Origin of the sequence: Pseudoduganella sp. OTU4001, assembly GCF_038440195.1 — a bacterium.
Classification (GTDB): Bacteria; Pseudomonadota; Gammaproteobacteria; order Burkholderiales; family Burkholderiaceae_D; genus Rugamonas.
Genome location: NZ_JASATG010000008.1, coordinates 1 through 199,578, shown reverse-complemented (window position 1 = coordinate 199,578; position 199,578 = coordinate 1). Strand labels below are relative to the sequence as shown.

The following is a 199,578-nucleotide window of genomic DNA, read 5'->3' as shown; positions in this document are numbered from 1 at the left end:
AGTGTTAACTCAGCGGGTCACTTGAACCGACGTCGTGGAGGTATTGCCGGCGGCATCCCGGGCTACGGCCTGGATGGTGTGGCTGCCGGCGGCTTCCTTCCTGGTGTTCCAGTTGTAGGTCATGGAAGAGCCCGTGCCGGAAGCTTTCAGTTTGCCGTCGATGTACAGGCTCATGGTGATGCCGGCGGCGCCGCTGTTGTCGGAGGCATTCAGTTGCACGCTCACGTTGCCGGATACGCGGCCAGCAACCGGATTGGTGATGGTTATGACCGGTGCGACAGTATCGGCCACTGGTGGCGGTACGGCATTAGCCACGTTGACCTGCACCGTGCTGGAGGTGGCGACATTGCCGGCGGCATCGTAAGCGATGGCGACCAGGTTGTTCATGCCGTTGGAGACGCCGGCCGAATCCCAGGAGAAGCCGAATGGGCCAGAGGTGTCGGACGCCACCACGGTGCCATTCACTTTCAGTTCGACACGCGACACGCCGACATTGTCGGCAGCGTTCACGCTGATCGATACCAGGCCGGAGACGGTGGAGCCGCCGGCCGGGCTGGTGATCGCCACGGTCGGCGCGGTGGTGTCCGGCGTAGGAGTGGACAGGGCGGCCGCTACAGCGCCGGCAGCGTTGACGCGGCCATAACCGAATTTGTTGTCGCGGCCGACAGTCCCCAGGTCAACGGCCGTGGTGAACAGGATGTTCTGCACTTGGTCCGCCGTCAGTGATGGTTTGGCGGACATTACCAGGGCGGCGACGGCTGCAGCAATCGGGCTGGCGAAGGAAGTGCCGCTGGCCGCGCCGTAGCTGCCGCCGCTGACAGTGGTGTAAATGCCCGATCCGGGCGCCGAAAGGGCGGTGAAGTTGCCCCAGCTGGAAAAGCTCGACAGGTTGTCGGCCGAATCGGTGGACGACACCGGAATCATGGTGGTGGTCGGAGTGAAATTCTCGTCCCTGGCGTTGTTGCCGGTGGAAACGAACAACAGGCCGCCCTTGCTGCGCAGGTAGTTGGCAGCGCTTTGTACGGCAGAGCTGGTCGGCACACTGCTGTAACTGATGTTGACGACACGGGCGCCGTGGTCGGCTGCGTAGGTGACGCCGCTGGCCATGGTGGAGAAGTAGGCGTAGCAGCCGGCGTCGTAGAAGGCGATCCGCACCGGCATGATCTTGGCTTGGCCTGCGACACCGGCCACGCCAGCGCCATTATTGGTCACTGCTGCAGCTGCGCCCGCGACCTTGGTGCCATGGCCGCAAACGTCAGCGGTATTGGTGTTGTTTTCGTAAGCGTTGTAGCCGGCGACGGTATTGCCAACCAGGTCAGGGTGGCTAGCGTCCTGACCCGAATCCAGGATTGCAATGGTGATGCCGGTGCCCTGGGTGGAATCCCAGGCGGTGTTGGCGCCAATCTTGGGCAGATGCCATTGGCTGCCGGCATATGGGTCGTTGGCGGCGGCGGAAACTTCCACGCGCTCGTCCAGTTCAGCAAATTTGAAGTGCGGATTGTTCTTCAGCTTGTTGGCGACGGCTTTCTCCGAACCTTTTGGCAGGTCCACAATATGGATATTGCTCTGGCCCAGTTTGCTCGCCGTGCCGCTATGTTGCTTAAGGATTTTGCCCATTTCATCAACGGTGAGGCCGGCGCGCGGCTCAACGATGATGCGACCCGGGGCAAAGTGTTCAGATGGAGCTGCGACGGCTGAAGCCGCCAGCGTAGCGATTGCAGCAGCGATTGCTGCGGAGTAGGTAGTGATAGTTTTCATTTAAGTATCTGGCAGTCCTGCCGTCGTGGAGCGAGCTCTATAGACCGATGTTTCACGGAATCTTAGGTGCTCAATTTCCCCAAAGCAAGCGTAATCTAAAATACTTTATTATCTGTCGTAAGTAAGTCTGACTATTATGAAAACTAAGTTGTCAGTATTTTATTTGCGGCGCAATTGCTGAGACAAATCAATCACTTGCAATATTTCGCGATTGGAAGACAGATTAACATCAAAGAAAGTCACATATAATCTCGGCATTGATGTCAAAAGAAAGTGTACGACCGTTCTATTTCTGGGTTATAGTAGCTGTTCGGTATCACCACCATACTAAGAAGGAAGAGACGATCTATGAGTGCAGATTACGCAGTCCACGGTTCTATCGCCGTCATTTCGCTGAATAATCCACCGGTCAATGGACTGGGCCTGGCCACCCGCAGCGCAGCTATCGAAGGTATCCGCCGTGCGCAGGACGACGATGCGGTCAAGGCCGTGGTCCTGACAGGCGCCGGCAAGGCATTCTCAGGCGGCGCCGATATCAAGGAATTCAATTCGCCTAAAGCGTTGACGGAACCGACCCTGCACACTTTGATCCGTGCAGTGGAAGGGTGCAGCAAGCCGGTGGTTGCCGCCATCCACTCGGTCGCCATGGGGGGCGGTCTTGAGTTGGCCTTGGGTTGCCATTACCGCGTAGCGCTGCCTGGCGCCCAGATCGCACTGCCGGAAGTGAAACTGGGCTTGCTGCCTGGCGCAGGCGGTACGCAGCGCCTGCCACGCGTCCTGGGCCTGGAGATGGCCTTGAATATGATCGTTTCCGGTACGCCGGTCCTGTCGGAAAAGCTGGCCGGTACGGCGATTTTCGACAAGCTGCTGCCAGCCGGCGCAGACTTGTTGGCCGAAGCCCGCGCTTTCGCCGAATCGATTGCTGATACGCGTCCGCTGCCGAAAGTACGCGAGCGAAAAGTCGAGTATCCGAACCACGAGGCCTTCCTGCAATTCAGCCGCAATACCGTCAAGGCGGTGGCCGGCCCGTTCCCGGCGCCGCTCGAGTGCGTAGAGACTGTGGCGGCATCGGTGACGATGGAGTTCGAAGCGGGCCTGAAGTTTGAGCGCGAACGTTTCCTGCACCTGATGCAAACAACTGAATGCAAATCGCTGCGCCATGCCTTTGTTTCCGAGCGCGCCGCCAGCAAGATCCCGGACGTGCCTTCCGATACGCCGACCCGCACCATCGCCAAGGCCGCCGTGATCGGCGCCGGCACCATGGGCGGTGGCATTGCGATGAACTTTGCGAACGCAGGGATTCCGGTCGTGCTGCTGGAAACCAAACAGGAAGCGCTGGATAAGGGCATCGCGACGATCCGCAAGAATTATGAAAACACCCTGAAGAAGGGCAAGCTGACGCAGGAGAAGTTCGACCAGCGCGTGGCGCTGATCAGCGGGACCCTGGATTACGCAGCGATCGGCGACGCGGACATCGTGATCGAAGCCGTGTTTGAAGACATGGGCGTGAAGGAAACCGTGTTCCGTAAGCTGGATGAGGTGATGAAGCCCGGCGCCATCCTGGCGTCCAACACTTCGACCCTGGACCTGGACCGGATTGCCGCCTTTACCAAGCGTCCGCAAGATGTGGTCGGCACCCATTTCTTCAGCCCTGCCAATGTCATGAAGCTGCTGGAGGTCGTGCGCGGCAAGGAGACCGGCAAGGACGTGCTGGCGACCACCATGGCCTTGTCGAAAAAGCTCAAGAAGACCGGCGTTGTTTCCGGCGTGTGTGATGGCTTTATCGGCAACCGCATGATCGAGCAGTACTTCCGTCAGGCCGGCTTCCTGCTTGAGGAGGGCGCGCTGCCGGAGCAGGTGGATAAGGCGATCGAAAAATTCGGCTTCCCGATGGGGCCATTCCGCATGAGCGACCTGGCCGGCAACGATATCGGCTGGTACATCCGCAAACGCCGCTACGTGGAAAAGCCGGAAGTTGTCTATTCGAAGACCGCCGACCTGCTGTGCGAAATGGGCCGGTTCGGCCAGAAGACCAGCGCCGGCTGGTATGACTACAAGGAAGGCGACCGCAAGGCCTATCCGAGCGACGTGGTGAACGGCATGATCGTCAAGCACTCGGCAGATATCGGCGTCGAGCGCCGCAAGATCAGCGACCAGGAAATCGTTGAGCGCCTGGTGTATGCGCTGGTCAATGAAGGTGCGCTGATCCTGGAAGAGGGGATTGCCTTGCGCGCTTCGGACATCGATATGGTGTACCTGACCGGTTATGGCTTCCCGCTATACCGTGGCGGCCCGATGTTCTACGCCGATACCATGGGCCTGACGAATGTGCTCTCCAGTATCGAGAAGTTCGCCAAGGGCCGCCATGGAGAAGCCTGGAAACCCGCTCCGCTGCTGGTCAAGCTGGCGGGCGAAGGCAAAGGGTTCAACGGCTGATCAGCCGATCCGCTTGCGCATCCGGAGCAATGGGACTGAAACATTATCCGGCAGCGCAAGCGCCATTGGCTCCACCTCTTCGAACCCGCAGGCGCGATATAGCGGCACGCCCGGCATGGTCGCGGCTAGCTCCATGAAGTGGAAGCCTGCGTTGCGGGCTTCGCTTTCGCAGAAATCCATCAACATGCGCCCCAGGCCCTGGCGCGGCACAGTAGGGTCGACAAAAAACGCCCGGATGCGGGCCGGCTGGGTGGCCGGATCGAGCAGGGGATCCGGCCCCTTCTTGTGCTGGTCGCCGCCAAACAGCGTAGCGCGCTTGCTCCAGCCGCCACAGGCCAGCAGCACGCCATCACGCTCGATGACGAAGTAAGTCCCGTCTTCCACCAATTGCGTATCGACGCCAAAAACGTGGCGCGTCACCGCCGAGGCTTGCTGCTCGGTGTAGAAACCCTTGCTTAATTCGATTCCCGAACGTTTGATCAGCGCTTCCATCGTTGCCAAATCGGTCATGCGGGCAGGGCGCAGGGTAGCTGGAATAGTCATATGGAAATGGTATCATGGGCCACAGGGAGGGAAACATGCGCAAACTCACTGCTGCAATCTTCGCCTTGCTCTGTTGCCTGCCGGCGGCGGCCCGCGATTTGCTGGTGATCGGCACCCACTTCGAACGTGTTTATGAACGGGGCCAGGAGGGCGAAATCGTCGGCTTCGGGCCCGAGGTGGTGCGGCTCATCGCGCAGCGCCTTGGCCACCGCGCCATCTTCGAACTCTATCCCTGGTCCCGCGCCCAAGCCCTGGTCGCCCAGGGGAAGGCCGACATTCTCGTCGGGCCTTACAAGACTTTCGAACGCCAGCAGCTCATGGCGTTCTCCAAACTTCCGTTTTACCAGGACCAGATGGTGTTCTACGTCCGTAAGGGAGCAGCCACGGACTGGAATGGCGATTACGCGGCGCTGGCCGACAAACGCATCGTGATCGTCAATGGCTGGGCTTATGGCAATGCGTTTGATAAGGCGCGGCCGCAATTGAAGCTGGACGTGGTCAATAGCGTCGATAGCGGCTTGAAGATGCTGGCTGCCCAGCATGCCCATATGTTCGCCAGTAACCGGCGTAATACGGAGCCGGTTCTTGGCCGATTGGGGATGCTGGGGCAACTGACCATGCTGCCGCAAGTGATCGAGGTGCAGGATGGTTACTTTGCCTTCCCCAAGCGGCCGGCCTCCGATGCGCTGCGCAAGGAATTCGATGCCGAATTCCAGCGCATGGTCGAAAGCGGGGAATTGAAACGCCTGGGCGCGCGGCACGAGGTGAGCGTGCCGCCGCTGTAGGTATCAACGGCGGTCCGGCGTGAGTACGGTCGGCAGCGCCTTAGGCAGGGTGGCAGGATAGTCGCGGCTGAAGTGCAGGCCGCGGCTCTCGCGCCGCTGCAATGCGCTGTTGACGATCAGCGAAGCGACTTCCACCAGGTTGCGCAACTCCAGCAGGTCGCTGGTGATGCGGAAGTGGCGGTAATACTCGTCGATCTCCTCTTTCAGCAGGGCGATGCGATGCTGGGCGCGTTCAAGGCGCTTGGTGGTACGCACAATGCCGACGTAATTCCACATGAAGCGCCGCAGTTCATCCCAGTTGTGGGCGATCACCACTTCTTCATCGGCGTCGGTCACGCGGCTGGCGTCCCAGTCCGGCAGGTAAGGCGCGCCTTCCTGCTCTTGCGCCAGGATGTCCTGGGCGCAGGCACGTCCCACCACCACGCACTCAAGCAGGGAGTTGGAAGCCAGGCGGTTGGCGCCATGCAGGCCGGTGCAGGCAGTCTCGCCGACGGCATATAGGCCTGGCAGGTCGGTGCGGCCGAACAAGTCGGTCACGACGCCGCCGCAGGTGTAGTGGGCGGCCGGCACGATCGGGATCGGCTGCTTGGTGATGTCGATGCCCAGTTCGAGGCAGCGCGCGTAAATGGTCGGGAAGTGCGAAATCAGGAAATCGGCTGGTTTATGGCTGATATCAAGGTGCACGTAGTCCAGGCCGCGCTTCTTGATCTCAAAGTCGATGGCGCGGGCCACCACATCGCGTGGCGCCAGCTCCGCGCGTTCGTCATGCGCCAGCATAAAGCGTTGGCCCGCCGATGCGCCGGCTTCCGGCGGCAGCTTGAGCAGGCCGCCTTCGCCGCGGATAGCTTCCGTGATCAGGAAGGACTTGGCGTAGGGGTGGTACAGGCAGGTCGGGTGGAACTGGATGAATTCCATATTCGACACGCGGCAGCCGGCGCGCCATGCCATGGCAATGCCGTCGCCGCTGGCAGTGTCGGGATTGGTGGTGTACAGATAGACCTTGCCGGCGCCGCCGGTCGCCATGACCGTATGCTCGGCTGCCACCGTGTGCACCTGGCCGGTCTGGACGTCCTGCACATACAGGCCGTGGCAGCGTGGCGGGGCATTGTCGGGGCGCGGGCCCAGTTTGTCGGTGGTGATCAGGTCAATCGCGCAATGCTGTTCGAACAGGCTGATATTCGGATGTGCGCGCACCTTTTCTTCCAGCGTGACCTGGACCGCGTGGCCGGTGGCGTCCGCCGCGTGGATGATGCGGCGCTGGCTATGGCCGCCTTCACGCGTGAGGTGGAAACCCAGTTCGGCGTTCTCGTCGCGGGTGAATGGCACGCCAAGCCCGATCAGCCATTCAATGGCTTCCCGCCCGTGCTCCACGATGAAGCGGGTGGCGCCTTCGTCGCACAGGCCGCCGCCGGCCACCAGGGTGTCGGAAATATGCTGCTCATGGCTGTCGCCAGAGTCCAGCACAGCGGCGATACCGCCCTGGGCCCAGTTACTGGCGCCATCGAGCAGTGCGCGCTTGGAAATGATGGCTACTTTGCGGCTTTCCGCCAGGTGGAGTGCTACAGAAAGGCCGGCCAAGCCGCTGCCGACAATCGCTACATCGAATTTCATGGTGTTTCGGACAGTCTTTTTCGCGAAATAAGCAACAATATAAACTATTTGCCGTTGCGCTGCCTCAAAAGCCCCACTGCCGGCATGTTGCATGATAGGGCCATGAGCAAGAAAAAACTGCTAGTGGTCGAGGACGACCTGGGCCTGCAGAAGCAATTGCGCTGGGCCCTGGATGCGTACGAGGTGGTCTTTGCGGGTAACCGCGATGCCGCCCTCGGGCAGCTGCGCCGCCACCAGCCGGCCGTGGTCACCATGGACCTGGGCTTGCCGCCGGAACCGGACAGCGCGGGCGAAGGCCTGCTTTTGCTGCGGCAGATGCTGGCGATCGCGGCCGATACCAAGGTCATCGTCCTGTCCGGCAACCAGGACCGGGAGAATGTCCTGAAGGCGATGGCCCTTGGCGCCTATGACTTCCACCAGAAGCCCCTGGACGGCGACATGCTGCGCCTGATGGTCGACCGCGCATTCTTCCTCCATACGGTGCAGCAGGATAACCGTCGTATGCTGCAAACGGAAGCCGACACGCCGCTGTCCGGGCTGGTCACGCGCGATCCCGGCATGCTGCGCGTCTGCCGCAGCATTGAAAAAGTGGCGCCCAGTTCGGCCACCGTCATGCTGATGGGTGCATCGGGCTGCGGCAAAGAGGTGCTGGCGCGCGGCCTGCATGAACTGAGCACGCGCCATGACCGGCGTATGGTGGCGATCAATTGCGCGGCAATTCCCGAGCATCTGCTGGAGAGCGAACTGTTTGGCTACGAGAAGGGCGCCTTCACCGGGGCCGAACGGCAGACACTGGGCAAGATCGAGCTGGCCGCGGGCGGCACCTTCTTCCTCGATGAAATCGGCGATATGGCCTTGCCGCTACAGGCAAAGATGTTGCGCTTCCTGCAGGAGCGGGTCATCGAGCGCCTAGGGGGCCGCACCGAAATTGCGGTCGATGTCCGCATCGTGTGCGCCACCCACCGCAACCTGAAGGCGATGGTGGATGAGGGACGCTTCCGGGAAGACCTGTTTTACCGCCTGAGCGAGATCGTGCTGGTGGTGCCGCCTCTGCGCGAGCGCGTTGGCGACGCGGTCCTGTTGGCCCAGCACTTCCGGCACCGCTTCCTGCAGGCCGAGGGGCGCCCGCCGCTGCCTTTCCACCCTGATGCACTGGCCGGAATCGAGGCTTATGGCTGGCCGGGCAATGTGCGTGAGATCGAAAATTGCATCAAGCGCGCGGCCATCATGAGCGAGGGGCCGCATATCACGCTGGAGGACCTGGGCTTGCCGCCTGGCGTCCAGCAAGCCGAAAACATCGACCTGCGCGAAGCGCGCAACGCGGCCGAGTACAAGGTGATGGTGAAGGCGCTGGCCCGCACCGGCGGCAATATCGCCCGCGCAGCGGAGCTGCTGGGCGTCAGCCGCCCAACCCTGTACGACTTAATGAGTCACCACGGGATCAAGTGACTCGGGCTCGCGCCATTCGTGCGCGGCCTTGAGCTGCTGGCGCAGTCCGGGCAGCGGGAAACCCATGGCGTAAGACTTGTGCGCAGCCTCCAGCGCCGCAGGAAATGCCTTGATGCGAACCCGGGCCAGGCCGAGGTTGTACCAGGCCGCGGCGTGGCCCGGCTGCGCCGCCACGGCCGCCTCGAGCTGTTCGATTGCGTCCTTGTCGCGTTTGAGCGCCAGCAGGTAGGCACCGAATAGGGCGCGCGCCGCACCATCATCCTGCACATAGTTGATCGCACGCTGGAAATAGCATTCGACCCCGAAGCGCGCGCCGGGCACTTGGTCTTTGCGCAGGCGCAGCGCCAGGCGCGCCATTGCGGCCAGCGCGCGCGGATGGTTGGGGAAGTGTTCGAGCGTGTAGCTGATGTCCCCGCCCAGCGTGCCGGACTGGCCGCGCTGCAAAGCCTCGACGGTGGGGCCGAAATGGTAGCTCTCAACGACCGTCAGCCCACGGGCATCATCCGCATTGTAATAGTCGCCGCCGGTTCCGCCCTTGACATAGGGTGGGCAGCCGCCAGCCAGCGCGGCCAGCAAGATCAGGGAGCTTGGCATGGGCGGGCTTCTCCTTCCAGGGAACGGGTGTCGAATACCAGTTTCGGGTATGAGCTTGGGTTTCCCGAAAGGTGGATGTAGGGTGGGCAGGAAGCCAGCATCAACTGCCAGCGTCCCAGTGTGAAGAAGTTCGCGCTGCCCAGGATGATGGCGCCGATCCGGCGATGGGCACGCAGCGAATCTGGATTGAAGGCCGAGATTCGGCTGCATGTCCAGGCGATGCCATGCGCCTGCATGCGCCGGTGTGCTTCATCCCACAATCGGCAGAAGGCGACGCCGAGGCGCATGTGGGGCTGAACAAAGACATCGTAATCCCAGCATGAACGAGGGGAGGGCAGGCAGTACCGTGCCCGCACCTCGTCCTCCTGATAGGCCCCCAGCTGGTACCACAGGAAGCCCGCCAGTTCAGCGCCCTTCCACGCCGCGATGCTGTAGCCGCCCTGGCGGAAACGCGCCGCGACGATTTGCTGCGGGCGCGGATAGGCGGCGGGCAAGTCCTCGAGCCTGGCCAGGCTGCGAACGTCGATGCTGGCCGCTCCGCGCCGCATGGCTTGCGGGGCTACGCGTTGCGCGACAAAGTGATAGCGGTGCATCGAACAGCCCACCAGTGCGAGACAGCGCGCCACGGCATACCAGGCCGCATCGATGGCGCCCATTTCGGCAACTGTCTGGAGGTAGCGCGTGTTCATGGACCCATTACAGCAAAGCCTCCGTGCCAGCTCTTTGCGTTAGCGCAAGCGTCGATGCTGCGGGCTTGCATAGACTGGGACCTCCAAGGAGGAGATCATGCTGACTGTGCTGATGGCTACGTTCAACGGTGCGCAAACCCTGCCCAAGGTGCTGGATGCCTACACCCAGTTGCATAGTCCAGAGGAGGGCTGGCGGCTGCTGGTGGTTGATAACGGCAGCAACGACGGCACGCGCGAGCTGCTGATGTCGTACGCCGGCAAGCTGCCTTTGCATTACGCCTATGAGCCGCGGCGTGGTAAGAATGCGGCGCTGAACCACGGCCTGGCCGTGGCGTTAAAGGGCCCCGAAACCCGCCTGTTCGTCTTCACCGACGACGACGCCACGCCGGATCCGGACTGGCTATTGCGCTACGCCGACGCTGCGACGCAGCGGCAGGGCTTCGCGATTTTCGGCGGCAGTATTGTGCCTGACTGGAGCCAGGCGCCGCCGCCGTGGCTGCTGCGCCTGGTGCCTTGCGGCCTGACCTATGGGCTGACCGATCCGGAAATGGCGGAAGGGCCGGTCTATCCGGGCCTGGTATGGGGCGCCAATATGGCAGTGCGGGGCGAGGTTTTCCATCAGGGCTTCCGCTTCGATGAATCGATTGGGCCCGCCGCGGGCGAATATGCGATGGGTGGTGAAGTCAGCTTCACCCGGCTGCTGGATGGTGCGGGCTTCCAGTCCTGGTTTTGCCCATCGGCGCGTGTCGCCCACCACATCCGGCCCGCGCAGTTGACCAGCGACTGGGTGATTACGCGCGCCCGCCGTTACGGCCGTGGCGCCTGTCGCCTGGCGAAACCGGGCCAGTTCCCCGAGCTGTTCGGTGCGCCGCGCTGGATGCTGCGTAAGTATGCGCAGGAGTTGTGTGGCCTGGCGGCGGCGCTGGTGTTGCGCCAGCCCGAACGGATTTTCCAGCGGCGCTGGGAACTGGCCTATCTATCCGGCTATATCCGAGAGGCGGCGGCCGCGAACCGTGGCGCGACGCCCCGTATCCTGGTCACCAGCTACTCCGGTGAGCTGGGCGGGATGGAGTTGCGCATGCTGGACGAAGCGCGCATCCTCAAGCGCATGGGCTACGACTGCGTCCTGGCCGCGCCGCGCTTCCCGGGCGACGAAGCGTGGCGCCAGTCGGCGCAGGACGAGTGCGTGGAAGTGGCGGAGCTGAATGTTCCGCCTCTGCTGGAAGAATGGTCGTGGCGCCGTACCAACCGCCTGCGCGCGATCGCATTCGCGGCGCCCGCGCTGCGGCAGCTCAAGCCAAGCCTGGTCCACATAGCGTTTTGCTGGACCTTGTACGGCGCCAGTGCGCTATGGCTGGCGCAGCGCTGCGGAATCCCAACGGTGATCAGCGTGCACAACGCCTTCCCGCCGGTGGAGTTCAACGACTGGCAGCGCCGCTTGCTGCAGCGCGCGCTGGCCGGCGTCAAGGGCGTCTATAGCGTTTCCGACTCCGCGATGAAGCGCTTTCTCGCCATCTACCAGCAATGGCTGCCAGCCGATGCCAGGCTGGCCGTGATCCCTAACTGTGTCGACACGTGCCGCTTCCAGCCATCGGTCCGGCGTCGCTCGGCGGCGCGGCGCCAATGGGGAATCGGCGACGACGACGAGGTGATAGGCTGCGTGGCGCGTTTGTCGCAGCAAAAGCGGCCGGAGGAGCTGCTGGCCATCTTCGCGCAGCTTGCGGCAATACGCCCGCGACTGAAGCTGCTGCTGGTCGGGGCGGGGCCGCTCGAATCGTCCCTTCGCGACCTGGCCAAGCGCTTGCGGTTGTCCCGCCGTGTGATCTTTGCGGGCTTCCAGGCCCGGGTCGAGAACATCATCCCAGCCATGGACCTTCATTTGCTGGTGAGCCGGCGCGAGGGGTTCGGGATCGCCACCATCGAAGCGATGGCCTGTGGCGTCCCGGTACTGGCAACACGCGTGCCAGGCAGCGAGGACATCCTGCAGGACAGTGCAGGCGGCATCCTGCTGCCGCTTGGCGATACCGACGCCGCGGTACGCACCATCACCGAGCTACTGGACGATCGTACACGGCGCGAGGAGATGGGCCGCAGGGGGCGCGCGGAAGTCGAGTCGCGCTATGCGGTGCCGGTGGTGAGCGCCCAGGTGGAAGCCTTCTATGAGGGGCTGGTCTGACATGCCCGGCATGGTGCGCAATTTTGCTTTTGCCTTCGCCGAAAAGTACCTGATCGTGATGCTGGCCCTGGCGGGCTCCATGCTGCTGGCGCGCCTGCTGACGCCCGCTGAACTGGGTGTGTACAGCATTGCCGCTGTCCTGGCAGGATTGGCGCAAGTGTTCCGCGACCTGGGGGCCGGGCAATTGCTGGTGGTGCAGCGGGCGCTTGGCGAGCCGGAGCAGCGCGCCTTGCTGACGTTGTCGCTCGCGATGGGGTGGTTGCTGGCCGCAGCGCTGGCGGCGCTGTCCTGGCCTTTTGCCGCGTTCTATCGCCAGCCAGCGCTGGGCGAGGTGCTGCGCATCCTGTCCCTGAACTTCCTGCTGGTGCCGTTCTCATCACAGGTGACGGCCATGCTGCGCCGCGAATTGCGCGCCGGCCGCTTGTTCGCTATCAGTACCGCGTATGGCCTGACGCAGTTCGGGGCAACGATCGTGTTGGCGCTTGCAGGACTCGGCCCGCAAGCACTGGCCTGGGGCAGCTTCGCGGCAACGGTGGCAGGCCTGGGCACTGCGCTGTTGCTGCGCCCAGCCGGCATGTATTGGCGCCCGACGCAGCATGGCGTGTGGGGTTTGCTGCGCCCGGGCGGCTTGGCGGTCGCTGGCAATGTTATGGATGAAATAGGCGTGGTTGCGCCCGACCTCGTGGCTGGCAGGCTGCTGGGTGTTGCGGAAGTGGCCTTGCTTGGCAAGGCACAGTCGGTGCTTTCCCTGTTTAACCAAGCTGTTACCAGCGCGGTGTCCCCCGTTATTTTCCCGCTGTTCGCCCGGCAGGCGCGCGAGGGCGCCGATCCGGTGCAATCCTACTTTTCGGCTGCGGCCTGCATTACAGCGTTGTCGTGGCCATTCCTCCTGCTGGCAGGCCTGTTCGCCTCACCGCTGGTGGCGTTGTTATACGGACCTCAATGGCAAGGCTGCGTACCTTTGATCAGGATCATGTGTGGCGCCGCTGCGCTGTATAGCATGTTCAGTATGGTGCGCTATCTGCTCTTGGCGACTGGCCATATTGCCGCCCAGGCCAGGCTGGATGCCACCGCTGTTGCTGGCCGCCTGCTCATGCTGGCGCCCGCCGCCATGGCTGGCTTGAAGTGGCTTGCATTGGCGGTAGCACTGAGCCTTGTGTTCCGCAGCTGGCTGGTTTGGCGCGTCCTGCGGCGTTTGTACGGGGTGTCCGTTGGCGGCCTGCTCGGACACCTGCGCAAAAGCGCTGCAGTGGCGCTAGCCGCAGTCGTGCCGGCGGTGCTGGTGTTTCTCGCGGCCGGTGGAGACCGGACGGGTTTCCTGGCCCTTCCGGCTGGTGTGGGCGCTGCGGCACTGGGCTGGGGCACGGCGCTGTGGCTTGTGCAGCACCCATTGGCGGCATACCTGCGGCGTCCCAATTCGCTGCAATGAGCGGGAGGAATCTATGCGCGTCGGAATCCTGTCCTACCCCATGCTGTTCCAGCGAGAAGGCGGCCTGCAGATCCAGGTCCGCGAAACCGTGGCGGCGTTGAACCATCTGGATGCAACCATGTCAGCGGAGCTGGTCGATACGGCGCGCCAGCGTCTGGACGAATACGACGTGATCCACATATTTTCGGCGTTCAACGGCAACGTGCGCGTGGTCGAATCGGCCGCCGATCTAGGCATCCCGGTCGTGCTGTCGCCGCTGGTGTCTCCGACCTGGAACCGCAGCTCCGGTTTTCGCGCCCGCGTAGCGGACCGGCTGGCGGGCCGCATTTCCTCTTACAACCTGCAATCGAGCTATGCGCAGACCAAACGCGCCCTGCAGCTGGCCGACCTGGTCATCGCGCTGGGCGAGGCGGAGCGTGAAGCCATCGTCAGCGGCTTCCTGACGGACCGCGCCAAGATCCGTGTCTTCCCGAATGGTATCGGCCGCCAGTTTTTCACCGCCAGACCGGAGCCGTTCCGGCAGCGTACCGGGATTGTCGGCCCCTTTGTGCTGTCCGTCGGTTCGGTCTCGCCCTACAAGAACCAGCTCGGGCTGGCGCAAGCACTGGAGGGCAGCGAATTGCCGCTGGTGCTGATTGGCCCGGTGGCGCGGGAGGAACAGGCCTACCTGCAGTCGGTGCTGAGGTCTCCCTGGGTACGCTGGCTTGGTGCACTGGACCATGAAGATCCCTTACTGGCCAGCGCCTTTGCTGCCGCCTCGGTGGTCGCCTTGCCCAGCCAGGGAGAAATCTTCCCCTTGTCGGTGTTGGAGGCGCTGGCGGCTGGGACGCCAGTTGTCATGACCCAGGACAGCGCCCTGCACCTGGAGGGGGCTGACACCATGCTGCGCAAAGTCGCCTGGAACGACCATGCGGCGCAGCGCGAAGCCATCATTAGCCTGGCCGCCCTGCCACCAGAAAGGGCAGGCGTGCAGTCGCTGGTTGAACAGTTCACCTGGCAGCGTGTGGCGGTGCAGGTTGCGGCCTGTTACCGTGAACTGGTGCCGGAGGCGCAAGGTGCTGTTTAATTCCTTTGCCTTCATTTTCCTGTACCTGCCACTGACCCTGGCCGGCTACCAGCTGCTGCGCCGGCACGGCGTCATGTGGCTGGCGCTATGCTCACTGTTCTTCTATGCCTGGTGGGACTGGCGCTTCCTGCCCTTGCTGCTGCTCTCGATCTGCGTGAATTTCCATGCCGGGCAAGCGATATGTTCCCGCACCGGGACGGCGCGCCAGGCCTTGTTCTATGCCGCCCTGGCATTCAACCTTGGCTTGCTGGTGTGGTTCAAGTACGCCGGCTTCGTGTTCGGCATGGACCCCGGCCTGCCGCTGCCGATTGGCATCTCCTTCTTTACCTTCACGCAGATTGCTTTCCTGGTCGACTGCAGGCGCGGCGTGGCGCGCGAGCCGCGTCTTGGTCCCTATGTCCTGTTTGTCAGCTATTTCCCTCACCTGGTCGCAGGTCCGGTGCTGCACCACGCCGAAATGATGCCGCAGTTCCGCAATGGCCAGTCACTGCGGGCCGAGAACCTGGCCGCCGGCCTGACGATCTTCGCGCTCGGGCTGGCGAAGAAGGTCCTGATCGCCGACAACGTGGCGCCGCTGGCGAATCCCCTGTTCACGGCGGGCGCCGCACCGCAGCTTCTCGACGCCTGGATCGGCACACTTGCCTACAGCATGCAGCTGTACTTTGATTTTTCCGGCTACTCGGATATGGCGATCGGCCTGTCGCTGCTATTCGGCGTGCGCCTGCCCGAGAACTTCAACTCACCTTATCAGGCGCACGATATCGCGGACTTCTGGCGCCGCTGGCACATGACACTGTCGCGTTTCCTGCGCGATTACCTGTACATCCCGCTCGGCGGGAACCGCAATGGAAGCTGGGCGCGCCGCCGCAACCTCATGCTGACCATGGTGCTTGGCGGCGCCTGGCATGGCGCGGGCTGGACTTTCCTGGCATGGGGCGTCCTGCACGGCTTCTACCTGGTGCTGCACCAGCATTTCTCGGGCGGCGCGCGGCGCTGGTGGGGCAGGCCACTGACCTTCCTCGCGGTGCTGCTGGCCTGGGTGCCATTCCGCGCGTCCGATATGGGCGCGGCACTCGATATCTGGTCCGGCATGGCCGGGCTGCACGGTCTGGGCCTGCCGCGCGGACTGGGCGGACCCGGCCTGCAATGGGTGGATGGTGGCGGCTACGGCTTGCCCCTCCTGGCGCTGGCCGCGCTGCTGGCGTGGTTCGCACCCAACACGCGCCAACTGATGGAGCAGAAGTGGGATGGCTCGCTGCGCTACGCCGGCACCACCGCCATCCTGCTGCTGGTCTGCGTCTTCAGCATGAACCGCCCAACCGAATTCCTCTACTTCCAGTTTTGAAATGAAGACCTATCTCACCGTCGCTGCCGGAGCGCCCATGCTGCTGGTCGCAGCGGTCGCTGGGGCCAACTATGTGCTTGATCCCTATCTGATCCACCAGTGGGATACGCCAAAAGTCTTGCGCTTGCGGCAACCGGTGGAGAAGCTCAATGCCTGGGGCAAGACCTACGCCGTCGCGGTCTACCAGCCGCACACCATTTATCTCGGAAATTCGCGCACTGAACTTGGCCTGGCGGTAGCGAAAGACGGCAATACGCGCGTGTTCAATGCGGCTCTTTCAGGTTCCACCCTGGGCGATGCCATCCGCATGCTCGGTCACGCACGCCAGTCCGGACCCGTGCGGCGCGTAATCTGGGGTATAGACGCTCCTTCGTTTACACTGACTGCCGGGAATAGCGAGCTAGAACCAGCCTTGCTTGCAAAGGATGACGCCTACTTCGCCAGGCGTGTCCTGCTCGATTTGCAGCGTGCGGTCAGCATGGACATGAGCCGCGAAACCCTGGCTTTGCTGCGCGGCCAGACGGAGCCAATCTGCCATGCCAGCCTGGCGCGCTTTGGGCAGCGGGACAACGCCTGCATGCGGCACCGTATCGCCGGATGGGGCGGCACCGGTGCCGTGATCGGTGCACGCACGCGTGAATTCCTGCGCGGCGAAGGACCGCGGGAAAGCGCGCTTCCGGCACTGGAGCAGGCATTGCGCAGCGCTTGCCACATCCAATGGCGGCTGTACGTCAACCCCACCCATGCGATGACCATCGACGCGATGTACTGGGCGGGCAGGGGAGGGCAATACGAAGCCTGGCTGCAAGCGATCACCGGAGTTGGTGAAAGGATGCGCCGCGCCGGCTGCGATGTAAGGATTTACGACTTCTCCGGCTTTAACAGCGTGACCAGCGAGGCGGTGCCGCGCGCGGGGGACCGCTCGGATATGCGTAATTATTGGGAAACCTCGCACTACCGGGACCACGTGGGCGCCGCCATCCTGGCCCGCCTGACTGGTGGAGCCGCCGCGCCGGACGGCTTCGGGACGGAACTAACTCCCGTTAGCATCGGCCGCCACATTGAGGGCCAGCGCACCGCGCGCGCCGCCTACCTGGTGGACCGCCCTTACGAAGCGGCTTGGGCCCAGCGCATCGCCGCCGCACCTTTCTCGCAAGGCAGCGACTGAACGTCGAGGTGGGGGAACTCGAGCGACCAGCGCTGCAGGGCCGCCCGTTCGCCCGGCCTTTCGGCATCATCGAGAAAGACCATCGCACCCGGCGCCAGGCGCGGGAACAGGATCGGGCCAGCGGGGTAGCGGGCGTGCTGACCGATGGCCTGAGGCGGGCCGTCAATCACCAGCATGTCGATCGGCATTACGAGCGGCAAACCGCTGCAGTCATACCATAGCTGCTGGCCGCCGCCGACAGCCTGTCCGGTCAACGGGGCATCGATGACGGTCGCCCACGCTGACAGCCCGTGCAATTCGAGCTGCCGGCGGGTGCGCCGAGCGTAGAGCGGATCATGTTCCAGGCTGTACACCATGCCGGCGCCATTCAGTTGCAGGCAGCGCGCCAGTACCAGGGTGGAAATGCCGCTGCTGCACTCCACCACACAGCGCGGCTTCTCATCCAGCGCATGGGCCGCCAGCTCCTGCAGGAAGTCAGGCGAAGCAGCCCAGCCGCGTGTCAATGGCAGCGCCCGCCGCAAGCCGAGGCTGACGTACAGTCCCTGCAAGGCCTCCAGCTGGCGGAACAGGGTTGCATTGCCATGGCGCGTATCGTCGCGCAGGGTATGCACCAGGATGTGCATGTGGCGCACCTTGTGCAGGATATAGCCGCAAAGGAGCAGCAGGGCCGCGATCGCGTAGGCGTCCATCATTCGTAATAGCCGTAGTAGTCGGAGCCGGGGAAGGCGCGCGACTTGTTATAGATCAGGTTCAGGTTGGGGCAATGCTCAATGCGGGCCAAGGCATCGCGTACGGCCGCCTGGGTCGTGGTTTCGGCCTCCACCACCACGACCACCTGGCCCATCTGGGACACCAGGACGCTCGATTCGGTCGTCAACAGCAATGGCGGGGAGTCGAAAATAATGATGCGGTCCGGGTAGCGGTTGGCCAGCTCTTCCAGCAGGCGTGTCATATTCCGGCTGGCCAGGAGTTCGGTCGCGTGGCGGCTCGCAGGGCCCGCCGGAAGCAAGGTCAGTGAAGGCACATTGGTGCGCATGATGACGTCGGATAGCTCCACGCTCCCGTCCAGCAGTACATCCATCAGCCCGCGTTCCGCCTGTAGCCCGAGCACTTTCAGCACTGAAGGACGCGCCACGTCGGCGTCCACCAGCAAGGCGCGCGCATCCCTTTCCATCGAAATGCTCATGGCCAGGTTGATGGCGCAATACGTCTTGCCTTCACCGGGCAGCGCGCTGGTCACAACGATGAGGTTGCCATGCGGGATGGCACTGGTGCCACTGGCACGCGCATCCTTCAGCAGGTGGCGTTTGATGATGCGGAAATCCTCCGCCACCGAGGTGCGGCCACTTTCATGCGTGATCATGCCGCGCTGGCGCATCCGGACCAGGTTGATATCCGCAAAGCCCGTTTCACCGGGCGGCGCGACTTCGAGCAGGCTGGGCGGCAGTTTCATGATTCTCCCGTCTAACGGAGCAGCAAGGTGTAGGTCAGGACGCCGCCGTAGCAAAGTAGCAGGAAAGCACTGCCCGCGCTGAAACTGACCAAGTCGCGCGACCGCCGGCGTTTTTCGTCATCGGTCCAGTTCATCGCAATGCTGCCAAGCACGCGCAAGCCCGTGCTCGCGCGCAGCTCGGCTGGGCTCAGGAAGGTGGGGCGCAGTTCTGCCAGACTTAATGCCACCGTGCCGCCACCGACCAGGCCCATCAACAAGGCTACGCTGTAGTACAGCGCCCGGTTGGGACCGATGGGCCGCTGCGGCATCGTAGGCGGATCGATGATCTTGAAGCTCATCATCTCGGTCGTGCTGGTCAGCTCCCCGGACAGCTTGGCGGCTTCGCGGCGGGCGATCAGCTTTTCGTAGTTTTCCTTATTGATCTGGTAGTCGCGCGTCAGCTGGCCGAGCTGGGATTCGAGCTCCGGGACCGCGTTGCGCTGATCCTGCAAACGGGACTGGCGCTCACGCAAGGCATCCACCCGCGCCCGCAGGGCCGCTACACGCGCTTCCGATTCGGCCAGTGCCACCTTCATTTGCTGGAACAGCGGGCTGTACTGGTAGGTGGCATCGCTGCTGGCGGATTGCTTCTGGCGCTCCTGGCGCCGCTTTTCCGTGAGCTGTTCGACCAGGCGCACGGTGGATATGACGTCCGGATGCTGGTCGGTGTACTGCAGGCGCAGGGCATCGAGGTTCTTGTTCAGCGCGCTGATCCGGCTATCCAGGTCGGATTGCTCGCCGTTTGCGCCACCGGGCGTCAGTACCGGTTCGTCACCGCCAAACTGGGCTTCGATCGATTTGCGGGCCTGTTCCGCCTCTGCCAGCTCCAACTGGGCGTTCGCCAGGGCTTCGTTGGCCTGCAACAGCTTGCTGCCGTAATCCTGGCCCTCGTGCGGCAGCAGGAAATTGTGCTTCAGGCGGAAGTCCTTGACGGCGTTTTCCGCATTGAGCAGCTTGTCCTCGTAACCGCGCACTTGTTCGTCGATGAATTGCACCGCCTTCTCAGAATCGCCCTTTTTGCCCTTGAAGCTGCCTTCGACAAAGATCGCCAGCAGCGCCTGGACCACGTCGCGGACCTGGCGCGGGTTGGAGTGGTGGTAGACAATGGTGTAAATATCGTTAGATCCAGTGCCCTGGATCCGGATCGTCCTGAGCAGCTCGGTCACCTGCGCATCCAGCTCCCTCGGCGTGAGCGCCTTGACATCAAGGTCGACCATGCGCAGGACGCGCTCGAGGTTGGGGCGGGTGAGCAAGGTCCGGCTCATGATGGACACCTGTTGTTCCACATTGGGCACGGTGGTCATGCCAACCATCAACGGCTTCAGCACGCTTTGCGTATCAACGAAGACGCGTGCCGAAGTCTGGTACTCGTCAGGCAGGCTGTAGATCTTGGCCCAGCCCGCAAGCACCAGCACCCACGCGGTGAAAAATCCGAGCCAGCGATGTTTCCACATGCCCTTCAGGCTGGATATCAATTGGCTGTAAACATGCTCCATACGGGGTCGCTCCATGTGATCGGGCCCGGTCTTTATGATTATATGGACGGGTTTCCGGATTGTCCGGCCAACCCGCCCGACCTTTGAGGCCCATCAACACAGCACGTCAGGATTTTCGGCGCCGCAGTGCCAGCGACATGGCCAGCATGCCGGCAGCCAGCACCGCCAGCGAGTCAGGCTCAGGCAATTCCTGCTGCAATGCATTGGCCAGCGTGTTGTGCTGGATCGTGATCTGGTAGGTCGTGCCGGCCGCCAGCATTGGCGTGATTGCCAGGAAGGCTGCGGTGCCTGGAGCGTAGGTGGTGAGGCCGGTCAAACCGTCGGTACGGCTGACAGCACTCAGGCCGTTGAGTTCGTCGGGCGCGTAGTCGAAAACCGAAACGCCGGTCGCCAGGTTGACGATATTGATCGCCCATGACAAGCGCGCGTTGGCATTGGCCGTCGGTGTCGAGCCACCCGAGACAAAGGCTTGTGTGTAAGGCGTGCCGTCAAACGAGATCGTCATGGTGTCGGCGGCGCCCAGCGTGAAGCTGAAGGTCGTCGAAGTGCCGACGTCCGAATTGCCCGAGGCGACAGAGTTCAGCGCGGTCGAAGCGTCGGCCCGGGTGCGGGCATGGGCGCCGGCCGGTGCGGCGCCAATGGTGATCGAAGCGCCGGTCAGGTCCTGGTCGGCATAACCGAAGTTGCCTGGTACGGGTGGCGGGCTGGCGAAAGGCAGGAAATTGTTCTCGGGCAGGGCCGGGCAGGGCGCCCCGACGCACTGGTGCGCCACGTTCGGGGTCATGCCGCTCAGGATGCCCAGGGATGAGGCGCCGTTCGAGAACACATTGTTCAGCGCGGCAGTCGCGTGGGCATCATTGGTGCCCGTCAGCACCGTGAAGTCGGCGGTGCTGTAAGCCACGCCGCTCGAGTGCAGCAGGCGGAAGTTGTTGATGTCCAGGATGGCGGAAGCGAATGTCGATGCCTGCGCAGGCGTGCAGGCCAGGCCGGCTGTCACGACAGCGGCCGATGCCAGTAGGTGCTTGCAAAGATTTTTCATGGCGGAGTCTCCGTGGGAATGCGGCGAGTTTGCCGGCATAGCCTAAGGAGCAGCATCCATGCCATATGTCCGTGCCCGGGCGGCGCCCAGTCGTGAAAAGAAATCCGACGCGGGCGGAACCTTATCGCCGCGCATGCGTCCAAGCCAGACACCGATAGGAGGACCCATCGTGGATGAAGACGCTATTGTTTCCCTGTTGATTGAAGAAGCCGCGCCAAACTCGCAGCCGCTGGAGGCGCTTGACCAGCAGCAGTTCCACATCCGACTGGCGAACTCGGCCGGTCAGCGCGAGGCCGCCAGCCTCCTGCTGCAAAAGATGTACGGCTGGCGCGGATATGAGGTGGATCCCGCGGCGCCGCACCTGCCCAACCGTATCACGCTGGCGGCGGACAGCCAGGGCGAGACTGTCGGCACCATGTCGCTCTGCCTCGATGACCCCGCCATTGGGCTGCCGGCCGATGAAAACTTTGGCGACATCCTGGGCGAATTGCGTGCGCAGGGGCGGCGGCTGTGCGAACCGGCCCGCCTGGCGATCGACCGCAACGTCAATATGCGCGTGTTTGCGGCGCTGATCCACATTTCCTATGTGTACGCCCACAACCTGCATGGCTGCACCGACTACGTGATCGAGGTCAATCCGCGCCACGTCATGTTCTACCAGCGTATGCTGGGCTTCCGCGAACTGGCTCCCGAGCGCCATTGCAACCGGGTCGGCGCGCCTGCCGTTCTGCTGCGCCTGGATCTTGACTATATGCGGGAGCAGATCGCGCGCCATGGCGGACGCATGGAAGCACGCGGCGAGCGCTCCTTCTATCCCTTCTTCTTCTCGCCGAGTGATGAGGCCGGTATTACCGTGCGCCTGCGGGAAGGGAGAAACTGAGATGGCGGCGATCCCTGAATCCGCGTTGGCCGCGTGGCGCCTGCTTCTGGGCCCCGCGCGTGTGCTCACGGCAGGCGCCGAACTCGCCCGCTACGCTGCCAGCACTTCGGCCAATCCCGTCCAGCCGCTGGCTGTACTGCGGCCCGAGTCGCATGGCGAAGTGGTGGCCATCGTACGCAGTGCCGGTGAATTTGACATTCCCCTGTATCCGCTAAGTACCGGGCGCAACTGGGGCTATGGCGATGCCTGTCCCACCGGCGAGGGCCAGGTGATCCTCGACCTTGGGGGCATGAACCGCATCCTGGAAGTCAATGCCGAGCTTGCCTATGCGGTACTGGAGCCGGGGGTGACGCAGGCTCAGTTGGCTGGGCATCTGGCCCAGCTCAACTTGCCGTTATGGATGGATTGCACTGGCGCGGGGCCGGATACCAGCCTGGTCGGCAACATCCTTGAGCGCGGGTTCGGCCATACGCCGTATGGGAACCGCATGCTGCATGTGTCGGGCATGCGCCTCGTGCTGTCCAGTGGCGATACGCTGGAGACGGGCTTCGGCCATTTCAGCCACGCCACAGCAGCGCACATCTATCCCTACGGTGTCGGACCCTGGCTCGATGGCCTGTTTACGCAATCGAATTTCGGCATTGTGACCAGCCTGGGCCTATGGCTGATGCCGCGGTCCGAAGTGGTCAGCCACGCTATCGCCAGCGTCGCCGGTTTCGAAGATATCGCACAAGTGGTTGATGCGCTGCGGCCCCTGCGCATGGACGGCACCCTGCGCAGCGTTGTCCACATTGGCAACGATTTGCGTGTGCTTTCGGGCGGCATGGTGTTCCCGCAAGCGCTGGCGCCGGATGGCCCGCCGCTGACACAATCCGTGCTGGCTGCCTTGCGCAAGCGGTCGGGAATTGGCGCCTGGACAGTGTCAGCTGCGCTGTACGGCCGCAAGGCGCAGGTGGCGGACGCGCGCCGGGCCATTCGCCGTGCGATCGGCAAGCTGGCCCGGCTGCAGTTTCTCGATGATCGCGCACTGGCGCTGGGCGGCGCGGCCGCGCGCACGCTGGGAGACAGCGCGCTCGGCCGGAAGCTGTCGGCCCAGGTAGCCCTGGGGCGCTCGCTGCTGAATATGAACCGCGGTCTGCCGGACGGCCGCTTCCTGTCCGGCGCATATTGGCGGCGCCGGGGCGGCCTGCCGCAAGGGTTTCCGGATGGCGCCGATCCGGCGCGTGATGGTTGCGGCATGATGTGGTTAGCGCCGGTCCTGCCCATGCGCGGCAGCGATCTTCTGCAGGTGCACTCGCTGGCCGCGCCACTGTTTGCGCGCCACCGTTTCGACCTGTTTGCCACCTACAGCATGGTCAACGAACGCAGCCTGGGCGGCGTGCTCACCATTTGCTTCGACAAGGAGGACGCGGCGGAAACCGTGCGCGCCCACGATTGTTACGGAGCGGTCTTCGAGCGTTTGATGGCGGAAGGATATATCCCATACCGTGTGGGGCCGCAATCCATGGCCGCCCTGGACAACGGACACGACAGCTATTGGCGTACCGTGGCGCGTATCAAGGCGGCGCTCGACCCGCAGCACCTGATCGCGCCAGGGCGTTACGAGCCGCGCTGACGGCGCCGCGTGCTGTACAGGGCCAGCAGGCCGAGTGGCAGCAGCCACGAGCTGTCAGGCAGCGCCAGCGCAACCTGGGCCGCGACCGGATCGGACAGCCGTGTGGTCCAGCCATTCTGGCCAGTTGCCGACAGCGCCAGCAGCGAAGTCATGGTGTTGGTGCCATAGAAGTCGGCGCCGGCCGGCTGCGAGCTGGTGCGGAAATAGCGGCAGGCAGGGCCGCCGACGCAGGTCGCCAGGTAGCTGCCATAGCCGGAAGAGGGCGACGTCAGGCCCGACAGGTGCTGGTACAGTGTCACCGCCGGTCCGGCGGCCAGGGTATTCACCAGGCCGGGAACGAATTCCCATTGCATCAGCAATTCGCCGTCGGTGATGCCGCCGAGGAGATTGAACCCCTGGCGCTGAGAGGCTTTGATGCCGCCCACGCCGAAGCCCGGATTGGTGCCGCCCACCAGCTTGTCCAGGTAAAAATCCAGGTGGATCTTGCCGTCACAGCCGAAAGCGGCGTGCGTGCAGCCCGTACCGTATATCTGGTTGCCGAACGCACCGGGACCCGGCAACACCATGCCGTCGCCAGCGCCGTACATCATGAAGGAAATGCTCTGGTTGTCCTGGCCGCTGCGCCAGAGCTGGTTGGCCGGATTGCCCAGCTCGTGGATGCTGCTCATATAACCCGCGGCAAAGTTGGCTTCGCGCAGGCCCGGCCCGCCGCTATCGCTGCTGCGGGCCAGGTAGCCGCTGTATTTGATCTCAACCAACCCCGGCGTGCGCAGGACGAATGGGGCGAGGGGATTGGCGTAGGCCGTTCCGGCGTAAGCTAGCAGGGCTAGCAGGCCGGCGGCGGCACGGTGGGCGATCTTAGGCATGGCGTGCTCCGGTTGTTGGATATGAACCATCTTGCAAGGAGCGCGCCAGCCGCCGGGCCGGGGCAATGGCCGTGCTGGCGTAAAAATCGCCGACGCACTACATGCGCGCTATCAGGCTTTGCACTTCGGATCGCAAGGCGAATCCCTGCACCGCCAGCAGTTGTTCGCACTGGCTGCGTGCCCCTTTCTTATCGCCGGTACGGAATAGTGCATGCGCGTAGTGCAGGCGGATGTCGTGCGATGTCGGTGCGCTTTCCAGTGCCTTTTTCAGCAGCGGCACGGCGCGCGCCGGCTTGCCGCTTTCCACCAGGATCCAGGCCAGGGTGTCGGCCACCGCGGGATTGGCGGGCGCCAGGCGATGGGCCCGCTCGGCCGGACGCAGGGCGCCTGCGTCTTTCAGCTGCAGCAGGGCCCAGGCCAGGTCATTCAGGGCCAGTACATTGTCGGGATCGTTTTGCAGGATGGTTTCATACTCGTGCCGGGCGGCTGCATGGTCTCCCAGTTGCAGCAGATGGCTGGCGAAGTACAGGCGCGTCGGCTGGTCCTGCGGCTGCTGCGCCAGCCAGGCGTCCATGCGCTGCCGGGCTTCCTGCAGTTTGCCAGCCGCGTGCATGGCCCGGTGCAGCGCGATCATCAACGGACCGCTGCGCTGCAGGCCAAAGGCGCGCTCATACAAGGCCAGTGCTTCCTGCGGCTTGGCGTCCTCAAGCAGGGCATCCGCTTCCAGCTTGTAGCCGATGCCGGCTTTCGGCTGCCGCTGCTGCGCAAGGCGGGCCAGCTTGCGCGCATCGTCGAAAGCGCGGCTGTCGATCATCAATGCACTGGCCAGGGCCAGGGCTTCTTCGCGCTGGGGCTCGATGGCGATGGCCTTGCGCACCGAATGCAGGGCCTCCGCCTTTTGCCTAAGTGCCAGCTGGTTGCGTGCCAGGCGCATGAACAGTTCGGCGTTGGCCGGATTGAGTGCAGTCAGTTTCTGCAGGGATGCCAGGGCAAGCTGGTGCTTGCCGGCGGCGGCGGCCGCTTGCGCCACCAGGTCGATCGCGGCGGCTTCGGCCGGACGGCTGGCCTGGTAACGCTGGGCCAGGGCCAGGGCACGCTCGGCCTGGCCGGTGCGCAGGTACAGGGCCGCCAGCGCCTGCATCGGGGCCGCGGCGTCCGGCGCAGCCTTGCTGGCCTGTTCCAGCCACGCGATTGCCGCTGCAGGGTTGCCAGTCCGGGCCTCCAGCCGTGCCAGCGACATCATGAGAGGGACGTTGCCGCGATTGCGCTCGAGGGCAGCCTGGTAGCGCTTGCGGGCTTGCGGCAGCTTCTTCTCCATCAGGTCCAGCTCCACCAGGTTGTCGAGGGCCGGCATATGGCCAGGATCGATTTTCAGTGCCCGGCTGAAGGCGCGGCGGGCGGCATCCGGGTCGCCGCTCACCAGGAAGACGCCACCCTTGAGGTTTTGCACGGCGGGATTGTCGCCCTGCGCCTCCATGGCTGCCACCTGGGCCTTGGCTTGTGCGAAGTTGCGCGTGCGCAGGTGGGTCATCACCAGCAACGCGCCGGCACGCGAAGCGGGGCCGTCCTGGCGCGCGGCCTGCTCGAGTGCATCCACGGCGCGCGCATCCTGCCCCTGGCTGAGCAAGCTCAGGCCATTTGCCGCCAGCAGCTGGCTCGATTCGGGCGCCTGGCTGCTGGCCAACGCGAACCAGCGCCCCGCCAGCTCGTGCTTGCCGGCCCGCATGGCTGCCTCGCCGCCTATCGCCAGCAGGTCGATGTCCTGTGAGCCGGCGGCCAGCAGCGGCTCAACCAGTGCCAGCGCGTCTTGCGGCTTGTTCTCGCGCAGGTCGCACAGCGCCTGCAAGCGGATGCCGTAGATTTCTTTGGGTTGGCCCTGGCGATAGCGCAGCACGTGGGTGCGGGCCTGGGCGGTGGCGCCAATAGCGAGCTCGATGGTGGCAGCCAGCAGGTAGCTCGGCATATGTTCAGGCGCCGCGCGCAATACCATTTGCGCGTGTTCCAGTGCAGTCTTGTGCTTGCCCTCGGCGTATTCGAGCAGGGCTTGTGCGTAGACCAGTACCAAGCTGCCCGGCTGCAGCTTGCGGGCTGCCGCCAGTTGCGTGCGCGCCAGCGCCGGTTTGCCGGACTGCAGCAGGCTGGCGGCGATATCGGCGTGGGCCTGTACATTGTTCGGGTCGATAGTGAGGATGGCCCGATAGGTGGTCATCGCGGCCTCCAGCTGGCCGCGCGAGCGCAGCAGGTCGCCCTTGAAGCGCAGGGTCTGCGTGTTGCGCGGTGCTGCGGCCAAGGCGCGCTCCACCATGCCGGCGGCGCCATCGGCGTCGCCGCGCACCAAAGCCAGGCGCGCTTGCCCCAGGTGCGCTTCCACCAGGTCGGGGTCCTTGCGCAGCGCTTCGGTGTAGAGCTGGCCGGCGTCCTCGTTCTTTCCGAGGCCGAACTGTGCATGCCCGCGCCAGGCGAGCACGGCGGCAGTCGGCGGCTCAGCCTGCAGTTCGTCCAGCACCCCCTGGTAGGAAGCCTGCTCCAGCAGGGCCCGCACCAGCGGTGGCAGCACATCCTTGCGCGGGTGGCCAAGCGACAGCGCGCGCCGCAATTCCTTTTCCGCAGAAGCGGGGTCGCCCAGGGCCAGGTGCAGTTCGCCCAGCATGTGGCGCGCAATGGCATGCCCCGGCTCCTGTTGCAGGAGGTTCTTAAGCTGGATCACTGCCGCCCGGTTCTCACCACGGGTATGCGCCTGGCGCGCTTCCTTGAGCAGGTCTTCGGACGGTTTCATGCGCTGGCAAGCGAGCAGCGCAACCAGCGCCATTGCGGCGGCAACGGTAATCTTGTGAGACATGGCAAACTCCCAGGCTGGTGAAGGTTCCAGCGTAGGGAGCTGTCAGGGATGCTTGTTGATCGCGCTCAAACTTTGCGCGATCCGGGAGGAGGGGAGTTACTTGGTGTGACGCGGCGTGGCCATTTGCATGTACAGCGGCCAGCTTCCTTCGCCGGCGCTATTGGCGACGGTGGAATTGGCACGATAGCGGCTGGTCAGATAATCCGCCGATACCGTATCGCCGCCGCGTGCCGCTTTTTCCAGCAGGCGCAAGGCTTCCGGACGCTTGTTGGCGTCCAGGCTGTACAGCAGGCCCAGTTCGCGCGCTGCCACGACGGAACCCTGTTCGGTCCATTCGCGCAGGCGGCGTTCCGCAGCTGCACCGCCGTGTTCACCAAGCTTCTTGGCGACGGCTTCAATGACAGGGGCAGGCGGCTCGACACCTTCCTTGACCTGACAGGCAATCAACATGCCGACCATGACCAAGGTGGACGTAACGATAACTCCCGCCTTGTTGAAAATTTCCATATTTTCTTATTTTTCCCCGAAGGATGGCATTATATCAATAAGTTGCCCACAATCAAATCCCGGATCAACTTGCCTTATTCTAGGGATTCCCGGGCAAGCAAAGCGCACGCTTTGCAAGACTGCCTGAAAGCTAAATTGTTGCCGATCATAGCATGCGGGTGTTGCGCCGCATCAAAACCGCTGGGGTAACAGATGTAACCAATCGTTAGCGGGCAACCGCACGTCCGCTATGCTGGTCCAGCCAGGCCCCGGCATGGTCATGCACTAGCTTCAGCTCACCTTCGAGTGCGGTGAACAGGAGGGGAATTTCCATGATCCGGCCCTCTTGCAGGGCCAGTTCCAGGGCCAGTGAAGCGGCGACGAAGCGCTTGGCCCCCAAGTTGCCGATCGTACCCCGCAAGTTATGCAGGATGCGGCGGGCTTCCATCAGTTTGGCGTCACGGATGGCTTCGCCAGCCATATTCAGCGGCTCCACGCCCGGGCCGATACCGTCGCGCACGATCTTGACCACCGTTTTGACGGCCTTTTCGTCGTTGCCCATATATTCCAGCAGTTTTTCGACGCAAAACACTGCCTCGTCGGGCGCACTTGCGTAACTCATGGAACGGGTCTCCTTATTATTCGCGGAACGTCCAGTAACGTCCGGTGGCGCTATCGACCGCCCGCAAACCGAACCGATCAGCGGCGCGCGCCTGCTTTTGCACCAGATAATACATATCGCTCAAAGCCGAGCGCTGCTCGGCGAAATAGGCGTGGCGGATGAAACCCGTGTCCACACCGCTGGCGTCAATAGTTTCGACGCCCTTTGCCACTATCAGGCCGGCGCCGCTTTCGCCGGCGCGCGCGTAACCGTGAATCGCTTTGGCAGTGCGCAGGCCACTATCCTCGGAGGAAGCATACAGCGTCAATGGGTTGGGCACCGCCGCCAAGGCTGGCAGCAACTGCTGGCGGAAAACGTCGGCATCGATATCCGGTGCGGCGAGGATGACTTCGCGGATGCGTCCCGCCAGCTCCGGCTGTGCGGCAATCACGCTGGCCGTCGCCTTGGCTAATGCCCGGTTACCCATGCTGTGCGCCAGCAGGTAGACATGCGCGGCTTCCGACTGCTGCAGGAAGTCGGACAGGAATGCAGCCAGGTCCGCCTGCGTCCATTCCACATTGGCTTCATCCACTATATATCCTGACAGCTTGCCTTGCGAGGGCCAGCTGTAAAAAACCGGTGTTCCCTGGAAGCCCAGGTCGTAAGCCAGCTGGCCGGTACGCCGCGCGGCATCTTCAAAGGTGGTGCGGAAACCGTGGATGAACAGCAGGGCGCTGCGGCTGCCGCTGGCGGCAATCGACTGTTTCAGCTCAGCCATGCAGGTTTCACGTTCGCTCGGCTCGGCCGTCAGCAGGACCACATGCTGTTCCGGATCCTGGCGGAATTCGAGGCGCAGCAGGCTTGGCGTTTCCAGTTCGCCCATGCGGTGGTCGCGCGGAATGCTGACTTCGCAGCTGCCGTAGCGTAGCGGGCCGCGGGCATTGCCAAACAGGCGGGCAGGGTGGCGGTCGCCGCTCAGCTCGCGGTCGGTAGCAAAGAATAGCCGCATCACCGCATAGTTCGGCACACCGGCAGCATTGGCTTGCACGGAAGTCTTGGCCGAGCGGCGCCGGTCGACCTCGTCAATCAGGTTGCGGGCGGCGGCGCGCAGGTAGCGGTCGCCGGCCAGACCGGCCGCTGCCAGGGCATCCGACAGGGCGAACTGGCGCGAGCGCGAACCGGGATCCTCTTCCACATCCGCCATGGCATCGGCAACGGTAGCAGACTGTGCCGAGAGGCGCGATTTCAGCATCTGGTAGGCAGCACTGATGCCGCCCTCGCCGGCACCTGCCGTCACCGCTGTCGTAATGACGTCCATGCTCTTCTCCTGGCTGATTAATGTATATCTGACCACACACCAAAGACCAAGTCCAGCGCCGCGTGAACCTAGCGCTCGGCCGCAATTTCCAGCCGGTTAATACGTGCTGCCTTGTTGAAATCGACTGCGATACGCAGGGCTTTCGGCTTGCATTTGGCGCGGTATACATACATGCGGTCCTCGCCATTGACATTGCGCGATAACAGCTCCAGCGCGAAGGGCCGGCTGCAACCCTGCAGGGCCGCCGATAGCCCGGGTACGGACAGGTAGCTGGCGCCTTTTTCCGTGAAACGCTCCTGTGCCGGCTTACCGTCGGCCAGGTCGTCCAGCATGTCGATCACCTGGGCCGTGACGTCGGGTTCCAGATCCGGAATCGCCCGTGCCGCGCCGGCCAGCAGCAGGCATGAAAAAAATAACAAAATGTTAAATTTCACTGAGGCCTCCCTCTAACGTTGCGCGTGCGGTCTTGACTTGATTCAAATGCGACAGTTTTACTATTTTAAGCAATGTTCCCATCAAGTTAACGATCTTTTAGTAGTTATACTCGGCCCTCACGCTGTTGAGTACCGGCCCGGCGGGGCCTGAAAGTGCATACCAAAAATAACCTTAAATCTGCTTCAGGAGAGACAGACAACATGCGCAACACAACCCGTACCACCATCGCCTCCCTCGTCATGCTGGCCTGCGCCAGCCTGGCACAAGCCGGTGAAAAAACCGTCGACAACCTGACCATCTTCAGCAACACCAAGGCCGCTTCCGCAGAAGCCGCGCTGAAGGCCAACGCTGCCCGTTTCGGCCTGCCAGCCAACCTGAACAACCTGGTGCTGGTGTCGGTCAAGGAATCCCTGACCGGCAAGCACTACCACTACCAGCAAATGCTGCGCGGCCTGCCGGTGGACCGTGCCGAGATCGTTGTCTCGATAGGCAACAACGGCGAGCTGCAAAAGATCTTCAACGAAAGCCGCCATATCTCCGCCAAGATGGACGCCGATGCGGTGAACCAGATGTACAACAAAGCCCAGATCAGCGAAGACGAAGCGCTGGACAAAGGCTGGAAGAACATGAAGGTCCAGCACAACCTGGTCAGCGTGCCTTCGACCGCCCTGGTCTGGATGCCGACCAAGGACGGCGTGCAGCTGGCGCGCAAGGTCAGCATCGAAGCTGAAATGCCAACCGGCGGTTTCGTCCAGTACCTGAACGCCCACAACGGCGAACTGCTCGACTCCTATACCACTTCGCTGCCACGCACCAACAAGGGCGGCGAACGCTCGATCGCGGCGCGCAATGCCGCACCGGGCCAGATGCTGGACATGAAGGCCGCCATCAAGGCCGCCAAGGATGCCGGCAAGGACACCGCCGGCAACACCAGCAAGAGCACCGGCGGCACCGTGACCACCGCCGCGGTTGCCGCATCCGGCATCAATGGCTCCGGCTATGCCTTCGATCCGGATCCACGTACCGCACTGAACAGCGATGCGCTGACCGATACCTCGGCCGCTTCCGCCTTCGACGCCGCGTACTCGACCAAGACCCTGCGCGACCTGACCGTGACCTCCGGCGTCTACAAGCTGACCGGACCGTACGTCAACATCAAGAACATCGAAGCCCCTAACACCGCGCCAAGCACCACCACCAATGGCGTGTGGACTGCCAAGCGCGGCAACAATGCCTTCGACGACACCAACGTCTACTTCCACCTGGACCAGAACCAGCGCTACATGCAATCGCTGGGCTTCACCGGCACCAAGGGCATCATCGAACGCTCCTTCGACGTCGACACCGACGGCCTGAACGGTGACGATAACTCCCACTACAGCTACAGCGGCGCCACCGACTACCTGGCCTTCGGCCACGGCTGTGTGAACGACAGCGAAGACGCGGACGTCATCCTGCACGAATACGGCCACGGCATCCAGCGCAACATCAACGCCAACTGGACCGGCGGCGACACCGGCGCCATGGGCGAAGGCTTCGGCGATTACTGGGCTGCTTCCTACTCCTACAGCACCCCGAACGGCAAGACCTACCACCCTGAGTGGGCCTTCAGCTGGGACGGCCACGGTTCGTGCTGGGCCGGCCGTATGCTGAACCGCACGGATGCAAAGTACAACAGCACCAAGACTTACGGCGCACACCAGTCGGTAACCGAAAATGGCGTGACCTTCCAGTCCGACGAGCTGTGGTCGGCGCCGCTGTACCAATCGATGGTGTCGCTGATTGCCGCCGGCAAGCCGCGTGCCAACATCGACAAGATCATCCTGGAAGCGCACTTCGGCCTCGGTTCGAACATCAAGATGCCGGCCATGGCAACCGCCATCGTCAACGCCGCCAAGAACCTGTACCCTTCAGACCTGACCTACGCCAACACCTTCCAGGCCAAGTTTGAAGCACAGAACATCCTGACCGCGGTGGTGCCGCCTGGCCCGACCATCAACGAGACCGAAAGCAATAACACCATCGCCACCGCGAACCCTGTGACCCAGACCGGCACCACCGTCAACGGCAACATGGGCTCCAGCACCGATGCTGACTATATTGCGATCACTGTGCCAGCTGGCAAGACCCTGACCGCCGTCATGACCCCGAACGCCACCTCGGACTACGACCTGAAGCTGTACAACAGCGCCGGCACCGAACTGGCATCGAGCGTCAAGGGCACCGGCCAGGCCGATACCGTAACGCGCGCCAACACTGGCTCGACTGCTGTAACGTGGTACGCCAAGGTGTTCTACTACGCTGGCGGCACCGGCGCCACCAACGGTACTTACACCTTGAAAGCCTCCTGGTAATTAAGAGCGCACCCCCGCGCCATCGACCGCCTCGCCCGCAAGGGCAGGCGGTTTTTTTTATGCTGTTTTGGCTTACAATGGGTTTCGCTGCGTCCGTGAAACATTGGTGACTTTCTTACTAAAATTCATTGCCTATGCAAACCGACTTGGGCCAGTTCATCCTGGAGGAAGCTCCGGGCGGCATCATCGCGACCGATGCACACGACACCGTCCTGTTCTGGACCAAGGGTGCGACCGAGATTTATGGCTATTCCGGCGACGAAGCGCGCGGCAACAAGCTTGCCGAACTGATCGGCATGCCAGGCCACCCGGTGAAACAGGAGTTCGGCGCCGATCTCGAGTACCTGCGCCGCCGCAAGGATGGCCAGGCGGTCTACGTCGGCGCCGCCTGCCGCGCGGTCTACACGCCCCAGGGCGAGATCCAGTACATCATCCACTGCCAGAACGACATCACGGACGCCAAGGCGCTGCGCGACGCGCGCAATGTCGAATCGCGCTACCGCGGCTTGCTGGAGTCGATGCCGGACGCCATTGTCATGGCCAACTCCACCGGTCGCATTGTGCTGGTCAACAGCCAGGCCGAGCGCCTGTTCGGCTTCGCGCCGCGCGAACTGCTCGGCAAGCCGGTCGAAGTGCTGCTGCCGAACCGCTTCCGGGGCGGCCACGTGTCGCACCGCGCCCAGTATTTCGTCCAGCCGCGCACCCGCACCATGGGCGCCGGGCTCGAGCTGTACGGCCTGCGCAAGGACGGGCTGGAATTCCCGGTCGAGATCAGCCTGAGCATGATCCAGATGGAGGAGGGCGCCATCGTCATGAGCGCCATCCGCGATATCGGTGACCGCAAGAAAGCCGAACAGAAATTCCGCGGCCTGCTGGAATCGGCGCCGGACCCGATGGTGATCGTCAATACCAAGGGCGAAATCGTGCTGGTCAACTCACAGACCGAGCAGCTGTTTGGCTACCAGCGCCAGGAATTGCTGGGCAAGCCGATCGAAATCCTGATCCCCGCACGTTTTGCCGGCCGCCACCCCGCCGCGCGCAGCAGCTTTTTCGAGAAGGCCCAGCCACGCGCCATGGGCGCTGGCACGGAGCTGTATGCGATGCGCCGCGACGGCACCGAATTCCCCGTCGAGATCAGTCTCAGCCCGCTGAAAACCGAGGATGAAATGCTGGTTTCCAGCGCCATCCGCGATATCAGCGGCCGCCGCCAGATCGAACGCAAGCTGCTCGAGCAAAAGCTGGAACTGGAGCAGGCCAGCAAGGCCAAGGACCGTTTCCTGGCCAGCATGTCGCATGAGCTGCGCACGCCGCTGAATGCCATCCTCGGCTTTGGCCAGCTGCTACATAACGAAAAATTGCCGCTATCGCAGGCACAGCGCTATGCCTTTGCCGGCAATATCGTCCAGGCCGGCCAGCATCTGCTGCATTTGATTAATGAAACCTTGGACCTGGCCAAGATCGAGGTTGGGGCCGTGACCTTGTCGCTGGAGCCAGTTTCGCTCGACGACCTGCTGCACGAAGCCAATAAGATGATCGAAGCCATGGCGGAAGCCCGCTCGATCCGCATCTTCCTGGGTGAGACGCGCGGGCTGTACGTGAAGGCGGACCGCATCCGTTTGCGCCAGATCGTGCTGAACCTGCTGTCGAATGCGGTTAAATACAACCGCAAGGGCGGGCAAGTCTGGGTTGAGGTCGGCGCGGGTGATACGGGCCGCACCTGGCTGTCGGTGAAGGACGATGGCCCGGGGCTCAGTCCCGAACAAATTGCCGGCCTGTTCCAGCCATTTAACCGGCTCGGCCAGGAAGGCGGGCCGGAAGAAGGCAGCGGCATCGGGCTGGTCCTGAGCAAACGCCTGGCGGAGCTGATGGAGGCCTCTATCGAAGTGTCCAGTTCCGTTGGCCAAGGCAGTACCTTTACCGTTGAGATGGTGGCAGCCGCCCCGCTGCAGCTGCCGCCGGCCACAGCGTATGACGCCGCGGTCGAGGCGCCGCCCAGCATTGCCCAGCGCGCCAAGCCGGTGCTGCTGTACGTGGAAGACAATCCGGCCAACCTGCGCCTGGTGCAGGAAATCGTCAAGCTGCACCTGGAACTGGACCTGCTGTCGGCGACCGATGGCAATACCGGCGTCTCGATGGCGCGCGAATTCCGTCCTGACGTTATCCTGATGGATATGAACCTGCCCGGCATCAGCGGCCGCGAAGCGCAGCGCAGGCTGCGCCAGGATCCGGTCACGCGCGAGATCCCGATCATCGCATTGTCGGCCAATGCCATGCCGCTCGACGTCCAGGCCGCCTTGGAAGCGGGATTCTTCCGCTACCTGACCAAACCGCTCAATATCCAGGACTTCCTCGAAGTGGTGGGTGAAGCGCTTGAACAAACATGAACATTAAATTTGCAGCCTTGCTCCTTGCAGGCGCCGCGCAAGCCGGAGAACCACCTGTGCTGGAGCTTAAACTGTCGGTTGAGTCCCTGGACGGCCATCCGGTGGCCCGCGTTCTGCTGGCCAACCATACCGGCAAGGCTGTCAAAGCCTTGCATGCATTGGCCGACGAGGAGGAAATGTACGGCAAGCTGTTCGACCTGCGGGATGCCGTCACCGGCGAAGCGCTTGAGTACCAGGGCATCATGGTCAAGCGCGGCCCCCTGACCGACGAAGACTACCTGACAATGGCGCCGGGTGCGACCCAGCGCAACAGCATTGACCTGGGGCGCGCCTACGCCTTCAAACCCGGCCGGCATAGCTACACCATCGCCTATCGCGGCCACTACCTGTTGAACGGAAAAGAAATGCCGCTCACCGTTGGACCGGTACGCTTTGAGCATACCGGTAGGTGAGCGGCAGGCAGCCGCTTAGGGCTTATTGCAGGGCAGGGGTGTTCTCGCCGAAATATTCGTGCGAGTCTGCGTTGTCGATGGCCTGGGCCGGGTTGCTGATCGCCAGGCTGGAGGCAGCCGATTGGCCATATGCATGGTCATCCGTGCCGGCCACCACATTGAAGTGGCTCATTTCGTGCACCAGGGTGCCGCCTTTGGAGTCGGTGCCCGACATTGGCGCGCTCCAGAAAGCCTTGCACACATAGATGGTGTAAGGCTGGGTTGGATACACGTATGCGTAGTAGGTCTTCTTGCAGCCGCAGTCGACGGTGATCGGCTTGGTGTCGAAGGCGTCCTTAATCGCGGCGAAGTGGGCCTTGACGGTGGCATAGCGGCCCGCGTCGTAAGAGCCGAACCACTTGGTGTAGCGCTGGCCGGTCTTGTTGGCGCCCAGGTAGGCGTTGCCGTCGTTCGCCATGCCCTGCGCGGTCGACACCGCGCTGGAGATATCAGCCTGCTGAGATGCGGTGCACTTGGCGAAAGAGAGGCCAGCTGCGCCAGGGGTTGGTGCCGGCGCCTTGGCGACGCTGCCGCGTGGCAGGGTGCCTTCGATCGACACGTTCAGGGCTTCCGATTGCAGGGTGTCGGACTGTTTCTTGTCCATGGCCTTGCCGGCTGCATCGATATTGCTGAACAGCTTAGGCGACTTGGTGCTGTAGCGGATCGAATAGTCGCCCGAGATGCTCATGTTATACATCTGGGACAGTTCCACCGTCACCTTGTGCGATTTGCCCGGCTGGATCACGTAGTAGTCGGCCGCGGTCGGAGCGGCGCGCTTGACGTGCATGCCTTCGTAGGCAACCTTGGCGCCGTCACGGGTCACGTCAAACAGGGATTCTTCGATGTCGCCGAACGGGGTATGCCACTTCAGGACATATTGCGGCACTGCCGAAGTATTGGTCAGGGTCACGTGCACCACCACGTCGTCGCGTGGGCCCAGTGCGCGCTTGTCCATACTGATGCTGGCGGTTACGCCGTCTGCCGCATAGGCGCCAAAGCTGAAGGAAGCTGCCAGTGCCAAGCCGCCAAGGTGTTTCCAGTTCATAGTCTCTCCGTCCGGTGATTGAATGTTTTACAGGGCCTTAGCTCGGCCCATGCAGTCTATCTTGCTGCGGAGAGGGCGCCAGTTCAATCAAATTCGGCGACGGCGGTAATGGCTGTCGCCATTTAGACAACATTTACGTTAAGGCCGTAACATCCGCGCGCCACATGTCTCATTTGAGACATTTGTAACTGCGCTGGATGCTCATAAGGATGCCGCAACCCAAGCCCAGGGTGCCAAGCGCAGTGCCGCCGTAACTGAAAAATGGCAGCGGCACGCCGACCACTGGAACCACGCCGCTGACCATGCCGATGTTGATGAAGGCATAGGTAAAGAAAATCATCGTGATCGCGCCGCCCAGGAGCCGGGAAAACAAGGTCGCCGCAGCGGCCGAGATCTGCAGGCCGCGCACGATCAGCAGGGCGTACATCACCAGCAGCACAATGCCGCCCACCAAGCCGAATTCCTCTGCAAACACCGAGAAAATAAAGTCCGTGGAGCGCTCCGGAATGAAGCCCAGATGCCCTTGCGGACCATCCATCCAGCCACGGCCCGTAACGCCGCCCGAACCGATGGCCGTCATGGCCTGGTTGATTTGGAAGCCCTTGCCCAGCGGGTCGGCGGCAGGATCGAGGAAGGTCAGTACGCGTTGGCGCTGGAAGTCATGCAGCATATGCCAGACGATCGGCGTTGCCGCCAGCCCGGCTACCGCCAGCGCAGCCAGTGCTTTCCAGGACAGGCCTGCCAGCACGATCACATAGAACCCCGCCGCCAGCACCAGCATCGCGGTGCCAAAGTCAGGCTGCTTGGCGATCAGGCCGACCGGAATCGCCAGCAAGACGGCAGCGACCACGAACAGCTTCCAGCCTTTGACGTTATCGTAGCGGTGGAAGAACCACGCCAGCATAAGCGGCATGGCGAGCTTCATCATTTCCGAAGGCTGGATATCGTGGCCAATATGCAGCCAGCGCGTAGAACCCTTCTTGGTCACGCCCAACAGGAATACTGCGAGCAATAAAGCCACGCCGATGGCGTAGAGCGTGGCCGCGTGCCGCATCAGGAATTGCTGCGGAACGTTTGCGGCGCCACACATCAGCAGCATCGCCATCAGCACGTTGCGCAGCTGAAGCTCGAAGCGTCCGGGGAAATCGGCGGAAGCGGAATACAAGGTGAACAAGCCGGTGCAAACCAGCAAGCCGACAATGGCGGCCAAGGGCGCGTCAACAGCCAGCACAGGCCGCAGCCTGCGCCACAACGAGAGTTTCAAGGTCATTGGAGTGCCTGCAGCCAGATAGCGCGGCCGGCAAGGACGGCAAATCCGATCAGGGCGATAGCGCCAAGCATGGCAAGGCGGCGGCGAAATTGTTTTTGTTCCGGGTTCATGCCGAAATTATAAGGTCTGCTTCAGCGCTCACGCACGTAATTTCCGGGCGCCTCGCACAGCCAAGGGAATTCCGCGTGGGCTTCCGGCGACGCAGCGCGCATAGGGCCGCAGCGCGCCGAAAGCCATGCCGTCCAGTCCTGCCACCACGAACCCGGCGTGGGCGCGTGCATCGCCAGCCAGTCTTTGGGATCGCAGCCAGCGACCAGTGGCGCCGACCAGTACTGCTGTTTCGCGCTGCCGCCGGGCGGGTTGATGATGCCGAGGATATGGCCGGAAGCCGTCAGCACATACTGCACCGGAGCCCCGACCAGGGCCGCGCTGCGGTAGGTGCTGCGCCAGGGCGTGATGTGGTCCGCTATCGCGCCCACCGCGTACAGCGGCTGCCGGATGCGTCCCAGGTCGATTTTCTCTCCGCGCAGTTCGAGCGCATCGGGCTTCGCCAGTTTATTGGCCAGGTAAAGCTCGCGCAGGCAAAAGGCCTGTGTGGCGCGCGGCTGCCGCGTGCCATCGGCATTCCAGGCCAGCGGCGCCAGGGCAGGGGAAGGCTCGCCGAACAGGTATTTATGCACCACGTAGCGCCAAACCTGCGTGTTCGGACGCAGCATGCGGAAGCTCCAGCCGATCTGTTGTGCATCGAGGAAGCCCTGGCCAGCGGTTCGTCGGGATTGGACTGCCCAAGCACCACCAGGTCGCAATAGCGCGATTGCAGCACAAGGCCATCCGCACTCAGGTCGTCGACCAGGCGCGACTCAAAGGTAGCCACGCCCAGTGCCGCGCATTGCCGCTGGAACTCGTGCAAGGCGGACTTTGCCTGCAAGCGTGCTTCCTCCATGCATTCGGCTGCCATGCTGACTCCCATTGACGTGGCATAGTCCATCGTCAGGTAGCGTGAAACCCCGGTCATCCCAGCGCCGATCAGCCGGCCGCGGAACTGCGTGGCCAGTTGTGCGGCCAAGCGGACGCGGCGAGCTGTGTCGGGCGAACCGTTCAGGTGAACCACAATCGTCTTGAATGCCATGGCAGCCTCCGAGGTTTCAGTCAAGGAGAAGTCTAGGCCTCCGGTAAAACGCTGGGCATGACCTAGGTCAAGTCTGCGAGGCTTTGACAAGCGTGACAGGGGTGGTGAGACGGTGGCGTAAACGCAACTCACAGGTAAAAGCGGCTAGAGCGGCATTTGGAGCGACTTTTTCATAGTGCAGGGATGGCCCCAATCGGGTCCATATTCACACAACCTTAATTTGACATAATATAGATTATGCGAAGTGTTAGTTTCAGTTAGATTGTCACCTCTAGGTCACTCATCTATGATTCGCGGACAGACCCAAACAACGTCTCGAGTACCCACAATTTATGCAGCTGAACGAATTTACCACCGTCGCGGTCCGGAAAGGCCCGCCACGGGCGCAAGATGCTATTGCCCCAATCCCCGCAACCGCCAATGCGTACGATATGACGACTGAGGATGAGATCGGCGACACGCTGACCCTCCTCGCAGAAAGCGGCGAAGCAATTTCAATGTACGGAACCGGCAGCCGCGATGTCGTCCTGGGGCGGATCCTTTCCGTCGATCCAGAGTTGCCGCACTTCGTCATGGAGTTAAACGAAGGCGCAACCCTGCCTCCTGGCAAAGTCACTTTTGTGGCCTGGCTGCGCTCCGCCAAGCTCCAGTTCCGGCTCGAAAAATCTGAATGGAAATCGGTGTCCGGCAAGCCGACCCTGATTCCGATGGTTTTCCCGGAAACCTGCGCTGTGCTGAACCGGCGTACAACCGAACGCCTGGAGACCCCGCTCGGCGCGAACTACCTGGCCTCGTTCGTGGTGAATGGCATCCCTTATGAGATCCCGGTCTATGACTACTCGCTCGGCGGAATTGGCCTGCGCTGCTCCAAATACCTGTCCAAAGGCCTGATCAGGGGCCGCAAACTGGTCGATGTGCGGCTGGATTTTGGCCCTGAAACTGTCATCAGCGCGGAGCTGGAAATCCGCAGCACGCGTTCCTGCCGTTCCTTCCTGCTCGGCGAACAGATCCACCTCGGCTGCAAATTCGTCAATTTGCAGCCGGAAGCGGAAAGCAAGATCAAAGCCCTGATGGATCAGGTAGCGTCAGCCGCCCTGGCGCGGGCCGCGTGCAATTTGCGGTAGCTGTCGATCTTGCGGTGGTGACGGTCCAGGCCTTCCAGCTTCATGCTGGTTGGCGTCAGGCCATAGAATCGCACGCTGCCATTGACTGAGCCAATCACCGCGTCCATGCGCTCGTTGCCGAACATGCGGCGGAAATTGAACTCGTAATCTTCGATTTTGAGCTCGCCATCCAGCGCCACGGACAGCACGGCGTCCAGTGCCTGGTAGAACAGCCGGCGTTCCACCGTATTGTCGTTATATTGCAGGAAGGCGCCGATCAGTTCGTGCGCAACCTCGTATTCGTTCAGCGCCAGATTGATCAGCAGGCGCAGTTCAAGGACGGTCAGCTGGCCCCACACGGTGTTTTCGTCGAATTCGATGCCAATTAGCGTGGCAATATCGCCGTATTCGTCCAGCTCACTGTTTTCCAGGCGTTCCAGCAGCGCTTCCAGCTGGTCGTCGTCCAACCGGTGCAAGTTCAGGATGTCTTCACGGAACTGCAGCGCCTTATTGGTGTTATCCCAAATCAGGTCTTCGACCGGATAGATCTCCGAATAGCCCGGCACCAGGATGCGGCAAGCGGTTGCGCCCAGGTCGTTGTAGACGGCCATGTAGGACTCTTTGCCCAGCTCTTTGAGGATGCCGAACAAGGCTTCGGCTTCCTGGACGTTCGAATTTTCGCCTTTGCCGGAGAAATCCCATTCCACGAATTCGTAGTCGGACTTGGCGCTGAAGAAGCGCCAGGAAACGATACCGCTGGAATCGATAAAGTGCTCGACGAAGTTATAGGGTTCCGTCACGGCGTTGCTGACGAACGTAGGCGGCGGCAGATCGTTCAAGCCTTCGAAGCTGCGGCCTTGCAGGAGTTCCGTCAGGCTGCGCTCCAGCGCCACCTGGAAGTCCGGATGCGCACCAAACGACGCGAATACGCCGCCAGTGCGGGGATTCATCAGGGTCACGCACATGACCGGGTACTTGCCGCCCAGCGATGCATCTTTTACGAGCACCGGGAAGCCTTGTTCTTCGAGGCCTTTGATGCCGGCCACAATGCCTGGATACTTGGCCAGGACTTCCTGCGGAACGTCCGGTAGCGCGATTTCGCCTTCCAGAATTTCGCGTTTGACCGCCCTTTCGAAAATCTCCGACAAACACTGGACCTGGGCTTCGGCCAGCGTGTTACCTGCACTCATGCCGTTGCTGACGAACAGGTTCTCAACCAGGTTGGATGGGAAGTACACAGTTTCGCCGTCGGACTGGCGCACGAATGGCAGCGAGCAGATGCCGCGTTCCACGTTGCCGGAATTGGTGTCGATCAGGTGCGAGCCACGCAGCTCGCCATCCGGATCGTAGACTTCGCGGCTGTATTCGTCGAGGATTTCAGGCGGCAGCTTATCCTTCTTGCCAGGCTTGAACCAGCGTTCGTTCGGGTAATGCACGAATTTCGCGTTGGCGATTTCTTCGCCCCAGTATTCGCCCGCGTAGAAGTGGTTGCAGTTGATACGTTCGATGTATTCGCCCAGCGCCGACGCCAGCGCGCTTTCCTTGGTCGCGCCTTTGCCGTTGGTGAAGCACATCGGCGAATGCGCGTCGCGGATATGCAGCGACCACACATTCGGCACGATATTGCGCCACGATGCAATTTCAATCTTGATACCCAGGTCGGCCAGCACGCCCGCCATATTGGCGATGGTCTGCTCGAGCGGCAGATCCTTGCCCGGGATATAGGTGCGGGTTTCCGACGCTGTGTCCACTGCCAGCAGGCCCTGGGCATCGGCATCGATGCTCTCGACTTCTTCGATGATGAACTCAGGACCCTGCTGCACCACCTTTTTCACGGTGCAGCGGTCGATCGAACGCAGAATGCCTTCGCGGTCTTTGGCGGAAATATCGGCCGGCAGCTCCACCTGGATCTTGAAAGTCTGCTGGTAGCGGTTCTCAGGATCGACAATATTGTTCTGCGACAGGCGGATATTTTCGGTTGGAATATTGCGGGTATTGCAATACAACTTCACAAAATAAGCGGCGCACAGTGCAGACGAGGCCAGGAAATAGTCGAACGGACCCGGCGCCGAGCCATCGCCCTTATAGCGGATGGGCTGGTCGGCGATGACCGTAAAATCATCAAACTTCGCCTCGATGCGGAGTTTGTCGAGAAAGTTGACCTTGATTTCCATGGAATTCCAATACTGCCAAAAAATGATGTGGCCGCTATTATCCGCTTTTTTGCAGGACTAGGCAGCAAGCGCGGGATAGTCGGTCAGTCCGCGCGCGCCGCCGCCGAACAGTGTTTCGCGATCATGTTCGTTGAGCGGTGCGCCGATGCGCAAGCGTTGCGGCAGGTCGGGGTTGGCCACAAAGGGCCGGCCGATGGCGATCAGGTCCGCCCACCCTTCCCTGATTGCTGCGCGGGCGCGCTCGCCGGTGTATTTGCCGGCATAGATCATGACGCCCGGGTAGGCGGCACGCAAGGCCTGTTTAAAGGCGACCGGCATCAAGGGCGCGTCGTCCCAGTCCGCCTCGGCGATGTGGATGTAGCCGACGCCGATTTCCGCCAGCCGCGCGGCAGCTGCGGTATAGGTTTCTTCCGGATTGGCGTCGACGCAGCCGTTTAGTGTGGTCAATGGCGCCAGGCGGATGCCGACCCGCGCGGCATCGCCGGTTGCAGCCACCAGGGCGCGCGCTACCTCGTCGAGGAAGCGCAAGCGGTTTTCCAGCGTGCTGCTATATTCGTCACTGCGGTTGTTGGCGAAGGAATCGAGGAACTGGTTTATCAGATAGCCATTGGCACCATGCAGTTCGACGCCGTCGAAACCGGCCGCCATGGCGTTGCGTGCCGCCTGGGCGTACTGCTCGACGATTTCCTTGATCTCGTGGGTCTCCAGGGCGCGCGGCGCGGAGGCCTGTGCGGAGCCGGGCAGACCGCCCTCGCCTTCGATAAACACGCGCACTCCTTCCGCCTGGATCGCGGAAGACGATACCGGCGCGGCGCCCCCCAGCAAGGACGTGTGGCTCAGGCGGCCAACGTGCCACAGCTGCGCGAAGATGCGGCCGCCCGCGGCGTGTACGGCATCGGTGACCTTGCGCCAGCCGTCGATCTGCTCTGGGCTGTGGATGCCGGGCGTGCCGGCATAACCCTTGGCCATAGGCGAAATATAAGTGCCTTCGCTGATAATCAGGCCGGCGCTCGCGCGCTGTGCATAGTATTCAGCCATCAGCGTATTGGGCACATCGCCAGGCTGCGTGCTGCGCGAGCGCGTCATTGGCGGCATGACGATGCGGTTTGGAAGTTCGAGCGCGCCAAGGCGCAGGGTTTGAAACAATGGGTCTTGCATGGAGTTCTCCTGATTAGTCCCAGGCCGGGGCCAGGCCTTCGGGGTTGACGAGACGGCCGTTGCGTTCAAGCGCGGCGATGCTGGCCATGTCTTCTTCGGTGAGGCGCAGACTGGTTGCAAGCAGGTTGCTCGCCAGGTTTTCACGCTTGGTCGACGATGGGATGACGGCGTAGCCAAGCTGCATGGCCCAGGCCAGCGTCACTTGCGCTGGCGTCGCGTGGTGCCGCCGCGCGATGGCGCCGATCACCGGATCCGTCAGCAGTTGGCCGTAGCCGAGCGTCATATAGGACGTGATATGGATGCCCTGCCCTCGCAGGAATTCCACCAGCTTGTGGTTCTGCAGGTAGGGGCTCAGTTCAATCTGGTTGGTGGCGATCTGCGCGGCGCCGATGGCGGCAATGGCGCGCTTGGTATATTCGATGTTGAAGTTCGAAATGCCGATTTGGCGCGCCAGGCCGCGCTCGCGGACCGTTGCCAGGGCGACCATGTACTCTTCGACTGGTACGCTGCTGAGCGGCCAATGGATCAGCGCCAGGTCGACATAGTCGGTGCGCAGTTTGGCCAGGCTCTCTTCGAGGCTGGCGATCAGGCGGCCGGCCGCGAAGTTTTCGTTCCAGACTTTGGTGGTCAGCGACAGTTCGTGACGCGGCACGCCGGACTCGGCGACGGCGTGGCCGACTTCCTCCTCATTGCCGTAAATCTGGGCAGTGTCGATGGCACGGTAGCCGACTTCGAGTGCGTTGCGCACTGAGTCGAACGCGGCCTGGCCTTGCAGGCGGAAGGTGCCTGCGCCGAAAGATGGGATAGTCATCAAATGCTCCTTTGTTGATCGAGGCGGCCGCTCCAGGCGGTGAGGCCCACAGCGGCCAGGGTGACGATGCCGGCAATCCAGGGCGTGTGGATCAGGCCAAGGCGGCTGACCACCAGGCCGCCCAGCGAAGCGCCAATGGCGATGCCGACGTTAAATGCGGAAATATTGAAACCGGCGGCGACTTCCACCGCATCGGGTGCGACCCTGTGGGCCTGCTGCACGACATACGATTGCAAGGCCGGCACGCTGCCGAAGGCAAAGGCGCCCCAAGCCAATACGGTGAGCACGACGAAGACCGGATTTGGCGCAGTGAATGTCAGTGCGACCAGTACCACGGCCAGGCCGAGGAAGACCTTCTTCAAAGCGCTGGTCGGCCCGTCGCGGTCGGCCAGCTTGCCGCCCCAGACATTCCCGACTGCCACAGAGATGCCGTAGGCGAGCAGTACGACGCTGACGGCGGCCGGCTTGAAGCCCGAAACATCCTGCAGGATCGGGGCCAGGAAGGTGAAAGCAATCAGCGAGCCGCCATAACCAACGGCCGTCATGGCGTACACCAGCAGCAGGCGTGGCTGCAGCAGGACGCGGGCCTGGCGCAGCAAAGGCGCTGCTGGCGCGTTCTTGATATTGCGTGGCACGAACAGGAGCGCGCCGACCAAGGCAACCAGGCCGAAACCGGCCACCACCAGGAAGGTGGCGCGCCAGCCGAAGTTCTGGCCGATCCAGGTGCCAAGCGGGACGCCGGTGACAAAAGCCACCGTCATGCCGCCAAACATGGTGGCGATGGCGCTGGCGGCCTTTTCCTTGCGCACCAGGCTGGTGGCAATCACCGAGCCGACCGAAAAGAAGACACCGTGCGCCAGCCCGGTCAGGATGCGGGCCAGTATCAGCGAACCATACCCCGGCGCCAGCCAGGCGGCGACATTCCCGGCAGTGAACAAGACCATCAGGCCCACCAGCAGCGGACGGCGCGGCACTTTGCCGGTCAGCGCGGTCAGCACGGGGGCGCCGACGGCAACCGCCAGCGCGTACAGGCTGACCAGCAGTCCAGCCGACGGCAGCGTCACGCCCAGGTCGGCGGCAATGGTCGGAATCAGGCCGACGATAACGAATTCAGTGGTGCCGATCGCGAACGCTGCGATCGTCAAGGCAAGTAGTGCGAGTGGCATGTCCATTTACTCCATCTGTTGGGAATGGACGCCACTCTACCGGGCGGGCTCTTGCGGAGAAAGCCGTGTTTCCGCGAAAGATATTTGAATATAATTCAAAGATGAAGACGACACTCGACGAAATGCAGGCATTCATTGCCATTGTGACCATGGGTTCCATCAGTGCCGGCGCCGAGCGCCTCGGGCTGACCGTTTCGGCTGCCAGCCGCACCCTGACGCGCCTGGAAGAAAAGCTGGAAACCACCCTGGTCCGCCGCACCACCCGCCGCCTCGAACTGACCGAGGAAGGCAAGGCATTCCTGGAGTGCGCGCGCGGCATCGTCGCCAAGGTCGAAGAAACGGAAGAGAAAATGTCGCTGCGCCGCCAGGGGCCGGCCGGCCGCCTGCGCATCGATGCGTCCACGCCGTTCATGCTGCACGTGATCGTACCCCTGGTGAACGGCTACCGCGAGCGCTATCCGCGCGTCGAACTGGACTTGAACAGCAACGAAGGCATTACCGACTTGATGGAAAAGCGTACCGATGTCGCCTTCCGCATTGGTCGCCTGCGCGATTCCACGCTGCACGCCACGCCAATCGGCACCTCGCGCCTGCGTATCCTTGCCAGCCCATCCTATATCGAACGGCATGGTGCGCCTGCTGCCGCCGCCGACCTGGCGCACCATACGCTGCTGGGTTTCAACCAGCCCGAATCGCTGAATGACTGGCCACTGCAGGACGCGGATGGCCAACCGCTGCACATTACCCCGCACATCTACACTTCGAGTGGAGAAACGCTGCTGCGCCTGGCCCTGAACGGTGCCGGCATCGTCTGCCTGTCGGATTTCCTGAGCAACCCCTACCGCCGCGAGGGTCGGCTGCGCCAGTTGCTGGCCGATGAAACATTGGAGGTTCGGCAACCGATCAATGCCGTCTACTACCGCAATACCGCCCTCTCCGCCCGGATTGCGTCGTTCGTCGACTACATGAAGGAAAAACTGGGCGAGCGCGGCTTCGATGTGCCGGTATAATATCTCCCCTTGCAAATGTAGGGTTATTCAGAATGTCTTTGCTTGATCACGAGCTCGAACTGCTGGCGCCAGCCAAAACTGCGGAAATTGGCCGCGAAGCTATCCTGCACGGCGCCGATGCCGTGTATATCGGCGGCCCTGCCTTCGGCGCCCGCCATAACGCCAGCAACCCGATCGAGGATATTTCCTCGCTGGTGGAATTCGCCCATCGCTACCGCTCGCGCATCTTCGTGACCATGAACACGATCATGCACGACTCCGAGCTCGAACTGGCCCGCAAGCAGATCTGGCAGCTGTACGAAGCCGGCGTCGATGCTTTGATCATCCAGGACATGGGCCTGCTGGAAATGGACCTGCCGCCGATCCAGCTGCATGCCTCCACCCAGTGCGACATCCGCACCGTGGAAAAGGCGAAGTTCCTCGGCGACGTAGGCTTCTCGCAGCTGGTGCTGGCGCGCGAGCTAACCCTCGACAAGATCAAGCAGATCCGCGCGGAAGTCGATACTCCGCTCGAATACTTCGTGCACGGCGCACTGTGCGTGGCTTTCTCGGGCCAGTGCTACATCTCGCACGCCGACACCGGCCGCAGCGCAAACCGCGGCGATTGCTCGCAGGCCTGCCGCCTGCCATACACGCTGTCCGACAACCAGGGCCGCGTGGTGGCGTTTGAAAAGCACCTGCTGTCGATGAAGGACAACGACCAGAGCGCCAATATGGAAGCACTGGTCGATGCCGGTATCCGCTCCTTCAAGATCGAAGGCCGCTACAAGGATATGAGCTATGTGAAGAACATCACGGCCAATTACCGCCTGCTGCTCGACGAGCTGCTGGAGCGCCGTCCGGAGTTCGCGCGTGCCGGCAGCGGTCGCACCCGCGTGCTGTTCACGCCGGACGTGGACAAGACCTTCCACCGCGGCCATACCGACTACTTCGCCAATGGCCGCCAGGGCGATATCGGCGCCTTCGACTCGCCGAAATATGTGGGCGTTGAGCTGGGCGCCGTGGTGCGCATCGGCGGCGACCATATCGACGTCATCACCAACGCGCCGATGGCGAATGGCGATGGCCTGAACTACATGAACAAGCGCACCACGGTCGGTATCCAGGCCAACAAGGCTGAAAAGCTGGGCGATACGGAGGACGGCCAGCGCTGGCGCGTTTTCCCGAACGAGCCGCTGGCGACCCTGCCGGGCCTGAAGGTTGGCACTGTGATCATGCGCAACCGCGACCACCAGTGGGAAGCGGCGCTGCACAAGAAATCCTCCGAACGCCATGTGGGCCTGCAGCTGACGCTGTCCGAACAGGCTGGCGGCCTGCGCCTGTCCATCGTCGACGAAGACGGCATCGTTTCCACCACCGACGCGGCCATCGAATTGCAGCCGGCTCAGAATGCGGAGCAGGCTGAAAGCGGACTGCGCGCGAGCCTGGCCAAGATGGGTAACACCATGTTCGTGGCCGACCATGTCGAACTCAAACTGTCGCAAGCCTGGTTTGTTCCATCCTCCGTGATCAATGCCCTGCGCCGCGACGCCGTGGCGGCGCACGAGGCGGCGCGCCTGGCGGCCTGGCAGCGTCCGGAGCGCAAGGCGCCGGCGGAGCCGCGTGCCATCTATCCGGATACCCAACTGAGCTACCTGGCCAACGTCTATAACGAGAAGGCGCGCGAGTTCTATCACAAGCACGGCGTGCAGCTGATTGCCGCCGCCTACGAATCGCACGAGGAAGCCGGCGAAGTACCGCTGATGATCACCAAGCACTGCCTGCGCTTCTCGTTCAACCTGTGCCCGAAACAGGCCAAGGGCGTGCAAGGCGTACAAGGCCAGGTGAAGGCCGAGCCGATGACGCTGGTCAGCGGCGACCATACCTATACCTTGAAATTCGACTGCAAGCCGTGCGAGATGCACGTGGTCGGCGCCATCAAGCCGGGTATCCTGAACTCCCCGCCTCCATCGGCTGTGCCTTACAGCCCCTTAGTGTTCCACCGCAAGCGTCCGCAGTAAGCCGCGCGCTTCCGCCAGCAAGCCCTCAGCGCAGGGCTTGCCGGTCTTCGATTCCCTTAACGTGACGTGCCAGAGGCCGATCACCCCGGCCAGCTGGCTCTCGTCGCGCGCCTGCTCGATGCGGCGGATAAGATCGGCGGCCAGCAGGCCGAGATGCTTTTTTGCGGCGGCGACCATCAGTTCGCGCGCAGCGGCGACGGCCGGTTCGATCGCCACACTGGGGGGCGGGACGGGGGCCGGAGTTGGCGCCGCAGCGCGCGGCGGTGCCGACGCGATACCGGCCAGCCCTTTGCGCAGCAAGGCTTCCACCGCTTCCAGCATTTCGTCTTCAGGCAGCCAGGTATCTATTTCGCCCAATGCTTTCTGGCCATCGAGCAGGATCAGCACCGAGCGCTGGCGTGCCGACAGTTCGGCGCTGCGCTGGCCTAGTTCTGCGCGGCCGGCATTGGTCTTGCCAAACACCGTGGCGCGCAAGCGAATTCGATTTTCAGGAGTGACATGCATTCCTTAATGCTACGAGGCAATTGTTACACGATCATTTCAACCCCGCATAACAGCCCTGTGATATAAAGGCAGCACCATCGACCTGCCCACCCAAACATGCCCTCTCGCCTCCGCACGCTCACAGCCTTGCTGCTCGCTGCGGGGGCATATTATCTGCTGGCACGCCTCGGCCTGATGCTGGCACTGGCGCAAAGCAACGCCAGCCCGGTATGGCCGCCTTCCGGACTCGCCTTGGTACTGCTGTTGCGGTTTGGCCGCCATTTGTGGCCTGCAATTCTCATCGGCGCGTTTGCCGCCAACCTTGCCGTCTTCGTCAATAACCAGGCCGCATCGTTTCCGGTCCTGTGCGCCGCATCCCTCAGTATTGCTATCGGCAACACCGCTGAAGCACTGGTTGCCGACTGGCTGATGCGCCGCTTCCGCATCGAGAAGCTTGAGCTGCAAGCCCAGCGCGAGGTGTACAAGTTTGGCGGCTCGATTGCCATTGCGGCGCTGGCTTCGGCCGCCGTGGGCATGCTGACGTTGCGCCTGTCTGGCATCATCCCGCCGGAACTGGGCACGCAGGTGATCGCTACCTGGTGGACCGGCGACTTCCTTGGGCTGCTGCTATTGGCGCCATTGGCGATGGCGATTCCCTCCCGCCCCGCCTGGCCCTCGCTGAAGCCTGCGCAGATAGTGTTCCTTGCCACGCTGGCAGCGGCAACGCTGGCGGTCTTCATGAGCGACTCGCGTCTCCAGGTCAACCAGTACCTGCCATACGCCCTGCTGCTGTTCCTTGGGCTGGCTGCGGTCAAGCGCTGGCGCTCCATGATCCGTGCTGCCCTGGCTGTCATCGCCGGCATTGCGATACCGGCCACCGTGATGGACCATGGGCCGTTCGTCTCCGGCGTCCTGCACCATTCCCTGCTCTCGTTGTGTACCTTCCTTGCCATCAGCAGTATCCTGGCCCTGGTGTTGGCAACGGAGGATGACCCGGCCCTGTCGGAAGGCTATGTGTGGACCCCGATCATGACGCTGCTGGCATGCATGGCCATTACCGTCGCTGCCTGGGGCTGGATCACCGCCGATACCGAATCCCGTACGCGCGAACGCTTCCAGCGGGCGGCCGACAATGTGCGCGAAACCATCCGCATCCGGCTCGAATCCTACGAATCACTGCTGCGCGCTGGCAGCGCCCTGTTCGATGCCTCGCTCAGTGTCGAGCGCGAAGAATGGCACCGTTTCGTGGCCGGACTGGACATGCAAAAGCAGTATCCCGGCGTGCTCGGCGTCGGCTTTGCCCGTTTCGCTCCCGGCGGTGCGGCTGCCGAACTGGAAAAGGAAGTCCGAATCTGGCCCGCGGGGAAACGCGAGCTTTATGCGGCCATCATGTTCCTTGAGCCGCGTAACGAGCGTAACCTGTTCGCCATCGGCTACGACATGATGTCCGAACCGACCCGGCGCGATGCCCTGGTCGCCGCCATGCAAAGCGGCAGGATGACCGCCAGCGGGCCCATTACCCTGGTGCAGGAAATCAGCGGCCCGAAGCAGGTCGGTTTCCTGGTCTTCAACCCAGTCTATGCCGCTAACAGCGCGGGCCGCCGTGAATTGCTCGGCTTTGTGTATAGCCCCTTCCGTATGGGCGACCTGATGCAGGGCATGTTCGGCGACGGGCTGCGCGAGGTCAGGCTCGACGTCCATTTCCAGGACACCAGGGGCCAGTTGATGTACACCAGCACCCGCCCGGGCGAAGGCCAGAGTTTCACCCGCCTGGCCAGCGTGCAACAGATCCCGATCGGCGATAACGGACAAACCTGGTCCCTCAGCATCCGCCCCACCGCCCTGTTCGACGCCAGCGTAGACCAGGGCAAGTCCTTCCTGGTGCTGGTGATGGGCACCTTGATCAGCCTGCTGTTCTTTGGCACCGCCCGCAACCTGGTGCGCGAACGGATCGCGGCGCTGCGCGCCAAGGACCAGTCGGCCAGGCAGCTGGAACAGCAAACGGCCAGCCTGGAAGAATCGGAGGCCCGATTCAAACTCCTGACTTCGCACATCCGCAACCATGCCATCGTACTGCTCGACCCGAACGGCACCGTCACCACCTGGAATGAAGGCGCTGAGAAGCTGTTCGGCTACCGCAGCAGGGATATTGTCGGCCAGCCACTGCAGTTGCTGCTGGCCGAAGGCGATGCCATCACCAGCATGACCCTGGCGCTGGAACACGGGCAGGATGAGGCAACCGCCTTGCGCCGCCGCCAGGATGGCAGCACTTTCCTGGCCCTGACCCAGCTCTATCCGGTGCGCGACGACCATGAGCGCTGCATCGGCTACGCCATGATCCTGCGTGACGTCACCGCAGAAAAGGCCGCCGAAAAGGAGTTGAACGACGCCAAGACGCAGGCCGAATCGGCCAGTGCGGCCAAGAGCGCCTTTGTTGCGAATATCAGCCACGAACTGCGCACGCCGATGAACGCGGTGCTTGGCCTCAGCCAGATCCTGGGCCGTACCCCCTTGAACGCGGAACAGCGCCAGTACCTTGACATGGTATCGGGCGCCGGCCGCTCGCTGCTGGCCTTGCTGAACGACGTACTGGACTTCTCAAAGATCGAAGCCAACAAGCTGGAACTGGCGGACGACGATTTCCTGATCGATGACGTGCTGGGCGCGCTGGCAGCCGTCATGGCCATGACCCAGGCAGAAAAAGGGCTGGAGCTGTCCCTCAACGTGGAAGCGGATGTGCCGCTGTCCCTGCACGGCGATGCCCAGCGCATCCAGCAGATCCTGCTCAACCTGGTCAGCAACGCCCTGAAATTCACCGAGAAAGGCACGGTCAGCGTGCATGCCAGCCGCGATCCGGCCTCACCCGGCATTTTGCGCTGGGAAGTCAGCGATACCGGCATTGGCATCAGCGCCGAGCAACTGCAGCGCCTGTTTGCCCCCTTCAGCCAGGCCGATGCATCGATGGCGCGCCGCTATGGCGGTACCGGCCTGGGCCTGGCCATTTCGCACCGCCTGTGCCAAATGATGGGCGGTACCATTGAAGTCGTGAGCACACCGGGCCGTGGCACCACCTTCACCTTCCGCATGCCGCTGCGGGAGGGCAAGCTACCCGACCCGTATGTATTGGGCGGGGACCGCAGCAATTGGCGCGTGCTGTACGCCGACCCGAGCGATGCAATGCACGACGACATGGTGCAGCTGGCAAAGCGCTGGGGCTGGCGCTGCGATACGGTGGTGAATGCAGACGGCATCCAGCATGCTGTCCAGGCTGCCCGCTACCAGCTGCTGGTGTACGACTTCCGTCTTGCCGACGCAGCGCGCAAATCCGGCGTGCCAAACCGGATCAGCCTGCGCAGCCGCTTCGAACAGACCGACCCCACTCCGGGCCACGACCCGGAACTGCTGCGGCCCCTGACGCGTTCCGCCCTGTTCCATGCCCTGTCCGGTACGCCGGAAAATACGGTGGCCCAGCCCGCGCCGCGCCCGGCGGCCGCCAGTGTGGCGCCGCCGCCCAAAGGTGCGTTCACCTCCGGCAGCAAAGCGCTGGAAGGTTTGTCCATCCTGTTGGCGGAAGACAATGCCTTGAATCAGCTGGTGGCGCGCAGCATGCTCGAAGCGGTCGGCGCCAGCGTCCACATCGCCGAGAATGGCGAACAGGCGGTGCATTTCCTGCGTGAAGGCAAGACCCCGGTCGACCTGGTCCTGATGGACGTGCAGATGCCGGTCATGGATGGATTTGCGGCGACCCAACATATCCGGCGTGAGCTCAAGCTTGACCTGCCGGTGCTGGCCATGAGCGCCGGCGTGACCCTCGGCGAGCGCGCCGAATGCGATGCCGCCGGGATGAACGGTTTCGTCGCCAAGCCCGTTGATGGGGATGACTTAATAACAACAATTTTACAATTTGTTCATGCTGGGGAGCGCAATTGAAATCGTAAGAATTGACACAAAGGCTATAATTAAAAAGCAGTCATTATTTTGTGGAAATAAATGAAAAAGCTTTTGCTCGGGGCTACTTTTGCTGCCCTGTCGTCGCCGGTCCTGGCCGACACCTTCACGACCATCGGCAGCCAGCCTTTATCCGAGCTTTGGGTAAATCCCGGCTTCTATTCGTATCACTTCCAGCGCGACAAAGGTTTCGATGACACCAATCCGGGCCTGGGTGTCGAATACCGTTTCACCAGCGTCGCTTCGGCCACCGCCGGGCGTTTCCACAATAGCGACCGCCGGATGTCGAATTACGCCGGCATCTACTATCAGCCATGGGCGCTGGGCCCGCTCAGGCTGGGCGCCGTCATCGGCGGCTTTAACGGCTACCCCAAAATGCGCGACGGCGGCTGGTTCCTGGCCGCCATTCCAGTAGCCAGCATTGAATACCAACGCGTCGGCGTTAATTTTGCTATCGTACCTACATACAAGGAACGTTTGCATGGCGCCTTTTCGGTCCAGCTCAAGTTCAAGCTGATGTGATTCCAATGAACAACCGCGCATCCATCGAGCAACTGCAGGCCAGCCCATTTGCCGGGCTGCAACGCCTGGCACGCTTCATTTGCGGAAAGGACGTCCCGCTGGAAGACCTGATGGATGAGCACACCCTCCTCTCCTACCTGCCTGAGCACGCCACTGATGAGCAGCGCAGCGCCCTGGCCGACGTCGCGCAGAACGCGTTGGCCCAGGAGGAGCTGCGCCACGGCCTGGCCCGCGCCAACGGATTCCTGGCCGGATTTGCCGAGCACGCGCCGGCACCGCTTTGGATCAAGGATGCCGAGGGCTCCTTCGTCATGGGCAGCTGCCTGGAGGGCCAGGAAGGTGCATTGGACAACCCGGACGTCACCAAGACCATGGAAACCACGGACGAGGGGCGCCGCCACTGGCTGGTGCACAAATTTCCCATCCATGTGAACGGCGAATCCTTCACTGGCGGTTCGGCCATCGATGTCACCACCGAGGTGGAGAAAGAACGCGCCCTGATCCGCCACGATAATTTCTACGTCCTGCTGTCGCGACTGAGCGCCCTGATCCCGCGCTCACGCACGCTGGAACAGCTGTGCCTGGACGCCTGCCGCCTGGCCGCCCACCAGCCGGGGCTGGATTGTGCCGCCATTTCGCGCAAGGACGACGATGGCAGGCTGGTCCTGTATGCTTCCGCCAGCCGCGAGGGCCAGGAACGCCATTGGCATCACGGCGAGACCCCGCCGGACTGGCTGGCCGCCGAACTGGCGCTGCACGTGATGGCCACCGGCCGTGTGCAGTCCGGTTCGCGCAAGGGACATGAGATCGCCTCCTGCATGGCGGTACCGCTGTTCGTCAATAACCAGCCGTGGGGTGTCGCCACCTTCTACTCGCGCCGCGAACAGCATTTCGACGCCTTCTACCGTGAACGCGCCGGCGAATTGAGCAACGAACTGAGCTACGGCATTGAGCGCCTGGTCAATGCGCAGGAAATGCACCGCCTGGCCCGCACCAATGTGCTGTCCGGCCTGCCGAGCCGCTTGCAATTCGAAGAGGAAATCGCCGCCCTGGCCGCCTCCGATGCACGCGGCACCGTGCTGCTGCTGAACATCAACCGTTTTGACGAAATCAGCTCCGCCTACGGCAATGCCGCAGCGGTGGGCCTGATGCGGCATATCGCCCAGCGCCTGCGTTCGGTGATCGCGGAAAGCATGCTGCTGGCCCATGTCGGCGTCGGCCGCTTCGCCATTTTCCTGCCGGCGCACGGCACCCAGACTGCGGCTGAATTCATCCATGAAACAGCCGTGCCGATGCTGCAGGGCGCCTACCAGGTCAAGGAACACAAGATCTGGTGCACCATCAACGCCGGCGCCGCGGCCTTGCCCGACGACGGCACCACCGCCGACGAATTGCTGGTCAAGGCATGGGATGCCCTGGCCGCTGCGCGCGACCTCGACCTGCGTTTCGGCCAGTACGACCGCGCCGCGGACCGCGTGGTGGCGCGCCAGATCAGCCTTGAAGTGGAATTGCGGGATGCCCTGGAGCGCCAGGAGTTCGTCAACTTCTACCAGCCGAAGATCGACCTGCGCACCGGCAAGCTGACCGGCGCCGAAGCACTGGTGCGCTGGCGCCATCCGCAGCGCGGGCTGGTGTCGCCGGCCGAATTCGTGCCCGAACTGGAACGTACCGGCCTGGTGATCGCCGTCGGCCGCCAGGTCATGCAGCGCGCCATGCAGGACTGGCGTGCCTGGCACGATGCGGGCCTGGTGCCGCCGCAAATTGCGGTCAACGTGGCGCCGGCCCAGTTCCGCTGCGATTCGCTGTTCAGCGATATCGAGCATGCGCTGCACACGGCGGGCGCCGACAATCAGCCGCTGTCGATCGAGATCACTGAAAGTTCGCTGGTGTCGGACCACGACCGCGTGGTCGAAATCCTGAGCAAGGTGCGTGCACTGGACGTGCCGGTGGCGATCGACGATTTCGGCACCGGCTACTCCTCGCTGTCCTACCTGGTCAGCCTGCCGGTGGATGTGATGAAGATCGACCGTTCCTTCGTCACCCGCATGTCGCAGGACGCAGGCTATATGGGCCTGGTCAGCACCGTGGTCTCGCTGGCGCACAACCTGGACCTGAAGGTGGTGGCCGAAGGCATCGAAACGGAAGAGGAAGCCAAGCTGCTCAAGCTGCTGCGCTGCGAACAGGGACAGGGCTACCTGTATGGCCACCCTGTCCCGGCCGACGAATTCGCGGCCCTGCTCGAAGCAGCTTAATGCCGCGGGGCGGCGCGCGCCGTCGCCACCTGGTCGAGGATATGCTTCGGCACCGCGGCGTAGTGCTGGAACTCCATGGTATAGGTCGCCCTGCCCTGCGTCAGCGAGCGCAGCGAAGTCGAATACCCGAACATCTCAGCCAACGGCACCAGCGCGCGGATCTGCTTGCCGCCACCGCCCGGTATTTCGTCCATGCCCTGCACCATGCCGCGCCGGGTGGTCAGGTCGCCCATCACATTGCCCATGAATTCTTCGGGCGTTTCCACTTCCACGTGCATCATCGGCTCCAGCAGCTGGGCGTCGGCCTTGCGCATGCCTTCCTTGAAGGCCATCGAGCCGGCCATGCGGAAGGCGTTCTCGTTCGAGTCCACGTCGTGGTATGAGCCGAAGGTCAGCGTGGCGCGCACGTCGACCACCGGGTAGCCCGCCAGCACGCCTGAATTCAGCGTCTCGCGGATGCCCTTTTCCACCGCCGGGATGAATTCGCGCGGCACCACCCCGCCCTTGATCGCATCCACGAACTCAAAGCCTTTGCCAGCTTCCATCGGTTCCAGTTTCAGCACCACGTGGCCGTACTGGCCCTTGCCGCCGGACTGCTTGATGAATTTGCCCTCGATATCGCTGACCGCTTTCTGGATGGTTTCGCGGTACGCCACCTGCGGCTTGCCCACCGTGGTTTCCACGCTGAACTCGCGCCGCATGCGGTCCACCAGGATTTCCAGGTGCAGCTCGCCCATGCCGGACATGATGGTCTGGCCCGATTCCTCGTCGGTGTGGACGCGGAACGATGGATCCTCCTGCGCCAGCCGGTTCAGCGCCACCGCCATCTTCTCCTGGTCGGCCTTGGTCTTCGGTTCCACCGCCTGCGAAATCACAGGCTCGGGGAAGACCATCTTTTCCAGGATGATGACGTGGTCCGGCGCACTCAGCGTGTCGCCGGTGGTGACGTTCTTCAGCCCCACCGCCGCCGCAATATCGCCCGCGAACACTTCCTTGATTTCCTTGCGCTCGTTGGCGTGCATCTGCAGAATGCGGCCCAGGCGCTCCTTTTGCGATTTGGTCGGGTTATAGACCGTGTCGCCCGAGTTCACGATGCCCGAGTACACGCGGAAGAACGTCAGCTGCCCAACGAAAGGATCGGTCATGATCTTGAAGGCGAGCGCAGAGAACGGCTCGTCATCCGAGGGATGGCGCTCGATCTCCTTGTCGTCTTCATCATGGCCGGCAATCGCCGGCACGTCGACCGGCGACGGCAGGTACTCGATCACCGCGTCCAGCATGGCCTGCACGCCGCGGTTCTTGAAGGCGCTGCCGGCCAGCATCGGCACGATCTCGTTGCGGATGGTGCGCGCCCGCAGCGCGGTCTTGATCTCGTCTTCGCTCAGGGTCTCGCCGTTCAGGTATTTTTCCGTCAGCTCGGGCGTTGCTTCAGCGGCGGCTTCCACCATATGGTCGTGCCACTTCTGCGCCAGCTCCTGCAAGTTGGCGGGGATATCTTCGTAGGTGAACTTGACGCCAAGCGTCTCGTCGTCCCACATGATGGCGCGCATCTTCACCAGGTCCACCACGCCGTGGAAGTTTTCTTCGGCGCCGATGGGAATCTGGATGGGCACAGCAGTACCCTTCAAGCGGTCCTTGATCTGCTGCTGCACGCGGAAGAAGTCGGCACCGACGCGGTCCATCTTGTTGACGAATGCCAGGCGCGGTACTTTGTACTTGTTCGCCTGGCGCCACACGGTTTCCGATTGCGGCTGCACGCCGCCCACGGAATCGTAGACCATGACGGCGCCATCGAGCACGCGCATCGAGCGTTCGACTTCAATCGTGAAGTCGACGTGACCCGGCGTGTCGATGATATTGATGCGGTGCTCGGGGAAATTGCCGCCCATGCCTTTCCAGAAAGCGGTGGTGGCTGCCGAGGTGATGGTGATGCCGCGCTCCTGCTCCTGCTCCATCCAGTCCATGGTCGCGGCGCCATTGTGCACCTCACCCAGCTTGTGGTTGACCCCGGTATAGAACAGGATACGCTCCGTCGTCGTGGTCTTACCAGCGTCGATGTGGGCGCTAATGCCGATATTACGGTAACGCTCGATAGGTGTCTTGCGGCTCATCACAATCTCCTTGAACGATGCCTTGCGGGCATCATCGATTCTATCAGTAACAGGAAAGCGAAGATTGGGTGGCTCAACAAGAATTCAAGGGAGCGGTTGGGCTTTCACCATGGTACTGGCCCGCGCAAAGTTTCCGGCACCGAGATGGTGCAAGGTGTGCAGGTCGGAATTATCTTCACGGAACGACCAGTGCCCATCAGAAAATACACGCTGGTCCGCTGCCGCCCCCAGGACTTCGGCAAAGCAGGTGTCATAGGCTTGCTCGGTGTGCGGCTCGGGTATCAGCCTGCATTCAAGCCAGGCGACGCAGCCCGCCACCGGCAGCGGCACGCCCGTCAGCGGGGCCGGCACGGACTCGATGCCGAGCCGGTCGAATTTATCGGCGCCACGCCCGCTTGAGGTGCCGACGGCATAGGTAAGGTCGGCCGCCATGGCGCCGGGGATGCACACGGCGAATACGCCGCTGGCCGCAATCAGCTCGCGTGTATAGGTGGACTTGTCGATGACGATGGCAATACGCGGCGGGGTGAATTCCACCGGCATCGACCAGGCGGCAGCCATGATATTGCGCTGCCGTCCGTGGGCTGTGGTGACGAGCACGGTTGGACCGTGGTTGATGAGCCGGCTGGCATGCTTGAGCTCTACCGGCTTGAAGTGAGGGTGCGGACTGGTCATCCGCGCATTCTAGCCCTTATCGCGGGGAACCGCCGAGCACCCGGGCGGGCAGCATGACAATCGCGCGCAGCAGCTCGAACACGGCTTCGACCCCGATGCCAAGCAACCGGAACGGCAGCATCAGCAGCCAGACGAACGGATACAGGACCAGTGCCATCAGCGCCAGAGGCCAGCACAGGAACAGCAGCAGCAACCATAAGATGAAACCGAACATCCCATCACCTCCTATTGAACATGAGGCGACTTTAAAGCGGACGTCCGGCCCGGACAACGCTCATGCGACCAAATGCAGATTCGGGCGACAGATGGCGAAAAATCGGGGTCAAGCGGCGAAGGCTGGCAGAGCCGTATCGACCCTCAGCACGGTGGCACGCATATTGGCCTGCAGCGACTGGATCTGGCCCCCGGCACGGTAAGCGAAGCTGACCTGGACGGTTTCGCCCGCGTGCAGCTGTAGCGGTTCGGCCAGCGGCAGGGTCATATAGTGGTTGAGCCAGTCGATGGTGCTGTTGCGCTCGGGCACTACGGCCAGGATGTTCTTGGTGATGAAACGCAGGGCATTCAGCTGGCCGTCGCGCTCGGCGGTGAACTGGCCTTCCCAACGGTACAGCAGCTCGTTCGGCTGGGTAAAGTCGATCAGGGAATAGACCTGCGGTTGGGACAGTTCGACCGTGCCATTCTGGATCTGGCCGGGTTGCTGGAACTGGACAATGGGGGCGTGGAAGCCGTCAAAATCGTATTCCTGCTGTACCGGCTGGACAGCCATCAGCACCGCCTCCGGCATAAAGGCCGGCAACGGGCCGCCAAAGCGTTCCAGGTAGCGCTGTTTGAAGTGCTCGATCACCTCGACCTGCTTCTCGCGCAGCATGGCGACGTGGATCATTTCGCAGATCACCACATCGACCGGTTCCGGCGGCAGGTATTCAAAGGCGTCGGCGTGGATCACTTCGACCCGTCCGCCGTTCTTGTTGATCGACAGGAATTTGCGCGCTTCCTGCACCATGTCGGGATTGAACTCCACGCAGTAGACCTTGCTCGCCTTCTGCGCAGCGAAGAAGGACAGCACGCCGGTGCCGCCGCCCAGTTCCAGCACCTTCATGCCCGGCTTCACGGCGTAATCGATGGCCGCTTTGAAATTGTGCATGCGGTTGGCATCCATCAGCATGTTGTGGTGGTAATGCACAGGGATGAACTGGCCCAGGTAGCAGCTTTCAATTTCGCGTTCGTTCAGCATGGCGGGGGCGCGGCGGGCGCGGTGGGTTTTAGACAGTTGAATTGTCTCCCCTGCCGGCGGCTGGCATTTGCACGATATGAGAGGGAATTACCGCTTTATTTCTTGCCAAGGTGGCGCTGGATGGCCTCGGTGATCCAGGGTTTCTGCGCGCGGGTGGCGAATTCGGCGGCATCGATGCCCCAGGCGCGGTCCTTCAAGGTGGCGTCGGCGCCTTCCTGCAGCAGGAGTTTGACGGCGTCTTCCATGCCCTCGCGGGCGGCCAGCATCAGGGGCGTCATGCCGGTGGGGGATTCGGCGTCAATGTAGGCGTGGCGTTCCAGCAGGAGCTTCATGATGTCGAGGTCGCCGGCCGCGGCGGCGTAATGCAGGGCGGTCCAGCCGGGACGGTTGATCTGGGCGCCCTTCTCTAACAACGCCAGGACGGCGGGCTTGTTCTTTTGAAAAGCCGCCATCATCAGGGCGGTGTTGCCGTTGGGGGCGGCATGGTCGATCCTCAGACCGGGGTGGGCCAGCAGGAGCTGGGCGACCTTCATGGCGTCGTAGCGCATGGCCTGGATCAGGCCGGTTTCGCCGCGCTCGGGATCGGCAATGTTCGGGTCGAGACCGCGTGCCAGGACAGTGCGCACGGCGCGGTCATCGTCGAGCTGGATGGCGCGGAAGAAGCGGGTGGCGTCATCATCGGCGCTTGACCCGGCACTGGCCGCTGCTGGGCTGCCGGAGGCTGCCAGTGCGAGGGCCAATGCCGCCAGGCGGCGCGTCATGTAGCCTAGCGCCGCGCGGCGGGGATTGGCGGCGCGGCGTGGCTGCATCAGGCTGCAGCCTTGAACAGCTCGAAGAAGTTGGCCGTAGTCTGCTCGGCGACTTGCTCGACCGGGACGCCCTTCAGCTTGGCGATGAATTCCGCCACGTGGGCGACGTAGCCGGGCTCGTTGGTCTTGCCGCGATATGGCACCGGCGCCAGGTAGGGAGAATCGGTCTCGATCAGCATGCGTTCCAGCGGCACTTCCAGCGCCACCGCCTGCAGTTCCTTGGCGCTCTTGAAGGTGACGATGCCGGAGAACGAAATGTAGAAGCCCTGCTCCATCGAGGCGCGCGCCACTTCCAGCGATTCGGTAAAGCAGTGCATGACGCCTGCCACGCCGCCGTTATCGGTGCCGGCACCTTCCTCGCGCATGATGCGGATGGTGTCTTCCGAGGCCGAGCGCGTGTGGATGATCAGCGGCTTGCGCGATTCGCGCGAGGCGCGGATGTGGGTGCGGAAGCGCTCGCGCTGCCATTCGAGGTCGCCTTCCAGGCGGTAGTAGTCGAGGCCGGTTTCGCCGATAGCGACGATTTTCGGGTGCTTGGCCAGTTCGACCAATTGCTCGACGGTCGGCTCCGGCGTGTCCTCATAGTCGGGATGAACGCCGACGGAAGCGAAAATGTGGGGGTATTGCTCGGCCAGGGCCAGTACACGCGGGAAGTCCGGCAGGTCGACCGAGACGCACAGCGCGTGGCTGACTTTGTTGTCCGCCATCTTGGCGAGGATTTCAGGCATCCGGGCGGCCAGCTCCGGGAAGTCGATATGGCAGTGGGAGTCAATAAACATCCCGCCATTTTATCAGGGAACTTTTCGCGCCACGCCCTGTCGAATATCAAAGTCTCCAGAAGGCAGCTCAGCCAAAGTAGCGGAAACTGATCATCGGAGGCGACATGGATATCGAGGAACGTATGGCCAAGGCCGAAACAGATATTGCCGTTTTGAAAGAAATGCAACACGCCCTGATACAGGAAGTGCGCGACCTCCGTAGCGCAATGGAGCGCGGATTCACAGAAGAGCGCGCGGCGCGTGAGCGGCAGTTCCGATGGATGTTTACGACGCTGCTCGCAGTGCTGGCGCTCGTGCTGGGTATAATCGGCCGGCTGGCGGGCATACTGTGACGCCCGGCGCCTATTATGCGACGCGCTTGCCGAGGATGATCAGGTCACGCTCGATGCCATCGAGATTGGCGACGCGCGGCAGCTTGGCCCAGGTCTCGAAACCAAACTTCTCAAACAGCGCCAACGACGGCTTGTTGTGGCCGAAGATGAAGCCGAGCACGGTATGCACGTTCACCTGCGGCGCAAAATCGATCGCTTCCTGCAAGGCATAACGGCCGACGCCTTTGCCGCGCCACGCTTCGTGGATGTAGATCGAGACTTCGGCGGTCCCGGAATACGCCGGGCGGCCATAGAAATTCGAGTAGGAAATCCAGCCGATGATGCCATCCCGGCCCACTTCCTCAATCACCCATAGCGGACGGCGCTCCGGCTGGTGGTCATGGAACCACGGCAGGCGCGACGCCACCGATACCGGCTCGGTATCGGCAGTGACTTCGCGGGAAGCGATGGTGCTGTTGTAGATCTCAACGATGACAGGCAGGTCGTCAAGCGTGGCAATGCGGTGGCGGTACTGCGTCATTGATTCAAAGCGTATGGGTGGCACGGGACGAGCGCAGCGCGGCGCCCAGGATTTCTTCGATGCGCAGGCGGGTGCGGGTGCCGGTCTCGTCGTCCGGGAAGTGCACACCGATGCCCTGCGTCTTGTTGTTGGCCGCGCCGGCAGGCGTGATCCAGACTACCTTGCCGGCGATCGCGTATTTGTTCGGATCGTCCATCAGTGTCAGCAAGAGGTAGATTTCGTCACCAATCTTGTACGGCTTCTGCGTCGGCACGAACATGCCGCCGTGCTTCAGGAAAGGCATATAGGCCGCATACAAGGCCGCCTTTTCCTTGATCGCCAGCGACAGCACCGTGGGCCGGTTCAGCGGCACAGTGTTCGGATCGGTTGGGCTTGCGCTCATTCAGTTCCTTTCTTTAGCTACAGCAAGCGGTGTAGTCAAGAAGCATATCTTCAATAAACAATTTCGGCGACAGTGGATGGTCGGATGTCGCGCGCCTGTCGTTGGCGCCCTTGATCGCTCCCATCAGGCGGCTGATGTTCACCTTGTCGGCCAGTCCGGCCAGCTCGCGCTGGTAACGGGGATAATAACGGATGTTTCCCGCCAGTTTGTACGAAAAAAGATCGTAAAGCCAGCGCTGTTGCCACGATACCAGGGCTGTGAGCGGTACTTTTTGCAGCTTATCTGCAGTTTTCAGTGCGGCTTCCACGCTGGGACGGGCCAGGTACTGCAGGAAAGCGTCGAGTTCTTCGCGGTTGCCCGTTTCGGAAGCAGCCGCGGCGGCCAGCGGCGAACCGCCCTGCTCGCGCAGCCAGCTGTCGGCGTCCGGCACGCCCTGCTCCTTGAGCCAGGCCAGCGCTTCGGCATGGGCCGGCATCGGCATGGCGAACTTGCGGCAACGCGACAGGATGGTCGGCAGCACGCGGTCCAGGCCGTTGGAGGCCAGTAGGAAGACAGTGCCTGGCGGCGGTTCTTCCAGCGTTTTCAGCAAGGCGTTGGAGGCCGGCATATTCAGCGCCTCGGCCGGGTACAGCACCACCACGCGCAGGCCCTGGCGGTGGGTCGAGATGTTCATGAAATCCGACAGCGCGCGGATCTGCTCGATCTTGATTTCTTTGGAAGGGGCTTTCTTGGCGGCCTTCTTGTCTTCGCCCTCCTCGCCTTCGGACGGTTCGTCCTCCATCGATTCCGGGCGCACGCGGCGGTAATCCGGATGGCTCTGCTGCAGGAACCAGCCGCAGCTCGGGCATTCGCCGCAGGCATGGCCGTCCGGGCGCGCGTTTTCGCACAGCAGGGCCTGGGCGAACTGCTCGATAAAGTCGGCCTTGCCGATGCCGTTGGCGCCATGGAACAGGATCGCATGCGGCATGCGCTGGCGCAGTTGCTGCAGCTGCTGCCAGGCGCCCTGCTGCCACGGATAGATGTGTCCGCTCATTCGAGCGCCCCTACGATCTGGGCCAGTTCGGCCTGGATGTCGGCGATGCTGCGGGTGGAATCGATCACGCGGAAACGGTGCGGGGCTTCGGCGGCGCGGCGCAGGTATTCGGTGCGGGTGGCCATGAAGAAGTCGGCTTTCTCGCGCTCAAAGCGGTCCAGGTCGCGGGTAGCGTCCAGGCGGGCGCGCGCCACTTCCAGCGGCACGTCGAACAGGATGGTCAGGTCCGGCTCCAGGCCAGGATGGACCCACTGCGCCAGGGTTTCCAGCTTTTCGCGGCTCAGGCCGCGGCCGCCGCCCTGATAGGCGAAGCTGGCGTCGGTGAAACGGTCGGAAATGACCCAGGCGCCGCGCGCCAGGCCCGGCTCGATCACCTGTGCCACGTGCTCGCGGCGGCTGGCGAACACCAGCAGGGTCTCGGTTTCCACGTGCATGGCCTCGTGCAGCCACAGCTCGCGCAGTTTCTCGCCCAGCGGCGTGCCGCCCGGCTCGCGCGAGCTGACCAGTTCCAGGCCGCGCGCCTTGACCAGTTCGCCCACATAGGCGATGTGGGTGGATTTTCCGGCGCCGTCGATGCCTTCGAAAGTGATGAATTTACCGCGCTTAGTCATTATTTATTGTTTTTGGTACTGGTTGACCGCCCGGTTATGGTCGGTCAGGTTGTCGGAGAACTTACTGGTGCCGTTGCCGCGCGCGACAAAATACAGCGCGCCTGATTTGGCCGGGGCCAGCGCCGCCATCAGCGACTCGACGCCGGGCAGCGAAATCGGGGTCGGCGGCAGGCCGGTCCGCATATAAGTATTGTAGGGAGTATCGGTTTCCAGGTCCTTTTTGCGGATATTGCCGTCAAACTTGGCGCCGATGCCGTAAATCACGGTCGGGTCGGTTTGCAGCATCATACCCAGCTTGAGGCGGTTCACGAAGACGGCGGCAATCATATTGCGCTCGGACTTCTGCCCGGTTTCCTTTTCCACGATGGATGCCATTGTCAGCGCTTCATAGGGCGTCTTGTAAGGCAGGCCGGGAGCACGCTTTTCCCAGGCTTCGCCCAGGCGCTTCATCAGCATGCTGTGGGCCTGGCGGAAGATCGCCAACTCGCTCGAATTCTTGGCAAACAGATAAGTATCGGGGAAGAACAGGCCTTCCGGATCCTTGAAGTCGGGATTGATGCGTTCCATCAGTTCGCGGTCGCTGAGATCGGCGGTATCGTGCTTCAGGCCGGTATGCGCGGCGACTGCCTGGCGCATCTGGCGGAAGGTCCAGCCTTCGATGATGGTCAGCGTTTCCTGGGCATATTCGCCGCGCACCAGCTGGTCGATCAGGCGCAGCGGCGTGGTGCCGGGTTTCAGCTCGTAGGTGCCGGCCTTGAGCTGGCCGCTCTTGCCGGTGGCGCGCGCCAGCAGGTTGAACATCAGCGGCTGGATCGGCACGCCGGCGGCCACCATTTGCTGGCCGGCGGCGCTGGCGCCACTGCCCTTGCTGATGGTGAATTCAATGGCAGGTTCCTCGCCGATGACGGGCTGCCCTGCCCACCAGGCAAATCCGCCCACGGCCCCTGCCGCGGCCAACAAACCCAGTGCGATCGTCGTTCTTATAAAAGCCATTTCCGAATGCCCGTTCGATTACCCTATCTTGAACCAGATTCAGCTGGGACAACAGTCTTTTCCAGCCTTCCGGCGCAAATTTCGCGGGATCACTATAATGAAGCCCGTAATGATAATGCTTCAACGTCAGGATATGGAAATTTATGAATAATTGGAATCAACTTTTAACACAGGAACAAGAAACCTTGACGACCAGCCAGCTGGCCAGCGGTTTCGTCGCCCCGGTCACCGACCAGGGCCTGATCGCCTTCACCGGCGAGGAATCTGCCAGTTTCCTGCATAACCAGTTGACCAATGATGTGGAACACCTGGGCCTGGGCGATGTGCGCCTGGCTGCCTATTGTTCGCCGAAGGGGCGCATGCTGGCGTCTTTCCTGATGTGGCGCAATGAGGAATCGGTCTTCCTGCAGCTGCCGCGGGCGATCCAGCCTGCGGTCCAGAAGCGTCTGCAGATGTTTATCCTGCGTTCCAAGACCAAGCCGGCCGACGTGTCCGACCAGTTCGTGACCCTGGGCCTGGGTGGCGGCGACGCGGAGGCGGTATTGCAGACCTGGTTCGACGTGCTGCCGGCCAAGCCTTTCAGCAAGATCGACCATCCGCTGGGCACCGTACTGCGCGTGGCGGATGCCTTCGGCTCGCCGCGCTACCTGTGGCTGGCCTCCGCCGAAACCGCGAACATGGCCGCTTCCATGCTGAAGGACCGCCTGGTGGTTGGCGGTAACGAGGCCTGGCGCCTGTCCGAAATCCATGCCGGCGTGCCGCAGATTGGTGTAGGCACCCAGGAGCAGTTCGTGCCGCAGATGGTGAATTTCGAGCTGCTGGGCGGCGTGAACTTCAAGAAGGGCTGCTATCCGGGCCAGGAGATCGTGGCCCGTAGCCAATATCTGGGTAAGCTGAAGCGCCGTACCGCGCTGGCCACCATTGCCGACGCGTCGGCGGCGCCGGGCGCGGAAGTGTTTTCGCCTGCCGATCCGGACCAGCCGTGCGGCATGGTGGTCAACACGGCGCGCAACGGGGCCGGCGGCGTTGATGCGCTGGTGGAGATGAAGCTTGAGGCGCTGGAGGCCGGCGACGTGCGCTTTGGCGCGGCTAACGGCCCGGCTTTGCAGTTCAAGCCCCTGCCCTACGTGCTGGATAAGCTCGACGTCTAAGCATGGACCTCTACGTGTACTACAAGGTGCAGGACGCCGATACCGCCGGCCTGCAAGCGGCTGTTATTGCCATGCAGGCCGGACTCGCTGCGGCGCATGGCGTGGCTGGGCAGCTGAAGCGCCGCCCGGCTGCGGCGGATGGCGTGTGGACTTGGATGGAGGTCTATCCGGGCGTCGCGCGCAGCGCCGCGGATCGGCCGGATGCTGCCTTTGCCTCGGTGCTCGACGCTGCGGTGGCCGAGGCTGGGCTTGCGCGGTGGATTTCCGGCCCGCGCCACACCGAGATTTTTGAGGACTTCCCGCCATGTGCCTGATCGTTTTTGCCTGGCAGGTGGTGCCTGGCGTGCCGCTGATTGCGGCCGCCAACCGCGACGAATTCTATGACCGCGCTGCGGCGCCGGCTGCACCCTGGCCGGATGCGCCGCATATCTACGCCGGCCGCGACCTCAAGGCGGGCGGCAGCTGGATGGGCATTACGCGTCCTACCCCGGCGAACGGAGCGGCGCCGTCGCGCTTTGCGGCAATCACCAATGTGCGCAACCCGCAGGAGCACAATCCGCTGGCGCCTTCGCGCGGCCGGCTGGTGGCGGACTTCCTGGCGGGCGCCATGACGGCGCAGGAATACGTGGCGCAGATCGCTTCCGGCGCGGCGCAGTACAACGGCTTCAACCTGGTCCTGTGCGATGGCAAGGAGCTGGTCTGGTTCTCGAATAAAGGCGGTGACGATCCGCGCAACGGCAAGCCGCTGGAACCGGGCATTTACGGCCTCTCCAACGCCCTGCTCGATTCCGCCTGGCCGAAGGTGCTGAAGACCAAGGCGCAATTCGCCAGCCTGCTGTGCCTGGGTGCGCCGGAAGACGCCTATTTCGAGATGCTGTCGGATACCACGCGTGCGCCCGACATGCGGCTGCCGGAAACCGGCGTCCCGCTGGAGCTTGAGCGGCTGCTGTCAGCCGTGAAGATTGAATCGCCGAATTACGGCACGCGCAGCTCCACCGTCGTCAAGCTGTACGCTGACGCACCGGCGGAGCTGAACGAGGTGCAGATCCGTTAAGGCAGCTGCTCGCGCACGCAGGTTGGTTTCTCTTTGCCCTGGCGGGAGCAGGAAATCAGCGTGCGGGTGCCGGTGTCGATGGCGTAGAAGTGGGTAGCGCCATTGGCGCCAACCGGGGCTGCGGCGGCCGCCGGCCACACCATGGCCCCGCCCACCTGGGCATGCGCCACCTGCATCGGGCTGATGGAACCGGCCAGGAAGCCTGCACCAAAGACTGCGCACACACCCAGCGCGACGATCGAACGTTTCATTTTCAACTCCTAGAATTCGTAGCTCATTTCGACGTGGGGAATCCCCGCCTCGTAGAAGACGTCTCCCACCTTGGCGAAGCCATGGGCCAGATAGAACTCGGCAGCGTGGGTCTGGGCACTCAGTACCACGCGCTGGTCCCCGCGCTCGCGCGCCTTTTCCATCAAGCCTTTCAGGATCGCCCCGCCAACGCCGGTGCCGCGCGCATTGCGCAGCACCGCCATGCGGCCGATATGGCCATCCGGCAGCAGGCGGCCGGTGCCAAGCGGCTGGCCGGCGGCGCCATATGCCACAGCGTGCAGGCAGACCGCGTCGCGGTCGTCCATTTCCAGATCGGCAGGTACATGCTGCTCCTGCACGAAGACTTCAAGGCGGATCGGTTTTGCGTCGGCCTGCATTGCGGCCCAGTCGCCAAAGCGGAGTGTCGTCGTCATGCCGCGCATTCTCTCACAACATCGAGCGCAAGGCCTCACGCACTTGCGGCGTTGCCTCGTATGGGTCGGCCGGGTTGACCTGAGCCACCATGTCGCGGGCGCGCTGGGCTACTCCGTCCAGTGCCTGCGGGTGGGTGAAGATATAGAACTTGTTCTCGGCAATCGCGGCAAACGTCATTTCGGCGACGTCGTGCGCGCTGACTTTGCCGGACGTGACAGCCTTGCTCACCATGGTTTGCGCCGCCATCTGGCTGGCCGTCGGCTTGCCTTCCATCGGCGCGTCTTCCGGGCGGTTGCGGTGCGATTGGTGGATGCCGGTCGGGACGAAGTACGGACACAGCACGGAAGCGCTGATCGGCGCCTGCACCAGGGCCAGGTCGTGGTACAGGCTTTCAGTCAGCGACACCACCGCATGTTTCGACACGTTGTAGACCCCCATCACTGGCGGGCAAAGCACGCCGGCCATGGACGCGGTGTTGACGATATGGCCTTCATAGCCCTGCTCGCGCTTGGCGCATTCAAGCATCAGCCGGGTGAAAATGCGCACGCCGTGGGCGACGCCGGTCACGTTGACGCCCATCACCCAGTCCCAGTCGGCTTCCGTGGCTTCCCACAGCAGCCCGCCGAAACCGACGCCGGCGTTATTGAAGACCAGGTGCACGGCGCCGAATTCGCGCATGGCGGCATCGGCCAGGGCTTGCACTTCGGCCGAATGGCGCACGTCGCAGCGCTGGCCGATGACCTGGGCGCCTGCGCTGCGCAACTCCGCCACAGTGGCGTCCAGCGCGTCCTGCTGGACGTCCGCCAGCACCATCTTCATGCCGAGCGAGTGGGCTTTCAGCGCGAATTCGCGGCCGAAGCCGCTCGCGCCACCGGTAATCACTGCAACCTTGCCTGCGAAGTTTTTCATATGAGTTTGACGAGTTGCTTGCCGAAGTTGCGGCCCTGTAGCAGGCCGATTAAGGCTTCTGGCGCGGACGCCAGGCCCTGGGAAATCGATTCACGGTATTTCAGCTTGCCGGCGGAGACCAGCCGGCCCATCTCGGACAGGCCCTGCGGCCACATTTCCATATGTTCGGTAACGATGAAGCCGCGCAGGGTGATGCGGTTCAACAGCAGCTTCTTGGCATTCCTGATCGGGATCTCGGCGCCGGTATAGCCAGCCAGCAGGCCGCACAGGGCGACCCGGGCGAAGGCGTTGGTGCGGCCCAGTGCGGTGTCGAACACCTCGCCGCCAACGTTCTCGAAGATGGCGTCAATGCCGTCCGGCGTGGCCGCCGCGAGATCGGCCTTCAGGTTGCCGGCCTTGTAATCGACGCAGGCGTCGAAGTCAAGCTCGCGCACCACGTAATCGCATTTCTCCTTGCCGCCTGCGATGCCGACCGCGCGGCAGCCGGCCAGCTTGGCCAGTTGGCCGACGGCGCTGCCGACCGCACCGCTGGCGGCGGTAACGACAACGGTCTCCCCCAGGCGTGGGCGCAGGATTTCATGCATGCCGTACCAGGCGGTCATCCCGGGCATGCCGATCACGCCCAGGTGGGCCGACAGCGATGCCAGGGCCGGATCGACCTTGCGCAGTCCCGCACCGTCCGACACGCCCATCTCGGCCCAGCCGAACATGCCGGCCACGAATTCGCCAACCGCATAGCCGGGGTGGCGCGACGCCACCACTTCGCCGACGGTGCCGCCGATCATGGTCTGGTCCAGCGGCTGCGGCGCGGCGTAGCTCTTGGCGTCGCTCATGCGGCCGCGCATATACGGGTCGAGCGACAGGTAATGGTTGCGCACCAGCAGCTGGCCTTCCGCCAGCGCCGGCACTTCAACTTCTTCAAGCCGGAAATTCTCCGGCACGACGACACCGCGCGGGCGCGAGGCCAGCACGATGCGGTGGTACTTGGTCATGCAAACTCCTTAAACTGCCGACACGCCGCCATCTACGGCCAGGGTCTGGCCGGTGATATGGCGGCCCGCCTCGGTCGCGAACAGCGCGACGGCGCCTTTCAGGTCATCGTCGCCGCCCAGGCGGTTCAGCGGTGCGGCTGCGGCCAGTTTGTCCGCGCCGATTGCCTTGATCACGCCGGCGCTGATTTTCGACGGGAAGAATCCCGGCGCCAGCGCATTGACGTTGATCCCGTATTCGCCCCATTCGCCCGCCAGGGTGCGGGTAAAGTTGATCAGGGCGGCTTTGGACGTATTGTAAGCGACGGTCTTCATGGTGCCCGGCGCATTGCCCGCCATGCCGGCGATGGAGGCGATGTTGATGATGCGGCCGGAGCGGCGCGGGATCATGGAGCGCTTGCCCACCGCCTGCGACAGCAGGAAGATGCTGCGCACGTTCAGGTTCATGACCTTGTCCCAGGCTTCCAGCGGATATTCTTCGGCCGGTGCGCCCCAGGTGGCGCCCGCGTTGTTGACCAGGATATCGATATGGCCGCCCAGTGCGTCCAGCGCAGCATCGACCAGTGGATCGATGGCGTCTTCCTTGCCCAGATCGGCGGCAATGGCAACCGCCTCGACACCCTGCTCCTTCAGCAAGGCCACCGCTTCGTCCAGGTCGGCCTGCTTGCGCGAGGTCACCACCACTTTGGCGCCGAGCTCGCCCAGGGCCAGCGCCATTTGCAGGCCCAGGCCGCGCGAGCCGCCGGTGACGAGGGCGGTTTTGCCTTTCAGGTTGAAGAGTTCGAGGGTACTGGTCATTGTCTGGTCTCCTTTGATTTATTCAGAACCACGCGTCCTGCATGTCGAGCGTGGTGGTGTCGAGCGCGGCCAATAGGTCCAGCTGCGGCTGGACTTTGGGCAGCTCCCATTTGTAGAAATAGCGGCAGGCTTGCAGCTTGCCGCGCCGGAAGCTGTCGTCTTCCGGCATGCTGGCCACGGCGGCCAGGGCTTGCTGCAGCCAGATCCACGCGACTACCACGTGTCCCACCGCCTCCAGATAGACCGTGGCGTTGGCCAGGGTCTTATTCAAGTCGCCGGCAGCATACAGGGCCTGGGTCACTTCTTCAACCCGGCGCCAGGCGGCGTCCAGGGCGTTGGCGTGGCACACCAGCTGGCGTACGTCACTGGCGCGCGCAACGCCGACGGTGGCGTGGATTTCTTCGGCCATGGTCGCCAGCAGCGCGCCGTCGTGGATGCTGGCTTTGCGCCCCAGCAGGTCCAGACCGTGGATGCCGTGGGTGCCTTCGTGGATCTGGTTCAGGCGGTTGTCGCGGTAGAACTGTTCGACATTGTATTCACGCGTGTAGCCATAGCCGCCGTGCACCTGGATCGCCAGGTTATTGGCTTCCAGGCACCATTGCGAAGGCCAGGATTTGGTGATCGGCGTCAGGAATTCAAGCAGGCGACCGGCGCGCTGGCGCACTTCGGCGCTGTCGGCGGTGTGCTCGTCATCGACCAGGCGCGCGCTGTACAGGCACAGGCCCAGCGCGCCTTCCGCGTAGGCCTTTTGCGCCAGCAGCATGCGGCGCACGTCGGTGTGCGCGATGATCGGGAGCTGCGGCGAGGCCGGGTCCTTGGCGGCTGGATGGCGGCCTTGCGGGCGTTCGCGGGCGTAATCCAGCGCGTGCAGGTAGCCGGTGTAGCCGAGCACCGCCGCACACAGGCCGACGCCGATGCGCGCCTCGTTCATCATGTGGAACATATTCATCAGGCCCTGGCCCTGGCGGCCGACCAAGTAGCCGATGGCGCCAGCACGGCCGTCCGGGCGGTGCTTGCCTTCGCCGAAATTGAGCAGGCAATTGGTGGTGCCGCGGTTGCCCATCTTGTGGTTCAGGCCGGCCAGTGCGATGTCGTTGCGCGTCCCGTTGTCGAGGAACTTGGGCACGATGAACAGGGAAATCCCTTTCACGCCGGGTACCAGCTTGCCGTCGGCGTCCGGGATCTTGGCCAGCACCAGGTGCACAATGTTCTCCGCCAGCTCGTGCTCACCGGCGGAAATCCACATCTTGTTGCCCGTCAGGCGGTAATGGTCGCCATCCGGCTCGGCCCGCGTGGTGATGTCGGACAGGCTGGAACCGGCCTGCGGTTCGCTCAGGCACATGGTGCCGAACCAGCGGCCTTCCAGCATGGGCCGCACAAAGTGTTCGACCTGTGCGCTTGAGGCGCATTTCAGCAGCGTGTTGGCGTTGCCGATGGTGAGGAAGGCGTAGCTGGAAGTCGCCATATTGGCCGCCGTGAAGTAGGCGGTAATGGCCTTCTCCACGGTCAACGGCAATTGCATGCCGCCCAGCGCATAATCCTGGCCGGCGGCCATGAAACCCGCTGCCGAAAAAGCTTCGAGGGCGCGCTGTACTTCCGGGATCACGCTCACGCGTTCGCCGTCGAAGTGCGGCTCGTGCTGGTCGCTCAGCTTGTTGTGCGGGGCGAACAGTTCGGTCGCAATCTGCTCGGCGCTGTCGATAGCGGCGGTGAAGGTTTCGCGGCTATGGTCGGAAAAGCGCGGCCGGCGGGACAGCGCTTCCGCGTCCAGCCAGTCGTACAGCATGAATTCGACGTCGCGCCGGTTCAGCAGCCGGCTCGCCATCACACCACCTCGAACAGGCCCGCCGCACCCTGGCCGCCACCGATACACATGGTGACCACCACATATTTCACGCCACGGCGCTTGCCTTCGATCAGGGCGTGGCCGACCAGGCGCGCGCCGGACACGCCGTAAGGGTGGCCGACCGCGATCGCGCCGCCGTTGACGTTCAGGCGGTCCATCGGGATGCCAAGGGTGTCGGCGCAATACAGCACCTGCACGGCGAAGGCTTCATTCAATTCCCACAGGCCGATGTCTTCCACTTTCAGGCCGGCCTTCTTCAGCAATTTCGGCACGGCGTAGACCGGGCCGATGCCCATTTCGTCCGGCTCGCAGCCGGCCACCGCGAAGCCACGGAAGATGCCCAGCGGCTGCAGGCCGCGCGCCTCCGCTACACGCGAATTCATCACGATGGCGCAGGAGGCGCCGTCCGAGAACTGGCTGGCGTTGCCCGCGCTGATCACGCCGCCCGGCAGCGCGGTGCGGATGCCGCGCACGCCTTCCAGCGTGGTATCGGCGCGGATGCCTTCATCGGCGGCGATGGTGACTTCGCGCGTGCCGAGCATGCCGGTCGACTTATCGGCCACACCCATGGTGACGGTCATCGGCACGATTTCCGCGTTGAACAGGCCGGCAGCCTGCGCCGCCGCAGCGCGCTGCTGCGACCGGGCGCCGTATTCATCCTGGCGTTCCTTGGCGATGCCGTAGCGCTTGGCCACGATCTCCGCCGTTTGCAGCATCGGCAGGTAGATAGCCGGCTTGTGTTCCTTCAGCCACACGTCGGCATACATATGGGTGTTCATTTCCTGCTGCACGCACGAAATCGACTCAACGCCGCCGGCCGCGTAGATATCGCCCTCGCCCGCCAGTACGCGCTGTGCCGCCGTGGCAATGGTTTGCAGGCCCGACGAGCAGAAGCGGTTGATGGTCATGCCCGGCACCGTCACCGGCGCGCCTCCGCGCAGGGCGATCTGGCGCGCGATATTGCCGCCGGTTGCGCCTTCGGGATTGGCGCAGCCCATGATCACGTCCTCGATCTCACCCGCCTCGATGCCGGCGCGCGAAATAGCCGCCGCCAGTACATGGCCGCCCAGGGTCGCGCCATGGGTCATGTTGAAGGCGCCTTTCCAGGATTTGGCGAGGCCGGTGCGGGCGGTTGAAACGATGACTGCGTCGGTCATGGAAGTCTCCTAGGTAAGTGTTTCAAACCAGAATATCACAAATACGAACGGTCGTTCGCTAAATTATTGTGTTTGTAAGTTTTGCGTAAGTTTCAAGCAAGAATGACGTAAGGATAAGGGTCCAGACTCCATCATGCCGTTGAAGCATTCGAGACACTAACTACACATTTGGAGACAAGCATCATGGCAATTAGCTCTGGCACCGCCGACGCGCGGAACGTGGGGACCGGCAAAGCCGCACCCATGACCAAGGAGGAGAAGAAGGTTATCTTCGCATCCTCGCTGGGTACCGTATTTGAATGGTACGACTTTTACCTTTACGGTTCGCTGGCTTCGATCATTGCCAAACAGTTCTTCGTTGGCGACCCGACCACGTCCTTCATTTTCGCACTGCTGGCGTTTGCCGCCGGCTTCATTGTGCGCCCATTCGGCGCCATCGTGTTCGGCCGCCTGGGCGACATGATCGGCCGTAAGTACACTTTCCTGGTCACCATCCTGATCATGGGCTTGTCCACCTTTATCGTGGGCCTGCTGCCTAACTACGCCAGCATCGGCATTGCCGCGCCGATCATCCTGGTTGCACTGCGCCTGCTGCAAGGCCTGGCGCTCGGCGGCGAATACGGCGGCGCCGCAACCTACGTGGCGGAACATGCGCCGCACGGCAAGCGCGGCCTGTTCACGGCGTGGATCCAGACCACCGCAACGCTGGGCTTCTTCCTGTCGCTGCTGGTGATCCTCGGCTGCCGCCAGTCGATGCCGCTGGAAGAATTTGAAGCCTGGGGCTGGCGCATTCCATTCCTGGTGTCCGTAGCTCTGCTGGGCATCTCGGTGTGGATCCGCCTGTCGATGAATGAGTCGCCTGCTTTCGCCAAAATGAAAGCGGAAGGCAAGACTTCCAAAGCGCCGCTGAGCGAGGCTTTCGGCCAGTGGAAGAACCTGAAGATCGTGATCCTGGCGCTGATCGGCCTGACCATGGGCCAGGCGGTGGTGTGGTACACCGGCCAGTTCTATGCGCTGTTCTTCATGATCCAGACGCTGAAGATGGATATCGCTACCGCGAACATCCTGATTGCGACTGCGCTGATCCTGGCAACCCCGTTCTTCATCTTCTTCGGTAGCCTGTCGGACAAGATCGGCCGCAAGTGGATCATCCTGGGCGGCTGCCTGATCGCTGCTGCAACCTACTTCCCACTGTTCGGCGCCCTCACCCACTACGGCAATCCTGCACTGGAATCCGCGATCAAGAATTCGCCGGTGGTGGTGGTGGCTGACCCAAACTCCTGCCACTTCCAGTTCAATGCGACCGGTGAGAAGAAATTCCCATCGTCCTGCGATATCGCCACCTCCATGCTGTCGAAAGCTTCGGTGGCTTACACCCGCCAGGACGCGCCTGCCGGCAGCGTTGCCGTGATCAAGGTTGGCGACAAGGAAGTACAGTCCTTCAACGCCAGCATGACTGCCGATGGCCTGAACTTCGACGCCGACTCGAAGAAGAAGGAAGGCGAACTGAAAAAAGCGGTTGCGGAGACCGTGAAAGCTGCCGGCTATCCAGCCAAGGCCGACCCGGCCCAGGTCAACAAGCCGATGATGGTGCTGATCCTGTGGGTCCTGGTGCTGTATGTGACCATGGTGTACGGTCCGATTGCGGCCATGCTGGTGGAGATGTTCCCGACCCGCATCCGCTACACCTCGATGTCGCTGCCATACCATATCGGTAACGGCTGGTTCGGCGGCCTGCTGCCGACCACCGCTTTCGCCCTGGTGGCGTTCAAAGGCGATATCTACTACGGCCTGTGGTACCCGATCTGCATCGCCCTGGCCACCCTGGTGATCGGCGCGCTGTTCATCCGTGAAACCAAGGACAACAACATCTACGCCCACGATTAACACCCAAGAGGCACCCCGCCCCTTTGAGCCGCCCTGTTGGGCGGCTTTTTAATTGTTCAGCGCTCCTTGCGGAAGTGCTCGGTGGCGTAAGTGGCGGTTTTGTCGAGCAAGGCGGCACCGGTGTCGGCGAGCAGTTTGCTGAGTGCTTCGTCGGCCACGGATTCGGATTGCACGATGATGGCGATAGCACCGGCCAGCGGGATGGTCAGGGCATCCAATTCGTTGGGACGCGGCGGGCGTGGTTCGCGGATGCCGCTAGGCCATTTGAACGGCAGACGCGGCTGGCCAGTTCCGCACCAGTCGTCCAGCGTGGCTTTCAGGAAACCCTTGACATCGCCACCCTGGGAGTAGATGGCACAGGCGGCATCGACCTGGCGCCGGCCGAGATCAATGGCGGCGAACTGGGATTCAAGCAGCCACGCTTGATCCTGGCGCCATGGAACCGGATCGGGCTCGTTCATGCGGGCGGCGATGCCGGCGTTCGGGGCGTGCTGAGCGTATTTGCCCAGCGGACCACCGCCCACCACCTCCCAGATCTTGGGATTGATGCGGGCGATAATGCGGACGAGGGTGCTGCTGATGTGCAGTAGGTCTGACATGGCGTCTCCTCCAGTTGGGGGTGGGCCGCCGGGTCGGCAGCCCTGCACCAACTATAGGCGTCAAACCCGCACACATATTCACGCAATCTCACTGCAACACGAATGCAACAGCAGCACCTTGAAAGCCGCCGTCAACCCAACCAGGGCGTGTATTCGAAGCCAGTGCCAATCACCTTGGCGATTGCCTGCACGTTCTCGGCGCTTTCAGCGAAAGCCACCAGCACTTCAGCTACGCTGGCGCTCTTCTTATCGAGTACGCCAACCCAGAAGTCGACGCCATCCTTCTCGCCTTCGCGGTGGAGGACGTTCTGATACAGGCGCGCAACCAGTTCACGATTGCCAGGCGTGGCGCCATACAGCTTTCTGAATTCCTCCGACGCGACAAAACCATTCGCGATGTCGTTCATACTGGTTCCGGCATCGGCCTGGCCAATCCAGAAACCGATGCCGCCACCGTCAGGCTTGCGATCGAATGCCGCCTGGTACACGCGATACAACTTGCCGGCTGTCCCGTCGGCGCCTACGTCCAATGCAATGCATTTGTCACTCAGGAACAACCGTTCAACACCGACCAGCGTATCGGTGCCGTAGGTGCCCGTCACATCCTGCACCTTGGCGGTGCCGTTCTCGATCAGAATCTTAGTACCTGCCGCCAGGGTCTGCATATACGCGGTGTCAATGCCCGCGCCGCCTTCCACCCGGTCGTTACCGACGCCACCCCACAGGCGATCATTACCCTCGCCTCCGCGCAAAATGTCGTCGCCCGCCAGCCCGTACAGGTTGTCGTTGCCGTCCTCTCCGGAGATGGTGTCAGCCTTGTCGCCGGCGACGATCCGGTCCGCCTTTGCGCTGCCGCTCACATTCATTGCGGCCGCGGCGCGTGGATCAAATCCTTCGACAAAAGACTGGTAAGTGACCGAGCTGGCAACGATATTCTTCAGAATGAACCAGACTTTCTCGCTGCCTTCGACAGTGCGCATGACCTGGGTGTCCGCACCGTTTTGCTGCAAGCGGAATGCGCCTGTGGCGAAGGGATTGTAGCTCGGGACGCTGAACTGGCCGTTCACGCTGGAGATCGACACCTTGTCGCCGCTGGCGGCGTCAAAATCCATGATGCTGGTGTCCTTGAGCAAACCCGCGCCACTGAGCATGAAACGGTCGGCGCCGGCGCCACCCCACAGCTCCACGCTGGCAGTCTTGTCTGTAATTGAGCCTAGCGTGATGACGTCGTCACCGTCGCCACCCAAGCCTTTAACTGTACGGCCAATGGCGGCGCTGGAGTTGTAGTAGCGATCCGCCAGGGAGAGGTTGTCGTTACCGTCGCCGCCATCAAGCGTGTCCGTGCCGCTGCCGCCGCGCAGAGTATCCTTGCCTGAACCGCCTTCCAGCAGGTTCCTGCCCGGCGAAGAGCTGTCGAGCGTGTCGTCGCCGTCATCGCCGCGCAAGGTGTTGTTGCCGCTGGCGTCAATCAGGCTGTCATTATCAAGGCCGCCATTCAGTACATCGTCGCCATAGCCGCCCTCCAGGCGGTCGGCGCCGGCATCGCCATTCAACACGTCATCGCCGTCGTTCCCGTAAATGACATCCGCCCCACCGGCACCGTTGATGATGTCGTTCATGCCCGTGCCGCTCATGGTATCCGCGGCATCGGTGCCGCTCACTGGCGCGGGTCTCAGGCTGCCGTCCGGCTGGTAGCCGCCAACAAAGTTGTGTCCAGTGACGCTTGCGGCCTGAACATTTTCAAGCTTGAGCACGGCCTGGAACTGTTTCGGGCCAGCGCCATCGCTATCCCAATACAGTACCGTGTCCGCCCCTTCCTGCACCAGTCGCATGGTACCGCCTGCTGCGAAAGGATTCTTGAAATTAGAGGAGCCACCGCCCAGCAAACTCACGAAGTCGATGCGGTCGCCACCTGCGCCAGCAACGAAATCGGTGACGACATACTTGTTTTCCTGCGGTGCGTAGCTCAGTGCATACGTATCGGTACCGGCGCCGCCAGTCAGACGCGCCTCGACCCCACGCAATGAAGAGAGACGGAACTGGTCATTGCCATCGCCACCATTGGCGGTCGACACGTAGACTTTGACTTCACCAAAACCTCCATCCAAATAGCTGAACGAGATGATATCGTCACCGCTGCCAGCATCAATCGTGTGATGGCCCGCTCCAATGCCGATGGTGTCATTGCCGTCGCCGCCCTGTACCGTCGTCCTGCCCAAGGTGACCGAGGAAATAGTGTCGTCGCCTGCGCCACCTTCCAGCACGTTGTCACCGGCATTGTCGCTTAGCACATCGTTGCCGTCGCCTCCAGAGAGCTTGTCGTTGCCTGTCGCGCCCTCCAGGTTATCGGTGCCGGCGCCGCCTTCCAGCGTGTCGTTGCCTTCTCCCCCACGCAAGGTATCGTTGCCCTCGCCACCGTCCAGCGTGTCATTGCCTTCGCCGCCGATGAGAGTATCGTTGCCGCCCATGCCGTTCAAGGTATCGTCCAGGAAGTTGCCTTGGAGCGAATCGGCTCCGGCGCCGCCAGTCAGCGTCGGGCCAGTGCTGTCGCCGGCTGGCGATAAGCCATACACAAAATTGTCGCGCGTGAAAGCCGAAACACTGGTATTGCTGAAGGTAGCAATGTCACGCCAGGTATAGGCGCTTCCCGCCGCGCCATCCTGATCAAACTGCAGTAAAGTGTCGGCGCCGTCCTGTTTGATGCGCAAGTAGCCGCCCGAACCGAAAGGATTTTGCTTGAAGCCATACGAAAACATCGTCATCACTTCGAGCAAGTCCCCGCCAGCGCCTGTAGCGAAATCGGTGATGGTGATCTTGCTAAGCGACGCGGCGGTGAATGCGTAAGTATCACGTCCGGCGCCGCCAGTCGCAGCGATTGTCGCCGCTGCGGATGTATAGTTCGACGTGCCAAAAGTAAAGTGGTCATTGCCCTCGCCGCCAGCAGCCGTGACCTTGTTCGTGGTGACGTCGCCCGATTGCGCTGCGATGATGAATTTATCGTCGCCCGCATCGCCGTTCGCGGCGATGACGCCAGCACCGATGTTAAGCGTATCGTTGCCCGCGCCGCCATAGAGCTTGTGGCTGCCACGGGAGGCATCCAGCCGGTCGTCGCCGCCGCCGCCCATGAGCGTGCTATCGCCGCCGTCATCCGACAAATAGTCATTGCCTTCGCCGCCATCGAGCTTGTCATTGCCAGCGCCGCCGTACAGGGTGTCATCGCCGCTGCCGCCAAACAACTGGTCGTCCCCATTGCCACCGTATAGCGTATCGCGCCCGGCGCCGCCATACAGGCTATCGTTGCCCTCCTGCCCGTACAGTTCATCGCCGGCCTGATTATCAGCTTCGTCGCCGCCGCGCAGAATGTCGTTACCGTTGCCGCCCGTCAGTAGGTCACGCCCAGCCAACCCGCTGATGGTATCGTCCAGCGCGGTGCCGGTGAGGGTATCGTTGCCCGCCGTGCCAGTCAGGCTGATGCCTGTTGTGCTGCCATCCGGCGCATAGCCGTTGACAAAGTTCGCCCCAGTTAGCTGCGAGGCCAGTACACCCTGCAGCGTGACCACCTTGACGAAACCGCTGCTAAGATCAGCCGCCCCGTTCCTGTCAAACCAGACCACCGTGTCGGCGCCGACCTGCTCAAGCTTCAGGTAGCCCGCCGCGCCGAAGGGGTTGCTCAGGAGGCCACTCGGCAGCAACGCCGTCAGGTCAAGGCTATCGCCGTCGGCGACTGAGAAGTCGGTGATGACCTGGGTCGATTTGCCACCGGAGAACTGCGGCTTGAACACGAAGGTATCAGCGCCGCCCCCGCCGGTGAGGGTGTAGGCGACCTCGCCATAACCGCTGCTATCGACTACCAGGGTATCGTCATCATCCCCGCCATTGGCCGCAATGGCGCGCGGCCCCTCCGGAAAGCTCGCGCGTAGCGTCAATGTATCTTTGCCGGCGCCGCCGTTAACGCTGCCGCTGCCACCACTAACCGTGATGTAATCGTTGCCCTCGCCGCCGTCCGCCACGTATGTACCGCCGCTGACGGAGATGCTGTCATTGCCCACGCCGCCGCGTAGCGTATTGTCGCCAGTGGAGTCGTTCAGGTTATCGTCCCCGCTACCGCCTTCCAGCAGATCGTTGCCGGCGTCGCCGTACAAGTAGTCATTCCCGGCGCCGCCGCGCAGAATGTCGTCGCCCGAACCGCCGTTCAGCGTATCGCCGCCGTCACCTGATTCCGGGCCGCCTTCCAGGACATCGTTGCCCCCGCCACCAGACAGCTGGTCACTGCCGGCGCCGCCATACAGCTTGTCATCAAGCTCGAATCCATTGAGATAGTCGTTGCCTGCCGTGCCCTCGATGGTCAGGCCGCTGCTGCTGCCATCGGGCGAATAGCCGCCAATGAAATTCTCTTTGGTGAATTGTGCTGGTGCCACGTTCTTGAAGCGCAGCAAAGTCCAGTCGCCATTGTTCTTCAAGACCAGCAAGGTGTCGGCCCCGTCCGCCTGCAATCGCAAATAGGCGCCCGCGGCGAAGGGATTGCCTTTGCCAGCGCCGAACTGGAGGATCACATTAGCCAGGTCGATTGTATCGCCGCCCGCACCTGCCAGGAAGTCAGTGATCTCAGCCTGGTAACTGCCCTCGCCATACGTTGATACCGTCAGCACGTAGGAATCGCTGTCGGCGCCGCCGGACAGGCTGACCGCGGTGTCAGTTGTCTTGTTCAGTATGAGGTCGAAGCTGTCCTTGCCAGCGCCGCCGTCGGCACTACCGTTGCGGCCCTGCGAAACCATTTGTATGCGGATTCTGTCGTCGCCGTCGCCGCCCAGGACTTTGTCGCTGCCCAAGGCAGAAATATTGTCGTTACCCGCGCCGCCATCGATGGTATTCAAGCCGCCACCTGTGCGTATCGAATCCTTGCCGTCACCGCCCAGCAAAGTATTGCTGCCCATCTCGTCAGTCAAGAAATCGTCACCGGCGCCGCCTTCCAGGAGATCATCACCCGCTTCGCCGCGAAGGTCGTCATTATCAGCTTCGCCCTTCAGGATGTCGTTGCCGGCACCGCCATACAGTGTGTCGCTGCCATTACCGCCCTGTAGCGTATCGTTGCCATCGCCTCCATAAAGGTAGTCGCCATAACCCGTGCCAGAGGATTCATTGCCTCCGATCAGGATGTCATCGCCGCCATAGCCCCAAAGCTGATCGCTACCGCCGCCGCCCTCGATGTGGTCGGCCAGATCGCTGCCATGCAGACGGTCTGCCAGGTCGGTGCCCACCAGGGTGACCGCGGTCGGGCTCAGGCTGGTGCTGAAGCTGAAGTAGTACGGCATGGTGATACTTTGATCGCTGCTGTCGAGCAGCCAGCCATCGCTGAACCAGACATTCAAGCGCGCGGCGAATGGCAGGTCCTTGACCGGATTGATGGTCACGGTTTTCCCGGCAATGGTCACGGCGCTGCTTGTGACCGTGTCCGAGAAATAGACCGTGCCGTACTCATCGACAATCCTGATAGTGCCAGTGCCAGCCTTGACGGCGGCACTGAACGTGAGAACGATGTTGGATTTGACGTCGACTTTCTGTGGGGAGTCGGCTGGAACGCGGGATACGAGGGTGACAGTGGAGGCCATGACTTGTACTGGTGATCTAAACTATTGCAATGGGGCAACAGCATATAGAAAAAATCGCCGAAAAGTCTCTCCGAAAGTCACACGCGCACCCGCTCCCCTCCCGCCCAAAAATCCGCCTTACCAGGCGCGGTATTCGAAGCCTGAACCAATCAATGCCGCCACCATATCGACATTTTCCTGGCTGGCGCTAAAGGCTTCCAGTACCTCGGCCACAGTTGCTTCCTTGCGGTCCAGGACGCCGACCCAGAAATCCACGCCGCTTTTCTCGCCGGCGCGGTTCAGCACGTTCTGGTACAGGCGCGCCACCAGCTCCTGGTTGCTGATGTTGGCGGCATAGAGCTGTTTGTATTCATCGGAGTCGACGAAGCTTTGCGCGATGTCCTTGATGCTGATGCCAGCGTCAGCCTGCGCGATCCAGAAACCAATCCCGCTGGGATCCGGCGCGCGGTCGAAGGCAGCCTGGTACAGGCGGTAGACCTTGCCGGCCGTGCCATGTACGCCAACGTCCAGTGCCAGCCAGGTGTCCGACAGCATCAGCCGCTCAATTCCAGTCAGCACATCGGTGCCATAGGTCCCGGACAAGTCCTGCAAGCGAACCACGCCGTCTGCGATGGTGAGCCTGGTGCCAGCCCGCAGGGCGTCCATATGCACGGTATCAATACCAGCGCCACCGTCGAGCTTGTCATTGCCAAGGCCGCCGACCAGGTAGTCGTCGCCCGCGCCACCGGACAGCACATCGTCGCCACCAAGGCCGAACAGTATGTCATTGCCGGCCGCGCCAGAGAGCGTGTCGGCTTTATCGCCTGCCACGATACGGTCGCCAAGTCCGGTGCCGGTGAGATCCAGGGCAGCCGTTGCGCGCGGATCGTAGCCCTCGCTGAAGGCTTGATACGTCAGGCTGCTGGCGGTGGTGTTCTTCAGGGTTATCCAGACTTTTTCGACGCCGTTCTGATTGACGATCAATTGCGTGTCCGCACCTGCTTGCTGAAGGCGCATCAAGCCCTCGGCGAATGGGTTCGATGGCACTATGCCAAACACGGCTTCGCCGGATTGCGATATCGACAGTTTGTCGCCGCTGGATGCGTCAAAGTCCGTGATGGTGATAGTGCGCATCACCTTGGCATTGGTGAACGCAAAGCGGTCGGCGCCCGACCCGCCCGACAGCTCCACGCTGGTAGTCAGGTCAGTGAAGTGCGAGAGCCAGATCACATCATCGCCGGCGCCGCCGAAGGCTTTCACCGTGCGGTTGCTGACGCCACCCGCAGCACCGTTCAACAGCGTAATGCGGTCATTGCCATCGCCGCCGTCCAAAGTATCGGTGCCATCGCCGCCGTGCAAGGCATCGTTGCCGGCGCCCCCTTCCAGCAGGTTCTGGCCGGAAGAAGAGCTGGTAAGCGTATCGTTGCCATCACCGCCGCGCAAGGTGTTGTTGCCGTTGTAATCAGACAAGGTGTCGTTATCCAGCCCGCCCTCCAGCAGGTCGTCGCCATTCCCGCCATCCAGATAGTCCGCACCGGCATCGCCATACAACTTGTCGTTGCCATCCTCGCCGCGAAGACTGTCGCGGCCCGCGCCTCCGCTGATCATGTCATTCATGCGGGAGCCGATCAGGGATTCGTTACCATCCGTGCCTGTCAGGGGTGCCGCATTCAGGCTGCCATCGGGAGGATAACCGCCAATGAAGTTAGCCCCTGTCAGGCTGCTGGCTTGCACGTTCTCCAGCGTCAGCACCGCCTGGAATTGCTTTGCGCCCTCACCATCGGAATCCCACTGCAGGACGGTATGGGCGCCCTCCTGCACCAGGCGCATCGCGCCACCGGCGCCAAATGGATTGGCCGGGCCCTGTGTGGTGCTGAAGAGGGAGCGGAAATCGATCAAGTCGCCACCAGCGCCGGCCTTGAAGTCCGTGACTACGTACTTGTTCTCCTGTGGGGCCCACGTGAGCAGATAAGTATCGCGGCCGGCGCCACCGGTCAGGCGTGCTTCGACGCTATTGCCGGCACCCAGGCCAAACTGGTCGTCACCCTCGCCGCCGTTTGCTGTGACGACCGAGCGCTTGGCCTGGTCGCCGCCAGGCGAATAATGATTGAACGTGATGGTGTCAGCGCCGCTGCCGCCGTCGATGATGTAGCTGCCAGCACCGGCGATGATGCGGTCATCGCCAGCACCGCCGTCCAGCACATTGTCGCCGTCGGCGTCCTGTAGCGTGTCGTCGCCATCCCCGCCCAGCAACTGGTCATTACCGTTGCCACCGTCCAGGTTATCGCTGCCCTCGCCGCCTTCCAGCCGGTCGTTGCCGTCGGCACCGCGCAGGGTATCGCTACCGCTCATGCCCAGCAGCGTATCGTCAAGGAAATCGCCTTCCAGCGTATCCACCCCGGCGCTGCCGACCAGCGTCAGGCCGCCATTGCCCCCTGTAGGCGACATGCCGCTCTTGAAGTTGGCGCTGGTGAAATCCGTGGAATTTGCGTTATTGAACGTCACCAGGGTCCGCCATGCGTAGGCGCTGCCGCCAGCCCCGTCCTGGTCGAATTGCAGGATGGTGTTGACGCCGTCCTGCTGCAGGCGTAGATAGCCTGAGGCGCCAAACGGATTCTGTTTGAAGTTGTTCGGCATCAGGCTCATGACATCCAGCACATCGCCGCCGCTACCGGTAGCAAAGTCGCTGATGGTGACTGTGCCGCCAAAGCTGTTTTGAAGGATGAAGATGTCGCGGCCAGCACCACCGCTGGCCTCCACCTTCGCGGCACCGCCGCTGTAACTGCCGTTGATGGTGATGGTGTCGTTGCCGTCGCCGCCTGAAATCGTCACCTTGTTAGCTGGGTCGCTCGTGAACAGCTGGACTTCAATCATGTCGTCGCCGGCGTCGCCGCTGAGGATGGCATTGGGCGCACTGCTGCGCAGCGCATCGTTGCCATCGCCGCCCTCCAGGCGCTGCATACCGGTGCCGCCCGCTTCCAGGTAGTCGTTGCCTGCGCCGCCCAACAGGACATTACTGCCCTGGTAGTCGGCCACATAGTCATTGCCGTCGCCACCTTCCAGCCGATCGTTGCCCTCGCCGCCATTCAGGTTATCGTTGCCGCTGCCTCCCTGCAGTTGATCGTCGCCGCTGCCACCGATCAAGTAATCCATGCCGGCGCCGCCATACAGCTTGTCGTTGCCTGAACCGCCGTCCATGTGGTCGCCGACCACGTCATCCGGTTCATCGCCGCCAGTCAGCGTGTCGTTGCCCTTGCTGCCATTCAGGGTGTCGCTGCCGGACAGGCCGCTGAGTTTGTCGTCCAGGTCGGTACCTTCCAGCCTGTCGTCGCCTGCGGTGCCGATGCGGGTAATGCCAACCGTGCTGCCATCGGGCGAGAAGCCACTGACGAAATGGCTGCCCTTCAACTGCGACGGCAGCACACCCAGTATGGTCACCAGTTTGACCGCAGCCAGGCTGGTGTTGGCGGCGCCGTCGCGATCCAGCCAGACCACAGTATCGGCGCCTTCCTGCTGTAACTTCAAGTGGCCGGATTTGCCGAAGGGATTGCCCTCGAAGTCCCAGGGCAGCAACGGCGTCAGGTCGATGCGGTCGCCGCCGGCGAGATCGAAATCACGGATGATGTAGTTCCAGCTGCCGCCACCCGGCGCGCTCTGGAAGACAAAGGTATCGGCGCCCTCGCCACCTTCCAGCGTAAATTCGACGGTTCCGCTGCCCTGGTATTCGACCACGATGCGGTCGTCACCGTCGCCGCCGCTGGCGCTGACGCTGCGGGCTGGATCCGCGCTTCCATCGAAGCCGCCGATGCTCAAAATGTCGTTGCCGGCGCCTCCATCCAGGCTGCCACCGCCGGCACTGGCTTGCAGGCGGTCGTCACCATCGCCCCCTTCGGCCGTGAAACGGCCTCCGCTGATCCAGATGAAGTCGCCGCCCGCACCACCGCGCAGGATATTTTCGCCCTCGGAATCATACAAGTTATCGGTGCCGCTGCCGCCTTCCAGCAGATCGTTGCCGGCGCCTCCCTGCAAATAGTCGTCACCCGCGCCGCCACGCAGAATGTCGTTACCACCATCGCCATACAGGCTGTCGTAACCGTCCGCATTGGTTTCACCGCCGCCCTCCAGCACGTCATCACCGCCGCCGCCCGTCAGATGGTCATTGCCATCGCCGCCGTACAGCGTATCGTCCAGCTCATAGCCGCGCAGGTTATCCGCTTCCGCCGTGCCGTACAGGGTTGCGCCCAACTGGCTGCCGTCAGGCGGATAGCCGCCGACGAAATTGGCGCCTGTCACTTGGGACGGCGCCACATTGAGCAAGCGCAGCAGCGTCAAGTCGGCACTGCCTTTCAGGATCAGCAAGGTATCCGCGCCGTCCGCCTGCAGGCGCAGGAAGCCGTTGGGGCCGAAGGGATTGCCTTTGCCCGGCCCATATTGCTGCACCAGGGCCTCCAGGTCGATCTGATCGCCGCCGGCGCCCGCAGCAAAGTCGGTCACGGTGCACGCGATGCTGCCCTCGCCGTAAGGCTGCAGTTGCAACACATAAGTGTCGCTGCCGTCGCCGCCAGTCAAGGTCAAACTCTGGCCGGTGCTCTTGCTGAGGGTGACAATGATGCGGTCCCAGCCTGCGCCGCCATCGGCGCTGCCGTCGCGCTGGCCAGCAATCATCTGCACATTGATCTGGTCGTCGCCGTCGCCGCCCAGGATGATATCGCCGCTCCAGGCGGTGATATTGTCGTCGCCCGCACCGCTATCGATGCGGTTCAAGCCGCCGCCGGCATAGATGATGTCCTTGCCGTCGCCGCCGAGCATGGTATTGCTGCCCGTGTCGTCGCGCAGGCTGTCGTCGCCGGCGCCGCCGTCCAGCGTGTCGTCGCCCAAGCCCCCATCCAGCACGTCATTATCAGCTTCCCCTTTCAGGGAATCATTGCCACTGCCGCCAAACAGGATGTCATTACCTCCCCCGCCGCGCAGCGTGTCATTACCGTCGCCGCCGTTCAGGGTGTCGCCAGCATAGCCGGCCGGTTCATTGCCTCCAATCAGGATGTCGTTGCCACCGTAACCGTACAGTTCATCCGCCCCCCCTGCCCCATCGAGCCGGTCGGCCAGGTCGCTGCCATGCATACGCTCCACCCCGTCGGTGCCGACCTGGTTCACAGCGGTAGTACTCAGCGCCGTGTTGAAGTCGAAAAAGAGCGGCGCATTGACCGACTCGCCGCTGCCGTCAACCAGCCAGCCTTCGCTGAAGCTGAGGCGCAGGCGCGCAGCAAACGGTAGGTCGTCCGGCGGGTTGATGGTGACGGTATTGCCGCTGATGGTGACGTAGCTACTGCTCATCGGCGCCGAGAAGACCAGCGTGGAATAGTCTTCGAAAATCTCGATCTTGCCCGAGCCAGCCTTCACTGCCGCACTGAAGGTGAAAACGATATTACTCTTTACATCGACCAGGTTGGCATACTGGGCGGGCGTGCTGGAGACGAGGGTAACGGTGGACGGCATAGGACCTTCTTCAAATGGACGGGCAATTTTTTGGCCAAACACATCATATAGAAGAAAAATCAATACTTTCTCACCGAAAATCACGCCCCAAAATGAAAAAACGCCGCACAGGGCGGCGTCTTTTCTAGCCAAGGGCTCAGGATCAACCGATGATGCGCAGCGAGAAGTCGGTCGCCTTGACGTCCTTGGTCAAGGCGCCGATCGAGATGCGGTGCACGCCGGTTTCGGCGATGGCGCGCACGGTGTCGAAGTTGACGCCGCCGGACGCTTCCAGCAACGCGCGGCCGCCGTTGATCTGCACCGCCTGGCGCATCATGTCGAGGTTGAAGTTGTCGAGCAGGATCGAGACCGCGCCGGCCGATAGGGCTTCTTCCAGCTGTTCCAGGGTTTCCACTTCCACCTGGATGCTGACCTTGGCGTCCAGGCGCTTGGCCGCTGCCAGGGCCGCGGTGATGCCGCCGGCCGCTGCGATGTGGTTTTCCTTGATCAGGATGCCGTCGTACAGCGCCAGGCGCTGGTTTTGGCCGCCGCCCACGCGCACCGCATACTTTTGCGCCAGGCGCATGCCCGGGATGGTCTTGCGCGTGTCGAGAATGGCGGCGGTGGTGCCGGCGATCACGTCGACGTAGCGGCGGGTGGCGGTGGCGACGCCGGACATCAGTTGCATGAAGTTCAGGGCCGAGCGCTCGGCGGTCAGGATGGCGCGCGCCGGACCGGTGATGGTGCAGACTGGCGAGTCGGCGGCCATCAGGTCGCCCTCGGCGTAGTGCCATTGGATGCCGATGGCCGGGTTCAGCGCTTCCATCACGCCTTCAAACCATGGCGCGCCGCACAGCACGGCCTCTTCGCGCACGATGACGCGGGCGGTGGCCTGGCCGTCTTCCGGCACCAGCTTGCCGGTCAGGTCGCCGGTGCCGATATCTTCCATCAGTGCGGCCAGCAGGTTGCGCTCGTACGCGCCCGCCAGTGCATCGTCGAACGGTGCGAATTTATTGATCAAAGTACTCATGCGGGACCAATGTTCTGGAACAGTTGCGCTTCTTTGGCCAGGTCCGCGCCCGGCGCGACTTTGGCTTTCTTGGCGGCGGCGAAATCGAGCATGCGGTTGATCGCGCGCTGGGCTTCCTTGCCGACGGCGGGATCGACATGGATTTCGTTGTTCATGTTTTCCAGCACGTCGGCCAGGTTGCGCAGGCCGTTCATCGCCATCCATGGGCAGTGCGCGCAGCTCTTGCAGGTGGCGCTGTTGCCGGCGGTCGGCGCCTCGATGAAGGTCTTGCCCGGTGCGGCCATGCGCATCTTGTGCAGGATGCCGTTATCGGTGGCGACGATGAATTCAGTGGCCGGCAGGCTGACCGCAGCGGCGATCAGCTGCGAGGTGGAACCCACCACGTCGGCTTGCGCCACAACGCCGGCTGGCGATTCAGGGTGCACCAGCACCTTGGCGTTCGGGTGCTCGGCTTTCAGCAGGTCCAGCTCGACGCCTTTGAACTCGTCGTGCACCAGGCAAGAACCCTGCCACAGCAGCATGTCGGCGCCGGTCTGCTTCTGGATGTAGCCACCCAGGTGCTTGTCGGGCGCCCACAGGATCTTCTTGCCCTGCTCGTGCAGGTGCTTGACGATGTCGAGGCCGATCGAGGAAGTCACCATCCAGTCGGCGCGCGCTTTCACGGCGGCGCTGGTGTTGGCGTACACCACCACGGTGCGGTCCGGGTGCTGGTCGCAGAAAGCGATGAAGTCTTCCAGCGGGCAGCCCAGGTCCAGCGAGCAGGTCGCGTCCAGGTCAGGCATCAGGACGGTCTTTTCCGGGCTCAGGATCTTGGAGGTCTCGCCCATGAATTTCACACCGGCCACCACCAGGGTCTTGGCCGGATGGTCGCGACCGAAGCGCGCCATTTCCAGCGAGTCGGAGACGCAGCCGCCGGTTTCCTCGGCCAGATCCTGCAGGTCGGCGTCCACGTAGTAGTGGGCCACCAGCACGGCGTCACGCTCGCGCAGCAGGGTCTTGATGCGTTCCTTCAGCAGGATTTTCTCGTTGGCCGGCACGGGTGCCGGGGTGCGGGCCCACGCATGGGCCACACAGCTGCCGCCTTCGACTGGCTTCTCGAATTCGACAGTCTTGATTGGAATATCAATCATTACTCGATGCCTTGGCTCTTCAGATACTCTTCATAGCCGCCGCGGAAGTCCACGACTTCGTTTTCCTTGATCTCGATAATGCGGGTGGCCAGCGAGGAGACGAACTCGCGGTCGTGCGACACGAAGATCAGGGTGCCGGCGTACTTTTCCAGTGCGATGTTGAGCGACTCAATGGATTCCATGTCCATGTGGTTGGTCGGTTCGTCCAGCAGCAGGACATTGTGGCGGCCCAGCATCAGCTTGCCGTACATCATACGGCCTTTTTCACCGCCCGACAGGACCTTGACCGATTTCTTGACTTCGTCGCCGCCGAACAGCAGGCGGCCCAGCGAGGAGCGCACGGCCTGGTCGTCGTCGCCTTCCTTGGTCCACTGGCCCATCCAGTCGGTCAGGTTCAGGTCAGTTGCGAATTCTTCGGTCGGGTCCTGCGGCATGTAGCCGACGTTGGCATTTTCCGCCCACTTCACCAGGCCGGTATCGCTGTCCAGGCCAGTGATGTCCTTGCCGCCGATGCAGCGCAGCATGGTGGTCTTGCCGGCGCCGTTGGCGCCGATGATCGCGATACGCTCGCCTGCTTCGACCATCAAGTCCACGCCCTTGAACAGGGTGCGATCGTAGGTCTTCGAGATGCCCTGGGTTTCCACGGCCAGGCGGTGCAGCTTTTTCTCGCCGTCGAAGCGCACGAATGGATAGGCGCGCGAGGACGGCTTGATGTCTTCGATCTTGATCTTGTCGATCATCTTGGCGCGCGAAGTAGCCTGGCGGGCCTTGGACTTGTTGGCCGAGAAGCGGCGCACGAAGTCCTGCAGTTCGGCGACCTTTTCTTTCGCCTTGGCGTTGTTGGCCAGCTGCTGGTTGCGGGCCTGGGTCGAGGCCAGCATGTATTCGTCGTAGTTGCCTGGGTAGATCTTCAGGGTGCCGTAGTCCATGTCGGCAACGTGGGTGCAGACCTGGTTCAGGAAGTGACGATCGTGGGAAATGATGATCATCGTCGAATCACGCTGGTTCAGGGTGTCTTCCAGCCAGCGGATGGTGTTGATGTCCAGGTTGTTGGTCGGTTCGTCCAGCAGCAGGATGTGCGGGTTGGAGAACAGGGCCTGCGCCAGCAGCACGCGCAGCTTCCAGCCCGGCGCCACGGCGCTCATCGGGCCCTGGTGCAGGCTGATGTCGATACCGGCGCCCATCAGCAGCTCGCCGGCGCGTGATTCGGCGGTGTAGCCGTCGTACTCGGCGACCTTGCCTTCCAGTTCGGCCGCTTCCATGTAGTCTTCGTCGGTGGCTTCCGGGTTGGCGTAGATGGCGTCGCGCTTGGTCATCGCTTCCCACATCTCGGTGTGGCCCATCATCACCACGTCCAGCACGCGCATTTCTTCGTACGCGAACTGGTCCTGGCGCAGCTTGCCGAGGCGCTCGTTGGCGTCCAGGCTGACGTTGCCGGCGGATGGTTCGAGATCGCCACCCAGGATCTTCATGAAGGTGGACTTGCCGCAGCCGTTCGCGCCGATCAGGCCGTAGCGGTTGCCGTCGCCAAATTTGACGGAAATGTTCTCGAACAGCGGCTTGGCGCCGAACTGCATGGTGATGTTAGCGGTAGAAAGCATGCTGGTGCAGGGAAAATAATGTGAAAAAGCGAATCTAGCATTATACCCCGGCATGCCAGTGCCCGCCTAGAAGCCGCCTGCGTGTCCGAATGTCAGACATGACCCCGACTTTACTGCCGCATCCAGTCGCGCAGTTCGTAGTACCAGTAAGTAAGCTGGGCGGCCAGCAGGCCGGCGGGTCCGCCGGTGGTGGGGAGGCCCCAGGCCGCGAATTGGTCGACCTTGCTGAGTTCGCCCATCAGGGCGGCGGAGAGGACGTCGCCGGCCAGGCTGGTGGGGCCGACACCGTGGCCACCGAAGCCCATGCCGTACCAGACGCCGTTTGGGAGCTTGCCGAGCTGCGGCATTTTGTGGCGGCCGTAGCTCATCAGGCCGCTCCAGGCGTAATCAACTTTGGCGCCGGCCAGCTGGGGGTAGACCTTCAGCATGTCGGTGTAAAGCAGGCTGGCCACTTCTTCCGGACTACGGGAGCGGATCGAGATGCGGCCGCCCCATAGCAGGCGGCTGTCCTGCAGCGGGCGGTAGTAGTCGAAGGCGAAACGGGTGTCGTAGATGGCGGCGTCGGTGGCCAGGGCCTGCGGCATGCGGTCGCCGAGAGCTTCCGTGACCATGACGTAGGTTGCGATCGGCAGGATGGCGCCGGCCAGCGCGGGATACAGGCGCTCGATATAGCCGCCGCAGCAGACGACGACCTCGTCGCACAGCACATCACCGCCGGCAGTGGCGACACGCCAGCCAGCCGCGTCCCGGCGGGCTTCGATTGCCGTGGCGCGGCTTGCCTCGTGCACGCGTATGCCGCCATCGTGCAGGGCGCGGGCCAGGCCCTGGGCGTACTTCAGCGGGTGGAAGTGGAAGGCGTTTTCTTCGTAAAGCGCGCCGAAATAGCGTTCGCTGCGGGCGCGTTCGGCGAAATCGGCGGGCGAGACGCGCTGCCATTCGACGCCCAGGTGTTCCTGCATGAAGCGCTGGCGCTCATCCAGCACGCTCGGGTCGTCGAACCAGTTGGCAAGGTAGATGCCGCCATGCGTGGCGTCGCAATCGATGCCATAGCGGTCGATACGGCGGCGGATCTGGTCGACCGCGCCGAGCGTGAGCTGGTAGAGGCGCCTGCCCTGCTCCGCGCCGACCGTGGCAAGTAAGGCTTGCTCGTCCAGCGAGTAGCCGCCGAACACGAAGCCGCCGTTGCGGCCGGAGGCGCCGTGGCCGACCTGCTCGGCCTCCAGCAGCACGACATCGCGCTCGCCGTGCTCCATCAGCGACGTGGCGGTAGCCAGGCCGGCGAAACCGGCGCCGATGATGCAGATGCGGGCCTGCTGGCGGCCGGACAGCGCGGCATAGCTGTCGCCGGGCGCGGTGGCGCGGTAGTAGTTCTCCGCGCCGTTCATGGCAAAGTCGGGTAGCCGCTGACAGTCAGGTCGAAGCCTTCGGCATCGGAAAGCAGGTGCGCCTGGGCGCCGAACGGCAAGGTGCAGAGGTCTTTGATGTGCCCGAACGGCAAGCCTGTCAGCACCGGCACGGGCACCGTCGCGCGGATAAACGCCAGCATCGCATCGAAATCGTAGCCATTATCGGCAGGCGACAGGCGGTAGCCGGAGAAATCGCCCAATACGATCGCCTTTTGGCGCGCGAGTACCCCGGCAAAATGCAGCTGCAGCAGCATGCGCTCGACGCGGTAAGGATGCTCGCCGATGTCTTCCAGGAACAGGATTCCGCCATCAACCTGCGGCCAGAAAGGCGTGCCGAGCAAATGGTTGACCATCGCCAGGTTGCCGCCCCACAGCGTGCCTTCCACATCCACCAGAGGATTGCCGGCGGCCGTGCCGCGCACCGTATGCGTTGGGCCGCGCAGGCAATCCCAGAATTGCGACATGGTGTATTCGGACGGCTCGTCGCGCGCGAAGTCGCCATTCAACATCGGCCCTGCAAAACTGATCTGGCCTGTGGCCTGGTAAAGCCCCATGTGGAAAGCGGTGATGTCGCTATAACCGACAAACAGCTTGCCGCTATCGGCCATTTTGCGGAAATCGATGCGTGGCAGGATGCGGCTCATGCCGTACTGCCCGCGCAGCATGACCACCAGCTGGCAATCCGGATCGGCGGCAGCGGTGTCCAGCTGCGCCAGGCGCCCGTCATCGGTCGCGGCAAAGCGCTGGAAGATGGCGGAAGAATCGTAGTAATTGTGGACGATGCAGCCTTGCGCTTCGAGGCGGGCAATGCCGCGTGCCAGCGCGGCGTCGTCGAGGGCGTAGCCGGCGGGTGCGGCGATGGCAATTCCGATATTTTTCACCCGGCCATATTACTCCGCAGGTGTTGATCGAGCAAGGTTAGCAAACGGCCAACCAGGGCCGGCGGCATGTCGTGGCCCATGCCTTCAATCACCTCCAGCCTTGCGCCCGGAATCTGGCGCGCCGTATCGATGCCGCAAGCGCATGGCACCAGCGGATCGGCGTCGCCATGGATCACCAGCGCGGGGCAGCTGATCTTGCGCAGCAGCGCGCTGCGGTCGCCGGAAGCGGCAATTGCCAGCAGCTGGCGCGCCACGCCGGCGCCATTGACGCTGCGCGCCACGGCATCGCTGGCCATTTGCCGCAGCAACCCTTCCGGAGTTGGGTAAGCGGGACTGCCGATGGTGCGGAACGTGTCGACCAGTTGGTCCACTGCCCTCGCCCGGTGATGGGCGCTGGGCGTACGGCGCAGCAGGATGCGGCGGGCGGCGGGCGTGGGCCCCGGCAGGCCGGGCGCCCCGCTGCTTGACATGATGGAGGTCAGGCTCAGTGTGCGCGCCGGGTAGCGCGCGGCCATGATCTGCGACACCATGCCGCCCATCGACACGCCGACAATATGCGCGGCGGCGACGCCGAGGGCGTCCAGCAGCCCGATCGCATCGCCGGCCATATCGTTCAGGGTGTACGGCGCATTGAGCCGCCAGCCGAACAGGTGGCGCAGGTAGGCCAGCCACAGATTGGGCGCGCCTAGATGGTCAAAGTGGGAGGACAGGCCGGCATCGCGGTTGTCGTAGCGGATCACGCGGTAGCCGCGCTGTACCAGGCCTTCCACAAAATCGTACGGCCAGGAAATCAGCTGCAGGGCCAGACCCATGTTCAGCAGCACAGCCGGGCCGGCCGGGTCGCCGGTGGACTCGTAAGTAAGCGTAATACCGTTTATATCAACGCTGGCCATGGCTCAGCATAGCACCGCAACGTGGGTGCTGCGGCGCGCTTCAGCTGCCGTTGTTTTTGCGCAAAGCGCGGCGTTCGGCGAAGAAGTCCTTCAGCACCTGGCCGCAGTCGTCGGCCAGCAGGCCGCCGGTCACTTCGGCGTGGTGGTTCAGCTGTTCGCTTTCGAATACATTGACAACCGAGCCGCAGGCGCCGGTCTTGGGATCGGTGGCGCCGTAGATGATTTTCGACAGGCGCGCGTGCATCATGGCGCCCGAGCACATCACGCAGGGCTCCAGCGTGACATACAGCTCGCAGCCCGGCAGGCGGTAGTTTCCAAGGGCCTCCGCTGCGGCGCGCATGGCGACGATTTCGGCATGCGCTGTCGGGTCGTGGCGGCCGATCGGCTGGTTGTAGCCGCGGCCGATGATCACGCCATCCTTGACGACGACGGCGCCCACCGGCACTTCGCCTTCAGCCCAGGCGCGACGCGCTTCCAGCAGCGCCTCGCGCATGTACAGCTCATTCGACAATTTCGGCCCAGCAGTTCGGGGTTTCGTGCAGCACCAGCTTGTGCAGGTGCAGGCCGGTGCCGTAGTGGTCCTTGAAGGCGGCCTTCAGGATGTCCCAGGCCACGGCGGCCAGGTTTTCCACGGTCGGGATGCGGTCGATCACCACGGTCTTGTGGTTCGGCAGCGATGCCAGGAACTCCTTGACGGCGGCATCCTTCTCGTACACCAGGAACGCGTGGTCCCAGACGTCGACCAGGTGCTCCTTGGCGATGGTTTTCACGTCGGAGAAGTCCATGATCATGCCGTTGTCGGAATTGCCTTCGGCGTCGATCACCTTGCCGGTCAGGGTGATTTCCAGGGTGTAGCGGTGGCCGTGCAGGTTGCGGCACTGGCTCTTGTGGTCCGGAATACGGTGGCCGGCATCGAATTCCAGCTTACGGGTAATAGTCAGCATTGCTTATGGGATGTTCAACAGTTTATGGGTTTGCAGGCTCAGTTTCCATTTCGGATTGCGCTTGCAGGTTTCGATTGCCAGCGTGGTATTGAAGGCCGCCAGCGGGCCATCCATCGGCTGCACGAAGAAATTCTCGAAATCCAGGCCTTCGTAGGCGGCCAGGTCCTGGTCCTTCTGCGGGATCACGACCTTGATTTCATTGCCTTTGCTGACCACCAGTTTTGAGCCCATTTTCGGGCTGACGCAAACCCAGTCCACGCCGGCCGGCACTTCCATGGTGCCATTGGTTTCAATGGCAATGGTGAAGCCTACCGCGTGCATGGCATCGATCAGGGGCGCATCCAGCTGCAGCAGCGGCTCGCCGCCGGTGAACACCACGTATTTGTGGCTGGCGCCGGCCGGCCACAGGCTGTCGATTTCCTGCGCCAGGGCCTGCGGCGTCGCGAATTTCCCACCGCGCTCGCCGTCGGTGCCCACAAAGTCGGTGTCGCAGAACTGGCAGACCGCACTGGCACGGTCCTGTTCACGCCCGGTCCACAGGTTGCAGCCGGAAAAACGGCAGAACACGGCGGGACGCCCCGCGTGGGCGCCCTCGCCCTGCAGGGTGTAGAAAATTTCCTTGATGCTATAAGTCACAAGCGATTCCAGTGGTCGGCAACCCTACATTATAGCGCGTTTCGCGAAACGAAATAGGTTTGCGCTTGGTCAACATTTGCTTCTTGCGCCAGCGGCACAATCAAGTTCCGGACGCAGTGAAAACTATAAAGGCCGCCGCCAAATGAATAGTCTCCTCAAGATCCAGCATCTGATGGAAGCTCCTACCCCCGACCAGCCGCAAGGCTTCGCCCTAAAGCTGATGGAATTGCTGGTCATTCCCACCTTCGTGCTCGATGCCCAGGGCCGGGTCCTGATCTGGAACCGGGCCTGCGAACGCCTGACCGGGGTCAGTGCCGAAGAGCTGCTGGGCACCAGCGGCCACTGGTGCGCGTTCTACGCGGTGCAGCGCCCCACCCTGGCCGACCTGGTGATTGCCGGGCGCACCGGCGAAATCCTGGACCTGTATGACGGCCAGGCGCACGGCGCGGCCGGCAACCAGGACAACCTGTGCGCGGAAAACTGGTGCGAAATGCCGCGTACCGCTGGGCGCCGCTACCTGGCGGCCGACGCCAGCCCGATCTACGACTGCGACGGACACCTGGTGGCGGTGGTGGAAACCCTGCGTGACCTGACCGAAGAAAAGCAGGCCCAGATCGCATTGGAGCAGCTGGCCACGCGCGACGGCCTGACCGGGCTGGCCAACCGGCGCTGTTTCGACCATACCCTTCACGCGGAGTGGCAGCGCGCCCTGCGCCAGCAGCAACCGCTATCGCTGCTGATGGTGGACGTCGACAATTTCAAGCAATACAACGACTCCTATGGTCACGTCGGAGGCGACGACTGCCTGAAACGCATCGCCACCGCGGTGGCCAGTGAAATGCGCGCCAACGACCTGGTGGCGCGCTACGGAGGGGAGGAATTCGCGGTGATCCTGCCGAACCAGTCGCTGAAAGGCGCTGCCATCGTGGCGGAGCGCATCCGCTGCCGGGTGGAGGCGCTGCGCCTGCCCAACCAGGGCGCACCCAAGCGCTTCGTCACGGTCAGCATCGGCGCCGCCACGGCCATTGCGTCGCACGAGCACCAGCCGGCGCAGCTGGTGGCCACCGCCGACGCGGCGCTATACCGCGCCAAGCATATGGGCCGAAACCGGATCAGCCTGCCTGGTATGGAATGAAGCTGATGCCGTGCTGGATGGCGCCAATGACCTGGGCCTGGTTTTCCGGCGATTCGGAGAATGCCGCCAGCACGGCGCTGCGCGTCACGCCTTCGTCCAGGCGCGCCACCCAGAAGTCGAGGCCGGAGGCATCAGGCGCGCGGTGCAGGGTGTGCTGGTATAGCAGTTCGGCAAACGGCCGGTTGGCCACGCCGCCATAGGTGTTGACGAATTCCGCGCTCTTGATGAAGTGCTCGGCCGCCACCTGCAGCGAAACGCCGCCATCTTCCATGGCCCAGACCCAGAACCCCAGGCCACCCGCGTCGGGCACGCGGTCAAAAGTGGCCTGGTACAGGCGATAAGCCTGGCCGGCGGCGCCCGAGATCTCGAACGAGATGTCGACGTCGCTGAAATGCAGCTTTTCCACGTTCAGCAACTGGTCGATATTGCCGCTGGCCTTATCGGTCACGCTGAAGGTGGCGCCGCTGGCCTGCACGGTGTAGTTGGCGCGCGCGCCGCCCAGTACGACCACGTCGCGCCCGGCGCCGCCATCGAAGAATTCGTAGCCCGACGCCGCATTGAAGCGGTCGACTCCGGCCGTGCCCTGCAGCACGCTGTACAGCGGCAGGTCGCTGGCCTTCATGGTGCGGTCGCTGAATACCAGGGTCTCGATGCCGTCCAGCCGGTCTACGCCCTCGCCCAGCACGGTCACGCCGGCATCGGTGCGCAGCACGTTGTAGCTGGCAAAGGCCTTGCTGAACGTCGCGCTGTCCAGGTCGCCGCCACCGGAAACGACGTCGTTGCCGGCGCCGAGGTAGACCTGGTCCGCGCCGTTGCCGCCCTTGACCACGCTGCCGGTGGCGCCGCTATAGATATTCGAACCATAATTGCCGGCGATGGCGGTGCCGACCGTCACCCCGTAGGCCAGGCCGATATTGCGGTAGCCTGGCGCCGTCTCGCTGAAGCCGCCCGGACGTAAGTCGATGGTGACGCGCGCCGTGCAGGCGGAAAAATCGAAGGTATTGCTGCCGCCCGCATCCCAGATGCAGCGCGGGGCCATGCCGGTGGTAAAGCTGTACACATCGTCGCCGGTACGGTAGGCCATGTTTGCACCATACAGGTACTGGATAGCCTGGATGTCGTACAGCATGGGCGAGATGGCATAGCGCCCGTTCACGCTATGCATCGTCGGATCGTTGTAGGACATCTGCGTGTAGTCGCCATTGTCCTGCGCCGCGGGCAGGTACGGCCCTTCAGCGCCATCGCCGCTGCTGTCGTAATTGCCAGGATGTTTCAATCCAAGCATGTGGCCTGTTTCATGCAGCATCACGGCGGGACCATAGGTGCCGGGCGTATAGATCTGGTTATACGGCGCATCCTTGTCCAGGTACATCTGGGTTTCCGTGGTCCAGCTCTCCGGCAGGTAGGCGTAGCCGCTGCTGTTGCTCTGCTGGTTGGTGCCGAATTGCAGCTGGCCGTTGCTATTGACTTCGACGAACGTGAGGTTGGCGACTTCCGACCACAATTTGAGCGCGTCGCGCACGGCCTGGCTCTGGGCGCTGGTCATGGGTGCGAAACCGCTGCGGTCTTCGTCCGAGGCATCCCCCGGCGGCACCAGCAGGAAACTGAAAGTCAGTGTACGTGGAGTGCCCGGTTCCGGATTCCAGCTGCTGTACACCAGGGCATCAATTGCAATATTACCGGTTACGAAACTCATTGCGCGACGACGGGAATGATGAGGATTGCGGTCATGTTAGCACGGCGTTGACACCGTGGCGACGCTGCCATGCGACGCCACGCCCATAGTGCTGCGGTTGCGCCCTGCGCGTTTGGCTTCATAGAGCGCCTTGTCGGCAACGGCAAGCAACTGCACCGCGGTGTCGTCCAGGCCCGGCACGACGGCGCACAGGCCGACGCTGATGGTCACATTGCGGCCCACTGCGGAAGCTTCGTGCGGCAGCTGCAGGCCTTCGATATGGGAGCAGATCCATTGCCCGTAGCGCAGCACGTCCTCCACCGTGGTATTCGGCAGCAGCACCACAAATTCTTCGCCGCCGTAGCGCGCCACCACTTCACCGGGGCGGCGCGTGCAGTCGGCCAGCGCTTGCGCCACGCGGCGCAGGCAATCGTCACCCATCTGGTGGCCATAATGGTCGTTATACAGCTTGAAATGGTCGACATCGACCAGGGCCACGCCCAGCGAGGCGTGCTGGCGGCGGTGGCGCGCCACCTCGACCGCCATCTGTTCGTCAAATGAGCGCCGGTTGTGCAGGCCGGTCAGGCCGTCGCGGCTGGCCAGGGTGTCCAGACTGGCCAGGGCGGCCTGCAGCCGCAAGTGGGTGCGTACGCGGGCCTGCACCACCGCGCCATTCAGCGGTTTGGTGATGAAGTCGACGGCGCCGGCGTCCAGGCAGGCGATCTCGCTTTCAATGCCGGCGCTGGCGGTGACGAAGATGACCGGGCAGTGCCGCAAATCGGGGTCGCCCATGATGCGCGCGCAAACTTCAAAGCCGTCCATGCTCTTCATCTGCACGTCCAGCAGGATCAGTTGCGGGCGTTCAGCGCGTGCGATTTCGAGGCCCGCCAGGCCGTTGGTGGCGAACAGCACCCGTGCCTGGTCGCGCAACATGGCGCTCAGCAGGCGGATGGTGTCGGCGTGGTCGTCGATAATCAGGATGGTGCTTTCCATGTCTCCTCACTCAGGACTTCCAGTGCTGCAGCGAAGTCCAGTCCTTCAATTGCCGTTTCCAGTTGCGCCACGGCGTTGTCTCCCAGCTGACTGGCCAGGTGCGGCCGCAGCTGGCGGAATTGCGTCAGCGCGTCCAGGTCCTGCCGTTGCAGCATTTCCACCAGGGTGCCGATGGCGCCGGACAAATCCGCTGGGCCTGCATCCTGCGCCGGCTGTTCCAGTTCAAGCCAGCGCGCCGCCGCGCGCAAGGTAGCGTGCAAGGCGCCCTGTGCGCTCTCAAAATACGTCGCGGCGCCGTCCTGGTCGGAACTGCGCAATGCCTGCTCCACAGCCAGCGTGGCGTCGGCGAAATTGCGCGCACCCAGGCTGCCTACGCCGCCACGCAGGGCATGCAGTGCTGCGGCGGCGCCGGCAGCATCGCCGGCCTGCCAGCGGCTGCGCGCGCCTTCGAATTCTCCCTGCGACTGGCGCACCACGCGCGCCACCAGGCCGACGATGTTCTGCCGCTGCGGGCTGTGGCCGATCACGGCCAGCAGCTTGCGCACAGAAAAAACGCCGGGCTGGTGGTCGGCGTCGGCGTCCTGCTCCGGGGCGGCCGCTGGCCCGACGCCGGCGGCATCTGCCACCGGCTGCCGCGCCAGGTGGCTGCTGATGGTGTCCAGCATCTGCACATAATCGACCGGCTTGGCGATGAAGCCATCCATGCCGCATTCCATGCATTTGGCCTGCTCGGCTTCCAGCACGCCGGCGCTCATGGCCAGGATCGGAATGCGCAGGCCAAGCTGCTTGCGCAGCGCACGTGTCGCTTCAAAGCCATCCATGATGGGCATCTGCACGTCCATCAGCACCAGGTCGAAAGCCGCGCTATCCGCGCGCACCAGGTCCACCGCCTGCTGGCCATGCTCGGCGACCGTCACCTGCGCCCCGGCCGGTTCCAGCACGCCGCGCGCCACCAGCTGGTTGGTGGCGTTATCTTCCACCAGCAGGATGCGGGCGCCGCGCAAAGCCTCCAACTGCGGTAGCGCCAGCGGCGCGGCATTGGACGGCACCCTTTGCTGGCGCAGCCCTTGCAGCAGCAGGCGCAAAGCGCCCGGCAGCACGGGCTTGGCCAGGGCAGCGTCTTCGCCCGCGCGCGGGGCGCGTTCAAGGCTGTTGTTCAGTGCCACCAGGGCCATGCCGTCGTAAGCGGCGCCGCCTTCCGCATCGAGCAGGTCCGAATCCACCAGCGCCACATCCCAGCCGCCTCCGCCATCGGCCGGTGCGGCTGCATGGGCGTCCACCGTACAGCCCCAACGCCGCAGCAGGCTCTCCAGGTAGCGCAGGGTGGGAATATGGTCGTCCACCAGCAGCACCCGCAACCCGGCCAGCGCGCCGCCGGCACCCTCTTCCTCGCGCTGGCGCATAGCCAGCCGCAACGGGACCGACACCACGAACTCGCTGCCGCGGCCAGGTTCGCTGCTGACGGTGATGGTGCCGCCCATCAGCTCCACCAGCTGCTGCGAAATCGACAGCCCCAGCCCGGTACCGCCGAAGCGGCGCGCCGTCGAACTGTCCGCTTGTTCGAATGGATTGAACAGGCGCCCCAGCTGCTCGCTGCTCATGCCGATGCCGCTGTCGCGCACCGTCAGTTGCAGGATTTCCATGGAGCTGCCCGGCGCGCTGGCGCCGATGTGCACGCACACCTCGCCTTCGGCGGTGAACTTGATGGCATTGCCGACCAGGTTCAGCGCCACCTGGCGCAGGCGCTGCACGTCGCCCACCAAGCCTTGCGGCATGCCCGGCTCCAGCGTCAGCAGCAGGTCAAGCCGCTTGCCGACGCTGGCCGACTGCATGGCGCCGGCAATGCCTTCAGCCAGTTCGTCGAGCTGGAACGGCGCGGCCACCACGGCCAGCTTGCCGGCTTCGATCTTGGACAGGTCGAGGATGTCGTTGACCAATGCCAGCAAGGCGCTGCCGGAGGCGCGGATCAGGCGCACATACTCCTGCTGCTCGGCCGTCAGCGGCGTGCGGTCCAGCAGCTGGCCAATGCCCAGCACCGCATTCATCGGGGTACGGATCTCATGGCTCATATTGGCCAGGAAGGCGCTCTTCGCCCGGCTGATCTCCTGCTGCTGCAACTCGGCCCGCTTGCGTGCCGTGATGTCGAGCGCCATGACGTGGAAGCCCCGCACCTCGCCATTGGCGCCCAGGTCCGGGATGTAATCGGTCATGAAGTGGCGCGGCCAGCCGGCCCGGTCAGTGTCGACTTCGAAGTGCACGCGCTCACCGCGCAATGCGGCCGCCACATAGCCCTGCACCTGACCGTACACGGTTGCACCCAGCACTTGCTCGATGCTGCGTCCGATCATGCTGGCGGGGTCGACGCCCATCATGGTCTGGTAGCTGCGGTTGGCGAAACGGTAGATTTCATTGCGGTCGACATAGCCGATGGCCGCGGGGTTGTTGTCGGCCACCGCGCGCAGGAAGCGCTCCTTATCAGCTACCGCCAGCTTGGCCTCTTCCAGCGCCGAAACGTCGGCCATCGCCACCACCGCGCCCAGGCGGCTGCCGTCGGCGCCGGCCAGGGCGCTGGCGTTGCACAGCAAATGGCGCTCGCTGCCATCGACCGCCACGATGCGCAGTTCCTCGCCCTGCACATGCTCGCCGCGCAAGGCGCGCCGCAGCAGCGATTCTTCGCCCGGCTGGGTGGCGCCGTCCGGCAACGCACGCGCGGCGCGGTTGGACAGGGTCGCTTCGCCATCGGGCCCGCAAGCCATGACCGCGACTTCAATGGTTTCCAGGACGGTCGACAGCAGGCGGCGTTCCGCCTCCAGTTCCTGCTCGATGCGGCGGCGCTGCGAGATGTCGCTGACGAACACGGCAAAGGACTGCACATCGTCGATATCCAGCTGGCCCAGCGTCATTTCGGCATCAAAGCGCGCACCGTCGCGGCGCCAGCCCGTCAGCGTCACGCGCTGGCCGCCGGCGGCCTTGGCCAGTCCCGCCAATTGGGCCACGCTGGCCTGCAGCAGCTGGTCGATATGCTTGCCCAGCACTTCGCCGCGCTGCCAGCCAAATACCTGGGCCGCGCGTGGGTTCCAATCGGTGATGCCGCCCTCGCTGCCGAAAGCGACAAAGGCGTCCTGGCTGGCGTCCAGGATGGTCAGCATGCGCTGTTCGCTGGCGCGCACGATAGCCAGCGTGCGCTCCAGGTCGGCCGTGCGGTCGGCCACGTTGCGTTCCAGTTCCAGGTTGGCTTGCCGCAGCTGCTGCTCCTTGCCTTGCAGCCGCTGCAGGATGGCGTTGAAAGCGCCGCGCAGGGTTTCAAGCTCGGCAAAGCTGCCGGCCACCGGCGGCAAGCTGGTGGCGCGGCCCTGCTCCACTTCGCGCGCGGCCTGCGCGCTGTGCAGCAGCGGGCGCGTAACACGGCGCGCGGCGCGCCAGCCGATCAGGGAAAACAGCAGCGCCACGGCCAGGCCGGACAGCGCCACGGTAGTCTGCAAGCGCCGCACCGGCGCAAACGCCACCGCTGCCGGCTGGCGCGTGATGATGACCCAGCCCAGGCCCGGATAGCCATCGGCGCCATGGGTCCGGGCATAACCCACCAGGTAATCGCGGCCGTCGGCCCAGCGCTCCTCCATAAAGCCGGACGACTGGCCGCGCGCCTGCGCCTGGCTGGCGGGGGCCGCCTGCTGGTCCAGCAAGGCATCCGGTCCGAACAGCACCTTGCCGTCGCGCGAGACGATCAGGGTGTCCGTGGCCGCGCCCTGCGCCGTGCTATCGAACAGGCCCTGGACCTGGCGCGCCCAGTTCCAGCTCAGGTGGGCGCCCAGCACGCCGGCCGGCTTGCCCTGCGCATCGAAATAGGGAAACGCCAGGTCGACAAAGCGCATCGGCGTATTGCCATTCGACGGCAGCAACCGGGCCAGCAGCTTGGCGGCATGCACGTCGTGCACGTATACCCCTTTTGGCGCATCGGCCCACCAGTCGCGCGCCGAAACATCGACGCCTTCCAGCAGGCCGCCGCTACTGACCAGCACCTTGCCGGCGTTGTCGGTCAGGCCGATCCAGGCATACAGGGGATAAGTGCGCTGGAGCTCTTCCAGAATCTGGCGACGCTGCGCCGGCGTCTGGTCGCGCGCGGTGAATTCGCTGCGCCGCGCCAGCAGCTGGACCTCGCGGTAGCGTTCGAACATGGTGGCGTCGAGCTGGCCGGCGGCATGGCGCGCGCGCTGGGCCAGGCCCTGGCCAATGGTGCGCTTCAACTCATCGGTCGCCACGACGCCGAGGATCACCACCAGCAGCGCAGTCAATAGCAGCGAGCTAGCGGCTAGAAGCAGGGACAGCAGGGAACCAAGGCCGATACGGTGTCGTAACGATGTACTCGCGACCTCGACTTGCTCAGGCATGGTGGCTCCGGTTTTCCGATGCCCAAGTATAACCGACAATGTAACGTAATGTTGCTAGAAAGATCTTTTATGCGGCCAGGACGCACCTCCCATTAATGAACTTTCCGGCCGGCGCGCGACTTCTGCGCCTTGGTCTCGCCGTGCTGGCGGCGCTGCTTGTTGACGATGCGGGCCGCAACCTCTTCCTCGCGGCCCGGATAGCGGTGCTCTTCCTTGAACTCCTCCTTGAGTTCCTGGTACTCGCGTTCGCGTTTAGGGCTGGCTCCTCGTGGCATGGCGTCCTCCATTTTTCGGGTCCTGCGGCCATGCTAGCGGAGCTGCGTCGAACACAGCGCACATTAAATCGTGTCAACTTAACTACATTATCGACAGGCAAGGGCCATCGCTGTGCTACTGCGCGGATGGACGCGCAGGAAGGGCGCTAACTCAGAACTGCTCGACCCAGGCCGCCAGCTGCGACGGCGTCAGCGCGGCGTCGGCCTGCACCATGCGGCACTCGACGGCGCCGGGACCGGTCGCCATCTGCATGGCGGCGCCGCGCTTGCCCATCCACAGCAGGCAGGCCAGCCAGAACGCGTGCTGCGAGGAGACCGGCGCGCTGGTTGGGGTTTCCAGGAACTCGGTCAGTTGCGAGGCCTGCAGGAACTGGGCGCTAGCCGGGCCGGTGGAACGGAAAGTCGGACCGAAAATCTCCGCCAGCAGGGCGAAGGCGTGCGCCGGATCGGCGTCGCTATAGCGCTGTTCCAGATCGTTCAGGTGGTCGCGCACCGCGCAGCCGAAAGCGGCGCTGCGGAAGGCTTCGGAGCTGATCAGGTCCGAGTGGTCCAGCATCAGCCAGTCCGGTTCGGGCGGTGTCATGCCGGCGCTCAGGGCGCCCGCCAGGTAGCTTTCGACCGGTACGAAGGATGCGCCGCCCGCCAGGCTGGCCGACAGGGTGTACAGGGTGCCGATGCGGCTGGCCACGGCCTGCTTCTGGCGCACCAGCAGCTTTTCGCGCAGCAGCTGCGAGTGTTCCTTTTGCAGCTTGGCCAGGGACAGCGCCTGTTTCAGCTCCATGCGCAGGGCGGCAATGTCCCACGGTTTCTGGATGTAGCGGTGGATCTGGCCCTGGTTGACGGCGTCCACGGTGTGCTCCAGCTCCGAGTAGGCGGTAGTCAGGATGCGCACGATGTGCGGGTAGCGGTCCCACGCGTAAAACAGCAGTTCATTGCCGTAAGCGCCGGGCATGCGCTGGTCCGACACCAGCACCGCGATTTCGTCGGCGTGTTCGTCGAGCATGCGCTTGCCCTCTTCCACCGACTCGGCCACGTAGACCGGCGCCAGCGAACCTAATGCGCGCTGGAAGTACTTGAGGGCGGTAGCCTCGTCGTCCACATACAGGATCGCCGGGGCTTGCTTGATCGCTTGTTCTGTCATGCTCGTTCCTTCTCTAAATCCGGGAAATTCATAGTGACGGTCGTGGAGCAACCCTGCTCGGACTGCACCCGCAGATGGCCGCCGAACGATTGCATCACGCGGTTGCAGAAGATCAGGCCCCAGCCGCTGCCGCCTTCGCTGCCATGCATCGACACAGGGTCCAGCAGCAGGCGGTTGAGCAGCGCTGGCGCGATGCCGGGACCGTTGTCTTCCACGATGATGTAGGGGCGGTCTGCCACGCCCACGGTAATCCTGATACGGGGTCCAGGATGGTCTTGCAGCGCACGCAGCGCATTGTTCAATAGCGATGACAGCACCAGGGCCACGCAGTTGGGCGAGGCGCGCACGGTAAAGTCGTCCTGCACGTCGACGCTGATGATCTCGCGCTGGCCGGGCGCCAATGGATACAGGCCAAGCAAGGCGTTGACCATCTGCTGCGCACTGCCGCTGGCCAGGCGCGCCGCCGGCACGACATTGGCGCGCTGCACCGACTCGACGAATGAAGACAGCACCGACAGGCAATAGCGCGCATTGTCGTTCATATGCGCCGCCGCATTGCCGATATCGGCCTTCAGCGGCAGGCCGTTGTCCGGACCCTGGCCGTTGACGCGGCGCTGGATATTGCGCGCGAAATTGGCGATGGTGGCCAGCGGGGTGTTCAGTTCGTGCGCCAGGAATGCCACGGTTTCCTCGATCGCCAGCAGGCTTTGGCGGCGCATGGCGCGTTCACGGGCACTGGCGCTGGCCAGGTGCAGGGCGTCGCGCATGGTGGCCGTATCGAGCGGTTTTTCCAGGATGCGGAAGATATCGCCGCCGTTGATGGTCTCCAGCAGCACTTCCTTGTCGGCGTAAGCCGTCACAAGGATGCGCACCAGGTGCGGATAATCGCGCTCCACCTGGCGCAGCAGGTCGCCGCCGACGCGGCCCGGCATGCGGTAATCCGTCACCAGCACGTCGATATCGCTGTCCGGCTGGCGCAGGATTTCCAGCGCCTCGTCCACGCCCGGCGCGGTCAGCACGGTAAAGTCGTTTTCCACGGCGCGCGCAAAATACTTGCGCGCCATTTCCTCGTCGTCCACATACAGGACGGTGGCAAGCTGGCCACGATCGTTCATTTCTCGCCTCCGGTCACGCGCGGCAGGTCAAAGGTAAATCTGGTCCACTGGCCCGGCACGCTTTCCACCGCCAGCAGACCGCCGTGGCGCTGGATCACGCTGTAGCAAATGCTCAGGCCCAGGCCCAGGCCCTGCCCCACTTCACGCGTGGTGAAGAAGGGTTCGAACACGCGGCCGATATTTTCGGGGGCGATGCCGGGGCCGTTGTCGCGCACCGTAATCAGCAGGCGCTCGCCGCGGGTCTCGGCATAGATGTCGATGGTCGGCGTGGCCGTGGCGCCCTTGCGCATGGCCAGCGCCGCATTGCTCAGCAGGTTGATCAGCACGCCGATGATGGCCGCCTCGTCGCCGCGAACCAAAGTGTCCGCCTGCAGGTGGCGCTGCACGGCAATGCCCTTGATCTCGTGCCCCACCAGGCGCACCGCCGACTCCAGCGCGCGCTCGAACAGGAACTGCGCGCTTTCATGGTCGGTACCCGACTTGCGGTAGGCGAAAGTCTTCAGGTCGGACACGATGTACTGCACGCGCTGCATGCCCTGCTTGGCGTCGACCAGGCACTCCTTCAGCACTTCGTTGCCCTTGGCGGCCGGTTCCTCCATCGCGATATCGATCGCCATCATGCAGAAATTGACCGGGTTGTTCACCTCATGCAGCAGGCCCGCGGCCAGGGTGCCCAGCGCCGCCATTTTCTCCTGCTGCAGCATCTGGCCCTTGATCTCGGCCAGGCTGCGGTTATTCGATTCCAGCTCGCGATTCTTCTGCGCCACTTCTTCCTTCAGCGCGTGCAGCTGGCGCCGCGCGCGCTCGTTGTAGATGGTGTAGACCGTGCTGGCCGCCACCGAGAACAGGATGATGGTCGAGTGGAAAACAAAAGCGCCGACGTCGCCAATGCCGCCCGGCCGCGTAAAACAGGCCAGGAAATAGACAGCCAAGGTGAACACGCCAAAGCCCAGGGTATACAGATAGCCGACCGGGAACAGCGTCCCCACCGCGAACATGGTGAGGATGATGCCGGCGTAGAACAGCGACGCTTCGCCCTGGGTGGCGTGGATCATCCAGGCGATCATCAGCTGCGGGAACGTCAGCCAGATAAAGGTAACCAGGTGCACATAGCGCCGGCCATACTGGGTGTACAGCAGGCCGAGCGCCGCCAGGATGGCGAGGCTGGTCAGCACGCGCACGGCGGCGAAGTGCGCCACCTGCTCCGGATAGAGTGCGAAGTCGAGCACCGTGCCAAGCAGCACCAGCACCAGCACGGTGACGGCGCAGGCGCGGCTCGAAATCAGGTGGTAGGCGCTCAGCTCCCGCTCATAGGAGCTGCCCGTTTGCATAACCATGGTATTCATCTCACAGCACCGCGTTGACCGTGGTTTCGGCAAACACGTTGACGCCGGTCGGGTCGGTGTAGATGCTGGTGCCGCTGCAGCGCTCCGGCAGGATCGACTGCATGCGCGTCTCGTCGCGGTAAATCAGGTACCACTCCAGGATGTGCTCCATGCTGAAGCGCTCGGGATTGCTGGTGTGGACATTGGTCACCAGCAGCTTGCCGCCGGCGCGCGTGCGCGAAGCGAAATAGGCATTCAGGCGGGCGCACACTTTGTCCGACAGGTAGTCGAACAGGCCGGCGCAATACACGGCGTCGAATTCGGCGCCGGTGCCGCCGGGCGCGTCGGGACGGCGCTTCAGCAGCTGGTGCACGGAATCGTGCACATACTCGATCGCGCCGGGGCGGCCGCTGCGGCGCTGGATCGCGTCCAGCGTGCCGCGCGTCCATTCCAGCGTCTCTTCGCTGAAGTCGACCAGCTGGAACGACAGCAGCGACGGCTCCTCCGCCGTTTCCAGGAAGCGCTGGATTTCCTGCGCCGGGCCGCAGCCGACATTCAGCACGCGCAACGGCCGCTGCAACCGTTTGGCCTCGGCCGCCAGCCGGTGCAGGTAGTCGACCAGGATATCGATACGGTGGCGGTGCGCGGTCGCGACTGCCGTATTCAGGAAGGCCGTGTTGACGATCTGGAAGTAGGTGCTCGGGCCCTCGCGCGGGTCGCCCAGGATCTGGTTCACCATCTGGTAGTCGCCGGCATAGCCGAGCGGCTTGGTGAAGGTGCGGAATACGAAAGGCGCGCGCAGGATCAGTGGATGCAGTGCGCCCTGCGCAAAGGCGCGGTGCGCCGACGATTCCTCCTCGCTGATTTGCGAGGCCTGGAAATTGATTTCGTCGAAGAAGGTCTTGGTCTTGCGCATCAGCGGCGCCGCCAGCTCGAAGAAATAATCGGCGCGCAGGCGCGTGTCCTCGCGCGGCAGCGCGTCGGACAAGTCGACCTGCTCCAGCCAGCGCGACACATCAGTCAGGAAAGAACGGGTTTCGTTGACGGCAATCTGGTAATCGCGGCGGATGCGGAAGCGGTCATCCCAGTCCAGCACGAACTTGCTGGCCTCGCGGCCGACCGCGCCCGGCTGCAGCACGGTTTCGCTCAGCTCGCGCCACTCGTCGATCAGGGTCACCGACACCACCGCCGTCAGGCCGGTGTTGACCATGCTGATCACCACCGCCTTGCCGACGTAGGCATTGACGGTGCCCATGCGCACGGTCAGTTCGCGCAGCACTTCGCTGACCTGCACAATGGAATAAGGGTTATAGACTTCCATCACCAGCGACTTGCGCTGGAGATTCACAATGGTGCCGCGCGCCGCTTCACCTTGCGTGTTCAGGAAACTGACAACTGGATCGATTTGCGCCTGTGAATACACTGTGCGGAACTTAAATGGTTGCCGTGGATTAATAGAGTGTACGCAACTGTAGCGGAATTCGCAATGTTTCCACTCATGGAATATTTTTTCCTATACACTCCATTAATTGCCATAGAAACAGCACCATTTAATCTTCCGACAACAATGAACGACGAGAATAAAGACGCGCAGCAACATGCCGTCGGCCTGTTCCGGCTGATTGAAGAGCAAAAGTTAACTGCCGCACTGACACGACAGCTGCCCCAGATCAAACTGGACGGGAGTTTTGGAGAATCAGATGGAGCAGCTCAGCACACCCCCGACGCCCGCCGAACTGGAACGGGCTGAATTCCATGAACGCTTTGCGCGCAGTTTTTCCGATGCCCGTTTCGACGGCTTGCGCGACGCGGTCGCCGCGCTGGAAGAACTCGCCTGGCGCCAGTATTGCGAACAGCGCCACAGCGCCCTAGGACTTCGACACCACTGATTCCAGGCGCGCCACCAGGCGCCCGGCCATTTGCCCATGCGAGAAGCCGGCATAGCGCGTGGCCGCATTGCGCGCCGCCATCAGGGTGCGGCCATCCATCAGGAGGCTGCGCACCACGCTGCGCCAATCGACCGCGCCCGGCATGCGCCCGCCATTGATCGCCACCCCCGCCGCCTCCAGCCGCTGCGCCAGCAGATAACGCTCCAGCTGGGTCGGCAGCAGCAGCATGGGCACGGCCGCCAGCATGGCGTGGGTTACCGTGCCCTCGCCCGCCTGGTTGACGCACAGGCGCGCTTCGGACAAGGCCGCCGCCATATCGACCGGGCCGCGGGCCCAGGCCAGGCTGGTGGCGTGCACCGGCGGCACCGCACCCGCCGCCACCTCGGGCTGGTAGCACAACACGCGGCAGCCTTCCATCACCAGCGCGTGCAGCACGGCGACGTGGGCCGGGTGTTCCTGGCGCAGGTAGACATAGACTTTGTGGCCGTGGCCCGGCGGCCATTGCGGCGCCTCGCCCGGCGGCATGACAAAGGCCGGGCCGAGCCACTCTTCGGCTTCGGGCGCGCGGCCGTAATGGTCCAGCTCCGGCCAGGCGCACAACAGGTGCTGCCGCCCCAGCAAGGCGTCGGCCGCTTGCAGGTAGGGCACCCCGCCGTAATGCACCAGCACGGTATTCATCACTTTCAGCACATGCAGCTCGGCCTGCGCCAGGCGCGCCAGGTCGACCGCTTCCCACGGCCGGAAGTTCGGCAGGGGCTGGCCGGCCGGCGGCAGGGTAAACGCGGCGCCGATGGCCACGCCCGGGATATCCAGGCTGCGCGCCGCCAGCAGGGCCGTGGGGGCGAATTCGGCCACCAGGACGTCTGGTTTCAGCAACTCCAGCAAGGCGCGCCAGCCGCGCACCAGGCTGTCCAGCGCCTGCGCCTCATGGTAGCCGGAAGCCAGCATGATCTCGGCCAGGCTGGCGGCATTGTGGCCGCTGGCCTGCAGCCACAGCGGCGCCTGCAGCAGCGCCACGTCCAGGTCGCCCAGCACGCGGCGCGCCTGCGCCAGGTCGCGCACTGCCAGACTGGCCGTGTGGCCACGCGCCAGCAAGGCCTGGGCCAGCACCCGCAGCCGTCCCGCATGGGCGGGATCGCCGCCTAATTCCCACGCCAGGTGAAAGTGCGCCATAGATCAGTTCACCTGGCCAATCGTCATTGCAATTTTCACATTATTTCCAGTTAGCTGCCTTGGTTGGATTTTAGAACACACCGGCAAACAGGTGTGCAATACTAGGCCGCATGGCCTCCTCCCCACTGCTGCCACAGAGCTTGCGCGCGCGCATGACCTGCGTGGTGGTGTCGTTCGTGCTGGCCGCCACCATCGTGGTGACGTGGCTGGCGCTGTCGATGGCCGAACGCGATATGAAGAGCGTGATCGGCCAACAACAATTCAGCATGCTGTCGCTGGCCGCCGCCCATATCGACGAACAGCTGGCCACCAAGCGCCTGCTGCTGGCCTCCATTGCGGAGGCGGTGCCGGCCGGCGAGCGCAGCGGCGCCGCGATCCGCGCCGCCATGGACCGCTATGCCTCGGCCGCGTCGGAGTTTGCCAACGTGGCGGCGTTCGACGCCAGCGGCCAATACCTGAGCAGCCTGCGCCCGCCCAACCAGCCCAATCCCAACGTGGCCGACCGCGCCTACTTCGAACAAACCATGGCGCAAAAGCGCGGCCTGATTTCGCCGCCGGTGCGCGGGCGCGTGACCAACCTGCCGGTGGTGGTGCTGACCCACCCCATCATCGACAGCGGCGGCGATGTGCAGGCCGTGCTGGTGGCCAGCATCGATTTGCTGAACTCCGACTTCTTCCACCACTTCAACACCATGAAGCCCGGTAAGACCGGCTATATGTTCATCATGACCACCGAAGGCATCCTGGTGAACCACCCGAACAAGGGCCGCCTGCTCGAACATATCAACGCGCGGCCCGGCGTCAACCTCGGCACCCAGCGCGCGCTGGCCGGCTTCGAAGGCTGGATGGAGGCGACCAACAAGGATGGCGTCGATGGTATCTATTCCTACAAGCGCCTGAACGCCACCAACTGGATTGTCGCCGTGCGCTACCCGACCGACGAGGCATTCGCCCCGATGGCCCAGATGCGCCAGCAGGCGGTGCTGGCCGCGACCTTGTTTGCCGGCGTGGCCGGGCTGCTGAGCTGGTGGATGATCAACCTGCTGCTCAACCCGCTGCAACGGCTGCGCGCCAACCTGCAGGCGATCCGCAGCCGCGGCGGCGATATCGAAATGCTGCGCAGCGGTGCGCGCGACGAGATTGGCGAACTCAGTGAAGCCTTGTATGAATTGACGGCCGAGCGCCAGGCCGCGCAGGAACGCCTGGTCGACAGCGAACGGCGGGCGCGCGTCATCGCCGACAATATCCCGGCCCTGGTGGCCTATATCGACCGCGACCTGCGCTACCGCTTCACCAACGAACACTACCATTTCCTGCTGGGCCAGGATCCGCGCGCCATGATCGGCAAGCGCATCGACGAAGTGTTCGGCCCGGCCATGCTGGCGCGCTGGAAGCCGTGCATCGAAGCAGTGCTGGCCGGCCGCCGCATCCACGTCGAACACGCCGGCGAGGAGATGGAGCGCTACCTGCACCTGATGGCCGAACTGGTACCCGACACCGCCCCCGACGGCAGCGTGCTGGGCTTTTACCTGATGTGCACCGACATCACCGAACGCAAGACCGCCGAGCTGGCGCAAGCGGCCAGCGAACAGCGCCTGCGCCTGATCGCCGACCATTTGCCGGTCCTGGTCAGCGCCGTCGACCGCGAGCACGTGCTGCAATTCGGGAATGCCACCTACCGCCGCTGGCTGGACCTGGACCCGGACAGCCTGGCCGGGCGGCCCATCGCCAGCGTGATGGGGGCCGCCGCTTACAGCCTGGCGGGGCCGGCGCTCGAACGCGCCTTCCGTGGCGAAGTGACGGAATACGAATCGGGCGCACGCCTGCATGGCGAGCCGCGCGTGCTGGAAACCACCCTGGTGCCCGATGTGCGCAAGGATGGCAGCGTGCCCTTTGTATATGCCCTGACCAGCGACGTGACGCGCAGCCGCGAAGTGGAAGCGGAACTGCTGCGCCAGGCGCGGCGCGATCCGCTGACCGGCATCCCCAACCGGCGCCAGTTCGAGGAAGTGCTGGACCAGGCCATCGAACGGGTACGGCGCCAGGACAGCCAGATGGCGCTGGCCTATCTCGATATCGACAACTTCAAGCACATCAACGACAGCATGGGCCATGGCGCCGGCGACGAGGTTCTGAAGGAATTCGCGCTGCGCCTGACCGGCCATGTGCGCGCCACCGACACCGCGGCGCGCCTGGCCGGCGACGAATTCGTGATCATCTTCGAAAATATCCGCCAGCCGGAGGAAGTGCAGCTGCTGGCGGAAAAGGTGATGGCGGCGGTAGCGCCCGACTTCTGCGTGCTGGGCGCGCCGCTGCGCGTGACCACCAGCATCGGGGTCGCCCTGTATGCCGGCGGCACCGAAACGGCGGGCGGACTGATTGGGCGCGCCGATATGGCGCTGTACGACACCAAGCGGCGCGGCCGCAACGGCTTTACCATCGACAGCGGGCGCGGTTTGCCCGAAACCGGACCGGCCAGCCTTACGCCTGGCGCAGCAGTTCGATAAAGCGGCGGCCGGCCGGGCCTGGCGGCGCATCCTTGCGCCAGCTGGCGTACATCGAAAAAGCCATGCCCAGCACCGCGCTGGCTTCCATCTGCAATTCCACCAGGGTGCCGGCCGCCAGGTCGGCTTCCACCATATGGCGCGGCATGCCGCCAAAACCCAGACCCGCACGCAGGAAAGCGTGCTTGGCGCCCAGGTCGGCCAGGCGCCAGCCCTGCGGGTTGAGCACGCCGAACTGGCGCCCTTCGGTCAGGGCGGAGCGGTCGGTCAGGATCAGCTGCACATGCTTGGCGGCCTCGCGCCGCGCAATCGGCGGCGGCACTGCGGCCAGCGGATGGCCGGCGGCCGCCACCGCCACCAGCGGCACTTCGAACAGGAAATCGGTCTCGCACTCGGGCGGCACTTCGGGATAGGAGCCGATCACGGCCAGGCGGCATTTGCCGGCCAAGAGCGGCTGCACCACCGCGCCCAGTACTTCCACGTCCAGCCGCAGCGGCGTGGCCGGGAATTCCTGGTGGAAGGCGCGCACCGCCTCGGTCAGGCGCGCGATCGGGTACATCACGTCGACCGCCACCGACAGCTCGGGCTCCAGGCCCTCGGCCAGGGTACGGGCGCGCGCCTTGAAGCTGTCCATGCTGCCGGCCGCGGCGCGTGCGCTATCCAGCAAGGCGCGGCCCTGCTCGGTCAGGCGCGGATAGCGCCCGCTACGGTCGAACAGGGGGAAGCCGACCTGGGCTTCCAGGTTGGCCAGGGTCTGGCTCACCACCGACTGGGCGCGGCGCAGCTTGCGGCCGGCGGCTGAAAAACTGCCCTCTTCGGCCGCCGCGATAAAGGTGCGCAACTGGTCGATCGACATGCCGTCCAACATGGCCGCTTTCCTGTAGTGGTTGCAAGGCGCCCGATTCTACACGAGGTGTAAGACTGCTCTTACAAAGTCACGCGAATCTCTCCGCTAGGAAACAGGCGGAGCGGCCTCGATACTGGTTGCCATGCTGACCACACTGCCCCTTAGCCGCAACTCCGCCCCGGCCGCCGGCGGACCGTCGCGCCAACTCTATCTGCTGCTGCGCGAAACACCGGACCGCGCGGCTGCCAACGCCTACCTGCAGCGGCGCCTGGCCGAAGCCGCCGTACTGACGCCTGCCTGGAGCGGCGGTCTGGAAGGCCTGGCGGCCTGGCACCAGCTGCGCACGCGCAACCGCGCCGAGGAATTCCGCCGGTACCTGGCCGGCCGCGCCGACGGCGGCGCGCGCCGCCACTTCGCGACATTGGCGCAGGCACGGCGCTTCCTGTGCGTGCAGGCGCCGGCCCTGCTGGCCGAAGGCGCCTGGCTGCACTGCGCGCTGGACCACTGGCGCCAGCCGGCCTTCATGCCGCTGATCACGCTGTACCTCGATTACCTGGGCCGCGGCGTGCCGGGCGCCAACCATGTGGCGCAAGTGCGACAGGCGCTGGCGGTGCAGGCTTGCAGCAACTGGCAGGACCTGGAGGATGGCAGCTTCCTGCAAGGCGCGATCCGCCTGGCGCTGTCCTGTGCCGCCGAGCGCTATGTGGCGGAGCTGATTGGCTACCAGCTGGCGGTGGCCGACCAGCCGGCGGCGCAGCCGTCCGTGCTGCATGAGCTGGGCGAGCTCGGAATCATCCTGCCGTCTCCGCCGCCGTCAGCGGAGCCGGTGCTGCATGCCGTCCACACCATGGCGGCCGCCCGCCCTGATGACGCCGCCTTCCTGCAGCGCATCGAAACCGGCTACTGCCTGGGCCGCATCGGCCTGCAAACCCTGCCCGCCACCCCCGAATATGGCGCGCCGCAGGACGAAGCCGCGCCGCTCGCCACCGCCGCCATCCTGGCCCGCCCTGCCCGGCCGGGCGACCAGGCCGAGACCCCGTCCAGCGTCCCCGCCGCCGAACCGGAGCGGCCGGCGCGGGCCATCCTGCGCCACCACTTCCCGGCCGACGAACACGCATGGGAAACCATCACCAACGACCTTGGCCTGCTGGAGGCGCAAATCGCCGCCTGCGGCAGCAAGGCCGAAGCGCTGACAATGCTGGCCCGGCATATGGGCCCGGCGCTGCACCACCAGCCATTGGGCCTGATGGCGGCGCGGGTCTACGCGCAGTTGTTCGCCCTGGCCTAGGAATAAAGCCGGCCCTGATGGTATCCTCCCCAGTAACACCACCCGGGGAGCTTTCGTGTCCATCGTAGACAAATTCTTCAAAATCAAAGAGGCGGGCAGCGACGTCCGAACCGAAGTCGTGGCAGGTATCACCACCTTCCTGACCATGGCCTACATCATCTTCGTCAATCCCGCCATCCTGGGCGACGCCGGCATGCCGAAGGAAGCCGTATTCGTCGCCACCTGCCTGGCCGCCGCGCTGGGCACCGCCATCATGGCCTTGTACGCCAACTACCCGATTGCGATGGCGCCCGGCATGGGCCTCAACGCCTACTTCGCCTACGCCGTGGTGCTGGGCATGGGCATCGCGTGGCAGGTGGCGCTGGGCGCCGTCTTTATCTCCGGCTGCCTGTTCCTGATTGTGAGTTTGCTTGGCCTGCGGGAAGCCATCGTCAACGGCATTCCGCGCTCATTGCGGATCGCCATCACCGTCGGCCTGGGCCTGTTCCTGGCCCTGATCGCGCTGAAAGGCGCCGGCATTGTCACCGCCAACCCGAACACCATGGTGGCCGTGGGCGACCTGCACAAACCGCCGGCGCTGCTGGCCATCGTTGGCTTCCTGCTGATCGTCACGCTGGACCGCCTGAAAATCAAGGGCGCCATCCTGCTCGGCATCATGGCCGTCACCATCCTCAGCTTCTTCTTCGGCGGGAACACCTTCCACGGCGTGTTCTCGGCGCCGCCTTCGATTGACGCCACCCTCATGAAGCTGGACGTTACCGCCGCGTGGGGCGTCGGCGTGCTAAACGTGGTGCTGGTGTTCTTCCTGGTCGAACTGTTCGACGCCACCGGCACCCTGATGGGCGTGGCCGGCCGCGCGGGCCTGCTGGTCAGCGGCAAGATGGAACGCCTGAACAAAGCCCTGCTAGCCGACAGCACCGCCATCGTGGCCGGCTCCATGCTGGGCACTTCCAGCACCACCGCCTATCTCGAAAGCGCCTCCGGCGTGCAGGCCGGCGGCCGCACCGGCCTGACCGCACTGGTGGTGGCAGTGCTGTTCCTGGCCGCGCTGTTCATCGCGCCGCTGGCCGGCGTGGTGCCTGCCTACGCCACCGCCCCGGCGCTGCTGTATGTGGCCTGCCTGATGCTGCGCGACCTGGGCGACATCGAATGGGGCGAGACCACCGAGAGCATCCCGGCCGCGATTACCGCCCTGTTGATCCCCTTCACTTTCTCAATCGCGCACGGTATCGCGTTCGGCTTCATCACCTATGCCGCGCTCAAGCTGCTGACGGGCCGCTTCCGCGAAGTGAAGCTGATCGTGTGGATCATCGCCGCCGTCTTCAGCTTCAAATACGCTTATATCGGGGCCTGAACCCGAATCTTCAGCACGCCGATCAGGTTACACAGGCGCATACGGGCCAGCACGAGGGCATCCTCGCCCTCGGCTGCCACATCCAGATCCAGGTTCATGCCATGCACGCCGGGCGCCATACGCATGGCGCGCAACTGCACGCCGCCGCGCCGCAAGGTCGCCAGGGCGGCTTCGGCGGCATCGACTGCGGAGTTGCGCTCGAGGCGCAGGCGGAAAGTTCTTTGTTCGGTATTCATGGAGAGATTATCCGGCTGGCGCGCCGGAATAGGCATCCAAAGTTTGCCTGGGATTCCATGTAAAATAGAAGATTCTTCTTCCATTTCAAAAAATCATGGAACAACTCGACGAAATCGACCGGAAAATCCTGCGCGAACTGCGGCGCGATGGCCGTTTAAGCAATACCAAGCTGGCCGAGAAAGTTGGCTTATCGACCACGCCTTGCTGGAACCGGGTGCGGGCGATGGAGGAGCGCGGCGTGATCGAGGGCTATACCGCCCTCCTCAGCCAGCAGGCGCTCGGCCTGCCCGATATCGTGATCATCGAGGTCACCCTGGACCGCCACGACGACGATATGCTGCACCGCTTCGGCGAGGCGCTGTCCGATCTGCCGGAAGTGATGGAAGCCTACCTCCTGACCGGCGAATACGACTATTTGATCAAGGTGGCGGTGGCCGGCACGGCGGGCTACGAGGAATTCCTGCGCCGCAAACTGTATAAGCTGCCCGGCATCCGCCACAGCCGCTCCACCTTCGTCCTGCGCTGCCTGAAACGCGCACACTCTGTCGAGCCCTGATAGAATTCAGTTATGAAATATCTGACTACCTTAATTTTGGCCTCGGGCCTGGCAGCCAGCAACGCCCTGGCGGCCGAAGACATCGAACAACCAGGCAACTGGATTATTTCCGCCGAAATCGGCGCAATTACCACCAGCGGCAACACCTCCGGTACCTCGGTCACCGGCAAGTTCGAAGCGCTGCAGGACACTCCGCTCTGGAGCAATGAGTACACCGGCAACGGCTACCTGAAGGAAGACCGCAACCGCATCAACGGCGAGGATATCCGCACCCGTTCGGCGCAGCGCTACCAGCTGGGCGCCAAGGCCGGCTACAAGCTGCTGGAAGAAAATTCCACGCTGTACATGCTGGCGTCGCTGGCCGAAGACAAGTATGGCGCGTATACCAAGAGCGCCAGCGTCGGTGTCGGTCACGGCTTCCGCTGGTACCAGTCGGCCAACAAGACGCTGGATATGGAATTCGGTCCGGGCTACTTCGACGGCACCCGCGCCAACGGCGAACAGGAACGCGGCATGATCGTGCGTGGCCGTGCGGCTTTCCGCTGGAAGATCAACGACAACGCCGCTTTCGCGCAGAACCTGACGGTGGAACGTGGTTCGTGGAATATGCGTTCGACTTCCGAGACTTCGCTCAGTACCCGTATCAACGGCTCGATGCAGATGAAGGCGGCGTTCCGCGCGCAGAACGACTCCAGCGTACCGGTCGACAAGCAAAATACCGATACCCAGACCTCGCTGACGCTGGTCTATTCCTTCTAAAGCCAGCGCACCAGGGCCAGACCGGCCAGCGCTTGCGCCACGGCGCAATGCCATAGCATGACGGTGTTATCGAGCGTGGCGCGGCTGGCGGCCCTGAGCTTGCCGCGCGACGCGACGTAGATCGCGGCTGCGGCCATTGTCACTGCGTGCAGGCCCTGGTAGGCCAGCAAAGCCGCCACTGCGGCGCTCCATGCATCGCGGCGCGGCGCCAGCCCGGCTGCGATGTGCGCGCCCCAATCCACCGCGAAGGCCGCCGCCAGCAGTACGCCTGCCACCAGCAGCGGCCAGCATTGCGACGGCCGGCGCCCGCCCCGCCACGCAAGAATTGAACTGGCGGCCAGCAAACCTGCGCCCAGCCAGGGCCATGGAGGTTCCGGCAATCGCGCGCCCGGTGGCGGGCAAATCTCCAGCCGCATGCCAAGGTGGAGCAGCGTGAACGCCAGCGAGGCGAAGATGGCGCCATCCACCACCACCAGCACCAGCGTCGCCCACCATGAGTGCGAGGCGCGGCCACGCGCGCCGATTGGCAGCGCCACGCCATCCGCCACCTGCGCGAACGGCTGGGGCGGCGGCCGGTCCAGTCCCCACAGCCACGCCACCAGGGTCGCCACCGCGACGGCGCCGCACAGCCAGGCGGCAATCGCCTGCTGCACGGTCAACAGCAGGAAGTATCCCGCCGTGCCGAGTGCGCACAGGAACGGCAGCCAGCCGTCGCCGGGCAGCACCAGCAGGTGCGCGGGACGGGCCGTGCGCCAGTGCGTCACCAGCGTCTCGCGCCTGCCGGTGATGGTGCCGGGCAGCCAATGCATACCCGCCTCGACCTGCTCCGCGAGCCCGGCCTGGCGCCAGAGCGGCTCGGCCGAGCGGACATCCGGCTGGCTGCGCGTGGCGTATTCGTCCTGCGGCAGCCATTCGAGCGAGCTGGAATGCCAGGGATTGCCGTGCTCGCGCTGCGGGCGGCGCAGCGTACGGACCATGTCCAGCGTGAACAGCGCCACGCCGGCGGCCAGGATGCAGGCGCCTGCGGTGCTGGCCATATTGAGTCCAGCCCACCCCATTTCCTCGCCATACGTGTAGACCCGGCGCGGCATGCCAAGCAGGCCGGTGGCATGCATGGGGAAGAACGCCAGGTTGGTGCCGACGAAAATCAGCCCGAAGATCCAGCGCGCCCACGCTTCCGACATACGATGCCCGTTAAACAAAGGCATCCAGAAGTACGCCGCTGCGAACATCGGGAACACCAGGCCGCCGACCAGCACGTAATGCAGATGGGCGACGATGAAGTAGCTGTCGTGCGCCTGGGTGTCGAACGGCACCGAGGCGACCATCACGCCCGTCAGGCCGCCCAGCACGAACACCAGCAGGAAGCCGAACACAAACAACGTTGGCGCGTTCAATTGCACGCGGCCGCGCCACAGCGTAGCGATCCAGGCGAATACCTGGACTGCAGTGGGGATGGCGATCGCCATGCTGACGGCGGATACCAGCGTGGATTCAAGCTGGCCAAGGCCGGCGGTGAACATATGGTGCATCCAGAGTGCGAAACTGAGCGCGCCCACCGCGGCCAGCGACAGCACCACCGCGCGGCGCGCCACAAGCGGCGTTTGCACCAGCGCCGGCAGCATGGCCGACACCATTCCGGCTGCCGGCAGGAAGATGATGTAGACCTCCGGGTGGCCGAAGAACCAGAACAGGTGCTGCCACAGCACCGGGTCACCGCCGCGCGCGGGGATGAAGAAGGGCCAGTCGTAGGCGCGCTCCAGCTCCAGCAGCGCGGTGCCCGCGATCAGCGGCGGGAATGCGAACACCACCATCAGGCCGACCACCAGCATGGACCAGGCATAGACCGGCATGCGGGCCAGCGTCATGCCGGGCGCGCGCGTGAACAGGATGCCGACAATCAGCTCGATTGCGCCGGCAATGGCGGAGATTTCGATAAAGCCGATGCCGAGCAGCCAGAAGTCCGCATTCAGTCCGGGCGAATACTCCTTGCCGGTTAATGGCGGGTACATGAACCAGCCGCCATCCGGCGCCAGGCCGAATGCGAGCGTGACGATAAAGCCTGCGCCGCCGAATGCGTACGCCCAGTAGGCGTAGGCCGACAGGCGTGGGAACGGCAGGTCGCGCGCGCCCAGCATGCCGGGCAGGAGGAAGACGGCAATTGCCTCCACCATCGGGATCGCGAACAGGAACATCATTACCGTGCCGTGCATGGTGAAGAACTGGTTATAGGTGCCTGCTTGCAGCAGGTCGTTTCCAGGGACGGCCAGTTGCAGGCGCATCGCCAGTGCCAGCAAGCCCGCGAACAGGAAGAAGCCAAATGCCGTGGCGAGGTAGAGGCGGCCGATGCGGGTGTTGTTGACGGCTGACAGGGCGCGCCAACCGGTTGGCCTGCGCCAGGCACGCTCCAATGCTTCGTACTCGCCGGATGGACGTGGCAGGTGGTTGGGGGTGCTCATTCGAGCGTCTCCAGCCAGGCCGCCAGGGTCTGCAAGTCTTCCGGCGCAAGGCTGCTGGGCGGCATGCGGGCGCCGGGTTTGGCGGATTGGGGGTTGGCGATCCAGCCCAGCAACGCCGCTCGGCTGAATGGCAGTGCACCAGCTGCGATGTGGCTGCGGCTGGCCAGGTGGGTCAAGTCTGGCCCCGAGCGCCCACCCTCCGCGATGCCGCGCACGGTGTGGCAGGCATTGCACCGTGCGGCCAGAAATATCGCCGGTCCGCGCGCCATCCCGCCGGCCACCTGGGGCGGCGGTGCCGGGCGGGCCTGTCCAGCGAGCCAGTCGTCGAAGCCTGCGGCAGGCTGCGCGATGACGTTGAGAGCCATGCTGGCGTGCTGGGTGCCGCAGTACTCGGCGCACTGGCCACGGTAGCGGCCGGGCGCCCCCGCGCGCAGGGTCAGGCCGTGTACGCGGCCCGGCACCATATCCACTTTCCCTGCCAGCGCCGGCACCCAGAATGCGTGCAGCACATCAGGCGTCGTCAACGCCAGGTAAACACGTTCCCCCACTGGTAGCCGCAACTCGTTGGCAAGCACGGCTTCGCGCCCGCTGCGGGTATCGCGATAGCGCACCTCCCACCACCACATATGCGCTGTCACGCTGACCTGGATGCGGGCGTCACCGGAGAACGGATGCGCCAACTGCGCCGATTGCCAACCGGACCACACCATGAGCGCCGCCAGCAGCGGCAATGGCAACAGGAGGCCTCCGCCCAGCACCAGCCAGCGTGACGAGGGGCGCTGGCGTCGGCGCACTATGCTGGCGAGTGCAAGCACTGTCACCAGCACAAAAATCACGGCGCCACCGGCGAACAGCCACCATGAGAGGCGCGCAAGCATCGCGGCATCCGGCCCGGCGGGCGACAGGACTGATTGCAGCGCGGGTGTCATTTCAGCGTATAAAGGTAAGCCGCCATATGACGGGCATCGTCTGCGGATACGCCCATATTCGGCATGAAACTGCCAGGGTCCATTGATTGCGGCGAGGTGATCCAGCGCACCAGCCAATCGTGGCGGTTGGACCAGCGGCCGGCCACATAGCTGCGTAGCGCAAAACGTTCGAGCGAAGGGCCGGCGAGGCCGCGTGCGGATTCAACGTCGGGAATGCGGTGGCAGCTGCCGCACTGGTATTGGGCCAGCAGACGCTTGCCCTGCTGCGGATTGCCGCCATCGAGCCGGGGCGGCGCGGGCTTTTCGGGTTGGCAGGCGCATAGCAACAGCGCGCCGGCCACTGTCACGCAGCGCGCAATTTGCTGAAGGTGCACGGTGGTTGCCCGCACGAATCGTCCCTGCCTTTCCGCTAGCGGCTCCTATAATTCATCGCAGACATCATCAACCTTTTCCCAATTGTGCGTCGCCTTCTTGCCATCGCTGGTGCGACCTTGTGCCTTGTTTTGCTGGCGGGGTTGCTGGCGGGCGCCCTGGTGCTGCAGGCGGGCTGGTATGACGTTGCGGCGGTGCGGCCGCATTTCCAGTTTGTGCATACGCTGCTTGAGCGGGGGATGCAGCAGTCGGTGCGCTTTCACGCGCGTGGAGTGGTTGCGCCGCCCTCTTCCCCGCAGGCGGTGGCGCGTGGTGCGGTGGCCTTTCGGCGGCACTGCGAGCAGTGTCACGGCGGGCCTGGGGTCTCACAAGGTGTGATCGGGATGAGCATGCAGCCCGTTCCGGGACCGCTCGTTGATACGGGGCGGAGGTGGAAGCCGCGTGAGATGTACTGGGTGATTGCGAATGGGATCAAAATGAGTGGGATGCCGGCTTGGGGATTCCACTTGCAAGAGGCGGAGATTTGGGACATCGTCGCCTTTCTTGGGGTGCTGCCTGGCATGGCGCCAAAGGAGTATCAGGCTGCTGCCAGCGCGGGCATGGTGCAAGCCATTGTCACTCGTGAGACTGGACAAGCGCCTGACCGCGCGCGCGGCCGGGTGGCGCTAACGCAGTACGCTTGCCAGTCCTGTCACATGATTCCGGGCGTGACCGGACCACAAACCTTTGTTGGCCCGAATCTTGATGGTCTGGCGCAGCGGAGCTTCATCGCGGGCAAACTGCCGCGCAGTGAAGCTAACCTGGTGCGCTGGATCATGGCGCCGCAGGAAGTGAAGCCCGGAACCGCAATGCCTCAGTTGAGCGTGTCCGAGCGCGATGCTCGGGACATCGCTGCGTATCTGCTCCAAGCCGGACAGTGAGGGGTGTATATCGAAAAATGGCGATTTCTCTTATTCGCTCTTAAACGCACTTTTTTACTCTTAACGGAACCTATTCACTCTTAAATTGGTCAAAGAGTGCATGCCGAACCGAAAGGAGTTGTCATGTCCCATTTTCTATTCAGTTTGCCCGCTTCGTTCGAGACGTACCAAGCATTCGGGAACTTCATGTATGAGCACCACATCAATGGAGAGATGTATGAGTTGGTGGATCACATAATCAATGAGTGGATGGCCGACTTTGTCAGCAAGAAGGCAGAAGGCGCAGCGAGCACGCTTGATGGATATCAGTGGAAAGACGTTTTCCTACCAGCGGGCACGACGCTCCGCAACGTTTATAAACGCAAAAGCTACCTGGCCCATGTGGAGGGCCGGGACTTGCGCTATGAGGGCCGATCCGTCTCACCAGCACAATTCGTCAATGCCGTAGGCGGGTCGTTCAGGAATGCGTGGAGAACGCTCTGGGTGCGATATCCCAATGATTCTGACTGGATACCAGCCTTGACCTTACGCAAAAAAGCCGAAAATTTAAGAGCAAATAAGAGTCAACAAGAGAAAATAAGAGCGTCTAAGAGCACTTAAGAGTTTTGCCGATTTTCGAAAGGATACCCCTACTGGTCCAGCTGCTTCTGGGTTTGGTAGAGGCGCGCGTAGATGCCGCCTTTTTCGAGGAGCGCAGCGTGGCTGCCCTGCTCCGCAATGGCGCCGGCAGCCATGACGACGATGCGGTCGGCGTTCTCGATGGTGGAAAGGCGATGTGCGATGACGACCGTGGTGCGGCCCTCCATCAGCTTCTCAAGCGCCGCCTGGACCTGGCGTTCCGACTCGGTATCGAGCGCGCTGGTCGCTTCGTCGAGGATCAGGATAGGCGCATCCTTGTACAGAGCACGCGCAATCGCCAGACGCTGGCGTTGGCCGCCGGACAGGCGGAGGCCGTTCTCGCCAACGCCAGTCTGGTAGCCCTGCGGCTGGCGCATGATGAATTCGTGCGCATACGCAGCACGTGCAGCCGCCTCAACCCGCGCCAAGTCCGGAGCAGGATCGCCGTAAGCAATATTGGCCGCCAGCGTATCGTTAAACAGCACCACATCCTGGCTGACCAAGGCAATCTGGCTACGCAAATCCGGCAACCGGTACTCACGCACGTCAACCCCATCCAGCAGGATCCGGCCGCTGCCCACGTCGTAGAAGCGAGGCAGCAGGCTGGCCAGCGTAGTTTTGCCGCTGCCCGAGCCGCCAACCAGCGCCACGGTTTCACCAGCAGGAATATCCAGCGACACGGAACGCAGCGCAGGCGCCGTCTCGGTATCGTCCTCGTTATAGCGGAAGCCCACCTGGTCCAGCACGATATGGCCCTTGGCGTGCGACAGTGAACGGGTCCCCGTATCCTCCTCGATCGGCGCATCGATCAGCCCAAACACCGACTCCGCAGCCGCCAAGCCACGCTGCAGCGGCTCATTCAGCTTGGTCAGATTCTTGATCGGTCCCTGCATCGACATCAGGCAAGTGATGAAGGCCACGAAAGCGCCCGGCGTCAATGCGCCATCCTGCGCGCGCAGCAAAGCGAAATAAATCACCGCCGACAGCGTGGCGCCGACCATCACCATGATCATGCCGGAGTTCATGGCGGCGGTAGAGGCATGCTTGACCGCCAGCTGGCGATTCAGCTTCACCACCTCATCGAATCGCTTCTGTTCATAGGCCTGGCCGCCGAAAATCTTCACCACGCGCTGTCCGCCGATGCTCTCATCGAGCACGCGGGTCAGCTCACCCATGGCCTGCTGGGCGCTGGAGCTCAAAAGGCGCATGCGGCGCGCCGCCACGGTCACCACCAATGCCACCAGCGGCAGCAGGACCAGGCAAAACAGCGCCAGCTTCCAATCGATATCAAACAAGGCACTGAGGAAGCCAATCACCGCCACCGTATCGCGCACCGCGATGGTGAACACGCTCAAGCCGGCCTGCGTCACCTGCGTCGCATCGAAGGCAATGCGCGACAAGGTGGTGCCGGTGGAAGACTGGTCAAAGTAGCGGTTCGGCAGGCGCAGTACGCGGCCAAACATCTTTTCACGCACATTGGCCTGCACGCGCTGGGTCAGCCACGCCGAACCATAATCGCCAGTAAAGGTACTGACCATGCGCAGCAAAGCCAGCGCCATGATCAGCGCCGGAATCGCCCACAGCGCCGCCGTGCCGGGATCGGTCGGCAGGAAGCGATCAAGCCAGCCGTGCACCGCCGCCAGCATGCCGGTCGGTTCCGGCGCGCCGCCCGCGCCGCGCGGCTGCACCGCATCCACCACGTTTTGCAGCTGGCGAATCAGCAGCACGTCGGTCAGCGAAGCCACGCCCACCCCGATCAGGGTGACCAGCGCTGCCCATTTATAAGGCAGGAATTCCTTCAGCAGTCGGATGTAGAGTTGGCGGCTTTGCACTATTTATTTGGCTTCAATGCTGGAAAGGCAGCATTGTACCCTTTCCTCACGCAACTCCCGCCGTAGGATTTTGCCAACATTCGATTTCGGCAGAGACTCGCAGAAGTTGATTTCGCGCGGGCGCTTGTAACCGGTCAGCTGGTCGGCGCAGAAGGCGCGCAATGCCGCCTCGTCCAGCGCCGGATCCTTGCGCACCACATACAGCGCCACCGCCTCGCCGCTATGCTCGTCCGGCACGCCGATGGCCGCGCATTCCAGCACGCCCGGGTGTGCCGCCACCACCTCCTCCAGCTCACTGGGGAACACATTGAAGCCGGAGACGATGATCATGTCCTTCTTGCGATCCAGGATGCGCAAGTAGCCGCTGGCATCTATGGAGCCGATATCGCCGGTACGCATCCAGCCGCCCGGCGCCATGATTTTCGCCGTCTCGTCCGGCCGGTTCCAGTAGCCCGCCATCATTTGCGCGCCGCGCAAGGCAACTTCGCCGACCGCGCCGGCTGGCAGCTCCCCGCCAGCATCGTCCAGGATGCAGGCGTCTATCCCCGGCAAGGGTATGCCCACCGTTCCTGTGAATTCAAGCAGGTCGAACCGGTTGCTGGTCGCCGCGCAGCCGATCTCCGTCAAGCCATAGGCTTCCGCCATCGGGCATCCGGTCGCCGCCAGCCAGCGCCGCGCGACAGGCTCTTGCGCCGCCATGCCGCCGGAGAGCGTGACGCCCAGCTCGCTGAAATCCAGGCTGGCAAACTCGGGATGGTTGAGCAAGGCGTTAAACAGCGTGTTCACACCCGGGAAGACGTGCAGCTTGCGGTGCCGCAGCGCCTTGATGGTGGCGCCGATGTCGCGCGGATTGGGGATCAGGATGGCGCAGCTGCCAAAGCGCACCGATACCAAAGCGGTTACGAAGGCGAAGATATGGTAAAGCGGCAGCGCGCAGACCACGTTGTAGCGGTCCACCGATTTCATTTTGGCCTGCACCGGCTTGCACCATTCATCTATGGCCAACACGGTCGCCAGCAGCGCCGAATGCTGAAGCATGGCGCCTTTGCTGCGGCCCGTCGTGCCGCCGGTGTACTGCAGCACGGCCAGATCCGAGCCCAGGATGGGCGGCGAAGACAGGGTCATATTCCGCCCCAGCGCCACCGCGTGGTCATAGCGCACATGCCCCGGCAGACGCCAGGCCGGCACCATCTTGCGCACATGGCGCAGCAGGAAGTTCACCAGCGCGTCCTTGGGGAATTCGAACATATCGCCGATGCTGGCCACAATAATGTGCTCGATACCCACCTCCGGCAGCACCCGTTCCAGCGTAGCCGAAAAGTTCTCCAGGATGATGATGGCGCGGGCGCCCGAATCCTGCAGCTGGAATTGCAGCTCGCGCGCCGAATACAAGGGATTGACGTTTACCACCACACCGCCGATCCGCAGGATGGCGGCCACCGCCACCGGATACTGCAGCACATTCGGCAGCATGACCGCCACCCGGTCGCCCGGTTTGATGCCATGCGCCTGCAGCCAGGCGCCTAAAGCGGCCGAGGCCTGATCAACTTCGCCATAGCTCACCGCCTGGTCCATGCAGACGTAGGCTTCGCGGTCACGGAAGCGGGAGAAGCTATCCTCCAGAAAGTCAACCAGGTTGGGGAACACCGTGTTATCGACCCTGGCCGGCACGCCCGGCGGATAATGCTGCAGCCACACTCGCTCCATGATGCCACCCCATGACAGTTGACGTTAGCCGATTCATTGTAGGCCGCCAGCAGCCACCGCCAAAGTGTGACAATATTCAAGTCCAATTTTGAAAGGACTACCATGCGCAATGACATTCTCTTTCAGGAACTGCACACCTCCGGACTGTTGATGCTGGCCAATTGCTGGGATGGCGGCACCGCCCGTATCGCCGCCCTGGCCGGCGCCAAAGCGCTCGCCACCAGCAGCGCCGCCGTGGCCTGGGGCCATGGCTATGGCGACGGTTCGCAGCTCCCCACCGCCCTGCTGCTGGAAACCGTGCGCGACATCGTGCGCGCCAGCGGCCTGCCGCTGACCGTGGACATTGAAGATGGCTATGCCGCCGATCCGGAGCGGGTCGGCCGGTTTGTCGGCCAGCTGGTGCAAGCCGGTGTGGTCGGCATCAATATCGAAGACGGCAATGCGCCACCGGAACTGTTGGCGCGCAAGATCGCCGCCGCGCGCGCGGCGGCCGATGCTGCCGGCGTGCAGCTCTATATCAACGCCCGCTGCGATGTCTACCTGAAAAACCTGGCCGAACCGGGCCAGCGTGTGGCGGAAACGCTGCGCCGCGCCGCCCTCTACCAGGAAGCGGGCGCCAGCGGGCTGTTTGCGCCGGGCGTGACCGATGAGGCGGAAATGGCAGCGCTGGTCCAGGGCACGAGCATGCCGCTGAACGTACTGGCACGCCCCAAGCTGGCATCCCCGGCCCGGCTGGAGCAGCTGGGCGTGCGCCGCCTGAGCGCCGGTTCAGCCCCGGCGGAGGTGATGATGGGCCGGCTGCGCGCCTATATGGAACGGTTCCACGCCACCGGCGCCATCGACGATGAGCTAACCTTCGACTATGGTTCGCTCAACAAACTGATGTCTACTGCACGATAGTGGCCGGTTCGGACCAGTAGAAATACAGGTCCTTGCTGCGCCCCGCCTGCATCTGCACTTCGCGGCGCTGGACCTGGCCGTCGGCGGCCGTCGCCGTCACGCGGTAGCGGCCGGGTTCCAGGTTGACGAACATCAACGGCCCGGCCTCGCGCGCGTTCACGCTGACATTGCCCTTGCTGTCGCTGATTTCCACCTGCACGTCGGAGCGGTACTCACCGCTGCCGCGGGTGGCAAACGTCATGCGCAGGTTGTAATCGGGTTTGCTGGCCAGCATCTGGCCACGCTCCTCCATGCCCACGCCGCCGGTAACAAACTGCGGCTCGCCGGCCGCCATCGCCGCGCCCAGCACACTGCAAGCCAGGGTGCAGGCGATTGTAATGTTGCGTATAAGCATGATTCGCTCCTTCTTTGTATGGCTTGCCGCCAGTATTGCCCTCCCGCGCCCGCTTCGCTATCGGTGATCGCGTGGTTTGGGTGTCGGGGAAAGCCTACATCGCCCTATTTCCAAACTACACGAACTGTTAGACTCTTGATCTTTGCAAGCCACTGCAAGCAATATTGCCAAAAGAATCACAATCATGCACTTGCATCCACGCCTGCTGGCAGCCGCCATCGCCAGCACTTTTTGCGCCCACGCTGTAGCGCAAAACCAGACTGAAAACCAGCTGCCGGAAGTCCTGGTGACCGCGCAGCGTATCGCCACGCCCGAATCGCAGACACCGGTCGCGATGTCGGTGCTGACCGCCACCCAGCTGGACAAGCTGGGCATCGACAACGCCGCCGGCCTGGGCAAGCGCCTGCCGAACGTGCACCTGGACGGCGCGGCCGACGGCCTGCGCATCACCATCCGCGGCGTTTCCAATTCCGACGCCACCGAAAAAGGCGACCCGTCGGCTGCCTTCATGCTGGACGGGATCTACATCGCCCGCCCGCAGGCGCAAACCCTGTCTTTCCTCGACGTCGACCGCATTGAAGTGCTGCGCGGCCCGCAAGGCACGCTGTACGGCCGCAATACCACGGCCGGCGTGGTCAACGTGATCAGCAACGCGCCGGGCCCGCGCCTGGAAGGCGGCGCCAGCCTGGCGCTGGGCAACTACGCGTCGCGCGTGGCGACCGGCATGCTGAATGTGCCGGTCAACGACTGGCTGGCGCTGCGCGCCGCCGTCGCCGTCAACCGTCACGACAGCTACCTGCGCAACGGCCAGGGCACCGGCTTCACGCTGGGCCAGGACCGCGACGACCGCAGCGCGCGCCTGTCGGCCCGGGCCGCGCTGGGCGCCTCGGCCTCGCTGCTGCTGCGCTACCAGCACTCGCGCATGGACGGCAACATCGACAATATCGTCCCGGATACCAATTTCTTCCAGGGCGTGGCGACCGGCAAGCCGGTGTGGTTCGACGCCAGCACCGCGCAGCGCCTGACCAACAGCTTCAAGCCGTTCAACACGCGCCTGGAACAGGGCTACAGCCGCAAGGAAGTCGACAGCTTCGGCGCCGAGCTGGCCTGGAACCTGGGCCCGGCCACGCTGAACTACCTGGGCTCGCACCGCAAGAGCGAGCACAATTTCCTGGCCAATTTCTATTACCGCGCCATCCCGACGCTGGCGATCGGCGTGCACGAGGACTTTGCCGGCGACCAGCGCCAGGGTTCGCACGAACTGCGCCTGTCCAGCAACGGCGCCGGCCCGCTCAAGGCGCAGGGCGGCCTGTATTACTTCCGAGAAGAGTCGCACCAGCTGTACATCTTCCGCGACCTGCAGGTGCTGAAGCAGCCGCCGTACTATGTCTTCCCGCACGGCCCGACCATCGCGCGCAGCAAGGCCGCGTTCGGCCAGCTCACATATAGCGTGACGCCGGCCCTGCGCGCCACCGCCGGTGTGCGCTACACGGACGACGCCAAGTCGCGCGTCGGCTCCACCAACTTCCAGCAGGCGCCGGTGTTCAACCCGGCCACCGACTTCAAGCTGCTGAACAACGCTGCGCTGGACGGCCACAAGACCACCTGGAAGCTGGGCGCGGAAGTCGATATCGCGCCGGCCGCCATGGCCTACGCCAGCATCGCCACCGGCTACAAGTCGGGCGGCTTCAACGACGGCTGCCTGGCCGGTTCCAGCGCCCTCGGCATCCCTTGCCCGGCGGCTGTCGCCGTGCCGGCCGGCACCCTGTTCTACCAGCCGGAGACGCTCAAATCCTGGGAGGCGGGCCTGAAGGCGCGCTTCTGGAACAGGCGCGCCAGCATGAACCTGGCAGTATTCAATTACGATTACACCAACCTGCAGCTGTCCGGCGTCGCCATCGTGGCCGGCGCGCCGCGCTTCGTCACCCAGAACGCGGGCGTGGCCAGCGTCAAGGGCCTGGAGCTCGACGGCCAGCTGCGCGCGGGCGCCAGCGACAGCTTCACCTACGGCCTGACCCTGCTCGACGCGCATTACGTGTCCTACAAGCCGAACGGCGTGACCTCGTGGGCCGGCGAACCGCTGGACCGCGCGCCGCGCTCGGTGCTCAACCTGGGCTGGGAGCACAGCTTCCGCCTGCAAGGTGCAGCAGTCTTGGCCGGCATCAATGCGCGCCGCAGCGCGGCCTATAACATCAGCGTTTCCAGCCAGCTGCTGCAATACCGGATCCCGGCCCGCACCACCAGCGACTTCACCCTGGCCTACCGTCCGGACGGCGCGCACTGGAGCCTGATGGCGCGCGTGAAGAATCTGGAAAACAAGGTGCAACCGATCACCATCGACAGCTTCGGCATGTCGGTGCCGAGCGAACCAAGGACTTTCGACATCCGTCTGGATTACCGATTCTAATAAAGGAGGCTTATGAAGGCACTGCGCGAGCAACTTCCCCACATTACCCTTGCCCTGCTGGGCGCTTTCCTGGTCGCCCTGGCGGCCCGCAGCTACGGTGAGACCACCACGCTGCTGATGGTGAGTTCAGTCCTGATGTTCGGTTGTTGCCTTGCCAGTGCCAGTCATTTGCTGGGATTCGGGCCGGCCCTGCGCTTCGCCGCCATCGGCGTGGTGCTGGGCTGGATCGCGGAGCAGCTCGGGGCCACCCAGGGCTGGTTTTTCGGCTCCTATACCTATACCGAGGTGCTGGGCCCGCGCATCGGCGCCGTGCCCTTCATCATTCCGCTGATGTGGTTCGCGCTGTGCTATGTGGCCTACGTGATCGCCAACCTGATCGTGTGGCAGGCGCCCAGCGACGGCGCGCCTTCGCTCACGCAGACGCTGGTCATGTCCTTCCTGGCCGCGATGATCGTCACCGCGTACGACCTGGGCGCCGATCCTTATATGGTGTTCACCCTCAAGGCCTGGATCATGACCAAGACCGACGGCGGCTGGTTCGGCGAAACGCTGCAGGGCTTTGTCGGCTGGATGACCGTCTCCTTCGTGATCATCTTCAGCTTCCGCGCCACGCTGCGCCGCCATCCACCCACCACCAATGGCGCGGTGGGACCGCTGCACGCGCTGGTGCCGCTGTTTATCTACGGCGGCAGCATGGCCTTCCAGGCCGTGCAAGGCAGCCCGATCGAAACCCGCACCATCGCGCTGTTTGCGATGGGCATCCCGCTGCTGACGGCGCTGTGCGGCTGGACGCGCTGGAAGGAAGCGGCATGAGCGCTCGCGCCGCAGCGACCCTGCGCGCCGATCCGCTGGCCGACGACACCATTGCCGCCATCCTGGCCGGCTTCGAAGGCAGCCAGTGGGACGCCATCGCCGCCGTCAACCGCTTGCTGGCGCAGTGGCAGACCAATGCCGACGTGACCGGCTGGCAGGCGCCGCCCGGCACGCCCACGCCGATGGCGGCTGCGCTGGAAGCCTACCTGGCGGCCGGCTGCGCCCTCCCGGCCTGGGCCGACGCGGCGCAGATCGCGCGCGCCGAGGAGCTGTTCTGCGGCATGGGCATGATGTCCTGCAGCCTGCTGTTCTGCGCCAGCCTGCCCGAATGCTATGTGGTGCCGGACCTGGCAGGCGTGCTGCACGTGGCCGGCCAGCTGGAGGCGCATTGCGATTACCGCGTGCGCTCCACTGCGGCCATGATCTTCCCAGTCATGATGAAGGGCGGCCTGACCAGCCCGGAAGGCGGCGGCATCGCGCAAATCCTCAAGGTACGCCTGATCCACGCCACCATCCGCAACCTGATCCTGCGCGGCAATCCATCCAATGTCCCCGCCAGCGCCGTGCCGCCACTGGACGCGCCATGCCGCAACGTCTACGACACGCTGTTCAACAACGGCTGGGACGTTGCCGCCAACGGCCTGCCCTGCAACCAGGAAGAGCTGGCCTATACCCTGCTCACTTTCCACTACATCTTCCTGCGCGGGCTGCGCCGGCTGGGCCTTGGCCTGGCGCCGCAGGACGAGCAGGCCTACCTGCACGCCTGGAATGTGGTGGGCCATGTACTGGGCATCGACACGGACCTGATGGTGCAAGGCATGGAGCAGGCGGCCGCCAGCTTCGTCGAACTGCAGGCCCGCGGCCGGGCCTCGCCCTACCTGCCCGACCCGCGCCCGGCGCTGGGCGCGGCCCTGATGAAGGCCATGCAGGATGAAATCCCGCTACGCATACTGAAGCCGTTCCCGGTGCTGCTCACCCGCTACCTGTGCGGCGACGCCGCCCGCATCGACCTGGCGCTGGACCAGCGCGTCAACCTGCTATCGTGCCTGCTGTTCGCCGCCGGCATGGGCCTGACGCGCGCCGTCGACAGCGTGGTGCGGCTGGCCTTGCCCGGCTTCTCGATCTGCCGCATGATTACCCGTATCTTCGGCTACCAGTTCACCGTCAAATTCCTGATGAACCAGACCCGCCCCCTCAAGCTCCCTCCCAGCCTGCTGAACCAGGTCGACCAGACGGTGCGCAGCTGGGGCGACGACCCCAAAGCGCCGGCCTGGATGAACGCACTCGAGGCGCGCCTGGCCGGCCGCCGCACCCGCCGCGCCGCCGGAGGCAGCCAGCCATGCTGAAATTCTTCTGGCGCATGCTGGTCCTGGCGCTATGCCTCGTCCTGGCCGGCGTCCTGCCCGCAGCCCACGCCGGCGACACCCTGGTCCTCGACGAGCGCAGCGGCTGGCACGACGCCTGGCCCGCCGTCACCATCCTGAAAGATCCGGGCGGCGCCCTCAGCGCAGCCGAGGTGCTGGCCGCCAGCGACCAGTTCAAAAAGCCCGATTCGGCCTACGCCACGCTTGGCGTGCACAAAGGCGCCGTGGTCTGGGTCCGCATCCCGGTCCGCGTGCCGCCGGATGCCACCGGCGAGTGGATGCTGCATAACGACTACTCCCAGATCAACCGCGTCGACATCTTCGCCGCCACCGACGGCGCCCTGCACAGCCACACCGTCACCGGCAACCTGCAGCCGGTGGTGGTGCCCGCCGGCGGCGGCCGCACGCCCGCCGCCAACCTGCGCCTGAAGCCCGGCCAGGACCACGTGGTCCTGCTGCGCATCGAGAACATCGGCTCCATGATCCTGCCGCTGCGCTTCTCCAAGCCTTCGGTCTACCACGCCGATGCACTGGGCGAGCAAATGCTGCAAGGGATGCTGCTGGGGCTGAGCCTGTGCCTGTTGCTGTATAGCCTGGCGCAGTGGGTCAACCTGCGCGAGCCGCTGTTCGGCAAATACGCGCTGCTCACCGCCGGCACCACCATGTTCTCGGTCGAATTCTTTGGCCTGGGCAGCGAATACCTGTGGCGCGACAACGTCTGGATGACGCTGCACGCCGGCGGCCTGTTCGCCCTGATGGCCTCCTGCGGCGGCTACCTGTTTGTGGAACAGGCCCTGGCGCGGCCCGGCGTCGACCGCCTGTTCTCGCGCCTGATGAAGGCCGGCGCCTGGATCACCGCCGCCAGCGCCGTCGCCTATTGCTTCGACCTGTTCAGCGTGGAAGTGCTGGTGGTGATCGTCAGCACCCTGGGCCTGCTGCCCATGCTGCTTGGCCTGCCGGGCGCCTTCATGCGCGCGCGGCGCGGCGACACAGTCGGCATCTATTTCCTGGTCGGCTGGGCGGTCAGCTTCGCCTCCTCGGTGGTCCTGAGCCAGGTGATCAGCGGCAAACTGGCCGCCAACTTCTGGACCATGCATGCACTGCAGTTCGGGAACGCCTTCGATATGGTGGTGTTCATGCGCATCCTCGGCCTGCGCACCAAGGCCATGCAGAACGCCATGCTGCGCGCCGAAGCGGCCACCCGCCTGAAATCCGATTTCCTGGCCAATATGAGCCACGAGATCCGCACGCCGATGAACGCCATCATCGGCATGAGCCGCCTGGCGCTGATGACCGACCCGACGCCGAAACAGCGCAACTACCTGGCCAAGATCCTGGGCGCCGGCGAGCACCTGCTGGGCATCATCAACGACATCCTCGATTTCTCCAAGATCGAAGCCGGCAAGCTGGCGCTGGAAAAAGTCCCGTTCGACCTCGACGAAATGCTGGACCACCTGTCCACCCTGACCGCCATCAAGACCGATGCGCGCAAGGTGGAGCTGGTGTTCCGCGTCGAACGTGGCGTGCCGCACAAGCTGGTGGGCGACCCGCTGCGCCTGGGCCAGGTGCTGATCAACCTGACCAATAACGCCGTCAAGTTCACCGAACGCGGCGAAATCGTCGTGGCGGTCAAGGTGGCCGAGCGCATCGGCGACGAGGTGGTACTCAAGTTCAGCGTCAGCGATACCGGCATCGGCATGAACGAAGAGCAGCTGGGCTGCCTGTTCCAGTCCTTCAACCAGGCTGACAGCTCGATCACCCGCAAATACGGCGGCACCGGCCTTGGCCTGAGCATCTCGCGCCAGCTGGTGGAGCTGATGGGCGGCAGCATCAAGGTCACCAGCACGCCGGGCGTTGGCAGCCGCTTCAGCTTCACGGTGCGGCTGGGCGTGGGCGATTCGTCCGCCGCCACCGTGGCCATGCCGGCGGCGGCGCTGCAGCAGGCCCGCGTGCTGGTGGTGGACGATAGCGCCACGGCACGCGAAGCCCTGGTCGAGATGCTGGGCTCCTTCGGCGTGGCGGCGCACAGCGCCAGTTCGGGCGAACAGTCGCTGAATATGCTGGCGCGCGCGGTGGAGGCCGGCGCACCCTATCAGGTCGTGCTGATGGATTACATGATGCCGGGTTGGGACGGTGTCGAAACCATCCACCGCATCCACGCCGACCCGCGCTTTACCGCGCCGCCGTCGATCCTGATGATCAGCGCCTGCACCCGCGAAACGGTGCTGCAGCAGGAAGGCGAGCTGCCGCTGCAAGGCTTCCTGACCAAGCCGGTCGGCCCGGCGCTGCTGTACCACAGCCTGCTGCAAGTACTGCGTCCCGAACTGGCGCGGCCTGTCGCCAGTGCGCGCGAGCTGCGCACGGTGCCGCCGGAGCAGCTGGCGCGCCTGCGGGGCGCCCGCATCCTGCTGGTGGAGGACAACGCCAACAACCGCGAAGTCGCCATCGATTTCCTGGAAACGGCGCAGGTGCAGGTCGACGTGGCGGTGCACGGCGGCGAAGCGCTGCAAATGGTGCAGCAAGGCGATTACGACCTGGTGCTGATGGACGTGCAGATGCAGGAGATGGATGGCCTGACAGCGGCGCGCCATATGCGCGCCATCGAATCGCTGCGCGCCCTGCCGATCCTGGCCATGACCGCCCACGCCATGCCGGAGGACGAGGCCAAGAGCCTGGCGGCCGGCATGAACGACCATATCACCAAGCCGATCGACCCGGACCTGCTGTTCCGCGCCCTGCTCAAGTGGATCGACCCGGCGCGCCTGGTGGGCCGCGCCCTGCCCGCTGCGCCGGCTGCGCCGTCCGCCGCTTCCGCAGGCGCCGCCATCGCCTATCCGCCGCTGGCGGAAGTCGATTGGGAGTACGCCCTGGCGCGCGCCGACCGCAGGCCGGAGATATTGGCCAAACGCCTGCGCAGCTTCGTCAACGAGTACGGCGACGGTCCTGCCATGCTGGCGGCCGCGCTGGTCGGCGGCGACTGGGCGCCGGTGGAACGCCTGACACACAACCTCAAATCCAGCGCCACCTACCTGGGCGCCCCGGGCCTGGCCCAGCTGGCCGATATCGTCGAGGCGGGCGTGCGCGATGCGCGCCCTGAGCGCTGCCTGCAGGAAGCCGCCCAGCTGGCGCGGGCGCTGGAGACGGTTCTCGCAGGCTTCAACAACGCCCTGCAGCCGGCGGCAGGCGCGCCGCACGCCGACAGCCAGGGCGCGGATTTCGGCCGCCTGCTGCGTGAACTCGATGGCTTCCTGCGCACCGACGACGCCCGCGCCGAGGACTCGCTGACCGAATTGAGCGCGCTGCTGGCGGCTTCGCCGCATGCCGCCCTGCTGGCCCGCATCCAGCGCGCCGTCGACGAAATCGAATATCATGACGCTTTGGCTCCTTTGGGCGAGCTGGCCCGCCGGCTGGAGGTCGACATGGAAATGGGTTCATGAACCAGGACGCGCAAAAGGTCCTGATCGCGGATGATGACGGCATCAACCGCCAGGTCCTTGCGACCCTGCTCAAGCCCGAGCATGTCGTGCTGCTGGCCAAATCCGGCGAACAGACCATCGAACGCGCCCAGCGCCACCTGCCCGACCTGATCATGCTGGACGTGATGCTGCCCGATATGGACGGCTACGAGGTGCTGCGCCGCCTGCGAGGCGATCCGGCCACCGCCCATATCGAGGTCATTTTCATCACCGGCATGGGGCGCCCGGAGGATGAGGCGCGCGGCCTCAAGCTGGGCGCCGCCGACTACATCACCAAACCGTTCAACACCACCGTGGTGATGGCGCGCGTCGCCACCCACTTGCAGGTGGTGCGCCAGCGCCGCCTGCTGGAACACCTGGCGCATATGGACGGCCTGACCGAGCTGGCCAACCGCCGCCGTTTCGACGAGATCTTTGCCGCCGAATGGCAGCGCGCCAGCCGCCACCAGCATCCGCTGTCGGTGGCCCTGCTCGATATCGACTCCTTCAAGCAGTACAACGACCATTACGGCCATCCGGCCGGCGACCGCGCCCTGCGTTCTGTGGCGCGCGCCGCGCGCAGCGGCATGCGGCGCCCTTGCGACCTGGCGGCGCGCTACGGCGGCGAGGAACTGGTGCTGCTGATGCCGGAAACCGACGCCGCCCAGGCGCTGTTCGTGGCGGAGAGCATCCGCGAGACTGTGGCGCAGCTGCTGATCCCGCACGAGTTTTCCAGCGCCAGTCCGGTGCTGACCGTCAGTATCGGTGGCGCCACCCTGCCCCTCGGCGCCGAGGAAAGCGCTTCGGCACTGTTCGATGCGGCCGATGCCGCCTTGTACCGCGCCAAAGAGGCGGGCCGCAACCGCGTGAACTGGAGGATGTGATGGCCGGCAGCCGTTTGCTGATCGAAGGGCTGGTGCAGGGCGTCGGCTACCGCTATGCGTTTTCCGAACGCGCCGCGGCGCTTGGGCTGGCGGGATGGGTGCGCAACCGTGCCAATGGCGCGGTCGAGGCCAGTGTGCATGGGCCGGAAGCGGCGGTGCAGGCAATCATCGAATGGGCCCATCAGGGACCGCGTGCGGCGCGGGTTTCGCGGGTCACCGTGGTGGGCGAAGATGAGCCGCCGCCGGCGGCGCAGCAGTTCGAGATTCGTCCGACCGCCTGAGTGCCGCCAGCCGCTAGCCGCCGAAAATCCGCAGCAGCAGCCAGGCTGGCAAGCCGAGATAGAGCGCTATCTGGCCGGCGCTTTCCATGCCGCCGCGCACACGCCCTGCAGCTTCGGGCCGCAACGCAGCGGCCAGCAAGGTGCAGGCCTCGATCAAGGTCCGTAATACTGCCGCCCCCAACGCCACCCCCACCGTCCAGGCGGCCCACCACAGCGCGAATGCCGACACGTATGCTTTCCATCCGAAGCTGTAATACTCGCCCAAGGCGCTGCCATATGCGATGTGCTGGTGCAGATGGAAGGCTGGCAACGCTAGTAACAACGGCAAGAGCCCAAACCTGACCAGCGGGTGGTCGAAGCGCCAGCGCCCGATGGCATTGCGCGCCATGGTGTAAGCCTCCAGCGCCGCACGCAGCGCCCCCGCGCCTCGCGCCGCGCGCGGCACGCCAGCCAGCTCCAGCGCTTGCGCCAGCCGCATCGGCTCCGCCACTGCAAGCCCATAACGCCAATAAGCTCCCGACGCCATGCGAAGCTGAAGCCCCGGAGCAGGAAGCGGCAGCCGCCACACTTCCACCGCCGCGACATCGCCCAGCCCCAGCTCCATACGCTGCGCACCATGCACCAATACCAGCTTCCCGCCCGCCACAGTGGCGCGCGCCGTAAATGCCAGCAGCACGCACCAGCCGACCACCTCCGGCACCAGGAAGGCCCCTGCAAACAAGCGCAGTAGCGCCAGCGTATTGCTGCGCAAGCCCTCGTCAAGAAGCAACGCAATGCAAATGCCCAACAACCCCGCCCGCGCCAACGCCCTCGCCACGCCGGCGGCCAGCCGTGCCCTGGGCTGCAAGACATAAACCCGCACGCCCCCAGCCGCGATGCCAGGCGCGCCCGCAGCCGGCGCAGACGCGGGCTCCCGCCGCAAGCGCCACGCCGCGATCCCTGCGCGCGCCGCCAGCAGCAACAAGAAAACAGACGCAGCCGCCCCCACCCAGTCACCCCACAACACCATCAGCGTCGGCGCTGGCTGCTGCACCGGCAAGTCCGCTATCACCAGCGCCGGCGCCCCCGCCGGCGTCCCGGCCAGCACCTCGCCATTGGCATCGATGGCGGCGCTATAGCCATTGCTGGTGACCCGGAACTGCGGCAAGCGCGTCTCGATGCTGCGGAAAGCCGCTGCCGCCTGGTGCAGATAAGCCCCCGGTCCGTCGCCGCTGAACCAGGAATCGTTCGACATGGTGAGAATGATTTGCGCCCCCAGCCGCGCCCCGGCAATCGCCAGCCCTGGGTCGACATCATCACGGCATATCAGCGGCAGCACCGGGATCTCGCGTCCATCGCGCAGCCGCAACGGCCTTACACGGGCCCCATTACCCGCCGTCCAGCTGCCAGACCAGGGCAGCGCACTGCGCACCCAAAGCACGTCGAGCCAGGCCGGCACATATTCGGTGAACGGAAACAGCCGCGTCTTACGGTAAAAGCCCGTCAGCCCCGTCCCTGGCTGCAGAAAGGCAGCCGCGTTGTATTCCCCCGCGCCATCGCGCTCATAGGTGCCAAACACCAGCGGCACACCCGCTGCTTCCACGAAAGCCCGGATCTCCGCGTCAAACTCCGCCCCCGCCTCGCTCTTGGGATTGCCGAAAGTCGTCGGATAAGCAGTCTCCGACCAAAGCAAGGCCTCGGCGCCCTGGCGCATCCGCGCGTCATGACTCATCGCAAAGTGCCGGTCCAGCACCTCGCGTACGAAAGCATATGCTCCCTTCTGCTGACGCTGCCCCTCGTAATCCACCATATTCGCCTGCACCAGCCCCATACGCAGCGGCTTGCCGCCTGCCGCCTCGCCACCGGCCAGCGTCAAAGCCCCGTAGGCGGCAAGGCCCAGCGGCACCAGGCCGGCCAGCGCCAGCCGCCTGGCCACGCTGCGCCAACCCATGGCACGCCGCTCCGGCGCCAGCGCCGCCGCCATCCCTTCATTGGCCAGCAACAGCAACAGCGTCAATCCCGCCGTACCAAACAAGTCCGCCGCCTGCCGCGACCAGCGCGAAGGATACAGCCCATAACCCAGCGTATCGCCCAGCATGCGCGGTACCAGCCACTCGACTGCCACCCACGCCGCTACCGCCGCCGGCACCCGCAGCCCAGCCCCGAGCCAGCGCGCGCCAGCGTGGCGCACCAGCGCATAGGCCAGGAACTGCGGCTGGAACAAGGGCGCAAACAGCAGGAGCAGCGCCACCCCGGCAGCCTCCCCAATCTGTGTATAGCGCCCTAGCGCAGCCCCGAACCAGCCAAAGGCCGCCGCCGTGAACGCCACCGACATGCCCCACCCGCACAGCAACGCACCTGCCAGCGAGCGGCGCGCCTGCACGGCTTCCAGTGCCAGCATCCATGGCGCCAGGAACACGAACCCCAGCATCCACCCCGCGCCGCCGCGGGCATACAGGGCCGTCATTGCGGCGCTTGCAGCAATACAGGCAATCAGTTTCATGGTCCGGAAGTCTCGACAGGTGGAGGGATCACGATGCGCCGCAAGGGCAAGCCGGGTGGCGCCAGCTCGGACGGCACCACGCGGTCCCTGGGCATTGGAATGGGCTGGTTGGCGGCATCCAGCAACTGGAAGTCTGGCGCGAACATCAGGATCGGTTCGATGGTCTGGCCATCATCGGTCACTTGGTGGTGCCGTACATAGCCCGGCGGCAGCGCGAAATCCTTTGGCACCGCCAGCCCCACCAGCGGCGGATTGGTGCCGGGCGGATTGAAGGCACCCAGCCCGGTGTGGACGCCGTTTTCATGCAGGCGCCGGATCACCTCCGCCATGGTTGGTTTTTCACCGCGCATCACGTAATGACGCAAATCGCGCGTAGGATCCGCATCGCCCTCAGGCTGGGGCGTTGTGGCGGATGCGGGCGGCCCTGCAGCAGACGCCTGCACCACGGGCGCGAGGACAACAGGCGCGCGCACCGCCACGGCAGCCGCCGCGGCGGGCGGCGCCGCTTCCGGCCGCGAGAAATACCACAGGAAAAAGGCCAGGCAGGCCGCCCCCACCACCAGCAGGAAGGCGGCCACCAGGAACCCTCGCCTGGGACGCCACGCATCCATCAGGGTGTCGGCGAGTTATAGACCGAGATGGCCCACCCCATCCGCTCATGCCCGAACTGGTTCCAGATCGGATTTTTTCCGTTATTGAAGGTGGTATAGCGCGGCGCACCGGTCCCGGTAGTGCCGCCGAACAGCCCCGCCGTCACCGTGGAGCCGCTGTAAGTCGGGTGAGTGTCGTCCGACTGGATGTAGTCGTAGCTGCTGCCCGCCGATACAAAGTGCGTATTCGCGTCGCGGATCGTCGAACGCAAGGTCGACACGATCCGGTTCACATAGCTGGCCTGACTCTCGCCATCGACATAGCGCAGCGCCTCCGAATCGACGATGCCATCGCCGTTGCTGTCGTAATCCGCCCCCATGTACTGGGCGAAGTTGTCGGCGCACTTGAAACCCTTCTGGCGCGCCATATCGCACATCATATGGTTGATCCGCGCCAGCGACGGCAGGAACTTCTGCTGCATATTGACCGTGGCGCCGGTGTTCGGGTCCTTGCAGCTGCTCTGCGTATTGTCCGCCGCATAGCCCGGGTAATGCAGGTTGGAGATGATCTTCATCTTCACGCCGGCATAGGCGTTGGCATTGATATAGTCCATCGCCGCCGCGACATACGTCTTGCAGCTGTTTTCTGCCGCCGTCAGCACCGCGTCGCTACAGGTGCCGGTCTGGCCCTTGAAGCTGGAACGCGCCTGCAGGCCATCGTTGCCGCACATTTCGAACGTGACCACCCGAGTATTGCTGGCCTGCATGTAAGATCGCTCAGCGACAATTTTATTGTTGTACACGTCCGACGCCACCGCACCGGACTTGGTACGGCGCACGCTTTCAATATCCGCATTCCACTGCGCCGACAGGTATTCCGCATCGACCGTCGGCGCCGCGTACTTGGCCGCGCTGCTGATCGAACCGTTATAACCCGCATAAATCGAATCGCCATAAGCCACCACGCGGTACTTGGTGGTCGTGCCGGGCCGGTCGATGGTCCACGACACGTTTTGGGTCAGGGTATTTGCCGCCGCCTGGCCGCCAAGGGCCAGCAAAGCTAAGAGCAGGAAGCGCAAGCGAGTGTGCATAGTGTCTCCGATCATTATGGTTAAGTGTCGAAACAACCAGCCAGCGATTCATCTTAGACCTCCCGCACCCGCCTGCGCCATACTGGCTCCAAAGGACAATAAAATGGCTCTTAAGGCCGCTTTCCCTGTCGCGCCATGGCCACGAAAGCGTCCAATACGGCATAATATGGCATGCTGAAATTGACATTCCTTGGCACCTCATCGGGCGTCCCCACCGTCCGCCGCAACGTTACCTCGCTGGCCCTGCACACGACGCTCAACCGCGAGTGGTGGATGGTCGATTGCGGCGAGGCCACCCAGCACCGGCTGCAGCGCATCCCGCTCACGGTGCACGACCTGGCCGGCATCTGCATCACCCATATCCACGGCGACCATTGCTATGGCTTGCCCGGCCTGCTGGCCAGCGCCTCCATGACCGGCCGCAAGCACCCGCTGATCCTGATAGCCCCGGCCGGGGTCAAGGCCTGGCTCGACGCGACGCTGCTGCACACGGAACTGTTTTTGACCTTCGACATCATCCATATCGACGTGGCGGCCCAGCAATGCGTGCACACGCAGGACGGCCTCACCATCGAACGCTTCCCGCTGTCGCACCGGGTGCCAAGCTACGGCTTCCGCTTCGCGTTCGAATCGACGCGCTGGAAGATCGACCGCGACGCCCTGCGCGCACGCGGCATTGCGCCTGGCCCGGCCTGGGGCGAGCTGCAGCACGGCCGCGACGTGCAGCTTGACGATGGCACTGTGCTGCACGCCGCTGAATTCCGCGCCGCGCATACCGAGCGCGCGACCGCCGTGATTGGCGGCGACAACGATACCCCTGCGCTGCTGGCCGAAGCCTGCCAGGGCGCGCACCTGCTGGTGCACGAGGCTACCTATACTGAAGAGACACTGCAAAAGGTCGGCCCTGGCCCGCAGCACAGCTCCGTCCAGCGCGTGGCGCAATTTGCCGCCAGCGCCGGCGTCCCGCACCTGATCCTGACCCATTTCAGCCCGCGCTACGACAACCGCGAAGGCATGGCGCTGCTGGAAGCCGAAGCACGCCAGCATTTCAGCGGTAAACTTGAGCTGGCCGAAGACCTGACCACTTACGAGATTTGACATGCCCGCCATCACTGAATTCCGCCGCCAGAACCCGACGCCCGAATACGACAACCCGCGTGAAGAGCGCCGCCTGGTGGGTAATCCCAACCGCAGCACCTGGAACCATTTCACCAATGCCAGCGGCGAAGTACATGCCGGCATCTGGGCCTGCGAAAAAGGCAGCTGGCGTATTGCCTTCGCGCCCAACAAGGACGAATATTTCTACGTCCTGGAAGGCCGCTGCCGTGTGATCGACGAAAATGGCTACGCCGCTGAAGCCGGCCCTGGCGACGCACTCGTGATCCCGGCCGGCTTCAAGGGCGTGTTCGAGGTGGTCGAACCAGTCCGCAAACACTATGTGATCGTGGAACGCAACCATGTGCACCAACTACAAGACAACCAGCCGTGACCTGGTCCGGGCGATGATGGACGTTGAGGTGCCGGAGGATTGGACCTGGCCGATCGACATCTACCGCGACTATAAAGCCCCCATCATCCGCCAGTCCGCCGACGGCCGGCGCGAAGCGTTACTGGGCACCTTCGGCATGGTGCCCAAGGCGCGCATCCCGTCGGGCAGCAAGGACTTCGCCACCATGAACGCCCGCTTCGAATCGGTGGGCGAACGGCACTCGTACAAATTCGCCTGGCGCCGCAGCCAATTGTGCCTGGTGCCGATGACCTCTTTCGACGAGCCCTGCTACGAGAGCGGCCAGGCCGAATGGTGGAGCATCGCCATGGCCGACCGGGCGCCCTTCGCCGTGGCCGGCTTGTGGAATGAATGGAATACGGCGGAGGGAACGCAGCACTCCTTCACCCAGCTCACAGTGAACGCCGACGAGCACCAGCTCATGCGGCGCTTCCACAAGCCCGGCGAGGAGAAACGCAGCATCGTCATCGTACCGGAGGCGGAATGGGACAACTGGCTTGGCTGCCGTAATCCCGAAATTGCGCGCTCCTTCATGACGCTGTTCCCCGCAGAGCGCATGACTTCCTGGGCCTCCCCGCGACCGAAGAAGGCGAAGAAATCGGCACCAGCTCCGGTAACGGCAGCGGACGCCCAGGCTGACCTGTTCTAACCGTGCGGCCCCGATCCGGGACGCTCGCTAAGATGGTCTCCATCACACGACAATGGAGGCGCGTATGGACAGGTTTCTGCTCATCTATCGCGGCCCGCCGCATGGCGCCGCCGAGTCATGGCAGCATGACCCGCAGCGCTGGGCCGACTGGTTCGCCACCTTAGGCTCGCGGGTCCTCGATCAGGGCGCGTTGAGCCACGGCAGCGTCGATATGGATACCCGGCTGGCAGGCCCCAAATCGTCCAGCAGCTCCCTGGCAGGCTACTCCGTCTTGGCGGCCACCGATTTCAATGAGGCGGTCAAACTGGCCGAACAGTGCCCGATCTTTGACGAGCAAGGTGCGCTGGAAATAGCGCACCTTGCCTGAAAGACTCCTCAGCGCGGCGTATCGAATACGGGCTCGGATACGCCCTGCATGGTTTTCGCCGTTGGCGGCTCAGTGGTAAAGACCAGCACCTCGTTGGCGCCCGCCTTCAGCCAGGAAGCCGGCAAGTAAAGCGTCTGCTGCGGACCAATGTGCCAGAAGCGGCCCAGGTGGTGACCGTTCACCCATACCTGGCCCTTGCCCCAGCCACGCGTGTCGAGGAAGGTATCCACCGGTTTATCCAGGGTCAGCGTGCCGCGCCAGAAACCTGGCGCTTGCGGGTCGGCCGTCCCGCCGGCTGGCAGGCGTTTCAAGGCAGCGACGTCCATTGGCAGCGGGTAGACAGTCCAGCCTTCCAGCTCCTCCTTATCCAGTTTCACCGCGCGCGTGATGCCTTTGCGGTCGTCCACCAGCTTGCCGCCAAAGCCGATGCGGCCCATCGCCTCGACCAGCAGATCAAGCTGTGTGCCCGCCGGCAGATCCACCGCTAGCGAATTCTCGCTACGGCGGCGGTCCAGCCGGCCGATCACTTTGCCGTCCGCCAGGACAGTCGCCTGGTCGTGCAGTTCATCCAGCACCAGCTTGCCCTTGGCCGGCGCGTCCAGGCGCTTGCGGTAGTTGATATAGCCGTAGTTCTGGCCGAATTCCTCCATCGCGCCGACCCAGCGCGACTCGCGGGGCTTGGACAGCTTGTCCAGCACCGCCAGCAAACTGCCGGCCGGCGCCAGCTCAAACGCCGGCACAGCCTCGGGTCGCGGCGCTGCCGGTACCGGCGGCAAAGCCTCCTTGACATGCTTGGCGATCACCTCGCGCATGGCGTGGTACTTGGCCGTCGGGCGGCCCGCCTCGTCCAGCGCCGCATCGTAGTCGTAGCTGGTGGTGTCGGGCTGGTACGGCTCGGCGCCCGAATAGTTCGCCCCGGCCAGCCAGCCGAAACTGGTCCCGCCGTGGAACATGTAGAGGTTGAACGAGACATTCTGCGACAGCATCCAGTCCACCGTACGCGCCGCAGTCTCGGGCGGCACCACGTGATGCTGCTCGCCCCAGTGGTCGAACCAGCCCGCCCAGTATTCGCCCGCCATGCGCGGCCCCTTTGGCCGCCAGGCGGCCAGCGCTTCGACCGAAGCCTTCGCATCATCCGCCCCGCCGCCGAAATTCACCACCGCAGGCACGTCGGCCAGCGTGCCGCCTTCGAACAATCGCGCCGCGCCGCCGTCGGAGGTGAATAGCGGAGCATCCAGGCCCGCCTTGCGCATTTGCGTGCGCACGGCCTGCATGTATTCATGGTCGCGGCCAAAGGAGCCGTACTCGTTCTCCACCTGCAGCATCAGGATCGGGCCGCCCCGGCTGCTCTGCAAATCGCCCACCTCCTGCGCCAGGCGCTTGAAGTAGCGGGCGCTAGCCGCCAGGTAGCGCGCATCCATCGAACGCACACGCAGCCCCGGGGTGCGCAGCAGCCAGGCCGGGAAGCCGCCAAAGTCAACTTCAGCACAAACATACGGTCCGGGACGCAGGATGACGTGCAGTCCCTCCTCCGCCGCCGTCTTGATGAAGGCGCGCAGATCGTTCTGGCCAGTGAAATTCCACTGGCCCGGCTCGGGCTCGTGCTGCGACCAGAAAGCATAAGTGGTCACGGTGTTCAACCCCATCGCCCGCGCCATGCGCAGCCGCTCGCGCCACGCCGCTCGCGGGATGCGCGGATAGTGCATCTCGCCGGATCGGATGACAAAAGGCTGCCCATCCAGCTTGAACTGCGCGCCATCGATGGCGAAATGCAGCTGGCGCGCGGCCATGGCCGGCACGCTCGTCATGGCCAGGGCCAGCAGGCCCGCTTGTAAAGTTCTCGAAAAGTTCAAAGTAAGAGCTCCGGAAAAAATCAACGGTAGGTATAGCGCAGGACGAAGGATGCCTTGCGTGGCGTCTGGTACTGGCTCGGGATGCCCCAGTTCACGTCCTTCACAATGGTGTTATCAGCGTTCACGTCTGCACTATAGGTGTTATAACGGTCGGTGACACCACGGCGGTTCAGCAGGTTCTGGATGCTCAGGTCGAAACTCAGCTTGTTGTGCGCGCCAAGGTTCATGTCATAGCCGATGCCCATGTCGAGCTGCCAGAAGAACGGCAGGCGGCCGCTGGTGCCGGCGGTCTTGACGCCGACCGGGTTGGTCTTCTCATCGCAATAGTGGCCCCACGAGCCCCAGTTGTAGGAGATGCTGTCCACATCCGGTTTCAGGCCGAAGCAGCTGAATGGCTCGCCACTATGCATGCTGAGGACACCGCTGGTGCGCAGGCCGTTCTGGAAGTAGTACGCCGCCGAACTGGTGAAAGCATGCCGCACGTCGTTGGTCAGGTTGCCATTCGCGCCCAGGGTCGTCTCGGGGAAGTCGTAGACGAATGATTGGCCGATGTAGCCCGCGATACGGTTTTCCAGGTTGAGGAAACCATTGTCGTTGCCGAACGAACGCGTAAAGGTGTAGCTCGCGTTCAGGTACCACGGTTCGGCGGCGCTGCGCGAGTGGCTAAGGTCAAAAGTCAGGTGGATGTACTTGTGCTTAGGCTTGGGCAGGCCGAACTCCGCAGCCGGAATCGTGATCGACTCCAGCTTCCCGTCGCCACGGAAGTCGCGCGTCACCGTCACGTCCTCGCCCGGGTTCAGCACGAAGCACTCGTAGTCGCTCGGGTAGTCCGGATAACCATGGGCATTGGCATATTTGGCGATACCCTGGCCATAGCAGGTAGTGTTGATCACGCGCTTCAAGTTTGCGTAGCCGAAGTCCACCTGGCCCACCCAGTTGCGGTTCAGGGCTTTCTGCACATAGAGCTGCAAGGTATCCTGCTGCGGGGCCTTCAGGTCGGTCGTGGCGACCTGGTGGGCTTCCGGCGGGATACCGTTGTGGCCCGGCACGGTATAGGTCGAACCGATTTGGGTCAGGCCCAATGGTGCCTTGGTGGTCGGGTCAATGCCGGTGTAGCGGAACCATTTGCGCTGTTCGAGGTGGGCTTCAGCCACGCCGAAACTGAAATTGGACGGCATGGACAACGAATAGCGGCCAACATTGGCGCCAACCTTCAGGCTCGAATTCCCGTTCACGTCCCATGCCACGCCGAGACGCGGCGAAGTAGTCGGGAAGGAGAACAATGGGCGCTCCAGCGCATCCTTGTTGACGTACTTATCGAAGCGCAGGCCGCCATAGACCAGCACGCCGTCCATCGCCTTCCAGTAGTCTTCAATATAAGCCGCCTTGTTGATCGACACCATATTGCCGAACTCGTGGTTGAAATAGTAGCCCACGTACTTGCCGCTGACCTGTTCACCGTTCGACAGCTGCACGGTGTTGGGGCGGTCGAAGTAGGTATACCAGCCCGCATTCGGCGTATGCCAATCCTGGCCGAGGAAATGCTTGTAATGCTCGGCGCCAGCGACAATTTTGTGGTTGCCCAGGGTCCAGGTCACGTCGCCTTTGAAGCCGCGGCGCCAGTAGTCGTCGGGACGGAAGTTGGTGGTGCGGTCCTGGATACCGATATTGGTGGTCTTCTGCGTCTGGCTGTTGTACGAGTCGACGTAGGGAATGTCCTCGGCGCCGTGCGCGCGGTCATTCAGCTGGCCGAGGTAGCCGCCCATCAGCCGTACCTGGAGATTATCCGTAATGCTGCCGTGGTAGTTGGCGATCAGCATGCGTTCCTTCACCGGCGAATCGGAACTGGACGAAAAGGCGCCGACATTGGTCGTGTAGTCGCCCAGCAAACGGTAATTGTCGGTGTGCGACTTGCTGCGCGCCCGCGAGCCGATCAGGTTCAGGGTGTGGTCGCTGTTAATATTCCAGGTCAGGTTCACCAGCATGTTCTTGCTGCTGGATTCCGTGACCGAGTGGCGGTTCTGGCTGAAGCTGAAATTCTGCGACGGCAAGCGGTCGCCCAGCAGCACGAAGCCGAACAGTTTGTCCTGGATCAGCGCGCCGGACGCCCACAGGTAATGCGTCGAACTCGCCTCATTGTGGTTGTTGGAGACGTAGCGGTAATAGCCATCCTGGCCGTCGCGGATATCCTTCTCGCGCGGCGTCAGCCTGCTGGGCATGGCAGGCGTGTAATACATCGAGTAACCGGCCTGGAATTTGTTCGAGCCCTGGCGCACCGTCTGCGCCATGATGCCGCCCGTGGCATTGGTCCATGAAGCGCCGAAATTGCCGGCCAGGACCTCGGTATCCTGGATCGCCTCGCGCGGCAGGCGATTGGCGCCCAGCATGGTGCGGTCGTTGGTGGTATCGAATTCGTTCAGGTAATAGCGGTTCTCCGCCGGCGTTGCGCCGCCAAGCTGCACCAGGCCGGTCGTATTCTGGTCGTAGCGCACATTGGAGCGCAGGCGCGCGATGGATTCGACATTCGCCGCCCCGACCAGCGGCAGGGTGTTGATCAACTCACGGCTGTAATGGGTCGACATTTCCGGCGTCGAAACGTCGATCGGGATGACCGTGGTCTGCGCCGAGTTGCCGGCCACGGTGACGGTCGTCAGCGCATCGGCTGCGCCCTGGTTCTCCGCCGCGACCGCGACAACAGCGGTGTCGCTGTTCGGCTTTACGCTGACCTGGCGTTCGGCGATGACCTTGTCGCCCTGCTTGAAGATCACGGTATAGAGACCCGGATTCAGGCCCGACGTCTTGTAGCGGCCCTGCGCATCGGGCTGCAGTTCGCGCTTGAAACCAGTCTGCGCACTCGTGACGCTGACGCTCACCTTCTCGGCGCTCATGCTGCCCGGCACCGAGCCATACAGGCCACCGGTAATGGATTGCGCGTAGACGATGCCCATGGCGGACATCAGGCTTAGCGCCAGGAGGGATTTCCGAATTTTCATGCCTCATCTCCAGTCTTATTTATACGAAAACAATAAACTTTCGTTTTACTTGCTGTCGTAAGTTAGTAATGTAAATACTGTAAGAATGGAAAGATGTAGCGTCAACTATTTGCGAAAAAAGGCATAGCTCTTGCGATTTTTTGCATAGCAAGCGCTTTCGATCGACAAATATAGTGGTTTGCAATCTTTCGTTTTCGTCGCGAAAGCACTACAAAAAAACGGGCGCCAAAGCGCCCGTCGTTCAGCTTCCAGTCCGGCTCAGTTCATGCCGCCCAGCGCCGGTGCGACTTGTGGCACCAGCAGCGCGCGCTGCTTGGCGCGGACGCGGATACCGTTGCCTACCCGCTTGGCATCGACCAGCGCATCGGCCGAGAAGTGCTCCTTCACGTAGGCTTCCATCTTGTCGGCATCGGCCGCGTCGACCGAGGTGGAGACGATAGCCGGGTACATCCGGTTGCCCGCTACGGAGTCCTGGTTCTTCAGCAGCGCCTCACGGTGCTGCACCGCAAAGGCCCAGGCCTGGTCGACGTGTTCTGCTGCCGCCACGTTCGGCAGCATCATGCTGGTCAGCTGGATCGGCAGCTCGGTCGACAGTGCGATTTGCAGCGTGCGCTCGGACAGCTTGGGATCGATCGCCATCGACAGGGAACGCGCGAAACGGTTGCGCTCCTCCACCGATTGGGCCTTCAGGGCCAGCCCTTTGAGCGTGTCATAGGTGGCTTCGTCCGCATAGCGGCCCACCACCGACATCACGAAGCCCAGCGAGGACGGCGGCAGGCTGGAAGGATCGGCCAGGTAGCGCTGGAAACGCGCACGGGCTTCGGCAATCACCTTCTGGTCGCCGGTTCGGGCCAGCACGCTGGCCAGCGCAGTGCGCAGCTGGCGGTTTTCGACAGACTCGCCCGGTTTCTCCTCCCAGCCCAGCGCCTGGAACTTTGGCAGCACCAGTTTTGCGATGTACTCGCCGAGCTTTGCCCGCTCCGGTGTGCCCTGGGCCAGGTTGTACAGGTTGCCCAGATTGCTCAGCATCGCGCCCCAGACGGCAAGGCGCGGCTCGTCCTTGAACTGGCTGGCCAACGTCAGGTAGCGCGCCAGCGGGATACGCTCGCTCACCACCATGGCCCAGGCATCGCCCAGCAGCTTGACGCGGCTGGCGTCCGGCAGCCTGGTGGCCATGGCCGCCAGTGCGTTGAAGCTGGCATCGTCATACTGCACGCGATAGTAGCCAACGGCATCCGGGTCGATGATCAGCTGTCCGTCGCAACCGGCGCGGGTCACGGTGGTGCTGGCCGCCGACAGCATGGTGTAGTCGGCCTTGCCGCCCACGGTGCCGATGGCGACCGGAATATGCCACAGGCGCTGCGGCACAGGGCTGCCATCCAGGACGAAAGGCTGCTGCGTCAGGGTGATCTTGCGTTGGCCCTTCTCGCAGCTCTGGGACACCTTCACCACCGGTACGCCGGCCTGGGTGGTCCAGTCGGAGGCCAGCTTGGCGACCGGTTTGCCGGATGCCTTCTCCAGCGCCGCCCACAGGTCGGCAGTCGTCGTGTTCGAGTATTTGTGCTTGGCCATGTAGGACCGGATGCCTTTGCGGAAGGCGTCCTCGCCCAGATAGGCCTCCAGCATATGCAGGAAGGCCTGGCCCTTGCCGTAGGTGATCGCATCGAACACGCTATTAGCCTGTTCTTCGTTTTCGACCTTGGTCTGGATCGGGTGGGTGGTGGCGCGCGAGTCGAGGTTCATCACGCCCTCGCGCTCGACCATCGCTTCGAGCTGTACGCTCCACTCGGGATGGAAGTGGGCCGTGGCTTTGGTGCCCGTCCAGGAGGCAAAGCCCTCATTGAGCCAGAGATTGTCCCACCACGCCATGGTGACCAGGTTGCCGAACCACTGGTGCGCCACTTCGTGCGCGGTGACCGCGAAAACGGTCTGCTTGGTGCTGTCCGGATTCTTCTTCGCGTCGTACAGCAGCGTCGCCTCGTTGTAGACAATGCCGCCCCAGTTTTCCATGGCCCCGTTCATGCCAGGGATCGCAATCTGGTCCAGCTTGGCCAGCGGGTATGGCACGCCGAAGTAGTTGTTGTAGTAACGCAGCAGGTCTTTGGAAGCGTCCAGCGCGAACTGGGTCGAGCCTTCCTTGCCGATGGTTGAGACAACGCCGATTTCAACCCCATCCTGGGTGGCGACGTTGCGCGCCATCTCGCCCGCGACCAGCACAAACAGGTAGCTTGGCATTTTTGGCGTGACACCGAACGACACGCGCTGCAGGCCATTCGGCAGGGTTTCCTGCTTTTCGGCCGGAGTGTTCGAGAACGCCTTGAAGCTGGCCGGTACATCCACCGTCAGCTTGAATTTGGCGCGGAAGGCCGGCTCGTCCCAGGTAGGCAGCAGGCGGCGCGCATCGGTCGGCTCCATGGTGGTCGCCAGCAGGGACTTGTCATCGGCGCCGTTCTTGTATTTCAGGTAGAACAGGCCGCGCGGTTCGCGATTGACCACGCCGCGGAACTTGAGCGCCAGCGTGTATTTGCCCGGCGCCAGGGGCTTGGCCAGCCTGAAACTGACGGTTTGGGCTTCCTTGTCTTGCACCGGCTCCAGTTTCATCTCCGCCAGACCCTTGCCGCTCAGCGAAGCGGCGTCGAACTCCATATTCAGGGCGTTGAGCATGATGGTCGAAGTGGCCTTCCTTACTTCGATTTCGACGGACTCAGAGCCGCTGAAGGTATTTTTCGCCACATCCGGCACCAGGTGTGCCGTGTATTGGATTGGTACCACGTCCTTGGGCAGCTTGCCGGGGGTGGCGGCAAACGAAAACGGCGCTTCGGCATGGGCGCCAACGGCGGCCAGCGACAGGGCGAGTGCGGTCAGTGGAAGTCTCATGAATTCTCTCTTATGGAATGGCGCGGATTGGCCAGCGTGCATTCTATGAAGGAGGTAGCATTTCTGGTTGCGAAATGCGACAGACGGTTAAATCATCGTCATGAATTGCAAAAATGCTACTCCAGCCGCTTGCGGGCCAGCGCAGTAAAATCGACCTTACAAACGTCCTTGCAGTCCAGGTTTATCAGCATCTTCTTCGTGCGCCAAAATGCGTTTGGCACCGGGTGTGAAAGGGTATCCTGGCGGCCCGGCAACCCATAGTGAGCTGAGAGTTCGTTTTTCAGGTTCAGGCAACCAACGGCGCTGAAGGTCTGCACTGACAACTTCCTTAGCACCTTCCCATTTTGCATATGGGCAGTGATGGTGGCGTATTTCGCCCACTTTGGAATGTTGCTCCCGCTTGGTAATTTCACGATTCCCACTTCCGCGTCATCTACTACAACAGGCACACTGGCCCAACAAAGTGCGCGAATATGGCCGCCGCCGTCATTTTCGGAGCATATTTCCAAAGGCGCACCTAGCTTCGTCCCAAGCGGAATATCAAAGATCGGTTTCGGTCCTGATGCGGTCGCAGTATGGGAAAAGGCAAGCGCCAAGAGAAATGCACTAATCCCTTGGCGCGCCGCAAACTTAAATATGCAGTGCATGGCCCAAGGCGCGCAGCGCTGCCTCCTGGATCGCTTCACCCAGGGTGGGATGTGCGTGGATCGTGCCGGCCACATCTTCCAGCGTCGCCCCCATCTCGATGGACTGGGCAAACGCGGCGGACAACTCGGATACCGCCTTGCCGACGGCCTGCCAGCCGAGGATCAGGTGGTTATCCCTGCGCGCGACCACGCGCACAAAGCCGTCCTTCGATTCGAGCGACATGGCGCGCCCGTTGGCGGAGAACGGGAAGATGGCGTCGATGCAGTCGACTCCCTGTGCGCGCGCCTGTTGCGGCGAGGCGCCAACCACCACCACTTCCGGATCAGTGAAGCACACGGCCGCAATGGCTGCCGGAGCGAAGTGGCGCCGTTTGCCGCTGATGATCTCGGCGACCATCTCGCCTTGCGCCATGGCGCGGTGCGCCAGCATCGGTTCGCCGGTCACGTCGCCGATGGCCCACACATCGCGCATCGAGGTACGGCACTGGTCATCGACCTTGATGAAGTGGCCGTCCATATCGATACGCAGCTTTTCCAGCCCGAAGCCACGGGTGTTTGGGCGCCGTCCGACTGCGACCAGCACCTGGTCCGCCGCCAATGACGATTCTTCGCCGGCTGCGTCACGGACGCGCACCGCAGTGCCCTCCTCGCTCAGGCCGAGCACCGAGCTGCCAAGGTGGGTTTCCACACCGAGGCCTTTGAGCGCCATCGCAACCGGACGCACCAGATCCGCATCGTAGGCGGGCAGGATACGCTCCTGCGCTTCCACCACATGCACCTGCGCCCCGAGTTTGGCATAGGTGATGCCCAGTTCGAGGCCGATATAGCCTGCTCCCACCACGACCAGCTTGCCCGGCACAGTCTTGGGCGAGAGCGCTTCCGTTGCGCTGATCACGCGGCCGCCAAATGGCATGAAGGGCAGCTCGGTGGCGTGCGAGCCGGTGGCCAGCAGCAGGTGCTGGCAACCGATACGCTGGGGACTTTCGCCGTCGCGCAGCACTTCGACGGTCTTGCCGTCGACAATATTGGCCCAGCCCTTGACGACGCGCACCCCACTTTTCTTCAGCAATGCCGCCACGCCGCTGGTCAGTCGGCCGACGATACCGTCCTTCCACAGCACGGTCTGGCCGATGTCGATGCGCGGCGCCTGCACCGAGATGCCGAGCGCGGAGCCGCTGGCGAAATGGCTGGCCTTTTCAAATTCTTCCGCCGCGTGGATCAATGCTTTCGACGGGATGCAGCCGACGTTGAGGCAGGTGCCGCCCAGCTCTCCGGCTTCGACCAGTGTAGTCGGGATGCCAAGCTGGCCGGCGCGGATCGCCGCGATATAGCCGCCAGGACCGCCGCCGATCACCAGCAGCGTAGTGGTGTGTTGGTTCATCAGATTTTGCTCCGCGAAACCCCGTCGCTTACGACGGGGAGGAAAGGAGCCGACTGCGAAGCAGTCGTGCGCTCCAGATTACAAATGCTGTATAAAATTACAGTATGCTTATCGTGTACCGCTACCGTGTTAAGTCGTTGAACGGGCTGCTTAACCAGTTGGCCCGCAAGGTGAATTTTGTCTGGAACTATTGCAACGATCGGCAGAAGGATGCCTTGCGTTTTGATCGCCCATGGTTGACGGGCTTCGACTTGAACGTGTTGACTACGGGTAGCAGCAAGGAACTTGAGTTGCACTCCGGCACCATCAATGCGGTCTGCGAACAGTTCGCCAAGTCGCGCAGCCAACATCGTCGCCCTTACCTGCGCTATCGGGGACGTAAGACATTGGGGTGGGTGCCACTCAAAGGACGCGACCTGCACCGCGAGGGCGAGGCGTTCCGCTTTGCGGGCCATACCTTTCGTGTGTTTTCCTCGCGCCCTCTGCCGGAAGGCAAGATCAAAGATGGGACATGCTTTTCCCAGGACAGCAGGGGCAATTGGTTCCTCAACATTGTGATCGAGGTGGCTGAGCCTCCTGTGCGCCCGCTCGAACGTGGCGTTGGCATCGACCTTGGATTGAAAGAGCTTGCCGTGCTGTCTGATACCAACCGGATTGAGGCCCCGGGTTTTTACCGAAAAGGCGAAGCGGCGCTGGCGGTGGCGCAGCGTGCTCATAAACGACGACGGGTGAAGGCCATCCATGTTTACACGGCGTCTCGCCGTCGGGATTTCCTGCACAAGGAATCGCTGAAAATTGTACGTGCTTTTGACCATATCGCTGTCGGCAACGTCAATGCCGCAGGACTCGCCAAAACCAGCCTGGCGAAGTCTGTGCATGATGCAGGCTGGTCGTCCTTTCGGAGAATGCTGGCGTACAAGGCCATTAGGCATGGCGCGCGGTATGTGGAAGTGGACGAACGCTTTACCACCCAGACCTGCTCGAATTGTGGCGCGTTGCCCGAAACGAGGCCGAGAGGTATCGCAGGTCTTGGAATAAGAGAATGGACTTGCAGCGCTTGTGGTGTGGTACATGATCGTGATCTCAATGCTGCGATAAACATTCTCCGTCGCGGACGTGCGACGCTGGAAGCAGGAATCCCCGTCCTTTAGGGCGGAGAGGACGTCAACGCTTACTCCACAAAGAGCATCGCTGGGCATTCCAACAGGGTGCGGATGGCCTGCACGAACTGGGCGGCGTGCATGCCGTCCACCACGCGGTGGTCGAAGGAGGACGAGAGGTTCATAATCTTGCGCACCACCAGGCCGCCCTGGCGCACCACGGGCCGCTCCACGATTTTGTTCACGCCGATGATGGCCACCTCCGGGTGGTTGATCACCGGCGTCGTGACGATGCCGCCCAAGGCGCCCAGGCTGGAGATGGTGATGGTCGAACCGGATAGCTCGTCGCGCGTCGCCTTGCCGGTACGCGCGGCATCGGCCAGTCGGCCAATCTCGGCGGCGCACGACCACATGTCGCGCGCTTCGGCGTGGCGCACCACGGACACCATTAGGCCGCTGTCGGTCTGGGTTGCCACGCCCAGATGGACTGCGCCATATTGCGTGACGAAGCCGGCATCGTCGTCGAAGCGGGCGTTCATCTGTGGAAACTGGCGCAGTGCAATGACCAGGGCCCGCGCCAGCAACGGTAGCACCGTCAGCTTGCCGCGTTCCTTGCCCCATTGCTCGTTCAGGCGGGTACGCAGGATTTCAAGCTCCGTCACGTCGATCTCTTCGACGTAGGAGAAGTGCGGGATGCGGCGCTTGGATTCCTGCATTTTCTGCGCGATTTTGCGGCGCAGTCCGATCAGGGGGATGGTTTGCTCGGTGTGGCTCTCGCGGTAGCCCGCCGGGGCGGCAGACGTGCCACCTTGCACGCTGCGTGCGACGTAGGCATCCAGGTCTTCATGCAGGATGCGGCCGGCAGGGCCGCTGCCATGCACGTACTGTAGCTCGACGCCCATGTCCCAGGCGCGCTTGCGCACTGCCGGCGAGGCAAGCGGACGCTCGCCGGGGGCGCGCGCCACGCGGGCGGCAACCGGTGCCGGGGTGGCATGCGCCCCGTGGCCACCGTTCCCCGCATGGCCACCGTGCCCGCCATGCGCAGGCAGCGAGCCGTGCGCGGCTGCGACGCCGGCTGCAGGCGCGGACGCAGCGGGTGCCGAGGGTGCAGCTCCAGGGGCTGCGGAGCTGGTGGCTGAGGCTCCGCCGCCGGTGTGCGGCGCAGCCTTCGGCGAGCTGGCCAGCGCCGCGCCAGCCTTCAGGTTCCCCTCGCCCTCCACTTCGATATGAATCAGGTCCGCCCCGACAGCCATTACCTGGCCCGCCTCGCCGCCAAGCATGGCCACGGTACCGTGGACTGGAGAGGGAATCTCAATGGTGGCCTTATCGGTCATGACATCCGCCAGGATCATATCCTCTGAAACGGCATCGCCCACCTTCACATGCCACATGACCAGTTCAACTTCCGCGATGCCCTCGCCAATGTCAGGCATCTTGATGACGTGAATACCCATCGTTATGCCTCCACCGCACGTTTGAACGCCGCACCGACCCTCGCCGGTCCCGGGAAGTACGCCCACTCCTGCGCATGCGGGTAAGGCGTATCCCACCCCGTCACACGCTCAATCGGCGCCTCCAGATGGTAGAAGCAATGTTCCTGCACCAGCGAAACCAGTTCCGCACCGAACCCGCAGGTACGGGTGGCCTCATGCACCACCACACAGCGGCCGGTCTTCTTGACCGACTCCACGATGGTCTCCAGATCCAGCGGCCACAGGCTGCGCAAGTCAATGATCTCCGCATCGATGCCCGACTCCCGCGCGGCTGCCTCGCAAACCCACACCATGGTACCGTAAGCGAGCACGGTGAGCTGCTTGCCTGGCCGGAAAATCGCCGCCTTATCCAGCGGAACGGTGTAATAGCCCTCCGGCACTTCTCCCATCGGATTCTGCGACCACGGCACCACCGGCTTGTCATGGTGGCCGTCGAACGGGCCGTTGTACAAGCGCTTTGGCTCCAGGAAGATCACCGGATCGTCATTCTCGATGCAGGAAATCAGCAGCCCCTTGGCATCGTAAGGATTGGACGGCATCACCGTGCGCAAGCCGCACACGTGGGCGAACACCGCCTCCGGACTCTGGCTGTGGGTCTGGCCGCCATAAATGCCGCCGCCGCAAGGAGTGCGGATCGTAATGGGCGCAGTGAAGTCGCCCGCCGAACGGAAACGCAAGCGCGCCGCCTCCGACACGATCTGGTCATACGCCGGATAGATATAGTCCGCAAACTGGATCTCGATGCACGGCCGCAGGCCATACGCCCCCATCCCGATCGCCACGCCAACAATGCCGCCTTCGGAAATCGGCGTATCGAACACCCGCGATTTGCCATATTTCTTTTGCAGGCCCTCGGTACAGCGGAACACGCCGCCGAAGTAACCCACGTCCTGCCCGAAGACCACTACATTTTCATCCTTCTCCATCATCACATCCATCGCCGAACGCAGCGCCTGGATCATGGTCATGGATGTTTTCACGATGTTTTCCGCCATCTCAAATCCCCAGTTGCTGACGTTGCACGCGCAAGTGTTCCGGCATGTCCTTGTAGATGCCATCAAACATTTCTGCGGGACTGAAGGTATGGCCGCTGGCCATGGTGCCATACTGCTCGGCCTCTTTCTGCGCGGCCAGCACTTCCGCCTCCAGGCGCTTCTGCGTTTCCTCGTGCTCGGCTTCGGACCAGGCGCCGGCCTTGATCAGGTACTGCTTCAGGCGCGCGATCGGATCGCCCAGCGGGAAATGCGACCAGTCGTCGCCAGGGCGGTATTTGGAGGGATCGTCAGAGGTGGAGTGCGGCCCGGCGCGGTAAGTCACCCATTCGATCAGGCACGGCCCCAGGTTGCGGCGCGCCCGCTCGGCCGCCCAGCGCGACGCCGCATACACCGCCAGGAAGTCATTGCCATCGACACGCAGCGAAGCGATACCGCAGCCGACACCACGCGCGGCAAACGTGGTGTCCTCGCCACCGGCGATGGCCTGGAAAGTCGAAATCGCCCACTGGTTATTGACCACATTCAGGATGACGGGCGCGCGGTACACATGGGCAAAAGTGAGGGCCGTGTCGAAATCCGCCTCCGCCGTCGCGCCGTCGCCGATCCATGCCGAAGCGATCTTGGTATCGCCCTTGATCGCCGAAGCCATGCCCCAGCCCACCGCCTGGATATATTGCGTCGCCAGGTTGCCGGAGATGGAGAAAAAGCCCGCCTTCTTGACCGAATACATGACCGGCAGCTGACGGCCCTTAAGCGGATCGCGCTCGTTCGACATCAGCTGGCAGATCATATCGACCATCGGATAGTCGCGCACGACCAATATGCTTTGCTGGCGGTAGGTGGGGAAACACATATCGTCCACATTCAGCGCCAGCGCTTGGGCGGTGCCGATCGCCTCTTCGCCGAGGCTCTGCATATAGAACGACATTTTCTTCTGGCGCTGCGCCATCAGCATGCGGCTATCGAAGATGCGCGTCTTCATCATGGCGCGCAGGCCCTTGCGCACGACTTCGATATCGATCTGGGGCACCCAGGGACCGACGGCATTGCCTTCGGCATCGATCACGCTGACCAGGGAATACGCGAGATCACGCGTCTCCATCGGCGCCACGTCCACCTCGGGACGCCGCACCGCGCCTGCCGGCGACAGGCGCAAATAGGAAAAATCGGTTGCACAGCCTGGACGCCCCGTCGGTTCGGGAACGTGCAGGCGAAGCGGTTCGCCCTTGCTCATTTTTTGGATTCCTTCATGTGCGATGGTGACGCACGTGGCTAAACAATCCCGGCTGGCGTGCTGCGGGTAGCGGCGGCCAGCGTGAAAAACATTTCCTCAAAAGCAAGGATAGCGTATCACGCTTTCCGCCCATCGGGAGCATAATGATGAGGATACTTCTGACGATCCAATCTGATGCCCAGGTTCCGTGTTTTCCTCGCCAGCCTGCTGCTTGGCCTGTTTTCGACCATCGCATTTGCCGCGCCGCTCGAACTGCGCGTCGCGGTGGGCTCCGGCGGGCATTCCACCTACTACATCCGCCTGCTGGAAAAATCCTTGAAGCTGATTCACCAGCCCTATCGCATCCACTACGCGAAAGATATTCCGGCCCGCCGCATGTGGCGCCTGATTAATACCGGCGAGATCAATCTGTTCTACGGGATGCAAACCAGGGAAAAGGATGGCAATAAGCAGATCGTCCCGATACGTCACGCCCTGACAGATGGTTTGATCGGACAGCGGGTTCTGTTGATCCGCCGGGCCGACGCGGATGCTTTCGCTCGCATCCAGTCCGTGGATGATTTGCGGCGCACAGGCCTGGTCGCTGGTTTTGGGGCCGGCTGGGGAGATGTGAAGGTTTGGCGTGCGACGAATTTGCCGCTGTACGAGCACGCAGCACCTTGGACCACGATTTACGGCATGGTTGCTGCGGGAAACCGCAATATCGATTATCTGCCACGCGGTGTTATCGAAGTCATGCCCGAGGCACGCCAGCATCCCGAATTGATGGTCGAACAACACCTGTTGCTCGAGTACCGTGGCGACTTCCGCTTCTACCTCGCCGCATCCGCCGCCCACTATCGGCCCATTATCGAGCGCGCCTTACGCGAGGCCGAAACCAGCGGACTCAAAGCCCGCCTGATGGAAGAAGCATTCGGCGCCGACATCAAGGAATTGGCACTGGACCGCCGGACCCGCCTGCGCCTTTCAGCGACGCCAAACTAGGCCAATCGTGCGCCATGGAAATTTCTCCTTAGATAAACTTTCGCCTGTTTAACTTAGGAGAAATAAAATGAAAAAACTCTTCGTCCATTTCCTGCTTTCGGCATTTGTAGTAACTGGCTTCCAAACGACCGCTCACGCAGGCATGATCGGCACCGCCCAAGTGGCCGCTGCCGAAGTGGGCGCGCAAACCCGTGCGCGCCTGGCCAGCGAATTGCAGCGCGCAGATGTGCAGGCTGCGCTACAGCGCAATGGCATCGACCTTGAGATGGCACAGGCGCGCGTTGCCTCGCTGACTGACGAAGAGGCCGTCGCCCTGGCCAAGCAAGTCGACACGCTCCCAGCGGGCGGTGACGGCGTGGTGGGCGCGCTGATCTTCGTCTTCGTCCTGCTGCTGGTGACGGACATCCTTGGCCTGACCAAGGTGTATCCGTTCACGCGCTCCGTGCGTTAATGAAAATGCGTCTGCTGGCCACTGCGGTCGCGCTCCTGATTTTGTCAGGATGCGCGACCCAGACACGCGCGCTGCTCGCAGCTCCGCGCCCTGGCCCGCAGCAGCATGAACTCAGCGCCACGCCCTTCCACGCCCAGGAACGCTATCAGTGCGGCCCTGCCGCGCTGGCCATGCTTCTTGGCGCGGCGGGGATCGACGCCTCGCCGGATGCATTGGTACCGGAGGTCTACCTCCCCGGCCGTGAAGGCAGCCTGCAGATCGAGTTGCTGGCGGCCGGCCGCCGCCATGGCGCCCTGAGCACCACCATCGAGCCGAGCCTGAAAGGCTTGCTAGCGGAGCTCGACGCCGGCCATCCAGTACTTGTCCTGCAGAACCTGAGCCTGCCGATTATGCCGAAGTGGCATTACGCGGTCGCCATCGGTTATGACATCAACAGCCGCGAAATCATTTTGCGGTCCGGCACCACGCGCCGCATGACGATGCCGCTTTCCACCTTTGAGAACACCTGGGCGCGGAGTGGCTACTGGGGCATGGTGGCACTCACGCCTGGCCAGCTGCCGGCCAGCACCGCCCTGCCGGAACTGCAGGCCTCCCTCATCGCCTACGAAAAATCCGCCCCGCCAAAATCCACGCAATTGGCCTACCGCGCCGCCATTCAACGCTGGCCGAATGCCTTGCCACTGCAACTGGGTCTCGGCAACTCGGCCTACGCTTCTGGCGACCGGGCTGCGGCAGCCGAAGCATTCCGCAGCGCTGCCGCTGCGCATCCAAACAACGGTGCCGCCTTCAATAACCTTGCCGTGGTGCTGGGCGAAATGGGGCAGTTGGACGAAGCCCGCGCCGCAGCACAGAAAGCCGTTGACCTCGGCGGGCAATGGCGCGAAGAAGCGCAGGCCACACTGCGCACACTCCAGGGATCCGCAACCCCGCAATAATGCACAGCTGTGTGCCAATTTCGGCCAAATCATGCCGGAAAATGCACAAGACCGCGCCCGCCCCCGAAAGTATCCTTGCTCCGATATTTTAAGGAGCAAATTTAATGGATCAATTCAGGAAGCTGGGCCTGGCGGCGGCGGCTGCTCTACTGCTCTGCACAAGTGCGCAAGCCGACCCTTATCTCTGGCTCGAGGAAGTCAACTCCGACCGGGCCCTGGACTGGGTCCGGCAGTGGAACAGCCTCACGACCAGCCGGCTTGACGCGCTGCCCGGCATCCAGCAAACCACCGCCGCCATCCGCGAAGTCGTCGACTCGCGCGAGCGGATCCCGTTCGTCGAAAAACAAGGTAAGCACGTCTATAACTTCTGGAAGGACGCCGAGCACCCGCGCGGCATCCTGCGGCGCACCACACTGGAAAGCTACAAGACCTCCGCGCCGCAATGGGAAGTCGTGCTGGACGTCGACCGCCTGGCGCGCGATGAGAAGGAAAACTGGGTATGGCACGGCATGGAATGCCTCAAGCCGAAGGCTGAACGATGCCTGTTCTCGCTTACCCGCGGTGGCGGCGATGCGCATGTCGTGCGCGAGTTCGACACCCGGAGCCTGGATTTCGTCGCCGATGGGTTCTACCTTCCCGAAGCGAAGAGCGATGTCAATTGGGTGACCCGCGACCGCCTGCTGGTAGCCACCGACTTCGGTCCCGGCTCGCTCACCAGCTCGGGATATCCGCGCATCGTCAAGGAATGGAAGCGCGGTACGCCATTGCAATCCGCGAAGCTGGTATTCGAAGGCGAGCCGGCCGATATCAGCGCATCCGGGTATTCCGACCACTACCCGGGTTTCAACCGCGAGTTCATCCTGCGCTATACCTCGTTCTTCACAAACGAGCTGTATGTCCGCCATGGCGGGAAGCTCGTCAAGCTGGATAAGCCAAACAGCGCAACTGCCTTCACCTTCAAGGACCAGCTCCTGATCCGCCTGCGTGGCGACTGGAAGGTCGGTGGCAGCCAGTACGCCCAGGGCTCGCTCTTGTCGATCGATTATTCCAGCTTCATGGCGGGCAAACGCAATTTCAGCGTCCTGTACGAGCCCGACGCCACACGCTCGCTGCAATCGGTCACCACCACCAGGAGCGCAGTCCTGCTGAACGAGATGGTCAACGTGCGCAGCCAGGTGCATGAGTTACGCATGCAGAAAGGTAAATGGGAGCGCAGGACCGTTTCGACGCCGGCATACGCCAGCGTGTCGATCTCATCGCTCGACTACCTGGACTCGGACAAGTACTTCCTGGTGTTGAACGACTTCCTCACCCCGACCTCTCTGCACCTGGGCGAGGTCGGCAACGACAAACGGCAGCAACTGAAGTCTCAACCCGCGTTCTTCGACACCGCTGGCCTCAAAGTGGAGCAGCATTTCGCCAACGCCAAGGACGGCATGAAGATTCCGTATTTCGTCGTCATGCGCAAGGACATCAAATACGACGGCAACAATCCGACCCTGCTGTACGGCTATGGCGGATTTGAGATCTCCATGAAGCCTTCGTACAACGCCGCCGTCGGCCGCGCATGGCTGGAGAAAGGCGGCGTCTACGTGCTGTCCAACATTCGCGGCGGTGGCGAGTTCGGGCCGCGCTGGCACGAAGCGGCGCTGAAAGAAAAGCGCCAGGTCTCATACGACGACTTCATCTCGGTCGCCGAAGACCTGATCGCCCGCAAGCTCACCTCCCCGCAGCATCTCGGCATCATGGGCGGCAGCCTTGGCGGCATGCTGGTCTCCGTCGCCGCGCTGCAGCGCCCGGAGCTGTTCAATGCGGTCGTAAGCCAGGTTCCACTGGGGGATATGAAGCGCTACCACCGCATGCTGGCGGGCGCCTCGTGGATCGACGAGTATGGCGATCCGGATCGTCCCGACGAATGGGAATACATCTCGCGCTACTCGCCCTACCACCTGCTAGACAAGAACCGCTCCTACCCACCGGTGTTCTTCACCAGTTCCACCAGGGACGATCGCGTGCACCCAGCCCACGCGCGTAAGATGGTCGCCCGGATGAAGGAGCAGGGCCACCAGGTCCTGTACTGGGAAAATATGGATGGCGGCCATGGCGGTGCGGTGAACGGCGAACAGCAGGCCCGCCTTTACGGCATGGTCTACAGCTTCCTGTGGGACCGCTTAAAGTAAGCCAGGTAACGGCCGCGCAGCCTGGCGGCCGTATTCAGTTGGGCTCATGCCGACAACCGACTTGAACTGCCGGCTGAATGCGCTGTGGTCCGTATAGCCGCACTCGTAGGCGATATCGGCGATCCTGGCTTCCGGCGTCTTCTCGATGATGGCCTTGGCGGCAGAAAGCCGGCACTGCACCAGCATCTCACGTGGCGAGTGATGGAACACCTTCTGGAACAGGCGCTCCACTTGGGATAAGGATAAGCCCGACCGTTCGGCCAGATCTTTAAGACAGACGTGCTGGTGATAGTTTTCCCGGATGTATTCGGCGATGTGGGCGATTTGGCGGTACGCTGGGTTCACGTCGTCCGGCAAACCGAGATCGCGTGAAGTGCCGATCAGGCCGATGATCCTGCCATCCTTGTCCTGCAAGGGCATTTTCCTGGTGATGCACCAGCCCCGGCTGCGGCCGGGATAGATGTGCAATTCAAGGTGCTTGTCGATGGATGTGCCGCTATCGATCACCTTGCGGTCCTGCGCGATATAGGTTTCGGCCAGGGCAGCGGGGAACAGATCCAGCGCCGTCCTCCCAATCACCTCATCCTTGTCCCGCGCACCGCAACGGCGCACCATTGTGCGGTTGATCCCGAAATAACGCCCTTCCCTGTCCTTGACGAAAAAGGCGATATCGTTCAAAGCGTCGAACATGGTCAAGATAGCGCTGATATTGATCGCTTCCAGGCTGAGCATCCGTATTCCCCCGAGCACGAAAAATCTCACTGTGCATCGGGTCGGAAGAATCGGCAACGGCCTATGCCGATTTCACCGGGATCACACTGCGAATCGCACAGGTCAGTGCCACAGACCTGGCCCCGATCACACCCGCACTGCGCAGGCTTGTGCGCCTTCGCTCAGACCGAGCCGCTGGATTGCCGCGCGCCTCAATAGCAAAGTGTCTTCCAGAGATTCGCCATGCGCCAGCGTGGCGCGGAAGCCTGAGCGCTCCATGTTGGCGACCAGCCAGGCGTCGCCCTCCGAACCTGCATCGCCGCGCAGCTCCACATTGTGCGCGGACACAACGGAACGCAGCATGGCGATACGCGCTTCGGCAATTGGGCCGCCGTCGAAAATATCCACGTAAGAATCTACATCGAATCCTTCCGCTACCAGTATGCCGAACGGCAGTTCGGCATCGGGATGCAGCTGCCCCATGGCCCACTGGGCATCCTTGGACAGCAGCGACACGTAGATCGGCATACGCGGCATCAGCTCGGCGATATAACTCTTGGAGCGCCCACCGGTGCGCTGCTCGGCCTCCGGGAACGGCATCTTGAAGAAGCGATGGCCCAGAGCGTCCCACACCGGGCTATTGCCCTCGTCGTCGCACAGACCGGGATTCTCGGCGCCGATGCGCTCTGCAAACAGGTGCGGGTAATTCCGGATGAATAGCAGCCGCCCGCGCGATAGCAGTTGCGGCGCCAGCGTTTCGCTGTACTCGGGCTCTATGTAGAACGAACTAAGCAAAGTATGGTCGGATAGCTCCTCGCACAGGCGCAAGGTGTGCTCCCGATTGGTGATCCCCAGCTCCTCGCTGCCATGCACGAGAAACTCGTTGTGGTAGCAGTAGAAGCGGCCATTCGCGGCGGCACTGGCAACGATGCCGCTGGTGCCCACCACCCGCCCGGCCTGCAAATCCTCCAGCACGAAGTGGTAGATCTCATCGCCGTTCGCCGGCTCGCTACCGGCAAAAGCATTGAGCGAACGTTCGATGCGCGCCGCCAGCCGGGCACGATCGGGTTTCAGGGTGCGGATGCTGAATGTCGCGGCCCTGGAAAATTTTTCGATGACGTCGAGATCATCCAGGGTTGCCGGACGCAACAAGTAGTCCAGGTGGTTCATTCCATTTCCTCTTCGCCGTTATAGGACTCGACTAATGGCATGGTTTGCCGGGCACGTTCTTCCCGCGGAGTGCAACCAAAGTAATTGCGGTAGGTGGTGGAAAAATGCGAACCCGAAGTGAATCCGCAGGCCAGCCCCACCTGCTGGATCGAGTGGGTGGTCTGCTTCAGCTGGCGGCGGGCGTGCTTGAGCCGCAAATCAAGGTAGTAGCGCGATGGGAAAGTATCCAGGTGTTGGCGGAACAGCCGTTCGAGCTGGCGGCGCGATACGCCAACCAGTTGCGCGATGTCTTCGGCCGGTAAAGGCTCGGCCAGGTTGGCGGCCATCAGTTCCAGCGCGTCCTTGAGCCGCACCGATCCCACTGCTGGTTGCGCTGAAGCGGGCATGGGCTGGCGCTCATCGCCGCCACGCAGTCGTTCGTGTCCCAGCGCGACGGCCACTTCAGCCGCGAATATGCTGCCGTGACGCTTGCCCAGCCAATGCAGCAGCATATCGATAACCGCTGCGCCGGCGCCGGCAGTGATGCGGTTGCGGTCAAGTTCGTACAGCCCCTGGGTGAAGGTCGTGGCGGGATGGCGCTGCACCGCCTCCGCCCGCAATTGCCAGTCGATCGCGGCGCGGTAGCCATCGAGCAGCCCATGTTGCGCGAGCACTTCCGCACCGGCGCCGCATGCACCGAGTATCCAGGCACCGTCTTTCCCCAGGCGCTGCAACTGCCGTCCTAGTTGGCCGCTGGAGGCTTCGCCCAGGCGGTCGTCCGCGATCAGCAACAGCAGGCCGGGATGCTCGGGATTCAGGCTGGCCAGCGATTCCGCCTCCAGCGCCAGTCCACATTGGGAAATGGCAGCGTCGCCGTCCAGACCAAACTGGCGGAGCCGATACAGCTCGTCGCCTTCAACCTCATTGGCAACCGTGAACGCTGCGCGTATGGCGCCCAGCGTGAACAGCGAGAAGCCGGGCGACAAGATCAATGAAACGGAATACGGATTCCCCATACTTTATCGGTGCCTCAGGCCCATAACAACGATCCACTACGCAGCGCGTGCTTGCCGGCCACTTTGCTCAGGCGCGTACCCGGCGCAACATAGCGGCGGTTTTCGCGGGCAAAGCAGCACCCGTCTACTGGCGCCAGCAATTGTTGCACGCTGCCGCTGACAGGGTCAATCAGGTCGATCAGGGGCTCGCCCGCACGCACATTCTCGCCCAGCTCGCGCAGATAGACCACTAGCCCTGCCGACGGCGCCGCCACGGGAATGCAGCCAGCGAGCGGGGTCGGTTCGCAAGCGGCAGGTACCGGCTGCGACAGCGGGCCGGCCACTATGCCTTGCAAGCGCAGGTAGTCCAGGATCGCTGCTGCGTCGTGGGCTGCCGTGGCGTGGTCGACGTCGACAAAGCCGCGCAGCTCGATGGTGACGGCCAGGCAGGCTAGCGGGATGGGGAACCTGCCTTCTGCCAGCGCTGCAATATCCCACCAGATGCGGGAGCAGGCTTCGTCAAATGGATCATCGCCTGATTCCGTTTCAAGCAAGGCGACCTTGGCGCCCAGCAGACCGGCCAGGGGCGCTACCCGATCCCAGATCGGGGTGCCGGTGTACATGTGCAGCAGCGATTCACAGTCGCAATGCAGGTCCAACACCACATCCGCATCGGCGGCCAGGCGCATGAGCGCCAGACGCTGGGCCGACAACTCATCGCTGGCCGCCTGGTCACGCTGCCTGTCCGCGAGGCTGGCGCGGATGGCGGTGCGGATCAGCTGCTGGTTCGCCTGGGCGTCCTGCCCCAGTTGATGCTGAACGCGCTGCCACACATCGCCCGACAGGTCATGGAACATGCGGTTGAAGTTCTGCCCTGTGCGCAGATCGAACCGGCCCTGGCTGGTGCCCAGCAGCGTTTGCGCCAGGCCGACCGGATTTGCCGCCGGCACCAGTATCACTTCGCCCAGCATCTTGCCCTGCTGCTCCAGCTCGGCCAGCAGCGAACGCAAATGGTGGGCCACCAGCATGCCGGGCAGTTCGTCGGCGTGCAGCGAGGCCTGGATGTAGGCCTTGGGGCCCTGGCCCGGCTGGCCAAAGCGGAGGTGGTTCAGACTGCGGGTGGTGCCGGCGGCGGGAGAAGGTAATGCAATGCTGATCTGCTCCATGCTCACCACGCCTGATAGAACGGGGTTTTCAGACGCACCGGCCGCACATCGAGCCGCGCATCAAAGATGGAGTAGTCATTGTCGTCCAGTCCCTCGTTGTCCCAGCCCCGCGTTTGTTCGTCCCGCCGCAGCATGAACTCGAAGCCCAGTTCGGGGGCGGGATCGGCCACCGGGGCGTCCGGGAAGTTTTCGAGGTCGAAGGCGATGCCACGGACATAGTCGCGCGGGCCATCGACCAGTTGCGTCAGCGCCCGCAGGATGGCATTTTCGGCGAGGATATCGGTGTAGGCTGGACGCATGAATTCCAGCTCGGGCACAAAACCGGGCTGGCGGAACTTGATCTCGCCCCTGGCCTGTTTGGCGGCCAGCACCTGCCCCTTCAGTTTGACCAGGTCGTAACGGTCGCCGTTATCAAGGTAGGAAATCCGTACATTGCGTACGTTTACGGGCCCAGCCTCGCGTGTCGCCTGCCGCAAGTCGACCAGGAGCGCGCCGCTGGCGCCGACAATCTCGATTTCGCTCCCATGGATAATGGCGGCGGTATTCTCGTCCACCCCGAGCCCCACCTTGTAGCCTTTGGCCAGCATCAGCGCCAGCATGCGCCCCACCCTGCCGCGCTTGAGGAAATGCTGGTCGATGAACAGCTGCTCGCCCACAAAACCAAGCCCGCGGTCGATCTCCTTGCCTTCGCGCATGACACCCTTCATCACCTGCACGGAATTGAGCGCATCGCGGAACATGGTGCTGCTCATGATCGCGGCGCCGGCACTGCTGCCGGCAATGACGCCACCGCGTGCCTGCAACTCCCGCACAGCTTGCAGGACGGGCGATGCGAACCCGCCTGGATTGAGCACATCGGCCGTGCGCTCCTGCCAGCCGCCGGTAAAGAACACGGCTGTGGCGGCGCCAATCCGGGCCACGTTCGCGGGATCGGCGGCAGCCCGGCGCGCGGATTCCAGCGACTCGCCTGGCCACTGTGGTGCAATCTTGAGCAATTCCGCCTTCGCACCCCGGCGCTGCAATTGCTCCACCGCCTCCATGCCGGACTTGTGAGGATTCGACGAAGCAGTCGGGATCACCACAAAGCGCGCCTCAGGACCGCCAGCCAGTTGCACCAGCCGCTGGCGTACCGCCTCATTATCGTTGCGCACAGCGCCGCCCATCGCTATCACCGTGCCAGCCACAGGCCGGAAGGCCAGGCTCTCCACGGCATGGGCAGCAGGGCCCAGCATACATAACAGCAGCATCAACGCAGCTTTCACGAAGCAAGTCCCTTCACGACAATTGAATTGCCGCCATGTTGCCATTGTTCCGGTGGCTTTATCCACGTTCCGGCGCACATTGGCAATTGCATGTCGCACTGTGGAAAGTCCGCAACAGATGCTAGCTTCCATCATTGCAACAATGCGACACGGCTTTTACACAGAGCGACCCATGCGACCTCCGGTGCGCGCAAGCTGTGCAACGATGCATACACTGCAACTGTTCCATAAAGTACGAATGAATACCTACTTACGAGGACTGATCGCATGAAAATACCTGGCACGCACAAGGCTTCTTCATTCCGCCGCTCCCGCTGCACCCATGCCGTACTGCTCGCGCTTGGCACCATGGGTTTGAATGCATATGCGCAAACCATGCCGCGCGTGGAGATCACGGGCTCCAGTATCAAGCGCATCGAAGGTGAGGCAGCGCTGCCAGTCGAAGTCATCAAACGTGAGGATATTGAGAAGACCGGCGTGACCACCGCCGCCGAACTGCTGCAAAAGATCGCGTCCAATGTGGGTGGCCTGACCGATGGCGCCAGCGTCAGCGACGTCATGGGCGGCCAACGCGGCTTCAACGGCGCCAACCTGCGTGGCCTGGGTGTCTCAAGCACCCTGGTGCTGCTGAATGGCCGCCGCATGGCTAACTTCGCCAGCCCTGGCGACAATTCCGGCGTCGACCTGAATAACATCCCTGCGGGCGCGATCCAGCGCGTGGAAGTACTGAAAGATGGCGCCTCGGCGATCTACGGTACCGACGCCATGGGCGGCGTGATCAACTTCATCACCCGCAAGGACTACCAGGGCGGCGATGCCAGCCTGTACGCGCTGCGTACCGACGAAGGTGGCGGCGGCAAGAAATCTGCCTCGCTGTCCGGCGGCTTTGGCGCCTTGAGCACGGACGGCTTCAACGTCTTCGGCGCGCTGGATTTGCAGGAAACCGACCGCCTGGCCAGCTCACAGCGCAAGTTCATGCAGGAGTACAGCCTGCCCGACCGCCTGTCGCCCCAGCTTTCGAGCTACTCCTTCCCGGCCAACGTGGACCTGACTGCGGCCCAGCTGGCGACCCTGAACCAATCCGGTTACCTGAAGGGTTCCGGCCCTGGCGGCACCTGGGTGCCGTCGCCGGGCCGGCGCGTCAACCTGGGCAAGGACTCCTGCGTGAACGGCAGCCCGAACGTGGTGCGCCCGCTCGGTCCCGGCGGCACGGAAGGCTGTAACTTCAACTACATGGCCGATTCGGAAGTCTATCCGGAGTCCAAAAAGCAGAGCTTTATCGGCCGCGCCACCGCGCTGGTGGCTGGCGACCATCAGGTATTTGCGGAAGTCTTGCTAAGCAAGGCCGAGACCAGCTATGCGGCCTCGCCCGCCACCTCGGGCGCTATCAACGGCACCAGCACCGGCATCCGCCTGCCAGCCGACCTGCAGGCCAAGACCGGCATCACCACCCCGGTCAACTTCCGTTTCCGCCTGTCGGATGCGGGCCGCCGCACTTCGGAAGTCACCAGCAAGGCGTCGCGCTTCGTCTTGGGTGCGGCCGGCAAGGTCGGCGACTGGGAATACGATACCGCCTACAACCACAGCGTGAACAAGGCCACCGATCTCGATATCGATGGCTGGGTCTCGCGCACCAAGCTGCTGGCGGGCATCGCCGCCGGCAAGTACAACCCGTTTGCCGTGGCCACGGACGATTCGGGCCGCAAGTTCATGGACTCGATCAAGATCCATGATGCAGCGCGCATGTCGAAGGGCACCAGCGACAGCGTCGATGGCAAGCTGACCCGCCCATTGATGGCGCTGGAAGGCGGCAATGCCATGCTCGCAGTGGGTGCCGAACTGCGCCGTGAGAAGACTTCGTTCACCTCCACCGAGGCACTGCGCTCCAACGACGTGCAGGGCGACCGCGCCAGCTCCGACGAACTGCTGGCCGATTCCTCCAACTCGCGCGACATCGCCGGCTTCTACGCGGAGATCAATGCGCCGTTCACCAAGGAATGGGAAGGCCAGTTCGCCATCCGTCATGACCGCTATAAGGGCGTGCATGATCCGCTGACCAAGGTTACCACGCCGAAACTGACGACCACCAACCCGAAAGTCGCAGTCAGCTACCGTCCGAGCCGGGAGGTGCTGGGCCGCGCTTCGTATGGCACCGGCTTCCGTGCACCGTCGATTTCCGAATTGTTCCTGCCGGTGCGTTCCGGCACCACGGCCAGTTTCGTGAACGACCCGGTCTCCGGCGAGATCGCCCAGTTCGACGTCGACCGTTACGGCAATCCTCTGCTGAAACCGGAAAAGTCCAAGCAGTTCTCGCTCGGCGTGGTGCTGGAACCTAACCGGAACTGGAACGCGAGCCTCGACTACTGGATCATCCGCAAGACCGACATCATTTCGGAAATCGGCGAGCAGACCGTGTTCGACAACCCGGTCTACTACAACGATCCGGAGATCGTGGTGCGCGATGAGGATGGTTTCGTGTCCTTCCTGCAGTTCAAGAAGGAGAACCGTGGCAAGCTGAATACGTCCGGCCTGGATATTGCGCTGAACTGGCGCGGCGATGCGACTTCGGTGGGCCGCTTCAGCGCCGGTTTGAACGGCACGCTGATCACCAAGTACGAGTTCCAGTCCGACCCGCATTCGCCGATGGCGGACGGCCTGGGCGTATTCCGCGACGACAAGGCCGTGCAGCGCTGGCGCCATAAGCTCAATTTCGACTGGACCCAGGGCGCCGCCAATGTGAGCCTGGGCCACACCTTCTTCTCCAGCTATCGCGACCAGAACATCCAAGGCCTGGCTGATCCGGGCTGGAACGACCGCGACGTGAAGGCCTATTCGCTGTGGGACCTGACCGGCAGCTATTCGTTCAACAAGAACCTCAAGCTGCGCGCCGGCGTCATCAATATCGCCGACACGCCGCCGCCATTCACCAACCAGTCGCGCTATTTCGAGGTGACCTGGGACCCGACCTACGGCGACCCGCGCGGCCGCTCGTTCTTCGCCAACCTGCAGTACAAGTTCTGATCCTCTCCATCCACGCCCTGGCTGCCAACTGGCGGCCCAGGGCGGATACTCGGTGAGGAGGAGACGCTTTTGCTAGACTCTGGCGCGAAGCCTGTCGATGGCGTGGCATTCGCGTTGGTGGAAACGGTCAACCGCCTGATTGGCGGACGCAAGCTTGGTTTGCTCGTCGCGCATACCCACGGGCACCGCGACCATTCCGCCTTCGATAACGCGTTCCGCGTCCGCGCCAATACGACTGCGGTAGGGCTCACGCCCGTTGCAGTCAAAGCGCATTTCAAATTCAACCAATGGCCGGGAGGTGAAACTGAGCTTGACCTTGGCGGGCGATAAATCAAAGTCGTGCTCCCCCCTTATTGAAATTTGCGGAAACCCACCCCGTCACAGCCTTCGCTGGCGCGCACATCGAGATAAAAGGACACGCCCAGTGCGATGTATCCGTTGGGCACGGATTACCAGCCACAGGAACATAAGTTGCTCCTTGGGCTGGGACACCTGCGTCAATTGAATGAAGCACTGAGCGAAAAAGGGCGAAGACCCGGCGCCTATCGAGCGCGCCGAATTCATCGTCGAGCCTTTGAAATCGTTGCCTGTCGCGTGGGTACTCGGTCCCTTGGTTTTGTTGCAGCTTATCGCCATGGCCGCACTGCGGAGAAGACTGGTGTTCTAGAGACTCACGCCGTATTTGGCGTAGATTCTTGCGATGGCACCCGAACGTTTCATCGCCAGGATGGCTTCGTCCAATAGTGGCAACAAGGTTCGCTTGCTGGGGTGGACGCGTATCGAGACATCAAACGAACCCAGAACATCGCCGACGACAAACTCGCGATACTTGGGCACTGTGAGAATATTGTATTGCGCAACTGCCTTGTTGATCAGAATTTGGTCCATTCGCCCGGCAGCCAGCATCACCAGGAGCTGGGCCTCGCTGACAGCGTCGGCGCGATGCACGACGCCACTATCAAACAACTCGCGCAAGTCCGGATAGGCATACCCCCTTACCAATCCAAGCGTTCTGCCACTCAAATCTCTTGGCGTGCTTATCGGGAAGTATTTGCCCGGCGCAAATACAAGTACGTCAACCACCCTGCCAAACGGCACTGAAAACTTGCCGGGCACCCTTTGATTCCTCACCCAGCCGGGGAACACGCCAGGTTCGATGTCAATCCGCCCTAAATTAAACTCATGGGCAAGGCGCGCATAGGGAAAGTACTGGATCTGGAAGCGATGGCCCGTAATTTTGCTCAACTCATCCAATAGTTCCTGATAGATGCCCGTCCGGCCGCTCTCGATCATCATAGGCGGGTAATCGTAAAAGCCAACCTTCAACGTTTCGGACTTCGCTTGCGTGCTCCAAGCGGTGAGGACCAGGCATATCACATAAAGAAGGCGTCTCATGACAGTTCCAGGTAGCCCGGACATCGAGCGAACGGCGCTCGGTCGCAGCCAGCCAGATCGAGGTGAATCCGAGCTAAAAAATCCTTAATCTTGGACAATTACCATGACAGGTGATGTATTTACCTTAGCACGCTGATGTTCGCCATGCGAATCGAGTTTGCCATCATCGTTCGCATTGTTGGCGATAGGCTACAAGTTCGTCCACGGTACGGCACAAGCTCGTCAGGCGGAAGCGCGCTGCCCTGCAATACCACTATTCCGGACCTGATACATGAAAGTTATCCTTGCGTTTGAAGAATGCACTGACCACGACCCGCCATGCGAACGAGCCCCAGCCCTTTCCTGGTACCCGACTTTGTGGCTTGCGAAAACGGTTTGAAAAGCTGCTCCTGAGTTTCCGGGGCAATCGCCACCCCCGAGTTGGTAACCGAAAGTTCGAAAGTGGCGAGCAATGAGCATCACACGTCATTTGCCAATGACATCCCCAGTAACCCGCGCCCCATCCTCGCGGCCGCCCCCCCAGGCGCCCGGTACATGAGAAGATCGCGCACCGCCAGGTTCAATGCAAGCGGCTTCGCTTTTGCGCGTACATCTGTTCATCTGCCAGGAGAACGTAATAGGACAGCGCCTGGTCCGCACTGGCATCGACCAGCACTACGCCGGCACTGATCGAAACCCGATACGGCCGCTCCTGCATCAAGTTGAATGCGCGCAGATTTGCCTCAATACGCGCCAGGATGACCTCTGGCTGCTCGTCGTCAACGGTATACGCGACAAACTCGTCGCCGCCAAGGCGCGCCACGACATCGGCATGACGGAACGACTGGCGGAACACCAGCGCGGCATCGCGGATCATGGCGTCTCCGGCTTCATGCCCCAGTTCATCGTTCACCCGCTTCAGGCCATCGATGTCCGCAAATATCACGGCGCTCTTGGTGCGCTTGCGCCGCGCCAGCTTATAGATCTGCTCGGCCTGCAGGAAAAAGCCGCGCCGGTTGTACAGCCCCGTCAGCACATCGGTCAGCGACAGCATCCGCATCTCGCTCACCGCCTCGTCCCTTTGCTTCAGTTCTTCGGCATGGCTCGCTGAGGTGTCTGCGATTTCCTGGCGCTGTTCGCGCAGCAGCCGTTCGAGTGAGGTATGCGACTCGATCTTGCCCAGCGCTGCCCCGGCCAGCTGCAGGATGTATGAGAGCGTACGTTTATAGGCGTCCTGCGTCGCTGGATCGACGTCATGATTCCAGCTGACTGCGAGCACTACCGCTGCGGCGTGCGCCGGTACGGCCAACACCAGCCTGCGCGGCCCGCCGTACTCAAGCTGCTCTTCGCCGTTGGACTGGCGGTCCGCGGTGTTGACCGCTTCGGCGGTCATACGTACTGCGGCGCGGTAAAGCGGATGCTCCGTTGCTGCCGCATGCGGAATACCATGGCTGTCAAACTCGACGAGTTCCATCCGAGCGCTGCGCAGCAGCAGCAAGGCCGAGTCGAACCGTACCATTTCCACCAACGCACGACCGATCAGCGCCAACGAACCTGGCGCCTCGTCGGTCTGGAGCAGGTCGCGCGCCAGTGTCAGCAATATGCGCAACTGGGCCGGTCCGAGCTGCCGCGTTTCCACCCGATGCTTTCTCATAGCGCGTCGCACTCCATACTAGTCCTCGGCCGTGTCCGGCGTCGGCGGCGCAGAGGACGGGGTGATCGCCTCCGAAACCAGCTGATCGGTACTGGGCGGTCGGCGCAACAGTGGCCGGTCGAGCACCCGCGCTATCACACTCGAGGGAACGCGCCGGTATTCCATGTACTTCTGCGCCAGCGCCCGGTTGCGCACAGATTGGATATTGACACCGCGCGCCACAGCCTTCGCGGTACCAACGTCAGAGCGTTTTTGGCGTTCGTTCATCACCGTCCCAATACGCTAAAGGAAGTTCCAGCCCAGCATTTCCACGGCACTTCTCCTGACTTGAGCCATGAACTGAGTGTATGCCTATTCCCGCGCACGCGTCGGCCTTCTCGTCCAGCTGTGCGACCGGGCTGGTGCTACCACCAAGGTCCGACAAGCGTTCTGTAGAAATCGCTAGGTGTTGACCGGAAAGGCCTGTATATTGGGTCTACCGCGTATCAAGCACCGCTAAAGAATTGCCGGTCTCTCTCCCGTTTCGCCACGCTGGCGACTCCCGTCTGATTCCCTCACTTGTTGACCCTGCTCGTTGCCGCGTATCGCCGGAAACGGCATGTCTCTACATTTTTTAAGGTTTATCATGACTACCCAAACCGGAATCGTTAAATGGTTCAACGAAGCTAAAGGCTTCGGCTTCATCACCCCGGACTCAGGCGGACCAGACCTGTTCGTCCATTTCCAGGACATTCAGGCGAATGGTTTCCGATCACTCGCCGAAAACCAGCGCGTCTCGTTCGAGCGCAGCCCTAGTCCCAAAGGCGAAAAAGCCACCAACGTCAGCCCGACCTGACAATCCGCGTTCGCGGCACCCCGGAAGGCGACTGGGAAGTCGCCCCGATCTGCTTGCGGTCGCGCGTGTGCTGGACCTTCAGCCGTTTTTCCCACCAACCATAGTCTGACAAGGTTTCCTTGGCCACCTCCACGCAGTGCAGGTAATCCGGTGAATCTTTGGCGCATGGCGGGACCGGCGGCTCAATGCCCTGGCAGATGCAATAGCGTACCGCATCCTCCAGGCCGCCCTCGTCAAGCAAGTCCCGGCAGGCCGTCGAATGAAGCAGGGCAAGGTTCATGTTTCCCTATCCATAGCTCGCCAAATGCCTGGCAAAGCGCCGCAGGGGACGCGGGCCGGAACGCTCCGCATCCACGCACCAGGCCTGCAGGCCTGCCAGCAATTCCGCTTGCGTAGCCGGCGAACGCTCCCATAACTTTTCCAGCGACTGCCGTGCTACATGCATGGCATTAAGTCCCGCGCTTCGCACCGCCACCAGGTCCAGGTCCTCCTTTTGCGCGTGCGTGAGCCGCCAGGGCGCATGGCGCAACAGACGCTTGGTCTGGACTAAGGTTGCATGCGGGACCAGCTTCGCCAAGGCAGCCCGTTCAGCCTGGAACACATCCAGCGTCAGAACGGTCAGCTCGCGCGTCAGAACTGCGCGGTTGCCCAATACCAGCCTCAAAGTCGCCAAGGTTGGCACGAACTGTCCTGCGCATCGTAGCAAACGCTGCGGCGGGCGTCGCAGCGACGCCAGCCCCAACCAGCGCAACATGCTGATATAGGTCCAGCCGATATCGAGCTCGAACCAGCGCACCGAAAACTTGGCCGAAGTCGGAAAAGTGTGATGATTGTTGTGCAGTTCCTCGCCGCCGATCAGCAGGCCGAACGGCACGATATTGGTGGCAGCTTCCTTGCAATCGTAGTTACGGTAGCCGGCATAGTGACCCACCCCGTTGACCACACCAGCGGCCAGGAATGGAATCCACATCATCTGGCAGGCCCACAGTGTCAGGCCTGGCGCCCCAAACAATCCCAGTTCGATCACCAGCAGCAAACCGACGCCTTGCCACGTATACCGGCTGTAAATCCGCCGCTCCAGCCAGTCTGCCGGTACACCACCGCCGTAGCGGTCGAGCATGGCAAGGTCGCCTGCCGCATCGCGGTAGAGTTCAGCCCCTCGCCACAAGACCTGATTGATTCCGCGCATAACCGGGCTGTGCGGGTCCTTCTCCGTTTCGCAATGGGCGTGGTGGCAGCGATGCACTGCCACCCATTCCCGTGTCACCATGCCCGTCGTCAGCCATAGCCAGAAGCGGAAGCAATGTGCCGCGAGCGGCTGCAGTTTCAGGGAGCGGTGGGTCTGGCACCGATGCAAATAGATCGTCACCGTGATGATCGTCAGGTGCGTCGTCACCTGTCCGATCAGCAATAGCTGCCACCAGTTAAAGGCCAGAAGGCCTTCACCCACCCACTGCAGAGACCTCTCCATACTGACGCTCCTTCACGATCCTGCGCTACAAGTTCGGGTGGTCGGCGGCAAAAGCGATCGCGTCACACAATTGGCCATACCGATAGCCGCCATACAGAAAGTGGCCCTCGATATAGGCGATGCCATGCATTCTCATCATGCCTTCGTCCTCGTCGGTTGGGTGATAGGCAGCCACCCAACTCGGCTGGAACGCATCATCGCGCAGGAAGCCGGCTTTGGCATGCTCTGCGACGGCGTAATGCAAGGCATCTCGGAATACATCGTAATGGTGCTGGCGGAAGGCGTAGCGCCTGCCGTCGAACGATATCTCATACTGTGCGGCCAAGGCTTCATCCGACTCCTGGCGCGCTCGCGTGTCGCGTGTACTTTCCATGATTTTCTCCGGCCAGTGAAGGCTCGTGCAATCCGACGGTGGCAGATTGGCCTGATGAATTCGGCGTGAACCCTTCCTTACGGCGTTGAGTGCTTCATAGCTTCCGCCTCGCGGGCGGCAGTGCGCTCTTCGTGCGCGGAGGTTGGATCGCCGCCGCTGTCGACCAGCCCAGCGGCGCGTTCCGCATCGCCGCATGCACCTTCGGCTTCCGCCCACCCGCCAGGACTTTCGGTGGCTGGCGGCTCCAACATGTCGCGCAGCATCGCGCGTAGTTCTTCAACGTCGGGCGGCAAACCGCGCCTTTTCCTCAGATGAATATAGTGTTGGATTTCCGATTCCTGTTCGGCACTCAAAGGCAGGCCGCGGAAGGAGAATTCCGGTCCATTATCTTGCATGACGGTTTCTCCTGCTTGTTAACACACAAACAGTGTACGCCTATTCCTGCGCACGCACCGGGTTGCTTGAACTGTCAGGCGGCACGATGCCCCACCAGCGCGAGCGCATCGGTGCCAGCCGCAAAGCGCAAGCGTTCGGATGTGTCATTGGCAGCCGTCCAGACGATTTCGGCTACGTCAGTCTCTCTCGTCACTGCCGCCAGATTGGAAAAGCCGGCAAACACCCGCTGTGCGAATGCTTCGTATGCGGCTGGAATCAGTCCGTGCATGCGCTGCTGGCCGTTGGCTGTGAAGCCGGTTGAAGGACCATAACCGGGCTGGACCAGTTTGGCGCGGATGCCGAATTCCCTGAGCTCCAGTGCCAGCGATTCGGTGAAGCCCTCAATGGCGGTCTTGCTGGCCGTGTAAGCTGCCACCAGGGGGAACGGCGCCAACGTTGCGCTGGACGTCACATTGACGATGACACCTTCGCGGCGCTGCCGGAATTGCGGGATGACCGCCCGGCACATGGCCATGGCGCCAAAGGTATTGGTCTCAAAAATTTCACGGACCGTGGACATGGGTGTCGCTTCCAGCGCGCCGAACAGCCCCAGACCAGCGTTGTTCACGAGCACGTCGATTGGCCCAGCTTCATGCAGCGCCCGGGCGATGCTGTCGGCATCGGTGACGTCCAGCTGCAAAACCCGCAGATTGCTCGACGCTGGGAAGAGGTCGTGACGCGGCGTGCGCATGGTAGCAATGACCTGCCAGCCCTGCGACAGAAAATGGCGGGCAGTTTCAAGGCCATAACCGGATGAGCAGCCGGTGATCAGTACAGTTTTCATTTGAATCTCCAAGTGTGGGTTGACCTGGAGAGAACAATATAGGAAGCTGACAGGACTTACGATAACGCCAAGTCCAAATATGTTTAGCCAAAGTCCGGCAGCATCCGACCCGCTCTCCGAAGTGGTCAGGCTTTTGCGGCCCCATGCAGCATTTGCCAGCATCATCAGCGGCAAGGGGAACTGGGCTGTCCGATACTCCGCATATGGCTTTCCAAGCTTCTGCATCATGTTGGACGGCAGCTGCCTGCTGTCGGTCGATGGCCATGAACCGGTTGCGATTGGCGCCGGTGACTTCATCCTCTTGCCGGCCACCCCTGCCTTTACCATCTCGAGCTTTGCACCGGCCCCTCCAGTTTTCCTGGATCCTGACAAAGTAGCGAACGACCGCCGGGAATTGCGGTATGGCGAGCAGGATGGCGCGCCGGACATGCGCTCGCTGGGTGGAGCTTTCCTGTTCGATTGCCCCGATGCGTCGTTGCTCGTATCGCTTTTGCCCAGCATCGTGCATGTGCGCGACTCAGCCCGCCTGCGGTTGCTGGTGGATATGGTGGGACAAGAGTCCTCCGGCGATAAGCCAGGCAGCGAATATGTGCTTTCGCGCCTGGCCGAGCTGTTGCTGGTGGAAGCAATGAGGTCGTGCACGACTGGCAATGCGCCTCCTGGACTACTGCGCGGCCTTGGCGATGCGCGCCTCGCCCCCGCGCTGGCCTCAATGCACGCGCAGGTCGGCCACCCGTGGACAATCGAGCAGCTGGCCAGGATTGCGGCGCTGTCCCGCTCGTCCTTCTTTGAGCGATTCAACCGCCTGGTTGGGACAGCACCGATGGACTACCTGCTGGTGTGGCGAATGCAGATCGCCAGGGACCTTCTGCGCGCCAACGAATTATCCGTGTCCGAAATCGCTGAGCGGATTGGCTACGGCTCCTCAAGCGCATTCAGCGTCGCGTTCAGCCGGCATGTGGGACAGCCGCCAAGCGCGTATGCCAATGCTCAGTCTTCCCTGCGGATCGGCCTATACTGAATGTGCAGGAATCACTTTGGGAGGATGTATGGAACTGCTCGAAGCGGAAGACATTGCCGAGTTTCAGAGGATATTGCGCACAAATCGCTTGATCCGTGCGGATTTTTCCCTCAGCGCTACGGACACAACGGACCCCAAGACCGATGAGGTGCCAGCATTACAGGGGGAATTGACGGTGCGCCGCAAATCAACGGGCCAGACCAGGCAATATCTGATCAGTGACAGCACTTCGTGGCTCGACTTGTTCCGCAATGACATCAAGGGTGGCGCTTTTGTAGGCCAGAATTCCCTGCAAGTGCGCAGCCCGGCAAGCCGGTTGCGCAAGACCAGGCACTAATGTGCGTGTTCAACACGGGCACGCATCTGATGCGATAGGTGCGCGCTATGATAGCGCCCTTATAGTTCGTCAGCCCGAACATGCCGGGCTGGCGCTTCAAGCTCTTCACGGCGGGCCAGCAGCACATACATCACACACAACACCGGGAGCATCAGCAAGGTGACCAGGGTGGGCCACTGAACCAGGAAGCCGAACATCATCATGATGAAGGCCACATACTGCGGATGCCGCATGCGCGCATACCAGCCCGTAGTGGCCAGGCGCTGCTGACGCTGCGCCTCGAACAGGGTGCGCTACGCCGATGCCAACAGCAGGAAGCCGCCGAAAATCAACACATTGCTCAGCAAATGGAACGGCCCCCAATGCGGGTTGACCTTCCAGCCCATCGGCAGCCCCAACCTGCAGCAGGTGTTCGCGCGCCAATAGCGTTCCGATTGCCAACGATACTTCCTTCGGTGCTGGCTACGCGCCGCTATCGTCCCTGGAGCTGGCGGTGCTGGTGTTGGCCGGCGCATTGCGCGCGCCTGCCTTCTGCGCAGCGTTCCCGGAGGCCGGCGACGGTTTCAAGGTGATGGGGCTCCGCGTCGGCAACCGGATCGGGATGACGGCCGCACTAGCCTTTATCGGCCGTCACGTTGCCAATGGCGAAGCCTACCGCCAGCGGTCGCGGGCCAATTGCGCGCGCTATTGGGCAAGGACTGCGTACTCGAACTCAATACCCTGGACCTCGCGCCCATGCTGGATGTGGCGGACGGCTTCCTGACCGTGACCGGTACCAGCGCCGAACATGGCGACGACGGCCAAGTGAGCCGCGGCAACCGCGTCAACGGTTTGATCACCCCCAACCGCAGCATGTCGCTGGAAGCGGCCGCCGGCAAGCACCCGGTGGCCCATGTCGGCAAGCTCTACAACGTGGTGGCGCAGCGCATGGCGGCAGCCGTGCAGGCTCAGCTCGGCACAGCGTCGGAAGTCGTGGTGCAGTTGCTGTCGGACATAGGCGCGCCGGTCAACCAGCCGCGCCTGGTCCATGTCGAAATCGGGCAAGGCTTTCCCCTCACGCCCGGCACGCGGGCGCTGGTGCGCCAGGTCGTGGCGACACCTCTGGACAGTCTGCCGGCTCTGACTGCGGAAATCGTGGCCGGCAAGGTACGCCTGTTCTAGCGGGCAAGGCCCTGCCCCGGCAGCTCCGCCCTATTGCTTGGGAGCGGGCTTCTGGCCCTCACGCTCGACCATCTGCTCCATCATCATCTGCATCATGTCCATCCGCTTTTCCATCGCGTCCAGCCGCTCGCCCTGTGGCTTGGGGCGCGCGTCGCCCATCATCGGGCACGGTTTGGCATCGTCCTTGTCCCCGGCCGCCGGCTCCTTCATCATCGAGCAGCCCATCATCTGCATTGCACCGCCGCCGGCCGGACGCAGCGCCTGCATTCCCTCACGCATCGTCTCCATATGTTCCTGCATCAGCCGATGACGCTCATGCGGATCCTTGGCCGCCTTAATTTTGTCCATCTGTCCGATCATCTTCTTCAGCTGGTCGTAGGCAGCATTGAAACGCTTGTCCGCCGCAGTGGCGGCGGCCGGCTTACCCTGCGCCGGCTTGGCAGCGGCCTCGGGTGGGTGGTGCTTGTCGTCGGCATGGGCATGTCCAACCAACAGGGTTGCCAGCATCAGCGGTAATAGGTTGCGCATGACGGTCTCCATCCAGGGTTAGATACGGAGATCGTGCGGCGGCACCAGCATAACTTCCATGATCCAAGTCAAATCAGCCGCGTCGAATAGTTGTCGTTGATGCAATAGCGCACACCGCCGCGTTCTTTGCCCGCTTAATGCAGGGATAATCTTCCTTGCATAAAGTCATCCCATCAGACACTTGTTGAGGGATACCATGTTGAGCACCAACGCAGAACTGCCAACTGGCCCCGCTCGCCTTCCGAAAGCGGTTAGCAGGATTGAACATTTCCCGCGCGGCGCGGCTAACCGTCCGGAACTGGAAGCTTTCATCGCCGATTCGTTTCGTGCCAGTTACGGCGCCGAGGTCAACCACTTCAGTGAAGTACTTCTCGGCGCACGCGACAAGGACGGGCACTGGATCGCAGCACTTGGTTACACGCCGGCCAAGCTTGCCCCGCTCTTCCTCGAACATTACCTGGACGCCCCGGTAGAAGCCGCCATCAGCGCGCATGCGCGCAGTCCAGTCGATCGCGCCAGCATTGTCGAAGTAGGCAATCTGGCAGCGCATCACCCCGGTGCGGCGCGCTCGCTGATTGTCAGCACTACCCAGCTTTTAAACAGCCTCGGCCTTCGCTGGGTGGTGTTTACAGCTACCGTCAGTCTGCTCAATTCCTTCAGCCGGCTACACCTTCAGCCCCATGTTCTGGCGCCCGCCGATCCAGCCCGGCTACCTGATGGCGGACAGCGCTGGGGCAGTTACTACGACACCCAACCCAAAGTCATGTTTGGCGACATCCACTATGGTTACACACAACTTGCTTGAATCTTTTCCGCCCGGGCGCCCAGTCCTTTGCGACGGCAGCAATGAGTTCGATGCCACGGCCCTCGCGCAGCGCGTTTCCGGCCTGTGCGCTGCCTTCCAGGCGCGCCGGGCCCCACTGGCGCCGGTGGCCATCCTTGCCGACAACAGCCCGGAATGGCTGGCCGCCGACCTGGCCACCCAGGAGCTGGGCCTGACCCTGGTGCCGCTCCCGCTCTTCTTCACGCCGGCCCAATGGGCTCACGTTCTGCGCGAAAGCGGCGCCAGCGCCGTGCTGGCGCCGGCCGGTGCATCGCTGGGCGCCCTCGGTTTCGGCGAGCCAATCCAAAGCGGCGGTCCGCTGCTGCTGTATCAGGCCGCGGACAGCCCGCATCAGCGGGGCTTGGCGGATACGCAGAAGATCACCTTCACGTCGGGCACCACGGCCGCCCCGAAAGGCGTCTGCTTAAGCACTGCCCAGCAATGGGAGCTGGCGCGCGCCCTGAAACAAGGGGTGGCGCAGCTTCACCTGGAACGCCATCTGTGCCTGCTGCCCTTCGCGGTCCTGCTCGAGAACATATCCGGTCCCTACACTGCCATGCTGAGCGGAGCGACCACGATCTGTCCGCCGCTGGCAGAAGTCGGCATGGCCGGCGCCAGCCAGTTCGACCCGCAGCGCTGCCTGGATGCCATCGCGCGCTACCAGGCGCAAAGCATCATCGTCTTGCCGCAGATGTTGCAGGCCATCCTCGGCGCATTGGCGCCCGACGACAGCCGCACCGCCAGCCTGCGCTTTATTGCGGTGGGCGGCGCCAAGGTGCCGGCGCGCCTGCTGGCAGCCGCGCACGCACGGGGATTGCCGGTATTCGAAGGTTACGGCTTGTCGGAATGCTGCTCGGTGGTCGCGCTCAATCTGCCGGGAAGCGAGCGCAACGGCAGCGTCGGCAAACCCTTGCCGCATCGCCCCGTGCGCATCGCCGCCGATGGCGAGATCGAAGTCGGCGGCGCGTTAGCACATTACCTCGGCATGGCGCCGAACCACGCTGGATGGCTCGCCACCGGCGACCTGGGCCACCTCGACCCGGACGGCTACCTGTACATCGACGGGCGCAAGAAGGACATCCTGATCACCAGCTTTGGCCGCAATGTCTCGCCCGAGTGGCCCGAAGCGGCCTTGCTGGGTACCGGCTTGCTGGCCCAGGCACTCGTTATCGGCGACGGCCGGCCCTGGCTGTCGGCCCTGCTGGTACCGGCAAGGCCGGAGCTAACGTCAGCCCAGATCCAGCAGGCTGTGGACCTGGCCAACCAGGAGCTGCCTGACTACGCACAAATTCGGCGCTGGACCAGCGTACCGCCCTTCACCCCGCAAAACGGCCAGGCGACGCCGAACGGCCGCCCGCGCCGCGCCGCGATCCAGCAACAGCTTGCTGGGCTGATCAATTCAATGTATGACCACCAGGAGCAAACCGCATGAGCTTTTTCGAAGCACTCAAGGCTGGCAGCGAAAGCGAGCGCCAGCAAATGTTCGCCATTCCCATCATCCAGGACGCGCTGCGCGGGCAGGCCACGACCGCGCAGTACATCGCCTTCCTGACCCAGGCGTACCACCACGTGCGCCACACCGTGCCACTGCTGATGGCATGCGGCAGCCGACTTGGCGCCGACTATGAATGGCTGCGCGAAGCCATCGCCAAGTATATCGAGGAAGAAGTCGGGCATCAGGAATGGATCCTGTCCGACATCGCTGCTTGCGGCGGCGACCCGGAAGCAGTAAGGCACAGCCAACCGCATCGCAGCACTGAACTGATGGTGGCCTATGCCTATCATCAGATTGACCGCGGAAATCCGGTGGGCTTCTTCGGCATGGTGCATGTGCTCGAAGGCACCAGTACTGCCCTGGCAACGCATGCCGCCGACACCTTGCGCGGCGCGCTTGGTCTTCCAGCGCAGGCGTTCAGCTACCTGAACTCACACGGCAGCCTGGATATCAGCCACGTGGCCTTCTTCGAAGGGCTGGTCAACCGCCTTGAGCGGCCGGACGACCAGGCTTCGGTGTTGCACGTGGCGCGCATGATGTACCAGCTGTACGGCGACGTGTTCCGCAGCCTGCCGCATGGCGGTGCTCTGTTCGACCAGGCGGCATGATATGGGAACGCGCATCGCACAACGCTATCGCGCCGTCCTGACCGGGGCGGGCGGCGGCATCGGTTCGGCCATCGCGCGCCGGCTCGCACCGCAAGCCGATGCCCTGATCCTGGTCGGGCGCCAGCCCGCGCCGCTGGCCGCCCTGCGCGCTGAGCTTGGCGACCATGTACAGGTAGTGTGCGGCGACCTGACCACGCCGACCACCTTGTCCGCAGTCCAGCACGCAGCGCAGGAAGCCGGCCCGATCAACCTGCTGGTTAACAACGCCGGCATCAGCCATTTCCACAGTTTTGAAACGCAATCGGCGGAAACCATCCGCGCCATGCTGGAAACCAACCTGGTGGCGCCGATGCTACTGACCAGGCAGTTGCTGCCTCTGCTGCACCAGGCGCCGTCGGCGCAGGTGGTGAACATCGGTTCCGTATTCGGCCTGCTCGGCTTTCCCGGTTTTGTCGCCTATGGCGCCAGCAAGGCCGGCCTGAAGGGCTTCTCGCAGGCCTTGCGCCGCGAACTGTCCGACAGTTCGGTCGAAGTGCGCTATTTCGCCCCGCGCGCCACACGCACAGCGATCAACAGCTGCGCGGTGAACGCCATGAACAGCGCACTTGGCACGGCCGAAGATACTCCCGAAACCGTGGCACTGGCCTTTACCGAGTTCTTGGCGGGTAACGCCTGGCAAGCCACCATGGGTCGGAAGGAACGCTTCTTCGTCATGCTGAACCGACTACTGCCGTCACTCCCTGACGATGCCATCCGCAAACAACTCGCCATTATCCGCCAGTACCTGCCCAAATAATTCCTACAGGAGCCACTGAAATGAAATACATCGCCAAATTCGCCGCAGCGCTGCTGCTTCCCTTCGCTATGGCCGTTGCCGGCGTACCCGATGAGGTCAGCAACCTGCAGCAAAAGTGGGAGCAGATCCGTTATAAAACGCCAACCGCGGCCCAGGAAGCACAATACGAGCAACTGGTGAACGAAGCGCAGAAACTGCTTGCCGCTAACCCCGGCAGTGCCGACCTACTGATCTGGTACGGTATTATTGAGTCGACTTATGCTGGGGCCAAGGGCGGGCTGGGCGCGTTGTCCCATGTGAAGAGCGCGAAGAAGGCACTGGAACAAGCGATCGCCATCAGCCCCGATGCCCTGGCTGGTTCAGCCTATACCAGCCTGGGTTCATTGTACTATCAGGTGCCAGGCTGGCCGATCGGCTTTGGCGACGACAAGAAGGCACTGGAATTCCTGAAGAAAGGCCTGGCAATCAATCCCGATGGCATCGATCCGAACTATTTCTACGGCGACTACCTGTTCCGCAAAGGCGACTACACTGAAGCGGAGCGTGCCCTCAACAAGGCACTTCAGGCTGCACCGCGCCCAGGCCGCAAAGTGGCGGACGAAGGCCGTCGCGGGGAAATCGAGCAGTTGCTGGCGAAGATCGCCGCCAAACGCAAGTAACAAGGAGGTTGCCCGTTGAGAATCCTGTTAGTCGAAGATGATCCACTGCTGGCAAGCGGCCTGCTGACAGCGTTGCGCCGCGCCAGCTACACGGTGGAACACGTCAACGATGGGCCAGCGGCCCTGCACGCCCTGAGCCACTCGCCGTTCGATCTGATGGTGCTGGACCTGGGGCTGCCGACCCTGGACGGCACCGAGGTACTCAAGGCGGTGCGCCACCGCGACAACCCGATTCCAGTGCTGGTCCTCTCCGCGCGGGACTCGACGCGCGACCGGGTTCAGGGGCTCGACCTGGGGGCGGACGACTATCTCGTCAAGCCGTTCGACCTGGATGAGCTGCTGGCGCGCCTGCGCGTTCTCCTGCGCCGCCGCAGCGGACGCCAGGTCAACCAGCTTACCGTGGGCGACCTCTCGCTTAATCCGGAAAGCCTGAGCGCTACCTGGCGCGGCCATCCCGTCGAACTGCAGCGGCTGGAGTTTATGCTGCTGCTTCAACTGGCGGAGCAGCCGCAACGCGTTTTCAACCGGGCGCAACTCGAAGAGTCGTTGTACGGGTGGGGCGAAGGGACGGAGAGCAACACCATCGACGTGCACGTGCACCACCTGCGGCGGAAGATCGTGCCGTCGGTAATCAAGACCATCCGCGGCGTCGGCTATCGCATGGGCGACCTGGCGGCATGATTACAAGTTTCTATTCCGCCCGCCAACGCCTGGTTGCCGCCACCCTGCTCTGCATGCTGCTGATTTTCCTTGGCATCGGCATCGGCGCACGCAATGTCGCGCGGCACGAATCCGATGAGCTGTTCAGCGCGCGCCTGGCCACGTCGGCGCGCGTTTTGGAGGCACTGGTGGCGCGCCAGCTGGAGAATGCGACGATCGCCCAGCCGATCATCATCGCGCTGCCGCACGAACTGGAAACCACCACCAGCGACGCGCCGGAAATTTTCGGGCACCGTTATGAAACCAAGATCGCATTCCAGGTTTGGAGCAGTGACGGCGTGTTGCTGGCCAAGTCCGCATCCGCGCCGACCTCGGCACTGGCGCCGCTACGTGCCGGTTATTCCGAAAACCATACGGATGGCGCCGACTGGCAAGTGTTTACTCTGCAGTCCGGCAAGGTCTGGGTTTTGACTGCCGAGAAAGACGAAGTGCGGCAGGAAATGTCGAATGATATCGGCAAATCCATCCTGGTGCCGCTGGCCGTGGGCGGCGTGTTGATGCTAGCTGCCGTCAACTTCCTGATCCTGCACAACATGCGCCCGCTGTCCGAACTGGCGGCGCGCATCGCGGCACGCGAGCCGGAATCGCTGGAACCCGTGATCCTGCCGGAGACTCCGCTGGAGATGGCGCCTATCGTCATCGAGTTGAACCACCTGCTCGACCGGATACGAGCAGCGTTCGAGCGCGAGCAACGCTTCCTCAATGCGGCGGCCCACGAAATTCGAACCCCGATCGCAGCCGTGCAGCTGCACCTGGAAAATGCCCAGCGCGCCGCCACGCCCGAGCAGCGTGCGTCATCGCTGGCGCAGGCTATGGCCGGTGCCCGCCGCACCAGCAAGCTGGCCGAACAACTGCTTACCCTGAGCCGGATCGCGGCCCGCGGCGACCAGATGGAAATGCAAAGCCAGTCCCTGCAAGCGCTCTGCTGCGACGTCATCGGCATCATGGAGCCGCTGCTGGACCAGCGCGGCCAAAACATCGGCCTGGAAGTGGTGGAGGATTGCCAGGTCTGGGGCGATCCCACCCAGTTGCGGCGCTTGCTGCAGAACCTTGTCGATAACGCCTCCCAGCACGGCGCCCCCCACGGGGAGATCACGGTGACCTTGTCGCGCTGGGAGGATTGCGCCCTGCTCGACGTGGCAAACGATGGCATGCCGATTCCGGAGAACGAAATCGGCAAACTGTTCACCCCTTATTACCGTCTGCCTGGCGCCGCTCCGGGCGGCCACGGCCTGGGCCTGGCAATTGTGCAGGAAATCGTTGCCATGCACCATGGAAAGGTCGAGATCCGGCGCAAAGCGGACGGCCAGGGCACCGTCGTGCGCCTGCGCCTGCCCCTGGCGAAGACTTGACCACGTACCGGCGCATCCATCGGTTTTGATCCAGATCATGGCCTGCTTTCAATGCTTTGGCTAACGTCCTGCCATACGAATTGAAATCATGAGCCTCGACCTATGCCTTTCGGTAAGATCGCCTCAATCATGGTGTTCGGCGGCTGCCTCCTGCTCAGGCCCGCTGCTTCCCAGGCTGGCGACAGCCATCCCGCCCCCACGATAAGCAGCCTGCTCAGCACCTATGCGCTCGAAACGCAAACAGCGGACGATCGCGCCAGCCGCAACCGGGCGATGGTCCGGCGCTTTTATGCGGGCAATGGCGATCGTCCGGCCTGGGCCGATAAGCGTTTTGTGGCGGCGGAACTACTGCATCAGCTGGCCGACGCCGAACGCTATGGGCTGCGGGCGGATGGCTACCTGGTGCCGCCGCCACCCGCCGGCGAGGCAGCCCAGTCGCCCGACTGGCCGGCCGGTTTCGACCTCGCGCTGACTGCTGCCGCATTGCGTTTCCTGTCGGACCTGCACTTTGGCCGTTCTGCCCCAGACTTCAAATGGTATGGCGGCAGCCGCGAGCCAGACGATTTCGACCCGGTCGAGCACCTCAGGCAAGCCCTGGCGCAAGGGACTTTTGCTCCGGCAATCACGGCCGCCGAGCCCAGGCTGGCGCTCTACGCGCGCGTGAAACAGACTCTGGCAAACTACCGTGAACTGGCACGGAGGCACGGGCAATGGGCGCCATTGCCGCCGCAACCGGCCCCGCCAGCGTCCAGCAAGCTCCTGCTGTATAGCGGTGTTGCCGCGCTATGGCAGCGCCTGGCACTGCTGGGCGACCTGGAGGAAAGTGCTGCCGCCGCCGATGCAGGAATGTCCAGTGCGGCGCTGGAGGCCGGACTTAAGCATTTCCAGGCCCGGCACGGGCTGACGCCTGACGGCATCCTGGGCCCAGCGACCATGTCGGCGCTTGCCATTCCGCTTGCCGATCGCGTCCGGCAGCTCGAACTGACGCTGGAGCGCCTGCGGTGGATGCCTGGATTGCCGCCTGGCCAACTGATCGTCGTCAACGTGCCATCGTACCGGCTATGGGCCTTCGACACCAAGTCGCCGCCAGGCAGCGTGGAAGCCGACATGCGTGTGATCGTCGGGAATGCCGCCCGCACACCTACCCCCCTCCTGATCGCGCAGCTGCGCTACCTGGAGTTCAATCCGGCCTGGAACGTCCCACGCAGCATTGAAGTCGAGGAGTTGATCCCGAAGCTGGCGCGCGATCCTGCGCTGCTTTACAAAGAGGATTTCGAGCTCGTCCCGCGCGAGCGCGCCGCCAGCAATGCTGCCGGGTCGCCACTGGCCTTGCTGCGGTCGGGCGCGATGCGGCTCCGGCAGCGGCCGGGCCCGCGCAATCCTTTGGGTCCGGTGAAGTTTGGAATGCCAAACCCGCAGAATATCTATCTCCACGGCACGTCCGCGAAGGAACTATTTGCCCGGACGCGGCGCGACCTCAGCCACGGCTGCATCCGGCTCGAACACCCAGAGGAGCTGGCGACATTTGTGCTTCGCAACGAGGGGCAGTGGGACCGGGCCAGCGTGCTGGCGGCCATGGAACCCGGGCCCAGCAGAACCGTCACGCTCAGAACGCCGATCCCGGTGGTCCTTCTGTATGCGACCGCCCTCACCGACCGGCAAGGACGCGCAATATTCCTGCTCGACACTTACGGACTCGATAAAAAGCTCGCCCGCGCATTAGTAGCCGAGGCGGTTGACACAGGTCATGGATTTCCCCAGGGGGCAGCCATAGGATGGCCCCATCAACCAACACCGCGTGCGGTGAAAGCTGCACCTCACTCCTGAGGGAGGCCCTATGCAAACGATAAAGGCAACGCCTGGGCATAGCCAGGCCGAGATCGACGTCTGGGATGCTCCGACCCGCGTCCTGCATTGGCTCATGGTGCTATGCTTCGCTGGCGCCTACCTGACGTCCGAAGGGCGAATCTGGCGCGCGCTACACGTCACATTCGGCTATACCATGGCAGGTCTGCTTGTGTTTCGCGTCATCTGGGGCATCATCGGAACGCGCTACGCGCGGTTTACCAACTTCGTCCGCGCACCCGCTGCCGCCTGGGCTTACCTGCGCTCCCTGTTGACGCGGCATCCACAGCACTTTGCCGGTCATAACCCGGCCGGCGGCCTGGCTATCATTGCATTGCTCGCCACTGGTGCCGCTGTCACGTTGAGCGGCTGGGTTGCGCTCCAGGAATCCAGCAAGGACCTCTGGGAGGATGTCCACGAAACTTTCGCCAACCTGATGCTTGCCCTCGTCCTGCTCCACGTCGCTGCGGTCGTCTTCAGCAGTTGGCTGCACCACGAAAACCTGGTCGCATCGATGATCCACGGCCGAAAAGCCGGCCCCGCCGGCACCGGCATACGGCATCTTTACCGTAGTATCGGCGTGCTGTTGCTGCTCGCGGTTGCTGGCTTCTGGTACTTGCGCTGGCGATGATTCGCGGCGCAGCCCTTGCGCGTGCGGTGGCATCAGCGCGCCATCCGGCGCACCGGCAGGCCGACTGCCTGTGCCAGCAAGGGGCGCTGGCTGTCGCGCAACGCCATCACATTCCGCAGCGCGCCGGGGTCGGCAATCACCCGGAGGTCCGTCACCAACCCTTCCGCGGCGCACATCAACGTAACATTCTGGCTGCAGCTGCCGGCGCACATCGCCGCCGTCAGCTCTTGCTGTTTCCTTTCCAGCTCTGTCCCTCCGTCGATGTCGGCAACATACAGCAAGCTGATGGGGGCGGAGCATGCGCTACCGGCCCCGGCCAGGAACTTGCGCACATCGCGGCGCACCACATGCCGCAGGAAGCCGGTGTCGGCGTCAAAGCGATACAGCCCGTCAAGGGCCGCGACATACACCGCAATGCTGAGTGGTATGGCCCACCACCCGTGGCTCGCCCATAACAGCCGGGACAACTGGTATTGCGAGAGGGGTTGCGCGGACACGCCCTCGCCATTCCGCTGGCCCAGAAGGCCCAACAGAACTTTCACTGGCTCGCCCAGGCCGGCCTCGGTGCCAAGCGCACGCCAATCTATCAATCTGCAGTTGGTGGTGCTATCCACGGTGATCGCCATCATCTATCTCCCCGACACGACAACTGCCCTCCCAGCGCAGCCGGTATTGCGCCATGGTGCGCCCGGAACGCCGTGGCAGTATTTGATCTGGGTCATGGTTTTACCTCGGTGCAGCGCCCACACTCTCCTGTATCTCGTGCCCAACCTGCGGAGGCAATGATGTTCAAGACGATTATCGTACATGTCAGCCCGGCCTCCGGCATGCCTGCAACGTTTGGCACAGCCGCCAGTCTGGCCATAAGCCATGGCGCCCATCTGGTTGGCACCGCCGTCAGCGGCGTGGCCGAAATGAACTACCTGTTGGCGGCAGGTGCCCCGGTGGCCATCATGCCCACCTTCGATCTCGATGCCCTGCGCAAGGATGCGCAGCAGCAGCTGGACACGTTCGCGCACCAGTGCGAAGCGGCCGGCGTGCCATCCTGGGAAACACGCCTGCTGGAAACGACGGCAGCCGACGCACTGCTTCTGCAATCACGCTATTGCGACCTGGTGGTGGCGGGCAATCAGGACGTCGCGCAGTACGGGCTGCTGGCGCCGACGCGATTACCGGGCCACCTCGTCACCCAATGCGTGCGGCCCGTGCTGCTGGTGCCACCCAAGCACCATGCCAAGGACAATTTCAGCAAGATCATGATTGCATGGAATGGCAGCGCCGGCGCCAGCCGCGCGCTCGCATTCGCCATGCCGTTGCTGCTGAGGGCTGCGCAACTGACTATTGTTCTCTGCAACCCGGCCGATGAACGGATCGACATGGGCGCGGAACCCGGGGCCGACCTGGCCACCTACCTGGCGCGCCACCACCGCAACGTCAACGTAGTCAATCTCGATACCGTCCAGCAAACCAGTACTGCCTTATGTGAAATGGCAGAGCGGCGGCACTTTGACCTGGTGGTGGCCGGCGCCTACGGCCATAGCCGCCTGCATGACTGGGTGGTCGGCAGCACCACTGGCGGCCTGATCGAGAAGTGTCCGGTTCCACTGCTGATGACGCAGTAAGGCGCAATGAACGCACGCGATGACGATGCCGGCACTGGCAGCCTGGTGCTGGTCGCGAACGAAATCCAGCTTTTGCTGGCTGAGGAGCGCACGGCGCTCTCGCTGCTGCGTACCGGCATCACAGTCTTTGCCCTGCCGCTGTCGGCGCTGGGGCTGCTGATCGCCACTTCCGGCAGCTACCAGTTCCGTGACGTGGCCCTGCTGCTTTTGCCCTTGCTGATCCTGAGCGCGGCGCTGGTCGCGTTGGGCGTCTATCTGGTCGTGCGCGGCCTAGTCGTGGTGCACCGATGCGAGCGCCGGATCGACGCGATCAAAGGCCGGCACAAAGACCTGGCCCACCTCATGGATTGACGTTCTTCGCAGGCTGGGCGCCGGCTGCTGCCGGGCCACGGTAGATGAAGCGATAGACCAGGCCGACCAGCAAGGCGCCCCCCACCAGGTTGCCCGCCAGTACCGGCAGCAGGTTGCCCATCACCGCGGACCAGCCCAGCGCTCCGCCCGGTGCCTGAAGCAGCAAGGCCATGGGCAACAGGTACAGGTTGGCCACGCTGTGTTCAAAGCCCGCCGCCACGAAGGCGGAGACCGGGAACACGACGGCCACCGCCTTGTCCGCCACGCTGCGGCCGGCCATCGCCATCCATACGGCAAGGCACACCAGCGCGTTGCACAACACCCCCAGCAGGAACGCACGCAGCGGGCCCAGCGCGACTTTTGCTTGCGCGACCCGCAGGTACTCCGCCGCGATGGCGCCGCCCTGCATGTCCGGATGCCCGGACCAGTACACCAGCAGCGCCAGGCCACCGGCTCCGGCGGCATTGCCCGCCAAAACGACGCCCCAGTTACGCAGCAATTCAGCGCCGCTGATACGACGCTCGGCCCATGCCATCACCAGCAGATTATTGCCGGTGAAGAGCTCCGCGCCGGCCACCACGACCAGCAGCAGACCGAGCGAGAAAGACAGCCCGGCCATGACCAGCCGGATCGCTATGCTGAGGCCATGATCGGCCCGCACCAGGACACTGTACAGGGCGCCCAAGCCTATAAAAGCGCCGCCCAGCACAGCCAGCATGAACAATGCGCGCACCGGCAGCCTGGCTTTCGCCACACCGGTCTGTTCGATCCGCTGTGCGATCTCGCCCGGCGTATAGGCATCCATGCCAAAGATTTCCGCCATCTCTGCCTCCCGCTCTCAGGGCGTATCGCTTGGCTGCCAGCCGCCACCCAGCGCCTTGTACAAGCGCACGTGGGCGGTGCTGTGCGCCACCTCCGCCAGCACCAGCGCATCCTCGCTTTGCAGCAGCGTGGCATGGCTGCCCAGTACCGCATCCACCACCACCTTGCCATCGACATAGGCCAGCAGCGCCAGGTTCGCGGCATTGCCGGCAATCTCGGCCGCCGCCCTTAGCGCCTTCCTGCGTTCGCGCGCCGCCGCGAGATCGACCAGCGCATCCTCCACATCACGCAGGGCAGCCAGCACCGCCGTGTGATAAGCCGCATAGCTTTCCTGAACCGCAGCCTGCCCGGCGGCGACACGCGCCCGTCCGGCCCCGCCGTCGAACGCGATGCCGCTGATCGCACCGAATAGTCCCCGCAGCATGCTGCCGCTGCCGCCAAAACCGATGCCGTGCAAGCCGATGCTGCCCTCCAGCCGCACTACCGGCTTGCGTGCGGCGTCGGCCTGCCCCAAGCGGGCCAACGCCACGTCGACCTGCGCCGCCGCGGCGCGCACGTCGGGACGCTGGCGCAGCGTATCGGCCGGCAGGCTCATAGCCAGCCCTTCCGGCGCCTGGGGTACCGCTGCGCCAGCCGTGAGCGGTGTTGCCAATGCGCCGGGCGCGCCGCCGCAAAGCAGGGCCAGGCTGTGTTCCAGCTGCGCGCGGCTGGCCCGCCAGCGTGGCAACTCAGCCATGGACAGGGCCAGCGCGGCACGCGCGCGGTCGCGGTCCAACCCGGCGTCCTCATTGGTTCGCTGAGCAGCCAGCAAGGTCAGGATCAACTGACGCTTGACATGTATATCGGCCAACGCCTCGCGCTGCTGGACGCCGCGCAACTCGATATAGGTCAACGCGACTTCGGCTGCCACACTCACCTGCCCATCGGCGAGCGTCAAGGCCTCCGCGTGCAGCGCCGCGGCGCTTGCGGCGAGGCCCGCTTTCCGGTAGCCGTAGAGATCAGGCTCCCAGCTGGCATCGAGCCCGGCACTATAGCTGCTCTGACTGGCAAAGCCCCGCTGCCGTAGGTTTTCGGCCGAGGCGCTGGCACTGACCTGGGTCGACAGCCCGGCGCCGGCCAGGTCGCGCAGCGCCCGCGCCTGCTGCAAACGGGCTGAGGCTAGCGCGAGCGAGGTATTGCGCGCCAACGCCTGGTCGACCAGCGCCGTCAATTGCGGGTCATCAAAACGCTGCCACCAACTGCCCAGCCCTGGCGTGCCGCTGGCAGGCATCTCCCGGTACCAGCTGGCCGGAATCTCCAGCGGCGCAGGCGCCGGCGCCAGTGCCGCCACGTCCGGCTTTTGCCCTGCCGTGACGCATCCTGCCAACGCCAGCAGGCACGCCAGCGCGCAGCCACATCTAGTCCGCGCGGCCATGCTGTTCTCCTATGCCTTCGTGCAGCACCAGGCGCAGCGCGACCGTACCATGCGGCGGCGCCGGCTCGAGCGCGAAGCCCAGCCTGCGTGCCAGCTGCAACATCCGTTCGTTGTCCGGCAGCGCCTCGCCCACCACCTGCCGCGTACCGCGGGCCCGGCAGTAGCCCAGCAGTTTATTCATCAGCATGGTCCCCAGTCCGCGTCCCTTCAGATCCGAACGCACGACCACCGCGAACTCCGCGCGCTCGTTATCGGGATCGGCCACGGCGCGCGCCACCCCCAGCGTCTCGGGACCGGTCGGCCCTTGCCGCGTGGCGATGAACGCCATCTCGCGGTCATAATCGATCTGCGTCCAGCGCGCCAATTGCGCGGGGGAGACGCCATGCATCGCTGAAAACATCCGGAAGCGCACGTCCTCGGCGCTCAACGCGGCGAAGAAGGCGGCGTGCTGCGGCGCATCCTCCGGGCGCACCGGGCGCAATACCATCGGCGCACCTTGCCACTGCAGCGCTTCTTCCAGCTCCTCGGGATAGGGACGGATGGCAAAGCGTTGTGCACCGCGCGTAGTAGCCGGCGCCACACGCATGCGTGCGTCAAGCGCCAGCACACCATGTTCATCGGCCAGCAGCGGGTTGATGTCGAGTTCCAGCACTTCCGGCAGGTCGGCCAGCAGCGCAGAGAGCCGCACCAGCACCATGGCCACGCCATCCACGTCGACTGCAGGGCGGCCGCGGTAGCCGGCCAGCAGACGCGCCACCCGGGTCCGTCCGATCAGGTCCCGCGCCAACGTCAGATTCAGCGGCGGCAGCGCCAGCGCCCGGTCGCCGATCGTTTCCACGGCAATGCCGCCCTGCCCAAACAGGATGACGGGACCGAACACGGGATCGGTACTCGCACCGGCGATCAGTTCAACCGCGCCCGGACGGCGCGCCATGGCCTGGACCGTAAATCCGCGCACATGCGCATCCGGCAGCAGCGCATGCAGCCGCGCGCGCATCGCGAGCGCCGCCGCACGCACCTCGGCCGCCGTCCCAAGGTCGAGCACCACGCCGCCGACGTCGCTCTTATGGCTGATGTCGGGCGACAGGATCTTCAACGCCACCGGATAGCCCATGCGATCAGCCAGCATGACCGCCGCCTCCACCCGGTCGGCGATCGCCGTTTCCACCACCGGCACGCCATAGCAGGCCAACACCTCTTTGGCTTCCGGCTCGCTGAGCATGCTGGCGCCGCGCAGCAGTGCATCCTCGATCACCGTCCGGGCCCGACGCCGGTCCGTGCGGCACTCGCGGCTGCAGGCGGCCGGCACCTCCAGCAGCGCTTGCTGCGCCCGGCGGTGATTGACCATCTGCATGAACCCGTCCACGGCATCCTCGGGGGTTGCGTAAGTCGCAATGCCAGCCTGGTCAAGCACCTTCCGTGCCGCGACCATCGCATCGCCGCCCAGCCAGCAGGCCAGGATATTCCGCTCGGCGCCGCGCGCTGCCTCAGCCACCGCCTGCGCCACTTCCAGCGCAGGCACGATGGCCGTCGGCGCATGCATCACCAGGACCGCGTCCACGCCATCGTCCTGCAGCAGCGCCGACAGGGCTTCGCTGTATCGTCCCACCGGCGCATCGCCGATGATGTCGACCGGATTCGCGCGCGCCCAGCTCGCGGGCAGCACGGCGTCGAGGCGGCTCAAGGTGGCGGGCGACAGTGTCGCCAGCGCGCCGCCGCTGCCGATCAGGGCGTCGGTGGCAAGCACGCCCGGTCCGCCGCCGTTGGTCAGAATCGCCAGCCGCTCGCCCGTCAAAGGGCGGGCGCTGGACAAGGTCTCCACCGCGTCGAACAACTCCTCGGTGGTCAGCACGCGCAACATCCCGGCGCGGCGGAAGGCCGCGTCGTACACCGCGTCGCTCCCCGCCAGCGCACCGGTGTGCGAATTGGCGGCCTTCGCTCCTTCGGCGAACCGGCCTGCCTTCACCACCAGCACCGGCTTGCTGCGCGAGGCGGCGCGCGCCGCCGACATGAATTTCCGCGCAGCGCGCACATCTTCCATGTACATCAGGATGGCCTGGGTGGCGCGGTCGGCCGCCAGGTAGTCCAGCACATCGCCAAAATCCACGTCGCTGCTGTCGCCCAGCGAGATGAACCGCGAAAAGCCGATGCCGCGCGAGTGCGCCCAATCCAGCACGCCTGTCACCAGGGCGCCCGACTGTGATACGAATGCCAGCTTGCCGGGCAGCGCGGGCACATGGGCGAAACTGGCGTTGAGGCCAATCCCCGGCACCAGCAAGCCAACCCCGTTCGGACCAAGAATGCGCAGCAGGTGGGGCTTCGCCGCGTCCAGCATCGCGGCCTTGTGCGCCGCGCTCATGCCGCCGGTGATCACCACTGCGGCGCGGCAGCCCAAATGCCCCAGTTCGCTCACCAGTTGCGCCACCGTGTGCGGCGGCGTGCAAATGACCGCCAGGTCCGGCACGACCGGCAATTGGCGGACACGGTGCACGACCTGGCACCCCGACAGTTCGGTGTATTTCGGATTGACCGCCATGACCCGGCCGGTGAACCCGGCCTGCAAGACATTGGCCAGCACCGTTGCACCAACGCTGTGGGGCCGTGCCGATGCGCCGACCACCACCACCGAGCGCGGCTGCATCAGGTATTCCAGGTTGCGTACGCTCATACGACCTCCTCAATCAATTGCCGGCCTGCGCGGCATGAGCCTGCCGGCAGCAAGATTCACCAGATAGCAGGCCAGGCCGCACGCCATCACCAGCAGCAAGGCGGAAGTTGGTAGCGCACTGAACTGGAAGACGCGTTTCACCATGGGCAGGTACAGCGCCAACAGCAGCATGACGCCGGTCACCGCGGCCACGACCAGCGGGACCCGGTTGGAACCGGCCAGCCGGGCCTGCAGGCTGCGGCGCTGCGGCAGGCTGGAGAAGATGAGCGACAGGTTGACCAGCACCAGGACGGCATAGCCCGCCGCCCGCGCGGCCGGTTCCGGCAGTTGCGGCAAGGCCCATGCATAGGCCAGCACGACGGCCGCCAGGCCCACCACGCCCTGGATCGCGGCCAGTGTCAGCGTCGGGCGGTCCAGCAAGGGGCTGTTCACCGGCCGTGGCGGGCGCTCCATCGCCCCGGCGTCGGAGGCCTCGTTTTCGAAAGCGAGCGAACATGTCGGGTCGATGATCAACTCAAGGAATGCGATGTGCATTGGAAACAGCAACACCGGCCAGCCAAGGAACGCCGGCAGCAAGGCCATGCCGGCGATCGGGACATGGATCGCCACCACATACGACATCGCACTGCGCATATTGGTGAAGATCCGGCGTCCCAGCCGGATGCCGCGCACGATCGAGGCAAAGTTGTCGTCCAACAACACCAGCGCTGCCGCCTCGCGCGCCACGTCGGAGCCGCGCTGTCCCATGGCGATGCCGACGTGGGCCGATTTCAGCGCCGGCGCATCATTAACGCCATCGCCGGTCATCGCCACCACCTCACCATTGGCCTTCAAGGCTTCCACGATCCGTAATTTTTGCAGCGGCGTGATGCGGGCACAGACCGTCGCCTGGGCCAAACGCTCACGCAATCGGGTGTCATCCATCTGGCTAATCTCGTCCCCACTTAGCACCCCACTGTCCGGCAAGCCGGCACGTCGCGCGATATAGACCGCCGTGGCCGGATAGTCCCCCGTGATCATGATGACGCGGATGCCGGCGGCATGGCATTGGTCGATGGCAGCCGGAACTTCGGCGCGCAACGGATCGGCCAATCCCAATAGCCCGAGGAACACATAGCTGAAGCCAGCTTGCTCCGGCGGCAACGAAGCGGCGGCGTGTACGGCGCGCGCCACGCCCAATACACGCAACCCCTGGCCTGCCATAAAGTCAGCTGCACTGCGCAAGTCGGCCAGGTCGGCGTCGTTCAAATGGCACAGTGCGCCGATCGCTTCAGGGGCCCCTTTGGCGGCGATGGTCACCAATTCGCCATCGCCGTCGTCCCACACCTGGGACATGGCCCGCAGCGAGGGTGACAAAGGATATTCGCGCAAAGGGCGATCCGCTCGACCGACGTCTGCCAGGGTGTGTAGTGCCTGCTCCATCGGATCGCTTGCGCGCGGCTTGCTGGCCAGCGAAGAAAAGCGCACCAGATCGCTGAACGCCAGCGGCAAGCCGTCCGGTCCGGCCGGCAGCCGCAGGAATTCGCCGCCCGCATACAACTGCTCGACGTGCATGCGGTTCTCAGTCAGGGTGCCGGTCTTGTCGGTACACAGCACCGTAATCGAGCCGAGCGCTTCGATTGAAGCCAGACGCCGCGTCAGCACCTGCGCCCGCGCCATGCGCCAGGCGCCGAGCGCCGGGAAGACGGTCATGATCACGGCAAACTCCTCCGGCAGCAGCCCCATGGTCAGTGCGATCCCGGCCAGGATGGCAGGCATCCAGTCCCCGCCGCGCAATCCGTACAGGAAGGTGGCGAGCACGCTGACGGCCACCGCGGCCATCACCATCAGCCTCACCATGCGGGCAACGCCGCGCTGCAGAGGCGAGAGCTCGACGCCGACATCCTGCAGGCTGCGGCCAATCTGGCCCAGCGCGGTACGCGCCCCGGTCGCGGTGACGCGAGCGATGCCGTCGCCCTGCACCACCAGGCTTCCCGACCACAAAAACGGGGTATCGTCTCCCCCTGGGGGCGGGGGGGGCCCCAAACCCCCCCGCCGAACCCTGGGCCCCCCCCCCCCCCCCCGCCGGATAAAGCCCTAAAAAAAGGGGCCGGCCCCCCCCCCCCAACAGATAGAGGCGGCGGGCCCCCCCGCGGCCCCCCCCC

167 protein-coding genes and 2 pseudogenes are annotated in these 199,578 nt (G+C 63.4%); 67 read left to right on the top strand and 102 right to left on the bottom strand.

Annotated features, from left to right (window positions below; translation table 11 throughout):
* Positions 1 to 9: 9 nt before the first annotated feature.
* Positions 10 to 1,758 (bottom strand): S8 family serine peptidase, encoded by a 1,749-nt coding sequence (locus AAHE99_RS10275; protein WP_342116980.1) that lies wholly within the window; start codon positions 1,756 to 1,758, stop codon positions 10 to 12.
* A gap of 348 nt (positions 1,759 to 2,106) precedes the next feature.
* Between AAHE99_RS10275 and AAHE99_RS10270 the strand changes: the two genes are divergently transcribed.
* Positions 2,107 to 4,194: a 3-hydroxyacyl-CoA dehydrogenase NAD-binding domain-containing protein gene (locus AAHE99_RS10270; RefSeq protein WP_342116979.1), complete on the top strand. Its 2,088-nt coding sequence runs from the start codon at positions 2,107 to 2,109 to the stop codon at positions 4,192 to 4,194.
* Here the strand turns inward: AAHE99_RS10270 and AAHE99_RS10265 are convergent, their stop codons facing one another.
* Positions 4,195 to 4,737 carry a GNAT family N-acetyltransferase gene (locus tag AAHE99_RS10265; RefSeq protein ID WP_342116978.1) on the bottom strand — a complete coding sequence of 181 codons (543 nt, stop codon included), beginning with the start codon at positions 4,735 to 4,737 and terminating at the stop codon, positions 4,195 to 4,197.
* A 35-nt stretch (positions 4,738 to 4,772) separates the two neighbouring features.
* On the opposite strand from AAHE99_RS10265, the gene AAHE99_RS10260 reads away from it, so the two are divergent.
* Positions 4,773 to 5,522 (top strand): substrate-binding periplasmic protein, encoded by a 750-nt coding sequence (locus AAHE99_RS10260; RefSeq protein ID WP_342116977.1) that lies wholly within the window; start codon positions 4,773 to 4,775, stop codon positions 5,520 to 5,522.
* 3 nt (positions 5,523 to 5,525) lie between these two features.
* On the opposite strand, the gene nadB is transcribed toward AAHE99_RS10260, so the two are convergent.
* Complete coding sequence (nadB, locus tag AAHE99_RS10255; RefSeq protein ID WP_342116976.1) at positions 5,526 to 7,133, bottom strand: L-aspartate oxidase; 1,608 nt, start codon at positions 7,131 to 7,133, stop codon at positions 5,526 to 5,528.
* Positions 7,134 to 7,235: 102 nt separating this feature from the next.
* Between nadB and prsR the strand changes: the two genes are divergently transcribed.
* Entirely contained in the window at positions 7,236 to 8,582 is a 1,347-nt protein-coding gene (gene prsR, locus AAHE99_RS10250; RefSeq protein WP_342116975.1) for a PEP-CTERM-box response regulator transcription factor, read from the top strand.
* Here prsR and AAHE99_RS10245 read toward each other — a convergent pair.
* The gene (locus AAHE99_RS10245) at positions 8,556 to 9,176 is read right to left on the bottom strand and encodes an ABC transporter permease (RefSeq protein WP_342116973.1); all 621 of its coding nucleotides are present in this window, start codon (positions 9,174 to 9,176) and stop codon (positions 8,556 to 8,558) included. The two genes, prsR and AAHE99_RS10245, sit on opposite strands and share 27 nt — an antisense overlap.
* On the bottom strand, positions 9,161 to 9,865 hold the full coding sequence (locus tag AAHE99_RS10240) for a hypothetical protein (protein WP_342116972.1): 705 nt from the start codon (positions 9,863 to 9,865) through the stop codon (positions 9,161 to 9,163). Before AAHE99_RS10240 ends, AAHE99_RS10245 begins: the two co-directional genes overlap by 16 nt.
* A gap of 97 nt (positions 9,866 to 9,962) precedes the next feature.
* Between AAHE99_RS10240 and AAHE99_RS10235 the strand changes: the two genes are divergently transcribed.
* Genes AAHE99_RS10235 through AAHE99_RS10215 form a run of 5 tightly spaced genes read left to right on the top strand, consistent with a single transcriptional unit; the run spans position 9,963 to position 17,049 of the window.
* Positions 9,963 to 12,041: a glycosyltransferase gene (locus tag AAHE99_RS10235; protein WP_342116970.1), complete on the top strand. Its 2,079-nt coding sequence runs from the start codon at positions 9,963 to 9,965 to the stop codon at positions 12,039 to 12,041.
* Positions 12,025 to 13,470, top strand: a complete 1,446-nt coding sequence (locus AAHE99_RS10230; RefSeq protein WP_342116968.1) for an oligosaccharide flippase family protein — start codon at positions 12,025 to 12,027, stop codon at positions 13,468 to 13,470. Before AAHE99_RS10235 ends, AAHE99_RS10230 begins: the two co-directional genes overlap by 17 nt.
* A gap of 13 nt (positions 13,471 to 13,483) precedes the next feature.
* The gene (locus AAHE99_RS10225) at positions 13,484 to 14,536 is read left to right on the top strand and encodes a glycosyltransferase family 4 protein (RefSeq protein ID WP_342116966.1); all 1,053 of its coding nucleotides are present in this window, start codon (positions 13,484 to 13,486) and stop codon (positions 14,534 to 14,536) included.
* On the top strand, positions 14,526 to 15,881 hold the full coding sequence (locus tag AAHE99_RS10220) for an MBOAT family O-acyltransferase (protein WP_342116963.1): 1,356 nt from the start codon (positions 14,526 to 14,528) through the stop codon (positions 15,879 to 15,881). The genes AAHE99_RS10225 and AAHE99_RS10220 overlap by 11 nt, the downstream gene beginning before the upstream one ends.
* A gap of 1 nt (position 15,882) precedes the next feature.
* Positions 15,883 to 17,049 (top strand): hypothetical protein, encoded by a 1,167-nt coding sequence (locus AAHE99_RS10215; RefSeq protein ID WP_342116961.1) that lies wholly within the window; start codon positions 15,883 to 15,885, stop codon positions 17,047 to 17,049.
* On the opposite strand, the gene AAHE99_RS10210 is transcribed toward AAHE99_RS10215, so the two are convergent.
* The 4 genes from AAHE99_RS10210 to AAHE99_RS10195 form a co-directional block, all read right to left on the bottom strand.
* Positions 16,989 to 17,741 carry a class I SAM-dependent methyltransferase gene (locus tag AAHE99_RS10210; RefSeq protein WP_342116960.1) on the bottom strand — a complete coding sequence of 251 codons (753 nt, stop codon included), beginning with the start codon at positions 17,739 to 17,741 and terminating at the stop codon, positions 16,989 to 16,991. The two genes, AAHE99_RS10215 and AAHE99_RS10210, sit on opposite strands and share 61 nt — an antisense overlap.
* Positions 17,738 to 18,502: an XrtA-associated tyrosine autokinase gene (locus AAHE99_RS10205; protein WP_342116959.1), complete on the bottom strand. Its 765-nt coding sequence runs from the start codon at positions 18,500 to 18,502 to the stop codon at positions 17,738 to 17,740. Before AAHE99_RS10205 ends, AAHE99_RS10210 begins: the two co-directional genes overlap by 4 nt.
* Positions 18,503 to 18,513: 11 nt before the next feature.
* Positions 18,514 to 20,037 (bottom strand): XrtA system polysaccharide chain length determinant, encoded by a 1,524-nt coding sequence (locus AAHE99_RS10200; RefSeq protein ID WP_342116958.1) that lies wholly within the window; start codon positions 20,035 to 20,037, stop codon positions 18,514 to 18,516.
* A 106-nt stretch (positions 20,038 to 20,143) separates the two neighbouring features.
* Complete coding sequence (locus tag AAHE99_RS10195) at positions 20,144 to 21,076, bottom strand: EDSAP-1 family PEP-CTERM protein (RefSeq protein ID WP_342116957.1); 933 nt, start codon at positions 21,074 to 21,076, stop codon at positions 20,144 to 20,146.
* Between the two features lie 169 nt (positions 21,077 to 21,245).
* Here AAHE99_RS10195 and AAHE99_RS10190 point away from each other — a divergent pair, with 169 nt between their 5' ends.
* Positions 21,246 to 21,956 carry an N-acyl amino acid synthase FeeM domain-containing protein gene (locus AAHE99_RS10190; RefSeq protein WP_342116955.1) on the top strand — a complete coding sequence of 237 codons (711 nt, stop codon included), beginning with the start codon at positions 21,246 to 21,248 and terminating at the stop codon, positions 21,954 to 21,956.
* A 1-nt stretch (position 21,957) separates the two neighbouring features.
* The gene (locus AAHE99_RS10185) at positions 21,958 to 23,571 is read left to right on the top strand and encodes an FAD-binding oxidoreductase (protein WP_342116953.1); all 1,614 of its coding nucleotides are present in this window, start codon (positions 21,958 to 21,960) and stop codon (positions 23,569 to 23,571) included.
* Here the strand turns inward: AAHE99_RS10185 and AAHE99_RS10180 are convergent.
* The 6 genes from AAHE99_RS10180 to AAHE99_RS10155 all read right to left on the bottom strand — a co-directional run bounded on the left by AAHE99_RS10180 (position 23,556) and on the right by AAHE99_RS10155 (position 30,115).
* A complete protein-coding gene (locus AAHE99_RS10180) occupies positions 23,556 to 24,437 on the bottom strand; it encodes a hypothetical protein (RefSeq protein WP_342116951.1) in 882 nt (293 codons plus the stop codon). The two genes, AAHE99_RS10185 and AAHE99_RS10180, sit on opposite strands and share 16 nt — an antisense overlap.
* Before the next feature lie 97 nt (positions 24,438 to 24,534).
* The gene (prsT, locus tag AAHE99_RS10175) at positions 24,535 to 27,276 is read right to left on the bottom strand and encodes an XrtA/PEP-CTERM system TPR-repeat protein PrsT (protein WP_342116949.1); all 2,742 of its coding nucleotides are present in this window, start codon (positions 27,274 to 27,276) and stop codon (positions 24,535 to 24,537) included.
* Between the two features lie 96 nt (positions 27,277 to 27,372).
* On the bottom strand, positions 27,373 to 27,783 hold the full coding sequence (locus AAHE99_RS10170; protein WP_342116948.1) for a hypothetical protein: 411 nt from the start codon (positions 27,781 to 27,783) through the stop codon (positions 27,373 to 27,375).
* A gap of 205 nt (positions 27,784 to 27,988) precedes the next feature.
* Positions 27,989 to 28,384, bottom strand: a complete 396-nt coding sequence (locus AAHE99_RS10165) for an Hpt domain-containing protein (RefSeq protein ID WP_342116947.1) — start codon at positions 28,382 to 28,384, stop codon at positions 27,989 to 27,991.
* A 16-nt stretch (positions 28,385 to 28,400) separates the two neighbouring features.
* On the bottom strand, positions 28,401 to 29,681 hold the full coding sequence (locus AAHE99_RS10160) for an alpha/beta hydrolase (RefSeq protein ID WP_342116946.1): 1,281 nt from the start codon (positions 29,679 to 29,681) through the stop codon (positions 28,401 to 28,403).
* 68 nt (positions 29,682 to 29,749) lie between these two features.
* Positions 29,750 to 30,115: a hypothetical protein gene (locus AAHE99_RS10155; protein ID WP_342116944.1), complete on the bottom strand. Its 366-nt coding sequence runs from the start codon at positions 30,113 to 30,115 to the stop codon at positions 29,750 to 29,752.
* A gap of 201 nt (positions 30,116 to 30,316) precedes the next feature.
* On the opposite strand from AAHE99_RS10155, the gene AAHE99_RS10150 reads away from it, so the two are divergent.
* The 3 genes from AAHE99_RS10150 (at position 30,317) to AAHE99_RS10140 (ending at position 35,306) form a co-directional block, all read left to right on the top strand.
* Complete coding sequence (locus AAHE99_RS10150; protein WP_342116942.1) at positions 30,317 to 32,470, top strand: hypothetical protein; 2,154 nt, start codon at positions 30,317 to 30,319, stop codon at positions 32,468 to 32,470.
* Between the two features lie 134 nt (positions 32,471 to 32,604).
* The gene (locus AAHE99_RS10145; RefSeq protein WP_342116941.1) at positions 32,605 to 34,854 is read left to right on the top strand and encodes a PAS domain S-box protein; all 2,250 of its coding nucleotides are present in this window, start codon (positions 32,605 to 32,607) and stop codon (positions 34,852 to 34,854) included.
* Positions 34,851 to 35,306: a hypothetical protein gene (locus tag AAHE99_RS10140; RefSeq protein ID WP_342116940.1), complete on the top strand. Its 456-nt coding sequence runs from the start codon at positions 34,851 to 34,853 to the stop codon at positions 35,304 to 35,306. The genes AAHE99_RS10145 and AAHE99_RS10140 overlap by 4 nt, the downstream gene beginning before the upstream one ends.
* Positions 35,307 to 35,328: 22 nt before the next feature.
* Here AAHE99_RS10140 and AAHE99_RS10135 read toward each other — a convergent pair whose 3' ends face one another.
* The 3 genes from AAHE99_RS10135 to AAHE99_RS10125 all read right to left on the bottom strand — a co-directional run bounded on the left by AAHE99_RS10135 (position 35,329) and on the right by AAHE99_RS10125 (position 38,376).
* A complete protein-coding gene (locus tag AAHE99_RS10135; protein WP_342116939.1) occupies positions 35,329 to 36,390 on the bottom strand; it encodes a M35 family metallo-endopeptidase in 1,062 nt (353 codons plus the stop codon).
* A gap of 169 nt (positions 36,391 to 36,559) precedes the next feature.
* Positions 36,560 to 37,660: a rod shape-determining protein RodA gene (gene rodA / locus AAHE99_RS10130; RefSeq protein ID WP_342116938.1), complete on the bottom strand. Its 1,101-nt coding sequence runs from the start codon at positions 37,658 to 37,660 to the stop codon at positions 36,560 to 36,562.
* A 131-nt stretch (positions 37,661 to 37,791) separates the two neighbouring features.
* Positions 37,792 to 38,376, bottom strand: coding sequence for a hypothetical protein (locus tag AAHE99_RS10125; protein ID WP_342116937.1), 585 nt, complete (start codon positions 38,374 to 38,376; stop codon positions 37,792 to 37,794).
* Between the two features lie 745 nt (positions 38,377 to 39,121).
* Here AAHE99_RS10125 and AAHE99_RS10120 point away from each other — a divergent pair.
* Positions 39,122 to 39,913, top strand: coding sequence for a flagellar brake protein (locus tag AAHE99_RS10120; protein WP_342116936.1), 792 nt, complete (start codon positions 39,122 to 39,124; stop codon positions 39,911 to 39,913).
* Here AAHE99_RS10120 and AAHE99_RS10115 read toward each other — a convergent pair.
* The 4 genes from AAHE99_RS10115 to AAHE99_RS10100 are packed head-to-tail and all read right to left on the bottom strand — an operon-like array spanning position 39,865 to position 45,201.
* Complete coding sequence (locus AAHE99_RS10115; RefSeq protein WP_342116935.1) at positions 39,865 to 42,066, bottom strand: OsmC domain/YcaO domain-containing protein; 2,202 nt, start codon at positions 42,064 to 42,066, stop codon at positions 39,865 to 39,867. The two genes, AAHE99_RS10120 and AAHE99_RS10115, sit on opposite strands and share 49 nt — an antisense overlap.
* 57 nt (positions 42,067 to 42,123) lie before the next feature.
* Complete coding sequence (locus AAHE99_RS10110; protein ID WP_342116934.1) at positions 42,124 to 43,224, bottom strand: alkene reductase; 1,101 nt, start codon at positions 43,222 to 43,224, stop codon at positions 42,124 to 42,126.
* A gap of 13 nt (positions 43,225 to 43,237) precedes the next feature.
* The gene (gene dkgB, locus AAHE99_RS10105) at positions 43,238 to 44,038 is read right to left on the bottom strand and encodes a 2,5-didehydrogluconate reductase DkgB (RefSeq protein ID WP_342116933.1); all 801 of its coding nucleotides are present in this window, start codon (positions 44,036 to 44,038) and stop codon (positions 43,238 to 43,240) included.
* The gene (locus AAHE99_RS10100; RefSeq protein WP_342116986.1) at positions 44,035 to 45,201 is read right to left on the bottom strand and encodes an MFS transporter; all 1,167 of its coding nucleotides are present in this window, start codon (positions 45,199 to 45,201) and stop codon (positions 44,035 to 44,037) included. The genes dkgB and AAHE99_RS10100 overlap by 4 nt, the downstream gene beginning before the upstream one ends.
* 101 nt (positions 45,202 to 45,302) lie before the next feature.
* Here AAHE99_RS10100 and AAHE99_RS10095 point away from each other — a divergent pair, with 101 nt between their 5' ends.
* Positions 45,303 to 46,211 carry a LysR family transcriptional regulator gene (locus AAHE99_RS10095; RefSeq protein ID WP_342116932.1) on the top strand — a complete coding sequence of 303 codons (909 nt, stop codon included), beginning with the start codon at positions 45,303 to 45,305 and terminating at the stop codon, positions 46,209 to 46,211.
* A 32-nt stretch (positions 46,212 to 46,243) separates the two neighbouring features.
* Positions 46,244 to 48,211, top strand: a complete 1,968-nt coding sequence (locus AAHE99_RS10090; protein WP_342116930.1) for a peptidase U32 family protein — start codon at positions 46,244 to 46,246, stop codon at positions 48,209 to 48,211.
* Here the strand turns inward: AAHE99_RS10090 and AAHE99_RS10085 are convergent.
* On the bottom strand, positions 48,182 to 48,715 hold the full coding sequence (locus AAHE99_RS10085; RefSeq protein WP_342116927.1) for a hypothetical protein: 534 nt from the start codon (positions 48,713 to 48,715) through the stop codon (positions 48,182 to 48,184). The two genes, AAHE99_RS10090 and AAHE99_RS10085, sit on opposite strands and share 30 nt — an antisense overlap.
* 96 nt (positions 48,716 to 48,811) lie before the next feature.
* Here AAHE99_RS10085 and AAHE99_RS10080 point away from each other — a divergent pair, with 96 nt between their 5' ends.
* From AAHE99_RS10080 to AAHE99_RS10070, 3 genes are read left to right on the top strand one after another with little or no spacing between them, the layout of a single operon-like run.
* Positions 48,812 to 52,624, top strand: coding sequence for a CHASE domain-containing protein (locus AAHE99_RS10080; RefSeq protein WP_342116926.1), 3,813 nt, complete (start codon positions 48,812 to 48,814; stop codon positions 52,622 to 52,624).
* A gap of 60 nt (positions 52,625 to 52,684) precedes the next feature.
* Entirely contained in the window at positions 52,685 to 53,164 is a 480-nt protein-coding gene (locus AAHE99_RS10075; RefSeq protein ID WP_342116924.1) for a hypothetical protein, read from the top strand.
* A 5-nt stretch (positions 53,165 to 53,169) separates the two neighbouring features.
* Positions 53,170 to 55,416 (top strand): putative bifunctional diguanylate cyclase/phosphodiesterase, encoded by a 2,247-nt coding sequence (locus tag AAHE99_RS10070; protein ID WP_342116923.1) that lies wholly within the window; start codon positions 53,170 to 53,172, stop codon positions 55,414 to 55,416.
* On the opposite strand, the gene fusA is transcribed toward AAHE99_RS10070, so the two are convergent.
* The 6 genes from fusA to AAHE99_RS10040 form a co-directional block, all read right to left on the bottom strand.
* The gene (gene fusA / locus AAHE99_RS10065) at positions 55,413 to 57,527 is read right to left on the bottom strand and encodes an elongation factor G (protein ID WP_342116922.1); all 2,115 of its coding nucleotides are present in this window, start codon (positions 57,525 to 57,527) and stop codon (positions 55,413 to 55,415) included. The genes AAHE99_RS10070 and fusA overlap by 4 nt on opposite strands.
* 84 nt (positions 57,528 to 57,611) lie before the next feature.
* Positions 57,612 to 58,202, bottom strand: coding sequence for a flavin reductase family protein (locus AAHE99_RS10060; RefSeq protein WP_342116921.1), 591 nt, complete (start codon positions 58,200 to 58,202; stop codon positions 57,612 to 57,614).
* 16 nt (positions 58,203 to 58,218) lie between these two features.
* The gene (locus AAHE99_RS10055; protein ID WP_342116920.1) at positions 58,219 to 58,416 is read right to left on the bottom strand and encodes a hypothetical protein; all 198 of its coding nucleotides are present in this window, start codon (positions 58,414 to 58,416) and stop codon (positions 58,219 to 58,221) included.
* Between the two features lie 108 nt (positions 58,417 to 58,524).
* Positions 58,525 to 59,436: a methyltransferase domain-containing protein gene (locus tag AAHE99_RS10050; RefSeq protein WP_342116919.1), complete on the bottom strand. Its 912-nt coding sequence runs from the start codon at positions 59,434 to 59,436 to the stop codon at positions 58,525 to 58,527.
* A 95-nt stretch (positions 59,437 to 59,531) separates the two neighbouring features.
* Positions 59,532 to 60,245 carry an ankyrin repeat domain-containing protein gene (locus AAHE99_RS10045; protein ID WP_342116918.1) on the bottom strand — a complete coding sequence of 238 codons (714 nt, stop codon included), beginning with the start codon at positions 60,243 to 60,245 and terminating at the stop codon, positions 59,532 to 59,534.
* Positions 60,245 to 61,024, bottom strand: coding sequence for a TatD family hydrolase (locus AAHE99_RS10040; RefSeq protein WP_342116917.1), 780 nt, complete (start codon positions 61,022 to 61,024; stop codon positions 60,245 to 60,247). The genes AAHE99_RS10045 and AAHE99_RS10040 overlap by 1 nt, the downstream gene beginning before the upstream one ends.
* Before the next feature lie 104 nt (positions 61,025 to 61,128).
* Here AAHE99_RS10040 and AAHE99_RS10035 point away from each other — a divergent pair, with 104 nt between their 5' ends.
* Positions 61,129 to 61,356, top strand: coding sequence for a hypothetical protein (locus AAHE99_RS10035; RefSeq protein ID WP_342116916.1), 228 nt, complete (start codon positions 61,129 to 61,131; stop codon positions 61,354 to 61,356).
* A 13-nt stretch (positions 61,357 to 61,369) separates the two neighbouring features.
* Here the strand turns inward: AAHE99_RS10035 and AAHE99_RS10030 are convergent, their stop codons facing one another.
* Genes AAHE99_RS10030 through mltG form a run of 5 tightly spaced genes read right to left on the bottom strand, consistent with a single transcriptional unit; the run spans position 61,370 to position 64,895 of the window.
* The gene (locus AAHE99_RS10030; protein ID WP_342116914.1) at positions 61,370 to 61,876 is read right to left on the bottom strand and encodes a GNAT family N-acetyltransferase; all 507 of its coding nucleotides are present in this window, start codon (positions 61,874 to 61,876) and stop codon (positions 61,370 to 61,372) included.
* Positions 61,877 to 61,880: 4 nt separating this feature from the next.
* Positions 61,881 to 62,258 carry a PilZ domain-containing protein gene (locus AAHE99_RS10025; RefSeq protein ID WP_161026870.1) on the bottom strand — a complete coding sequence of 126 codons (378 nt, stop codon included), beginning with the start codon at positions 62,256 to 62,258 and terminating at the stop codon, positions 61,881 to 61,883.
* Positions 62,259 to 62,271: 13 nt separating this feature from the next.
* Entirely contained in the window at positions 62,272 to 63,291 is a 1,020-nt protein-coding gene (locus AAHE99_RS10020; protein ID WP_342116912.1) for a DNA polymerase III subunit delta', read from the bottom strand.
* Positions 63,288 to 63,902 carry a dTMP kinase gene (gene tmk / locus AAHE99_RS10015; RefSeq protein WP_342116911.1) on the bottom strand — a complete coding sequence of 205 codons (615 nt, stop codon included), beginning with the start codon at positions 63,900 to 63,902 and terminating at the stop codon, positions 63,288 to 63,290. The genes AAHE99_RS10020 and tmk overlap by 4 nt, the downstream gene beginning before the upstream one ends.
* A gap of 3 nt (positions 63,903 to 63,905) precedes the next feature.
* Entirely contained in the window at positions 63,906 to 64,895 is a 990-nt protein-coding gene (mltG, locus tag AAHE99_RS10010; protein ID WP_342116910.1) for an endolytic transglycosylase MltG, read from the bottom strand.
* A gap of 143 nt (positions 64,896 to 65,038) precedes the next feature.
* Between mltG and ygfZ the strand changes: the two genes are divergently transcribed.
* Genes ygfZ through AAHE99_RS09995 form a run of 3 tightly spaced genes read left to right on the top strand, consistent with a single transcriptional unit; the run spans position 65,039 to position 67,100 of the window.
* Positions 65,039 to 66,046, top strand: coding sequence for a CAF17-like 4Fe-4S cluster assembly/insertion protein YgfZ (ygfZ, locus tag AAHE99_RS10005; RefSeq protein ID WP_342116908.1), 1,008 nt, complete (start codon positions 65,039 to 65,041; stop codon positions 66,044 to 66,046).
* A 2-nt stretch (positions 66,047 to 66,048) separates the two neighbouring features.
* Positions 66,049 to 66,360, top strand: a complete 312-nt coding sequence (locus AAHE99_RS10000; protein ID WP_342116906.1) for a DUF4936 family protein — start codon at positions 66,049 to 66,051, stop codon at positions 66,358 to 66,360.
* A complete protein-coding gene (locus AAHE99_RS09995) occupies positions 66,351 to 67,100 on the top strand; it encodes an NRDE family protein (protein ID WP_342116905.1) in 750 nt (249 codons plus the stop codon). The genes AAHE99_RS10000 and AAHE99_RS09995 overlap by 10 nt, the downstream gene beginning before the upstream one ends.
* Here the strand turns inward: AAHE99_RS09995 and AAHE99_RS09990 are convergent.
* The 7 genes from AAHE99_RS09990 to AAHE99_RS09960 are packed head-to-tail and all read right to left on the bottom strand — an operon-like array spanning position 67,097 to position 73,483.
* Positions 67,097 to 67,351 (bottom strand): hypothetical protein, encoded by a 255-nt coding sequence (locus AAHE99_RS09990; protein ID WP_342116904.1) that lies wholly within the window; start codon positions 67,349 to 67,351, stop codon positions 67,097 to 67,099. The genes AAHE99_RS09995 and AAHE99_RS09990 overlap by 4 nt on opposite strands.
* 9 nt (positions 67,352 to 67,360) lie before the next feature.
* On the bottom strand, positions 67,361 to 67,783 hold the full coding sequence (locus AAHE99_RS09985; RefSeq protein ID WP_342116902.1) for a GNAT family N-acetyltransferase: 423 nt from the start codon (positions 67,781 to 67,783) through the stop codon (positions 67,361 to 67,363).
* Positions 67,784 to 67,796: 13 nt separating this feature from the next.
* Positions 67,797 to 68,693, bottom strand: coding sequence for an SDR family oxidoreductase (locus tag AAHE99_RS09980; protein WP_342116901.1), 897 nt, complete (start codon positions 68,691 to 68,693; stop codon positions 67,797 to 67,799).
* Positions 68,690 to 69,685: an NADP-dependent oxidoreductase gene (locus tag AAHE99_RS09975; protein ID WP_342116899.1), complete on the bottom strand. Its 996-nt coding sequence runs from the start codon at positions 69,683 to 69,685 to the stop codon at positions 68,690 to 68,692. Before AAHE99_RS09975 ends, AAHE99_RS09980 begins: the two co-directional genes overlap by 4 nt.
* 9 nt (positions 69,686 to 69,694) lie before the next feature.
* The gene (locus AAHE99_RS09970) at positions 69,695 to 70,480 is read right to left on the bottom strand and encodes an SDR family oxidoreductase (RefSeq protein ID WP_342116898.1); all 786 of its coding nucleotides are present in this window, start codon (positions 70,478 to 70,480) and stop codon (positions 69,695 to 69,697) included.
* Between the two features lie 22 nt (positions 70,481 to 70,502).
* Positions 70,503 to 72,305, bottom strand: coding sequence for an acyl-CoA dehydrogenase (locus tag AAHE99_RS09965; protein WP_342116895.1), 1,803 nt, complete (start codon positions 72,303 to 72,305; stop codon positions 70,503 to 70,505).
* Positions 72,305 to 73,483: an acetyl-CoA C-acyltransferase gene (locus AAHE99_RS09960; RefSeq protein ID WP_342116894.1), complete on the bottom strand. Its 1,179-nt coding sequence runs from the start codon at positions 73,481 to 73,483 to the stop codon at positions 72,305 to 72,307. The genes AAHE99_RS09965 and AAHE99_RS09960 overlap by 1 nt, the downstream gene beginning before the upstream one ends.
* 183 nt (positions 73,484 to 73,666) lie before the next feature.
* Between AAHE99_RS09960 and AAHE99_RS09955 the strand changes: the two genes are divergently transcribed.
* Positions 73,667 to 75,370, top strand: a complete 1,704-nt coding sequence (locus AAHE99_RS09955) for an MFS transporter (protein ID WP_342116892.1) — start codon at positions 73,667 to 73,669, stop codon at positions 75,368 to 75,370.
* Positions 75,371 to 75,426: 56 nt separating this feature from the next.
* On the opposite strand, the gene AAHE99_RS09950 is transcribed toward AAHE99_RS09955, so the two are convergent.
* The 12 genes from AAHE99_RS09950 to queE all read right to left on the bottom strand — a co-directional run bounded on the left by AAHE99_RS09950 (position 75,427) and on the right by queE (position 95,553).
* Complete coding sequence (locus AAHE99_RS09950; protein ID WP_342116891.1) at positions 75,427 to 75,969, bottom strand: hypothetical protein; 543 nt, start codon at positions 75,967 to 75,969, stop codon at positions 75,427 to 75,429.
* Positions 75,970 to 76,100: 131 nt separating this feature from the next.
* Entirely contained in the window at positions 76,101 to 81,578 is a 5,478-nt protein-coding gene (locus AAHE99_RS09945; RefSeq protein ID WP_342116889.1) for a type I secretion C-terminal target domain-containing protein, read from the bottom strand.
* Between the two features lie 117 nt (positions 81,579 to 81,695).
* Positions 81,696 to 87,053: a type I secretion C-terminal target domain-containing protein gene (locus tag AAHE99_RS09940; RefSeq protein ID WP_342116888.1), complete on the bottom strand. Its 5,358-nt coding sequence runs from the start codon at positions 87,051 to 87,053 to the stop codon at positions 81,696 to 81,698.
* 142 nt (positions 87,054 to 87,195) lie between these two features.
* The gene (gene nadC / locus AAHE99_RS09935; protein WP_342116886.1) at positions 87,196 to 88,062 is read right to left on the bottom strand and encodes a carboxylating nicotinate-nucleotide diphosphorylase; all 867 of its coding nucleotides are present in this window, start codon (positions 88,060 to 88,062) and stop codon (positions 87,196 to 87,198) included.
* A complete protein-coding gene (gene nadA / locus AAHE99_RS09930; RefSeq protein WP_342116884.1) occupies positions 88,059 to 89,192 on the bottom strand; it encodes a quinolinate synthase NadA in 1,134 nt (377 codons plus the stop codon). The genes nadC and nadA overlap by 4 nt, the downstream gene beginning before the upstream one ends.
* The gene (locus AAHE99_RS09925) at positions 89,192 to 90,793 is read right to left on the bottom strand and encodes an ABC-F family ATPase (protein WP_342116882.1); all 1,602 of its coding nucleotides are present in this window, start codon (positions 90,791 to 90,793) and stop codon (positions 89,192 to 89,194) included. The genes nadA and AAHE99_RS09925 overlap by 1 nt, the downstream gene beginning before the upstream one ends.
* 110 nt (positions 90,794 to 90,903) lie before the next feature.
* Positions 90,904 to 92,178 (bottom strand): NAD(P)/FAD-dependent oxidoreductase, encoded by a 1,275-nt coding sequence (locus AAHE99_RS09920; RefSeq protein WP_342116880.1) that lies wholly within the window; start codon positions 92,176 to 92,178, stop codon positions 90,904 to 90,906.
* On the bottom strand, positions 92,175 to 93,080 hold the full coding sequence (ldcA, locus tag AAHE99_RS09915) for a muramoyltetrapeptide carboxypeptidase (RefSeq protein WP_342116879.1): 906 nt from the start codon (positions 93,078 to 93,080) through the stop codon (positions 92,175 to 92,177). Before ldcA ends, AAHE99_RS09920 begins: the two co-directional genes overlap by 4 nt.
* A complete protein-coding gene (locus tag AAHE99_RS09910) occupies positions 93,077 to 93,973 on the bottom strand; it encodes an alpha/beta fold hydrolase (RefSeq protein WP_342116877.1) in 897 nt (298 codons plus the stop codon). Before AAHE99_RS09910 ends, ldcA begins: the two co-directional genes overlap by 4 nt.
* A gap of 40 nt (positions 93,974 to 94,013) precedes the next feature.
* Positions 94,014 to 94,466 carry a tRNA adenosine(34) deaminase TadA gene (gene tadA / locus AAHE99_RS09905; RefSeq protein WP_342116876.1) on the bottom strand — a complete coding sequence of 151 codons (453 nt, stop codon included), beginning with the start codon at positions 94,464 to 94,466 and terminating at the stop codon, positions 94,014 to 94,016.
* A 7-nt stretch (positions 94,467 to 94,473) separates the two neighbouring features.
* Positions 94,474 to 94,917: a 6-carboxytetrahydropterin synthase QueD gene (gene queD / locus AAHE99_RS09900; RefSeq protein ID WP_342116875.1), complete on the bottom strand. Its 444-nt coding sequence runs from the start codon at positions 94,915 to 94,917 to the stop codon at positions 94,474 to 94,476.
* Between the two features lie 3 nt (positions 94,918 to 94,920).
* Complete coding sequence (gene queE, locus AAHE99_RS09895; RefSeq protein ID WP_342116873.1) at positions 94,921 to 95,553, bottom strand: 7-carboxy-7-deazaguanine synthase; 633 nt, start codon at positions 95,551 to 95,553, stop codon at positions 94,921 to 94,923.
* Positions 95,554 to 95,695: 142 nt separating this feature from the next.
* Here queE and AAHE99_RS09890 point away from each other — a divergent pair, with 142 nt between their 5' ends.
* On the top strand, positions 95,696 to 96,688 hold the full coding sequence (locus AAHE99_RS09890) for a sensor domain-containing diguanylate cyclase (RefSeq protein ID WP_342116872.1): 993 nt from the start codon (positions 95,696 to 95,698) through the stop codon (positions 96,686 to 96,688).
* On the opposite strand, the gene AAHE99_RS09885 is transcribed toward AAHE99_RS09890, so the two are convergent.
* The 8 genes from AAHE99_RS09885 to AAHE99_RS09850 form a co-directional block, all read right to left on the bottom strand.
* On the bottom strand, positions 96,666 to 98,384 hold the full coding sequence (locus AAHE99_RS09885) for a DUF4214 domain-containing protein (RefSeq protein ID WP_342116870.1): 1,719 nt from the start codon (positions 98,382 to 98,384) through the stop codon (positions 96,666 to 96,668). The genes AAHE99_RS09890 and AAHE99_RS09885 overlap by 23 nt on opposite strands.
* Positions 98,385 to 98,420: 36 nt before the next feature.
* Positions 98,421 to 99,356 (bottom strand): diguanylate cyclase domain-containing protein, encoded by a 936-nt coding sequence (locus AAHE99_RS09880; protein ID WP_342116868.1) that lies wholly within the window; start codon positions 99,354 to 99,356, stop codon positions 98,421 to 98,423.
* Entirely contained in the window at positions 99,338 to 103,744 is a 4,407-nt protein-coding gene (locus AAHE99_RS09875; protein WP_342116867.1) for a PAS domain S-box protein, read from the bottom strand. The genes AAHE99_RS09880 and AAHE99_RS09875 overlap by 19 nt, the downstream gene beginning before the upstream one ends.
* Positions 103,745 to 103,836: 92 nt before the next feature.
* Positions 103,837 to 104,019, bottom strand: a complete 183-nt coding sequence (locus AAHE99_RS09870) for a hypothetical protein (protein WP_342116866.1) — start codon at positions 104,017 to 104,019, stop codon at positions 103,837 to 103,839.
* Positions 104,020 to 104,170: 151 nt separating this feature from the next.
* The gene (locus tag AAHE99_RS09865; RefSeq protein ID WP_342116864.1) at positions 104,171 to 105,160 is read right to left on the bottom strand and encodes a response regulator; all 990 of its coding nucleotides are present in this window, start codon (positions 105,158 to 105,160) and stop codon (positions 104,171 to 104,173) included.
* A complete protein-coding gene (locus AAHE99_RS09860; RefSeq protein WP_342116862.1) occupies positions 105,157 to 106,275 on the bottom strand; it encodes a hybrid sensor histidine kinase/response regulator in 1,119 nt (372 codons plus the stop codon). The genes AAHE99_RS09865 and AAHE99_RS09860 overlap by 4 nt, the downstream gene beginning before the upstream one ends.
* A complete protein-coding gene (locus tag AAHE99_RS09855; protein ID WP_342116861.1) occupies positions 106,272 to 107,621 on the bottom strand; it encodes a sensor histidine kinase in 1,350 nt (449 codons plus the stop codon). The genes AAHE99_RS09860 and AAHE99_RS09855 overlap by 4 nt, the downstream gene beginning before the upstream one ends.
* 1 nt (position 107,622) lies before the next feature.
* Positions 107,623 to 109,023, bottom strand: a complete 1,401-nt coding sequence (locus AAHE99_RS09850; RefSeq protein WP_342116859.1) for a class I SAM-dependent methyltransferase — start codon at positions 109,021 to 109,023, stop codon at positions 107,623 to 107,625.
* A 277-nt stretch (positions 109,024 to 109,300) separates the two neighbouring features.
* On the opposite strand from AAHE99_RS09850, the gene AAHE99_RS09845 reads away from it, so the two are divergent.
* A complete protein-coding gene (locus AAHE99_RS09845) occupies positions 109,301 to 109,489 on the top strand; it encodes a hypothetical protein (protein ID WP_342116857.1) in 189 nt (62 codons plus the stop codon).
* Here AAHE99_RS09845 and AAHE99_RS09840 read toward each other — a convergent pair.
* Positions 109,469 to 110,662 carry a glycosyltransferase gene (locus AAHE99_RS09840; RefSeq protein WP_342116856.1) on the bottom strand — a complete coding sequence of 398 codons (1,194 nt, stop codon included), beginning with the start codon at positions 110,660 to 110,662 and terminating at the stop codon, positions 109,469 to 109,471. The two genes, AAHE99_RS09845 and AAHE99_RS09840, sit on opposite strands and share 21 nt — an antisense overlap.
* A gap of 110 nt (positions 110,663 to 110,772) precedes the next feature.
* Between AAHE99_RS09840 and AAHE99_RS09835 the strand changes: the two genes are divergently transcribed.
* Positions 110,773 to 113,169: a diguanylate cyclase domain-containing protein gene (locus AAHE99_RS09835; protein ID WP_342116854.1), complete on the top strand. Its 2,397-nt coding sequence runs from the start codon at positions 110,773 to 110,775 to the stop codon at positions 113,167 to 113,169.
* Here AAHE99_RS09835 and AAHE99_RS09830 read toward each other — a convergent pair.
* Positions 113,144 to 114,034 carry a LysR family transcriptional regulator gene (locus AAHE99_RS09830; RefSeq protein ID WP_342116853.1) on the bottom strand — a complete coding sequence of 297 codons (891 nt, stop codon included), beginning with the start codon at positions 114,032 to 114,034 and terminating at the stop codon, positions 113,144 to 113,146. The two genes, AAHE99_RS09835 and AAHE99_RS09830, sit on opposite strands and share 26 nt — an antisense overlap.
* A 121-nt stretch (positions 114,035 to 114,155) precedes the next feature.
* Here AAHE99_RS09830 and AAHE99_RS09825 point away from each other — a divergent pair, with 121 nt between their 5' ends.
* Together AAHE99_RS09825 and AAHE99_RS09820 are read left to right on the top strand one after the other, a co-directional pair.
* Positions 114,156 to 115,301 (top strand): hypothetical protein, encoded by a 1,146-nt coding sequence (locus AAHE99_RS09825; RefSeq protein ID WP_342116852.1) that lies wholly within the window; start codon positions 114,156 to 114,158, stop codon positions 115,299 to 115,301.
* A gap of 55 nt (positions 115,302 to 115,356) precedes the next feature.
* Entirely contained in the window at positions 115,357 to 116,655 is a 1,299-nt protein-coding gene (locus AAHE99_RS09820) for an NCS2 family permease (RefSeq protein ID WP_342116850.1), read from the top strand.
* Here the strand turns inward: AAHE99_RS09820 and AAHE99_RS09815 are convergent.
* Positions 116,640 to 116,891: a hypothetical protein gene (locus tag AAHE99_RS09815; protein ID WP_342116849.1), complete on the bottom strand. Its 252-nt coding sequence runs from the start codon at positions 116,889 to 116,891 to the stop codon at positions 116,640 to 116,642. The two genes, AAHE99_RS09820 and AAHE99_RS09815, sit on opposite strands and share 16 nt — an antisense overlap.
* A 95-nt stretch (positions 116,892 to 116,986) precedes the next feature.
* On the opposite strand from AAHE99_RS09815, the gene AAHE99_RS09810 reads away from it, so the two are divergent.
* Together AAHE99_RS09810 and AAHE99_RS09805 are read left to right on the top strand one after the other, a co-directional pair.
* Positions 116,987 to 117,448 (top strand): Lrp/AsnC family transcriptional regulator, encoded by a 462-nt coding sequence (locus AAHE99_RS09810; RefSeq protein WP_342116848.1) that lies wholly within the window; start codon positions 116,987 to 116,989, stop codon positions 117,446 to 117,448.
* A 12-nt stretch (positions 117,449 to 117,460) separates the two neighbouring features.
* A complete protein-coding gene (locus AAHE99_RS09805) occupies positions 117,461 to 118,207 on the top strand; it encodes a DUF481 domain-containing protein (RefSeq protein WP_342116847.1) in 747 nt (248 codons plus the stop codon).
* Here the strand turns inward: AAHE99_RS09805 and AAHE99_RS09800 are convergent.
* The 4 genes from AAHE99_RS09800 to AAHE99_RS09785 form a co-directional block, all read right to left on the bottom strand.
* Positions 118,204 to 120,666 (bottom strand): cbb3-type cytochrome c oxidase subunit I, encoded by a 2,463-nt coding sequence (locus AAHE99_RS09800; protein ID WP_342116846.1) that lies wholly within the window; start codon positions 120,664 to 120,666, stop codon positions 118,204 to 118,206. The genes AAHE99_RS09805 and AAHE99_RS09800 overlap by 4 nt on opposite strands.
* Positions 120,663 to 121,403, bottom strand: a complete 741-nt coding sequence (locus tag AAHE99_RS09795; RefSeq protein ID WP_342116844.1) for a c-type cytochrome — start codon at positions 121,401 to 121,403, stop codon at positions 120,663 to 120,665. The genes AAHE99_RS09800 and AAHE99_RS09795 overlap by 4 nt, the downstream gene beginning before the upstream one ends.
* Before the next feature lie 188 nt (positions 121,404 to 121,591).
* Positions 121,592 to 121,969: a c-type cytochrome gene (locus tag AAHE99_RS09790; RefSeq protein WP_342116843.1), complete on the bottom strand. Its 378-nt coding sequence runs from the start codon at positions 121,967 to 121,969 to the stop codon at positions 121,592 to 121,594.
* 45 nt (positions 121,970 to 122,014) lie between these two features.
* Positions 122,015 to 122,317 (bottom strand): hypothetical protein, encoded by a 303-nt coding sequence (locus AAHE99_RS09785; RefSeq protein ID WP_342116987.1) that lies wholly within the window; start codon positions 122,315 to 122,317, stop codon positions 122,015 to 122,017.
* On the opposite strand from AAHE99_RS09785, the gene AAHE99_RS09780 reads away from it, so the two are divergent.
* Positions 122,207 to 122,887, top strand: a complete 681-nt coding sequence (locus AAHE99_RS09780; RefSeq protein ID WP_342116985.1) for a c-type cytochrome — start codon at positions 122,207 to 122,209, stop codon at positions 122,885 to 122,887. The two genes, AAHE99_RS09785 and AAHE99_RS09780, sit on opposite strands and share 111 nt — an antisense overlap.
* 123 nt (positions 122,888 to 123,010) lie before the next feature.
* On the top strand, positions 123,011 to 123,487 hold the full coding sequence (locus AAHE99_RS09775) for a hypothetical protein (RefSeq protein WP_342116841.1): 477 nt from the start codon (positions 123,011 to 123,013) through the stop codon (positions 123,485 to 123,487).
* Positions 123,488 to 123,516: 29 nt separating this feature from the next.
* On the opposite strand, the gene msbA is transcribed toward AAHE99_RS09775, so the two are convergent.
* Positions 123,517 to 125,337 carry a lipid A export permease/ATP-binding protein MsbA gene (gene msbA, locus AAHE99_RS09770; protein ID WP_342116839.1) on the bottom strand — a complete coding sequence of 607 codons (1,821 nt, stop codon included), beginning with the start codon at positions 125,335 to 125,337 and terminating at the stop codon, positions 123,517 to 123,519.
* A gap of 3 nt (positions 125,338 to 125,340) precedes the next feature.
* Complete coding sequence (locus AAHE99_RS09765) at positions 125,341 to 127,044, bottom strand: AMP-binding protein (protein ID WP_342116838.1); 1,704 nt, start codon at positions 127,042 to 127,044, stop codon at positions 125,341 to 125,343.
* A gap of 102 nt (positions 127,045 to 127,146) precedes the next feature.
* Between AAHE99_RS09765 and AAHE99_RS09760 the strand changes: the two genes are divergently transcribed.
* Complete coding sequence (locus AAHE99_RS09760; protein WP_342116836.1) at positions 127,147 to 127,944, top strand: isocitrate lyase/PEP mutase family protein; 798 nt, start codon at positions 127,147 to 127,149, stop codon at positions 127,942 to 127,944.
* Here the strand turns inward: AAHE99_RS09760 and AAHE99_RS09755 are convergent.
* Positions 127,931 to 128,338, bottom strand: a complete 408-nt coding sequence (locus tag AAHE99_RS09755; protein ID WP_342116835.1) for a carboxypeptidase regulatory-like domain-containing protein — start codon at positions 128,336 to 128,338, stop codon at positions 127,931 to 127,933. The genes AAHE99_RS09760 and AAHE99_RS09755 overlap by 14 nt on opposite strands.
* Positions 128,339 to 128,522: 184 nt before the next feature.
* Here AAHE99_RS09755 and AAHE99_RS09750 point away from each other — a divergent pair, with 184 nt between their 5' ends.
* The 6 genes from AAHE99_RS09750 to AAHE99_RS09725 are packed head-to-tail and all read left to right on the top strand — an operon-like array spanning position 128,523 to position 137,542.
* A complete protein-coding gene (locus AAHE99_RS09750; protein WP_342116833.1) occupies positions 128,523 to 130,745 on the top strand; it encodes a TonB-dependent receptor in 2,223 nt (740 codons plus the stop codon).
* 12 nt (positions 130,746 to 130,757) lie between these two features.
* Entirely contained in the window at positions 130,758 to 131,558 is an 801-nt protein-coding gene (locus AAHE99_RS09745) for a carotenoid biosynthesis protein (protein ID WP_342116832.1), read from the top strand.
* Entirely contained in the window at positions 131,555 to 132,904 is a 1,350-nt protein-coding gene (locus AAHE99_RS09740; protein WP_342116831.1) for an oxygenase MpaB family protein, read from the top strand. Before AAHE99_RS09745 ends, AAHE99_RS09740 begins: the two co-directional genes overlap by 4 nt.
* Entirely contained in the window at positions 132,898 to 136,359 is a 3,462-nt protein-coding gene (locus AAHE99_RS09735) for a hybrid sensor histidine kinase/response regulator (protein WP_342116830.1), read from the top strand. The genes AAHE99_RS09740 and AAHE99_RS09735 overlap by 7 nt, the downstream gene beginning before the upstream one ends.
* Complete coding sequence (locus AAHE99_RS09730) at positions 136,356 to 137,261, top strand: diguanylate cyclase (RefSeq protein WP_342116829.1); 906 nt, start codon at positions 136,356 to 136,358, stop codon at positions 137,259 to 137,261. The genes AAHE99_RS09735 and AAHE99_RS09730 overlap by 4 nt, the downstream gene beginning before the upstream one ends.
* A complete protein-coding gene (locus AAHE99_RS09725) occupies positions 137,261 to 137,542 on the top strand; it encodes an acylphosphatase (RefSeq protein WP_342116828.1) in 282 nt (93 codons plus the stop codon). The genes AAHE99_RS09730 and AAHE99_RS09725 overlap by 1 nt, the downstream gene beginning before the upstream one ends.
* 13 nt (positions 137,543 to 137,555) lie before the next feature.
* Here AAHE99_RS09725 and lnt read toward each other — a convergent pair whose 3' ends face one another.
* The 3 genes from lnt to AAHE99_RS09710 are packed head-to-tail and all read right to left on the bottom strand — an operon-like array spanning position 137,556 to position 141,705.
* Positions 137,556 to 140,024, bottom strand: coding sequence for an apolipoprotein N-acyltransferase (lnt, locus tag AAHE99_RS09720; protein WP_342116826.1), 2,469 nt, complete (start codon positions 140,022 to 140,024; stop codon positions 137,556 to 137,558).
* Positions 140,021 to 140,635, bottom strand: a complete 615-nt coding sequence (locus AAHE99_RS09715) for a hypothetical protein (protein ID WP_342116824.1) — start codon at positions 140,633 to 140,635, stop codon at positions 140,021 to 140,023. Before AAHE99_RS09715 ends, lnt begins: the two co-directional genes overlap by 4 nt.
* Positions 140,635 to 141,705, bottom strand: a complete 1,071-nt coding sequence (locus AAHE99_RS09710) for an SGNH/GDSL hydrolase family protein (protein ID WP_342116822.1) — start codon at positions 141,703 to 141,705, stop codon at positions 140,635 to 140,637. The genes AAHE99_RS09715 and AAHE99_RS09710 overlap by 1 nt, the downstream gene beginning before the upstream one ends.
* Positions 141,706 to 141,876: 171 nt before the next feature.
* On the opposite strand from AAHE99_RS09710, the gene AAHE99_RS09705 reads away from it, so the two are divergent.
* The 4 genes from AAHE99_RS09705 to AAHE99_RS09690 all read left to right on the top strand — a co-directional run bounded on the left by AAHE99_RS09705 (position 141,877) and on the right by AAHE99_RS09690 (position 144,228).
* Positions 141,877 to 142,803, top strand: a complete 927-nt coding sequence (locus AAHE99_RS09705; RefSeq protein WP_342116821.1) for a ribonuclease Z — start codon at positions 141,877 to 141,879, stop codon at positions 142,801 to 142,803.
* A gap of 1 nt (position 142,804) precedes the next feature.
* Positions 142,805 to 143,194, top strand: coding sequence for a cupin domain-containing protein (locus AAHE99_RS09700; RefSeq protein ID WP_342116820.1), 390 nt, complete (start codon positions 142,805 to 142,807; stop codon positions 143,192 to 143,194).
* Positions 143,163 to 143,861 (top strand): SOS response-associated peptidase, encoded by a 699-nt coding sequence (locus AAHE99_RS09695; RefSeq protein ID WP_342116819.1) that lies wholly within the window; start codon positions 143,163 to 143,165, stop codon positions 143,859 to 143,861. The genes AAHE99_RS09700 and AAHE99_RS09695 overlap by 32 nt, the downstream gene beginning before the upstream one ends.
* A 64-nt stretch (positions 143,862 to 143,925) precedes the next feature.
* Positions 143,926 to 144,228 (top strand): hypothetical protein, encoded by a 303-nt coding sequence (locus AAHE99_RS09690; RefSeq protein WP_342116818.1) that lies wholly within the window; start codon positions 143,926 to 143,928, stop codon positions 144,226 to 144,228.
* Positions 144,229 to 144,236: 8 nt separating this feature from the next.
* Here the strand turns inward: AAHE99_RS09690 and AAHE99_RS09685 are convergent, their stop codons facing one another.
* The 5 genes from AAHE99_RS09685 to lpdA form a co-directional block, all read right to left on the bottom strand.
* Entirely contained in the window at positions 144,237 to 146,081 is a 1,845-nt protein-coding gene (locus AAHE99_RS09685) for a glycoside hydrolase family 35 protein (protein WP_342116816.1), read from the bottom strand.
* A gap of 20 nt (positions 146,082 to 146,101) precedes the next feature.
* Positions 146,102 to 149,074 carry a TonB-dependent receptor gene (locus tag AAHE99_RS09680; protein WP_342116814.1) on the bottom strand — a complete coding sequence of 991 codons (2,973 nt, stop codon included), beginning with the start codon at positions 149,072 to 149,074 and terminating at the stop codon, positions 146,102 to 146,104.
* 258 nt (positions 149,075 to 149,332) lie between these two features.
* Positions 149,333 to 151,951, bottom strand: coding sequence for a M1 family metallopeptidase (locus AAHE99_RS09675; RefSeq protein ID WP_342116813.1), 2,619 nt, complete (start codon positions 151,949 to 151,951; stop codon positions 149,333 to 149,335).
* 116 nt (positions 151,952 to 152,067) lie between these two features.
* A complete protein-coding gene (locus AAHE99_RS09670; RefSeq protein ID WP_342116811.1) occupies positions 152,068 to 152,598 on the bottom strand; it encodes a hypothetical protein in 531 nt (176 codons plus the stop codon).
* Complete coding sequence (gene lpdA, locus AAHE99_RS09665; RefSeq protein WP_446728912.1) at positions 152,582 to 153,979, bottom strand: dihydrolipoyl dehydrogenase; 1,398 nt, start codon at positions 153,977 to 153,979, stop codon at positions 152,582 to 152,584. Before lpdA ends, AAHE99_RS09670 begins: the two co-directional genes overlap by 17 nt.
* Before the next feature lie 104 nt (positions 153,980 to 154,083).
* Between lpdA and AAHE99_RS09660 the strand changes: the two genes are divergently transcribed.
* A complete protein-coding gene (locus AAHE99_RS09660; RefSeq protein WP_342116809.1) occupies positions 154,084 to 155,130 on the top strand; it encodes an RNA-guided endonuclease InsQ/TnpB family protein in 1,047 nt (348 codons plus the stop codon).
* A 20-nt stretch (positions 155,131 to 155,150) separates the two neighbouring features.
* Here AAHE99_RS09660 and AAHE99_RS09655 read toward each other — a convergent pair whose 3' ends face one another.
* The 3 genes from AAHE99_RS09655 to AAHE99_RS09645 are packed head-to-tail and all read right to left on the bottom strand — an operon-like array spanning position 155,151 to position 158,801.
* Positions 155,151 to 156,533 carry a dihydrolipoamide acetyltransferase family protein gene (locus AAHE99_RS09655; protein ID WP_342116807.1) on the bottom strand — a complete coding sequence of 461 codons (1,383 nt, stop codon included), beginning with the start codon at positions 156,531 to 156,533 and terminating at the stop codon, positions 155,151 to 155,153.
* A 2-nt stretch (positions 156,534 to 156,535) separates the two neighbouring features.
* Positions 156,536 to 157,540 (bottom strand): alpha-ketoacid dehydrogenase subunit beta, encoded by a 1,005-nt coding sequence (locus tag AAHE99_RS09650; protein WP_342116982.1) that lies wholly within the window; start codon positions 157,538 to 157,540, stop codon positions 156,536 to 156,538.
* Between the two features lie 28 nt (positions 157,541 to 157,568).
* A complete protein-coding gene (locus AAHE99_RS09645) occupies positions 157,569 to 158,801 on the bottom strand; it encodes a 3-methyl-2-oxobutanoate dehydrogenase (2-methylpropanoyl-transferring) subunit alpha (protein ID WP_342116805.1) in 1,233 nt (410 codons plus the stop codon).
* A gap of 174 nt (positions 158,802 to 158,975) precedes the next feature.
* On the opposite strand from AAHE99_RS09645, the gene AAHE99_RS09640 reads away from it, so the two are divergent.
* The 4 genes from AAHE99_RS09640 (at position 158,976) to AAHE99_RS09625 (ending at position 163,351) form a co-directional block, all read left to right on the top strand.
* Positions 158,976 to 159,785 (top strand): hypothetical protein, encoded by an 810-nt coding sequence (locus AAHE99_RS09640; protein WP_342116804.1) that lies wholly within the window; start codon positions 158,976 to 158,978, stop codon positions 159,783 to 159,785.
* A 67-nt stretch (positions 159,786 to 159,852) separates the two neighbouring features.
* Complete coding sequence (locus tag AAHE99_RS09635; RefSeq protein ID WP_342116803.1) at positions 159,853 to 160,236, top strand: PA2779 family protein; 384 nt, start codon at positions 159,853 to 159,855, stop codon at positions 160,234 to 160,236.
* Entirely contained in the window at positions 160,236 to 161,171 is a 936-nt protein-coding gene (locus tag AAHE99_RS09630; RefSeq protein ID WP_342116799.1) for a PA2778 family cysteine peptidase, read from the top strand. Before AAHE99_RS09635 ends, AAHE99_RS09630 begins: the two co-directional genes overlap by 1 nt.
* A 104-nt stretch (positions 161,172 to 161,275) precedes the next feature.
* Positions 161,276 to 163,351 (top strand): prolyl oligopeptidase family serine peptidase, encoded by a 2,076-nt coding sequence (locus AAHE99_RS09625; RefSeq protein ID WP_342116797.1) that lies wholly within the window; start codon positions 161,276 to 161,278, stop codon positions 163,349 to 163,351.
* Here the strand turns inward: AAHE99_RS09625 and AAHE99_RS09620 are convergent.
* The 5 genes from AAHE99_RS09620 to AAHE99_RS09600 all read right to left on the bottom strand — a co-directional run bounded on the left by AAHE99_RS09620 (position 163,343) and on the right by AAHE99_RS09600 (position 168,634).
* Positions 163,343 to 164,083 carry an AraC family transcriptional regulator gene (locus AAHE99_RS09620; protein ID WP_342116795.1) on the bottom strand — a complete coding sequence of 247 codons (741 nt, stop codon included), beginning with the start codon at positions 164,081 to 164,083 and terminating at the stop codon, positions 163,343 to 163,345. The two genes, AAHE99_RS09625 and AAHE99_RS09620, sit on opposite strands and share 9 nt — an antisense overlap.
* A gap of 126 nt (positions 164,084 to 164,209) precedes the next feature.
* Positions 164,210 to 165,232, bottom strand: a complete 1,023-nt coding sequence (locus tag AAHE99_RS09615) for an arginine N-succinyltransferase (RefSeq protein WP_342116793.1) — start codon at positions 165,230 to 165,232, stop codon at positions 164,210 to 164,212.
* Positions 165,229 to 166,227, bottom strand: a complete 999-nt coding sequence (locus AAHE99_RS09610) for a GlxA family transcriptional regulator (RefSeq protein WP_342116791.1) — start codon at positions 166,225 to 166,227, stop codon at positions 165,229 to 165,231. Before AAHE99_RS09610 ends, AAHE99_RS09615 begins: the two co-directional genes overlap by 4 nt.
* 14 nt (positions 166,228 to 166,241) lie before the next feature.
* Positions 166,242 to 167,372, bottom strand: a complete 1,131-nt coding sequence (locus tag AAHE99_RS09605) for a succinylglutamate desuccinylase/aspartoacylase family protein (RefSeq protein WP_342116788.1) — start codon at positions 167,370 to 167,372, stop codon at positions 166,242 to 166,244.
* Positions 167,373 to 167,374: 2 nt separating this feature from the next.
* A complete protein-coding gene (locus AAHE99_RS09600; RefSeq protein WP_342116786.1) occupies positions 167,375 to 168,634 on the bottom strand; it encodes a cyanophycinase in 1,260 nt (419 codons plus the stop codon).
* A 267-nt stretch (positions 168,635 to 168,901) separates the two neighbouring features.
* Between AAHE99_RS09600 and AAHE99_RS09595 the strand changes: the two genes are divergently transcribed.
* Positions 168,902 to 171,655 (top strand): TonB-dependent receptor, encoded by a 2,754-nt coding sequence (locus tag AAHE99_RS09595; RefSeq protein WP_342116783.1) that lies wholly within the window; start codon positions 168,902 to 168,904, stop codon positions 171,653 to 171,655.
* A 69-nt stretch (positions 171,656 to 171,724) separates the two neighbouring features.
* Positions 171,725 to 171,985, top strand: coding sequence for a hypothetical protein (locus AAHE99_RS09590; protein ID WP_342116782.1), 261 nt, complete (start codon positions 171,725 to 171,727; stop codon positions 171,983 to 171,985).
* Between the two features lie 333 nt (positions 171,986 to 172,318).
* On the opposite strand, the gene AAHE99_RS09585 is transcribed toward AAHE99_RS09590, so the two are convergent.
* The 3 genes from AAHE99_RS09585 to AAHE99_RS09575 form a co-directional block, all read right to left on the bottom strand.
* Positions 172,319 to 173,050 (bottom strand): substrate-binding periplasmic protein, encoded by a 732-nt coding sequence (locus tag AAHE99_RS09585; protein ID WP_342116780.1) that lies wholly within the window; start codon positions 173,048 to 173,050, stop codon positions 172,319 to 172,321.
* 559 nt (positions 173,051 to 173,609) lie between these two features.
* On the bottom strand, positions 173,610 to 174,683 hold the full coding sequence (locus tag AAHE99_RS09580; RefSeq protein ID WP_342116778.1) for a GGDEF domain-containing protein: 1,074 nt from the start codon (positions 174,681 to 174,683) through the stop codon (positions 173,610 to 173,612).
* A gap of 18 nt (positions 174,684 to 174,701) precedes the next feature.
* Entirely contained in the window at positions 174,702 to 174,950 is a 249-nt protein-coding gene (locus AAHE99_RS09575) for a hypothetical protein (protein WP_342116776.1), read from the bottom strand.
* Between the two features lie 358 nt (positions 174,951 to 175,308).
* On the opposite strand from AAHE99_RS09575, the gene AAHE99_RS09570 reads away from it, so the two are divergent.
* The gene (locus tag AAHE99_RS09570) at positions 175,309 to 175,518 is read left to right on the top strand and encodes a cold-shock protein (protein WP_342116775.1); all 210 of its coding nucleotides are present in this window, start codon (positions 175,309 to 175,311) and stop codon (positions 175,516 to 175,518) included.
* Here AAHE99_RS09570 and AAHE99_RS09565 read toward each other — a convergent pair.
* The 5 genes from AAHE99_RS09565 to AAHE99_RS09545 all read right to left on the bottom strand — a co-directional run bounded on the left by AAHE99_RS09565 (position 175,505) and on the right by AAHE99_RS09545 (position 178,581).
* Entirely contained in the window at positions 175,505 to 175,798 is a 294-nt protein-coding gene (locus tag AAHE99_RS09565) for a hypothetical protein (RefSeq protein WP_342116774.1), read from the bottom strand. The genes AAHE99_RS09570 and AAHE99_RS09565 overlap by 14 nt on opposite strands.
* Before the next feature lie 6 nt (positions 175,799 to 175,804).
* Positions 175,805 to 176,989 (bottom strand): DesA family fatty acid desaturase, encoded by a 1,185-nt coding sequence (locus tag AAHE99_RS09560; RefSeq protein WP_342116773.1) that lies wholly within the window; start codon positions 176,987 to 176,989, stop codon positions 175,805 to 175,807.
* A 25-nt stretch (positions 176,990 to 177,014) separates the two neighbouring features.
* Entirely contained in the window at positions 177,015 to 177,362 is a 348-nt protein-coding gene (locus AAHE99_RS09555) for a hypothetical protein (RefSeq protein ID WP_342116772.1), read from the bottom strand.
* A 77-nt stretch (positions 177,363 to 177,439) separates the two neighbouring features.
* Positions 177,440 to 177,757 carry a hypothetical protein gene (locus AAHE99_RS09550; protein ID WP_342116771.1) on the bottom strand — a complete coding sequence of 106 codons (318 nt, stop codon included), beginning with the start codon at positions 177,755 to 177,757 and terminating at the stop codon, positions 177,440 to 177,442.
* Between the two features lie 74 nt (positions 177,758 to 177,831).
* Positions 177,832 to 178,581 carry an SDR family oxidoreductase gene (locus tag AAHE99_RS09545; protein ID WP_342116770.1) on the bottom strand — a complete coding sequence of 250 codons (750 nt, stop codon included), beginning with the start codon at positions 178,579 to 178,581 and terminating at the stop codon, positions 177,832 to 177,834.
* A gap of 79 nt (positions 178,582 to 178,660) precedes the next feature.
* Here AAHE99_RS09545 and AAHE99_RS09540 point away from each other — a divergent pair, with 79 nt between their 5' ends.
* Together AAHE99_RS09540 and AAHE99_RS09535 are read left to right on the top strand one after the other, a co-directional pair.
* The gene (locus AAHE99_RS09540; RefSeq protein WP_342116769.1) at positions 178,661 to 179,602 is read left to right on the top strand and encodes an AraC family transcriptional regulator; all 942 of its coding nucleotides are present in this window, start codon (positions 178,661 to 178,663) and stop codon (positions 179,600 to 179,602) included.
* A gap of 28 nt (positions 179,603 to 179,630) precedes the next feature.
* Positions 179,631 to 179,939 (top strand): transcriptional regulator, encoded by a 309-nt coding sequence (locus tag AAHE99_RS09535; protein ID WP_342116768.1) that lies wholly within the window; start codon positions 179,631 to 179,633, stop codon positions 179,937 to 179,939.
* Positions 179,940 to 179,998: 59 nt separating this feature from the next.
* On the opposite strand, the pseudogene AAHE99_RS09530 reads toward AAHE99_RS09535, so the two are convergent.
* Positions 179,999 to 180,337 (bottom strand): annotated as a pseudogene (locus AAHE99_RS09530) (methyltransferase family protein); the annotation flags it as partial.
* A 32-nt stretch (positions 180,338 to 180,369) separates the two neighbouring features.
* Between AAHE99_RS09530 and AAHE99_RS26785 the strand changes: the two are divergent.
* Positions 180,370 to 180,702: pseudogene (locus tag AAHE99_RS26785) on the top strand (methionine adenosyltransferase); the annotation flags it as partial.
* Positions 180,615 to 181,100 carry a methionine adenosyltransferase gene (locus AAHE99_RS09525; protein WP_342116766.1) on the top strand — a complete coding sequence of 162 codons (486 nt, stop codon included), beginning with the start codon at positions 180,615 to 180,617 and terminating at the stop codon, positions 181,098 to 181,100. The pseudogene AAHE99_RS26785 and the gene AAHE99_RS09525, both read left to right, overlap by 88 nt.
* A gap of 30 nt (positions 181,101 to 181,130) precedes the next feature.
* Here AAHE99_RS09525 and AAHE99_RS09520 read toward each other — a convergent pair whose 3' ends face one another.
* A complete protein-coding gene (locus AAHE99_RS09520; protein WP_342116765.1) occupies positions 181,131 to 181,628 on the bottom strand; it encodes a hypothetical protein in 498 nt (165 codons plus the stop codon).
* 196 nt (positions 181,629 to 181,824) lie between these two features.
* Between AAHE99_RS09520 and AAHE99_RS09515 the strand changes: the two genes are divergently transcribed.
* The 9 genes from AAHE99_RS09515 to AAHE99_RS09475 all read left to right on the top strand — a co-directional run bounded on the left by AAHE99_RS09515 (position 181,825) and on the right by AAHE99_RS09475 (position 190,557).
* Positions 181,825 to 182,433, top strand: a complete 609-nt coding sequence (locus AAHE99_RS09515) for a thermostable hemolysin (protein ID WP_342116764.1) — start codon at positions 181,825 to 181,827, stop codon at positions 182,431 to 182,433.
* On the top strand, positions 182,426 to 183,883 hold the full coding sequence (locus AAHE99_RS09510; RefSeq protein ID WP_342116763.1) for an AMP-binding protein: 1,458 nt from the start codon (positions 182,426 to 182,428) through the stop codon (positions 183,881 to 183,883). The genes AAHE99_RS09515 and AAHE99_RS09510 overlap by 8 nt, the downstream gene beginning before the upstream one ends.
* On the top strand, positions 183,880 to 184,554 hold the full coding sequence (locus AAHE99_RS09505; protein WP_342116762.1) for a TenA family transcriptional regulator: 675 nt from the start codon (positions 183,880 to 183,882) through the stop codon (positions 184,552 to 184,554). Before AAHE99_RS09510 ends, AAHE99_RS09505 begins: the two co-directional genes overlap by 4 nt.
* A 1-nt stretch (position 184,555) precedes the next feature.
* Positions 184,556 to 185,350 (top strand): SDR family oxidoreductase, encoded by a 795-nt coding sequence (locus AAHE99_RS09500; RefSeq protein WP_342116761.1) that lies wholly within the window; start codon positions 184,556 to 184,558, stop codon positions 185,348 to 185,350.
* Between the two features lie 20 nt (positions 185,351 to 185,370).
* Positions 185,371 to 186,009: a tetratricopeptide repeat protein gene (locus AAHE99_RS09495; protein WP_342116760.1), complete on the top strand. Its 639-nt coding sequence runs from the start codon at positions 185,371 to 185,373 to the stop codon at positions 186,007 to 186,009.
* Positions 186,010 to 186,024: 15 nt separating this feature from the next.
* Positions 186,025 to 186,690 carry a response regulator transcription factor gene (locus AAHE99_RS09490; RefSeq protein WP_342116758.1) on the top strand — a complete coding sequence of 222 codons (666 nt, stop codon included), beginning with the start codon at positions 186,025 to 186,027 and terminating at the stop codon, positions 186,688 to 186,690.
* Positions 186,687 to 188,081 (top strand): sensor histidine kinase, encoded by a 1,395-nt coding sequence (locus tag AAHE99_RS09485; protein WP_342116756.1) that lies wholly within the window; start codon positions 186,687 to 186,689, stop codon positions 188,079 to 188,081. The genes AAHE99_RS09490 and AAHE99_RS09485 overlap by 4 nt, the downstream gene beginning before the upstream one ends.
* Positions 188,082 to 188,183: 102 nt before the next feature.
* Positions 188,184 to 189,908: a L,D-transpeptidase family protein gene (locus AAHE99_RS09480; RefSeq protein WP_342116755.1), complete on the top strand. Its 1,725-nt coding sequence runs from the start codon at positions 188,184 to 188,186 to the stop codon at positions 189,906 to 189,908.
* Positions 189,909 to 189,918: 10 nt separating this feature from the next.
* Positions 189,919 to 190,557 (top strand): cytochrome b/b6 domain-containing protein, encoded by a 639-nt coding sequence (locus AAHE99_RS09475; RefSeq protein ID WP_342116753.1) that lies wholly within the window; start codon positions 189,919 to 189,921, stop codon positions 190,555 to 190,557.
* Positions 190,558 to 190,589: 32 nt separating this feature from the next.
* Here the strand turns inward: AAHE99_RS09475 and AAHE99_RS09470 are convergent, their stop codons facing one another.
* The gene (locus AAHE99_RS09470; RefSeq protein ID WP_342116752.1) at positions 190,590 to 191,186 is read right to left on the bottom strand and encodes a SagB/ThcOx family dehydrogenase; all 597 of its coding nucleotides are present in this window, start codon (positions 191,184 to 191,186) and stop codon (positions 190,590 to 190,592) included.
* A 153-nt stretch (positions 191,187 to 191,339) separates the two neighbouring features.
* On the opposite strand from AAHE99_RS09470, the gene AAHE99_RS09465 reads away from it, so the two are divergent.
* On the top strand, positions 191,340 to 192,179 hold the full coding sequence (locus AAHE99_RS09465) for a universal stress protein (protein WP_342116750.1): 840 nt from the start codon (positions 191,340 to 191,342) through the stop codon (positions 192,177 to 192,179).
* Between the two features lie 6 nt (positions 192,180 to 192,185).
* Positions 192,186 to 192,530: a hypothetical protein gene (locus tag AAHE99_RS09460; RefSeq protein WP_342116748.1), complete on the top strand. Its 345-nt coding sequence runs from the start codon at positions 192,186 to 192,188 to the stop codon at positions 192,528 to 192,530.
* On the opposite strand, the gene AAHE99_RS09455 is transcribed toward AAHE99_RS09460, so the two are convergent.
* Genes AAHE99_RS09455 through AAHE99_RS09440 form a run of 4 tightly spaced genes read right to left on the bottom strand, consistent with a single transcriptional unit; the run spans position 192,520 to position 199,417 of the window.
* Complete coding sequence (locus tag AAHE99_RS09455; protein ID WP_342116747.1) at positions 192,520 to 193,353, bottom strand: formate/nitrite transporter family protein; 834 nt, start codon at positions 193,351 to 193,353, stop codon at positions 192,520 to 192,522. The genes AAHE99_RS09460 and AAHE99_RS09455 overlap by 11 nt on opposite strands.
* Positions 193,354 to 193,368: 15 nt before the next feature.
* Positions 193,369 to 194,766, bottom strand: coding sequence for an efflux transporter outer membrane subunit (locus tag AAHE99_RS09450; RefSeq protein WP_342116746.1), 1,398 nt, complete (start codon positions 194,764 to 194,766; stop codon positions 193,369 to 193,371).
* Positions 194,750 to 197,434 (bottom strand): bifunctional acetate--CoA ligase family protein/GNAT family N-acetyltransferase, encoded by a 2,685-nt coding sequence (locus AAHE99_RS09445; protein WP_342116743.1) that lies wholly within the window; start codon positions 197,432 to 197,434, stop codon positions 194,750 to 194,752. Before AAHE99_RS09445 ends, AAHE99_RS09450 begins: the two co-directional genes overlap by 17 nt.
* Before the next feature lie 9 nt (positions 197,435 to 197,443).
* Positions 197,444 to 199,417 (bottom strand): cation-translocating P-type ATPase, encoded by a 1,974-nt coding sequence (locus AAHE99_RS09440; RefSeq protein ID WP_342116741.1) that lies wholly within the window; start codon positions 199,415 to 199,417, stop codon positions 197,444 to 197,446.
* Positions 199,418 to 199,578 lie beyond the last annotated feature (161 nt).

Bases quoted from the DNA above. Each gene is read 5' to 3' on its own strand.
- AAHE99_RS09755 (WP_342116835.1), bottom strand. From the start codon at position 128,338: ATGCTTATACGCAACATTACAATCGCCTGCACCCTGGCTTGCAGTGTG.
- prsR (WP_342116975.1), top strand. From the start codon at position 7,236: ATGAGCAAGAAAAAACTGCTAGTGGTCGAGGACGACCTGGGCCTGCAG.
- AAHE99_RS09580 (WP_342116778.1), bottom strand. From the start codon at position 174,683: ATGAGAAAGCATCGGGTGGAAACGCGGCAGCTCGGACCGGCCCAGTTG.
- AAHE99_RS09810 (WP_342116848.1), top strand. From the start codon at position 116,987: ATGGAACAACTCGACGAAATCGACCGGAAAATCCTGCGCGAACTGCGG.
- AAHE99_RS10195 (WP_342116957.1), bottom strand. From the start codon at position 21,076: ATGAAAAATCTTTGCAAGCACCTACTGGCATCGGCCGCTGTCGTGACA.
- AAHE99_RS10055 (WP_342116920.1), bottom strand. From the start codon at position 58,416: ATGTTCGGTTTCATCTTATGGTTGCTGCTGCTGTTCCTGTGCTGGCCT.
- nadC (WP_342116886.1), bottom strand. From the start codon at position 88,062: ATGAGTACTTTGATCAATAAATTCGCACCGTTCGACGATGCACTGGCG.
- AAHE99_RS09750 (WP_342116833.1), top strand. From the start codon at position 128,523: ATGCACTTGCATCCACGCCTGCTGGCAGCCGCCATCGCCAGCACTTTT.
- AAHE99_RS09635 (WP_342116803.1), top strand. From the start codon at position 159,853: ATGAAAAAACTCTTCGTCCATTTCCTGCTTTCGGCATTTGTAGTAACT.
- AAHE99_RS09620 (WP_342116795.1), bottom strand. From the start codon at position 164,083: ATGCTCAGCCTGGAAGCGATCAATATCAGCGCTATCTTGACCATGTTC.
- AAHE99_RS09875 (WP_342116867.1), bottom strand. From the start codon at position 103,744: ATGCCTGAGCAAGTCGAGGTCGCGAGTACATCGTTACGACACCGTATC.
- AAHE99_RS09765 (WP_342116838.1), bottom strand. From the start codon at position 127,044: ATGGAGCGAGTGTGGCTGCAGCATTATCCGCCGGGCGTGCCGGCCAGG.
- AAHE99_RS09860 (WP_342116862.1), bottom strand. From the start codon at position 106,275: ATGAACGATCGTGGCCAGCTTGCCACCGTCCTGTATGTGGACGACGAG.
- AAHE99_RS09565 (WP_342116774.1), bottom strand. From the start codon at position 175,798: ATGAACCTTGCCCTGCTTCATTCGACGGCCTGCCGGGACTTGCTTGAC.
- AAHE99_RS09835 (WP_342116854.1), top strand. From the start codon at position 110,773: ATGGCCTCCTCCCCACTGCTGCCACAGAGCTTGCGCGCGCGCATGACC.
- AAHE99_RS09630 (WP_342116799.1), top strand. From the start codon at position 160,236: ATGAAAATGCGTCTGCTGGCCACTGCGGTCGCGCTCCTGATTTTGTCA.
- AAHE99_RS10030 (WP_342116914.1), bottom strand. From the start codon at position 61,876: ATGACGCAGTACCGCCACCGCATTGCCACGCTTGACGACCTGCCTGTC.
- AAHE99_RS09715 (WP_342116824.1), bottom strand. From the start codon at position 140,635: ATGGATGCGTGGCGTCCCAGGCGAGGGTTCCTGGTGGCCGCCTTCCTG.
- AAHE99_RS09465 (WP_342116750.1), top strand. From the start codon at position 191,340: ATGATGTTCAAGACGATTATCGTACATGTCAGCCCGGCCTCCGGCATG.
- AAHE99_RS10245 (WP_342116973.1), bottom strand. From the start codon at position 9,176: ATGCCAAGCTCCCTGATCTTGCTGGCCGCGCTGGCTGGCGGCTGCCCA.
- AAHE99_RS09555 (WP_342116772.1), bottom strand. From the start codon at position 177,362: ATGGAAAGTACACGCGACACGCGAGCGCGCCAGGAGTCGGATGAAGCC.
- AAHE99_RS09650 (WP_342116982.1), bottom strand. From the start codon at position 157,540: ATGACCATGATCCAGGCGCTGCGTTCGGCGATGGATGTGATGATGGAG.
- AAHE99_RS10080 (WP_342116926.1), top strand. From the start codon at position 48,812: ATGCCCTCTCGCCTCCGCACGCTCACAGCCTTGCTGCTCGCTGCGGGG.
- lpdA (WP_446728912.1), bottom strand. From the start codon at position 153,979: ATGAACCAACACACCACTACGCTGCTGGTGATCGGCGGCGGTCCTGGC.
- ygfZ (WP_342116908.1), top strand. From the start codon at position 65,039: ATGAATAATTGGAATCAACTTTTAACACAGGAACAAGAAACCTTGACG.
- AAHE99_RS09585 (WP_342116780.1), bottom strand. From the start codon at position 173,050: ATGAGACGCCTTCTTTATGTGATATGCCTGGTCCTCACCGCTTGGAGC.
- AAHE99_RS10225 (WP_342116966.1), top strand. From the start codon at position 13,484: ATGCGCGTCGGAATCCTGTCCTACCCCATGCTGTTCCAGCGAGAAGGC.
- nadA (WP_342116884.1), bottom strand. From the start codon at position 89,192: ATGATTGATATTCCAATCAAGACTGTCGAATTCGAGAAGCCAGTCGAA.
- AAHE99_RS09955 (WP_342116892.1), top strand. From the start codon at position 73,667: ATGGCAATTAGCTCTGGCACCGCCGACGCGCGGAACGTGGGGACCGGC.
- AAHE99_RS09985 (WP_342116902.1), bottom strand. From the start codon at position 67,783: ATGACGACGACACTCCGCTTTGGCGACTGGGCCGCAATGCAGGCCGAC.
- AAHE99_RS09475 (WP_342116753.1), top strand. From the start codon at position 189,919: ATGCAAACGATAAAGGCAACGCCTGGGCATAGCCAGGCCGAGATCGAC.
- AAHE99_RS10050 (WP_342116919.1), bottom strand. From the start codon at position 59,436: ATGCTGAACGAACGCGAAATTGAAAGCTGCTACCTGGGCCAGTTCATC.
- AAHE99_RS09805 (WP_342116847.1), top strand. From the start codon at position 117,461: ATGAAATATCTGACTACCTTAATTTTGGCCTCGGGCCTGGCAGCCAGC.
- AAHE99_RS09885 (WP_342116870.1), bottom strand. From the start codon at position 98,384: ATGAGTTTCGTAACCGGTAATATTGCAATTGATGCCCTGGTGTACAGC.
- AAHE99_RS09945 (WP_342116889.1), bottom strand. From the start codon at position 81,578: ATGGCCTCCACTGTCACCCTCGTATCCCGCGTTCCAGCCGACTCCCCA.
- AAHE99_RS10260 (WP_342116977.1), top strand. From the start codon at position 4,773: ATGCGCAAACTCACTGCTGCAATCTTCGCCTTGCTCTGTTGCCTGCCG.
- AAHE99_RS09920 (WP_342116880.1), bottom strand. From the start codon at position 92,178: ATGAACGGCGCGGAGAACTACTACCGCGCCACCGCGCCCGGCGACAGC.
- AAHE99_RS09970 (WP_342116898.1), bottom strand. From the start codon at position 70,480: ATGACCAGTACCCTCGAACTCTTCAACCTGAAAGGCAAAACCGCCCTC.
- AAHE99_RS09495 (WP_342116760.1), top strand. From the start codon at position 185,371: ATGAAATACATCGCCAAATTCGCCGCAGCGCTGCTGCTTCCCTTCGCT.
- AAHE99_RS09560 (WP_342116773.1), bottom strand. From the start codon at position 176,989: ATGGAGAGGTCTCTGCAGTGGGTGGGTGAAGGCCTTCTGGCCTTTAAC.
- AAHE99_RS09575 (WP_342116776.1), bottom strand. From the start codon at position 174,950: ATGAACGAACGCCAAAAACGCTCTGACGTTGGTACCGCGAAGGCTGTG.
- AAHE99_RS10100 (WP_342116986.1), bottom strand. From the start codon at position 45,201: ATGCCACTCGCACTACTTGCCTTGACGATCGCAGCGTTCGCGATCGGC.
- AAHE99_RS09695 (WP_342116819.1), top strand. From the start codon at position 143,163: ATGTGCACCAACTACAAGACAACCAGCCGTGACCTGGTCCGGGCGATG.
- AAHE99_RS10115 (WP_342116935.1), bottom strand. From the start codon at position 42,066: ATGGAAATCAAGGTCAACTTTCTCGACAAACTCCGCATCGAGGCGAAG.
- AAHE99_RS10165 (WP_342116947.1), bottom strand. From the start codon at position 28,384: ATGAGTTACGCAAGTGCGCCCGACGAGGCAGTGTTTTGCGTCGAAAAA.
- AAHE99_RS10210 (WP_342116960.1), bottom strand. From the start codon at position 17,741: ATGATGGACGCCTACGCGATCGCGGCCCTGCTGCTCCTTTGCGGCTAT.
- AAHE99_RS10185 (WP_342116953.1), top strand. From the start codon at position 21,958: ATGGCGGCGATCCCTGAATCCGCGTTGGCCGCGTGGCGCCTGCTTCTG.
- queD (WP_342116875.1), bottom strand. From the start codon at position 94,917: ATGCTGACTATTACCCGTAAGCTGGAATTCGATGCCGGCCACCGTATT.
- AAHE99_RS09615 (WP_342116793.1), bottom strand. From the start codon at position 165,232: ATGAACCACCTGGACTACTTGTTGCGTCCGGCAACCCTGGATGATCTC.
- AAHE99_RS09910 (WP_342116877.1), bottom strand. From the start codon at position 93,973: ATGGCCAGCGTTGATATAAACGGTATTACGCTTACTTACGAGTCCACC.
- AAHE99_RS10160 (WP_342116946.1), bottom strand. From the start codon at position 29,681: ATGGACGTCATTACGACAGCGGTGACGGCAGGTGCCGGCGAGGGCGGC.
- AAHE99_RS09445 (WP_342116743.1), bottom strand. From the start codon at position 197,434: ATGAGCGTACGCAACCTGGAATACCTGATGCAGCCGCGCTCGGTGGTG.
- AAHE99_RS10090 (WP_342116930.1), top strand. From the start codon at position 46,244: ATGTCTTTGCTTGATCACGAGCTCGAACTGCTGGCGCCAGCCAAAACT.
- AAHE99_RS09990 (WP_342116904.1), bottom strand. From the start codon at position 67,351: ATGAAACGTTCGATCGTCGCGCTGGGTGTGTGCGCAGTCTTTGGTGCA.
- AAHE99_RS10085 (WP_342116927.1), bottom strand. From the start codon at position 48,715: ATGCATGTCACTCCTGAAAATCGAATTCGCTTGCGCGCCACGGTGTTT.
- AAHE99_RS09520 (WP_342116765.1), bottom strand. From the start codon at position 181,628: ATGCGCAACCTATTACCGCTGATGCTGGCAACCCTGTTGGTTGGACAT.
- AAHE99_RS09855 (WP_342116861.1), bottom strand. From the start codon at position 107,621: ATGAATACCATGGTTATGCAAACGGGCAGCTCCTATGAGCGGGAGCTG.
- AAHE99_RS09655 (WP_342116807.1), bottom strand. From the start codon at position 156,533: ATGGGTATTCACGTCATCAAGATGCCTGACATTGGCGAGGGCATCGCG.
- AAHE99_RS10135 (WP_342116939.1), bottom strand. From the start codon at position 36,390: ATGAACTGGAAACACCTTGGCGGCTTGGCACTGGCAGCTTCCTTCAGC.
- AAHE99_RS09965 (WP_342116895.1), bottom strand. From the start codon at position 72,305: ATGGCGAGCCGGCTGCTGAACCGGCGCGACGTCGAATTCATGCTGTAC.
- AAHE99_RS09710 (WP_342116822.1), bottom strand. From the start codon at position 141,705: ATGCACACTCGCTTGCGCTTCCTGCTCTTAGCTTTGCTGGCCCTTGGC.
- AAHE99_RS09550 (WP_342116771.1), bottom strand. From the start codon at position 177,757: ATGCAAGATAATGGACCGGAATTCTCCTTCCGCGGCCTGCCTTTGAGT.
- AAHE99_RS09610 (WP_342116791.1), bottom strand. From the start codon at position 166,227: ATGGGGAATCCGTATTCCGTTTCATTGATCTTGTCGCCCGGCTTCTCG.
- mltG (WP_342116910.1), bottom strand. From the start codon at position 64,895: ATGGCTTTTATAAGAACGACGATCGCACTGGGTTTGTTGGCCGCGGCA.
- AAHE99_RS09455 (WP_342116747.1), bottom strand. From the start codon at position 193,353: ATGGCGGAAATCTTTGGCATGGATGCCTATACGCCGGGCGAGATCGCA.
- AAHE99_RS09505 (WP_342116762.1), top strand. From the start codon at position 183,880: ATGAGCTTTTTCGAAGCACTCAAGGCTGGCAGCGAAAGCGAGCGCCAG.
- AAHE99_RS10230 (WP_342116968.1), top strand. From the start codon at position 12,025: ATGAGGGGCTGGTCTGACATGCCCGGCATGGTGCGCAATTTTGCTTTT.
- AAHE99_RS09535 (WP_342116768.1), top strand. From the start codon at position 179,631: ATGGAACTGCTCGAAGCGGAAGACATTGCCGAGTTTCAGAGGATATTG.
- AAHE99_RS10200 (WP_342116958.1), bottom strand. From the start codon at position 20,037: ATGGAGCATGTTTACAGCCAATTGATATCCAGCCTGAAGGGCATGTGG.
- AAHE99_RS10075 (WP_342116924.1), top strand. From the start codon at position 52,685: ATGAAAAAGCTTTTGCTCGGGGCTACTTTTGCTGCCCTGTCGTCGCCG.
- AAHE99_RS10125 (WP_342116937.1), bottom strand. From the start codon at position 38,376: ATGCTGCGTCCGAACACGCAGGTTTGGCGCTACGTGGTGCATAAATAC.
- AAHE99_RS10020 (WP_342116912.1), bottom strand. From the start codon at position 63,291: ATGAGCGGACACATCTATCCGTGGCAGCAGGGCGCCTGGCAGCAGCTG.
- AAHE99_RS10060 (WP_342116921.1), bottom strand. From the start codon at position 58,202: ATGACCAGTCCGCACCCTCACTTCAAGCCGGTAGAGCTCAAGCATGCC.
- AAHE99_RS09485 (WP_342116756.1), top strand. From the start codon at position 186,687: ATGATTACAAGTTTCTATTCCGCCCGCCAACGCCTGGTTGCCGCCACC.
- AAHE99_RS09740 (WP_342116831.1), top strand. From the start codon at position 131,555: ATGAGCGCTCGCGCCGCAGCGACCCTGCGCGCCGATCCGCTGGCCGAC.
- AAHE99_RS10275 (WP_342116980.1), bottom strand. From the start codon at position 1,758: ATGAAAACTATCACTACCTACTCCGCAGCAATCGCTGCTGCAATCGCT.
- AAHE99_RS10000 (WP_342116906.1), top strand. From the start codon at position 66,049: ATGGACCTCTACGTGTACTACAAGGTGCAGGACGCCGATACCGCCGGC.
- AAHE99_RS09760 (WP_342116836.1), top strand. From the start codon at position 127,147: ATGCGCAATGACATTCTCTTTCAGGAACTGCACACCTCCGGACTGTTG.
- AAHE99_RS09540 (WP_342116769.1), top strand. From the start codon at position 178,661: ATGTTTAGCCAAAGTCCGGCAGCATCCGACCCGCTCTCCGAAGTGGTC.
- AAHE99_RS09595 (WP_342116783.1), top strand. From the start codon at position 168,902: ATGAAAATACCTGGCACGCACAAGGCTTCTTCATTCCGCCGCTCCCGC.
- AAHE99_RS09570 (WP_342116775.1), top strand. From the start codon at position 175,309: ATGACTACCCAAACCGGAATCGTTAAATGGTTCAACGAAGCTAAAGGC.
- AAHE99_RS09500 (WP_342116761.1), top strand. From the start codon at position 184,556: ATGGGAACGCGCATCGCACAACGCTATCGCGCCGTCCTGACCGGGGCG.
- AAHE99_RS09865 (WP_342116864.1), bottom strand. From the start codon at position 105,160: ATGACAGAACAAGCGATCAAGCAAGCCCCGGCGATCCTGTATGTGGAC.
- AAHE99_RS10205 (WP_342116959.1), bottom strand. From the start codon at position 18,502: ATGAAACTGCCGCCCAGCCTGCTCGAAGTCGCGCCGCCCGGTGAAACG.
- AAHE99_RS09730 (WP_342116829.1), top strand. From the start codon at position 136,356: ATGAACCAGGACGCGCAAAAGGTCCTGATCGCGGATGATGACGGCATC.
- AAHE99_RS09700 (WP_342116820.1), top strand. From the start codon at position 142,805: ATGCCCGCCATCACTGAATTCCGCCGCCAGAACCCGACGCCCGAATAC.
- AAHE99_RS09975 (WP_342116899.1), bottom strand. From the start codon at position 69,685: ATGACCAAGTACCACCGCATCGTGCTGGCCTCGCGCCCGCGCGGTGTC.
- AAHE99_RS09660 (WP_342116809.1), top strand. From the start codon at position 154,084: ATGCTTATCGTGTACCGCTACCGTGTTAAGTCGTTGAACGGGCTGCTT.
- AAHE99_RS09870 (WP_342116866.1), bottom strand. From the start codon at position 104,019: ATGCCACGAGGAGCCAGCCCTAAACGCGAACGCGAGTACCAGGAACTC.
- AAHE99_RS09605 (WP_342116788.1), bottom strand. From the start codon at position 167,372: ATGGAGCAGATCAGCATTGCATTACCTTCTCCCGCCGCCGGCACCACC.
- AAHE99_RS09845 (WP_342116857.1), top strand. From the start codon at position 109,301: ATGGAGCAGCTCAGCACACCCCCGACGCCCGCCGAACTGGAACGGGCT.
- fusA (WP_342116922.1), bottom strand. From the start codon at position 57,527: ATGAGCCGCAAGACACCTATCGAGCGTTACCGTAATATCGGCATTAGC.
- AAHE99_RS09940 (WP_342116888.1), bottom strand. From the start codon at position 87,053: ATGCCGTCCACCGTTACCCTCGTCTCCAGCACGCCCGCCCAGTATGCC.
- tmk (WP_342116911.1), bottom strand. From the start codon at position 63,902: ATGACTAAGCGCGGTAAATTCATCACTTTCGAAGGCATCGACGGCGCC.
- AAHE99_RS09775 (WP_342116841.1), top strand. From the start codon at position 123,011: ATGTCCCATTTTCTATTCAGTTTGCCCGCTTCGTTCGAGACGTACCAA.
- AAHE99_RS09515 (WP_342116764.1), top strand. From the start codon at position 181,825: ATGTTGAGCACCAACGCAGAACTGCCAACTGGCCCCGCTCGCCTTCCG.
- AAHE99_RS09675 (WP_342116813.1), bottom strand. From the start codon at position 151,951: ATGAGACTTCCACTGACCGCACTCGCCCTGTCGCTGGCCGCCGTTGGC.
- AAHE99_RS10110 (WP_342116934.1), bottom strand. From the start codon at position 43,224: ATGCAAGACCCATTGTTTCAAACCCTGCGCCTTGGCGCGCTCGAACTT.
- AAHE99_RS09690 (WP_342116818.1), top strand. From the start codon at position 143,926: ATGGACAGGTTTCTGCTCATCTATCGCGGCCCGCCGCATGGCGCCGCC.
- AAHE99_RS09725 (WP_342116828.1), top strand. From the start codon at position 137,261: ATGGCCGGCAGCCGTTTGCTGATCGAAGGGCTGGTGCAGGGCGTCGGC.
- AAHE99_RS09745 (WP_342116832.1), top strand. From the start codon at position 130,758: ATGAAGGCACTGCGCGAGCAACTTCCCCACATTACCCTTGCCCTGCTG.
- AAHE99_RS09925 (WP_342116882.1), bottom strand. From the start codon at position 90,793: ATGCTTTCTACCGCTAACATCACCATGCAGTTCGGCGCCAAGCCGCTG.
- AAHE99_RS09800 (WP_342116846.1), bottom strand. From the start codon at position 120,666: ATGAGCACCCCCAACCACCTGCCACGTCCATCCGGCGAGTACGAAGCA.
- AAHE99_RS10035 (WP_342116916.1), top strand. From the start codon at position 61,129: ATGGATATCGAGGAACGTATGGCCAAGGCCGAAACAGATATTGCCGTT.
- AAHE99_RS09460 (WP_342116748.1), top strand. From the start codon at position 192,186: ATGAACGCACGCGATGACGATGCCGGCACTGGCAGCCTGGTGCTGGTC.
- AAHE99_RS10045 (WP_342116918.1), bottom strand. From the start codon at position 60,245: ATGCAGCCACGCCGCGCCGCCAATCCCCGCCGCGCGGCGCTAGGCTAC.
- AAHE99_RS09980 (WP_342116901.1), bottom strand. From the start codon at position 68,693: ATGAAAAACTTCGCAGGCAAGGTTGCAGTGATTACCGGTGGCGCGAGC.
- AAHE99_RS10150 (WP_342116942.1), top strand. From the start codon at position 30,317: ATGCGCAACACAACCCGTACCACCATCGCCTCCCTCGTCATGCTGGCC.
- AAHE99_RS10240 (WP_342116972.1), bottom strand. From the start codon at position 9,865: ATGAACACGCGCTACCTCCAGACAGTTGCCGAAATGGGCGCCATCGAT.
- AAHE99_RS10095 (WP_342116932.1), top strand. From the start codon at position 45,303: ATGAAGACGACACTCGACGAAATGCAGGCATTCATTGCCATTGTGACC.
- AAHE99_RS09880 (WP_342116868.1), bottom strand. From the start codon at position 99,356: ATGGAAAGCACCATCCTGATTATCGACGACCACGCCGACACCATCCGC.
- AAHE99_RS10180 (WP_342116951.1), bottom strand. From the start codon at position 24,437: ATGCCTAAGATCGCCCACCGTGCCGCCGCCGGCCTGCTAGCCCTGCTA.
- AAHE99_RS09950 (WP_342116891.1), bottom strand. From the start codon at position 75,969: ATGTCAGACCTACTGCACATCAGCAGCACCCTCGTCCGCATTATCGCC.
- AAHE99_RS09450 (WP_342116746.1), bottom strand. From the start codon at position 194,766: ATGGCCGCGCGGACTAGATGTGGCTGCGCGCTGGCGTGCCTGCTGGCG.
- AAHE99_RS10270 (WP_342116979.1), top strand. From the start codon at position 2,107: ATGAGTGCAGATTACGCAGTCCACGGTTCTATCGCCGTCATTTCGCTG.
- AAHE99_RS09670 (WP_342116811.1), bottom strand. From the start codon at position 152,598: ATGCACTGCATATTTAAGTTTGCGGCGCGCCAAGGGATTAGTGCATTT.
- AAHE99_RS09995 (WP_342116905.1), top strand. From the start codon at position 66,351: ATGTGCCTGATCGTTTTTGCCTGGCAGGTGGTGCCTGGCGTGCCGCTG.
- AAHE99_RS10140 (WP_342116940.1), top strand. From the start codon at position 34,851: ATGAACATTAAATTTGCAGCCTTGCTCCTTGCAGGCGCCGCGCAAGCC.
- AAHE99_RS09680 (WP_342116814.1), bottom strand. From the start codon at position 149,074: ATGAAAATTCGGAAATCCCTCCTGGCGCTAAGCCTGATGTCCGCCATG.
- AAHE99_RS09780 (WP_342116985.1), top strand. From the start codon at position 122,207: ATGCAGCAGTCGGTGCGCTTTCACGCGCGTGGAGTGGTTGCGCCGCCC.
- AAHE99_RS09470 (WP_342116752.1), bottom strand. From the start codon at position 191,186: ATGATGGCGATCACCGTGGATAGCACCACCAACTGCAGATTGATAGAT.
- AAHE99_RS09840 (WP_342116856.1), bottom strand. From the start codon at position 110,662: ATGGCGCACTTTCACCTGGCGTGGGAATTAGGCGGCGATCCCGCCCAT.
- AAHE99_RS10040 (WP_342116917.1), bottom strand. From the start codon at position 61,024: ATGTTTATTGACTCCCACTGCCATATCGACTTCCCGGAGCTGGCCGCC.
- AAHE99_RS09830 (WP_342116853.1), bottom strand. From the start codon at position 114,034: ATGTTGGACGGCATGTCGATCGACCAGTTGCGCACCTTTATCGCGGCG.
- AAHE99_RS09640 (WP_342116804.1), top strand. From the start codon at position 158,976: ATGCCCAGGTTCCGTGTTTTCCTCGCCAGCCTGCTGCTTGGCCTGTTT.
- tadA (WP_342116876.1), bottom strand. From the start codon at position 94,466: ATGCGCGAGGCGCTGCTGGAAGCGCGTCGCGCCTGGGCTGAAGGCGAA.
- AAHE99_RS10215 (WP_342116961.1), top strand. From the start codon at position 15,883: ATGAAGACCTATCTCACCGTCGCTGCCGGAGCGCCCATGCTGCTGGTC.
- AAHE99_RS09815 (WP_342116849.1), bottom strand. From the start codon at position 116,891: ATGAATACCGAACAAAGAACTTTCCGCCTGCGCCTCGAGCGCAACTCC.
- AAHE99_RS09705 (WP_342116821.1), top strand. From the start codon at position 141,877: ATGCTGAAATTGACATTCCTTGGCACCTCATCGGGCGTCCCCACCGTC.
- AAHE99_RS10025 (WP_161026870.1), bottom strand. From the start codon at position 62,258: ATGAGCGCAAGCCCAACCGATCCGAACACTGTGCCGCTGAACCGGCCC.
- AAHE99_RS10170 (WP_342116948.1), bottom strand. From the start codon at position 27,783: ATGGAAATTTTCAACAAGGCGGGAGTTATCGTTACGTCCACCTTGGTC.
- AAHE99_RS09545 (WP_342116770.1), bottom strand. From the start codon at position 178,581: ATGAAAACTGTACTGATCACCGGCTGCTCATCCGGTTATGGCCTTGAA.
- AAHE99_RS09890 (WP_342116872.1), top strand. From the start codon at position 95,696: ATGAATAGTCTCCTCAAGATCCAGCATCTGATGGAAGCTCCTACCCCC.
- AAHE99_RS09825 (WP_342116852.1), top strand. From the start codon at position 114,156: ATGCTGACCACACTGCCCCTTAGCCGCAACTCCGCCCCGGCCGCCGGC.
- AAHE99_RS10235 (WP_342116970.1), top strand. From the start codon at position 9,963: ATGCTGACTGTGCTGATGGCTACGTTCAACGGTGCGCAAACCCTGCCC.
- AAHE99_RS09480 (WP_342116755.1), top strand. From the start codon at position 188,184: ATGCCTTTCGGTAAGATCGCCTCAATCATGGTGTTCGGCGGCTGCCTC.
- AAHE99_RS10120 (WP_342116936.1), top strand. From the start codon at position 39,122: ATGCAGCTGAACGAATTTACCACCGTCGCGGTCCGGAAAGGCCCGCCA.
- AAHE99_RS10070 (WP_342116923.1), top strand. From the start codon at position 53,170: ATGAACAACCGCGCATCCATCGAGCAACTGCAGGCCAGCCCATTTGCC.
- nadB (WP_342116976.1), bottom strand. From the start codon at position 7,133: ATGAAATTCGATGTAGCGATTGTCGGCAGCGGCTTGGCCGGCCTTTCT.
- rodA (WP_342116938.1), bottom strand. From the start codon at position 37,660: ATGACCTTGAAACTCTCGTTGTGGCGCAGGCTGCGGCCTGTGCTGGCT.
- prsT (WP_342116949.1), bottom strand. From the start codon at position 27,276: ATGTCTCACAAGATTACCGTTGCCGCCGCAATGGCGCTGGTTGCGCTG.
- lnt (WP_342116826.1), bottom strand. From the start codon at position 140,024: ATGAAACTGATTGCCTGTATTGCTGCAAGCGCCGCAATGACGGCCCTG.
- AAHE99_RS10145 (WP_342116941.1), top strand. From the start codon at position 32,605: ATGCAAACCGACTTGGGCCAGTTCATCCTGGAGGAAGCTCCGGGCGGC.
- AAHE99_RS09735 (WP_342116830.1), top strand. From the start codon at position 132,898: ATGCTGAAATTCTTCTGGCGCATGCTGGTCCTGGCGCTATGCCTCGTC.
- AAHE99_RS09625 (WP_342116797.1), top strand. From the start codon at position 161,276: ATGGATCAATTCAGGAAGCTGGGCCTGGCGGCGGCGGCTGCTCTACTG.
- AAHE99_RS10265 (WP_342116978.1), bottom strand. From the start codon at position 4,737: ATGACTATTCCAGCTACCCTGCGCCCTGCCCGCATGACCGATTTGGCA.
- AAHE99_RS09645 (WP_342116805.1), bottom strand. From the start codon at position 158,801: ATGAGCAAGGGCGAACCGCTTCGCCTGCACGTTCCCGAACCGACGGGG.
- AAHE99_RS09960 (WP_342116894.1), bottom strand. From the start codon at position 73,483: ATGACCGACGCAGTCATCGTTTCAACCGCCCGCACCGGCCTCGCCAAA.